This window comes from Nonomuraea sp. ZG12, assembly GCF_052068115.1.
Classification (GTDB): Bacteria; Actinomycetota; Actinomycetes; order Streptosporangiales; family Streptosporangiaceae; genus Nonomuraea.
This window is the reverse complement of the sequence record NZ_JBQHCW010000001.1, coordinates 727739-952071: the sequence shown is the minus strand read 5'-3', so window position 1 is coordinate 952071 and position 224333 is coordinate 727739. Positions and strand designations below refer to the sequence as shown.

Here is a 224333-nt window from a genome sequence, read left to right as displayed (position 1 = left end):
GCAACGTCCTGAGCGCCTATCTCGGACTCCTCACCACCGAGGCCGAGGACGCGCGCCAGGCCAGGCGGAGCTTCGCCGCCTTCCGGGCCAGGATCGACCACGCCGCGCTGCTCCCCCGCGAGCGGGCGCATGTGGAAGCGGTGCAGGCGCTGCTCGACGGCGACTTCGCGACCTGCGGCTCGCAGCTCGCGCGGATCACCGAGCAGCACCCGCGCGACGCGCTCGCGCTGGCCGCCGGGCACCAGATCGACTTCTTCGTCGGTGACGCGCGCTCGCTGCGCGACCGGATCGGCGGCGCGCTCAGCGCCTGGCACGAGGACGACAGGCACTACGGGCACGTGCTCGGCATGTACGCGTTCGGGCTGGAGGAGGCCGGGCACTACGACCGCTCGGAAGAGGTCGGGCTGCGGGCCGTCGAGCTGAACGCGCGCGACGTGTGGGGCATCCACGCGGTCGTGCACACCTACGAGATGCAGGGCAGGTTCGGCGAGGGCATCCGCTACCTGGACGCCCGGGTCGGCGACTGGTCCACCGGCACGTTCTTCAACGTGCACAACTGGTGGCACTACGCCCTGTACGCGCTGGAGGCCGGCGACCACGCGCGGGCCCTGGCGATCTACGACGCGGTGCTGGCCGCCGGCCGGTCGTCGATGGAGCTGCTGGACGCCGCCGCCCTGCTGTGGCGGCTCTACCTGGAGGGCGACATCCGGCACGAGCGGTGGCAGGCGCTCGCCGACGCCTGGCCCGCCCGGGTGCACGAGCCGTTCTACGCCTTCAACGACGCGCACGCCGTCATGTCGTACGTGGGCGCGGACCGCATCGGCGACGCCGACAAGCTCATCGCCGGCCGGGAGGCGTACCTCGGTCAAGCCCTGCCGGGTGTCAGCAACCACGCCATGACCGCCCGGGTCGGCCTGCCGGTGTGCAAGGCGCTGGTGGCGTTCGGCCGGGGCGACCACCAGCAGGTGGTGGACCTGCTCTACCCGATCAGGCACCGGGTCAACGAGTTCGGCGGCAGCCACGCGCAGCGGGACGCCGTGCAGAAGACCCTGCTGGAGTCGGCGCTCAGGGGCGGCCGGCACGACCTGGCGCGGGTCCTCGTCAGCGAGCGGATCAACGTACGGCCCTGCAGCCCGTTCAACTGGCTCAAGCAGGGGACGCTGGCCGAGGCCATCGGCGACAGCGCCGCCGCCACGGCGGCCCGTCTCCGGGCGGGCGACCTCATGCGCCAGGCCTCGTCCGCGTTTGTCACAGGCGGCGAGTAGTGTCTCCGAGCATGGATCGGCAACTCACCTTGATGGCCGTGCACGCCCACCCCGACGACGAGTGCCTCAGCACCGGCGGAGTCCTCGCCCGCTATGCCGGCGAGGGGATTCGCACGGTGCTGGTCACCTGCACCAACGGCGAGCAGGGCGACGGGCCGGGCGGCGTCAAGCCCGGCGACCCAGGCCACGACGACGCCAAAGTCGCCGAGCTCAGGCTCAGTGAGCTGCGCCAGTCGGTGCAGCACCTCGGCATCGACCACCTGGAGCTGCTCGGCTACCGCGACTCCGGCATGGACGGCTGGGACGCCAACAAGCACCCCGACGCGTTCGCCAACGTCCCCCTCGACCTCTCCGCCGGGCGCCTGGCGGAGCTGATGGAGCGCTACCGCCCGGACGTCGTGGTCACCTACGACGAGACCGGCGGCAGCGGCTACAACCACCCCGACCACGTCCAAGCGCACCGCATCACGGTCGCGGCCGTCGAGGCCACCGGCATCCCGGCCAAGTTCTACTACACCGCGATCCCCAAGTCGGCGATCAAGCGCATGGTCGAGCTCATGCGGGAAAGCGGCACGGGCATCGACTTCGAGCCCGGCGACGACTTCGGCACCCCCGACGAGCTGGTGACCACTGTGGTGGACGTGACGCCCTTCATCGAGCACAAGTTCAAGGCGCTGCAGTCGCACGCGAGCCAGGGCGACAGCATCTCCCTGCTGCAGATGCCGCCGGAGGCCCAGCGGCAGGCGTTCTCCCATGAGGCCTTCACCCGCGTCCTGAGCCGGGTCAAGACGCCGGACCACGAGGTGGACCTGTTCGAGGGCCTGCGCCCCTAGCCGGCCGAGCTCGGTCGCGGCTGCGCCGTACGGTAGGGCTCCCGCCGCGCAAGCTGCGGGAGCCGCATCACATGCCGGGCGATCCCGGTCGCGGTGGTTCGACGTGATCGTCCACCGCCAGGTGGTCAGCCCGCCGGCGCCGCTGTGACGCTCACCCCCGTGGGGGCTGTTCGCCCGAGCCTCTGACGACCAGCCGGGTGGGGACCAGCAACCGGTGGGCTCGCGATCGGTCGCCGTCCAGGCGCGACAGGACACGCTCGGCCGCCGCCACGCCGATCGCCTCCGGGTCCTGGGCGACGACCGTCAGGGGCGGGTCCAGCACCTCCGCCAGCGGCAGGTCGTCGAAGCCGACCAGCGCCACCTCCTTGCGGCCCGACCTGGCCAGCGCCACCACGGCGCCCATGGCGGCGAGGTTGTTGCCCGCGAACAGGGCCGTCGGAGGGTCGGCGAGGGCGAGCAGGCGCAAGGTGGCCTGGGCGGCGGCGTCGGCGTCGTGGCCGGTGTCGACGAGGGCACGGTCGAAGGGCAGGCCCGCCGCCTCCAGCGCGTCCCGGTAACCCTGGAAGCGTTCGCGGCGGGTGTAGAGGGCGGGCGGGACGTCGCCGACGAAGCCGATCCGGCGGTGGCCGTAGGAGATGAGGTGGGCGACGCCGGAGCGGGCGCCCTCGCGGTTGGCGCTGACCACGCTGTCGGCCGTGAGGCCGACGGCGGGGCGGTCGAGGAAGACGATGGGGAGGCCGGCGACGCGTTCGGAGCGCAGGTGGCGGTGGTCGCCGGCGGCCGAGGGGACGATCATGAGGGCGCTGACCCGGCGCGCCAGGAAGGTGGCGATGAGGGACTGCTCCAGCTCGGGGGTCTCGCTGCTGGAGCCGACGATGAGGGTGAGGCCGCGGGCGCGGACGGCGCTTTCGATGCCGCCCGCGACGGTGCCGAAGAAGGGGTTGCCCATCTCCGGGATGACCAGGCCGATCGCCGCGTCCCTGGCGCCGACGCGCATGTTGCGCGCCATCAGGTTGGGCTGGTAGCCGAGCTTGCGCACGGCCGCCATGACGCGTTCGCGGGTTTCCACGGCGACCGGGCCCTCGTCGTTGAGCACCCGCGAGACGGTCTTGGCCGTCACCCCGACCTCGCGGGCGACGTCTGTCATGGTGGGGCGCCGCATTTCGACCATGCTAGTGGCTCACGACTGGCCGACGTCCTTGTCCGCCAGCACCGATTCGCCCTGTTTCGCCTGCAGGGCACCGGTCATGATGGCGACCACCTCGGCCATGTCGTAGTCGGCCGGTTTGAGCTGGGCGACCCGGCGGCCGAGCCGCTGGACGTGGATGCGGTCGGCGAGCTCGAACACGTGCGGCATGTTGTGGCTGATCAGCACCACGGGCAGGCCACGGTCACGGACCCGCCTGATCATGTCGAGGACCTGGCCGGACTCCTTGACACCGAGCGCGGCCGTGGGCTCGTCCATCACGATGACGTGCGTGGCCCAGGCGACGGCCCTGGCCACGGCGACGCCCTGGCGCTGGCCGCCGGACAGGGTCTCGACCGCCTGGGTCAGCGAGCGCAGCCCGATCTTGAGGTCCGCCATGTGCTTGGCGGACTCCTCCCGCATGCGTTTCTTGTCGAGCAGGCGGAAGATCGTGCCGAGCGGGCCGGGCTTGCGCAGCTCCCTGCCGAGGAACATGTTGGTGGCGATGTCCAGCGAGGCGGCCACGGCCAGATCCTGGTAGACGGTCTCGATGCCGTGCTTGCGGGCGTCGAGCGGGCCGCGGAAGCGGACGGGGCGGCCGTCGAGCAGGATCTCGCCCTCGTCCGGCTGCACGGCGCCGGTCAGCGCCTTGATCAGACTGGTCTTGCCGGCGCCGTTGTCGCCGATGACGGCCAGGACCTCGCCGGGCATCAGGTCGAAGTCGGCGCCGTCGAGCGCCGTCACGTGGCCGTAGCGCTTGACCAGGCCACGGGCCTGGAGGACGGGGGTCGTCATCGGGTCCTCCTGCGGGAGAGCTGGTCCACGGTCACGGCGAGGATCACCAGGATGCCGGTGATGAGCGTCTGGTAGATCGACGGTACGCCCATGAGCTGAAGGCCGTTGCGGAAGACCCCGACGATGAGCGCGCCGACCAGCGTGCCGAGAACCAGGCCGCGCCCGCCGAACAGGCTCGTCCCGCCGAGCACGACCGCGGTGATGCTGTCCAGGTTGTCGGTCTGCCCCGCCTGCGGGTCGCCGACGCCGGTCCTGGACACCAGCAGCAGCGCGGCGATGCCGTACACGAGCCCGGCGATCGTGTAGACGCTGATCGTCAGCCGCTGGGTGCGGATGCCGGTGAGCCGCGCCACGTCAGGGCTGTTGCCGAGCGCGTACACGTGGCGGCCCCACGCCGTCTGCCCGAGCAGGTAGGCGAACAGCAGGAACAGCAGGATCGCCAGGAGCGAGCCGTAGGTGACGTTGGTGCCGCCCAGCTGGAAGGTCTCGCCCAGGAACGTCATCACGGCGGGCAGTTCGGTGACCGTCTGGTCCTGGGAGTAGATGTGGGTGAGCGCGAAGACCACGTTGAGCATGCCGAGCGTGACGATGAACGGCGGCAGCGAGATCCGGCTCACCAGCAGGCCGTTCGCCAGCCCGAAGACGGCGCAGGCGGCCAGCCCGGCGGCGATGGCGAGCAGCGGCGGCAGCACGCCGTCCACGGCCAGCTTGGTCATCACGATCCCGCCGAAGGCCATGATGGCGCCGTTGGACAGGTCGATGCCGGCGGTCAGGATGATCAGGGTCTGGCCGATGGCGAGCGTGCCGACGACCATGACCTGCTGGATGATGAGGGAGAAGTTGCCGCCGCTGAGGAACTGCTCGGTGTTGAGCGAGAAGAACACGCAGGCCACCAGGAGGGCGGCCAGCGGTCCGACGATGGGGGTGGACAGCAGGCGGCGAGGCAGCGTCGCTTCGATGGCCGACATGTCAGCCCCAGCAGTTCGCCAGGCCGAACGCGGTGTCCTCGGCCTCAATACCGGCGGCGTCCTTGTCCGTGATGAGGGTGACGCCGGTGTCGGTGTAGCCGGAGGACTTCTGGCCGGTCTTGGCGAAGGAGGAGACGGCCTTGACGCCGCTCTCGGCCATCTTCAGCGGGTACTGCTGCGAGGTGGCGGCGATCTGCCCGCTCTGCACCGCCTTGACGCCGGTGCAGCCGCCGTCGACGGAGACGACGAGCACGTCCTTGTCACGGCCCTTGGCCTTGAGCGCGGTGTGGGCGCCGAGGGCGGCGGGCTCGTTGATGGTGTAGACGACGTTGATGTCGGGGTCCTTCTGCAGGCAGTTCTCCATCGCGGTCTGGCCCTTGGACTGGTCGCCCTGGGTGTCCTGGGAGCAGACGATGGACGGGTCGCCCTCGCTGATGCCGAAGCCCTTGAGGAAGCCGTCGTGCCTGAGCTGGCCGACGGTGACGCCCGGCGCCAGGTCGAGGGTGGCGATCTTCGCCGGCTTGCCCGCCATCGCGGCCTTGGCGTACTGGCCGATGAGCTCGCCGGCCTTGAGGTTGTCGGTGGCGAACAGCGCGTCGGTGGCGTCCTGCGGGTCGGTCGGGGTGTCCAGGGCGATCACCAGGACTCCGGCGTCCCTGGCCTTCTTGATGGCCGGGACGATGGCCTTGGTGTCGCTCGGGGTGATGAGGATGCCCTTCACACCGGCGGCGACCATGTTCTCGATGGCGGTGATCTGGGAGGCGTTGTCGCCGTCGAACTTGCCGGCGGCGCTCATCAGCTCCATGCCCTCCGCCTGGGCCGCCTTCTGCGCGCCTTCCTTCATCTTGACGAAGAACGGGTTCGTCTCGGTCTTGGTGATCAGGCCGACCTTGGCGGTGGCGGTCGTGGTGGAGGAGGTGTCCTGGCCGCCGCCGCCACACCCCGTTACCAGGAGCGTTGCGGCCAGCAGACCGGCTGAGAGCCTAGAGTTCATGGTGGCTTCCTATCAGGGGGGATCCAATGTCATCGTTGACATATGTCAACGTTGACATTCGCTGTGCTGCGATGATGGACTCCGAGCCGGGAAACGTCAATGCCCTGGTGGCGTAACGAATCGGCAACACGCCGGAAAGGCAGACTGATGATCGCGGTCTTGGGTGAGTGCGTGGCGGACGCTTTCGCGGACCGCGCGCCGGGAGAACACGCGCGCGGCGAACACCCCGCGCCCGCACCCAGGGAGCGGCCTGCGGCGCCGGGCGGGCCGGTGGAGCTGGCGTTGCGGGTGCTGCCGGGCGGGGGGCCGGCGAACACGGCTGTCGCCCTGGCCCGGCTCGGCACCGCGACACGGTTCCTCGGCCGGCTGTCCGGCGACGTGTTCGGCTCGCTCTTCCGCGACCATCTGACGGCCTCGAAGGTGGACCTGAGCACGTGCGTGGACGCCGCCGAGCCGAGCACCCTCGCGGTCGCCTCGCTGGACGCGAGCGGGCAGGCCACCTACGGCTTCCACGCCGAAGGGACCGCCGACTGGCAGTGGACCCCGGCGGAGCTCGCCGCGCTCGATCTCACCGGCGTGTCCTGCCTGCACACGGGCTCGCTGGCGCTGGTGCGGGAGCCGGGGCGGGGCGCGGTGGAGGCGTTCGCGGCCGCGGCGCGCGCGCACGCGACGATCTCGATCGACCCGAACGTACGGCCCAGCCTGGCCGCCCGTGAGGCGTACGCGGTCACCCGGTGGTGCGGCCTGGCCGACATCCTCAAACTGAGCGACGACGACCTGCGCGTGCTGCGGCCCGGCGAGCCGGTGGAGCGGGTCTGCGACACCTGGCACGCGGCCGGGGCACGGCTGATCGTGGTCACCAGGGGCGCGGCCGGGGCGCTGGTCTCGCTGGACGGCGACCGGATGGAGGTGGACGCGCCCCGGGTCACCGTGGTGGACACGGTGGGCGCGGGTGACGCGTTCACCGCCGGGTTCCTGCACCGGCTGGGCGGGCTCGGCCTGCTCGGCGGGCGGCTCGACGGGCTCGACCTGGAGACGGCCGCGCGGGCGGCGGTGTTCGCGGCCCGCGTCGCGGCGCTCACCTGCACCGTGGCCGGCGCCAACCCACCATGGAGCAACCAGCTTTAGCCGGGCCGTGGGCCCTCAGCTCCAGCCGGGCCGTGGGCCCTCAGCTTCAGCCGGGCGGTGAGCCGTCTTCGGGGCTCGCCGCGCCTCCGGGGCTCGCGGGGCCGACGGCGAGGCGTCGCTGCTCCTCCTCGACGATCTGGCGGGCCAGGTCCCGCTCCGACACGTCCACCGCGTCGGGCGTCGACTCGGCGAGGGCGCTGCGCCTGGCGTAGGCGTCGAACAGCGTGCTCTTGGCCTGCAGGATGCGCAGCATCCGCTCGTCCACGCTGTCCGGCGACAGCAGCCGATGCACCTGCACGCGCCGTACCTGCCCCATGCGGTGGGCGCGGGCCACGGCCTGGCTCTCGGTGGTCGGCTTGACCTGCGGCTCGCAGATGATCACCACGGAGGCCGCCTGGAGGTTGAGCCCGACCCCGCCCGCCTGGATCTGGGCCAGCAGCACCGCGTGCCCGGACGTCGCCGTGAACGCGTCCACCACCTGCTGGCGGCGCTCGGGCGGCACGCTGCCGGAGATCTGGCCGAGAACGCGAGGACCGAGCGCTTGCCCGACGACGTCCAGCACGGCGCGGAAGTAGGAGAAGACGACCACCTTGAGCCCGTTGTCGGCGGCCTCCTCGACGAGCTCGCGCAGGCGTTCCAGCTTGGCGGACTTCTCCGGCACCGCGTAGGCGGCCCGCCGCATGTCCATGAACCGGCCCGCCGCCACCGCCTCGCGGTAGGCGCCCTCGTCGGCGGCGCTGAACGTCTCCCATTCGTCCACGCGCACCAGATCGGGCAGCTCGGTGAGCACGTCCTCCTGGTTGCGCCGCAGGTACACGGGGGCCACGGCGCGCCGGAACGCCTGGGCGCCGGCGGCGGCGTCGCTGCCGTCGACGTCGGCGAGCCGGTCGGGCTGGAGGTAGCCGACGAGGGTGCGGAACTCCTCGACGCGGTTCTCCATCGGCGTGCCGGTCATGAACAGCACCCGTTCGGCGCGGTCGCACCAGCCGGCGACGGCCCGGGACCGGCGGGTCTCGCTGTTCTTGACGTAGTGCGCCTCGTCCACGACGAGCATGCCGAGCGGCGGCGCGCCGTCCAGCCCGCGGAGCCCGTCGAAGGTGATCACCGCGACGCCGCCGCGCTCGGCCCACTCCGCCCGCGCCATGGCGCGCTCCGCGCCGTGCAGCCGGTAGGCCCGCAGCGTGCTGCGGGCCTCCACCTCGCGTACCCAGTTGACCAGCACGCTGGCCGGGCAGACGACCAGGAAGTGGGTGGCGCCGTCCGCCGCGAGGTGGGCCAGTGCGGCGATGGCCTGGATGGTCTTGCCGAGCCCCATCTCGTCACCGAGGATCACCCGTCGCTGGGCGAGCGCGAAGCGGGCGCCGAAGGCCTGGTAGCCGCGCAGCGACACGCGTCGGCAGGTGTCGTCGAGCGCCTGCGCCCGGACGCGGTCGGCCAGTTCGTCGGGCAGGAACCCTTCGGCGGCGACGCGGTCGTGCGGCTCCACGGCCGCGAGCTCGGCCAGCAGGTTGTAGTAGTCGGCCGCGCGCAGTTCGAAGTCGATCCAGGCGGCGACCTCGTCGGCGGGAGGCCGCAGCAGGTCGGTGGTGGCCTGCGCGATGAGCAGCCGCATCCCTGCTTCGCCGCCGCCATCGCCATGGCCGCCGCCATCGCCATCGCCCTCGCCGCTGCCGCCGTCGCCGTCGCCGTCGCCGTCGCCGTCGAGCAGGGTGGCGAGCTCTGCGGCGGCTGCGGCCGCCTCGTCGCGGCGGGCGCGGCCGGACAGGAGCCCGCGCCACCAGCTGCCCGCCGGGCGGGCTCGCGGGATCAGCCCGCCGAGCCGCTCCTCGGCCGTCGCGGCCGTGCGGCGGGCGCGGGTCAGCTCGGGTCCGGCGTCCACCAGCCGGTGCAGGGCGACGAGCAGCGCGGTGGTGCCGGGATCGTCCTGCCGCTCGACGTCGATGTGGACGGTGGCGACCTCCTGCGCCGCGCCGGCGATCTGCCGGGCGGCCGCGTGCGCCTGCCGCTGCGTGTGCGGGCCGACGCCGGGCAGGCGCTGCAGCTCGTACGGCGTCGCGTTCAGCACGTCGAGCACCGTGGCGTATCCCGCCTTCTCCAGCGTCCCGAGCCGCAGCCGCCCCCCGGTGACGTCCCTGAGCCTGGACAGGGGGATGCCGGCGAGCTCGGCCCTGGCCTGCCGCTCGCGGATCACGTTCAGGGCGGTGTGCACCGCGTGCAGCGCGCCGTCGTACTCCTGTCGCAGGGCCTGCGCGTCGGCGAGCAGCCGTCCGGCCCGTCTCAGCAACTCACGTGCCTGTTTGCCGCGCGGCCTATCCCCGGCCTGAAGGACGGGGTTCGCGGCCTTTATTGACACGATCAAAGCAGGCGGTCGCGGGCGTCCATGAGGGCGAAACCGAGCAGGTTCAGCCCTCGCCAGGTTGCCGGGGAGGCGGCGGCGGGATCGTCCGCCGCCAGGCCGATGCCCCAGATCCGGTCGACCGGGCTGGCCTCGACCAGGACGCACGCGGCGGTGCCCAGCAGGAACTCCTTGAGCTCCGGGTGCTGCCCGAACTTGGCGAGGTTCGCGCGCACCACGATCTCGTAGCGGTGCGCGACCCAGGTGTCCTCGTCGAAGCCCGCCACCCGGCGGCCCAGCTTCTTGACCGCGTTGGGGTGGGCTGTCGCGACGATCTCGGCGGCGGTCGCCTCGTCGCCGAACAGCAGGGCCTTGTGCGCCATCATGTAGTGCTCGGCGGAGTGGTAGACGCGGCCGTCCTCGGTGAAGTCGGCCGGCCACCACTGGCTGAGGCAGCCGCGGCCGGGGCCGCCGTCGCGAGCCGGGCGGTGCCCCCAGAAGTGCAGGTAACGCAGCGACCGGCCGGCCTGCTCCGCGGCCACCGCCTCGGGAACCGTTCGGGGAAGCTTGTCGGGCATGGGGCTCACTGTCCCACAGGACGGCGGTTTGCGGTCGGGGTGTCCGGGCAGGCCAGCCGAGGGGGTGGTCTGATGGCCGAGTACGAGGCGACCAAGGGCATGCCGGCCGGGAGCGAGGTGGTGTTCGGCGTCGCGTCGGACATCGAGCGGCTCAACCGATGGCTGCCGCACGGGCTGTGGGTGCGCGACAGCGGCCCGAACACGCTGGAGGCGGGCGGCGACGTGGTGCCGGGCGACGGCAGGCACGAGGGCCTGTTCGACGTCTCGGCAGATCAGCTCCGGGTGGAGTGGGGCGGGCGTGACCATCCCGGCTACGCCGGCTGGCTGCAGGTGTCCGACTCCGAGAGCGGCACGAGCGAGGTGACGGTGCACATCTCGCTGCTCGACGAGCCCGTGGAGAAGACCTCGCGCAGCCGGGCGGACGAGGTGCAGGGGATGCTGGAGGACTCGCTGCGCCGCCTGTCGGACGAGGTCGGCGCACGGTCATCGGGCTGAGGCTCAGCCGGGCTCGCGCAACCGGAAGTAGTTGCCGTGCTGGTCGTCCCTGCTGCCCTCGTGGTAGACGAAGCGGAGGCCACGCCGGTCGAACAGGGCGAACCAGTCGTCCCAGGAGATTTCCTTGAGGTCCTCCCCGCCGCAGCCGGGGAAGTCGAACCTGAGCACGCAGCGCCGGTCGTCGCACTCGGTCCCCGGCATGGTGGCGGGCAGGGCGCCGCGCTCCTCCGCCCACCTGCGGATGACCTCGTGGTCGGTGGTGGTGAGGATGCGCACGGTGGGCTGGGACATGGGACCACTTCCTCGGAGTCGTCTCGTCCGTACCCCCATACGCCCTTGATGATGCCCTGGTGACGGATCGGTGAGGGATCGGTGAGGTTCGGGTCAATGCGCGCCGCGCCTGCGTAGCGGCGGGGGCCCGGCTCGGCAGGCTGGGGGGACGCGCCAGTCCGCCCCGGGGAGACCATGGAGTCGCTGCTCATCCTGCACGCGGCCGCCGCCATCTGCGCTCCCTGGCTCACCAGGCGCCTGGGCCGGGACGCCCTCCTAGTGCTGGCGCTGGCGCCCGCCGCCGGGTTCGGCTACACGGTGTGGGCGGTGGCGGCGGGCCTGCCGCGGGTGTCGGCGCACGCCTGGGCGCCGGCGCTCGACATGTCGTTGTCGTTCCGCGCGGACGAGCTCGGGGTGCTGATGATGGCGCTGGTCACCGGCGTCGGCGCGCTCGTCCTGGTCTACAGCTCGCGCTATCTGGACCGTGACGACCCGGGGCTGGGCCGCTTCGGCGCGGTCATGTCGGCGTTCGCGGGGGCGATGCTGGGCCTGGTCACGGCCGACGACCTGCTCCTGCTGTACGTGTTCTGGGAGCTGACCACGGTCGCGTCGTACCTGCTGATCGGTCAAGACCCGCAGAGCCGGGCGAGCAGGCGCGGCGGCATGCAGGCGCTGGTCGTCACCACGCTCGGCGGGCTGGCGATGCTGGCGGGCTTCGTCGCGATCGGCGAGGCGGCGGGAACGTACCGGATCTCCGAGATCGTCGCCCGGCCGCCCGCGGGCGGTCTGGCCGTCCCGCTGGCGCTGGTGCTGGCGGGGGCGCTGGCCAAGTCGGCGATCTTCCCGTTCAGCTCCTGGCTGCCGGCCGCGATGGCGGCGCCGACGCCCGTCTCGGCCTACCTGCACGCGGCGGCGATGGTGAAGGCGGGCGTGTACCTGCTGGCCAGGCTCGGGCCCGCGTTCGGTGACCTGGTGGCGTGGCGGGCGCCGGCCGTGCTGCTCGGCGCGGTGACGATGGCGCTGGGCGGCTGGCGGGCGCTGCGCGAGACGGACCTCAAGCGGCTGCTGGCCTATGGCACGGTCAGTCAGCTCGGCTTCCTGACCATCCTGTTCGGGGCCGGCACCGAGGCCGCGGCGCTGGCGGGGGTGGCCATGCTGCTGGCGCACGCGCTGTTCAAGGCGGCGCTGTTCCTGGTGGTCGGGGTCGTGGACCACGCGGCGGGCGGGCGGGATCTGCGCTCGCTCAGCGCCGTGGGGCGGGCGATGCCGTGGGTGTGCGCGGTGGCGGTGCTGGCCGGGGCCTCGATGGCGGGCCTGCCTCCGCTGGCGGGGTTCGTCGCCAAGGAGGCGGCGCTGGAGTCACTGCTGACCGGGGACCTGGCCGGCCTGTTCGCCCTGGCGGCGGTGGTGCTGGGGTCGGCGTTGACCGTCGCGTACACGCTGCGTTTCCTGTGGGGGGCGTTCGCCGCCAAACCGGGCCTGGACCCCACCCCGGCGCACCGCGTCGGGGCCGCCATGTTCGCTCCCCCGGCGCTGCTGTCGGCGCTCGGGCTGGTCCTGGCCCCGCTGGCCGGCGTGTACGGCGCGGCCATGGCGGCGTACACGGGCGGCTTCCGCGATCCGGGGCACGTCACCCATCTGGCGTTGTGGAGCGGCGCGCCGGTGCCGCTCCTGCTGTCACTGCTGATCTTCGTGGCGGGCGGGCTGCTGTTCCTGGCGCGGGAGCCGGTGGCCAGGCTCGGCTCGGCGCTGTACGTGACCGACTCCGGGGTGGTGTTCTGGACCGCGTTGCGACGGCTGGACCTGGTCGCGCTGCAGGTCACCGGCATCACCCAGCGCGGCTCGGTGCCGGACTACGTGCTGATCACGCTCGCCTCCCTGGCCGCCGTCGGCGTCTTCTCCCTCCTGTACGACCCGCTGACCGGCCTGGTGGCGCCCGTCGTCGCCTGGGAGCGGCCGGAGCAGGCGGTGCTCGCCGTGCTGATCGCGGCCGGGGTCGCGCTGGCGCTGCGGGCGCGCGCGTACGTGGTGCTGGCCGTCTTCGCCGGTCTCACCGGGTACGGCACCGCGCTGCTGTACCTCGCCCACGGCTCCCCCGACCTGGCGCTGACCCAGTTCCTCGCCGAGACGCTGAGCCTGGTGGTGTTCGTGCTGGTGCTGCGCCGGCTGCCGATGCGGCCGGTGACGGGCAGGCTGCCGTTCTGGTTCCGGCTGACGCTCGGGGTCGTGGTGGGGGTGGTCGCGATGGGTGCGGGCATGCTGGCGATGAACGCGCGGACCCAGGCGCCCGTCGGCGCCCTCATGGCCGGCGTCGCCGGCAGCGGCCACTCCGACAACATCGTCAGCGCGCTGCTGCTGGACATCCGGGCCTGGGACACCTTCGGCGAGAGCACGGTGATCGTGGTGCTCACGCTGGGCGTCACCAGTCTGGTCTTCCTGCGGCGCCGGTCGTACGCGATCGAGCGGGACGAGGACGTGGAGCCGGCGCGCACGCCGTGGCTGGCCTCGGTGCTGCCTCTGGCGGAGCGGGCGCTGGCCTTCGAGGTCGCCGCCCGGCTCACCTTCCACACGGTGCTGGTGCTGTCGGTGTTCCTGCTGTTCGTCGGGCACAGCGGCGTGGGCGGCGGGTTCGCGGGCGGCATCGTGGCGGGCCTGGCCATCACCGTCCGCTATCTGGCGGGCGGCCGTTACGAGCTGGCCAGGGCGCTGCCGGTGCACGCGGGGGTGCTGCTCGGGGCCGGGCTGACGCTGACCACGTGCACGGGCCTGGCCGGGCTGCTGTTCGGCGGGGCGGCACTGCGCATGCTGGCCGCCGACGTGACGATCCCGCTGGTGGGGACGCTGCACCTGAGCACGAGCCTGCTGTTCGACCTCGGCGTGTACGTGTCGGTGGTGGGGATGGTGCAGGACGTGCTGCGCGCCCTGGGGGCCGAGCTGGACCGGCAGATGGAGGAGCGGTGACGACGATCGCGCTGGCGCCGCTGGCCGCCTCCGGGACGCTGATCGCCACCGGGGTGACGCTGCTGCTGGAGCGGAGCCTGGCCCGCGTCCTGGCGGGCGTCATCGTGCTGGGGAACGGGATCAACCTGCTGATCGTCACCGCGGGCGGCGACGCGGGCGCCCCGCCGCTGCTCGGCCGGTTCGACCCGGCGCTGATGGCCGACCCGCTGCCGCAGGCCATGGTGCTCACCGCGATCGTCCTCACGCTGGGGGTCTCGGCGTTCCTGCTGGCCATGGTGCACCGCCTGTGGCAGCTCACCGGCAGCGACGAGGTCCAGGACGACACCGAGGACCGCCGGGTGCGGCTGCGCGCCCGGCGGGGCGAGCTGATCGACGCGGTGCGGGCCAGGCGGGAGGAGTATCGGCGGCTGGTGGCCGAGCAGCGCGCCGAGCTGGCCCGGCTGTCCGCGGGGAGCGCCGAGCACGCCGAGCGCGCCCAGGGGGTTCAGGACGCGCAGGAGAAGGCGCAGCGGCGGAGGCTGCGCATCCGCCAGCGGGAGGCGCGCAGGCAGATGCGGCACGCCATCCGGGCCGACCGGGAGCGCCAGGCGCTGGCCCTCGACGCCGAGACGGAGGGCGACGACTAGTGGAGAGCCTGATCTCCGTGCCGGTGCTGCTGCCGCTGCTGGCGGCGGGGGTGAAGCTGGCGATCGGCGGCCGGTTGCGCCGCCTGCAGGCGCTCATCAGCGTCGCGACGCTGGCCGTCACCGTCCTGGTGTCGTTCGCGCTGCTGGTCGAGGCCGACGCGCACGGGCCGATGGCCACCGATCTCGGCGGGTGGGCCGCCCCGGTCGGCATCTGCCTGGTGGCCGACCGGCTGTCGGCGCTGATGCTCGTCGTTTCCTCGTCCGTGACGCTCTGCGTCATGGCGTACTCGGTGGTCAACGCCTACGCCGACCAGGAGCACGACGCCCCGATGGCGATCTTCCATCCGGCGTTCCTGATCATGATCGCGGGGGTGGCGGACGCGTTCCTGTCGGGTGACCTGTTCAACCTGTTCGTGGCGTTCGAGATGCTGCTGAGCGGGTCGTACGTGCTGCTCACCTTCGGCGGCACGCTGTCCAGGATCCGGGCGGGGGCCACCTACACGGTGATGGCGCTGGCCTCCTCGATGCTGTTCCTGTTCACCCTGGCCATCGTCTACGCCGCCACGGGCACCCTGTCGATCGCGCAGCTCGCCGTCCGGTTCGCCCTTCTGGACGTGCACGTCAGGCTGCTGATCGAGCTGACGTTGCTGCTGACCTTCGCGATCAAGGCGGCGATCTTCCCGCTGTCGGCGTGGCTGCCCGACTCCTACCCGACGGCGCCCGCCCCGGCCACCGCGGTCTTCGCCGGCCTGCTGACCAAGGTGGGCGTCTACTCCATCATCCGGCTGGAGGCGCTGCTGTTCCCCGGCGGGCCTGTCGCGACGCTGCTCATGTGGGCGGCGCTGGCCACGATGCTGGTGGGGGTGCTCGGCGCGGTCGCGCAGACCGACATCAAGCGGATGCTCTCCTTCACCCTGGTCAGCCACATCGGCTTCATGGTCTTCGGGGTCGCGCTGTCCACCGTGCAGGGCCTGGCCGGGGCGGTCTTCTACGTGGTGCACCACATCACCGTGCAGACGGGCCTGTTCCTGGTGACCGGGCTGATCGAGCGGCGCACCGGCACCACGTCGGTGGACCGGCTCGGCGGCCTGATGCGGGCCACGCCGCTGATCGCGGTGCTGTTCTTCGTCCCGGCCATGAACCTGTCCGGCATCCCGCCCATGTCGGGCTTCCTGGGCAAGCTGACGCTCGTCCAGGCGGGGCTCGCCGAGGGCAGCCCGCTCGCGCTGACCCTGGTCGCGGCCGGCCTCGTCACCAGCCTGCTCACCCTGTACGCCGTCGCGAAGGTCTGGAACAAGGCCTTCTGGCGGGCGCCGCAGGTAAGCCGGGCGGGCACCGTGGTGGAGAGCGACGAGGCCACCGGGGCGGATGCGACCGTCACCACGACGGCGATGCCCGCTCCCCTGCTCGGCGCCACGGCGGCGCTGGTGGTGCTCGGCCTGACGTTCACGGTGCTGGCCGGGCCGCTGTCGGCGCTCGCGGCGCGGGCCGCCGCGGAGCTCATGGCCCGGGGGCCGTACATCTCCGCCGTCCTGGGGGGTGGCGGGTGAAGGGGTTCGTGCCGCGGCCGTTCGGCAGGCCGGTGCCGCCGGCGCTGGTCGGGTGGCTGGCCCTGATCTGGGTGATGCTGTGGGGCGAGGTGTCGGTGGGGACCGTGCTGGGCGGGCTGCTGACCGGGGCGATCACCACGTGGCTGCTGCCGCTGCCCGTGCTCGATCCCGGCATCAGGATCCGGCCGCTCAAGGCCGCGTCGTTCCTGCTGTGGTTCACCGCCGACCTGGTGAGCTCCACCGCGCGGGTGGTGTTCTGGGTGCTGCGCACCGGCTCGCCCCCGTCGGGGATCGTCCGGGTGCGGCTGCGGACGTCGTCGGAGTCCATGGTCATGATGATCATGGTGGCGGTGTCCACCGTGCCCGGCAGCCTCGTCCTGGAGGTGCACCCGGACCGCCGGGAGCTGGTGCTGCACGTCCTCGGCCGTACCGGGGACCTGACCACGCTCGCCCAGCGGGACGTGAGCGGGCTGGAGTCGCGCATCGTGTCGGCCTTCGGCACCCGCGCCGATCGGGAGGAGCTGCGATGACGGTCGTCGGCCTGGTGACGCTCGGGCTGCTGGCCTGCGGCGCCGCCGCCACGCTGTACCGGGCGGGGCGCGGGCCCTCGATGCTGGACCTGGCGGTCGCCCTGGACGTGCTGACGTCGCTGTCCATGTGCGCCGTGGGCGCGTACGCGGTGGTCACCGACGACTACTCGGACCTGCCGATCCTCCTGGTGCTGTCGCTGCTCGGGTTCGTCGGCTCGGTGGCGATCGCCCGCTACTTCCCCGGCGGCGCCCGGTGAGCGTGCTGGACGTGGCCGCCGCCGGTTGCCTGCTCGCGGGCGCCGGGCTCGCGCTGTCCGCCGGGGTGGGGCTGATCCGCTTCCGCACCCTGCTGGACCGCATGCACGTGGCGACCAAGCCGCAGGTGCTGAGCGTGCTGCTGGTCCTGCTGGCGATGTGGCTGCACCGCCCCACCTGGGCCACCGCCGGCCCGCTGATCATAGCGGGCGTGGCCCAGATCATCACCATCTCGGTGGCCGCCTACGTGGTGGCCCGCGCCGCCTACCGGCGGGACGACGAGCCCGACTGACACGCGCTCAGTCCGCTGTGCCGGGCTCTCCTCGCCGGCCCTCCTCTTGCTCGGGCGTGGGCACGTCGTCGGGGCGGCTGAGGCGGTTGAGCGCCGGCTGGGCGAACCAGGCCCACGCCACCAGCAGGGCGAGCCCACCGGCGGTGACCAACGCCAGCGTGGAGTGGAACAGGAAGTCGACCACGAGCATGGTGGCCGCGGTCATCGACAGGGCCAGCGCGAGCGCGCCGATGATGCCGTAGTAGTTGGAGCGGCGGACCAGCTTCTCCTTCAGCCCTTGCCTGAACAGCATCCGGTGCTGGTTCGCGGGGGCGATGTAGCAGATGGACGCGATCGCGGCGCTCACCAGCGCCACGTAGAACAGCCATCGGTCGAACTCGCGCAGCTTCACGAACTCCTGGGAGAAGGGCACGGTCAGCAGGAAGGCGAACAGCACCTGGACCCCGGTCACGGCCACCCTGGCGCCCTGCAGCAGCTCGGTGAAGTTGCGGTCGGCACGTTCCTTGCCCGTTTCCCTGTCCGAATCCGGCACCTGCTCCACGCCCAACGCCTCCCACCATCATCACTCAGGCACTACCACTTCCTTGGCGACGGAGATCAAAACCTGTGATCTGCTTGCTGGGCACGGTGATCCGGGCGGCCCGGCCGGTCCAGGAACTCCGCCACCACCCGGGCGAACTCGTCGGCCCGCAGCTCCAGCGGGATCATGCCGCCCTCGATGACGGCGATGGCCGCGTTCAGCGGGTCGGCCAGCCGGTGCAGCTCGGGGAAGCCGAACGGGTCGCCCGTGGCGCCGACGCAGAGCACCGGGCAGCGGATCAGGCCGAGGCGCTCCTCCATCAGGTAGGCGCCGACCGCCTGGTGGCCGAGCCCGACGCCCGGCCAGACGGTGAGCGCGTCGCGCACGTAGCGGGCCAGCAGGTCGGGGCGGCCGGGCGGGTAGAAGGCGGCCCGGCTCGCCCACAGCTCGGTCAGGTGCGCGCCGTCCTCCCGCTCGGTGGCGTTGTCGACCGGCCGGCCGCCGCGCCGCCGCCGCTCCCTGGACGCGGCGTCGACCATCGGCGTGGACGACAGCACCAGCCGGGTGACCCGCTCCGGGGCGCGGGCCGCGACCTCGATCGCGATCACGCCGCCGGTGTGGTGGCCGGCGACCGCGGCGGAGTCCAGGCCGAGCGCGTCCATCAGGGCGAGCACGCCCTGCGCGTAGTCCTCGATGGTGTGCGCGGCGGGCGCCGCCGAGGCCCCGAATCCGAGCGTGTCCATCGCGACCACCCGGCGCGAGCCGCCCAGCAGCGGCAGCACCTCGCGGTACTCGTCCCACGACCGGGGCGTCTGGTGCAGCAGCAGCACGGGGTCCCCGCTGCCGCACTCGGCGTAGTGGATCTGCCCATAGGGGGTCCTGGCATAGCCGAACTCGATCATCGCGCCCCTTCCGGCACCGTCCGCGTCCCCATCATGGACCTCCTGCGCACGCTGTAAAGACGTCAGCGGGTGAACGTGTCGCCACATCTCTGACGGGTATCGCGGGGAGGGCGGGCACGGCACAAGGGAGTGACATGGGTCAGGAGTGGGCGGCAGGCGAGTCGACGGCGGTGCTCACGGTCAACGCCGGCTCGTCCAGCCTGCGCCTTGATCTGGTGGACGGCGGCAGCGTGGTCGACAGCGCGCACGCCGAGCGGGCCATGGAACCGGCCGCGGCACGTGCCGAGCTGTCGGAGTTCCTCGGCCGCCACCTGGACCGCGACGTGGCGGCCGTCGCGCACCGGCTGGTGCACGGCGGCGACCTCGTCCGCGCCCCGGCGGTCGCCGACGACGCCGTCGTGCGGGCGCTGCGCGGCGTCACCGACCTCGCGCCGCTGCACCTGCCGCCCGCGCTGGCGCTGCTGGAGGCGGCCCGCGAGCTGCTGCCCGCGGTCCCGCACGTGCTCTGCCCTGACACCGCCTTCCACGCCGGTCTGCCGGACGCCGCCGCCGTCTACGCGCTGCCCGGCCCCTGGCGTGAGAAGTGGGGCCTGCGCCGCTACGGCTTCCATGGCCTGTCCTACGCCTGGGCGCTGGAGCGGGCCGCGGAGCTGCTCGGCCGCCCCGCCGCCGAGCTGGAGCTGGTGCTCGCGCACCTGGGCGGCGGCTCGTCGGTGTGCGCGGTGTCGGGCGGGCGCAGCCTGGACACCTCGATGGGCTTCACCCCGCTGGACGGCGTGCCGATGAGCAAGCGGTCGGGCGGCGTGGACCCCGGCATGCTGCTGTGGCTGCTGGAGGAGGGCCGGCTGACGCGGGAGGAGCTGCGCGAGGGGCTCGAACGTGGCTCGGGGCTGCTCGGCCTGTCGGGCGGGCGCTCGGGCGACACCCGCGACCTGGTCGCCGCCCAACGGGACGGCGACGAGCGGGCGGCACTGGCGCTGGCCGTGTTCTGCCATCGGGTGAGCCGCGAGATCGCCGCCGTCGCCACCTCGCTCGGCCGGATCGACGCGCTGGTCTTCACCGGCGAGATCGGCTGGGACCAGCCGGAGGTGCGCGAGGCGATCTGCCGCCGCCTGCGGCTGCTCGGCGTCGAGCCGCCCGTCCGGGGCGACCGCGACGACGACGGCCCGGTCAGCGCGCCCGGCGCCACCGTCCCCGTGCTGGTCGTCGAGGTGCACGAGGAGCTCCAGCTCGCGCGCGAGTGCCTGGAGGAGCTGTACGGCCCGGCGAAGGAGTGACGGTCATGGCCGGTCCTCCAGGATGACCGCCACGCCGCCGGGCGCGACGGTGACCGTCCCCTCGTGGCGCGCGTCGTCCAGCACTCCGGTGCCGGTCACGCCCTCCACCGTGACCGGCTCGTCGCCGTGGTTGATCAGGAACAGGTGACGGCCACGCCGTACCAGCTCCAGGGTGTCGGGCAGGTCGCGCGGCCGGGTCGCTCCCGCGCGGTCGAGCACCTCGCACAGCAGCTCGCGCAGGCCGGTGACCGGGGCCGTGGCGAGGTACCAGGCGGCGCCGCCGCCCAGGTCGTGGCGGGTGACGGCGGGGTGCCCGGCGTCGGGGCCGCCGGTGAAGCGCTGCACGGCCCGCGCGCCCGCCAGGTGGATCCGCTCGGACCAGATCCGGCCCTCGGCGGCGGTGGTCGTCACCGTCTCGTGCTCGCGCAGCGGATGGAACTCCTCGATGGACAGGCCGAGCAACTCGCGCAGCGCGCCGGGGTGGGCGCCGGGGTGGATGGCGTCGTGCTCGTCCACGATGCCGGAGAAGTACGACACCAGCAGGTGCCCGCCCGCTTCGACGTACCGGTGCAGGTTCTTGGCGGCGGCGTCGGTCAGCAGGTAGGCACTCGGCGCGACGACCACCCGATATCCCGAAATATCGGCGGAAGGGTGTACGAAATCCACGGTGACGTGCTCCCGCCACAGCGCCTCGTAGAAGGCGTCCACCCGCTCCCGGAACGTCAGGTCCACCGACGGCCGCCAGTCCAGCTCCAGCGCCCAGTAGGACTCCCAGTCCCACACGATCGCCACGTCCGCCGTCACCTCGCTGCCCCGGACGCCGGCGAGCCTGCGCAGGTCGGCCCCCAGTTCCAGGACCTCGTGCCACTGCCGTGAGCCGGTGCCGGCATGCGGCACCATCCCGGAGTGGAACTTCTCCGCGCCGTACCGCGATGCCCTGAACTGGAAGAACAGCACGCTGTCCGAGCCGCGGGCGACGTGCGCGAGGCTGTTGCGGCGCATCTCGCCGGGCCGCTTGGCGAGGTTGCGCGGCTGCCAGTTGACCGCGCCGGCGGAGTGCTCCATGAGCATCCACGGCTTGCCGCCCGCCACCGAGCGGGCCAGGTCGGCGGACATGGCCAGGTCGATGTGGTTGTCCGGCTGCTCGGCCCGCAGATAGTGGTCGTTGGCGACGACGTCGAGCTCTCGGGCCCACTGCCACAGGTCCGTGGACTTGCAGTTGACCGTCCCGGCGAAGTTGGTCGTCACCGGCAGGCCGGGGGTGATCTCCTTGAGCAGGTCGCGCTGGAGGATGTAGTGCTCGCGGTGCTGGCCGTCGCTGAAGCGGGCGTAGTCGAGCCGCTGGGCGGGGTTGACCGCGGTGTGGTTGAACCGGGGGGCGTCGATCTGCGACCAGTCGGTGTAGCGCTGTCCCCAGAAGGCGGTGCCCCAGGCGTCGTTGAGGGCGGCCAGGTCCAGGTAGGTGTGGCGCAGCCAGTCGCGCCAGGCCCGGACGCTGTGCTCGCAGTAGCACTCGCCGAGCGGCGCCCCGTACTCGTTGTGCACGTGCCACATGACCACGGCGGGATGGCCGCGGTAGTGCTCGGCGAGCGCGCGCACCAGGGCGGCGGTGGCGGCGCGGAAGGCCGGCGCGCTGGAGCAGGCGCTCTGCCTGCCGCCGAAGCCGATGCGGGTGCCGTCCCTGGTCACCGGCAGCGCGTCGGGGTGCTCGGCGACGAACCAGGCGGGCGGCGCGGCGGTGGGGGTGGCGAGGTTCACCGAGACGCCGGCGGCGTGCAGCCGGTCGATGACGTCGTCCAGCCAGCCGAACTCGTAGCGGCCCGGCTCCGGCTCCATCAGCGCCCAGGTGAACATGCCGAGGCTGACCAGGCTGACCCCGGCCTCGCGCATCAGCGCCGCGTCCTCCTCGTGCACCTCGCGTGGCCACTGTTCAGGGCTGTAATCCCCGCCGAAGGCGATACCGGCCGGACGCTCCGGGTACATCCATCCCCCTTGAGAAAACTCTGTGAACGTGCACAGTAGCGTCCCACGCCTCGGCTGAGAACATCCGGCCGAATTTCCCCGGGTTAACGAGAACGTAACGACCATTGACCGGAGATGCGGCACTGTTCCACTCTGTGCACGTTCACAGAGACTTCTGGAGGTATGCATGCGTGCCACACGCCTCGGAGCCATCCTGGCCGCCACGCTCACGGCCACCCTGACGATCGGCGGGTGCGGCTCCAGCGAGCCCGCCGGTGGTTCCGAGGCGGCGTCGCAGAGCCCGGCGGCCCCGCAGGGACCGGTCAAGCTCACCTACTGGACCTGGGCCCCGAACATGGACAAGATCGTGGCGGTCTGGAACAAGGACCACCCCGACATCCAGGTCACCGTCAGCAAGCAGGCGGGCGGCGACGACGCAGCGGCCAAGTTCCTCACCGCGGCCAAGGCGGGCAACCCGCCCGACCTGGTCCAGGCGGAGTACCAGCACCTGCCGTCGTTCATCGCCGCCGACGCCGTGGCCGACCTCAAGGCGGAGACCGCGGCGATCAAGGGCGAGTTCGGCGAGGGCGTCTGGGGGCTGGTCACCCTCGGCACCGACGCGGTCTACGCGGTGCCGCAGGACAGCGGCCCGATGATGCTCTTCTACCGCCAGGACCTGTTCGACGAGTACGGCCTGGAGGTGCCGAAGACCTGGCAGGAGTACGGCGACGCCGCCCGCGCCCTGCGGAAGAAGGATCCCAAGGCGCACCTGGGCACCTTCTCCAGCAAGGACCCTGGCGCCTTCACCGGGCTGGCCCAGCAGGCCGGCGCGCAGTGGTGGTCGATCAGCGGCGAATCCTGGAAGGTGAACATCGCCGACGAGCCCACCAGGAAGGTCGCCGACTTCTGGGGCGGCCTGGTGAAGGAGGGCGCCATCGACGACACGCCGTTCTTCACCCCCGAGTGGAACAAGGCGCTCAACGACGGCAAGCTGCTGACCTGGCCGTCCGCCGTGTGGGCGCCGGGCGTGCTGTCGAGCAACGCGCCCAAGGCCAAGGGCAAGTGGGCCGTCGCCCCGCTCCCCCAGTGGAACGCCGGTGAGAGCTTCAGCGGCTTCTGGGGCGGCTCCTCGGTGGCGGTCGCCGCCAAGACGCCGCACAAGGCCGCCGCCGCCCGGTTCGCCACCTGGCTCAACACCGACGCGAAGGCGCTCGACCTGCTGGTGAAGGAGGCGGCGATCTATCCGGCCGCCGCCAAGGCGCAGTCGGCGCTCGGCACGGCGCCCGAGTACTTCGCCAACCAGCCCGACTTCTGGCAGCAGGCGGCGACGGTCTCGGCCGGGGCGCGCGGCTTCACCTTCGGCCCGAACGTGAGCGTCACGTACAACGCCTTCAAGGACGGCTTCGACAAGGCGCTGCAGGACGGGACGTCGTTCTCGGACGCGGTCGGGGCCATGCACGAGGCCACCGTCGCCGACATGCGCAAGTCCGGGTTCACGCTCGCGTCATGACGCCCACCCCCAAGAGGCGCGTCCCGCTCGCCCCGTACGTCATCCTCACCCCCGCCCTGGTCCTGTTCGTGCTGTTCCTGGCGCTGCCCATCGGCTACACGGTCTATCTGGCGATGCGCCGCACCCAGGTGTCCGGGCTGGGCCTGGGCGCGGGGGCGCGGCGCGAGGTGTTCGTCGGCTTCGACAACTTCGCCGCCGCCGTGGCCGACGGCGAGTTGTGGGCCGGGTGGCTGCGGGTGCTCGGGTACGGCGCGCTGGTGCTGGTCGTGATGCTGGGCCTGGCTCTGCTGTTCGCGCTGCTGCTGGACTCGGCGCGGGTGCGGCTGGCCCGGTTCAGCCGGATCGCCATCTTCCTGCCGTACGCGGTGCCGGGTGTGGCCGCGTCGCTGATGTGGGGGTTCCTGTACCTTCCCTCGCTCAGCCCGATCCGGGCGGTCCTGGACGTGGACCTGCTCGGCGCGACCACGGTCACGTACTCGATGGCGAACGTGGCGGTGTGGGGCGGGACCGGGTTCAACATGCTGGTGCTCTACACCACGCTGCGCGCGATCCCGCGCGACTACTACGAGGCCGCGCGGCTGGACGGGGCCTCGGAGCTGCAGATCGCGCTGCGCATCAAGATCCCGATCCTGGTGCCGGCGATCATCCTGACGACCGTCTTCTCGATCATCGCGACGATCCAGGTGTTCACCGAGCCGACCGCGCTGCGGCCGTTCAGCAACACGATCAGCTCGACGTGGAGCCCGCTGATGAAGGTCTACCGCGACGCCTTCGTCACCGGTGACCTGTACTCGGCCGCCGCCACCTCGATCGTCATCGCGGCGATCTCGCTCGTCCTGTCGTTCGGTTTCCTGCGCGTGGTCCGCGACCGCGCCTTCGGGGAGGGCTGATGGCCGCCATCGCACAACACCGGGGCGCCGGCAGTCGAGCACGCCGGGGCACGGACGATCGGGCGCGCCGGGGCGCAGGGCTCGTGCCCACGGCGCTGCTCCTGCTGGGGGCGCTCTACTGCCTGTTCCCGGTGGGCTGGGTGCTGATCGCCTCGACCAAGTCGCCGGGCGAGCTGTTCACCACGCCCACGCTGGCGTTCGGCACCGGCTTCCTGGGCAACGTGACGGAGCTGTTCGCCTACCGCGACGGGGTGTTCTGGCTGTGGCTGGGGAACACGCTGGTGTACGCGGGCGGCGGCGCGCTGCTGTCCACCGCGGTCTCGGCGATCTCGGGGTACGCGCTGGCCAAGTACCGTTTCCCGGGCCGTACGCTGATCTTCAACCTGCTCATCGGCGGCATCCTGGTGCCCGCCGTGGTGCTGGCCATCCCGCAGTATCTGCTGTTCTCCGAGATCGGCCTGGCCGACACCTACTGGGCGGTCCTGCTGCCGCAGATCCTGCATCCGTACAGCATCTACCTGGCCCGGATCTACGCCACCGCCGCCATCCCGGACTCGCTGCTGGAGGCCGGCCGGATCGACGGGGCGAGCGAGGGGCGGCTGCTGGCTCGGGTGGCGCTGCCGCTGATGGTGCCGGGGCTGGTGACGATCTTCCTGTTCCAGTTCGTGGCCATCTGGAACAACTTCCTGCTGCCGTTCATCATGCTGGGCGACGACGGCAAGTTCCCGCTCACGGTCGGGCTCTACACGCTGCTCGCCGCCGGGGCCAACCAGCCGTCGCTGTACAACCTGATCCTCACCGGGACGCTGCTGTCGATCATCCCGCTGATCGCGCTGTTCCTCACCATGCAGCGATACTGGAGGACCGACCTGTCCTCCGGAGCCGTGAAATGAAACGCCCAACGATCCATGACGTCGCCGCCGCCGCAGGAGTCTCCCGCGGCACGGTGTCCCGGCTGCTCAACGGCGACCGCTACGTCAGCCCCGCGGCCCGCGTCGCCATCGAACGGGCGATCTCGGAGACGGGCTACGTCGTCAACCGCGCCGCCCGCAGCCTGGTCACCCAGCGGACCGGCTCGATCGTCATGGTGCTGTCGGAGCCGCACGAGAAGCTCTTCGAGGACCCCAACTACAGCACCCTGATCAGGGTCGCCATCCGCCGGCTCGCCGAGCGCGACCTGTCCCTGGTGATGATGCTGGCGGGCGACGAGGGCGACCGCGAGCGCGTGGTGCGTTACGTGCGCGGCGGCCACGCCGACGGGGTCCTGCTCGTCTCCACCCACGCGGGCGACCCGCTGGTCAGCGCGCTCGGCTCCGTCACCCCCGCGGTCTCCTGCGGCGCCGTCATCGGCCGCGAGAGCGTGATCCCGTACGCGGGCGCCGACGATCGGCTCGGCGCCCGGCAGATGACCGAATACCTGGTGAGCCAGGGCCGCCGCCGCATCGCCATGATCACCGGGCCGATGGACACGCCGGGCGGCATCCAGCGGCTCGAAGGCTTCGCCGACGTGCTGCGCCGCAAGGCGTCCAGCAAGCTCATCGCGCACGGCGACTGGACCCAGGCCAGCGGCGAGCGCGCCATGGCCGAGCTGCTGGAGCGCTCCCCGGACCTCGACGCGGTGTTCGTCGCCTCCGACCTGATGGCCGCCGGCGCGCTGACCGCGCTGCGCGCCGCGGGCCGCTCGGTGCCGGGCGACGTGGCGGTGGGCGGTTTCGACGACTCCTCGGTGGCCACCTCCACCCTTCCGCCGCTGACCACGATCAGGCAGCCGCTGGCGGAGATGGCCAATCGGACGATGGATCTGCTGCTGGCGCTCATCGACGGCGCCGGTCAGGTGGAGCCGGTGATACTTCCCACCGAGCTGGTGATCCGCGAGTCCGCGTAGGGGCGCCGGGTCAGCGGGGCACGAAGCCGCGGTAGACGACCCGTCGGCGCCGGAGCACCGGCCACTGGTGGTCCCTGATGCCGGTCAGCACGAGGGCCGCCGTGGCGCCGGTGAGGAGGGTGCCGACGAGGCCTACCATGACGAACATGAAGACGATCTCCATGACGTTCCCTTCGCAAAGAAGTTTAATTTTAAACTTGGCCTCCTCAACAGCGCCCTCCCGCGCCCTATTCCGGCCACGGCGGAACGGGGCCGGACTCACCCGTCGTAGGTGAGCAGGGCTCGTAACCTCCGCGCTTCCTGCGCGAGCCGGCTCGATCCCTTGCGCGCGGCCACCGCCGCGAGCGCGGGGAGGTCGCCGCGCGCGCCGGCGAGCCTGGCTGCCCTCGCGCCGGCCGCCATCAGGTCGGCCAGGCCGCTGCGGGGCCGCTCCCCCTCGGCGGGCAGCAGGCTGGGCAGCAGGTCCGCGATCACCGCCCAGACCGCCGTGTGGGCGCCTGCCTGGGTCGCCTCGTCCAGCGCGGAGATCACCCGGTTGAGCTTGACGACCTCCTCCGCGACCAGCTCCGCCACCGCCTCGCCCAGCGCCGCGACCGGCGCCTCGCCGCGGGCCGCGAGCGTCACCAGGGCGTCGACGGCCGCCGCCCGGTCCGCCGCGTTGCGGTGGCCCATGCCGCAGGCGAGCGCCCACGCCATCGCGGGACCGACCGGCCCTTCGCCATGCGCCAGGTCGGCCAGCACCCTGACCTGGCGATCGTTGCTCTCCAGGGACGCCGGCAGATAGGACATCAGGTGCGCCGCCACGACCTCGCGGTGCGACGGCAGCACCAGCGGCCACCACGCCAGGGAGTAGAAGTGCCCGCCGCCCGGCGTCAACAGCTCGCCAAGCGGGGCGGGCAGCTCTGCCGGAGGGCGGCTCGGCTCGGCGCGGACCTCCGCGAAGTCGTTCCCGTGATAGCCAGGCCGCCGGTGCACCCAGCACGTCATGTCGGGATCGGCCGGCCGACCGCCCCGCAGCCACGCGGCGCAGGCACGCCCCGCGTCCGAGGTCAGCGTGCCGGCCCGCGCGACGACCGCCGGGGCGATCTCCCGGGGCAGCCGGAGCATCGCCTGCGCGAGATCGACCGGCAGCGCCTCCACCCCGGCGGCCTCCAGCCGCGCCAGCCGGTCGAGCAGGACGACCGGGTCGACGTGCCCGGTGCCCGACGTCGGCGCGGCCAGCAGGACGGGACAGCCGCCCCCCGACTCGAAGCGCGCCACGAGCTCGCGTGCCCGCTGCTGGAACAGCCGGTCGAGCGGCCCCGACCCGTCCACCCGCACGTCGCTCGCGGCGAACTGCCCCGAGAGCTTCGCGCTCTCCTCCGGCTCGGCGAACGCGTAGACGACCCGGTGCAGCAGCTCGTACGTCCGCTCCATGGACTGCCGGCCGTAGAAGCCGAGGCTCCCCGGGTCGATCCGCCGCGCCCACGGCCGCAGCGCCTCGCGAAGCGCCTGCGGCTCCCGGTCCGCCCACTCGACGAGACCGGCGAGGACGCGCTCGAACTCGTACACCTCCAGCGGCCACCTGATGGCGGCGACCTGCCGCGCGAGCTCCTCGGGCGAGGCGATCGGCGGCGCAAGCCCGGGGCCGGGCCTGGCCATCAAGGGCTGCGCCTCGGCCGGCTCCTCCGCGATCGGCTCGCCGTACGCCGTGGAGATCTTCTCGCGCAGGTCGGCGGGCAGTCCGCCCGCCGCCTCGATGATCACCTCGCGTCCCGGCCCGCCCGCCCGCGCGGCGAGCCGTACGGCCAGCCGGGTCGCGCGCTCCTGGAGATCCAGCACGTCCTGCCCGAGGATCACCGCCAGCGCGCCGAGCCCGGCGTCGGCGCGGCCGGGCATCCTGCCCACGGCCTCCCCGATCCACGTGACGGTGGCCCGCAGCAGCTTCTTCTCCGGCCGGAACGCCAGCCCGTCGACCGCCTCCGCGAACAGCTCGTCCGCCAGCAGCCCGGCCGCCTCCACCCGCTGGACCTGGGCCAGCGCCAGGCTCGCCACCGCGACGGGAGCCACCGGCAGCAGCCGGACGTAGTCCCTGACCCGTGGCGTCACCTCCTCCAGGCCGAGCCCGAGCCGCTCGTGCAGGTCCGCGAGCGGCACCACCGCGGCCGGCCCGTCGCGCAGGAGCCGCCCCACGAGGCCGTCGATGACATCGGCCCGCTGCAGCAGCCCGTCCTCCACCAGCTGGTGGACGCCCCAGATCTGCTGTCCGGAGAAGGCCTCCGCGAGGCCGTCGATCTCGAACAGGCGCGGAGCGAGATGGGGGAACAGCGGATCCGCGCCTGCCGTGACCGGATCGAGCCTGCGCAGCCAGCCGGTCGCGAACAGGTCGCCGGCGGGCGGCTCGATCCCGGTCTCCCGCACCAGGGCGGCGACGATGTCCCACTGCTGGGCGTCGTCCGTGCGCAGCCCCGCGACCATCCGGCTCGCCGCGTCCGCCCGCCACTGCTCGGGCCGGTCCCGCAGCAGCTCCAGCGCCCACCGGGCGTCACGCGCATCCTCCTGCCGCCACCTGAACTCGCGCCGGAACAGCCAGCCGGTCACCGCCGCGGCACCGCCCAAGCAGCCGACCCCGGCCATGAGCAGCGGCGAGAACTCCCGCCGCCATTCCCACCAGCCGGCCCTCCTCCGTCTCCGCGCCGTGATGTACGCGGGCAGCTCGGCGGCGACGGCCCTGCGCCCCGCCTCGTCCAGTCCGGCCACGAGCCGGACGGTCCCCTGGGTGTCACCCGCCCGGACGAGCCTGACCAGCTCCGGCCAGGGCCTGTCGGACACCGTCGCGGTCCCGGGGGTCGTCGGCGCGTTCTCCTGCGCCACTGCGTCAGCCATGGCGCGGACCCTACCGACGCCTCCCGACAATCCCGCTTTCCCGAACCTTGCACCTTGCCGTGTTGAGCGTCCACGGCCATGTGGAAGAGTTACGGCCTATGGAACACCGCGTATTGGGACGCACTGGACGCCAGGTCGGCGTGGTCGGACTCGGCGCCTGGCAGCTCGGCGCCGACTGGGGCGACGTGAGCGAGGACGACGCCGTCGCCACGCTGTCGGCGGCGGTCGACGAGGGCGTGACGTTCATCGACACCGCCGACGTCTACGGCGACGGCCGCAGCGAGCAGATCGTCGGCCGCTTCGCCAAGGGACGACCGGAGCTCACCGTGGCCACCAAGATGGGCCGCCGCGTGGAGCAACTGCCGGACAACTACGTCATGGCGAACTTCCGCGCCTGGAACGAGCGATCCCGCCAGAACCTCGGCGTCGACACCATCGACCTGGTCCAGCTGCACTGCCCGCCCACCGCCGTCTACTCGACCGACGCGGTGTTCGACGCGCTCGACACCCTGGTCGCCGAGGAGAAGATCGCCGCGTACGGCGTCAGCGTGGAGACCTGCGAGGAAGCGCTGACCGCCATCGCCCGCCCCGGCGTCGCGTCCGTGCAGATCATCCTCAACGCCTTCCGGCTCAAGCCGCTGGAGCGGGTGCTGCCCGCCGCCCGCGAGGCGGGCGTCGGCATCATCGCGCGCGTCCCGCTGGCCAGCGGGCTGCTGTCCGGCCGGTACGACGAGCGGACGACGTTCGCACCCGACGACCACCGCACCTACAACCGGCACGGTGAGGCGTTCGACGTCGGCGAGACCTTCTCCGGCGTGGACTTCGCCACCGGCCTGGAGGCGGTCCGCCGCCTGGCGCCGCTGGTGCCGGAGGGGGCGACGATGGCGCAGTTCGCGCTGCGCTGGATCCTCGACCGGCCCGGCGTCTCCGTCGTCATCCCCGGCGCCCGCAACCCGGGCCAGGCCAAGGCCAACGCCTCGGCCGCCGCGCTGGAGCCGCTTCCCGCGTCGACGACGCAGGCCGTACAGGATGTCTATAACGAGCTGATCCGTCCGCAGGTGCACGACCGCTGGTAGTGCCCTAGTGTGCCCGCATGAGTGGACGTGCGGTGCTGGTGACGGGGGCGTCGAGAGGGATCGGCAGGGCGGTCGCGACCGCGTTCGCCGCTGAGGGCGACCGGGTCGCGATCCACCACCGGGACTCGCCCGAGCCGGCCGAGAGCCTGCTCGGCGAGCTCCCCGGCGCCGGGCACGCCATCGTGCGGGCCGACCTGGCGGCCCCCGACGAGGTGCGGCGCATGGTGGACGCGGCGGCGAGTGCCCTGGACGGGATCGACGTGCTGGTCAACAACGCCGGCGTCTTCCTGCACCACCCGGTGACCGAGCTGTCCTACGAGGAGTGGCAGGCGAACTGGCGGCGGACGCTCGACGTCAACCTGACCGGGGCCGCCAACGTCATCTGGTGCGCGCTCCAGCACATGCCGTCCGGTGGACGGATCATCAACGTGTCCTCGCGCGGCGCCTTCCGCGGCGAGCCGGACAGCCCGGCCTACGGCGCGAGCAAGGCCGGCCTCAACGCGCTCGGCCAGTCCCTGGCGGTGGCGCTGGCCCCGCGCGGCATCGCGGTGGGGACGGTGGCGCCGGGCTTCGTGGCGACGGACATGACCAACGAGCACCTCAAGCCGCCTCGCGGGGAGGCGATCCGGGCGCAGAGCCCGTACGGCCGGGTGGCACGGCCCGAGGAGATCGCCGCGGCGGTCGTCTACCTCGCCTCTCCCCTGGCCGAATGGGCCAGCGGCACGATCATCGACCTCAACGGCGCCAGTTACCTCCGGTAGGCGGCTTGACTTTGTCGCAAGCTTTGACTCACTCTATTGAGACAAAGCTTGCGACAAATGGAGGCGTCATGCCGGACAGAGCATTACCGGACGCCGTCCCGCCGGCGCGTGCGGCGGAGCGGTGGGCGAGCGCGTGGCTGGCCCAGCACGACCTGACCGACGACCGGCCGACACCGTTGCTGACCGCGCGGCTGACGGCGCGGCGGCGTGCCCGCCTCGCCGACCACGTCCTCCTCGCGGTATTGATCATCGTCGCCGCGCTCGCACAGGTCTACGGCGGGCTCACCCCCTCCGCCCCCGGCGGGTCCGAGGCGCGCCAGCCGATGCCGTTGCTGATCCTGATCGCGGCGGTGGCCGGGCTGCTGCTGGTCCAGTCGCTGTCCGACTGGTGGGTGCGGCGCGTCGACCGGCGCGCCGGCGCGGCGCTGTCCCGGCGGGCCGCCCATCCGGTCCAGCCCGGCTGGCGAGCCCTGCTCGGCCTGCCGCACGCCCTCTTCACCGCCGCCACCCTCACCGGCGCGGCGGCGCTGGCGGTGAGCGCCCTGACCATCCGGGACTCCACCGTCGGGTACGCGGCCCTCATCACGCTGGTCGGGCTGGCCGGAGTCGCCGCGGGCCTCGTCCTGCGGCTGCGCGACGTGCTGCTGCGCCCGATCGTCGCCGAGGACGAGACATCGCTGATGGCGGACGTCGTCATGCGCGTCGAGGACGCCCGCGACCTCAACAGGACGACGGTGGCGTGGGTGCTGCCCATGGTGTTGCTGTTCGGCTCGGCGCCCGGCTGGTGGAAGGTCGCCGCGCTCGGCCTCATGATCCTGTGGCTGGTCGCGCTCTTCCTCGTCCCCGCGAGGACTCCGCCGATCGCGACGGTGGCCCGGCAGGCCATGGACGTCCGATGATCGTCATCGACACGGCCTCACCCGTTCCGCCGTTCGAGCAGCTACGCGCCCAGCTGGCCAGGCAGATCCAGGACCGCGAGCTGGCCGTGGGCGCCCGGCTGCCGACGATCCGGCATCTCGCGGCCGACCTCGGCCTGGCCGTCAACACGGTCGGCAGGGCCTACCGGGAGCTGGAGGAGGCGGGGTTGATCGAGACGCGCGGACGGGCGGGCTCGTTCGTCTCGGCCGCCGGTGAGGAGGGGCTCGAACGCGCGCGCCGGGCCGCCGCCGACTACGCGGCCGTGATCGCCAGCGTCGGCCTCCTTCCGGGGGAGGCGATCCGCATCGTCCAGGCGGCGCTGGCGTCCGGCAGGACGACACCGACCGCTCGCTAACGGGGATCCGGCGGATCCATGGCGACCTTGCCCAACCCTCCGGCATGACCGGACCTGCTCGAACGGCGCTGCAGGTCCGGCTCTCCCCGGAGCACCGGCGTCCGGTCCTCGCGCCTGTGACCGGCCCGGTTCCGTGCTCTCGCGGAGAACTGTCGGGCCGGCCCGCTATGAATATCGCCGTACGCGAAGATCGATGTACGGCGGGAGGCCGGCGTGGGCGTGGTCGAGGAGTTGCCCGACTGGGTGGAGGGCTTGCCGGAGGCGACTTTGGAGGTGTTCGCGCAGCTTGACGCGGTCTATGCCTACGAGTGGCGGTGGCCCGCGCCCCAGCTGGCCGACACCCCCGTGGGGAAGCTGACCGAGAGCTGGGATGACGCCCGGTGGCGGGCCATGGGGCTGTGGGCGCAACTACGCATGCGGATCCTGTGGGACGGAGTCACTCCCTACGGCTACTGCCCGGTCCTGATCGCCGTGCCCACCGCGCTGGCGCGGCGCCGACTCGGCTGGGCGCCGGACGAGATCGCGCTGCTGTGGCGGGCGGCGGCCACCCCACTGGCCGGCGGGCAGGAGCGCGACGAGATGTTCAAGATGCCCGTCGCCGCGCTCAAACGACTGCCGGCCGCCGATCGCGCCCCGCATCTCGATCTGCTGCGCCAGGCCAAAGCACGACTGGACAACGCCGCATGGACGGCGAGATGGCCGGCCAAGCGCTTCATCGACGACGTGCTGGCCGAGCAGAGCGATCCGGTGGCCGCGGCGCAGATCCTGGTCGCCGGGCTGGACGACTTCGCCACTGTGCTGCGCACCGACTACGCCGAGCGGCTCGGTGCGCCCGGCATCCTGCCGGTGCTGCGGCACTGGACCACGGCCACCACCGCGCGGCCGAGCCCCGCCTGGCTGAGCAGGGCCGCCGCGCTGCGCACCCCCGAGGCGGTCGCCCTGGCCAGGCAGATCCTGGGGCTGATTCCGGCCTACCGGGAGCGGGTGGAGCGGCGCCGGCGCGACGACTACGAGTGGACCGTCGTCACCTACCTGCACGAACGCACCGCGACCTTGCTGCGCGGCATGCTGTGGGCCTGCGAGCCGGTCGACGAGCCGTGGGTGACCGCGCTGCTCGGCGACGTGGCGGTGGCGACCGGGACCGGCATCGGCGGCTCGGGGGCCAACGCGCGGAGCGAGCTGCTGGCCAACGCCGCCATCGGCGTGCTGGCCCGGCGCGGCGGTCCTGACGTGGTGGCCCAGCTGGCTCGGGTGCAGGCCAAGGTTCGTAAGAAGAGCATCCTCGCCGGGGTGAACCGCACCCTGGAGGCGGTGGCCGTACAGACCGGGCTGTCTCCGGAGCAGTTGCTGGAACGCACCGTGCCCGACTTCGGGCTGGGTCCCGACGGCACCCGCACCGAGCGAGGCCTGACTCTGTCGCTGGACGACGTCATCTCCTACAGCGCCCGTACGTCCATCCCCAAGCGGGTCCGCGAGGAGCACGCCGACGTGCTGGCGGAGCTCAGGAGCACGGCCAAGGAGCTGAAGAAGGCGCTGCCCGCCGAGCGCTTCCGCGTCGAGGGCGCGCTGGCCACCGAGCGGATCTGGCGCTGGGCGGACGTCTGCCGCCACTACCTGGACCACCCGGTCACCGGCTCCTTCGGCCGGGCGCTGATCTGGGAGATCCTCCAGGGGCCGGCCGGCCTCCCGGTCCGGGTGAACGGCTCGTGGGAGCTGACCGACCCCGCCGGGCGGCGGATCCAGCCGTTCCCGGACACGCCCGTCCTGCTGTGGCATCCCATCTCGCACACCGCCGACGAGGTCCGCGGCTGGCGCGACCACCTGATGGACCACGGCCCGCGCCAGCCGTTCAAGCAGGCCTTCCGCGAGGTGTATCTGCTCACCCCCGCCGAGGAGCTGACGCACGACCACTCGCGCCGCTTCGCCGGCCACCTGCTGCGTTACGGCCAGGCCAAGGCGTTGCTGACGGGCCGCGGCTGGACCGGCATGTCGCTCGGGCACTGGGGCTGGGAGTACGGCTCCAGTCAGGCCGAGGCCGTGAAGGAGATGCCCGGCGGCCTGACCGCGCGCTGGGACTTCCATCTGGACGCGGAGTCCGGCGATCGCGACGGCTACGGCACCGTCTCCATCTGCGTCAGCGGCGACCTCCACTTCACCGACGAGCACGACCGGCGCGTCCCGCTGGCCGAGGTGCCGCCGCTGGTGCTGTCGGAGGTGCTCCGCGACGCGGACCTGGCCGTGGGCGTCACCTCCACCGGCCTGGACCCCGAAGGGCAGGGCGACTACTGGCGGTCCTACGGCTTCGGCGACCTGTCCGAAACCGCCCGGGTCCGCCGCGACGCACTCCTGCGGCTGCTGCCCCGGCTGGCCCTCGCCGACCGGGCCGAGGTCACCGACCGCTTCCTGCGCGTCCGCGGCGACCTGCGCACCTACAAGATCCACCTGGGGTCGGGCAACATCCTCATGGACCCCGACGACGCCTACCTGTGCATCGTCCCGCGTGGCGTCGGCGACCCGGTGCTCCTGCCGTTCGAGGAGGACGGCGGGATGCTCTCGGTCATCCTGTCCAAGGCGTTCCTGCTGGCCGCCGACACCTCGATCACCGACCCGTCCATCACCCGCCAGATCGCCGCGCGTATGTCCAACTAACGATCTAGGTGCCATCATGACGGGGACGAGGGAGCGCGCATGGCTGGATTACGGCTTTTCGGGGCGGCGCTCGTCGTCCTCCTGGCGATCGGCACGTCGCCCGCACTGGCGGAACCGCCCACGTACACCTTCCACCGGCAGACCCTGTGGAAGCAGTACACGACGACGGATCCGGGCACCGGGGCGCGGGTGACGACCTGCTTCAGGCTCCCCGCCGTGGTCAGGACGGGCAACGACGTGCTGCTCGCGTTCGCCGAGCGGCGTAACCGGAACAACTGCGCCGACCATGGCGCGTTCGACGTCGTCATGCGGCGCTCCACCGACGACGGCGTCACCTGGCAGGCGAGCCGGACGGTCCTGGCCAGCACCCAGGGGGCGGTCCTGCAGGGCAACGCCACCCTGGTCGCGGACTCGGCCGGGCCGGTGTTCCTGTTCACCACGTCCGAGCCGACCGCGACCCGGACCACCCCGCGCACTCCGTGGGTCCAGGTCAGCCATGACGACGGGCGCACCTGGTCGGCGCCGAAGAACCTGTCGGGCGTCATCAAGGCGCCGGCGGGCGACGGCGACTGGTTCGCCACCGGGCCGGGGCACGGGATCCAGCTGACCCGCGGCCCGCACGCGGGACGCCTGGTGGTGCCGGTCTACTACGCCGTGGGCGCGCGGCAGAGCGTACGGCTGATCTACAGCGACGACCACGGCGGCACCTGGCGGATCGGCGCGACGGCGACGTACGACAAGTCCGTGCTGCAGTTGGGCGAGCAGACTCTGGTCGAGCGGGCCGACGGCGGCATCCTGGTGATCGCCCGCAACGGCGCGGTGCCGGACCAGACCTCCGTGCACGGGCTGGCCCGGGGCGTCAGCACGGACGGCGGGGAGTCCTTCGACGGCGAGTTCCGGGCGGACCCCGGCATCACCGCGCCGCCCACCCACCCCGCGCTGCTCCGCCAGCGCTGGGACGGCGGCCCCTACAGCCGCATCCTGCTGTCGGCTCCCGCGACCCCGAAGACCGGCAACAACCCCGTGGGCATGAACGTACGCTCCACCTTCGACGAGGGCGCGACCTGGCGTGACCACGACGACACCGCCGGCGAGGCAGGCGTGCGGATCGACGGCGACCACGCCGGATACTCCGACATGACGCTCATCGGCAACGGCGCGATCGGTGTCCTGTACGAGGCGGGCGCGGCTCGCTTCCGGGACGAGATCCGCTGGAACTGGTTCTGGGAGAGCGCCATCGGCTTGCGAGACTGATCGGCCGGGCACACGTTCCCGCTGAGGTAATTCGTATTATCAGGTTGACGGGCGATTTTCGCTGATCGATGCTCTGTGATCACAGCCACACCTTCGCGGTGTGACGACGAAAGGGCAGAGCATGTCCGAACCGGTCCTCGACCGCCGCACCGTCCTCCGCGCCGCCCTCGGCACCACCTTCACCGCGGCCGGCCTCACCGCGCTCTCCGCCCCGGCGACGGCGCTGGCCGCCGGTCCCGCGGGCTTCCCTTCCTACGCCTACCTCGGCCGGCCGCTGAACTCCGCGGCCCTGCGGTACAACCCGACCGGCGAGCTGATCTTCCCCTGCGTGCGCGGCACCTACGACCGCATCTCCGGCGCACGCGCCAGGTACTACCTCTATTACGCGCCGCACGACAAACCCGGCGGCATCTGCCTGGCGTACGGCGACTCGCTCGCCGGGCCGTTCACCGAGTACCCGGCCAACCCGATCATCGGCCCGACCTGGGCCGGCCACTACAAGGTCAGCCACGTCTCCTCCCCGCACGTGCTCTGGCACGCGGCCGACAGGAGCTGGTACATGTACTTCCACGGCGAGAACAGCACGACCCGCCTGGCCACGTCCGCCGACGGCATCACCTTCACCTATCACGGCGTGGTGCTCGACACCTCGATGGTGCCCGGCATCTCCGAGGCCTCCTACGCGCGGGTCTTCGACCACTCGATCGCCGCGCTGGGCTCCCGCTACGCGATGGTCTACATGGGCAACCAGGGCGGCACGCGCAAGATCTTCTGGGGCTGGTCGGCCGACGCGCGGACCTGGCGGTTCGACCCCCAGCCGCTCGTCTCCCCGGCCGGCGACGGGCTGACCGACCTGAGCGGGCCTCACCTGTTACGCCGCAACAACACCACGTACGTGGTGTATCACGGCAACTCCGGCAAGATGTACCTCACCGAGGTGGGCGACTCCTTCGACAGGGAGGTGCACCTCGGCGTGTTCCACACCCCGCTGACCGGGGCTCCCGATTCGGCGCGGTCCGCGGCTCCCGCATTCGGGACAGACCGCGGCGTCGGGTACATGTTCTACGAGGCCGGGCAGCGCGGCTCCAGCGTGATCGCGGTAGCGCGCGCCACCTCCTGATCCGGGTACGCACGCCGCCGACCGGCGCCGGGCCCCGATCAGGCGGCCGGGCCCCGATCAGGCGACCCGGGCCGTCCCGTCATCTCGGTCGTTGCCGGGCCGGGCCGCTACGCGCGCCAGGGCCCGAGGAACTCGGTGAGCGTGGGCTCGAGCTTCTTCGGCGCCATCATCACGGCGCCGTGGTCGAGTCCGGGCAGGGTGCGGTGCGTGGCGCCGGGCAGCGCCTCGGCGAGCGCCCGCGCGGCGTCGTGGAACCCCGCCGGGCTCTTGCCGCCGGTCAGCACCAGGGCGGGCGCGGTGGCGCCCGCCCACTCGGCCGCCTCCAGCGGCCTGCCCTGCTGGGTGCCGCCCATGACGGCGATGTCGTACGGCAGCGTGTGCGCCAGCTTCGTGAGGCCGGACCACACGCCGGGCATCAGTCGCATCATCGTCACCACGAACGCCGGCATGCCCTGTGCCTGGGTCATGAAGTACTTGACCGCCTCGCCGCGCCTTCCCCGGGCGAGCAGCGCGTCGATGTGCCGGCCGAAGTCCTCGGGTGGTGCGAAACCGTCCCCGCTGACCGCGAACGGAGGCTCGTACAGGGCCAGCCGGTCGACGCTCAGCCCCGCAGCGGCGGCGCGGAGGGCGAGCACCGCACCGGAGGAGCTGCCGAACAGCGACGCCGAGCCGCCGACGTGGTCCATGAGCGCCGCGAGGTCCTGGACCTCGCGCTCCACGACATGCTCAGCGGCGTCGCCACTCGCCCTCCGCCCTCGCCTGTCGTAGTTGTCGCCACTCGCCCCTCGCCCCCGCCTGTCGTAGTTGATCACGGTGAAGTGGGCGGCGAGCAGTGTGGCGAGCTTGGCGGTGTCCTTCCGGTCGGCGAGTGCCGAGGAGACCAGGATGACGGCGGGACCGGCGCCGAGCCGCTCGAAGGCGATCTCGGTGCCGTCGCGGGAGATGACCGTGTCGGTGGTGGTCGCGGGCATGGGGTGGTGCTCCGTTCGGGCGTGATGTCGGATTCCTTGCCCATATGACGGCGGATCTCCGAAAAAGGAATCGGCCCTATCACCGGCCCGGTTCACTCGGCGGGCCGTCTTCCGAGCACAGCCCTTCATCCGGCGCACAGAACCTGCCCGGGAGCCGTACACCCCGCTCTGCTCAGCTGCGTCGGGCCGGACACAGGTCCAGCCCGCGAGGCGGTGGATTCTGTCGGTCCCGCCGTTCACACTCGCGAGTGTCTTCCCTTCTTCCTGGAGGTCGCGATGGCGAGGCGCCGGACATCAGCACGCGGACGTCCCACCCGCAGGAGACGCCGCGGGCAGGTGCATCCGGGGTGGCTCGCCCTGCCGATCGCGGCCGTCTTCGCGCTGCCCTGGGTGCTCGACTTCCTCAGGTCGTCGTGGGTGCCCTTGGCCGCCGCCCTGGTCTCACTGGCCGCTCTGCTGGTCGCGGCCGTCGTCGTGGTGCGCCGCCTGGGGGCGGGCTACCGGCGGGACGCGCTGCTGCGCGCCGGGCTGGATCGGCTCGACCCGCGGCGCTTCGAGGAGTTGACGGCGGAGCTGCTGCGCCGCGACGGGTTCCGCAAGGTGCGGGTGGTCGGCGGGGCCGGGGATCGGGGTGTCGACGTCCTGGGGGTCGCGCCGGACGGCAGGCCGTACGCGGTGCAGTGCAAGTACTACACCCGCCCGCTGGGGCCGGGTGGCGTGCGCGACTTCGTGGGGGCCCTGCGCGCCGCGCCGTACAGAGAGCATCGGGGGGTGCTGGTGATCTCCCACTACCTGAGCACGCAGGCGGCTGAGACGGCCCGCGAGCAGGACCTGATCGTCATCGACCGGGACAGGCTGGCCGACTGGCTGCTGGAGGTCTACCGGCTCGGGCCGGGCAGGTCGTCGCCGTCGTGGCTCACGCGGCTGCGCCGGGGCCGGACACTGTCCGTCGAGATTCTTTGAGCGGGCGATACGCGGGAGCCCGGGCCGCGGGCCACCGGCCCGGGCTCACTCAACGTCCTACGGTGCGGGGACCTCGCGCACCAGGCGTGAGCTCCAGGGGCACCACCGCAGGTCGGGCAGGAAGGCGCCGCCCGCCTCGTCCAGGTGCTCTTCGACGTAGGGGATCGTGGCGTCGCACACCTCGGCGGCGAGGTCGAAGAAGTCGACCGTCTCGGGCACGAAGTGATAGGACCACTGCGGGTTGTAAGGAGCGGTGGTCTTGGCGATCGTGCCTATGACATGGGCTCTTTCGGTGGTGGTGCCGTTCACCAGGTCTCTGGCGTGCTGGATCTTGACGGGGTCGGTGAGCTGGAAGACAGCGGTCGAACCGGTGACGTCGGTGAACTCGAAGTAGGCCTCCGCAGCGGCTGTCTGCTGGGCTTGGGCGGGTAAGGCGGGTGCGATCAAGGCGAGCATTGCCATCGCCGCGAGGGCGGCGATCTTGGAGGTGATACGTCGCATTGCATCTCCCGTGCGTGTTCGGGCCGCGAGCGCGGCCATACGTGGCGTACGGTTACCATGCCATTACTCAGAGTGCCCATGGCGAAGCGGGGTCAGGCCCCCTGCGGTTGCCCCGAAACCCCGTCGCTTGACACCCCTTCGCAACTGCCTTAACAGCAAACCATCAAATCCTCGACGAGACCACCGATCAGCCCCATTCCGCCCAGTTCCAGAAGTGCCTCTTGGACGATCTGGCCACTCTGGATCACCACAACCACTCGGGATGTCGTCGAAGGACTCCAGCTCAGCCACCGGATCACGTCCGCGCGCTTGCCCGAATCCAGCGTGCCGAGACGTCCCGTGTGAGCCCGGACACACTGGCCCGGGCTCACGTCAGGGCCTTACGGTGCGGGGACCTCGCGCACCAGGCGTGAGCTCCAGGGGCACCACACCAGACCGGGCAGGAAGGCGCCGCCCGCCTCGTCCAGGTGGTCTTCGACGTAGGGCATGGTGGCGTCGCACACCTCGATGGCCATGTCGAAGAAGTCGACCGTCTCGGGGCTGTAGTGGTAGGACCACCGGGGGTTGTAGGGGGCGGGGCGCTTGATGATCCTGCCCAGGACGTGGGGTCTGTCGGTGGTGGCGCCGCTCACCAGTTCCCGAGCGTGCCTGATCTTGGCGGGGTCGGTGAGCCTGAGGACGGCCGTCGAACGGGTGATGTCGGTGAACTCGAAGTAGGCCTCCGTAGCGGCTGCGGCGCGCTGGGCCTGGGCGGGGGCGGCGAGGGCGAGCATCGCGATCGCTACGAGCGCGGCGACCTTGGGGATGATACGTCGCATGGGCATCTCCGGTGCATGTCGGGCCGTGAGCACGGCCGCTTGTCACACACTGTAACTTGACGATTACTGTGAGTGTCCATCGTTTTTGCTTCACGACCCGCCGACGGGGCTCTTTCCGGCCAGGTTGAGCGTGTCCTTGACGATCCGCCCGTCCTGGATCACCAGCACCACCCGGGCGGGGTCGTCGAAGAGCTCCGGCTCGGCCAGCGGATCGCCGCTCACCGCGATCACATCCGCGCGCTTGCCCGCCTGCAGGGTGCCGATCTCGTCATCGAGGCGGAGGATGCGGGCGTTGGACGCGGTCGCGGTGACGATGGCCGCCATGGCGCCGACGAGCCGCGCGCGGTGGGCGACCTCCAGGCCGCGCCGGTTCTGCCCCCTGCCCAGCAGGTCGGAGCCGGAGCCGACGAGAATGCCGTGCTCCCGGGCCATCAGGAGCGACTCTCCGGCGGCCTTCGCCGCGCCCTCCAGCTTGGGCAGCCCGGTCTCCGGCACTCCCCATTCGGGGGCCTGCTCGCGCAGCAGCTCGCAGATCGAGACGGTGAAGTCCAGCGCGGCGCCCGCGGCGGCCACCTGCGCCGCCACCTCCTCCGTGAGGTAGGTGGCGTGCTCGAAACACTCGATCCCGGCTTCGAGCCCCATCCGAATGGCGTCGGCATTGTGCGCGTGCGCGGTCACGTACGTTCCCCTGGCCCGCGCCTCCTCCACCGCCGCCCGCATCTCGGCGACGCTGAACTGCGTGTCCTCCATCGCGTCGTTGTGCGACACCACTCCCCCGGAGACGCACATCTTGAGCTGCGTCGCGCCGTGCCGGAACGCCATCCGCGCGGCCTTGCGCACCTCGTCGGGGCCGTCGCAGACCTGGCTGCGCTGGATCAGGCCGGGGATGCTGGGCACGTCGTGGCTGTGCGGCAGGAACGAGGGCCCCAGGTCGCCGTGCCCGCCGCTCTGGCACAGCAACGGCCCGGAAGGCAGCAGGCGCGGCCCTCGGACGAGCCCCTGCCGCAGCGCCCCCACCATGCCACCGTCCAGCCCGCCGAGCTCGCGCACCGTGGTGAACCCGGCGTCCAGGCACAACTCCAGGTTGGCGAAGGCCGCCGCCGCGAGCAACGCGGGCGGCGTCCCCACCTCGCCGAAGTCGACCAGGCCGAGGTGGGAGTGCAGGTCGATCAGTCCAGGCAGCACGGTCAAGCCGTCGGCATCGAGGGTGACCGTGCCGCCGTCGGTGCCGAAGCCCGCGATCCGATCGCCGTCGAGCCGCAGCCCCGACCCCGTCACCGGGTCGCCGCCCGTCCCGTCGATGATCGTGCCGCCATGCAGTACCAGCATCGGTCGCTCCTCCGGATTGTGATGATTAGGGCCAGGATCGTCTACGGAGGGGTGTTGCGGCGACGGGCTGGGCGTCAATAGGCGTCGCTTTCTTCGTGGCGCGGCACGAACGCTGCTGCCTAAATGCGTTGCTCGCGGCTGACGCGCACTGGGATGCTCGGCCGAGCCGGACCGGAGAGGAAACGCAGCGTGGCCGTCACCTCGTCCAGCAAGCCGTCCGAGTCCGAGCCGGAAGTCCGCACAACCGCCGGCGTCCTCCACGGCGGCCGGGAGGCGGGTCTGACCGTCTTCCGGGGGATCCCGTTCGCCGAGCCGCCGGTCGGCGCCCTCCGTTTCGCCGCGCCGCAGCCGGTGCGCAGCTGGGACGGTGTGCGCCCGGCGGTCGCGTACGGCCCGCCGCCCCCGCAGTCCGGCGTGCTCGGGGTGTCCCAGGACACCGCCGGGGGCGACTGGTTGACGATCAACGTCTGGACACCGGAACCGGATCCGGGGGCAGGGCTCCCGGTGATGGTGTGGATTCCCGGCGGCGGTTACGCCATGGGCGACGCCGGCCTCCCGGAGTACGACGCCGGCCACCTGGCCGGGAGCGGGGTCGTGGTCGTGACCCTCAACTACCGTCTCGGCATCGAGGGTTTCGCGCAGATCGACGGAGCCCCGGCCAACCGGGGGCTGCTCGACCAGGTCGCGGCCTTGCAGTGGGTACGGGACACCATCCGGGTGTTCGGCGGCGATCCGGACCGGGTCACGGTCTTCGGGCAGTCGGCGGGCGGCGGATCGGTCGCCGCGCTGCTCGCCATGCCGCGTGCCGCGGGGCTCTTCAGCCGGGCGGTCGCGCAGAGCGTGCCGGGGACGTTCTTCTCCCCCGAGCTGGCCGCCGACATCGCCGCCGCCTGCGCCGCCGAGCTGGGGGTACGGCCCACGGTGTCCGGTCTGTCGGCGGTGGCCCCGGCCCGGCTGCCCGCCGCGGGCGACGCGATCTTCGCCAGGACGGTCCAGTGGCGGGAGCGCTGGGGGCAGATCACCCACCGGCCGATCCCGTTCGCGCCGGTTGTCGACGGTGACGTCCTGCCGGTGACGCCTTGGCAGGCGCTGGCCGCCGGGGCCGCCCGGGACGTCGGACTGCTCGTCGGGCACACGCGTGACGAGCACCGGCTGTTCAGCCTGATCGACGGCGTGCTCGGCCAGGTCACACACGAGCAGACCGAGACCGCTCTGCACATGCTCGCCCCCGGCCCGGACGGCGCACGCCGGTACCGGGAGGCATTCCCGGGCGCGGCCGAAGAGGAGCTGTACGAGCTGGTCAACGCGGACTGGTTGTTCCGCATGCCGAGCCTTCACCTCGCCGACGCGCAGGTCGCCGGCGGCGGCCAGGCCCACCTCTACGAGCTGACCTGGTCCGCCCCGGGATTGGGCGGTGCCCTCGGCGCCTGCCACGGCCTGGACGTGCCGCTCGTCTTCGGCAACCTGAGCAGCGGTCAGCCCGCCATGCTGATCGGCGACCCGCCCTCCCCTGCGGCGGAGGAGCTGTCCGCGCAGATCCGCAGGGCGTGGACGGCGTTCGCCGCGCACGGCGACCCGGGCTGGCCTCCGTACGACGCCGGCCACCGCCTCGCCCAGCTCTTCGACACGCCGTCGCTGGTCACCGCCTACCCGGAAGAGACCTCGCGACTGCTGTGGCAGGACCACACCTTCCCGGCGCTCCCGCTGCTCGCGCGGTGAATGCAGCAGCTCTCACCGCCTCGTCCGCGACGATAGGCAAACGCGGCCCCTGTTCCTGATCGACTTGCCTGGACGATCGGCGATCAGGAGGGGCCGGGTTTGTCATCTCCGCACCGGGGCGCCCTTATGTGACCGTCTCGCCAACCGGGAACGCGCCGCCCCTGGCGCGGGTGCGGAGGCGAAGAAGGATCACTTGACTATTTGTTGCGTCCGCATCGTGGGTTCAGAGACCGCTTTCCTGGTGTCGAAGTCTTCTGAAACATCAATGGTGATGTACGGCCACCAATAGGTGTCCGTCAGGCTTGTGTTGTTCACCTGCCAGAAAGCATACGACCCATCGGCTGAGATGAACATCTGAGATACCCAGAAGTTCTGCGCATAATCGTGATTCTGGAAGCCTATCCCCAGCGCGCTCGCGCTCAGCGGATAGGAGATCCACTGACTGTACATACCCGGGCAGGTTTGCTGGTCGAGTTGGACTTGTTGCACCATTTCGCCTCCTGATCGTTCGATTTCCGACTTGCCCAGCGTACGAGAGGGGGCGTGCGATCCCCGCCGCGCCATGAGGCATATTTGCGATATAATCGATAGTCGCTGTCAATTGATGAGCCAGGGCATCAGGGGCATCACTGCAACTGATCACATTTAGCCGAAGCGCCACATCGATGCCGACGGCCGGACAGCGAAAGTCGCGGTGAACGGGTCCGCCGCACCGACATCATCCGCGAGCAGATCGGCGGCTCCACCGGCCGCTGACAGCTCAACCTGAAATTGACGGGACACGACTCCTGGCCGGCCACTCGCGTGCGTTGCTACGCGAACAAGGGGACGATGTCCGTCCGCTTGTGGGTCGATCAGATCTCCACCGGAAACAACGACATCAAATACCTCGACTACAACGGCGCCAAGGTCCGCATAAAGCGCTGGACCATTATGAAATTCCCGAACAGGCCGCCGCACGTCGACTCCATCACGATCCTCTGAGAAATTGAGAACCCACCGCGGACACCCGCCTCCGCGCCCGGAACGTGTGGGTCGGCCGCACGCGCGCCTGGTGACCAGAGCCGCCGGTGCGGCTGGTCAGTCCCTGCCCGTCGACAGGTGGGCGCGCTCTCCCTGTGGGCCGAACAACGTGAGCAGTTCCGCGGGCTTCTCTCCGGCGCTGCCAATTCGGTGCGGCACCCGGGTGTCGAACTCGGCCGCCTCGCCGGGGCCGAGCCGGAACTCCTGGTCGCCGAGCACGAACTGGATGTGACCGTTGAGGACGTAGAACCACTCGTATCCCTCGTGGGTCTGCAGGCCCGTCGTCCGCGCCCGGGAGGCGGGCGGGTAGATCACCTTGTAAGCCTGGATCCCCCCGGCGCGCCTGGTCAGCGGCACCACGGTCAGCCCGAAACGCCGCATCGGCCGCAGGTGGATGCGGGGGTCGCCGGTGAGCGGCGCCTCCACCAGGTCCTCGATCGGGACTCCGTGCGCCCGTGCCAACGGGAGCAGCTGCTCCAGCGTGGGCCGGAGTTTCCCGTTCTCCAGCCGCGACAGCGTGCTCGACGTGATGCCGGTCTCCGCGGACAGGCCCGTCAACGTCACTCCCCGAGCCCGGCGCAGGGCCCGAAGGCGTGGCCCGACCCCGGCCAGCACATCCTGTTCAGTTCTGCTCATGACGCTATCTTGCGGATCCGCAACTTTTCTTGCAAGCCAGGAATCATCGTGGCCACGATGTCCGCATGGACACCACCCGAAATCAGGATCACAGGGATGCCGCAGGCGACGGGGCCGAGTCGTTCTGGGAGAAGCACTACGCAGCCCGGCGCGCGTGGGGCGAGCGCGCCAACCCGCTGCTCGTCGAGACCGTCGAGCACCTGCCTCCCGGCGCGGCTCTGGATCTGGGCTGCGGCGCGGGCGGCGACACCATCTGGCTCGCCCGGCACGGCTGGCAGGTCACCGCCGTGGACATCTCCACCACCGCCGTCGAACAGGTGCGGGAGCACGCCCGCGAGCTCGGCCTCGGAGACCAGGTCGCCACTGAACAGCACGACCTGGCCCGAAGCTTCCCCGGCGGAGAGTTCGACCTCGTCTCCGCGCAGTACTTCCACACCCCGTTCACGTTGCCCCGCAGCCAAGTACTGCGCACCGCCGCCCATGCCCTGCGCCCCGGCGGCCTGCTGCTGATCGTCGACCACGGCTCCACCGCACCCTGGTCCTGGAACCAGGACCCCGACACCCACTACCCCACACCCACCGAGATCGCCGCCGAACTGGACCTCGACCCCGAGCAGTGGCCGGTCCTGCGCGCCGACATGCCCCGACGCCGGGCGACCGGACCCGCCGGCGAGGCCGCCACGGTCACCGACAACGTCCTCGTCCTCCGCCGGAACCCCTGATGACCGCCTGACCACACGAAGCGATACGGAGCGACACGATGCAACCAGGCAGGACGCGGCAGCCCAGGCCACGGGCCAGGGACACCGGCCCCCCACGGACCGGCGCCGATGAGAAGGCCACCCTGCGGGGATTCCTCGACCACCTCCGGGACGCGATCGCGAACAAGGCGGCGGGCGTGCCGGAACCGCAGGTCCGGACCGGCGGAGTGCCTTCTGGCACCAGCCTTCTGGGACTGGTCAAGCATCTGACCTTCGTCGAGCGGTTCTACTTCCTGGGCGAGGAAGCCGATGACTGGGGCCAGACCATGCGTCCGTCCCCCGAGGACACGATCGAGAGCGTGCTCGCCGGCTACCGGCAGGCCATCGTACGAGCGAACCAGGTCATCGACGCCTGCACCGACCTCACCCGCCCCGGCCCACGGCCTCCGCGCCGGGGACCGGCGCCGACGATGCGGTGGACCCTGGTGCACATGATCGATGAGACCGCCCGGCACGCGGGCCACGCCGACATCCTCCGCGAGCAGATCGACGGCTCCACCGGCCGCTGACAGCTCATCGCGCATGGCTGGACGACGTTCACGACACCGTCGTCTGCCACCATCTGTGCCATCGGCCCGCACGCGGTTCATCGGGCGCGGCCGTCGAGCAGCCCCTCCCACAGCCGGGGCGCTTCGGCGGCCCGCAGCCAAGGGCTCTCACTGACCCGGGCGCTCTTGGCCGACCGCACGGTTCGGCGGACGTGGGCCAGGCCGCCTGCCGAGCACAACTCGTACGTGGTCAGCACGCAGTCGCAGGTGTGGGCCCGGACCCTGACCGAGTCGCATCTGGGCGACAGGTCGGGCCAATCGATCGGGACGTAGCCCTCGCGCAGGGGTTTCAGGTGAACGCCGTGCATTCCATCATGGCCGTGCCGACCTCCAAGGCCGATCGTGCTGTCGAAGAACCAGGCCGGCGACGCGCGGGACGACGTGCCAGGCCGCCTGGTCGCCTGGTCGCTAACGGGCGGGGCGGCGCATCGGGCAGGGATGGGGGACGTGCCGGTTCGGGCAGCACGCCACGCCGATCGTGACGAACCGGCCGTCGTGCAGCCACTCGCCCCATCGCACGTCCACGCCACGGGGCAGCAGGTCGAGGGCGGCTTCCAGCCGCTCTTCCAGCAGGACCCCCGGCAGTGGCAACTCCTCGCGGATCTTGCCGTACGCACCGGCCAGCCAGACCACCACCAGCCACACCTCCCCAAAGGTCGCCGCCATCCCCGACCCCGGCCCGGCCCGCCGGACACCAGCCCGCACCGGCGACAGCACCGACGTCACACGCTCAGGCGGCAACGTCCGCCGCACGGCCTCATCGCCCCGGTCTGCTCCCGCATCGACCCATTGGTACGCGTGCCAATGCATGCTCAGCCGCTCCTACGCTGAAGGCGAACCACTAGCCAATCGCCGAAACGGTGCAGCAAGGTGCCGAAGCGGCCAGGCTCATCGCGTATCCCCAGACGATCTTGACGCGAAGTACGTTGGCGGTCGCTTGATGCAGCGTGACCAGCGCCGGAGCCGTGGTCGTGGTCGTCCAGGCCGGCTCAACGGCCTCGGCGAACCGCCGCATCGCCCAGGCGGCCATCGCGTCCACGAGCGCGTCGCGTGAGGCGAAGCGGCGGTGCACGGTCGTACGGGCGATCCCGGCGGCCTCGGTGATCTGCTCCACACTCGCCGCCGGGTTCCGGCTGAGGACGCGTCCGGCCCTGTACGGGTTCTAGCCGGGCGGATACTTGGCCGGGTCGGTGCGCCCGCGGCCGGCGAAGTCGTCAGCCAACTCGGCGATGGTGCCGCGGCCTTCCAGGACGTCCAGCCAGCTCTCCGGCAGAACGTCCTCGCCGTGCACCGCGCCGAGCAGGTTGCCGGCCATCGAGCCGGTGGAGTCGCTGTCGCCGGAGTGGTTGACGGCCAGCAGCAGCGCCGCCGGGAAGTCTTTCTCGTACGCGAGCGCGCAGTAGACGGCGATGGCCAGCGCCTCCTCGGCCACCCATCCCCCGCCGAGGCTCTCCACCCGCTCCGGGCTCGGCTCTCCCTTCCCGACCAGCTCGTCCGCCGCCCGCAGGGCCACGCTGGTCTCCTCGTGCCCGGGGTACGAGTCCAGCAGGCGGAGCGTCTCGTGGACCGCCTCGTACAGGGTCAGATCGTCCGCCACCTGGTGGACGATGGCGGCGAAGGCGCCGGCCGCGTAGTAGCCGGTGGGTACGCGAACCGCACCACCGACGGCGTGTCCGCGAACCCCCCGGGTGGCTTCCCTCAGCCCGGCCCGGATCAGCCCTTCGAGCGTGAAGAGCGTCATCTGGGTGTCGTCGGTGATCAACCCCTCGCGGCCGCCCGCGTCGGCCACCATGCCGGTGACCCCGGCCCCGCCGTGATGGGAACGGACACCGCCGATGGAGTCGAACTCGATCGCCCCGCCGAGCGCGTCGCCGATCGCCCCGCCCAGCACGCAGCCGCGAACCCGGCTCCGGTACGTCACTCCTGACATGCCGCCGATGGAAGCGACCCGTTGTGTCGGCGATTTCGGTTCGTGAGCGCCCGTACGTGGAGCAGATCGTGCCGGACCACCGGCACGACCTGCTCCAGGGTTGGCTACTCGGGCACGGCGGGCGCGTTGCGGAACTTCTCCGCGGTGGCGACCAGCGACGCCTGGGTCACCTCCGGCGCCTCGCCCTGCTTGTTCTGCGGCAGCGGCTTCACCTTCTTGCAGGCCGACGGGTACCGGTCGCAGTAGCTCAGGGTCGTACCGGCGGACGTGGCGTTCAGCATCGCGTGGCCGGTGGCCCGGGTCAGCGTGTCGGTGGCGGCGTTGAAGATCTCGTTGAGCCGGCGCGAGTCGGCCGGGTTGTTGACCCGCAGCGGGGTGCCGGTGCCGGTCGACATGCCGAAGATCGTGTCGCCGTCGCCCAGCGTATGGATCGGGTTGATCGCGCGGGCCAGACCGTCCTGGGTGTTGCCGGCCATCCGCGCGGCGGCGGCCTTCTCCAGCGGCGCGTTCGTGGCCACCACGGCGATCGTGGTGTTCAACGACGGGGCGTCCGTCTTGGCTTCCTGCCGGCACTCCTTCGCCTTCGGCGTCTCCAGGCCGCGGAACTCGCCCGCCACCTCGTACCGGGCCGCGAACAGCGAGCAGTCCCGCGGGTCGACCGGCGAGCCGGCCGAGTTCACCACCACGATGGCGCCGACCATGGTGCCGTCGCTGAGGACCATGCTGGCGGTGCCGACGCCGCCCTTCAGCCCGCCGGCGCGGGCACCGGTGCCGCCGCCGACGACGCCCTGCCGTACCGGCCCCTCCTTGGCGGCCTGTGCGGCGAGGTAGCCCCACTCGGGCGTGGTGCGGGCCTTGAAGTCGCCGCCCCTGCCGAGGTCGTAGATGTCGGCGGCCGGGACGATCGGCGCGACTCCCGAGCCGACCCTGACGCCCTCGCCGCGCTCCTCCAGCCAGCGGATGATGCCGTCCGTGGCGGACAGCCCGTACATGCTGCTGCCGCCGAGCATCACCGCGTTCACGCCGGGGTTGGAGTTGAGCGGGTCGAGCAGGTCCGTCTCCTTCGTGGCGGGCGCGCCGCCGCTCTGGTCGACGCCGGTCACCGACATCGTCGGGGTGTAGATCACGGTGGTGCCGGTGAGATAGGGCGCCCTGGCCGACTGGACCTGCCCGACCTTGATGCCGGGCACGTCGGTGATCGCGTTGTGAGGGCCGGGAAGTCCGGGGGTGTTCGCCGCGGCGGCGTGTGCGGAGGCGCTTCCGGGGACGGTGAGCATCAGTGCTCCGGCCAGTAGTGCGACGAGGCGTGGCTTCATTGATCCCTCATTCCAGTGTGGTGCCGGGCAAGGGGGCCGCCCGTGCCCGTGGGCTCACCCCGTGGGGGTGGGGTGTGGGGGTATGGGGCTGAGGTCGTACGGGGAGCGAGAGCGCTACTGAGTGCACTGAGGCTACTGGTCAGACCAGCCTAGGTAAAGATCCCTTTTTGGGAAGTTCTGGGATTCGGCTCCTGCGCGCCGCCGGCCCATCAGCCGGGTCGGCCGCTACCGCGAGCAGCCGATCGCCCCGGCCGGCGATCCGGTGATCGGGTGCGTACTACTTCGCGACACCTCCTTCTCCCCGCCCGGAAGGAGTTCGGCAACGGCCGCCAGTTCTACGAACGCGCCGGGGAGCGGATCGCGCTCCCCCAGCAGAGCCGTGATCGCCCGCACCGCGATGCCCTGGAGTGGCACCTGGACGAGATCTTCCTACGCTGAACGTGAAGGTGGACGACCGTACCCGCCCGTGATCGGCGGCCGTGATCCGACCGGGAGGAGTGCCGCGAGCGCCGCGGCGAGCACCGGGAAGCCCACGGCCAGGGCGGCGACCGGCAGCCATGGGATGTCGAAGGCCACACGCGGCAACGAGTCCCAGCCGCTCTGGGCGGTTCTGGGCAATGCCAGCAGCAGCCCCGTGACGGAACCCGCAGCCACCCCCAGCGCCGTTCCGCAAGTCGCGGCCAGCCACGTGCGGCACGCGGCGTACGACCTCAACCTGACGCCCGAACCGCCGGTGACGCGCAGCAGCACGCGCCTCCACCGCAGGCTGTCGGCCACCGAGCCCGTCGCGGCCAGCGCGCCGGCGAGGGCCACCAGAATCATCGGCCCGAAGATGAACAGCCAGCCGGTCGAAGCCTCGAACCCCCGCTCCACGTAGCCGGTCATGCCGTCGCCCAGGCGGCGGTCGAGGCGGTCCTGTTCGGCGACCGACGTGCGGTGAAAGGCGGGGTCGATGATCAGTCGATTCGGCTCCAGGCCGACGCCGAGGTCTCGGACGACCTTCGCGGGGACGAAGAGGTCCGACCTACGCGGGTCCGCTGGTTCGACCGTGATCGCGGGGATGGTTCTGCTCAACGTCCCACCCGAAGAGCCGCCCAGGCTGTACGTGATGCTCATCGGGGTGACGCCGACGTGTTCAGAGGTGACGAGTACGGCCGTGCCCTCGTCATACGGCGTGGACGGGTCACCTGTCAGGTACCTGAGCAGAGCCTGGTCACCGATGTGGAGATCCATCCACGACATGTCGTCGTAATAGTAGGTGAGTTGTCCCTTGACCGTATCCTCGCTCTGGACGATGGGGGCCGAGGGAATCTCCTGCCGGAGGATCGCGCGGACGGCTTTCGCCTCCTCGTCGGAGGCCACCTCCACGACGAGGGCTCCGTACGGAGCTTGGGGATGGTAGTAGGCCCTGTCCTGCGCTATCTGGGCCACCGCGGTGATCATTACCGCGGTGGCCGCACCGGTGGCCACCATCGTCATCGCGACCCCGCCTGCCGTACCGGGCTGATGAGCGGCGAGCCAGCGAGCCGGCAACCGGGACGGACGCGGCAGCCGCGCGGCGAACCGGGCGGGGAGTGTCAGCGTCCACGACACGAACGGCCCCAGGCCGAGGAGGAGCAGCAAGCCACCCACCACGCCTGCCAGCATGTACAGGGCCGGTTCGAGCTCCCCGTAGGAGCGCTCCGCGCGCGTGGCCCAGGCGACGCGCGCCATCACCGAGAGACCGAGCAGGGCGAGAACCGCTCCCCACAGCAGGCGGCCACCCTTCACGGGCGTGCGACGGTCACGGGGCGCCGACAGCATCGCCAGCACCACGGATCCGCCCGCCAGCGCGGGGATGCTCAGGAGCGCCAGAAGGATACCCAGCAGCCAGACAAGTCCCAGGATCTCTTCGGCCACGCGGCCGATCGTACGCAGATCCCTGCAGAATGTGCGGTATAGAGATCAAACCGCGACCGGTGCTCTGGAGGACGGATCAATGAGCCGGCGATCAGCGGGGCTGGTCGTGCTCGGCGGGATCAGCGTCCTGGCCGAGCTGTTCCTCCCATGGTCGTGGGCCGGCCCGTCCACAGACCCCCCGAACGGGCTGATGTGGGCCGCGATCCTCACCCAGTTTCGCGCCGGTCGAGGAGGGTCAGGCCGACCTGTGTGGGGTTGTGCAGGACGCTGCTGTGATGCCTGCGCGTCGTGATCAGCCCCGCTTCGCGGAGCACGGCCGTGTGCTGGCTGACCGCCGCCGAGGAGACGTCCAGGCGGCGGGCCAGGGCGCCGGTGGTGACCACGCCGTCGGCGATGGCGGTGAGCACCGATGCGCGGGTGCGCCCGAGGAGGTTGGCCAGCGCTCCCTTCGATGCGCCACCCGCCCAGATGCCCGTGGCCTGGTCGGGGCCGACCGTGACCGGGTAGAGCAGCATGCAGTCGGCGGGATCGGTCGCGTCGTACATGACGGTGGGGGTTCGTACGAAGAACGACGGCACCAGCAGGAGCCCCTGTCCGTCGAGGAAGAGGTCGGCGTCGAGGTGGTCGCTGCAGCGGACGTGGAGGGTCGGCGACGTCCACCGGATGCTCGGGTGCAGGCTGGACAGCAGACCGTCGACGCCCTGGTCGAGCAGGATCGTGCCGCTCCGGGCGCGTTCGGCGTCAAGGTGGGCGCGAATGCCTGTCCAATGCGGGCCGACGGCGGCGTGGTGGTACGCCTCCACCGTGGCCAGCAGTTCCCGCCGGACGGCGAGGCTGTCGACGAGCCCGGCCAGCGCGGCCGGCACGCGAGCATGATGGCCGGCGTAGTGGTCCAGCTCCGCCTGGACGGCGGGCCGGGGGCTGGACAGGAAGGCCTCGGCGCTCTCGGCCAGGTCGCGGCCCGGCGCGGCGAGGATGGCCATGTCGAATCTCGGCGGTCGCGCGGGCGCGATGGCGGCCAGGACCGCGAACCGCGCGTCCAGAGCCCCGCGCACCCGTCGCCGCCACGCGCCGAACAGCGTCTTCTCACTCCGCCCGCGTAACGTGGTCAGGCTGAACAGGGCCTCGCCCATGGGCCCCAGCGTCGACGCCACCCGCACCCGTGCCAAGTCGGCGGTCGTGAAGTGAATTCTGTGCATCCGCTCCCCCACGTACTCGGCGGCATGCCGCCGAACGGCACCGTTAAGCCATGACTTACAAGCCTCGCGGCGCGCCATTTCTTCCTGTCAAAGTGAGCGGGCCGACCATGACGCGGCGCATTGATCGTAGTGAGCCCACGCGTGAGCCGAGCCCGGCATTCGCCTTCTGGAGGACACCATGAGCGACCTGCAAGAAGTGCAATGGCGATCCCCTGCGAGAAGAGCCGTCTTACGGCAGTGGAACGATGAAGGGCCGCCCGCACGGTTCACCGGAAAAGCGCGGACGCCTTTCCGGAGGGTGCTCGCGTACGCCTCGCCGGGGGTCAGTTCGTTCGGTCTGAGCGCGGTCAGCAACATCTTCGCCGATCGAAGCGGCATGGGTCTGCCCCGGTTCGACCTTGCCATCTGCGCCGACCGAGTGGGCACCCTGCGCACCGACCTCGGCCTGTGCCTGCAGGTCGAGCATGGGCCCGAGGCGATGGCGAACGCCGACCTGATCATCGTGCTGCCCGCCGAGGACGGGCCGCTCACCCTGCCCGCCCCGGTCGAAGAGGCGATCGTCGATGCCCACCGCAGCGGGGCCGTCATCGCGGCTTACTGCACCGGCTCGTTCCTGCTGGCCGGAACCGGCCTGCTCGACGGCCGCCGCGCCACCACCAACTGGTACCTCGCCGCCCAGCTGGTACGACGCCATCCGGCCATCACCGTGGAGCCTGACGTCCTGTACGTCGACGAAGGCCAGGTGATCACCGGCGCCGGTGGAGCGGCGGGCATCGACATGTGCCTCCATCTGTTGCGCCGCGAACACGGCCCGGCCGTCTCCAACGCGGTGGCCAGGGAGGGAATGGTCGCGCCTCGGCACGGGAGCGGGCACCCCCAGTATCTGCCCAGCCCCTCGGACGCCGCCCCCCTGACCGGCACCGGCGACGAGGCCGACCGCCTGGCCGACCTGCTCGCCTGGGCCCGCACCCGCCTGCACCAGCCCATGACCGTCAACGACCTGGCCAGACAGGCTCTGATGAGCTCCCGCACCTTCGCCCGCCGGTTCCGGGCCGCCACCGGCACGACCCCCTACGCCTGGCTGGCCGCCCAACGACTCGACCGCGCGAGAGAACTGCTGGAAACGACCGACCTGTCCATTCAGGCCATCACGGCGCGGGCCGGCTTCCCTTCCAGCAATGTCCTGCGGGCTCAGTTCACGAAACACCATGGTGTCTCGCCGAGCGCCTACCGCAACGCTTTCCAGCAAGCCCCATGAACCGCCCAGCCCTCGGTCAGCTCAAGAAGCAGCAGCTTGTACGGCGGCCAGCACGGCGGCGGCGAAGGGCAGGGAGTGATGCGTGGCGCCCCAGCCGAGGCCGAACACCACGGAGGCGGGATCGTTGTTGGGGTTGGAGAGAGCCTGGTGCCCACGGATACGCAGCCGCAACGACCCAGTGGCGGCCTCCAGCGCGTGCCAATCGACACCCTCGATCTCGGTGACCGGGTAACGCCGGTCACCCGCCGCGAGCTTGGCCGGGGAAGCTCCGGGCGAGAGCCAGGTGAAGCTGACGGCCTGCCCGTCGAAGGCGGCCTCGCCGTCCCATGCCTTGAACCCACGCGGCACCGAAGGACCGGCGATCAGGAAACGCTCGGCCGGACCGCGCTCGGACAGGGCCGCGCGCATCTGGTCGGCGTACTGGCCGGCCAGCGTCTCCGTGGCGGCGGGCAGCACCAGCCGGTACGGATCGAGCGAGTCCTGGAGCTGTCCCGCCGCCACGGTGGTGACCGGATCGGCCCCCTCCCGGGGAACCACCCGCAGCACCACTCTGCCGCGCGCGCCAGGCTCCAGCACGACATCGGCCAGCGCGTCGTACGGCACGAACCGCTCACCGAGCTCCATGCTCAGTTTCGACGCCTTACCCGGCTCAGGCGTGATGCGCAGCCCCCCGTCCTCGAACTCCCATGCGCAACCTCGCCCCTTCAGTACGTCACTCATGGGACCCAAGGATAGGCGCCTGAGCACCGGCCTCACGCAGGGTCAGGGGCCGCGCAGACGGGCGGCCACCGCGAGGGCGGCGCGACGGGTCAGCGCCGAGTCCCCCGTGGCCTGGACCTCGGCCAGCACCCGCCCGCCGGTGACCCACGCGAACGTACGCCGATCGTCGTTGCCCACGTCGGATCGCAGGTACGCCCCCTCCCCGAGCCGCAGGGCGCCCGCGTCCGCGGCGAGGGTCGTGCGGGCGAGTCGCGCGGCGTCCGCGTCCGTCGCGGCGACCCAGGTGACCGCCACCCGCACCAGCGCCCCCGCGTCGTCGGACGGTACGAACTCGCACACGTTCGGCTTCGGCCAGCGCACCCGCAGATGCTCCACGGTGGCCGGGACCGGCACGTATCCCGGCAGCGCGGCGGGGTCGAGCAGCGCGCACGCGTCGGGCCAGCGGTCCGGTGGCACGGCCAGCGGCGAGGACGCGCCCGGTCCGTCGTGGAAGGTGTAGGCCGTCACCCGGTCGCCGCCGGGGTGCCTCTCGTACACCAGCACGTCGCGTGACGTGCCCGCGACGACCATGCCCGCGCGCCCGCCCACGGGCAGGGGCAGCACGTCGCGCGTGCCGTCCCGCAGTGAGATGACCTCCATCATGAGGGGTGCGAGCTCGGTGGCCATGGAGCCCATGGCGTGGCCGGCCGTCAGGGTGTCGGCGTCGCCCGCGTATCCCTCGGGGGTGCCCGGCGTGGTGCGCGGCCGGAGAGAGGCGTGCCAGATCACCCGCCCGTCACGGGGGCGGGTCGCGGTCATCTCCCGGACGCCGCCCACGCTGCGGATCAGCAGGGTCAGCCCGGCGTCGCCGACCGCGGTCGGCGACGTGACGTCCGGGTACGTGATCCGCGACCGGGCGACCCGGCGGCCGTACGCGTCCAGAACGGTGACGTTCCCCGGCTCCCTGGCGACGATCAGGCGGGTGGTGGAGATCTTCGCGTCCGCGAGGTTCTCGCGAGAGCCTCGGACCCGATGCGTCCAGATGAGACGCCCGGCGCGCATGTCGACGCCGTGCAAGGTCAGCGTCCCGTCCTCGCAATGCGCGGCGATGACCGCGAGCTCGGATGCGAACAGCTGGCGGTCGCGGCACTCGCCCGGCCACGGCACCGTCCAGGCGTCGCGGCCCGACGCGGGGTCGAGCCCGTGCAGGCCGTCGTTCGCCGCCCATGCGATGCCGGTGGGGGTGATGACCGATCTGCTCAAGTAGGAGCGGGTCGCCACGTCCGCGTACGGGAGCAGCCGCGACCACGTCGTCCGGCCGGTGACGGGATCGTGAACGGTGATCCGCTCCCTGAGGCCCTCGCGGGTGCGCACGGCGAGCAGCTCACCCACGAAACCCGTATGTTCGTACGGCCGGGCGAACGGGAAGGCGCGGACGACCGCGCCCGTCGCCGCGTCATGGAGCTGGATCGCGGAGGCTCGCATCGACGGCAGCGCCAGCAGGGACCGGCCGCCGATCGTGGCCACGGGCACGCTGAGGTGAGCGCCGTCGATGCCGAGGTCGCCCAGCTCGGCGCTCCAGGCGACGGTGAACGCGGGGCGTGCCTGCGGGGCGACCCCGCTCCCGGCGGCGCCGGCGAGCACGCACAGGGTGGCGAGCAGGGCGGCGATCAGCGCGCGGAGGCGCATGCCCGCTCCGGCCGGAAGAGCTCGCAGGCGGCCCGCCCGGTGACGGCCCGCAGACCGGCGCCGGTGTTCTGGTAGATCGTTCCGTAGCCGGTGTAGGCCGCCGGGGCGCCGGTGACCCGGAACGGCCGTCCGTCGGGGTCTTCGACGGTGAAGGTCCGCCGTTGCCCGCTGCCGGCTTCCACGTATTCGACCTCCAGCAGGAAGGTGTGGCTGTGCTTGCGCGCCTCGATCTGGAGGCTGAGCTCGGTCTGCTCTCCCCGCTTCAGCGGCAGGCTGTGCGGGCCGAAGAAGGGGCGGCCGGGCTCGCCGACGCGGGCGAAGAACGCGTCCGGGGAGTCGAGGCTGACGGTGAGCTGCGGGTTGTCCGTCCCGCCCTGACGGGGGTGTTCGATGAAGGCGCCGGTGACGACCGGCTGCTCCGGGGCCACCTCCTTCACCCGGACATCGGTGACGCGGACGAGGTCGCGCCGGGACTCGAAGATCACGCGCACCTTGGTCCGGCCCACCCGGGCGCCGCCCAGCCGGGCCACCACGTCGCCGAACGCCCGGTCGCCGAAGCGGCCGCCCAGGAAAGCCGCGCGGTCACCGGGCGCGGTGGGCAGGGCGGTCACGGCCAGGTCCTGTTCGCCGCCGGTGCCGTTGAGCACCGTGGCCAGGATCGGCGGCTGTCCCGCGCCGATCAGGTCGGCCGGCCGGACGAGAAGGCTGAACGCGTCGGTCAGCCAGGCGGTGACGACCGCGGTGAGCAGCGCGCCCAGCCACAGCAGGACCTTGGCGAGCTTGCCCGGCCCCTTGTCGTCGCTCTCCGGCACGGGAACGGTCTCCTCGCAGATCGGCTGACTTTCGGAGCAACAATGTAGTGCATCGACCACACACGGTGACGAGGAGTGCGGGAACGTCGCCGGGCCCGGCCCGGCGACGGCGGACGCCTCCTTGCCATAGCTATCGAATATCGATACATTTCCATCGTTGCTCGATCGGAGGAGAGGCGATGGGAAAGCTGACAGTGCTCGCGCTGCGCGCCGTGCTCGCGGCGTTGGGCGCCGGGTCGGTGTTCGTGCAGGCGGTGATGGTGCCGCTGCTGGCGAAGGATCTGGAGGAGCTCGGCCCCGAGGTCGCGCACCTGCGCGTCCCGTTCCTGACGATCACGCTGCTGGGCATCGTGACGGTCCAGGTCGTCCTGGTCTGCGTGTGGCGGCTGGTGACGATGGTGCGGCGCGGCACCGTGTTCTCCCACGCCGCCTTCAGGTACGTGCACATCGTGATCGGCGCGGTCGTGGCGGCCGCCGTCCTGATGTTCGCGCTCGCGGTCGTCCTGGCGCCGGGCGAGGCCGTCGCGCCGGGCATCGTGCTGCTGATCTGCGGGGCCTCCTTGGCGATCATGGGAGTCGCGCTCGTCGTGCTGGTGCTGCGGATGCTGCTCGCGCAGGCCGTCGCGCGCGACGTTGAGGCGGCGCAACTGCAGGCCGAGCTCGAAGAGGTGATCTGATGCCGATCGCCGTGGACATCGACGTGATGCTGGCCAAGCGGAAGATGTCGGTGGGCGAGCTCGCGGAGCGCGTCGGGATCACGCCCGCCAACCTGGCGGTGCTCAAGAACGGCCGCGCCAAGGCCGTGCGCTTCACGACGCTGGAAGCGCTCTGCGAGGTGCTCGACTGCCAGCCGGGAGACCTGCTGCGCTGGGAGTCCGAGAAGACCGCGGTCTCCGACGCCTCCGGTGGGGGTTTCCCGTAAAGAACGCGGAGGAGCGCCGCAATGGTGCCGGGAGGCGGGTCGTCACTAGCGTCGGCTGGTGCTCAGAACCACCCTCGCCGGGATCTTCCTGGCCCTCCTCCCCGCCCCCGCGCCCGCCGTCACCCCCGCGTCGGTGGACGCCTTCGTCGAGAGCTACCGGGAGGCGACCGGACTGCCCGGCGTCGCGCTCGCGATCACCAAGGGGACACGGGTCGTCCACGTCGCGGGGTACGGCGAGACCTCGTCCGGCGAACCGGTGACGGCGGACACGCCCATGGCCGTGGCGTCGGTCAGCAAGTCGTTCACCTCGCTCGCCGTCATGCAGCTGGTCGAGCGGGGTGACGTCGACCTCGACAGGCCGGTGCGTGCGTATCTGCCGGAGTTCGCCATGGCCGATCCCCGGGCCGCCCGGATCACCGTACGGCAGCTGCTCCACCAGACGTCCGGCATGGCCGACTCGACCTTCCACGAGAAGAGCCTGCCCCAGCCCGACACGCTCGAAGGCGCCGTGGCACGGCTCAAGGGGGCACGACTGGCCACGGAGCCGGGGACCGCCTTCAGCTACCACAACACCAACTACCAGGTCGCCGCCCGGCTGGTCGAGGTGGTGAGCGGCGAGCCGTTCGCGGCCTACCTGCGCGCGCACGTGTTCACGCCGCTCGGCATGCGGCACAGCAGCACCATCGACACCGACCGCGACCTGCCCGCCGAAGCCCGAGGCCACCTGTACGTCCTCGGCCAGGCGATCGCCCTGCCGGAGCCGGCCGGGTTCGGCAACGGCTCCGGCGGGGTCCTCAGCAGCGCCGGCGACATGGCCAGGTGGCTGATCGCGCAGAACGAGGGCATCCTCTCCCCCGCCGGGGTCAAGGAGATGCGTACCCCCTCCGAACAGAGCGGGACCTACGCCCTCGGCTGGTTCGTCGGCGAGACCGAACGCGGCACCCCCGTCATCGAGCACGGCGGCGACCTGTTCACCTCCACGGCCGGCCAGCTGCTGATGCCGGGCTCCGGGTACGGCGTCGCCGTCATGGCGAACACCGGCATGGCCTTCGCCGACGCCGGCGCCCTCATGGACGGCATCGTCACCATGATCGAGGGCGGCACCCCGGAGATCCCCTCCGCGCCGCACTACCTCGCCACCGACCTCCTGTTCGTCCTGCTCACCCTGGCGACCGCCGGCCTCGCCCTGCGCGGCGTGGCCCGCTCCCGGCGGTGGGCCACCCGTCGTACGGGCCTGCAGCGGTGGCGGCTCCTGCCCTACCTGACGCCGCTCGCGCTGTGCGCGTCCATCGCCCCGATCTTCCGGGTGCTCGCCCGGGGCGGCGACATCATGTGGATTCAGGTGGTCTACCTCTATCCGACGTTCATGCTGTGGCTGGTGACCGCCGCGATCGCGGGCACGGCGGTGGTGACGGCACGCCTGTACGGCGCCGTACGGACGCGCGGAGCCTCTCGGAGTCGCCCTTGACCCGCTCTCTCAGCTGGGGGTTGCCTCCCTTGGACCGCTCGCCGCGCGAGCCCTATGCCCCCGTACGGGTGAGTACGCCCAGCGGGTCGGCCAGCAGCTCGGCGAAGCCCAGCTCGGCGGCGCCGACCAGGGTGGCGTCGTCGCCCAGCGCCGAGGTGCGCAGCCGGACCCGCTCGCGGGCGACGGGCAGCACGTTGGCGGCTATCCGGGCGCGCACCTGGGCCGCCGCGCCCGGGTACATGTCCCGCAGCATGCCACCGAAGATCACCATGCCGGGGTTGAAGAGGTTGCACAGGTTCGCCACCCCGATGCCGAGCCAGTCGCCGATGCGGCGCAGCGCCTCCTGGGCGGCGGGGTCGCCGCGGTCGGCGTCGTCCACCACGGCCCGCACGGCGTCGCGGCCGAACAGGTCGGCGGGCCGGCCGGCGGCGTCGAGCAGGGCCCGCTCGCCGGCCTCCGCCTCCAGGCAGCCATGCGAGCCGCAGCCGCAGGGGCGTCCGTCGTACGGGTTCACCACCATGTGCCCGAGCTCGCAGCCGTAGCCGCTCTCACCGTCGAGCAGGTCGCCGCCGACGATGATGCCGCCGCCCACCCCGACGTCGCCGTGCAGGTAGATCAGGTTCTGGAAACCCGCGCCCGCGCCACGCTGCTGCTCGGCCAAGGCGCCGAGGTGGGCCTCGTTGCCCACCGACACCGGCAGGCCGAGCCCCAGCCGGCGGTCGAGCTCGGCGCCGAACGCCTGGTCCACCCAGCCCATGTCGGGCCCGAACCGCACCAGGCCGTCGCCGGGCCGGATCATGCCGCAGTAGGACGCGCCGACGCCGACGCACACGGAATCGGGCGGCGCCGACTCATGCAGCTGGCGGCCGAACCGGGCGAGCACCTCGACCACGCGGTCGAGGTCGGCCCCGGCGCGCAGGCGGACCGCTTCCCTGCGGTCCAGCATGGTCCCGCCCAGCGTGACCCGGGCGGCGACCAGCCGGTCCACCGCGACGTCGAAGGCCAGCACGTACACCCGGCCGGGCTCGGGCCGGACCACCAGCGACGGCCGTCCCGCCCGGCCGGTGTCCGCGGGCAGCTCCTCGCGGACCAGCCCCGCCGAGGTGAGCTCCGCGGTCAGGGCCAGGATGGTGCTGCGGTTCAGCTTCATCCGCTCGGCCAGCTCCGTGCGGGACACCGAACCGCCCAGGTGTACGTGCCGGAGCAGCGCGCCGACGTTACGCCGGCGGATCTCCTCCTGGACCAACCCGACCTCCGGAAATCATCTGGGTGGCACGCGTCTCAACCGGACGATACTCCGGCAGGCCTGCCGAGTGGACGGATGCGTTCGGATCTCGTCAGGCGGAGCCGGGCAGGACGGCGGCGAGCTCCGGGAGGCGGGCCCGGTAGCCGTCCAGCAGCCTGCGCGCCGTGGTGACCGAGTCGACCAGCGGGTGCAGCGCGAACGCCTCGACGGCCAGCCGGGCCGAGCCCGAGAGAGCGGCCTCGATGGCCGTCTGTTCCACGGCCTTCACCTGCTGCATCAGGCCGAGGAAGCGGCCGGGGAGCGGGCGGGTGGCCAGCGGCCGGACGCCGGTGCCGTCGACCGCGCACGGGATCTCCACCACGGCCTCCGCCGGCAGCCCGGCCACCGCGGTGCCGTTGCGCACGTTGAGGATCATGGTGGTGGACCCGCCGCGGGCGATGGCGGCCATCAGGGCGAGCGCGATGCCCTCGTAGCCGCCCGCCGCCAGGTCCGCGGCGTCGCGCTCGCCGGCGTCGGCGACGTCGCGGGTCTCCGCCATGTACGTCGCGTCGCGTTCTTCGCGTGCCGCCCGCCACGAGGCGAGGGCGTCGTCCGGGCGGGCCCGTACGGCCTCGTAGAACCGCTCCTGCTGCCCCAGCAGGGACTCGCCGCGGGTCCGGCCGGAGATCGCGGCGATCGACTCCCGGGTGAAGTAGTAGTAGTACAGGTATTCGTTGGGGATCGCGCCCAGCGTGCGCACCCAGTCGGCGCCGAAGACGCGGGCCTCCTCGACCTCGCGGAGCGCCACGTCGTCGGCGAGCAGGCCGGGGAGCACGTCGTGGCCCTGGTGGGTGAGGCCGCGCAGCCAGCCCAGGTGGTTGAGCCCCACGTAGTCGGGCGACACGCGGCCCGGGTCGAGGCCGAGCGCGGTGGCGGCCCGCCGGATCAGGCCGACCGGCGAGTCGCAGATGCCGATCACGCGGTCGCCGAGCACCCGCCGCATCGCCTCGGTGATCATGCCGGCCGGGTTGGTGAAGTTGATGACCCAGGCCTGCGGGGCGACGGCGGCCACCCGCTCGGCCACGTGCGTCGCGACCGGGACGGTGCGCAGGCCGTAGGCGATGCCGCCGGGGCCGGTCGTCTCCTGGCCGAGCAGGCCGAGCTCCAGCGCGACCCGCTCGTCGGCGGTGCGGCCCGCCAGGCCGCCGACGCGGATGGCGGAGAAGACGAAGGCGGCGTCGCGCAGCGCGGTGTCGAGGTCGGTGGTGATCGAGACCCGGGGCGGGTCGTCATGCCCCGCGGCGAGGCGGCGCAGGACGTGCCGGATGGCCTCCAGCCGGTCGATGGACACGTCGTGGAGGATCACCTCCTCCACCCGCGGCTTGCCCGTGTCGCGCAGGAGCGCACCGTAGACGAGCGGGACCCGGAAGCCCCCGCCGCCGAGGACGGCCAGTCTCATCCGGCCCCCTTCACGTGAGAAGCACTTCGGCGCCCGCGCCGGCGCAGCTGCGCAGGGTGGTCTCGTCGGCGCCCTCGTTGGTGACGATCACGTCGATGTCCTCGGGGCCGCACACGCGCAGGGCCCCGGTGCCGGGGAACTTGTGCCGGTCCACGAGCAGCACGACCTGCCCGGCCGCCGCGATCATGGCGCGTTTCAGCGGCACCTCGGCGAGCGTGGTGTCGACGAGCTGCCCGTCGGGCCGCACGCCGCTCGCCCCCAGGAACACCCGGTCGGCGACCACCTGGCTCAGCGCGGCCTCGGTCAGCACGCCGACCAGCGAGTGGTAGGGCCTGCGGACCATGCCGCCGAGCAGCAGCAGCTCGACCACCGGGTCGGCGCGGAGCGCGTCGAGGACGGCGAGGCTGGAGGTGACGACCGTGACGCGGCGGCCGCGGAGCCGGCGGGCCAGCCGCATCGTCGTCGTCCCGATGTCGAGCAGGACCACGTCTCCGTCGCCGACCAGCCGCGCGGCGCGGGCGGCCACCGCCTCCTTGTCCTGCTCGTCGACCGCCGCCACCTCGGCGAAGGGCCGGTCGGTGTCGGCGTCGGCCAGGGCGCCGCCACGGACGCGCCGCAGGGTGCCGTCGCGGTCGAGCACCTCAAGGTCCCTGCGGATGGTCGACGGGCTCACGCCGAGCTGGCTGGCGAGATCTCGAACGCTGGTGGCGCCGGACAGGCGCACCCGGCGCATGATCTCGGCATGCCTGAGGCGCTGAAGCACGGCGCGAGTGTATCAGGCAAATTCGCGCACATGCGAGCATCTTGCTTCACAAACTCTCACGAGAGACTTGAACTGTGCGAGTAAACGTGCAAGATTGCGCACATCTCGCTGTGTCGAGGAGGATCCAATCCCGTGGCTGCCCAGGCGTACGACCCTCTCGCCCACGAGCGGACCCCGGAGGGGCCGCAGTTCGACGTGTTCCTGGCGGGCACCGTCTTCCTCGACATCGTCTTCACCGGTCTGCCCGCGATGCCCGCCGCCGGGACGGAGATCTGGGCCGACGGGATGGGCTCGTGCCCTGGCGGCATCGCCAACCTGGCCATCGCGACGAGCCGGCTGGGCCTGCGCACGTCGCTGGCCGCCGCGTTCGGCGACGACGACTACGGCGACTTCTGCTGGCGCACCCTGGAGGAGCAGGAAGCGGTCGACCTGTCGCGGTCGCGGCGCTTCGAGCACTGGCATTCGCCGGTGACGGTGTCCATGGCGGTCGACCGCGACCGCAGCATGGTGACGCACGGCCATCCCGCGCCGCTGCCGGCCGCCGAGATGATCGGCGCCCCGCCCCGCTCCAGGGCCGCGATCGTGACGCTCTCGCCCGAGGAGCCGCTCGGCTCGCCCGGCTCCCCGTGCAACTGGGCCGAGCCGGCGCACCGCGACGGCGCGCTCATCTTCGCGGACGTCGGCTGGGACCCGTCGGGCGCCTGGCCGCGCTCCCTGCTCGACCAGCTGTCCGTCTGCCACGCGTTCCTGCCCAACGCGAGCGAGGCGATGGCCTACACCCGCACCGACACCCCTCGCGACGCGCTGTACGCGATCGCCGACCGGGTGCCGCTGGCCGTGGTGACCGACGGGGCGAACGGCGCCATGGCCATCGACTCCACGACCGGCGAGGAGGCGTTCATCCCCGCGCCGCGGGTGACGGCGCTCGACCCGACCGGCGCGGGCGACGTCTTCGGCGCGGGCATCGTGCTCGGCACCCTGTGCCGCTGGCCGCTGACCGACCGGCTGGCGTTCGCCGGGCTCTGCGCCGCACTGGCGGTGCAGCAGTTCGGCGGCTCGCTGGCCGCGCCCGGCTGGGGGGACATCGCCGACTGGTGGCACGAGGCACGCAGCGCGGCCGACCGCGGCGGCGCCTACGGGAGCTCGCTGGCCCGCCGTTACGCCTTCCTCGACCGGCTGGTGCCCACCGTCCCGGTGGGCGCCGTACGCCGCGCGGTCGCCACCATCGCCCGGTACGCCGACGTCGGGGGGACGCCGCAGCAGGCGGCCGAGACCCCTGATGAGCCCGACGAGCCCGAGAACGGGGGCCCGAACACGCCTCGCGTGCCTGCGCAGAAGGAGTAGCACCATGCTCGCCTCGATGCTCGCCTCGACCCGGACACTCGCCGTACTGACCGCCGCGACCCTGATTCTCGGCGCGGCCGCGTGCGCGCCCGGCTCCTCCGCTCCGCCCGCGGCCCCCTCCGCGCAGCCGAGCGCCGTGCGCACCGACGCGGCGGCCCTGGGCGAGGTGACCCTGACCGTGTGGGACCAGGAGGTACGCGGCGGGCAGGCCGCCCAGATGAAACGGCTCAACACCGCGTTCGAGGCGAAATACCCCAACATCACGCTCAACCGGGTGTCCCGCTCCTTCGACGACCTCAACACGACTCTGCGCCTGGCGCTCAGCGGCAACGAGCCGCCGGACGTGGTCCAGGCCAACAACGGCCGCTCGGCGATGGGCGCCTTCGTCAAGGCCGGCCAGCTCCGCCCGCTGGACGCCTACGCGCGGGCGTACGGCTGGCAGGACCGCTACCCGGAGTCGGTGCTGCGCTACTCCCGCTACAGCGCCGACGGCAAGATCTTCGGCGAGGGCGGCCTGTACGGCCTGCCGCAGGTCGGCGAGGTCGTCGGCATCTTCTACAACGCCGCCAAGCTGGACAAGCTCGGGCTGCGGCCACCGGCGACCTGGGCGGACTTCCAGGCCGGGCTGGCCAAGGCCAAGGCGGCCGGTGAGGTGCCGATGCAACTGGGCAACCTGGACAAGTGGCCGGCCGTGCACGTGTTCGGCACCGTGCAGAGCCGGGTGGTCCCCGCCGACCAGATCCGCACGCTGGCCTTCGGCCGCAAGGGCGCCTCCTGGAACACCCCGGAGAACACCGAGGCGGCCCGGCGGCTCGTCGACTGGGCCGACCAGGGCTACTTCAACAAGGGCTTCAACGGCCAGGGGTACGACCCGGCGTGGCAGGCGTTCCGCGACGGCGAGGGCGTCTACCTGATCGCGGGCACCTGGCTGCTCGCCGACCTGCACAAGACGCTGGGCGAGGACCTGGGCTTCATCCTGCCGCCCGGCGCCGCCGCCGGCGCTCCGCCGATCGCCACCGGAGGCACCGGCCTGCCGTTCGCCATCACCGCCAAGAGCCCCCACCCCGACGCCGCGGCGGCGTACATCGACTTCGTCACCGACGCGGACGCGATGAAGGTGCTCACCGACACCGGCAACCTGCCGGTCGCCGACACGGCGAAGCAGAGCGTGCCGGCGGGACCGCAGCGCGACGTCTTCGCCGCGTTCGGCACGGTGACCGCCGGGAACGGGCTGGTGCCGTACCTGGACTACGCCACCCCGACGTTCGCCGACACGCTGGGCGCGGCGCTGCAGGACCTGCTGGCGAAGAAGACCACGCCGGAGGACTTCCTGGCGACGCTGGAGAAGGACTACAAGACCTTCGCCGAGAGCAACGGATGACGGTGTCGCGACCGCCCGGGGAGCCGCGCCGCGTCGCCTACCTCTACCTGCTGCCGGCGTTCGTCGTCTACGCGGCGTTCCTGCTCTACCCGATCGGGCGGGCGGTGCAGCTGTCGCTCTACGACTGGGACGGATTGTCGCTCGGGCGGTGGGTGGGGCTGGACAACTACGTGGCGATCGTCGCCGACCAGGGGCTGCGGGACGCGTTCGGCCACGCCCTGGTCCTGATCGTCTTCTACGCGGCCGGGCCGCTGGTCATCGGGCTGGTGCTGGCCGCGATCCTCAACCACGCCAAGGTGCGCGGGCTCGGGTTCTTCCGGACCGTGGTGTTCCTGCCCCAGGTGATCGCCATGGTCGTGGTGGCGATCGCCTGGCGGCGCGTCTACGCGCCCGACGGGACGCTCAACGCGCTGCTCGGCGCGCTCGGCCTCGACTCGCTGACCCGCGGCTGGCTGGGCGAGCACGCCTTCGCGTTGCCCGCGGTCGGAGTGGTCGGCACCTGGTTCGAGACGGGGCTGGTGACGGTGCTGCTGCTGGCCGGGATGAGCCGCGTCCCGATGGAGCTGTACGAGGCCGCACGGCTCGACGGGGCCGGGGCCGTCCGGGAGTTCTTCGCGGTCACGCTGCCGTCGGTGCGGGGCGAGATCGCGGTCGCGCTGACGCTGACCGTGATCGCCGCGCTGCGCACGTTCGACCTGGTGTACGTCACCACGCGGGGCGGTCCCGGCACCTCGACCTCGGTGCCGTCGTACGAGGTCTACCACCGGGCGTTCGGGCTGAGCCAGATCGGCTCGGCGGCGGCCATCGGCGTCACGCTCACCGTCGTCATCTTCGCGATCTCGTTCGGCGTCAACCGGTTCGCGGACAGGGGGATAACGTGATCTCGCGTGGCGAGCGGGTGGCCAACTACGTCATCCTGTCAGTGTTCGCCGCGTTCGCGCTCGTGCCCATCGTGACGATCCTGGCGGCCGCGCTCGGCCCCTCCGACAGCGGGACGACGTCCGGGCTGGGCAATCTCGCGGCGGCGTGGGAGATCGGCCGGTTCGGCACCTATCTGCGCAGCAGCCTGATGGTGTCGGTGTTCGTCGTGGTCGTCAGCGTCGTGCTGTCGGTCATGAGCGGGTACGCGTTCGGCACCATGCGCTTTCGCGGGCAGTCGGTCCTGTTCTATCTGTTCATGCTCGGGATCATGATGCCGAGCGAGGCCATCGCGGTCCCGCTGTACTTCGACCTGCGTTCGCTGGGCCTGATCGACACGTTCTGGGCGGTGTCGCTGCCGCAGGTGGCGCTGTCGGTGGCGTTCGGCACCTTCTGGATGCGGGCGTACTTCCGCGCGTCCAACCGGGCGATCGCCGAGGCGGCCCGCATCGACGGGGCGTCGAGCTGGCGTGTCCTGTGGCAGGTGCTGCTGCCGCCGGCCCGGCCCGCCGTCGTCACGCTGACGCTCCTGGTGTTCATGTGGACGTGGAACGAGTTCCTCATCCCGCTGATCATGGTGACCAGCGAGTCGCTGCGGACCGCGCCGCTGGGGCTGGCCTTCTTCCAGGGCCAGCACACCGGCGGCTTCACCCTGCTCGCGGCCGGCTCGGTCATCGTCGCCACCCCGGTGGTGGTCTTCTACCTGTTCCTCCAGCGCCATTTCGTCCGCGGGCTGCTCCAGGGAGCGGTCCGCGACTGACCTCCCGGAGGTTCCATGCGCACCAGTCTGGCGGTGGTGACCGCCGCCCTGCTCGCCGTCCTTCCCGCCGCCCCGGCTCGGGCCGGCGGGCCTGGTGGCGCGCCTGTCGACCTCGACGCGCTGTTCGTCGGCGCCCATCCCGACGACGAGGCGTTCAGTCTGTCCACGCTCGGCCAGTGGCGCGAGGACCACGACGTCCACACCGGCGTCGTCACCGTGACCAGGGGCGAGGGCGGCGGGAACGCCGTCGGTCCCGAGGAGGGCCCCGCGCTGGGCCTGCTGCGCGAGGCCGAGGAGCGGGCGGCGGTCGCCGAGGCGGGCGTGCGCGAGGTGTTCAACCTCGACGACGTGGACTTCTACTACACGGTGAGCGCGCCGCTGACCGACCAGGTCTGGGGCGGCGACACCCTGGAGAAGGTCGTCCGGATCGTCCGGCAGACCCGGCCGGAGGTGCTGCTGACGATGGGCACGGCCCCCACGCCCGGCAACCACGGCAATCACCAGCAGGCCGCCCGGCTGGCCGTCGAGGCCTTCTACGCGGCGGCCGATCCCCAGGCGTTCCCCGAGCAGATCACCCGCGAGGGCCTGCGCCCCTTCGCGCCCGCCCGCCTGCTCACCGGCGGCGCGCGCGGGGCCTCGCGGACCGGCCAGGACTGCGCCGCGACGTTCCGCCCCGCGAACCCGGCCGAGAACGTGTACGGCGTGTGGAGCGGGCGCGCCTCCGCCCGGGGCGCGACGTGGGCCGCCGTCGAGCGCGACGCCCAGCGCACGTACGCCTCCCAGGGCTGGGCCGGCTTCCCCGACGTGCCCACCGACCCGGCCCAGCTCGGCTGCGACTTCTTCACGCAGGTGGACGCGCGGGTGCCGTTCCCCCAGCCGGGCACCCCGGCCGCGGCCGCGCCCACGGCGGTCCTCGACGGCGCGCTGACCCGGCCCGCCAGCACGGTGCCGCTCGGCACCCTGTTCGGCCTGCGCCCCAGCACGTTCGACGTCCGCCCGGGGACGGCGTTCTCCGTCAAGGTCACCGCGACCGCGCCGCCGCGCGAGCCGTTGGGCCGCTCGTCCGTGGCGCTGCGCGTACCCGAAGGCTGGCGGGTCAGCGGGTCGGGGGACCTGGGCCGGCTCGCGCCCGGGCGGACCGGCTCGGCAAGGTTCACCGTGACGGCGCCGCTCACCGCGACGCCGCCGGAAGACGGCGGCGGCCGGGCCCGCGTCGCGGCCACGCTCATCACCGAGCGCGGACGCGGCTACACCGACCGGCAGGTCGAGCTCAGCCCGGCCGTGCGCGGAGCGCAGCAGCCGCTCCCCCAGGTCGCCCAGTACGAGAAGTGGGCCGCCGAGGTCGGCGTGCCGCAGCTGCGCGGCCTGGTCACGCCCGTCCTCACCCTGCCGTCCGGCGGCTCCCGGCAGGTCGGCGTCGTGGTCGGCAACGTCGGCGACGCCGCCCGCTCCGGCACCGTACGCCTGGACCTGCCCGAAGGCTTCACCGCCGACCGCACGGAAGCCCCCTACAACGACCTCGCGGCCGGGGAGTCGACGACGGTGCCGTTCACCGTCACCAACACCGACACCTCGCTGAAGACCTCGAACGAGGGCGGCGACTACCCGTACACCATCACCACGGACGACTCCAGCGTGAGCAGGGCCGCGCTGGAGCTGGTCCCGGCGACCGCCGTCCCGCGCGCCGCCTCCGCACCCGCCGTCGACGGGCAGGACGGGGACCACTCCGGCCCCGCCCTGGACGTCTCCCGGCTGTGGGAGGGCAGCGCGTGCTCGTCGGCGGCCGACTGCTCGGGCACGGCCAAGGTCACCTGGCACGACGACACGCTGTACCTGCTGGTCGAGGTCAAGGACGACGTGCTCGGCACCCGCCTGCCCGCCGCCGACTGCAAGCGGCACTGGCGCACCGACGCGGTGGAGGTCACCGTCGACCCGCGCGGCACCTCCGAGAACACCTCCACCACGTTCAAGGCGGCGGTGCTGCCGGTGACGGCCGAGGGCCCGCCGTGCTTCCTGCGCGACGCCGACAACCGCCAGGGGCCGGGCGAGGAGACCGCGCCGGGGATGCGGGTGGCCTCGAAGGTCCACGCGGGAGGGTACGCCGTGGAGATGGCCGTCCCGATGGAGCTCCTGCCCTCGGCCGTCGACCCCGCGCACCTCGGGCTCAACATCCTGGTGTACGACTCCGACACGCAGGACAAAACCGGCCAGACCCGGATCGGCTGGTCGACGTGGGGCGGTGTGCAGGGAGACCCGTACCGGTGGGGCGTCGCGACCCTGCCCGGCTACCGGCCTCCCCCGGACCGGCCGACCACCCCGGCGGACCCGGTCATCCCAGACACCGCACTGTCCAGCCTGGACTCCCCGCAGTCGCTGGAACAGGCGATCCGCGTACACGTCCCGCTCGCGGGCGGACCCGAGGCGACGGCGTCGCACAGCGGCCGGGTGGTGTCCGCGACGCGCGGACAGGACACGGTGAAGGTGACACTGCGCGCGGGCGCCGTCGGCCGGGCGCACCTGTTCGTACGCGATGACCAGGGCACGGCGGGCAGCCGCGTGGTCACGGTGCCCCGCAAGGGCACCACGACGGTGACCGTGCCGGTGAACCGGGCGCTGGGCGCCGACCCTAGAGTGGTGACCGGCTGGGACTCCGGTGTCGGGACGGCAGTCTCCAAGGTGGCGGTGCGCTAACCAGTGCGGGGCGCTCCCGCGGCGACGATTGGCATGTCTACTGCCCAGGATCCGACGGCCAGCGCCTTCTTCGAGCGCCAGGCGGTAGCGCCTGGTCAGCGCGCCTGGCCCCGCAGGATCCGCCGCCACAGACCGCCTGCTGTGCGCAACTCGAAGATCGGGCTCTGGCAGACGCAGGTGTGCGCCCGGACCCGCACCCGGCTCACAGCGGGCATTGGGCAGGTTCTCATTCCACCGGTTCGGCCTGGGTGTGTGCGGCTGTCACGTGGAGGCCGCGGTAGTCGGTGCGAGATCGTGGCTGCCGCGCCGCTTACGCCGAGAAGGGTGTTAACTCCGCCTGATACGCGGACGGTCGCAACCACACCGACGCGCCTGTCTCGGCCTGCTGGCTGTTGGTTCCTCTTACCTGGGCGGCTGCGTCTCTGTGAAGTTCAGTGGGGCGCGGCGGGCCTTACGTCCTGGTCTCTTCTGTCTGGCCCATCGGCGGCCGATGGGATTTCCTCTGTAAGTTTCAGCGCGGCAGATGCGAGTTCGCTGAGTGTCCAGTTCGCCGCCGCAAGGCGCAGTCCAAAGAGGGCCGAGGTGGCATCTCAGCTCGCTTTGGGTATGAATTGTCCCGTGCTGATATGAACGCCTGGCTTAAGGTTTTCCTGCTCGCGATGCCACCGGTCATTCTGACTCTTCCGGAAGTCGGTCAACGCGCCGGCGAAGACGCTGTATGCGGCCAATCACTCTGCAGAGTCTTTCTCCTCGCGCGGCCTGGTGGGCTTTCCTCGCCGCACGAGCCTGGAACACGTACGTGATAGTGACTCCGAGCAAGGTTTCTGCGACCGCGATGATTCCTGGTGGCGCTTGCCATCTAACCAGTGCAACGCAAGGGAAGCGTCTCAGCCTTGCCGACCTCGTGCAGCATGAAATGCCGAGGGATCAGACGGACGGTGAGCGTCCTCGGCACGGAGGGATACGGTCGCGTTCTCCCTCGTTCCCTTTCCCGTTCCGTTACTGTTCCGTGGAGACGCCAGAACCACGGCTGCTCAAGCCTTCTACCAGCCAATCGAGGACAAGACAAAGATCTTCTTCGACCTGCTCATCGACCACCCCGGCCGGCAACTCAGCGTAGACGACATTTGCCGACTCACCGACGATGTTTTCTCCGGGTCACACTCCATTGCGGGTGCTATCAGTGGGCTGCACCGCTCATATCAGGCATCGGGTCGCAGGTACCCGTTCTACTGGTGGGAGGGTCAGCCGACGTGCTATGCCATGAAGCCGGGCGTGGCCAAGTTGTTCCTCCAAGCACGAGATAGCGTTGGTTCGTAGGGCCCTGTAGCTCATCGGTCATTCTGAGACCTCCGTTCGCGTCGCTTCATCGGGAGCCTGATCGAACTACTGATCGAAGCCCCTGTGGGCCTGCACAGGGGAACGTCGCGTCCGCCGAAACCCTCTGTTATGCGGCCTCCGTGTCGTAACCCGACTCGACTGGGATGGCGGCGACCTCGACCGTCACTCCGTACTGCCGCATGAGCGTGTCAGCGAGGTTCACGAGCGCCACCTGCGCGAACGGGTAAAGCGAGTCGGGGGTCAGTTTTTTACCCTTGAGGAGGATTGCCAGCGTGACCTTCTTGGGCTTGAAGTCCTCCGGCACCGTGAGCCGACCGCCGCTGAGCATCGACACCTTGGCACTGAACTTGGCTCGCGCCTCCGCCTCCTCGAACAGGGCCTGGGTTGAGATGAGCGCCTGGTTGAACTGATGTCCTAGCGGTTCGGAGCTGGCGGCCGCCTTCACGTGGACCAGAGTGTGCCGGTCGGTGAATCCATCACATGCCTCCATTCCCCTGCCCCTGCTGTGCTGGGGCGTCTGGAAGAGGTTCCGGTCGAGGCAGACGTACTTGGCCGGGCCGAAGTGGCGCTGCATCCGCTTGTTGTAATCCTCTTCGGTCTCGTCCGGATGCCACGGCAACATGGCGAGCTCTGGCTGCTCCACGATCAAGTCGCTCAATCGACGTTTGATCGAATCTAGATAGACAGTGCCGCATTCGTACCATTCGCCGTCACTGAGCTGGTAGAAACGCGGCCCGATTGACACGGTGGCCTCGATCCAACGGATCGCCGAGGTGTGGCCGATCGACTGCGTGCCTTCGCTGTCGGAGCACATGGCGATGCGCCCCTTCCGGAGTGCGGCGACAGGCGTGCTGCTGTACTGGACTTTGCAGCGCCACCGCAGGTCAGCCAGGTCAAGCTCATCTCTGACAATGGCCGCGCTGCCGACTTTGATGAGGTAGGAGCGACAACTATGGCGACGCTCGCCGAGATCCGCCGGAATGACGAGTTGCACCCGGATGTCGCCGCTCTCTCGTAGCCCTTCGTCCAGCAGCGCGTCTAGTCGCTGGGACAGCACCTCGTCGCTCACCGGTCGGATGGCCTCGAGCGACTCGAATTCGGGACGCACCTGTCGGTCGCGGATTTCGTTGAGGCGCCGCAGCAGTGCCAGGAACCTCGTCTGCTCCAGGGGGATCGGGAGTCGAAGCCCGTCGCCGCCTTCGACGGAAATCGACTCACGGTGGTTGAGGCCCAGATCAGATGCTTTGATCAGGCCGCCGAGCCTCTTGACCAGCTCGGTGTAGCCGCGCACACCGACGACGCCGATAGGAATCCCGCCCGGGGCCATCGTCGAGTCCTGGCGGGAGAAGCCGCCGATTGTCCGGCGGACGACATCCCGGACCTGGCCCGGGTCGACGGTGCGTAGCGCGCAGCGAAGACCGAAGCTGCGCTCCTTTATGTCGGAGATGGACAAATAACCCTGGCCGAAGCCAAGTGCGTAGATGTGACCGTCGACGGCGACGACGAGCACTGCCTCCGCCTCCTGCTTGAGGAGGACGAGGGGCAGCCCCGTGAGCTGGGACAGCCTTGGACACCAGTCAGGTTCAGTGGTGGGCCGCTGGCTGTAGTAGAGAAGGGCCGGAGCGCCGGCTATCTCGAACGGGTGGAAATCGACGCCCGGCCCGGTCAGGCGACCGGAGGTAGTGGCGTCGAACATGCCCTCCATGGTTGGCCTGACGCCGGTGATCCGGTAGACGGTGGCCCTCAATATGGTGGACGACATGGCGTTCCTCCAGGGGAAGCCGGGGCAGCTAGACCGCCTCCGGTATTTGCTTACATCAACTACGACTGAAAGCTCAGTCATTTAGTTCGCAATTATTTATGTCAGCTTCATGTTGATATCATCCGCATTCACCCGCTTTAGGCCATCAGGGGACGTCGGGTCACAGGATCAATGCACAACTTCGGCGAGTGCATCCAATTGAATAAGGCTCATGAATCGCAACGGCCGCTCGCGTGAACAAATAATCCATCGTCTTATCCACGGCGGGTGCGTGCATCTGTATCTTCGCCTAGGAGGCGGTAACGAGCCCATACAGCAACGACGGGCCGCGCCCGGGGGCGGCAGAGGAGCCAGCCTTTTGTGATGAAAACAGCATGCCAGTCTTGACCAGTTGCCTATGGTGAGAGCTCGGCGATGGTTTTCGGCGGGTGAGTGAAGTTGACAGCCCGGACGGCGTGAACGAGCCCGATGGGACAATGCACCTGTTCGCGCGACTCTTCGATCCGGCTGCGGAGGCGCTCCCGCGATTCGCGGAGGACTGCTATGAGGTACTCGTGGATCTCGATGCGGTGCGGCTATGCTCTCCGTCCATTGCCAGCTGACAAGCTGGGAGGATGACGTGGCACCATCGATCAACATCCACCGCTTGACCAGGGCGGAACACCGCTGACAGAGCTTCAGCTTCCCTACGGATCTCAGAAGGTTCGGAGGGTGGCCTCAGAGGAGTTCGCCGGCCCGGCGCAGGCGGCGCTCGCGGAGGGCGAGCAGTGGGGGGAGGCCGAGTTGTACGGCTATGTACACGGCCACGGCGAGCGCCTCCCAGAAGCCCGCCGAGCCGATCGGGCCGGCGCCGAACTGGGTCAGCGCCCAGCCTCCCAGTGAGACGGCCAGCGGCAGCACGCCCGTGACGAGTATCCAGGCCATGGCGGCGATCCCGGCGACGTACGGCACCACGAACCACCGGGCGACCTGGAGATCACGCGCGCTCATCTCGGACAGCTCGGTGGCCTCGTCCGGGGTGAGCCGGAACAGCTTGGCCTTGGCGGTCAGCCAGGTCGTCCGGTAGAGGTTGTGGCAGCGCAGCGCGTTCGCGAGCAGCGCGTACGAGTCGCTGCGCAGCGGCAGCGCGGCCCACTGCCAGACGATGCCGAGGAGCTGGAAGAGCACCACGGCGGCCAGGACGTCGTCGACGGCGGCGGGCGGATCGAGCAGGCGCAGGCCCAGGGCCGTGGCCACGACGACGGTGTCGATGGCCATGCCCGCCAGGTAGACCCCGTAGCGGCGGTCGCGCGGCACCGTGACGATCTGGGTGAGGTCCGTCTCGTACACGACGTACACGCCCCGATAGCTGACCCGGAAGATCGCCGGTACGCCGATCGCGCGTCCGGCGAGCCAGTGCCACGACTCGTGCAGAGCACCGAACGCGATGCCGAACAGCAGCCAGGTGAACGCGGACAGGCCGGGGCTGGGCAACAGCCAGGCGTCGTCCCAGGAGGGACGCAGTTCGGGGCGCAGCAGCATGAGAGCCACCACGACCACGGCGGCGGCCCCGTAGCACGACCAGGCGGCGGGCCCGAACAACCGGGCGGCGGTTCGCGGGCTGACCCCTTCGATCCATCTGATTTGCCCGCGACCACCGGTCACCTCGGCCGGCGGGTCGAGCAGCCCCGCGGCGGTGAGGCCGTCGATGAAGTCGGTGCCGTCCACCGGTTCGCCCGCGATCTCGCCGGCCCGGGCGGTGGCCTCGGCCAGCGAGCCGGTCTCCTGGAGCGTGGTCACGAAGACCGCGCCCGGTTCCGGCACCGCGACGAAGACGCCCGACTCGGCACGACCGAGGATCCACGCCTCACCGTCGAAGGACACCGTCAGCCGTGCGGCCCGCTCGCGCAGCTCCTCGTCCAGGAATGCGGTCATCGGAAATCTCCAAGGAACCCCCGCCTTCAGGCGGGGAGGAATCGGACCCCTGCGGAGCAGGGCAGGGACAGGCGGGAAAGGGCCGCACCCCGATCGGCAGGAGTGCGGCCCTTCGGCCGATTCTCAGGAATCGGGGTGGATGAGCCCCGTGAGCCGGGTGTTCTCGACTCGCTTGATCTCGATCTTCATATGGATCACCTCCCTCCGCATATCGGACAGTCGGGGTCACGTGGCCACTCGTCCTGACTCGTCGCACAGCCGTGCGCGAAGTCGATGGTGAGTGGCCGACCGGCGTACGCCGGTGGCTCGAAGCCGGTCAGGTAGCGCAGCACCTCGAAGGCGCCGAAGGCCCCCAGCAGGCCGGCGACCGGCCCGATGCCGCGGTTGACCGTCGGTCTGCTGACGAACAGGCGGTTGGCGGCGATGGCGCTCGCGAGGGTTGGGTCGTCCGGGTCGGGGAAGTCGTCCGGGTTGGAGGGGTCGGCCGGTACGCAGGCGCGGCACGCGCTGACGCCCGGGTTCACCGACCAGACCGTCCCGGTGGTGACCGATATGCCGCCACGGACGAACGGCACGCCATGGCGCACGCAGGCCTCGTTCACCCAGAGGTCGATCCGGTTCGGCCGATCGATGCCCGAGGCCACCACGTCGGGCCCGATGCGGCGGATCAGGGCGGCGAGCTGCTCCGGTCCCGCGACGTCGGCGTCGATCGCCTCGACCTCGATGGCCGGATCGAAGGCCCTGACCCACGCCGCGGCGCGTTCGACCTTGCGCGCGCCGATGTCGTCCTGGCGGTAGAGGTACTGCCGGGCGAAGTTGCGCGGTTCCACGGTGTCCCGGTCGAGCAGCGTCATCGCGCCCACGCCGAGCCCGGCGAGGTGCGGGATGGTGTTGGAGTTGAGGCCCCCCGTGCCGAGCACCAGGACGTGTGCTGCGCGGAGGCGGCGCTGCAGGTCCTCGCGGCTGTGGTCGAGGCCGCTGAACGACTCGAAGAAGGCCAGGTTGCTGAAATACCGTTCGGCGTCGGCGGGCTCCAGCAGGCCGAGCCGGTCGCCGTCCTCCAGCAGCCGCTCGGCGTCGAACGCCGCGACGGCGCCCCGTACGTCGGCCTCGTCCAGCGACAGCTCGTCCGCGAGCTCGGCGACGGTCCTGCCGCCCTCGCTGAGCAGGCCGATGAGCTTCTCCACCGTCCCGTCGGGGTCGGTCAGAATCAGCTGGTCGCGTGGGTCGTACACCAGCCGCAGCTCATCCCCGACCCGCTCCCAGGCGATGCCTTTGAGTCGTGGCCTCATCCGCGCATCAGCCAATCTCTTGAGATGGGATTTCGGGCACTGTGGCAGGCGTGCGCATGGATCCCGCATGGATGCGGCACGGGAAATTGATCTTCAAGGGGTGGGTGGACTACCGTCTGGTCGGTGTCCTCGCCTGATGTCCGGTTCCTCCTTCTGGGCCCTCTGGAGATCGTCGTGAACGGCCGGACCGCGCATCTGACCGGCAGGCAGCGGGCGCTGCTCGCGGCCCTGCTCCTGGACGCCGGTCGCGTGGTGTCCGCGGGGCGGCTGGCCGACCACCTCTGGGGCGACGACCTGCCGCCTTCGGCCCCGGCACGGCTGCGCGCCCTGATCGCGGAGCTCCGGCGGGCGCTCGGCCCTCATGGGCGGGACGTCATCCTCACCCGAAGCCCGGGATACCTGCTCCACGCGGGAGCGGCGGTGGACGCCGAGGAGCTCGCCTCTCTGGTGGAAAGCGCCCGCCGGGCGATGGAGGACGGCCGCCATCCGGACGCGACGGACCTGTACGACCAGGCTCTCGCGCTGTGGCGCGGCGACCCCTTCACCGATCTGACCGGCCCTGCCGCGCAGGTGGAGCGATACCGGCTCGAGGAGCTCAGATGCGAGGCGGCCGAGGGGCGCGCGGCGGCGCTGCTGGGCATGGGGCGGGGCCGGGCGGCCATCCCGGGACTCACGCGGCTCCTCACCGAGCAGCCGCTGCGGGAGCGGCCACACGCCCTGCTCATGCGGGCGCTCCACGACGACGGCCGTCTTCCCGACGCGCTGGAGGTGTACCAGGATTTCCGGGCTCGGCTCGTACGCGATCTCGGGGTGGATCCGAGCCCCGAGCTGCAGCGGCTGCACCAGCGGATGCTGGCGGGGGAACCGGCGGCGGAGAGCGCCGGGCCGGCGCCGGTGCCCCGCCAGCTGCCGCCCGCGAGCAGCCGCTTCGTCGGCCGCGCGGCGGCGCTGCGGCGACTGGACGCCGGCCGGGTGACGCTCGTGGTCGGCCCCGCCGGTGTGGGGAAGACCGCGCTGGCGATTCACTGGGCGCATTCCGTGAGCGAACGCTTTCCTGACGGGCAGGTGTTCCTCGACATGCGGGGCTTCGACCAGCGGGAGCCGATGTCGTTGTCCGAGGCGCTGCAGCTGCTGCTGCAAGGGTTCGGTGTGGCGGCGAAGGACATACCGGTCGAGCTGGACGCTCAGATCGCCCTCTATCGCTCGCTTCTGGCGGGGCGGCGCGTGCTGGTGGTCCTGGACGACGTCGCCGAGCCGGCGCAGGTGCGCGCGTTGCTGCCCGGTGACCCCGGCTGCCATGCCGTCGTGACGAGCCGTTACCGGCTGGGAAGCCTGACGGCTCTGGACGGGGTCGAGCGCCTCACGCTGGACGTGCTGGACCGTGAGGAGACGCGCCGGCTGCTCTCCCAGGGCATCGGCGAGGACCGGCTGCGCCGGGAGCCGGACGCCGCGGAGGAACTCATGACGCTCTGCGGCCGGCTGCCGCTGGCGCTGTCCATCGCGGTGTCCTGGATCGGCGACCACGAGCACCGGATGATCGCCCATTACGTCCGCCAGCTCGCCGACCGTGGGCGGCTGGTGAGGTTACGCGTGGAGGGCCACGAGAGCGTCGCCGTACAGGCTGCTCTCGATCTGTCGCACCGGGCGCTGCCGCCGGCGGCGCGGCGGATGTTCCGCCTGCTCGGCGTGGCGGGAGGCGGCCACATCTCCGCGGCCGCGGCGGCCGCCCTGACGGGAACGAGCCGCGAGCGGGCGGAGGACCTGCTCGGCGCCGCGGCGCGGATCCACCTGATCAGTGAGACCGGCCCGCAGCGTTTCGCCGCTCATGACCTGGTGGTGGAGTACGCCGCGCAACGCAGCCTCGAGGAGGACTCCGCGACCGAGCGGGAGGCCGCCGTCCGGCGGCTGCTCGACTACTACCTGCGTACGGTCATCGGCGCGGTCGAAGTGGCCGGCTTCGAGGTCCCGGAGCTCGCCTACGATCATGCGCGGCCGGAGGTGACCCCGACGACCTTCGGCACCGCGCCGGACGCCCTCGACTGGCTCGACACCGAGTGGGACAACCTCGTGGCCGCCGTGTCGCACGCCGCCGCGCACGGGCCACGGCCGTACGCGTGGCTGCTGGTCGAGGCCATGAAAGACGTCCTGCATCACCGGCGTACGCGTGGCGACTGGCTCCGTCTCGCGGAGATCGCGCTGGCCGCCGCCGAGAAGGAGCGGGACCTCCGGGGGCAGGCCGCGATGTGCCATTCGATCGGGCTGGCCCGATGGCGCATGACCGATCTCACGAGCGCCATGGATCATTACGAACGCGCGCTGGAGCTGTCCCAGCGGGCGGCGTGGCCGCAGGGTGAGGCCATGGCACTGCAAGGCTGCGGCGTGGTGTGCAAACAGCTGGGAGAGCCGCACAAGGCCATCCCGCGATACCAGCGGGCCGTGGAGATCCATCACGCGCTGGGGTCCAAACGTGGCGAAGCACGCGGACTGAACAACCTGGCCTCGGCCCACCTCATGCTCGCCCGGCTGAACCGCGCCGAGGAATGCCTGCGGGCCTGCCTCCCCCTGACCGACGAGTCCGGCGACCGGCATCTCCGGACGCTGACCCTGGTCAATCTCGCCCTCGTACGCTGGAAACAGGCCCGTCTCCCCGAGGCGCTGGAAGCCCTTGACGAGGCGCTGGCCGTGGCTCAGGCCGCCGGTCTGCGGTACGCCGAGGCGGTGACGTACGAGACGTTCGGCTGGACGCATCGTGACGCGGGCCGTTACGAGCAGGCGATCGACGCCTTCGGCCGGGGCCTGGCCATCGCCGGGGAGGTCGAGAACAAGCGGTGCCAGATCGCCTCGCTCACCGGCATGGCGGGAGCGGAGCTGGAGCTCGGCAGGGCGGACGCCGCGCTCGCCCGCCTGGACGCCGCGCTGGAGCTCAGCGAGAACACCGGGACGGACCTGGACCAGGTGCTGCTGGGCCGCGCTGAGTTCCACCACCGCCAGGGCCGGGCGGCGGACGCGCGTCAAGAGCTGGACCGGTTGCTGGAGCCGGGACTCACGCTCACTCCCCTGGATCTGCCACGGCTGCACGGCCTACTCGCCGCCGTCCACCTGGCGGCGGGCGACGGCGAGCAGTGCGTGGAAGCGTGCGAGCACGCCCTGGACCTCGCGCGGCGATCCGGGCAGCGGCTGGAGTACGCGCGCATCCTGGTGACGCTCGGTCATGCCGTGCCGAGCGAGGGAAGGGCGCATTGGGAACAGGCCCACGCGCTGTTCACGGCCATCGGCGCACCCGAACGGTCGAGGACCGCGGCGCTGCTCGGCCTGTGAACTCGTCCGTTCAGCCGGCGGCCGGCAGCCGATCGTCGGGCTCGGTCACGCGGCGGCGGACGAGGTAGCCGAAGACCAGCGTGGTGCCGAACATGAGCACGCCGTAGACCGCCGGTGGCACGGCCATCGTCGAGTTGGCCAGCAGCGACGGGCTGAGCGCGATCGTGATGGCCAGCGTGCTGTTGTGGATGCCGATCTCCATGCCGGACGCGATCGCCTGCCGCCGCTCCACCTTGAACAGGCGCGGCAGCCAGTAACCGATGGTGAGACTGATCGCGCTGAACAGCAACGCCACCAGGCCGACGGAGGCGAGGTAGCCGCCCAGCCGCTCCCGTTCCTGCACGATCGCCCCGACGATCACGGCGGCCAGGACGATCGCCGACAGGATTCTGACCGGATTGTCCATCCGGTCCGCGAACCTCGCGCCTAAGCGCCGTACGATCATGCCGATCGCGACCGGAACCAGCACGATGGCGAAGACCTGCACCACCTTGTCGGCCTGCAGCCCGATGTCCCGCCCCGATCCGACGAAGTGGTCCAGCGACAGGTTGACCACGACAGGCAGGGTGAACGCGGCCAGCACCGAGTTCACCGCCGTGAGGCTGACGTTCAGCGCCACGTCGCCGCCGAACAGGTGACTGTAGAGGTTCGCGGTCGTCCCGCCGGGCGAGGCCGCGAGCAGCATCATGCCGGCGGCGAGCAGCGGCTCCAGCCCGAACAGCACGACGAGCCCGAAACAGACGACCGGCAGGACGAGCAGCTGGGCGACCAGGGCGATGACCACGGCCTTGGGGCGGGTGGCGATCCGCGCGAAGTCCTGCGGCGTGAGCGACAGCCCCAGCCCGAACATGATCAGCGCGAGTGCGGCGGGAAGCATGACTGTGGTGAGAACGGACTGCTGCACGGGTGGAACCACCGTTCCTCAGGGCGAGAACCGCTGCCCTTGTCTAACAGCCCGATCCCTCCCCGATCAATACATCCGCCCCATTCGTAACCTCCCGTCAGGTCAGGACCTCCGCCGCCACCAGGAACAGCAGCGCGGTGGCCAGGAACGGCCCGGCGGCTACGCCCTCGATCCACCGCTCGGCGTCGGCGTCCAGATAACCGGCATCGATGGCCCGGGCCACGTTGCGGCGCAGGCCGAAGACCTGGTCGGCGGTGTCGAAGTCGCGGTAGACCGGCGCCACCGTCACCACGGCCCGCACACCGAGCCCCGCCTCCGCGCACAGCCGCGTCAGGCCACGACCCACGGTCCCGTTGCGGACCCTCTCCGTCGCGATGAACCGGGTCAGCTCCCTGCCGACGGCCGGCTCGCGGGAGTCGATCAGCAACCCCTCCCAGTCCGGCTCGGCCAGGACGATCCGCCCGCCGGGCCGGGCCACCCGCCGGAACTCGGCCAGCACTCGCGACGGATCCTCCACGTGCTGCAGCACCCGGTCGGTGCGGGCCCGGTCGACGCTGCCGTCCGGCAACGGCGGCTCGTGCACGTCGCCGCCACGGATCTCGATCAGCCGGTGCCGCGCCGTACGAGCGCGGGCTTCGGCGAGCATCACCGGATCCCGGTCGACCCCGACGACCAGGCCGTCCGGCGCGACCAGGCCGGCCATGGCGGCGAGGTCCGTCCCCGGGCCGCAGCCGAGGTCGAGCACCCGCTGCCCGGGCCGGAGGTCGAGCAGGTCCAGAACGTGCCGCTTGTACGCCCGGCCCGGCGGGCTCGCGGCGACCTGGTCGAGATAGGCGATCGGGTCGGGGCGGGAGCGACTGTCGGTCATGCCCACAGCCAAGCAGACGAATGTGCAGGTCCCGTGCATGCCTCTGGACCGACGGCTGCCTGATCAGCGGAACGGGGACAGGACGGCGGGCCTGCCCGTTACCTGGCAGGCATTGTCACGGAGGCTCGACGTCCATACGGTGGCGACATGAGATCCGAGGTGCTGGTGACCCTTCCGCCTCAAGGCCGTGATTGGTACAACGATCCGGCCGGCGTAGGCGCAAGAGGCGGCTGCAATCAGCATGGCATCTCCTGCCCCGAGTCGATCTACGCGAGCGTGGTCCTGCGCGACGGCGGCAGCGACGACGTGCGCTGGGCCGTGTGCCGGCGTGGCCTGATCGCCCTCAAGGGCGACGACCTCATCCCCGGAGCGGCGCCGTAGATCACCCACCGGCGAGACGACACCCGGTGGAGCGGGCCGCATTCGACGACCGGCGGGCGTTGCGGCCAATTCACCGCCCTCGCCTTTCACCTTCGGATGCCACGGCTTCTTTATGTCCAAGACTTTAGATTTTTCTCTTCTACTTTTCGACCTCTCTGTTGGCGCCGCTCTCCTAGAGACCTGATTGGGCCTACCTAACGTCGATGCCGCCCGGCTTCGGCTCTCCTGGCTTCGGCTCGCCAGGCTTGGGCCCTCCCGGCTTCGGCTCTCCCGGCTTGGGCTCTCCCGGCTTCGGCTCGCCAGGCTTGGGCTCGCCAGGCTTCGGCTCTCCCGGCTTCGGCTCTCCGGGCTTGGGCTCTCCCGGCTTCGGGCCTTCCTTGTCGGGTTTCTGATTATCGATCCGAATGTCGATCTTGATCTTGCCTTCTTTGCCATGTCCGCCACCGTGCCCGCGGGCGCGGCACTTCTTCGGCCTCTTGTGGTACTTGCAGGGGTGCACGTCGGACACGGTCTGCGTGGTGGACACCTGGGCCGGGATGCCGGCGGCAGCGGACTGAGCCGTTGTCGCCATAGGGGTGACGAGGGCTGTCGCCGCCATGGCGCTGGCAGCGAGAATATTCGTAAGTTTCATCACGAGATCCTTCTCTGAACTCCGGACAGGGGCCCGTACTTGAAACACCACGACGTTGCCGGTTGACGGCAGTATGGCGCTGGAATCCCTTTCACACTATGCAGGAACGATGGACATACCCGCCCCGGAGGAGTAAAGGTCGGCACTCAGCCGTTTTGCTCGATAGTTCTCGCACTCAATCCATCGAAGTCGTTCGACTACAGCAAGTTACGGTCGCGATAATTGGCTGATTTTTCCCCAATCCGAATCTAAACGGATCACGGATTTCCCACGGAGCCGGACACGTGGCGCCCGGGAAAGCAGGACGCGGTAAAACGCCTGGGACGACAGCCGGACCATCGCGAATGCCTGCGGAATCGAGGGCGACCGTACGCCCGGCGTCTGCTGGTGCGGGCTGGATTCGGGGTCCTGCCCACCAAGGTGATGCGGCAGTAGACCACTGCCGGGGAGCCTTCCATCCACACTTTAAGACAGCACCCAGGCAGGGCACGCTGAGACCAGGTCAGGCGCCCGGATACTTGGCAAGCCAGTCCGTGCGCCCGGTGGTCCGGCGGCCCTGGGTCAGCTGGGTGACGAAGTCGTCGGCCAGTTCGGTGATGGTGGCGCGTCCCTCCAGGGTGTTCAGCCACTCGCCGGGCAGCACCGGTTCGCCGTGGACGGCACCCAGGATGTTGCCGCACATCGCGCCCGTGGAGTCGCTGTCGCCCGAATGGTTGACCGCCAGGAGCAGCGCGCGCTCGCCGTCGGGCTGGGCCGACGCGCAGTAGACGGCGATGGCGAGCGCCTCCTCGGCGACCCAGCCTCCGCCGAGGGTCTCCAGCTTCTCCGGGCTCGGGTCGCCCTGGCGGGCGAGGGCCGTCGCGGCCCGGAGCGCCGCCGTGGTCTCCTCGTGCGCCGGGTAGGCGGCCAGGACCTCCAGGGCGCCCGTCACCGCGTCGGCCAGCGGCGCGTCGTGCACCAGGTGGTGGATCAGCACGGCGAAGGCGCCGGCCGCCAGCTGGCCGGTGGGGTGCCCGTGGGTGATCTGCGCGCATTCGGCGGCCAGCTCGAAGGCCTGCCGTGGTGAGCCGCCCATCAGCCCGAACGGCGCCGACCGCATGACCGTGCCGCAGCCTTTGGAGCGCGGGTTGATCTGCCCCGGCAGGCCGGGAGATCCGTAGTGGTCCGGTTCGACACGGAGCCCGGACAGGCAGGCGTTGCCGGGGGCGCGGCGGGAGTAGAGCCATCCCTGCTCACGCAGCCATCCCGTACGGTGATGCACGCCCTGGCCGGGCGGCGGCGCGTCGTACCTCTGGGTGTCCAGCCAGCGCAGGTAGGCCGAGCGCAGCACGGAGGGCGCGTGACAGAAGCCTTTGAGCGTGGCGCGCACGTCGGCGCGGATGATGCCCTCCAGGGTGAAGAGCGTCAGCTGGGTGTCGTCGGTGACCAGCCCGATCTTCCCCCGCCAGTCCGCGACCGGGCCGGTCACTCCCGCGCGGCCGTGCAGGGCGCGGATCCTGGCCAGTGACTCGAACTCGATCGGCGCGCCGAGGGCGTCCCCGATCGCGCCTCCGAGCACGCAGCCTCGCACCCGACCAGCATCCATGGTCTCTCCGTTCTCCGCCGCCCGTCGCAGGCGACTCTAGACACCGGCGGAAAGTTTCACGAACCCCGCCCGGCGAAGGGGGCATCGTCGCAGATCCCGGGCGAGCCCGTCGGCGGCGCCCGACCGGCGGCTTGCCGACCGAAACATTTCTGTCAGACTCCGGAATGTTTCGGAAACCCTCGCGGTCCAAGAGAAGAGGAGAGCGGATGAGGATCAGGAGCAGAGTCCTCGGCGCCCTGGCCGTCGCCGTGACGCTGATCGTCGCCGGGCTGATCACCGCGTCCCCCGCCCGCCCGGCCGCGCTGACCGAGGTGACGAACTTCGGCGCCAACCCCACCAACCTGCGCATGCACCTGTACGTGCCCGGCAACGTGCGGGCCCGGCCGCCGATCCTGGTGGCCGTGCACTACTGCACCGGCTCCGGCCCCGCCTTCCACTCCGGCACCGAGTTCGCCTCCCTCGCCGACCGGTACGGTTTCGTCGTCATCTATCCGTCGGCGACCCGGAGCGGCTCGTGCTTCGACGTCTCCTCGCCGCAGGCGCTCAGGCACGACGGCGGCAGCGATCCCGTGGGGATCGTCTCCATGGTCAGGTACGTCCAGCAGCGTAACAACGGCGACCCGGACCGGGTTTACGTCACCGGCTCGTCCTCCGGCGCCATGATGACCAACGTGCTGCTGGGCGCCTACCCCGACGTGTTCAAGGCGGGCGCCGCGTTCGCGGGTGTGCCGTTCGGCTGCTTCGCCACCACCGACGGCTCCGGCTGGAACAGCTCCTGTGCCAACGGCACCCTGATCAGGACGCCCCAGCAGTGGGGCGACCTCGTACGGGCCGCGTACCCGGGCTACAGCGGCCCCCGGCCGCGCATGCAGGTGTGGCACGGCACCCAGGACGACACCCTGCGCTACCCGAACTTCACCGAGGAGATCAAGCAGTGGACCAACGTCCACGGCCTCGGCCAGACCCCCACCTCCACCGACCGCCCCCGGTCGAACTGGACGCGCACCCGGTACGGCACCGTTGTGGAGGCGATCAGCCTGGACGGCGTCGGCCACAACATCCCGGGCGGCGGCATGGCAGCCCTGGCCATCGAGTTCCTCGGCCTCGACGACGGCGGCGGCCCCACGAGCTCCCCCACCGTGACCCCGACCGTGACCCCGACGCCTTCCGGCCCCTGCCGGGTCACGTACACGATGAACTCCTGGAACACGGGGTTCACCGCCGCGGTGACGATCACCAACACCGGCACGGCCACGGTCGGCACCTGGTCGCTGGCCTTCACCCTGCCGTCCGGGCAGACCGTCACCTCCGCCTGGAACGCCGGCGTCTCACCGTCCAGCGGCAACGTGACCGCGCGGGACGCCGGCTACAACGCCACCATCCCGCCGGGCGGCTCGGCCACCTTCGGCTTCCAGGCCACCCACAACGGCAACACCGCCGAACCGGCCTCCTTCGCCCTCGGCGGCTCGGCCTGCGAAGTGGCCTGACGTCCGCCGCCGGCCTCGCCAGGCCGGCGGCGCTCGTCTAGGACTTCCAGGTGAGGGTGACCTCGAAGTTGCCCTCCGTCGACGCCTTGGCGACCATCCAGCTGGTGGTCCCGCTCACCTTGATCCCGAACTTCACCTGCACCTCGTCCGGCTTCACTTCCTTGATCTTGGCCAGCACCACGCGGGCGGCCTCGATGGCCGGCTCCAGCGCCTCCTGGACCGAGCCGGCGACCGCCTTGGCCCCGGCGGGCTGGTAGCCCGGCGGAGGGTCGATCTCGAAGGCCACGGTGGTGTGCTCGTCCACCTGATACCTGACGACGTTCGTCACATGCTTCCTCTCACTACGACGTTCCTCCCACTACGACCCAGCTCACGATGACAGCCGGACGGCGAGCACGCCCGCGGTCAGGCCGACCGCCACGCCTCCGGGGATCGCGCTCAACGCTAGAGCCTCGTGCTGGACGGGCACGACTCGCAGGCACGAGCCCGTCGCGGGGTCCCACAGGCGGACCGTGCGGTCGTAGCTGGAGGTGGCGAGCAGCGCGCGGCCGTCCACGGCCACCGGGCAGACGGCGCTGACCGTGTCGGTGTGCCCGCGGAAGGTGAGCAGGTGCTCGCCCGAGGCCGGGTCCCACAGTCTGGCCGTCCGATCGCGGCTCGTGGTGACCAGGAGCGGGCGGTGGTCGTACCGAAGGGCGCACAGGCCGGTGACCGCCGCCCGCTCGTGCGCGACGAAGACGCCACGCTCCACGCCGGTCGCGGGGTCCCACAGGCGGACCGTGGTGTCGCGGCTCGCGGTGGCGAGCAGGCTCGCGCCGATGGCGCAGGCCGCGGTGACGGCGGCGGTGTGGCCGGTCAGGGTGCGCAGGAGGGTCGCGGTGGCCGGGTCCCAGACCCGTACGGTCTGGTCGCGGCCCGTCGTCACCAGCATCCCCTGGACGGCGCACGCGGCGGTGACGCCCTTGTCGTGCCCGGTCAGGACGTGCAGGCACGCGCCGGTGGCCGGATCCCACAGCCGTACGGTCCGGTCCTCGCCGGTGGTCGCCAGCAAGCCGCCGAGGGCGCAGGCGGCGCTCACCGTGAGCGTGTGCCCGGTGAGGCTGCGCAGGTGCTCGCCCGTCTCCGGATCCCACAGGTAGACCGTGCTGTCGCGGCCCGTCGTCACCAGCGCGGGCCGGTCGTCGACGCTGGTCGGGCAGAGGCCGGTGACTCCGTACGGGAGCGTCCGGTGCGGGCGGCGCAGGGTGGCGGCGTCCGCGGCCCACAGGTGCACGGTGCGGTCGCGGCCGGTCGTGGCCAGCAGCGGGTGCCCGTCGGCGGTGAGGGCGCAGACGGAGGTGACCGCGTCGGTGTGGCCGCCCAGGCTGCCGACCGGCTGTCCCGTCGCCGGATCCCAGATCCGGACGAACCTGTCGCCTCCCGTGGTGACCAGCAGCGTGCGCCCGTCCACGGTGACGGGGCAGGCGAAGGTCACCTCACTGGTGTGCCCGGTCAGGGTGTGCAGGCAGGAGCCGGTGGCCAGGTCCCACAGCCGGATGGTCCTGTCGCGGCTGGTGGAGGCGAGCAGGGCACGGCCGTCCACGGTGAGGGCGCACAGGCCGGTGACGCGGTGCGAGTGGCCTCTGGTCCCCTCGGTGTGACCGGCGAAGGTGTGCAGGCAGGCGCCGGTGTCCGGATCCCACAGGCGGATGGTCCTGTCCTGGCTCGCGGTGGCCGGCAGCTCGCGGCCGCCGAGGGTGACGGCGCAGACAGCGGTGACCTCACGGGCGTGCCCGGACAGCATGCGCAGGCAGCGGCCGGTGGCCGGGTCCCAGATCCGGGCCGTCCGGTCGTCGCTGGTGGAGACCAGCAGGGTGCGGCCGTCCGCCGTCAGCGTGCACAGGCCGGTGACCCCGTAGGTGTGCCCCCGGTAGGTCCGCAGGTGGGCGCCCGTGGCGGGGTCCCAGGTCCGCACGGTCCTGTCCATGCCGGCGGTGGCCAGCACCGTGCGGCCCGCGAGGGTGAACGCGAGGACGGCGGTGACGCTCGCCGTGTGCCCGGTGAGGGTGCGCACCTGCGTGCCCGTGGCGGGATCCCACAGGCGCACGGTCGCGTCCTCGCCGGCGGTGGCCAGGAGGGTGCGGTCGTCGACGGTCACGGCGCAGGCGCCGCTGACCGGGGCGTCATGGCCGGTGAGGACCGTCTCCATCAGCCGGGGTTCGACCCGCGCCCACCTCGCCCGGTACGGCGAGGGGTGCGGCATCCGCTGGTAGGCGTCCCCGAGACCGTCCAGGGCCTCGGCGATGCTCAGCACCCCCAGCCGCTCGTCCGGGTCCGCGGCCACCGCCTGCGGGGCGCTGCGCAGCAGGCGGGCGCGCCGCTTGCCCTCCGGGGTGACCGCGCCGCGCGCGAGCGGGATCAGCCGCATCAGGTCGGCGTGCAGCGGGAGGTCGTCCACGGCGAGCAACTCGTCCAGCACTCCCCCGTCGGCCGCGTGCTGGGGCAGCGAGCGCTTCAGGTAGTCCGGGGCGGACGCCCAGCCGGTGCGGACGCCGTACGCGAGGAACGCCCTGGCGAGGGCCCGTTCGTCGTCCTCGCGCGGGTGGAACTCGGCCCTGGCGGCCAGCAACGTGTCGTTGAGCGCCTGGTGGAAGAGCCGGTACACCCGTCCGGACTCCACCAGGAAGTTGGCGGCCGAGGATCCGGCGAACCTGAGCAGTGCCTCCCGGCCGGGCGTCCGTCCGTACAGCGCCCGGATCGCCGTCTGCCACAGCTCGACGCTCAGGCCCGGCGACCGCGCGAAGGCCAGCGCGGTCAGCAGGTCGCCGGCCTCGGGACCCAGCTTGGCCAGGTAGTCGCGCAGCGCGCCGTCGACGGTGGGGCTGAAGGACAGCTCGCCGGGGCCGACGGCGACGGTGTCGTGCAGTCCGTGCGCGCGGGCCATGAGCCCGGCGACCAGGAAGTTGCCCGCCGACAGCGCCGCGATCCGGTCGGCGATCGGGCGGGCCGGGCCGTCCTCCAGGTACGGGTTGCCGTCCGAGCGGGCGGATCGGAGGGTGGCCAGCGCGTACGTGGCGAGGTCGGCCTCGCGGAACAGCGCGGGATCGTCCAGGTCGAGAAGCTCACCGGCCCGCCCGAAGCGGAGCAGCAGATCGCCCTCGTCATCGCGGCGGCGGCACCCCACGACGATCTGCACGGCCGGGCAGGTCTCCGCCAGCGGCACCACCAGGCCGGTGATGAGCTCGCGCGCCTGGGCGGGCGTGCCGGCCTCGTCGAGCGCGTCGATGATCAGGTTGAGCCTGGACCCGGCGCTCAGCGCCGTGACCAGGTCCTCCAGCCGCTCCGGCCGGGGCACCCCCGCTGCTCGGGCGATCTCGGCGGCGACGTCCAGCGCGGTCTTGCCCTTGGCGTGCACGGCGCAGCCGACCGAGCCCGGCGTGGCCCGGACGGCGGTGTCGGAGCCGGGCAACTCGGCGCGGAGGGCCGGATCGGCGGTGGTGACGACCCGGCCGAGGACCGCCGATTTCCCCACGCCGGGCGAACCGGTCACCACGAGCGCGCTGTAGGCGGGCCGCTCGCTGTCCAGCCAGGCGACGACGCGGCTCAGCACCTCGGCGCGGCCGGTGAAGCGGTGACCGCGCTCGCTGTCGCGGGAGACCCCGCGAGCCCGTGGCCGCCAGTGCCGCCCCGCCTCGGGATCATCGGTCAGCGACCACCCCCAGGCGGTCATGGCCAACTCCCCCGCCCGCTCCGCGCGGTACCCCAGCCTCGCCCCCGGCAGCAGGCGGTCGACCGTGTGCAGGGTGAGGGCCAGGCCGTCGCCCTGGGTGGACTCGTACCGGCCGAGAATCCCGACGACGGCCTGGTGGCGCTCGGACCACAGCCCGGAGCCGCTGAAGCCCCGGGCGAGCGGGTGGCGGGACTCGGTGCGCAACGCCACCCAGCCGTAACCGGCCTGCGCGCCGACCGTGCCTCCCGCCTGGGTGGCGAACGGGCTGCCGTCGGGGAATCCGTACGCCGTCCAGGGCGTGTCCTTCAGGGCCGTGTCCTTCACGCGGGCCAGCGGGGCCGGCTCCACGTCCGGCGGCCACGGCCCGGTCAGGGCGAGGAGCGCCACGTCGGCCCCGATCTCGTCGCGCCTGCCGGCGCACTCCGCGCGGAACAGGGTCAGGCCGTCGTCCGACAGGGGGAAGGCCACCCAGCAGACGCCGTCCTCCGGGACCACGTGCGCGCTGGTCAGCACCTGCCCATCGGCGACGAGCACCCCGGAACCGGCCGGCGAGCCCCCCTCCTCATCGGTGAACACCACGACCACCCACGTACGCACAGGCATACGCCCCACCCTAGGCAGGCGCGCGCCCGTCGAATGCGGAAAGCAACCGACCTGGTTCTCCTCTACCGTGCCCGGACAGGCCAGGAGCAGGGACGGGGAAGCATGATCACGATCGTCGGCGCACGGGAGAACAACCTCAAGAACATCTCGGTCCAGGTGCCCAAGCACGTGATCACCGTGTTCACCGGGGTGTCCGGCTCGGGGAAGTCGTCGCTGGTCTTCGACACCATCGCGGCCGAATCCCAGCGGCAGCTCAACGAGACGTTCACCGCCTTCGCCCGCAACCGCCTGCCCCGCTACGGCCGGCCGGACGCGGACGTCATCGAGGGCCTGTCCACCGCGATCGTGGTCGACCAGAAACGCCTCGGCGGCAACTCCCGCTCCACCGTCGGCACCATCACCGACCTGTACGCCCTGCTCCGCCTGCTGTTCTCCCGGATCGGCGAGCCGGGCGCCGGCCACTCCAACGCCTTCTCCTTCAACGACCCCGCCGGCATGTGCCTGGACTGCGAAGGGCTCGGCAGAAGGGTCCAGCTCGACCTGGACAAGCTGCTCGACACCTCGCGCTCGCTCAACGAAGGCGCCATCGGGCATCCCGCGTTCGCCGTGGGCGGCTGGTTCTGGAAGCTGTACGCCAACTCCGGGCTGTTCGACAACGACCGCAAGCTGCGCGACTACACCGAGGCCGAGTGGGACACCCTCCTGCGCGGCGCGGAAGGATCGGTGCCGCTGGACTGGAAGGGCGGGCAGATCACCGCCACGTTCGAGGGCCTGATCCCGAAGTTCGACCGGCTGTACATCCGTAAGAGTCCCGAGGAGATGAGCGCGAAGAACCGCGCCGCGCTGGAGCGCGTCGTCTCGGTCTCGGCCTGCCCCACCTGCGACGGCCGGCGGCTCAACAAGGACGCGCTCGCCTGCCGGATCGACGGGCGCAACATCGCCGAACTCGCCGCCCTGGAGATCGGCGACCTGGCCGCCGCCGTCCGCGACATCACCTCGCCGCGGGTGACGACCCTGCGCGACAACCTTCTCGAACGGCTCGGCCACCTGATCGAGCTCGGCCTGGACTACCTGACGCTCAGCCGGGAGACCGCCACCCTGTCCGGCGGGGAGTCCCAGCGCGTCAAGATGATCCGCCACCTCAACAGCTCCCTGGTCGAGGTGGCCTACATCTTCGACGAGCCGACGATCGGCCTGCACCCGCACGACGTCAGCAGGCTCACCACCCTCATGCGGCGACTGCGCGACAAGGGCAACACGGTGCTGGTGGTGGAGCACGACCGCGACGTCATCGAGATCGCCGACCACGTCATCGACCTCGGTCCCGGCGCCGGGCAGCACGGCGGCGAGATCGTCTACCAGGGCGACGTCCAGGGCCTCCAGGCCGCCGGCACCCGCACCGGCCTCTGCATGCGCGACCGGCTCCCCATGAAGCGGGAGTTCCGCACCCCCACCGGCCACCTGACGATCGCCGGCGCCTGCCTGCACAACCTCAGGAACATCACCGTACGGATCCCGACCGGGGTCCTCACGGTCGTCACCGGAGTCGCCGGCTCGGGCAAGAGCACCCTGGTCCATCAGGTCTTCCGCGCCCAGCACCCCGGTGCGGTGATCATCGACCAGTCCGCGGTCACCACCAACCGGCGCGCCAACCCGGCGACGTACACCGGCGTCCTGGACGACATCCGCCGGCTCTTCGCCAGGGCCAACCAGGTCAGCGCCTCGCTGTTCAGCTTCAACTCCGCCGGCGCCTGCCCCGCCTGCCAGGGCGAGGGCGTCATCTACACCGACCTCGCCTTCCTGGACCCCATGGTCACGCTCTGCGAGACCTGCTCCGGCAGGCGCTTCACCGAGGAGGTCCTCGGCCACAGGCTGCGGGGGCTCGACATCAGCGAGGTCCTCGCGCTGAGCGCCGCCGAGGCGTCCGCGTTCTTCACCGAGCAGCGCATCGCACGGACCCTCGGCTCGCTGGTCGACGTCGGCCTCGGCTACCTGCGGCTCGGCCAGCCGCTCAACACCCTGTCCGGCGGCGAGTGCCAGCGCCTCAAGCTCGCCACCCGGCTGGGTGAGCGGGGCTCCGTCTACGTGCTGGACGAGCCCACCACCGGCCTGCACATGTCAGACATCTCGCATCTCCTGGCCGTCATCGACAACCTGGTGGACGGCGGGAACTCCGTCGTGGTCGTCGAGCACGACCTGGACGTGGTCAAGAACGCCGACTGGATCATCGACCTCGGTCCCGGAGGGGGCGGCGCCGGGGGCCGGGTGATGTACGAGGGCACTCCACCGGGCCTTCTCGACGCGCGCGATTCACGTACCGGAGAATGTCTGCGCGCCGCTCTCCCGTGACGCGGGTCACCTGTCGGCGGCGCGGCCCCACACCGCGTCGAGCAGGGCGATCGTGTCGAGGGTCTCCGGGACGTCGTGCACCCTGATGAGGTCGACGCCCGCCGACCACGCCGGTCCGACCATGGCGAGCGAGCCGGCCAGCCGGTCGCCGACGTCCCGGCCGGTCACCTTGCCGATGAAGGACTTGCGGCTGACGCCGAGCGCGACGGGGACGCCGAGGGAGCAGAGCTCGGGCAGCCGCCGCAGGAGGGTGACGGTGTCCTCGGTGTCCTTGCCGAAGCCGATGCCGGGATCGATCCACATCTCCTCGACCCCGTCGGCCCGGGCGGTCGCCGCGAGCGACCGAAGGTAGGCGGCGACCTCGGAGTGGACATCGTCGTAGACGGGGAACACGTCGCGCAGGACGGGCACGGTGTGCGCGTGCATGCCGATGTAGCCGGCCCCGAGCCGGGCGGCCACGGCGTGCAGCGTGCCCGACACGTCGTTGATCAAGGACGCGCCTTCGTGTACGGCCACCTCGGCCACCTCGGGGTGACGGGTGTCGACCGACACCCTGCCCACGGTGGCCAGGGCCGATATGACGGGTCTGACCCGGTCGAGCTCCTCGTCCACGGAGACCGGCTCGGCGCCGGGCCGGGTGGACTCGCCGCCGACGTCCACCGCCCAGGCGCCCGCCTCGAAGGCGCGCCTGCCGGCGGCGATCGCCCGCTCCGTCGTCTCGTACCTGCTGCCCGGCCAGAACGAGTCGGGAGTCGCGTTCACGATGCCCATCACCCGCATGCGCCCGGCCTCCGGCCTGCGCGTGGCGACGGCGGAGCGGCCCGTGGGTCTCATCGCGGTCGGCGGCTGCCTGCTCACCTTGGGTCCTCACCGGTCATGGGCATGGTCGTCGATTGACCACGGTAAGGATCAGCGGTTCGGGAAGGAAGCGCGGAATGACGGAACGCTCGCGGCGGAACGCCGTAACGGCCCTACGTCTTTCGTCGCGAACCCGGCACCGTCCTGGCCCCGTCGCGTCGCGTCGCGTCGCGTCGCGTCGCGTCAGCGGACCTGCAGGCCGGTGACGGCGCGGCCGATGATCAGGCGCTGGATCTCGCTGGTGCCCTCGAAGATGGTGAAGATCTTGGCGTCCCGGTGGAAGCGCTCCACCGGATGGTCGCGGGTGTATCCGGCCCCGCCGAGGATCTGGATCGCCTGCTCCGTCACCCAGACGGCTGTCTCCCCCGCCACCAGTTTCGACATCGAGCCCTCCGCCTGTTCGAAGGGTCTGCCCTGCCTGGCCATCCAGGCGGCGCGCCAGGTGAGCAGGCGTGCGGTGTCCACGCGGGTCGCCATGTCGGCCAGGAGGAAGGCGATGGCCTGGTTCTCGCCGATCTTGCGGCCGAACTGCTCACGTTCGCGGGCGTAGTCCCTGGCGTACTCGTAGGCCGCGCGGGAGATGCCCACCGCCATGGCGGCGACCGTGGGGCGGGTGGTCTCGAAGGTGCGCATGGCTCCCTGCTCGCCGGCCCGTTCGCCGTTGCGGACCCTGGCCAGGCGGGCGTCCAGTTTCTCCTTGCCGCCGAGGAGGCAGGAGCCGGGCACGCGGACGTGGTCCAGGACGACCTCGGCCGTGTGGGAGGCGCGGATGCCGTGCTTGGCGAACTTCTGGCCCATGGACAGACCTGGCGTGCCCGGCGGGATGACGAAGGTGGCCTGGCCCCGGGTGCCGAGGCCGGGGTCCACCGAGGCGACGACGACGTGGACGTTGGCGATGCCGCCGTTCGTCACCCAGGTCTTGACGCCGTTGAGCACCCAGTCGCCGTTGTCGTAGGTGGCCCGGGTGCGGATGGAGCCGATGTCAGAGCCGGCGTCGGGCTCGGAGGCGCAGAAGGCGCCCAGTTTGACGTCGTTCTCGGTGCCGAACATCTGCGGCAGCCACTCCCCCATCTGCTCGGGGGCGCCGTTGGCGGACAGGGCGGCGGCGGCCAGGCCGGTGCCGACGAGCGACAGGCCGATGCCCGCGTCCCCTCAGAACAGCTCCTCGAACGCGACCGGGAGCGCCAGCCCGCTCGGCTCGAACCACTGGGTGGCGAAGAAGTCCAAGGAGTAAAGGCCGATCTTGGCGGCTTCCTGGATGACGGGCCAGGGGGTTTCCTCGCGTTCGTCCCATTCGGCGCCGGCCGGGCGGATGACGTCGCGGGCGAAGGCGTGCACCCAGTCGCGCACCTCGGTGACGTCCTCGCCGAGATCGAGGCCGAAGCCGCTCATACCGTTACTTCCTGAAATTTCCGACACGGTAATACCCTACTGGCCAGTAGGTACGCTCGGAAAGTCAAGGAAGGCGGCGGCGGAGCAGGCAGAACTCGTTGCCCTCAGGGTCGGCGAGGACGTGCCAGGGCTCCTCGCCTGTCTGCCCGACGTCCGCGCGCGTCGCCCCGGCGGCCAGCAGTCGTTCGAGCTCGGCGTCCTGGTCGCGATCGGTGGGGTTGACGTCGATGTGCAGCCGCAGCTGCTGGCGCTTGGGCTCCTCGGACGGGCTGAACACCAGCGTCGGCTGGAGGCCGCCGAACCCCTCGGCGGGCCCGATCTCGACCGCCCCCTCCTCCCGCCCGATCACGCCGAAGCCGAGCACCTCACACCAGAACGCGGCCAGCCGCTCCGGGTCACTGCATTCGAGCACCAATTCACTGATCCGGCACGCCATGCCGACCCCCTTCTCGAATCAGGAACGAACAGCAGGGACAATACAGCCAGGGGCAGAACAGGCGGGCGGCCCAGGCGGGCGGCCTAGCGGGCAGTTCAGCGGGCGGCTCAGCGGGTGGTGAGGGTGAGCATCGGCGGGCGTTCGGCGATCGTGATGTCGCTGGAGACGATCTCGTGGCCGACGCAGGCCCGCCGGAACTGGTCGAGGCAGGGCGAGGGGACATGCCACGCGTCGATCTTGCCCTGGCGTCGCAGGCGGGACCAGGCGGCCAGCATGATCTGCCCGGCCATGCCGCCCAGGGCCTCCGTCGACTGCGGGGCGTGCTCGCGGGAGCCGAGGTCCACCTGGGCGAACGCGTCCAGCCCCGCCAGGTCCAGCAGGTCGATGAGCAGCCCGAGTTCGACCCCGTACCGGGTGAGGAAGGGCACCCGCTCCAGCGCCGAGCGGCGGCCCGCGTACTCGCCGGCGAGCGGCTGGACGAAGCCGGACAGCAGCGGCCAGTGCAGGTTGATCAGCGGGCGGGCGACCAGCTCGGTGACCCGGCCGCCGCCGGTGGGGGCGCCGTCGAACGGGCGGTCGTAGCAGCCCTTGGCGTAGGCCACGGTGGAGTCGGTCAGCAGCGGCCCCAGTACCCCACTCACCAGCGAAGAGCGAAATTTCCGGATATCGGCGTCTACGAAGGCCACGATGTCACCCGTGGTGACCGCCAGCGACTTCCACAACGCCTCCCCCTTGCCGTCGAGGGGCGGCAACTCCGGCAGGATGTCGTCCTGAGCGTGCACGGCGGCGCCCGCCCGCGCGGCCACCGCCGCGGTGTCGTCGGTGGAGCGCGAGTCGATCACCACAATCTCGTCCACGAGACAGGCCAGCTCCCGCCGGATGAGCTGAACGATCTCCCCCACGGTCTCCCGTTCGTCGCGTGCCGGGAGCACCACGCTGACGGTGAGATTCCCCTTCGCCTCGACCAGCGATCCGACCGGCCAGTCCGCGACGCTGGATGTGCGGCGCCGCAACCAGCGATGAACTTCAGGCAGCATACGACCACCCCCGTTCATCAGGCTTTATCCCCGCTTTTCAGCCCGGCTAGTCGTCAGCTCAGGGCCGCGTGCCGCTCCAGGAAGGTGTAAACGTCCGCCTCGTCCACGCCGGGGAACGAGCCGGGCGGCAGGGCGGCGAGCACGTGCGAGTTCGCGCGGGCCGACGGCCAGGCGTACCCCTCCCAGCGTTCGGCCAGGTCGGTGGGCGGCCGGCGGCAGCATTCGCCGTTGGGGCAGCTCGACTTGGTGCGGTTGGTGGTCTCGCGGCCGCGGAACCAGCGCGACTCCTTGAACGGCACGCCCAGGGTGATCGCGAAGTCCCGCTCCCGGGACGGGTCCACGTGGGCCACGCAGAAGAAGGTGCCGGTGGGCGAGTCGGAGTACTGGTAGAAGACCGAGAAGCGGTCGGGCGAGGTGAAGACCTGCCGCCCCGACCACTGCAGGCACATCCGCTGCCCCTCGATCGCGCCCTGCTCGTCGGCGGGGAAGACGATGCCGTCGTTCTCGTAGGCCTTGTAGATGATGCCGCCCGCGTCGTTGCGCACGAAGTGGCAGACCAGGTCGAGGTGGTGGGTGGCCAGGTTGGTGAAGCGGTGCGCGGCCATCTCGTAGGAGACGGCGAACACGTCGCGCAGGTCCTCCACCGACAGCGCCCGCTCCGCCTTGGCCTCCTGCAGGTAAACGGTGGCGGCCTTCTCCGGTACGAGGACCGCGGCGGCGAAGTAGTTGGCCTCGGTCCGCTGGCGCAGGAAGTCGGCGAAGTCGCGCGGCTTGCCGTGGCCGAGCGCGAGGTGGCCGAGCGTCTGGAGCAGGATCGTGCGCGGGGTGTGCATGCCGAGCTGCTCGTGCTTGACGTAGATGCGGCTGTTGCGGAGGTCGGTGATGGATCGCACCGATCTGGGCAGGTCCTGGGCGGTGTGGACGGTGTAGCCGAAGTGGGTCACCAGGCCCTGGATCACGCTCTGGGACAGGGCGCCGCCCCGGTAGCCGACCGCGGCCAGCGCTTCACCGGCCGCCTTCTCGATGTCGGGGAAGTAGTTGCCCACCTCGCGCTGCCGGCGCCGCAGCTCGGCGTTGGCCGCCCTGGCCTCCTCCGGGGTGGCCGTGCCCCTGGCCTGCCTGGCGCGCAGCTCGCCGTACAGACCGAGCAGGTGCTCCAGCACGTCGTTGGGCACGCGCGCGGAGACCTTGAGCCGCGGCAGGCCGAGCCCGGCGTAGATGGGGTCGCGCTGCGCCTCTTCCAGGGCGATCTCCAGCTGGGCGCGCCGGTTCGGCGGCTGCCTGCGCAGCAGCTCCTCCACGGGGACGCCGAGTGCGGCGGCCAGCGACTTGAGGAGCGACAGCTTCGGCTCGCGTTTGCCGTTCTCCAGCAGCGAGAGCTGGCTGGGCGCCCTGCTGACCCGTGAGCCGAGGTCGGACAGGGTGAGGCCACGCTGTTTCCGCAGGTGACGCAGACGCTGCCCAAACGCGATCAGATCGAGCTCTTGCGTCAAAGACAGCGGTTCTTCGCCTAGCAAGGACGCCATACGGGCATCTTAGACGGAAAATCCGCATATCTTCTAGCCGCTACGCCGGTGGGTGGCGGATCTCCGCCGGCCGAGCGGGGGGCTCGGCTTTCCCCGGCTGACATTGGTCTAGTCCAACGGGAAAATTTCCGATTTCTTCTCCGGTGAACACGCGGTCGCAGTTGACAGAGTATGAAGACTTGCGATTTTTCTCTTCTTGATGGGCTATGTGGAGGTGTGGGGCAGGGCAGAGACTCGGCATGAGCCCCAGGGGACGAAAAGGAGTGACCCGATGAACGATCGCCTCAAGGGACCTGCTGAGCAGCTGCAGGACGAATGGGACAACGACCCTCGCTGGGAGGGCATCGAGCGGACCTACAGCGCCGAAGACGTGATCAAACTGCGCGGGAGTGTCCAGGAGGAGCACACGCTGGCCCGGCTCGGCGCCGAGCGGCTGTGGCGCCTGCTGCACACCGAGGACTACGTGCACTCGCTGGGCGCGCTGACCGGCAACCAGGCCGTGCAGCAGGTGAAGGCGGGGCTGCAGGCCATCTACCTGTCTGGCTGGCAGGTGGCCGCCGACGCGAACCTGGGCGGGCAGACGTACCCGGACCAGAGCCTCTACCCGGCCAACTCCGTGCCCGCCGTCGTGCGCCGCATCAACAACGCGCTGCTGCGCGCCGACCAGATCACCTGGTCGGAGGGCGTCGCCGACAGCCCGCACTGGCTGGCCCCGATCGTGGCCGACGCCGAGGCCGGCTTCGGCGGCGTGCTGAACGCCTTCGAGCTCATGAAGGGCATGATCGCCGCCGGCGCGGCGGGCGTGCACTGGGAGGACCAGCTCGCCTCCGAGAAGAAGTGCGGCCACCTCGGCGGCAAGGTCCTCATCCCGACCGGCCAGCACGTCAAGACCCTGAACGCCGCCCGCCTCGCCGCGGACGTCGCCGGAGTTCCCTCACTGATCATCGCGCGGACCGACGCCCAGGCCGCGACGCTCCTGACCAGTGACGTGGACCCCCGCGACCAGGCGTTCACCACCGGCGAGCGCACCGCCGAGGGCTTCTACCGCGTCCGCAACGGCCTGGAGGCCTGCGTCGCCCGCGGCCTGGCCTACGCCCCGCACTCCGAGCTCCTCTGGATGGAGACCGGCACCCCGGACCTCGACGTCGCCCGCCGCTTCGCCGAGGCGATCAAGGCGGAGTATCCCGACCAGCTGCTGGCCTACAACTGCTCACCGTCCTTCAACTGGAAGCAGCACCTGGACGACTCCACCATCGCCAAGTTCCAGCGGGAGCTGGGGCACATGGGGTACAAGTTCCAGTTCATCACGCTGGCCGGGTTCCACTCGCTGAACTACTCGATGTTCAACCTCGCCCAGGGGTACGCGACCGACGGCATGAGCGCGTACGTGGAGCTGCAGGAGGCCGAGTTCGCCGCCGAGGCGCAGGGCTACACCGCCACCCGTCACCAGCGGGAGGTCGGCACCGGCTACTTCGACCTGGTCAGCACGGCCGTCGCCCCCGACTCCTCGACGACGGCGCTCAGGGGCTCCACCGAGGAGGAGCAGTTCGCCCACTGAGCCCGCCCCGATCTCGCCGGCCACCTCCAGGGCATGGGTAGGTTCCCCCGGCGACGGCCGCGCCGGCCTTTCCCCTGGCCGGCGCGGCCACTCATCGTAGGTCCAGAACAGTGGCTGGCCGTCCGCTCAGCGGGGGTTGGCAACTGTTGCTGGTTGAGTGTTCATGAGTGACCTTAACTGTTGAAGAGTGTTGTAGTGTCTTGGCTTGTGAATCTGACGGAATGGGCGCGAGCGCAGGGAATTGCTCCCCGCACCGCGTACCGGTGGTTCCGTGAGGGCACGTTGCCGGTTCCTGCGGAGCGAGTGGGGCCACGCACGATTCTGGTCAACATCGACGCGAACACCTCGCCGCCGGTGACCGGAGGTGTGGGTCTGTATGCCCGCGTCTCCTCCCACGATCAGAAGGCGGATCTGGACCGCCAGGTCGCCCGACTGTCGCAGTGGGCGGCGACGGCGGGGCACACAGTCGTTCGTGTCGAGTCCGAGGTCGCGTCCGGTATGAACGGCGGGCGCACGAAGGCCCGTCGTCTGCTGGCCGATGCGAAGGTGACGACCGTGGTGGTCGAGCATCGTGACCGGCTGGGCCGGATGAACACCGAACTCGTCGAAGCCGCCCTCGAAGCCGCTGGTCGTCGTCTTGTCGTCCTGGATGACGGTGAAGTCGAAGACGATCTCGTGCGGGACATGGTTGAGGTGCTGACCTCGTTCTGCGCCCGCCTGTACGGTCGCCCCTCGGCGAAGAGGCGGGCGAAGAAGGCCCTGGAAGCGGCGGCTGCCGATGAGTGAGAGGCCGAAGAAGAAGAAGCGGCTGCGCGCCATCGATGCGCCGTTCGTCGCCCTCGGCCCGTCCGGTGTGGCGATACGCGACCGTCTCAAGAACCTCACGATCGCCGACGATCGGGTGTTGCGGCTGATCGGTGATCACCTGGGCACGCTGGCGTCGCTGGACCTCAAGGCACGCTGCGCGGACGGAAGCGATCACGACTCGGAGAAATGGGCGGCCCGTAAGCAGCGGCTGACTTCCGAGTCTTCGTCCCGGTGGGCCGGGTCGATCACGAAGGCCACGCACGATCAGTGGGCTCTGTCGCGCCGTTGCCAGCTCGCCCACATGGAAACCCTCGAAGCCGGTGTGCGCATGCTGATGCACCGGCTGTCGCAGCCGCTCGGGGATAGGGGCACCAAATGGGCTGCGGGCGGCTACCGCTCGAAGGGCGAGTGGTTCCACAAGTCCCGTCGCCTGCACATCCTTCAGCACCGCCTCGAAAGGGCCCGCACCGATCGCGAAGATGGGCGCGTGCATGTGGTGCGCGGCGGCAGGCGCCTGCTGGGCACCCGCCACAACCTCGACAAAGCCCAGCTCACCGAGCATGAGTGGCGGCAGCGGTGGGAAGCTGAGCGCTGGTTCCTCGCCGCCGATGGAGAGTCGGGCAAACGCTTCGGCAACGAGACGATCCGCCTCACCCCGGACGGCGAAGTCTCCATCAAGCTCCCGGCCCCGTTGGCGCACTTGGCCAACAGCGAGCACGGCCGGTACATCCTCGCCTCCAAGGTCACCTTCGCGCATCGAGGACACGAGTGGCGCGACAGGATCGACAGCAACCGGGCCGTGGCCTACCGCATCCACCTCGACGTGGCACGGGGACGCTGGTACCTGACCGCATCCTGGCAACGCCCGGTCGTCACGACCATCCCGCTGGAGACCGCCCGCGCGAACGGCATGGTCGGTGTCGACACCAACGCCGATCACTTTGCCACCTACCGGCTCGACCGGCACGGCAACCCGGTCGGTGAGCCGCACCGGTTCTCCTACGACCTGTCCGGGTCGGCCGATCACCGTGACGCGCAAATCCGGCACGCCATCACCCGAGTCCTGCACTGGGCCAAGAGCTGCGGCGTGGCTGCCATCGCGCTTGAAGACCTCGACTTCACCGCCGAGAAGACCCGTGAGAAGCACGGCCGTAAGAAGCGGTTCCGTCAGTTGATCTCCGGCATGCCCACCGGCAAGCTCAAGGCCCGGCTGATCTCGATGGCCGCCGAAGCGGGTCTGTCCATCGTTGCGGTCGATCCCGCCTATACCTCTCAGTGGGGAAACCAGCACTGGCAAAAGCCACTGGTCTCCCCGCGCCGCACAATGTCCCGTCACGATGCCGCCGGTATCGCGATCGGGCGACGCGCCCTCGGGCACCCGATCCGGCGACGGACGGCACCGCCCTCACACGACCAGAGCGATCGCGTGGGGCATCGGACCGTCCAGGCCGAGCCAGGTGTCCGAGGACGTGAGGAAACCCGCCCACCCGCTACGGAGCGTGCACATGATGCACGTACTCGAACGGGGACCACACGAGGAACGCGGGAGACCAGTGCACCCAAAACCGTTCGGGATGCACGCAATGCCGGGACGTGGGTCCAAGACCCACTCCTGATCATTGACTAGGAACGGTTCAGGACGTCGGTGATCCGGATGAACCCGTCCGTGCCGTGCCCCCGTCCGATGGCACGGCGCACCAGCCCCTCGGCCGCACGCATCACGCCCGCGTCGATGCCATGGCCCTCGGAGGCGTGCACGATGTGAGCCATGGACGACGCGGCCGAGGTGATCGGGTTGTCCGCGCCGGAGAACCGGCCGCTGTCCACTTCGTCCGCGGTCTGCGCGAAGATCGGCGGCAGGATCGCGCCGATGCCCTGCGCGAACGGCGCCAGCTCCCGCGCGGTGATCCCCTCGGCCCGCGCCACGGCCAGCGCGTGCGCATAGCCCGTCATCGCGGTCCAGAAGATGTCCAGCAGGGCGATGTCGTACGCCGCCGCCCGGCCGATGTCGGCGCCGAGGTGGGTGTGGGCGCCGCCCAGGGCGTCCAGCACCGGCCGGTGCTCCCGGTAGAGCTCCTCCGGGCCGCTGTGCAGGAACACCGCGTCCGGTGTGCCGATGGTCGTGGTCGGCGTCATGATCGCGCCGTCCAGGTATCCGATGCCGTGCTCGGCCGCCCAGGCCGCGCTGTCCCGGGCCCGGCCGGGGGTGTCGGCGGTCAGGTTCGCCACCGTGCGCCCCTTGAGCGCCTCGGCCACGGCGGCGCGGCGCAGCACGGCGTCGGCCGCGTCGTAGTTCACCACGCAGACCACGGTCAACCGGCTCGCGGCGACCGCCTCCTCCGGCGACCCGGCGGCGACCGCGCCCCGCTCGGCCAGCTCCCGGTCCTTGCCCGGCGTCCGGTTCCAGAGCGTGACCCGCAGGCCCGCGTCCAGGAAGGCGGCGGCCAGGGCCCGGCCCATCGGACCCAGACCGAGCACGGTGACGGCAGACTGTTCCATGTGCGAGGTCATGCCTCAGCTCCTCACTGATCAAAAGGATGAAAATGACACGCAGCCGTGCCCAGGATCCGAACGTCTGCGGCGTGACCGCCGCGATCGCCGTGATCGACGGCAAGTGGAAATCGATCATGCTCTGGATCCTGGAGTCCGGTCCGCACCGGCCCGGCGAGCTGCGCCGGCGGCTGCCGGGCCTCACCGAGAAGGTGCTGACTCAGACGCTGCGGGAGATGGAGGCCGACGGGCTGGTCCGCCGCGAGGTGCACGACGTGTTGCCGTTGAAGACCTTCTACTCCCTGACCGCGTTCGGCCGCGAGCTCTCCGAGGCGCTGGCGCCCCTCTCCGACTGGGGCCATCGCCGTCTGGAGAGGCTGGCCGAGTCCCAGCCGGCCTCCTGACGCACCGCACCTCCCCACTCCGGATCCGTCGGCCCCTGCGACCAAGCTTCAGGCCACCCGGACTTACCGACAAGTACCCACAAAAAGGTGGGTACTCGACCGCCAACAGAGCTCAGGACGGTCACCGCGGGAAGAGGCGGGTACCCGACCGTCGCGAGAGCTCGGGACGGCGATCTTCAGAGAAGAGGCGGGTACCCGACTGTCACGAGGTGGGGGCGGCGGTCGCCGTCGGAGTGGCCGGATCGGACGCCGACGGGCCCGGTGACTCGCCGGGGCCGTCCTGCGGGATGGTGCTGATGGACACCGACGGCCGAGGGCAGTCCGGTCGGCCACGCCTGGTACGTGGCCGGTTCACGCAGGCGCCCGGCTCCTCACCGCCGGGGACGCCCACGGGATCGTCGTCCGGAGGGGGCTTGGTGGCGTGCCGCTCCAGTGGAGGGCCGACCACGGCGAACGGAGCCGTTCCCCGGGTGCGCGTCACCGGGGCCGTGGGGGTGGCGGCCTCCCGGACGCCGGGGGTCGGGACGGCGGCGGTCGGAGCCGCGACGGTAGGGGTGGCGGCGGGCGCGTCGGCGGTCCGGGAGGCCGGCGGGCGTCTCGCCGACCCGGTCGTGGCGTGCAACCACACGACCCGCGGTTCGTCCGGCGGCCGGACCCCGCCGTCGATGCTCAGCCCTTCCCCTCCGGTGGCCGTGAACACGGTGACGGCCGCGATGGACACCGTGGCCAGGGCGGCGAGACCGGCATGCGCCAGATGCGCGCCGCTCCTGACCCGCCTCCGCCGCCGAGCCCGCCCGGTGCGCGCAGGCGCCACGGGCGCCACCACGACCGGCCCGCGATCCACGACGACCTCGACCGCCCGGCGGTCCACGACCACGCCGGCGGCACCGGCGGCACCGGCCGCACCGCGATCCGGTGCCCGCCGGCCGCCGGGCGCTGGAATGCCGTCCCGTACCCGGCCCCCTCCCGCCGGGTACGGGACGGCACTCCAGATCTCCTCCAGCACGCCGCCGACCGCCGCGCGCAGGTCCCCGGGCTCGCCCACCCCGCCGCCCGCCAGCAGCGCGCGCAGGAGGTCGGCCGCCTTGGGACGGTCGGCGGCGTCCTTCGCCAGAGCCGCCACCACGGCGGGGCGAAGGAGTCCGGGGACGCTCGCCACGCGCGGCTCCTCGAACAGGATGCGCCTGGCGAGCTCATCGGGCTCGCCGCCGCCGAAAGGGTGATGGCCGGTGGCGGCGAAGGCGACCAGGCAGCCCCACGCGAACACGTCGGAGGCGGGCACCGCCGGGCCGCCGGTCAGGCACTCGGGCGCCACCCAGCCGTGGCTGCCCATGACCTGCCCGGCCTGTGTGTGCGCGAAGAGCGTGTCGACGTCACGGGCGATGCCGAAGTCGATCACCCGGGGGCCACGCGGGGACAGGAGCACGTTGCCCGGCTTGAGGTCCCGGTGTACCAGGGCCGCGTCGTGCACGGCGACCAGCGCCGCCACCGCGCCGAGGGCCACCCCGTAGGCGAGATCGGGGGTCAGCGCGCCACGGGCCGCGATGACCTGGGACAACGCCGGGCCCGGGAGGTACTCCGTCACCAGGTAGGGACGGTCCCCGTCCACGCCGTCCTCGATGACCGCGGCCGTACAGAACGGCACCATCCTGCGCGAGAAGGCCACTTCCTCGGCGAAACGGGCGCGGAGCGTGGGATCCTTCAGGTGCGGCGCGTGCGGCGTCTTGAGCGCGACGAAGCCGCCTCCGGGAGGCTCGGCCAGATAGACGATGCCCATGCCGCCGACACCGAGGCGGCCGAGCAGCAGGTGCCGGCCGATCATGACCGGGTCGCCCACCGTCAGCGGCCGCACGCCCGAGGGCAGGTCGCTCGCACCACGCGCCATCCACGTTCGCCTCTCCTGTCAGGAACCCGGCAAGCCACACTGTGGCCCTCCTGATCAGGTGGTGGCGCATGACGTTCACAAGCGGTATCGGAGGTAAGGCTTTCGTACCTTTTGGGGGAGTAAGTGGTGTGACGGGATGGTCTGCAGGGGCGTCAGCCGAGTTCGGCGGCCTCTTCGGTCTCGACCTGCTGGTTCCAGTCCTTCTTGACCGCCCGCCAGGCCTCGTCGTCCACCCCGAGCCGCCAGTAGCCGGAGATGGACAGCCGCGCCATCGGCACCCCGGCCTCCACCCGCAGCAGGCGGCGGAGCTCCTTGACGAAGCCCGCCTCCCCGTGCACGAACGCCTGCACGTCGCCGCCCGGCAACTCCAGCCCGCGCACCGCTTCGACCAGCGCCTCACCGACCCGGCGGCCGTTGCGGTAGAGCCAGGTGAGGTGCACGTCGCCGTACGTCCGCACCTTGATCTCCTCCGCGGGCCCCTCCACCTCGACGAACGCGTGCGCCCTGGCCCCTTCGGGCATCGCCTCCAGGGAGGCGGCGATGGCGGGCAGCGCGCTCTCGTCGCCGACGAGCAGGTGCCAGTCGGCGGTGGGGTCGGGGGCGTAACCGCCGCCGGGGCCGAGCATGAGGATCTCGTCGCCCGGCACGGCGCGGGCTGCCCAGGGTCCGGCCAGGCCCTCGTCACCGTGGTAGACGAAGTCGAGCGTCAGCTCACGGCTGTGCGGGTCCCACGCCCGGACGGTGTAGGTGCGCAGGCGGGGCCACAGCTCGCGCGGCATGGTCTCACGTACCTGCTGGACGCTGAAGGGTCGGGGATAGTCGACCCCTTCGTGCGGGAAGACGACTTTCACGTAGTGGTCGGTGCAGTCGGAGGTGGTGGCGAAGTCGCGCAGGCCGTCACCCCCGACGATGACCCGGATCATGTGCGGCGAGATGCGCTCGGTACGCAGCACGACGCCTCTATGGTGATCCCTTGGCTTCTCAGCCATACGGACGACTCCTTAGTTAGGTATACCTAACTTACATGCTCCGCGCCGGGAAACCGCTGACGCGCCCGCAATATCTCCCCTGCCCGTGGCCTTCTGCCCGATTCGCGGCTTACCTGGCGCCCCTGTCCGGCAGCCAGCAGAATGATCAGTCAGAGGGATCGGAGGCAGACGATGACGGCGCATCCTCCTCCGCGGAGCGCGCGGCGCCCGGAGCTGGACGCGCTGCGCGCCCTGGTGGTGGTCGGCCTGGTGTTCTTCCACTCCTCGCTGGTGTTCGAGACCGACGGCGACTTCTACGTGCGCAACGCCGAGACCACCGAGCTCACCACGATCTTCGCCGCGCTCTGCGTCATCTGGGCGATGCCCCTGCTGTTCCTGGTGTCCGGCCTCGGCGCGTGGCACTCGCTGCGCCGCAGGGGCGCGGGCGGGTTCGCGCTGGAGCGGTTACGCCGGCTCGGCGTCCCGCTGGTGTTCGCCACGCTCGTGCTGCTTCCGTTCCCGCAGTGGCTGCGGCTCAGGGCCGACCCCGCCTACCACGACTCCTACGCGCGGTTCTGGCCGCACTTCTTCGAGGTGCGGCTGGAGCCGTCGGAGTTCCCCTTCATCCTCCAGGGCGCCTCTTACGAGACCGGCCACCTGTGGTTCGTGGTGCTGCTGCTGGTCTATTCGCTGCTGCTCGCGGGGCTCGCCCGCCGGGTGCCGCCCGGTCTCGGCCGCCGGATCCGCGACGGGCTGGGCTGGGCGGCCCGGCGGCGCGGCATGGTGCTGCTGCCCGCCGCGCCCGTCGCGTTGGTCTCCGCCCTGCTGGGGGTGGAGGAGGACTACGGCGGCTGGAGCCGGTGGGCGTACCTGCTGTTCTTCCTGTCCGGGTTCGCGCTCGCGGCCGACGCGCGGCTGCGCGAGGCGATGCGCCGCGACGCGGTGGTGGCGGCGGTGCTCGGGATCGCGCTGGCGGGGGCCGGGACGCCGCTGTTCCTCATCGCGGGCGAAACACCCGGCGCCGACCCGTTCATGGACCTGTCGCCGCTGGCGACGACCGCCCGCATCCTGTACGGCGCGGCCGGCTGGTGCTGGCTGGTCGCGATCCTCGGCCTGCTCGACCGGCGCCGCCACACGCCCGCCACAGAGGAAGCCACTCAGGAAGCCACTGGGGAAGCCACTGGGGAAGCCGCCGAGCGGGATGGACGCCCGCGCCGGATGTACGACTATCTGGCCGGCGCTGTGCTGCCCGTCTACATCCTGCACCAGCCGGTCGTCGTCGGCGTCGCCTACGTCGTCGTCGGCTGGCGCGCGCCCGTCGCGGTGAAGTTCGCGGTCATCGTCGTCGCCTCGCTCGCCCTCACCTTCGCCGCCTACGACGTGCTGGTCCGGCGCACCCCGGTGACCCGCTTCCTGTTCGGCATGCGCTGATCAGGCCGCGACGTCGCCCTCCGTCACCGGCCCCGCCACCCCCGCCGCGACGGCCAGGAAGGAGGCCATGTGCCGGAAGGCCAGCCGCGCCTCCGGCAGCACGTCCGCCAGGATCGGGAAGACGTGCGGCATGTGCGGCCACTCCTCGTAGGTCACCGGCACCCCGCCCTCCCGGGCGCGGACGGCGACGCGGTGCGCCTCGTCCCTGAGCACCTCGGTCGACCCGGTGACGATCATCAGCGGCGGCAGGCCGGTGAAGTCGCCGAGCACCGGCGACACGAGCGGGTCGCACGGGTCCAGGCCGGAGGTCCAGCGGCGGGCCAGCCAGCGCACCCGCCCCGCCGCGAGCATGGGGTCCTGCCAGCGGTTGGCACGCCGGGGGAAGTCCGTCAGATCGGCCCACGGCGACAGGCAGATGGCCGCAACAGGCAGGGGAAGGCCACGGTCACGCAGCGCCAGCAGGGTCGCCAGCGTCAGATGACCGCCCGCCGAGTCGCCCGCGATGATCACGTCGGCGGCGTCGTGCCCACGCTTCAGCAGGCAGTCGTAGGCGTCCAGCGCGTCGGCGAGCGAGTCGGCGAGGTTGTGCGCCGGGCCCTGCCGGTAGTCCAGGGCCAGCACCGGACGGCGGGCCACCACCGACAGCCGCCAGGTGATGGGCCGGTGCGTCCTCGGCGAGCAGGAGAAGTAGCCGCCGCCGTGCAGGTAGAGCAGCACCCTGCCCTCGTAGCCCTCGTCGGACCGCTGCCCGGCGCGGATCCACTCGCCGCCGCACGCGGCGAAGGCCGCCGGCGCCACGCTCGCGTGCTCGGGCATGCCCACCGGCACCAGCCTGACCAGCTCGCCCAGCCGGGCGGCGGCGTCGAGCGCGAGGGAGTGACGCAGCAGCAGGTGGGAGGCGGGCTTGAAGGTGCCGTGCATGAGGCCGGTGAGCGCGCGCGCCTGCCAGCTCAGCGGGTAGTCCGGGGTGACGTCCCTGTCCAGGTGCATAACGGTCCTCCAATGATCCCCTTCCCAGCGGAACGACGCTCTACCCGCCGGTAGGCACGTCATATATGCGTTGCGCCGCACCGGGCGGAAACCGGATAATTCCAGGCTGCCTTTTCCAGCCACGCCCGCGTGCGCGGGCCCGGACACGGTCAGTGACCGCGCCCGCACAGTCCGGAGGTGTCACGTCATTCCGCTCTACGCCCGGCTCGTCCGGTACGGCTTCAGAAAACACGCCGCCTACCTCACCGGAGCGCTCGCCGGCGCCTTCACCAACAGCGTGTTCGGCGTCCTGCGGGCCTACATCCTCATCGCACTGTGGCAGGCCAGGCCCGGCCTGGCGGGCTACGACGTCGCCGACGCCGTCACCTTCTGCTTCATCACCCAGGCCTTCATCGCCCCCATGCAGCTCTTCGGCGGCGGCCTGACCATCCCCGAGCGCATCCGCAGCGGCGACATCGCCCTCGACCTCGTCCGGCCCGCCCCGCTGCAGGCCTGGTCACTGGCCGAGGACCTCGGGCGGGCGGCCTTCCTGCTCCTCGCCCGCGGCCTGCCGCCGATGCTGCTCGGCGCGGTCCTGTTCGGCCTCGTGACGCCCACCGGCGCGACGCAGTGGGCGGGATTCCTCGCCGGTCTCCTGCTCGCCGTGCTGACCAGCTTCGGCTGGCGCTATCTGGTGGCGCTGTCGGTCTGCTGGCTCGCCGACGACCGCGGCGTCAACGTGCTGTCCCTGGTGCTCAGCACGTTCTTCAGCGGCATGATGCTGCCCTTGACGATCTTCCCCGGCTGGCTGGGCGAGCTGGCCAGGGCGCTGCCGTGGGCGGCCATGGTCCAGGCCCCCGCCGACCTCTACCTCGGCAAGGCGCCCGTCCTGGACACCCTGGCCTTCCAGGCGTTCTGGGCCGCGACGCTGATCGGCCTGGGCGCGCTCGCCACCCGCGCGATCCGCTACAAGGTGGTGATCCAGGGTGGTTAGGACGTACGTCCTGCTGGCCTGGACGTGGACCCGCGCGGCCGCCGCCTACCCGGCCTCGTTCGCGCTCATGGTCGTGTTCGGCTGCGTCACCGGCGCGCTCGACCTCGCGGTGATCCTGGTGGTCTTCGCCAACACCACCACGCTCGGCGGCTTCTCCCGCGACGAGGTGCTCTTCCTGTACGGCGCCGCCGGTCTCGCCTTCACCCTCTGCGACCTGTTCGTCAGCAACCTCGACCGGATCAGCCAGCACATCAAGGCCGGCACCATGGACACCTTCCTGATCCGGCCGGTGAGCCCCTGGATCCAGATCGCCACCGACCGGTTCGTCCCGACCCGGTTCGGCCGTGTGGTGCTGGCCGGGGCCGTGCTCGGCCACGCGCTCGGGGCGCTGGACCTCGACGGGCGGCGGCTCTGGATGGTGCCCGTCATGGTCGGCTGCGGGGTGGTCATCTTCGCCGCGCTCTGGACGCTGGCCGGCGCGCTGCAGTTCCTGCTGACCGACGCGCCCGAGGTGGCCAACGCCTTCACCTACGGCGGCCAGCAGCTCACCCAGTACCCGCTGAACGTCTACGGCCACGACCTGGTGCGCGGAGCGACGTACGTGCTGCCGCTGGCCTTCATCAACTGGCAGCCGGGCCTGTACGTGCTGGGCCGGGACGACCCGTTCGGCACGCCGGAGTTCCTGCGTTTCCTCGGGCCCGCCGCGGCCCTGGTTCTCGCCCTGCTGGCCGGGTTCGCCTGGCGGCAGGGCATCCGCCGCTATCGATCCACGGGGAGTTGACCATGATCGAGCTTGACCGCGCCGGCCGTGCCTTCAAGGTGAGGCGCACGATCGTGCACGCCGTACAGGACCTGTCGTTCACCGTCGCGCCGGGAGAGTTCGTCGGCTACCTCGGCCCCAACGGGGCCGGCAAGTCCACCACGATCAAGATGCTGTGCGGCATCCTCACCCCCAGCTCGGGCACGGTGCGGGTGGCGGGGCTGGACCCCTCGCGGCGGCGCACGACGCTCGCCCGGCGCATCGGCGTGGTGTTCGGGCAGCGCACCACGCTGTGGTGGGATCTGCCGCTCAAGGACAGCTTTGAACTGATCCGGCTCCTTTACAAAGTAGATCGCAAGGTGTTCGCGGCCAGGCTGGCGGAGCTGACCGAGACGCTGGATCTGGGCGCGTTCCTGCGCACTCCGGTGCGTCAGCTCAGCCTGGGGCAGCGGATGCGCGGCGACCTGACCGCCTCGCTGCTGCACGACCCGGACGTGCTGGTGCTCGACGAGCCCAGCATCGGGCTGGACGTGGTCAGCAAGGCGAGCATCCGGGCGTTCCTGGCCCGGCTGAACGCCGAGCGGGGCACCACCGTGCTGCTGACCACGCACGACCTGGGCGACATCGAGCGCCTGTGCCGCCGGGTGATGCTGATCGACCACGGGCGGCTGGCCTTCGACGGCACGCTGGACGAGCTGATGGCCTCGGCGCCCGGCCACGCGAGCATCGAGGACGTGGTCACGCACCTGTACACGAGGTCACGCACCCGTACACGAGCGAGCGGTGAGGGTCAGTAGTAGCCGCCCTCGTCGGAGGTCTGCTCGTACTCGTCGTCCTCGTCGTCGTGGTCGCGCGACCAGCGTGACGGCATCAGCACGGGGATGAACAGGGCCACGCCGAGCAGGGCGTACACGCCGCTGGTGAGCAGGGTCCTGGAGCCGGTGGCGGCCTGCCTGACGATCTCGTGCATCGACGGCGCGTCCGGGACGAGGGACAGCGCCCGGTTCATGTCCAGCGCGTAGACGACGGTCCAGGCGAGCAGCACCATCGAGGGGACGAACGTGGCCAGCGGCGACACCCTGCCCGCCACCACCAGGCCCACGACCAGGCCCACCGCGGCCATCGCACCGAGGGCGATCCACAGTTGCTGCCCACCCGCCGGATTGCCCTGGGCACCGGCGAGAGACTGCTGGACGGCCCAGCCCCCGCCTCCCAGCACGGCCGCGGTCACCACAACTCCGATGAGCAAACCAGCTAAGTGCCGCAACGTTCTCACCTCTATGTCAACGTGGTCGGCACTGACCCTAGCGACAAACGTTGTATATCACCCAGCATTGCGCAGTCCCAGCTTGCCGGCGGCCTTCCCGTGAGAGCATGGAGCACACCCATGCACGCGCACCTGCCACTCAGACTCACCAGGACGGCGGCCTTCGCCGCCGTCTGCGTGACGCTCGCCGCGCTCGCGCACTGGCTCGGCGGTGGCGCCGGCCCCGCCCCCTGGGCGGCGGCGCTGGGCCTGGCCACGGTGTTCGCGCTGGCCATGGCGCTGTCCGGCCGGGAGCGACCGACGGCGGTCATCAACACCGCGCTCGTCGTGGGCCAGCTCGGCCTGCACGAGCTGTTCGGCGGCGGCGACGGCAGCGCCTACGTCGTCGCGCACCTGCACGGCCAGGGGCTGGGCGACGCGCTCGGCATGCTGGTCGCCCACCTGACGGCCACGCTCATCACCGGCTGCTGGCTGGCGCGCGGCGAGGCCGCGCTGTGGGCGATGCTGCGCCGCCTCGGCGGCCGGCTCGTGCTGCTGCCGCGCCCGCCTGTCCCGCCGTCGATCCGGCCCGCCGCGCCGATCGTGCGCGTACGCGCCGTGCCCATCGCCCCGCTCCTCCGTCACTCCGTCGCCAGGCGCGGTCCTCCGCTGCCCGCCTGAGCTTCTGACACCCCTGCATTCCCCCTGATCACCCAAGTGGAGTCCCCGCATGTCCCTGACGCGCCGTGCCGCGACCGTGCTCGCCGCCACCACCGCTCTCACCATCGGCCTCGCGCTCCCCGCGCTGGCCCACGTCACCATCAACCCGGGCACCGCCGAGCAGGGCGGATTCAGCAAGGTCGCCTTCCGGGTGCCGAACGAACGCGACGACGCCAAGACGGTCAAGGTCGAGGTGTCCTTCCCCGCCGACCATCCGCTGGCGTTCGTCTCGGTCAAGCCGGTGCCGGGCTGGACCGTCAAGGTCACCGAAGGCAAGCTGCCCAAGCCGGTCTCCACCGAGTACGGCGAGCTCACCGAGGCCGTCACCAAGGTCGTCTGGTCCGGCGGCGAGATCGGCCAGGGCGAGTTCCAGGAGTTCGAGGTGTCCATGGGCAAGCTGCCCGAGGGCGTGGACCAGCTCGTCTTCCCGACCAAGCAGACCTACTCCGGCGGCGAGGTGGTCGACTGGGCCGAAGCGCCCAAGGCCGACGGCACCGAGCCCGAGCTTCCGGCGCCGGTGCTCAAGCTCACCCCGGCGTCGAAGGAGGGCGCCGTGACGCCGGCCACCACCGCCGCCTCCGCGGCAGCCCCCTCGGTGACCCCCGCCGCGAACGCCGCCGCCTCTGACGGCACCGCCCGCCTGCTGGGCGGCGCGGGACTCGCCGTAGGCGTCATCGGCGTCGTGGTCGCCGTCCTCGCCCTGCGCCGCCGCCCCGCCTGACCCGCCTCCCGGCCCGTACGGGGACACTTCCCCGTACGGGCTCACTACGAAGTGATGTCCTTGCCGGAGAAGTGCGCCCAGGCGATGGTGAGCGACAAGGTGATGTAGGCGCCGAACGTCAGCAGGCCGCTCATCAGCGCGCCGGTGTCGATCGGGCTGCGCAGCACCGCGTCGAAGCTGGTGAACCGGCTCGGCAGCAGGTAGGGCTCCAGGGCGCTGAGCTGGGGGATCGCCCGCAGCACCTGGCAGACGATGACCAGCACCATGGTGCCCGCGATGGCGCCGATGGGCACCTCGGTGAACACCGACAGGGCCAGCGCGACCGCGGCCAGCGCCGCCATGCCGGCGCCGACGTAGCCGACGCTGATGAGGATCCGCGTCAGGCCCTCGGCCATGCTGATGGTGCTGCCGGACAGCAATGTCACGGGCCCGGCGGGGAACAAGATCAGTCCCGTGACCAGCGCCGACAGCGCGACGACGGCGGTGACGGCGTAGCCGTACACGACCGCGTTCAGGTACTTGACGGCCAGCAGCCGGGTGCGCCCGGCGGGCGCGGCCAGCAGATAGCGCAGCGTGCCGGCGCCGGCCTCGCCCGCGATCGAGTCGCCCGCCACCACGCTCACGGTGATCGGCATCAGCAGCAGCACCAGGAACGAGAACGAGACGAACGTCAGCATGAGGCTGTTGCCCGCCACGTCCGCGATCATCCCGCCCATCGCCTCGTCCCCCGCGACGATCCTCAGCGTGATGCCGACGATGACGGGCACGCAGGCCACCACGGCCAGCATGACCAGGTTGCGGGGGCGTTTGAAGGTCAGCTCCAGCTCCGAGCCGAGCAGCCGCCAGAACGCCCACGGCCTGCGGGCGGGCGGCGGGGGCGGCGGACCGGGCTCCGCCGGGCGGCGTTCGGCGCTGCTCAGCGTCTCCGCCACGGGCACCAGTCCGGGCAGCCGCCGGGTCCGCGCCTCGGTGGCCGAGGTGTCAGCCGTCGACATCGAAACCCTCTCCCGTCAGTCCGACGAACACGTCTTCCAGGCTCGGCCGTACGACCGCGAACCCGCGGACGGCGACCCCCTCGCCCACGAGGGCGGCGTTGACCTTCTCCGGGGCGTGCCCGTCCAGGGCGGCGCTCACGTCGTCGCCGATCCGCACGTCCTCCAGCCCGAGCTCGTTGAGCACCCGCGCGGCGTCGGCGGGGTCGGGGGTGTCGATCCGCACCCGGGTGGCGCGGCCGCCGCTGAGCGAGGCCATGGTCCCCTGCGCGACCAGCTTGCCGGTGCGCATGATGGCGGCGTGCGTGCACATCTGCTCGACCTCGCCCAGCAGGTGGGAGGAGACGAAGACCGTGGTGCCCGCGGCGGCGATCTCCTTGACCAGCGCGCGTACCTCGCGGGTGCCCTGCGGGTCGAGCCCGTTGGTCGGCTCGTCCAGGATGAGCAGCTCGCGCGGGCCGAGCAGGGCGGCGGCGATGGCCAGCCGCTGGCGCATGCCGAGCGAGAAGTTACGGTAGCGCTTGCCTGCGGCCGCGCTGAGCCCCACCCGCTCCAGCGCCTGCCCGATCCGCCGCGCGGCGGTCTCGGCGGGCGCGGTGGGGTCGGCTGCGTCGAGCCGGCGCAGGTTGGCCTCACCGGACAGGTACGGGTAGAAGGCGGGCCCCTCGACCAGCGCCCCGACCCTCGGCAGCGCCTCGGCGCGGGGCAGGCCCAGCAGCGAACACTCGCCTTCGGTGGGCGCGACCAGGCCGAGCAGCATGCGGATCGTGGTGGTCTTGCCGGAGCCGTTCGGGCCCAGGAAGCCGAAGACGGACCCGCGCGGGACGCTCAGGTCGAGCGCGTCGACGGCGACCTGACCACCGCGGAACCGCTTGGTCAGGCCGCTGGTGACGATGGCGGCGGAGGGCGGGGACGCCCCGAAGGGCGCCCCCGCTTCCAGAGTGACGGTCGTCACTTGACGCCCGCCGCCTTGATGATCTCCTCCTGGGTGACCGCGCCGACCAGCAGCCGGCCGTCGTCGGTCAGCAGGGCGGTGGCAAGCTTGGTCTTGATCAGCTTGCCCGAGCCCCACTCGCCGCTCACCGGGGTGGCGGACTTCAGCACACTGTCGATCAGCGCGGCCGGGTCGCCCTCGCCCCGGTCGCCGAACGGGGAGTCCTCGCCGGCCGGGGTCGCGCCCTCGGCCGGCTTGGCCAGGTCCTCCAGCGACCCGGGCAGCACCGCGACGGTCGTCCAGCCCTCACCGACGACCTTGACGTCCCCTGCCGCCTTGTGCGCCTCCTTCTCCTGCGCGCGCTGCTCGTCGGTCATCTCCTGCTTGTGCGCGCCGAGCTTCTGCTCCTCCACCTTCGCCCCGGCGGGCGGGGTGAAGGTGAAGTTCTCGGCGGCGGGCGGGGTGAAGGTCACCTGGGTGAAACCGACCTGGAAGGCCGGCTCCGCCGAGCCCTTGGCGAACACCTGCACCTGCAGCGGCACGTAGTTCTCGCCGTCGAGCGCCAGGCGCACCTCCTGCACCAGCGAGCCCGCGGCCTTCGGCTTGAGGACGAGCTGGTAGGCCGGGCGGCCCGCCACCTCGGCGGTGTTGGAGACGCTGATCGCCGTGTGCTCGCCGGCCTGGGCCAGCACCATCTCCGCCGCCGCCTGCGGCGTCAGGTCCTCAGGGCGAGGCGTGGCCGAAGTGTCCGGTCGCTCACCGCCCTCCGGGAGCTTCAGGCGGGTGGCGGTGTTGGTGCCGCTGTCCCAGTACCACATCTGGTCGCCGTTGAGGATCAGGTTGGTCTCGGCCAGCTGCGTGGGCATCGCCACGCGCACCTTGTCATGCGCGCCGTACCAGACCTTCACCTCATGTGACCCCGACAGCAGGCTGAGCGGCGAGCCGCCGCCCGTCTGCGGCAGCGCCGGCAGGCCGAGCGACGCCGTCTGCTGGACGGTGCCGGACATCGGGGGCGGCCCCTCCGACTTGCTCGTCGCCGCCGCAGCGTCGGCCAGCAGCTGCTGGGCCGAACGCTCCGGCAGCACCGGATCGCCGCTCACCGCGGCGACCACCGGGCCGGCGCCGATCGCGCCGGCGATCACGGCGGCCGCCGCGATCGGGACCCCCCACCTCATGAACGTGCCTTTACGCATCTCACTCCCTAACGGTATGTCGATACGTGCAGCCTGCGTCATGCATCCTTAGGCAGACCTGAGACAGCCTGAGGCCGCTCTCAGCCTTCTCAGCGAGGTCTCAGGCGGAGAACGGGAGAATCGCCACATGAGAGTACTTGTCGTCGAGGACGAGCGGCGGATGGCCGCCGCGCTCCAGCGGGGGCTGCAGGCCGAGGGTTTCGCCGTGGACCTCGCCCACGACGGCGAGCAGGGGCTGCACGAGGCCAGGCACGGCGAGTACGACGTGGTGGTGCTGGACATCATGCTGCCGAGGCTGTCGGGCTACAACGTGTGCAAGCAGTTGCGCGCCGAGGAGAACTGGGTGCCGATCCTCATGCTGTCGGCCAAGGACGGCGAGTACGACATGGCCGACGGCCTGGACCTGGGCGCCGACGACTATCTGACCAAGCCGTTCTCCTACGTGGTGCTGGTGGCCAGGCTCCGCGCGCTGCTGCGGCGCGACTCCGGGCGGCGGCCCGCCGTGCTGGGCGCCGGGGACCTGTCGCTGGACCCGGCGCGGCGCCGGGTGCTGCGCGGCGAGACGGCGATCGAGCTGACCCCCCGGGAGTTCGCGCTGCTGGAGTTCCTGATGCGCAGGCGTGACGAGGTGGTGTCCAAGGCGGAGATCCTGGAGCACGTGTGGGACACCTTCGACACCGATCCGAACGTGGTGGAGGTGTACGTCGGCTACCTGCGCCGCAAGATCGACGGCCCGTTCGGCAGGAACGCCCTGCAGACCGTCCGCGGCGCGGGCTACCGCCTGGCCGGTGACGGTGGCTGATGACGGTGGCTGACAGCCCGCTGGCTTGGTGGCGGCGGCAGGGGCTGCGCTTCCGGCTGACCGTGGTGGCCGCCGCGGTGCTCGCCCTGGCGCTGGCCGTCTCGGCGTCGGTGCTGCTCACCGTGCTGGACCGGGCGCTGATCGACACGGTCGACGAGTCGACCAGGCAGCAGGCCCAGAAGGTGCGCGTGCACGCCGACGCGGGCACGCTGACGACCCCGATCACCACCAACGACGGCACCATCGTGCAGGTCGTCGACGCGGGCGGGCGCATCACGCACGTCACCTACGGAGCCGACCGGCTGGTGCCGCTGCTGGACGCGGCCGCCCGGGAGCGGGTGCTGCACAAGGGCAGCGTCTCGTTCATGGACGGCCGGCCGTTCGCGATCCCCGGGCCGCTGCGCGTGGTCGTGGTGCGGGCCGACCGCGGCCAGACCGTGATCGCGGCCAGGCCGGTCGCGGAGATCCAGACCAGCCTGGCCACGGCCGGCCGGGTGCTGCTGATCGGCACGCCGCTGCTGATCGTGCTGCTCGCCGCGGCGAGCTGGCTGATCATCGGCAGGACGCTGCGCCCGATCAGCGCGCTGCGCAGAGGCGCCGCCGAGATCACGCACACCGCCAGGTCCCGCCGGCTGCCGGTGCCCGAGTCCAAGGACGAGGTGCACTCCCTGGCCACCACACTCAACGACATGCTGGCCAGGCTGGAGGAGGCCGAGCAGCGGCAGCGCGCGCTGGTCTCCGACGCCTCCCACGAGCTGCGCAGCCCGCTGGCCAGCATCCGCCTGCAGCTCGAGGTGGCCCTCGGGCACCCCGAGGGCCAGGACTGGCGTGAGACGGCCGAAGGCGTCCTGGAGGACACCATGCGGCTGTCCAAGCTCGCCGAGGACCTGCTCGCGCTCGCCCGGCTGGACGAGCGCGGCGGGGTGCCCGCCCGGACGGAGCCGGTCGACCTCGACGAGGTGACCCGGCAGATCGCCGACCGTTACGGCGACGTGCGGCTGACCGCCTGCGAGCCGCTGGTGGTCAGCGGTGACGCGCTCGACCTGAGCCGCGTGCTGACCAACCTGATCGACAACGCCGTCCGGCACACCACGTCGAAGATCGAGGTGGCGTTGACCGGCGACGGCACGCTGACGGTGACCGACGACGGCCCCGGTGTTCCCGAGGAGGATCGGGAGCGGGTGTTCAACCGCTTCACCAGGCTCGACTCCGGCCGCGGCCGTGACGAGGGCGGCGCGGGGCTCGGGCTGGCGATCGTCCGCGAGACCGTGCGCGCGCACGGCGGCACGGTGCACCTGGAGGACGCTGCCCCCGGGCTGCGCGTGGTGGTGTGGCTGCCCCGCGGGTGACCGGTGCGGGATCCGGCGATCGGCCGCGCTAGGCGGCGGTGCCCTTCTCGGCCGTCGCCAGGAAGTCCTGGGCGATCAGCGGGAGGCGGCGGCGGGCGTGCACCACGGCGATGACGCGCCGCACGGCGGGTTCGAGCGAGCGGACCACGAGACCGGCCCGGCCGGCCTGCTCGGCCATGCCGCGGTACCACAGCAGTGAGGCCTGGCCGGCGCGTACGGCGTTCAGCCAGCCGTTGCGCTCGTCGGTTTCGAGCACCACGACGGGGTTGACCGCGTACCTGCCGAACATCGCCTCCAGTTCCCTGCGACGGACGCTGCCGCGCGCGGGCAGGGCCAGCCGCATGCCGTCGAGACGGCACATCGGGACGGGGTTGGGCAGTTCGAGGGCGGGAGGGGAGATCAGCACGATCTCCTGGCGTTCGAGGGGATGGGTGACGAGGTCGCCGGGCACCGGGAGGTCCGTCAGGCCGAGGTCGGCCCGCTGGTCCCTGATGGCACTGACCACGGCATCACGGCTGTCACAGCGCACGATGTGCACGCGGACGCCGGGGTGCTCGGCGGTGTAGGCGGGCAGAAGCCGCCCTGCGAGGCCGGGTTCGAGGCTGGGCGTGGAGGCGATGCGAAGCTCGGCTTCCCCGGCGGGACCGCCGTGGTTGCCCAGGCCCTCGATCTCGCGAACCGCGTCGAGCGCCTCCCTGGCCAGCTTCACCACCCGGCGGCCCTGTGCGGTCACCACTACACCGCGCCCGGAGCGAGCGAAGAGCGTCATGCCCAGCTCTCGCTCCAGATCCCGGATCGCACGCGAAAGCGCAGGTTGTGCGATGTAGAGCGACCTGGCCGCGTCGGTCATGGTGCGGTGCTCCGCAGTCGCGACCACATAGCGGAGCTGCTGGAGGTTCATGTCAAAGAAGCTAGGACAACGCCCGCCGCGCGGTGGGGGACATAGCGGAGATCACCTCGAATGATTTCGGACTGTAACCGAGTACCGCTACATCCGTGACGGGTGATAAATGAGTATGCTTCTGCCCCAAATTTGGCAAAGACTCGACGAGTGACTCACTTGGTCACTCATTACGGGACGAACCGTATTAAGGGGCGACACGGTGACAGGCAACGGGCAGTACCCTCCCCCGCCTCAGGGGCCAGGACAGCCCCAGCGGCCACCCTCGCGCCCTTGGCCCCCACCGGGATACGGCACGCCTGAGCGACCGGGCGGCGACCGTCCGGCGAACAACCCGTACCCACCCCCGGCGCCGGGTAATCCTTACCCGTCGCAGGGAAATCCGTACCCCTCCCCGCCGGCCCGGCCGCCGCAGGGCAACCCGTACCCGCAGCAACCACCCCAAGGGGCTCCGTACCCGCCACCCCAGGGGCCTCCGTACCCGCAGCAGCCGCCGCAGGGCGGCCCCTACGCGCCTCCGCAGGGCCATCCTTACCCGCAGCCGCCTCCGCCCCCTCCCCCGTCGCCGCAGTGGCAGCAGCCGCCGCCTCCGCCTCCTCCGCCCCCACCGGGGCGAGGGCCGTACGGGCAGTGGCCGCAGCCGCCGAGGAAGAAGCCGGGCATGGGTGTGGGGGCCGTCCTCGGCACCGTGTTCGGCTCGATCGCGGCGTTGTTCGTCCTGATCGTCATCGGCGCGGCGATGATCGGCGGCGCGAAGGAGTCGCGGACCACGACCCCGATCGCGATCCCGACGCTGTCGCCGTACGACGAGCCGACGCGGAGGCCGGACCGGACGTCGAGCGAGAGGCCGAGCACCGACTCCAGCCGTGAGCCCAGCACCGAGCCGAGCACCGAGCCGAGCACTGGGCCCAGCCCGACGCGCACCCAGGACGAGGAGCCCGATCGGGAGCAGGAGGTGGACCCGCCGGCTCAGGTCACCGTCAACCGGAGCCTGAAGAACAACACGGTCTACCGTGCGGGCGCGCTGCCGAGGCTGCGCTGCCGGGCGGGCAACGTGAGCATCTTCAGCCACAGCCAGCTCAAGTCGCTGATCCTCAGGACCGGCAGGTGCATGGACCAGGCCTGGGGGCAGATCCTGCGGAAGCAGGGCATCCCCTTCAGCCCGCCGAACTACGCGATCGTCGCCGGGCGCGGCAGGGGCGCCTGCGGCGACTACCCGGCGGCGGGGAGCATGGTGCCGTACTACTGCCCGCGCAACAACACCATCTACGCCTCCACCACGGCCATGGCCAAGGGCAACGGCAACGCCCGCGGGTACGGCCAGATCATCTCCTGGCACGGCGGCATCATCAGCATGATGGCCCACGAGTACGGCCACCATGTGCAGAACATCACCGGGCTGATGGACTCGTGGTGGGCGCGGACCCTCGACTCGACGAGCCAGAGCGGCAAGCTGGCGCTCAACAGGCGGATGGAGTTGCAGGCCACCTGCTTCGGCGGCATGTGGATGAGGTCGGTGGCCGGCACCTATCCGGTCAACTCGACCAACCGCAACCAGCTGTTCTTCTTCTACAGCCAGGTGGGCGACTACCCGGGTTTTCCCCGTGACCACGGCTCGCGGGCGAACAACAACAGGTGGTTCCGGCAGGGCTGGCTGAAGAGCCAGGCGTACCAGTGCAACACGTGGATGGCGGCCTCCTCCACGACGTCGTAACGGCAACCTGGTGTTCATCTCAGCTTGAACACATGTCTTTGATGTCCGTATATGGGGACTAGAATCCTGGCAATCTTGCTGTCAAACGGGGGCAAACCTTCGGGGTTCTGCCTGGTGGGCGCGAAGGAGCCAGTGTGAGCAAGCGCGATGGGGACAACACCGTGCCCGGCGGTAGGAAACGCCGTCCCCCTCGCCGCCCACGCCCCACCGGCCGCCAGCCGTCGTCGTCCGCGGAGGGCGGTTCGCAGCCTGCCGGCTCCCCCAAGCAGTCCTCCGGCGCCGCCAGGAGGCCCTCCGGCGGCTCCGCCGAGAAGCCCGGCTCCGGCTCCGCCAAGAGGGGCGACGGCAGCGCCCCCAGGAGGTCGCCGGGACCGGGCCTGCCCGGCGCGCTCAGCCGCTTCGCCGCCGGCCTCGGCAGCGGCAAGGCCGGCGCGGGAAAGAACGCGTCCGGCCCGGCCAGACCGGCCGACGTCGGAGCCATCATCGGCTGGACCCTGCTGTCGGTCTTCGTGCCCGGCATCGCGCACCTGCGGGCCGGGCGTCGCCGTACGGGCCTCATCCTGATCAGCGCCTACGCGGTGGTGCTGCTCGGCGTGCTGGCGTTCGTGCTGTTCAGTCTCGACAACGTGGGCATCTACATGCGCAGCAGCGTGCACACCACGGTGACCGCCCTCGCGGTGCTGGGCGCGCTCTGCTGGTTCGCGCTGGTGATCTCCTCCTACATCACGCTCGGCCCCAACAGGCTGAACCAGCAGGGCCAGATCGTCTCCGGCATCGTGGTGGGCGTGGTGTGCGTGGCGGTGATGGCACCGTTCGCCCTGGCGGCCACCACCGTGCAGGCGGGCAGTGGCGCGATGCAGAACATCTTCCGCAGCGCCGAGGACGACCCGGACATCGCGCCGATCAAGGAAGAGGACCCCTGGAACGGCAAGGACCGGGTGAACTTCCTCCTGGTCGGCGGTGACGCCGCGGGCAACCGCACCGGCGTGCGCACCGACAGCATGAACGTGGCCAGCGTGCACATCCCTACCGGCACCACGGTGCTGTACAGCCTGCCGCGCAACCTGCAGCATGTGCGCTTCCCCCCGTCCTCACCGCTGCGCAAGCAGTTCCCCAACGGCTTCATGGCGGAGCTGCCGCAAGGCGGCCTGCTCAACGAGGTGTGGCAGTACGCCACCGACCACCCGGACCTCGCCGGCGGCAAGAACAAGGGCCCGCGAGCGCTCATGGACGCCATCGGCCACACCCTCGGCCTCAAGATCGACTATTACGCCATGGTGAACATGTACGGCTTCGCCGACCTGGTGGACGCGATCGGCGGCCTGCAGATCCGGGTCGAGCGGGACATCAAGTGGGGCGGCCACTACGGCACCGCGGGCACCATCAAGGCGGGCAACCGCCGGCTGTCCGGCGAGGAGACCCTGTGGTACGGCCGGTCCCGTGTGGAGAGTGACGACTTCAACCGCATGAGCCGCCAGCGCTGCGTCATCGCCGCGTTCGCGCAGCAGGCCACGCCGCAGAAGATCCTGACGAACTTCACCGACCTCGCCAGGGCGACCAAGCGGCTGGCGCAGACCAACATCCCGCAGGAACTGCTGGAGCCTCTGGTCCCCCTGGCGCTCAAGGTCAAGGACGCGAAGATCAGCAGCCTGCAGTTCGTGCCGCCCGAGTACTGGCCGGGCAACCCCGACTGGGCCAAGATCCGCAAGGCGTCGGCCAAGGCGATCCAGGACTCCCTGAAGCCGGCCCGCCGGGCGCGGACCGCCGACGTGACCGCCTCCCCCGGCGCTCCGACGGCCACCGCGACGCCACCGGGGACGGCGGCCGCCAAGCCGACGGCCACGCCCACCCGCAAGACGCAGAAGGCCGGTTCCACCTCACTCGACGAAGCCTGCGGCCTCTGAAGAAGGAAGCCCGCCCCCCGACACCGGGGGGCGGGCGCGACGGGCTTGAGGCTGCCGGGGATCACGCCGCCTGGCGGCCCAGGGCCTGCAGGTCCTTAATGGTCAGCGCGGACACGTTCTGGTCCACGGGGTTGTCGGAGTACTGGTGGATGGCCCAGGACTTCCAGTCGGCCGGCGGGGTGACCGTGCCCTTGGCCTTGCCGTAGTTGGCGAGCCAGAGCGGGTAGCCGCCCAGGCCCTTGCCGTACTGGTCGGCGAAGGACTGGCTGCTGTAGAACAGCGGCTTGACGCCGGTCTTGGCCGTGACGCGCTCCAGCCACTTCTTGGCCCAGGCGTTGACGTGGGCGGTGGACTTGCCGTCGCTGGTCTCCAGGTCGAGGGCGAGCAGGTCACCGGGCTTGGCCGGCTGGCTGTTCACGGCCGCCAGGAAGTAGTCGGCCTCGGCGACGGGGTCGTTGGCGGGGTGGCCGAAGTGGTAGGCGCCGCGTACGACCTTGTGCTTGTCCAGTTCCTTCCAGTGGCGGGCGAAGGTCGGGTCCTTGTAGTCCAAGCCCTCACTGGCCTTGACGATGCCGAATTCGGCGCCACTGGTGGCCCAGTCGTGCTCGGGCTGGTAGTTGGAGACGTCCTGACCGTAGGGGAAGGCGTCGGCCTGCGCAGGGCCGGAGAAGCCCACGGCCGCGGCAGTGGTGGCCATGGCCAGCAGCGCGCTCGCCTGGAGCTTGCGCAGGGTGCTGGAGATGGTCATACGAGATCCTCCTGGGATATGGGGCATCGCGGGCACGGCACGCGGCCGTACGCACACGAGGGGTAACAGCGGAGCACCTCGGCGGGGCACACGGGCCACACTGCGGGAGAGGTGCTGGACGGAAGTCGCCGTACGTCGCTCGATCACCGGGGAGGAAAACCGCCGGGCCGGACTCAGGCGCTCAGATGTCTACAACAGCGACACTACCGCCAACATTCCCAAAAGGCCAGGTCAAGCAGTACGCGGCCCGGCAAACCCGGCCCAGCGGGAGGTTCAGGCCAAGGCTCGTCTCGGCAATAGGGCGAACGCGCCGAGGTAAAGCAGGGCCGCCACAACAAGCAGCGCCTGATAGCCGATCACGAGCGCGAGATACTCCAGGCAGCCGCCCACCATCGCGCCCAGCAGGTTGGCGCCGAAGGAGGTGGTGGCGTCCGCCGAGTCGGCGAACCGCTTGGCGAACACCACGTTGGCCGCGAAGATCGGCAGGAACGCGACCGTGACGGCCACCACCGCGCGCAGCGGCAGCGGGAGCGACAGCAGCCACGCGTTGGGCACCAGCCAGGCCAGCACCAGCCCCGCGAACAGCACGCCGTACATGACGCGCAGCGGCGGGGTGCGCCAGCGGCGGGTCACCTCCACGGCGGCGAGCACCGCCACGAGCACCCCGGCGAAGACGATCGCGTTGACCACCCAGGTGGTGCCGAACAGCAGCGCGAAGCCGGTGACGCTCTTGGTCTCCAGCAGCAGGAACGCCACTCCGAGCAGGAACAGGTCGGCGTAGGGGCGCATCCGGCGGTAGGGGCCGGCGACCATGCGCACGGCCAGCAGGCTGACCAGGAGGATCAGACCCAGCGTGATGAGGTAGATCGCCGGGATCGTCCGGTCCTTGAGGTAGAGGAAGGGACGGTCGTCACCGGCGGGCGGCGGGGTGCCGGCGGCTGCGCCCGCCCACTCGCCGGCGCAGCGCTGGGCGGCCGGGGTGGCGCCGGCCGTGATGACGGCCTGCTGGCCGCTGACGCTGACCACGTCCACGCACGGCTTGTGCCCGAAGGCGCTCTGCACCGTACTGGCGAGCCGGTCGACCAGCCAGCTCTCGCGGTAGTAGTTGTACATGGAGAAGGCGCCGCCGGGCTTGAGGTGCTCGCGGGCGGCCCGCATGGCCTCCGGGGTGAACAGGTAGCTCTCCAGCCGCAGCGAGCTCGCTCCGGACACCAGGGTGAGCGAGTCGGGCAGCGCGAACAGGATGAGGTCGTAGCGGCGGTCGGTGTGCTCCAGGAAGGCGCGGCCGTCGGTGACGTGGGTGGTGACGCGCGGGTCGTCGTAGGGCCGGTCGGGGTGCTTGGAGCCGCCGAGCTCGCGGAGCTTGGGGTCGATCTCGACGGCGTCGACCCGGCGGGCGCCCTTGGACAGCGCGATCGCCACGTCGGTGCCGCTGCCCGCGCCCACGATCAGCACGTCCTGCGGCGCCGCCACGGCCCGCTCGTAGGGCAGGCCGTACTGGCCCTCCCACTGCAGGCGGGCGACGGCGGGGGCGGCCTGCTGGTGCGGGATGCCGTTGACCGAGATGTCGGTCACCGGCACGCCGACGATCTCCAGCGCCCTGGTGGTGACCTTGTAGTAGGGCGACCAGATCGCGCCCGCGGTGAGCGTCTCGGCCAGCAGCAGGCCCACGACGGCGAGCGAGGGCACGGTGACCAGTGCGAGGTAGGGCACGCGGGGCCGGGGCACCAGCAGCAGCCCGTAGGCGATGGCGACGATCAGACCCCAGAAGACCGGCGGGGCGCTGAGGAACGACAGCGCGGTGAACGCGGCGATGCCGGTGAGGCTGCCAATCAGGTCGTAGCGGTAGGCCTCCAGCCGGGGCAGCTCGGGAAAGCACCGGCCGACCAGCTCGGCGGGCCCCATGAGCACCACGGCCGCCGCGCAGAAGATCACCGGCAGGATCAGCCAGGCGGGCGGGCCGGTGGTGCCGAGGCTGGTCCAGTAGAGGACGTCCTCGGACGCGCGGTCGACCGTCACGGGGAAGGTGAGCACGATGAGCACGAGGCCGAACAGCACGACCGGCGAGTAATAGGGCTGCCGGGTGGATCTGCCGACGCGCAGGAATCCCAGCCCGATGCCGAGGAACGAGCCCAGGAGAACGAAGTTGGTGAAATAGCTCAGATGGACGATGTTCGACCCGGTCCACCTGATCAGCGCGAGCTCCAGGAAGAGCATGAAGGCGCTGGCGAGGATCAATCTGGGCCGCACCGCCAGCCAGTGTGGGCTCGTGCCGCCGCCGTCGCTGACCGCCTTCTGCTCCTGAAGCGTCATGATGACTCACCGTATTGAGCGACGGCCCGGGCCGCAAGGTCCGGAAACGCGCGGGCTCCGCGAAATAATTACTGTGCAATTCGCTGGAATTTGTGGCGTTTTAGCAGGTCAATTGCCTTAAGAGCCGCTGGACGGGGCGGGGAGGAATGCAGGAATGTTGGAAAGGTTCCTTCCCCCAAAGTCGCTCGGTGGTAAACATGCGGGTACTCATCCAGCTTCGCCCCTCCCCCGATCTGGTCGCGGCGGTCGCCGACCCCGGCATGACCGCCACCTCCGCCGATGTCGCCGACGGCCTGCCCGGGGTCGAGCTCGACACCGCCTTCGTCCCCGTCGCCCTGCCCCGGCCGGTGCCCGCCGGCGGAGGCGGCGACCCGCTCTCGCTCAACCAGCCGCTCGACTTCTCGCTGGCCGCCGAGGACGCCTCCGTCCTGGTGCGCGGCACCATCTCCGACGACGAGCTCACCGCGCGGATGACGCTGCTGCCCACGATGCGCCCCGACGTCGTCGGCGTCTTCGCCGACCCCGTCGTGGAGTCCACGATCACCTGCGGCGGCGACGCGGCCGTCGGCACCTGGCACGACGTGGAGCGGCTGCTCAACGTACCCGGCCTGCACGCCGAGGGGCTCCACGGCGGCGGCGTGCCGGTGGCCGTGCTCGACACCGGCATCAACACCGCCCACGTGGCCAGGCAGCTCGGCAGGGACGTCATCCTCGACGCCGCGCTGAGCTGGAACCCGGCCGGTGTGTCCGGCCGGCCCGGCCACGCCGAGGTCGACCACGGCACGATGTGCGCCTTCGACGCGCTCATCGGCGCCCCGCAGGCGACGCTCATCGACATCCCGCTGCTGCGCTCCACCCGGCCCGGCGGCTCGGCGCTCGACGGGCTGCTGTCCGACGCGGTGGCCGCCTTCTCCCACCTGCGCACGGTCCTCGCCGGGCAGCCGGCCGAGACCCGGGCGCTGGTGATCAGCAACTCGTGGGGGTCGTTCTCCCCCGAGTGGGACTTCCCGGTGGGGCATCCGGGCAACTACTCCGACAACGCGGCCCACCCGTTCAACCTGATGGTCGCCAGCCTCGACCAGGCGGGGGCCGACGTGCTGTTCGCGGCGGGCAACTGCGGGCGCGACTGCCTGGACCGCCGCTGCGCCTACCCCAACCGGCCCATCACCGGCGCCAACTCCCACCCCCGCGCGCTGTCGATCGGCGGGGTCGACGTCAACGGCCACCGGGTCGGCTACTCCTCGCAGGGGCCCGGCCGGCTGAGCGCGCGCAAGCCGGACCTGTGCGCCTACACCCACTTCGCCGGGTCCAAGGCGCTGGGCTCCGACAAGCCGGACTCCGGCACCTCGGCCGCGACGCCGGTGGCCGCCGGGCTCGTCGCCGCCATCCGCACCCGCTGGCCGTCCTCCCGGTTGTCGCCCGCCCAGCTCCGCGCCCTGCTGCGCCGCACCGCCGAGGACCGCAGCGAGGTCGGGTTCGACTACGACTACGGTTACGGCACGGTGGACCCCGCCGGGATCCTCGCCGCCCTCCAGCGCCGATCCGCCGCAGGCCAGGAGGCCCCGGCCCCGGAGCCGGCGGCCCGCTGACGCACCGGCCGGCGGGCCGGCCGGGCATCCGCGACAGGTGCCGGCCTGGGCGAGTGCCGCAGCGTCAGGCGCTCGCCCGGTTGTACACCCGGGTGCCGACGGTGAGGCTGACCACGGCTAACACCAGGGTCACGGCCACCCCGGCGACGACGGTCCCGGTGACGTAGTGGCCGCTGAACAGCTCGCGCAACGCCTCCAGCACGTGCCTGAACGGGCTGAGGTACGAGAGCGCGTCGAGCCAGCCGGGCGCCATCGACATCGGCAGGAACGCGCCGGACAGCAGGAGGAGCGGGATCACCGCCGTGCTCATCACCGGCGCGAACAGCTGCTCGTTCATGGTCAGCGCGATCGCGTACGACAGCGCGGCGAGGCTCGCGCCGAACACCACGACCAGCGCCAGCCCGGCCAGCAGCCCCGCGACGGGGGCGCGCAGGCCGAAGGCGTAGCCGATCGCGACCAGCAGGACCACCTGCAGCATGAGCTGGACCGCGTTGGTGAGCACCCGGCCGAGCAGCAGCGCCAGACGGCTCGCCGGGGTGACGCGCAGCCGCTCCAGCGCCCCGGAGCGCTTGTCGAACACCACCCCGAACCCGGCCATGCCGGTGCTCATCAGGCCGAGCTGGATGATCAGTCCGGGCACCAGGGTCTCCCAGGTGCCGATCGTGGCGAAGATGGGGCCGAACAGCACCAGGAAGAACAGTGGCTGGATGACGCCGAAGATCAGGCCCGTCTTCTGACGCAGGGTGGCTCGCAGGTGGTGGCGGAACAGCAGCCAGGTGTCGCGGGCCATCAGACGGCCGCCTCCTCGCGCAGTGACCTGCCGGTGATGTCCAGGAACGCCTGGTCGAGTGTGCGACCGCCCGCCTTGAGCTCGGCCGGGGTGCCTTCGGCGACGATCTCGCCGTGATCGATGATCAGCAGCCGGTCGCAGAGCGCGTCCGCCTCGTCGAGGTAGTGGGTGGTGAGGAAGACCGTCACGCCGTGCTCGGCGCGCAGGCGGCGGATATGGTCCCACAGGTTGGCCCTGCTCTGCGGGTCGAGCCCGGTCGTCGGCTCGTCCAGGAACAGCAGCGCGGGCCGGTGCGGCAGGGCGAACGCGATGTCGACGCGCCGGCGCCGGCCGCCGGAGAGCGCACCGCCGGGCGTGGACTCCATGCCCTTCAGGTCCAGCATGGCCAGCACCTCGGCCGTTCTGGCCGACGCCTGGGCGCGGCTGAGACCGTACAGCATGGCCTGAAGCTCGAGTTCCTCGCCGAACGGCGCCCACGGGTCGACACTGCCGCCCTGCGAGACGTAGCCGATGCGGTGCCGCACCCCCGCCGGGTCGGCCAGCAGGTCGTGGCCCGCCACCGTGGCAGTGCCCGAGGTGGGCCTGAGCAGGGTCGTGAGCATGCGCATGGTGGTGGTCTTGCCGGCGCCGTTGGGGCCGAGGAAGCCCACGATCTCGCCGGGCCGCACGGACATGGTCACGTTCTTGACGGCCACCACGCCGCCTTTGAAGGTCTTGGACAGACCTGTCGCCTTGATCATTTGATCGCCTCCAAAATTAGAGTAACCACAATTTTGGAGTGACTGCAAACTTGATAGCATGGCGAGGTGGACGAAGGACTGCGGGAGCGGAAGAAGCGTGAGACCAGAGAGCGCATCTCGGACATGGCGATGGGCCTGTTCCTGTCACGCGGGTTCGACAACGTGACCGTGGCCGAGGTGGCGCGCGCGGCCGACGTGTCGGTGAACACGGTGTTCAACTACTTCCCCGCCAAGGAGGACCTCTTCCTGGACCGGCAGGACCAGGTGGAAAGCATGCCCGTCGAGGTGGCGCGGGGGCGTGCGCCGGGTGAGAGCGTGGTGCGGGCGTTCCGGCGCGACTTCCTCGACGCGCTGAAGACGCGCGACTGGCGTTACGGGCTGAACGAGGGCGGTGACGTGTTCGCCGGGATGGTGGCCGGCAGCCCCGCGCTACGCGCCCGGATGAGCGAGCTCCACCTCCGGCGCGAGACGCTCCTGGCGGCCGCGCTGGCCGAGGACGCCGACGCGGACGACGACGACCTCACGCCGCGACTGGTGGCCGCGCACCTGCTCAACACGACCCGCCTGCTGTCGGACTACGCCATGCGCAGAATGCTCGCGGGCGAGGCGTGGGAGACGATCGGGCCCGACCTCAGGACCCAGGCCGGCCGGGCGTTCGACCTGCTGGAGTCGGGCCTCGGGGATCAGTTCAGGCCGCCGGACAGCGCCGCGCCGCCGAGGACCAGGAAGAACAGCCCGTAGATGGCGATGATGCCGAGCATGATGCAGGTGCTGATGATGCCGCAGATGCGCCCCGCCTGGACCATGCCCCGGTTCTCGTAGACGTAGCCGCTGTTGTCGATCTCGCGCAGCGCCTTGGTCCCCATGTTCCAGGCGAACGGCCCGATGATCTGGCAGATGACCAGGCTCAGGATGCCGAGCACCAGGATCGTGGTGCCGTTGGGGTGGGTCTGCGGCGGGGGACCGTAGTACGAGGGCCCATAGTTGGGATAGGACATCTGCGCTGGACCCCTTGTCGTATGGCGGATTTCGTGGGTTTTATACCACAGCGCCGTGTCGCGCCGTGGATTGCTACACTCCCGGCCCATGATCCGGTCATTCACGCCGTTCTTCCAGTGGTTCGCGGCAACGGACTGGTTCATGAGGGTGGGACCACGGGTGCTGCCGAAGTTCGACCGGGTCCTGCGCCGGCTGGCCGGGAGCAGACTCCTCAGCGGCGGGCCGCTGCCCACGCTGGTCCTGACGAGCACCGGCGCCAAAACCGGCCTGCCGCGCGGCGTCCCGCTGGTCTGCCGGCCGGAGCCGGACGGCGCGCTGCTGGTCGTGGGCAGCAACTTCGGCCAGGACCGCCACCCGGCGTGGAGCGCCAACCTCCTCAAAACGCCCGAGGCCCGGGTGGGCTTCGGCGGCCGGGAGTTCGGGGTCACCGCGGTGCTGCTGACCGGCGCCGAGCGCGCGGCCGTCTGGCCCGGCCTGATCGAGCAGTGGCCGGTCTATGACCGCTATACGGACATATCTGGGCGCGAATTGCGGGTCTTCAGGTTGATTCCTATGCATTGATCATTTTGCGCCATCATGGACGGGATCATCCACCGTCCCGAGGAGCCCCGCCCCCGTGCGCGAACGCACCCGTGCCGTCCTGGCGCACCGGCACTTTCAGCGATTCATCATCGCCGTCATCCTGGTCAACGCCGGCACCCTGGGTCTGGAGACGTTCCCCTACGTCGTCGAACGCCACGGCGAGCTGCTCGTCATCGTCGATCACGTGGCGCTCTACATCTTCGTGGCGGAGCTCGCGGCCAAGGTGTACGTCGAGAGGCGTGACTTCCCGCGCGACCCGTGGAACATCTTCGACACCGTGATCGTCGCCATCGCGCTCGCGCCCGCCACGGGCGGGCTGTCGGTGCTGCGATCGCTGCGCATCCTGCGCGCGCTGCGGCTGCTGTCGGTGGTGCCGAGCCTGCGCAAGGTGATCTCCGCCCTGCTGCGCGCGATGCCCGGGATGAGCTCGATCGTGCTGCTGCTCTCCCTGGTCCTGTACGTGGCCGCCGTCCTGGCCACCAAGCTGTACGGCGCGACGGCGCCCGACCGGTTCGGCAGCCTGCCCACCTCGCTGTTCACCCTCTTCCAGACCATGACGGGCGACGACTGGGGCAACATCGCCAGGGAGGTGATGACCCGGCACCCCTCCGCCTGGATCTTCTTCACCGTCTTCATCCTGGTGTGCACCTTCGTGGTGCTGAACCTGTTCATGGCGGTCGTGGTGAGCGCGATGGACGAGGAGGCGGCCGCCGAGCGGGCCGAGCTGGAGGCGGAGATCGAGGACGTGTCCGCCGCCTCCACCCAGCGCATCCTGGACGAGCTCGCCGCGCTGCGCAAGGAGGTGGCCGAGCTGCGCGCGCACACAGCGGCCGGCACAACGAACGGCCAGCGCGCCGGCAGGGGGCGCCCGTCCCGCACCAAGGGCCGCGCCTCGGCCTGAGCGGTCCAGGGCGCCCGCGCGGGCTAACGCGAGTAGAACTCGACCACGAGCTGCTCGTCCACCGGGACGACGATCTGGCCGCGCTCCGGCCTGGCCGCCAGCGTGACGGTCAGGTTCGCGTGGTCGACCGAGAGGTAGGGCGCGATGCGCTCGTCGGCGTGCACGCCCTCGGCGGCGGCGACGAACGGCTGCATCCTGCGTGACCGCTCTCGCACGGTGATGACCTGTCCGGGCTTGACGAGGTAGCTGGGGATGTCCACCTTGCGGCCGTCGACCGCGATGTGGCCGTGCGCGATGTACTGCCGGGCCGCGTAGATCGACGGCGCCAGGCCGGAGCGCAGCACGAGCGAGGCCAGCCGGGTCTCCAGGATCGTGACGAGCTCCGCGCCCGAGGCGCCCTGCTTGCGCACCGCCAGGTCCCAGTAGCGGCGGAGCTGGCGCTCCGACACGTCGTAGTACCAGCGCAGCTTCTGCTTCTCCAGCAGCCGCAGGGCGTAGTCGCCGCTGGCCCGGCGGTTGGTCTTGCGGCCGTGCTCGCCCGGCGGGTAGGGGCGCCGCTCGAAGTAGCTCACGGCCTTCTTCGTCAGCGGCACGCCCGCCCGGCGTGACAGTCGCACCTTGGGACCGGTGTAGCGCACGTTCACCTCAATGTGGTTAGGTATTCCTTACTTAGGTGAGGCTAACCTAAAGCCCAGTGAGATCTCAAGGAGGCCCCATGCTGCCGATCCAGGAGCGGATCCGTACTCTCGCCGCGACCGCCGGCGTGGTCAGGCTCTCTGTGGACGACACGCCGTCGCCCGCGCGCGGCGGAGTCGACGAGCAGGGCCGGCCGGTGCTGCTGGTGCGGCAGGGGGAGCCGCTGCACGGGCTGAGCGGCGACGCCGTGGTGGCGGTGCACCTGACCGCCATGCGCCGCCTCGGCCGGGTGGAGCACCCGCGCGGGCTGCTGGAGGTGCAGGGCTGGGCGCAGGCCGTACCGGAGGACGAGGCCCGCGCCGCGGCGGTGGCCGTCGCGGCGCACGACGCCGACGAGGCCCTGTTCGACGCGCTGGAGGGCTACGGCCGGCCGGGCGCCCCCCAGCTGCTGCGGCTGGACGTGGCCCAGGTGATCTACCTGACCGGGCAGGAGTCCGGGGTGCTGGACGCCGACGAGTACCTGGACGCCGAGCCGGACCCGCTGGCGGAGACCGCCGAACGGGTGCTCGCCCATGTCAACGCCGCGCACCGGGCCCAGCTCGCGAACGGCGTGTCCAGGCAGCTCGACCGGCCGGCCGCGGAGGTGTGGCTGTGGGAGCTCGACCGCTTCGGGGCCACCGTGCGCGCGGACGAGTCGCTGATCCGCTTCCCCTGGCCCGCCCCGGCCAACAGCGTCTCCGGCCTGGAGAGCGCCCTGAACGGCCTGCTCTGCACCTGCTGAAGGTTGTTGATCACGATTCGCGGCTAATTGTCACGTGTACGGCCCGGCGTGACTATCATCGGCCCCTGTGAGACAGACCGAACGGCGCGGGCGGATCCTGCTGATCGCCGCCGCACTGACCGGCACCCTCATGCTCGTGCTCGCGGGGGTCCTGTCGACCGGCAGCCTGCCCGGCGCCTCGCTCTCCCCCGCCAGCGTGTCCGGCTTCCAACGGCCCGCCGTGCTGGGCGCGATCGAGTCCGCGCCCGTCCGCGTCCCGTCCGCCGAGGCGTCGCGGCGGCCGCTGCCCCGCCGGGACGTCGACGCCTCGCCGTCGCCCACCGGCCTCCGGCGCCCCGCCGCACGCCCGTCCCGCGTGCCGTCGCCGGCCAAGGCCGATGCCAAGCCGGACCGGAAAGAGGACAAGAAGCGCGGCAAGTGCCCCCGCTGAGTCCCGTGGATCTCAGGCCATCGCCGATTTCTTGATCTCGCGTACGGCGCGGCCGGTCATGGCCGCGTCGACCGCGTCCGGGGACAGCACGTGGTCCAGCACCATCACCGCGCAGCCGCTGATGCCCGCCGCCGCGCCCAGCCGGCTCGGCTCGATGCGCAGCCTCCTGGTGGCCAGGGCGGTGGAGCGGCGGTAGACGACCTCGCGGATGCTCGACACCAGCGGCCCGAACGCCTCCGCCATGTCACCGCCGAGCACCACGACCGACGGGTTGAGGATGTTGACGGCGGTGGCCAGCACCTCGCCGATCCTGCGCCCGGCCTCACGCACCGTCGCCATCGTCTCGGCGTCGCCGGCCCGCACCAGCGCCGTCACGTCGGCGATGGTCTTGACGTCCTTGCCCGCGGCGCGCAGGTCGCGCAGCAACGCGGTGCCGCTGGCCACGGAGTCGACGCAGTCGATGTTGCCGCAGCGGCACAGCACCCCGCCGCCGTCTCGCACCGGGATGTGCCCGATCTCGCCGGCCGCGCCGAGCGCGCCGCGCAGGATCTCACCGCCCGCGATGACGCCCGCGCCGATCCGGGTGGAGACCTTGACGAACATCAGGTCGCCGAGCTCCGGGTAGGCGCCCCGGTGCTCGCCGATGGCCAGCACGTTCACATCGTTGTCGACGAGCACGGGGACGGGGAAGCGGGCGCGGATGAGCGGCGGGATCACCACCCCGGTCCATGAGGCCATCACCCGGGCGCTCTCGGTGCGCCCCTGTGCGAACTCGACAGTGGCGGGCACGCCCATCCCGACGCCCTTGACCACGGCGCGCGGCCAGTCGGCGAGCAGCTCGTCCCAGGTGTCCATGACCAGCGGCAGCACCACGTCGGGGCCCTGCTCGACGTCGATCGCGAAGTCCTGACCGGCCAGCTCGCGCCCGGCCAGGTCACAGACGGCCACCCTGGTGCGGCTCGCGCCGAGCGCGGCCACCAGCACGACGCCGCCGCCGGCGTTGAACTCCAGCCGGACGGGAGGCCTGCCGCCGGTGGACGGCGCGTCGGCGCACTCGACGACCAGGCCGCGTTCCAGCAGCTCACCGACGCGCACCTGCACCGCCGGGCGTGACAGGCCGGTCACCCGGCCGAGGTCGGACCGCGTCACGGCCTCACCGGTGCGGATGAGGCGCAGCACCTCGCCACTCGTGGCGAGGGCGGCAGCGGTACGTCGAGTCATCGGTTAAGTGAACCACAGGAGGTTATGTCATGAAAAGTCTCGACTTTTTCATCTCAAATACCAAAACTCTGCTTGTGCACGACCCAAACTCTGGCTAGTGTCCGTTCTGTCCCTACTTGGTAGATCATCGGAGTTCTCGCCGTGCCCCCGCTTACGTCTCCCCCGGTCGCTCACACCGCCGACCTCGTCGTCTTCGGCGGCACCGGCGACCTGTCCATGCGCAAGCTGCTGCCCGCGTTGTTCCACAGCGACAGAGACGGACGGCTGGCTCCGGAAACCCGCATCATCGCCCTGTCCCGGGGCGGGCTCACCGACGCCGACTTCCGCGGCAAGGTGGACGCCGAGGTGCGCGACCAGGTCCCGGTGGACGATCACGCCATGTGGCAGCGCTTCCTGGGCCGCCTGCACCACCTCACGGTCGACGTGGGCGGGCAGGACCGGACCGGGTGGAGCGCGCTGTCGCGGATGCTGGGCGAGCACGAGCCGCGTGACCGGGTGTTCTACCTGGCCAGCCCGCCGATGACGTTCGGCCCGTTCTGCCGCGAGCTGGAGCAGGCCGGGCTGGTGACGCCGAACTCGCGCGTGGTGCTGGAGAAGCCGCTCGGCCGCGACCTGCCCAGCGCGCAGCTGATCAACGACGAGGTCGGCGCCATCTTCGACGAGCAGCAGATCTTCCGCATCGACCACTACCTGGGCAAGGAGACCGTGCAGAACCTGCTCGTGCTCCGCTTCGCCAACGCCTTCCTGGAGCCGGTCTGGAACTCGCTCTGGATCGACCACGTGCAGATCACCGTCGCAGAGACCGTCGGCACGCCCGGCAGGCGCGGCTACTACGACCATGCGGGCGCGCTGCGCGACATGGTGCAGAACCATCTGCTGCAGCTCCTCACCCTGACCGCGATGGAGCCGCCCGCCCGCAACGACCGCGAGGCGATCCGCGACGAGAAGGTGAAGGTGCTGCAGTCGCTGCGCCCCATCACCGGCACCGAGGTCGACCGCTTCACCGTGCGCGGCCAGTACGCGCAGGCCGACGGCATGCCCGGCTACCTCGCCGAGCCCGGCTCCACCCCGCCCACCGAGGCGTCGAGCCGGGTGGAGACCTTCACCGCGATCCGCGCCGAGATCCGCAACTGGCGCTGGGCCGGGGTGCCGTTCTACCTGCGCACCGGCAAGCGCATGCCGCACCGGCGCTCGGAGATCGTGGTGCAGTTCAAGGACGTGCCGCACTCCATCTTCCCCGGCGGCGCGCCGAACCGCCTGGTGCTGCGCCTGCAGCCGGAGGAGGGCATCGAGCTGCACATCATGGCCAAGGAGCCCGGAGCAGGCGAGATCATGCTCAAGCCGGTGCCGATGAGCCTGAGCTTCGGCAAGACGTTCACCACCCGGGTCCCCGACGCCTACGAGCGGCTGCTCACCGACGTGCTGGCCGGCAACCCGACGCTGTTCATGCGCCGCGACGAGGTCGAAGCCGCCTGGCGCTGGATCGACCCCATCCTGGACGCCTGGCAGGCGTCCCCCGAACTGCCCGAGCCCTACCCCGCCGGCACGACAGGCCCCGCGGGCGCCCACGAACTGCTCGGCCGCAGCGGTCGCGCGTGGCATGAGGAGGAAGCGTGAACCCCGTCATCCAGGACATCACCGATCGGATCGCCGAGCGCAGCGCCGCCAGCCGCGCCGCGTACCTGGAGCGGATCCGCCGTGACGGCGAGGCCGCCCGCGCCAAGGGCCCGGCCCGCGCTCACCTGGGCTGCGCGAACCTCGCGCACGGCTTCGCCGCCGCCCCCGCCGAGGACAAGCCCGCCCTGCGCGGTACGGCCAAGCCCGGCGTGGCCATCGTGACCAGCTACAACGACATGCTCTCCGCGCACCAGCCGTACGAGACCTACCCGGCCGAGCTGAAGGCGGCCGTGCGCCGGGCCGGCGGGGTCGCGCAGGTGGCCGGCGGGGTGCCCGCCATGTGCGACGGCATCACGCAGGGCCGCGCCGGCATGGAGCTGTCCCTCTACAGCCGTGACGTGATCGCCATGTCGACCGCGATCGCGCTGTCGCACGACATGTTCGACGCGTCGCTGCTGCTGGGCGTCTGCGACAAGATCGTGCCCGGCCTGTTCATCGGCGCGCTGCACTTCGGGCACCTGCCCGCCATCTTCGTGCCCGCCGGGCCGATGACCTCGGGCCTGCCGAACAAGGTCAAGGCCCGTACCCGCCAGCTCTTCGCCGAGGGCAAGGTCGGCCGGGTCGAGCTGCTGGAGGCCGAGTCCGCCTCCTACCACTCCGCCGGCACCTGCACCTTCTACGGCACCGCCAACTCCAACCAGGCGATCATGGAGGTCATGGGCCTGCACCTGCCGGGCTCCACCTTCGTCAACCCGCACACCGAGCTGCGCCACGCGCTGACCGAGGCGGCGGGCCGCCGGGCCGTGGAGATCACCGCGCACGGCGCCGAGTACACCCCGATCGGCGAGCTCGTCGACGAGAAGGCCATCGTGAACGCCTGCGTGGCGCTGCTGGCCACCGGCGGATCGACCAACCACACGCTGCACCTGGTCGCCATGGCCGCCGCCGCCGGCATGGTGCTGACCTGGGACGACCTGGCCTGCCTGTCGAAGGCCGTGCCGTCGCTCACCAAGATCTACCCCAACGGCCAGGCCGACGTGAACCACTTCCGGGACGCCGGCGGCATGCAGGTGCTCATCGGCGACCTGCTCGACGAGGGCCTGCTGCACGCCGACGTGCTCACCGTGGCCGGGCCCGGCCTGGACCGCTACCGCACGGCTCCCCACCTCAGCGACGGAGAGCTGATCTGGGAGCCGGTCGCCGGGACCAGCGCGGATCTGGACGTGCTGCGTCCCGTGAAGGACCCGTTCTCCCCCGACGGCGGCATCCACATGCTGTCCGGCAACCTCGGCGCGGCCGTCAGCAAGGTGTCGGCGGTCAAGCCCGAGCACCTGGTGATCGAGGCCCCGGCCAAGGTCTTCGACGACCAGCTCGACCTGCTGCGCGCCTTCGAGGCGGGCGAGCTCGACGGGCAGGACTTCGTCGCCGTCATCCGCTACCAGGGGCCCAGCGCCAACGGCATGCCCGAGCTGCACAAGCTCACCTCGCCGCTGTCGGTGCTGCTGGACCGGGGGCAGCGGGTGGCGATCGTCACCGACGGCCGTATGTCGGGCGCCTCCGGCAAGGTGCCCGCGGCCATCCACCTGTCGCCCGAGGCGGCCGACGGCGGCCCGATCGCGCTGGTCCGGGACGGCGACGTGATCCGGCTCGACTCGGCGGCGGGCTGCCTGTCCCTGCTGGTCCCCGCCGAGGAGCTGGCTCAGCGGACGCCCGGGGGCCGGCCGCTGAGCGACGCGCAGTGGGTCGGCACCGGCCGCGAGCTGTTCACCGCCTTCCGGCGGATGGCCGGGCACGCCGAGCAGGGCGCGGGCATCTTCGGCGTCAGCGGCGCCGAGTCCCCGCACCACGGCCCCGGCCTGGGCTTCGCCGCCGAGTCCGGCTCCTCCCACCTGGAGACGGGCGCGGCGGTGGGTGCGCGCCACGCCGGAGCCTCCCGGTGACGGCTTTCGACCTGCCCTGGCTGGTGGCCGACGTCGGCGGGACCAATGCCCGGTTCGGGCTGGTCACGTCGCCCGAGGCGCGGCCGTCACAGGTCGCGGTGCTGGCGGGGGCGCGGTACGGGACTCTCGCCGACGCCATGGAGGGGTATCTCGCCGAGCATGCGGGCGGGGCGCGGCCCGGGGCGGCGTGCTTGGCCGTGGCGGGGCCGATCGACGGAGACCGCTACCGGCTGACGAACTCGCCGTGGGCCGGGTCGGTGCGCGAGCTCGATGTGCCGTTCGCGGCGCTGCTCAACGACTTCGAGGCGCTGGCCCTGTCGCTGCCGCACCTGAACGGCGGCGAGCTGGTGTCGCTGGGCGGGCCGGAGCCGGCGTACGGGGTCAAGGCCGTGCTGGGGCCCGGCACCGGGCTCGGCGTCGGCGGCCTGGTCCCCACCGGGGACGGCTGGACGCCCATCCCCGGCGAAGGCGGCCACGTCACGCTGCCCGCCAGGGACGACAGGGAGCTGGAGATCGTCCGCGCACTGCGGGCCGGCGGGCGGGAGCATGTGCTGGCCGAGGACGTGCTGTCCGGGCCCGGCCTGGTCCGGCTGCACCGGGCGCTGGCTCGGGTCAACGGCGTCGCCGCCCCCGAGCTGACGTCCTCCGACATCGTGGCGCGGCTCGACGACTCGCTCTGCGCGGAGACGGTCGAGGTGTTCTGCGCAATGCTGGGCGGATTCGCCGGGAACGTGGCGCTGACACTCGGCGCCAGGGGTGGTGTCTACCTGGGCGGCGGGGTCCTGCCCCGTATCGTGGAACGTGTGCGCACCAGCGACTTCCGCGCCAGGTTCGCCGCCAATCCCGACATGTCCAGCTATCTGGAGGGCATCGCCACCGGGCTGATCGTCGCGCCACAGCCGGCGCTGACCGGCGCCGCCGCCTGGCTCGCCCAGCGTGCCGCCAAAGAACTGATCTCACGACCGCGCGCCACTGAGGAGTACACCGCATGAGTTTGCTCGATCTCGCCCCCGTCATCCCCGTCGTGGTGATCGACGACGTGGAGACCGCCGTGCCGATGGCGCGGGCGCTCGTCTCCGGCGGCCTGCCGGTCATCGAGGTGACCCTGCGCACGGCGCCCGCGCTGGAGGCCATCGCCAGGATCGCGGCCGAGGTGCCGGAGGCCCGGATCGGCGCCGGCACGATCCGGACCACCGACGACATCGCGGCGGCGCTGGACGCCGGGGCGAAGTTCCTGGTCTCGCCGGGGACGACGCTGACCCTGGTGGAGGGCATGGACGCGAGCGGCCTGCCGTACCTGCCGGGGGCGGCGACCGCGTCGGAGGCGATGGCGCTGGCCGAGCGCGGGATCAAGGAGCTGAAGTTCTTCCCGGCGGAGGCGGCGGGCGGCGTGGCCTACCTCAAGTCACTGCAGGGCCCGCTGCCGGACGTGCGCTTCTGCCCGACGGGCGGCATCCGGCTCACCACCGCCCCCGACTATCTGGCGCTGCCGAACGTGGGCTGCGTCGGCGGCTCCTGGCTCACCCCGGCGGACGCCCTGGCCTCCGGCGACTGGGGCCGCATCGAGAAGCTGGCCTCGGAGGCGGCCTCCTTGCGGTAGCGCTCAACGCCGTGTGCCGCCCTGAGCCGTGACGCCTGCGGTGCCGCCCGCCGTGATCAGGCGGGCGATGCCCGGAATCGGGAACAGCATGAGGTAGAGGTTCGGGATCCACCAAGCCAGGGAGAAGTCGCCGCGCAGGGTCCAGAACGCGATCGCCATCAGCCCCGAGGCCATGGTCAGCACCAGGGAGACCAGCATGAGGGGCAGGCCCGCCGCCTGCCTCCGGCGCAGCAGCCACAGGCTCGTCAGACCGGTGGCGCTGGCCAGGAGGTCGATCCAGAGGAAGGACCAGTTCCAGTCGGCCATGAGCGGATCGGCGTAATCGGCGAACGCCCATTCCGGTGGGATCAGGCCCAGGCCCGTGACGCTGAAATAGGCGACGAAGCCCAGATCGGTGACGAGCATCAGGGCCTTAGTGGTGCGCAGCACGGTCGATCGACTCCAGGAGATAGCGGCGGGTCCGTTCGTGCAGGCCGGGCTCCGGCTCGCCCAGCCCGAGCAACCGGGCGGCCCACCAGCCGTCCACCGCCAGCCGTACGGCGGTGGCGACGGCGGGATCGATGCCGTCGTCGGCCAGCCTGGCCTGCCAGGCGGCGTAGCGCTCCCGCAGGGGTCGCAGCCCGGCCGGATCGACCAGCACCCCGGCCAGCAGCGCCACGGTGATCGTGTCGGCGGGGGCCTGCGCGACGTGCCGTTCGGGGATCGTGGCGTTGATGTAGGCGCGCAGGTAGTCGCCCGGATGTCGGCCCGCCTGCGCGAGAGCCTCGTCGAAGGCGTCGGTGAGACGCTCGATCATGGCGGTGACCAGCGCCTGCTTGGTCGGGAAGTGGTAGAACAGGCCGCCCTTGGAGACACCGGCCCGCTTGGCGACGGCTTCGAGGGTGAGCGACTCCACCCCCTCGGTCAGGAGCACTTCGGCGGCGGCATCGAGCAGACGGTCTTTGGAGCTGGCTCTGGGCACTCCGAAACTGTACCGGTCGGCCGGTACAGTTTTAATCGCAGGCCAGAACCTCGCACCGCTGTCCGTGATCAGCCCCGGCCGCCGCGCTTCTTGCCGAGGACCATCCCGGCCCCGACCGCGACGACCGCCGCCACCCCGCCCGCCACGAGCACCCAGGGCGGCCCGCCACGGGACACGCGCGAACGCTCCGCCACCGCCTCGCCCGCCTGGACGGCCTTGTGGTACTCCTCCTCGACGATCTCGCCGAACCGCCGGTCATGACGGTTGCGCTCGCTCGCCCGGAACCAGGCCCGGTTGTACTCCCAGTGCTCCCGGCTGATTCGCGACCTGAACCTGACGGCCATCTGCATTCGCAACTCGGCGGTCGTCAACTCCTTGAGCGCGTAGAACGACCGGAAGAGCCCGAGCTGCATGTTGGCGTACGCCCACGTCCGCATCTCCTCGGCCGCCTCCGCCGTTCCGTCCCACTTCGCGCCGTCCACCTGCATGAGGGACGGATCCTCCATCACGAAACGCATCATCTCGACATGGAGCATCCGCACGGTGGTCTCCGACGAGATCCGCGCCGCCCGCGCCTGGAAGGCCACCGAAACGGCCAGCGCCAAGAAGGACACCGCGGTGAGCAGCGCGACGGCGGAGCCATAGGCATCACCGACGTCGGCGAGCAGGGCCCAGTCGACACCCGTCACGCCGGCGAGCCGACCGAGCACGATCGGCGACGCCAGAAGGATCAGCAGGACCGCGAGTCCCGCCGCCACCCCACCGGCCCACTTCGCGATGGTCCTCGCCATAGCCTCACTCCCTCCGGAAGGATGCCCACCTTCGGTATCCGCTTCCAGCGCGACCGCATTACGACGAGCCGGCTGTGGAGCCGATGCCTGGGCGCCGTCATGAGCCGCCGGAGCCGTGGCGTACTGTGCGGCCCGCTTCTGCCGGGCCGGGCCGACGAGAGCTGCCGTCTGCGGCACGTCCAGGATGTTGACCTGGCGGGGCAACGGCGCATCCGTGGGGCCGCGTCCCCGTTTCGGCCTCAGGAGATCTCTTCATCGATCGTCCACTCGACGTGCCGCGGCCCCTCCGAGGCGTCCTGCTCGCCGCACCAGCGCACTGCCGTGCCACCGCGGCCGCTCCCCGGCGGACGCGGTGGCGACGGCGGCTATCGAACGGCGAAGCCGGTCCACTGTGCGATGGCGTACCGGTAGACCTCGACCAACTCGCTGTCGAAGTAGGGCGAGATGCCGGTGTCGTACCGGTCATCGCCGTCCGTGTCGGAAACGCTCATCGTGATGCCGTTGAGATAGCCGGTACGGGTGTCGCTCGCGTAATCGATCAGCCATGAGGAGCCGAGAGCGCCTTCGCCGGTGAACGGGGAGTCCACGCCGACGGGCCGATCCGCGCGGAGGGCCGTGAACCTGGTCGCGAACGTCGACCCGGTCGACCGTTCGAGGGTCTCACCCGTGTAGGGCCGGCTGCCGTCGGGGTTGGGACCGGCGGGATAGCCCAAGACATCGACCGTGGACGTGACCGGCTGGTTGACCGCGAGCCCTTGGCCGCCGACGTTGGCGCCCAGGGCTCCGGCGTTGGTCAGCACGTCCGGGGAAGACTGGACGACGCCGTGGTACACGTTGACGAAGGCGTAGTCGCGGTCGAAGTCCCGGATGTCGTCGAAGTCGTAGTGCGAGGTGCCCAGCTTCCCGACGTACAGGCCGAACGGTGTCGTCCCCTCGGAGTAGCCGGGGACGAAGACCCACTTGCCGAGCGCGCCCATCGGGGCCTCGATGTCGAACAGGCAGTGAGCCGCCGTCGCGACGACGTTACGGTACTTCGACTGCATGGACGTGCCGGTACACCAGTGCGGCAGGCCGTCGCCGCCGATGAAGAACACCTTGCCCCAGGTCGTGGGCGTCCTCCCCTCCTGCGGGGGCGGCCCCTCCAGCGGAGGGACGACGGTGCGCGGAGGGCCGTCCGGGACGATGTCCGTGGACAGGCGTTCCGCGCCCACCGCAGTCCGTACGGTGTACGGGGTGGCGTTCTTCAGGTTGGCGGCTTCATCGGCGAGCCAGAAGCTCGCGACCTGCTGAGCCGTCGTCATAGTGCTCGCCAGCGGGACCGTCGCCATCCGCACGGCGTGCGCCGGTGTGGCGACGACAGTGGAACCCAGCACGCTCAACCCGATGCTCAACGCTGCCAGTGCACGCCTCAAGGGCGATCTCCCGTCCAGTCATGGGGCGCGGTCGTAGTGCCCCGTGGAGAGCCGACCGATCGACACGGCCGGCGAACGGCAAGATCGTAACTTCGGCAGAGCCCTTTATCCTAGGATTTTTAGATCACAAGTTCGATATGTGACGGGACCAGGACGACGAACACCCGCCGACGCCGGCAGTTCATGGACGACACGCAGGTCAATCGCGCGTCGGGCACCGCGTGGTCGCGCGAATGATCATCCGGCTGCTGCCGCGCCGCGTACGGTCGTCGCGCCGCTCGGACGGGGTTCGCGCTCGGTCAAGGCAAGGCCGGCGCTCGTGCCCCGGCCACGACCCGACGCCTGCTTCACGGAAGCTTCACACTCGGAGTCGTACGAGCCACATGATCACCCGGTTCGCTGTCGAAGTATGGACGGCATTCCCCTCACCCGAAAACTCGTGGTCACGGCTCACGCCGGACTGGCCGGGGCGCTGGTCGGCACCGCCGCCCTGCACCTCGGCTGGGCGCGGCAGGTGGACACCGTCCGGCAGGTGCTCAGCGACTTCGCGCTGAGCGACGGCGCGTACGGAATCTTCGCCGGGACCGTGGCCTGTCTCTCGGTGGGCTCGATGGCGCTGGTCGCCGGGCTCGTACGGTCCAGACTGCCGATCGGCGCGCCGGCGGTCGTCCTGCTGAGCGTGTGGTGCGGCGGACTGGCGCTGGCAGCGATCTTCCAGACCGACGCGCCGGGCGCCCTCTCCGTGAGCGGGCTCGTACACCGGTACGCGGCGGGCGGAGCCGTGGCGGCGCTCCCGGCCGCCGGGCTCCTGATCGCCCGGCGGCTGGGGCGGCGGCCCGGCTGGGAGACGACCGCGCGGTCGCTGCGCCGTACCTCCTGGGCGAGTGTGGCGGGCTGCCTCGCCTTCATGTGCGCGCATGTGTGCGCCACAGCCGCGGCCCCGACCGCGCTGGCACAGGAGATCGGCGGCTGGCTGGGGCTGGCCGAGCGGGTCACCCTCGCCCTGGAGATGGGCCTGCTGTACATCCTGGCCGGCCTGGTGCCGGCGAGCCGGGAGGGCAGATGACCTGGCTCGCCATCGCCCTCGCGGTCCTGAACGCCTGCTGCTTCACCGCCGGGACCTGGCTACAGCACAGCGCGTCGACCGGTGGCGCGTCCTTGGCGGCCGCGGTGCGGCGGCCCCGCTGGCTGGCGGGGCTGGCGCTGCTCGCGACGGGGGCGGTGATGCAGGTCAACGCGCTGCGACTGGCCCCGGTGACCGTGATCGAGCCGGCCGGGGTGATCGGAATCGTGATCAGCGTGGTGTGGGCGCTGCGGATCCGACGTGCCCCACTGCGGTGGGGCACCGGCCGTGCGCTCGCGGCGATCGTCGTCGGGACGGGCGCCTTCGCGGTGCTCGCCGCGCTGAACACCGTCACCCGCCCGGTCACCACGGCAGCGCAGATCCAGGCCGGTGCGCTGGTCCTCGCGGTGGTGGCCGGCTGCCTGCTGGTCGCCCGTCCGCTCCGGGGCCGGGCCCGGTGCCTGGTCCTGGGCATGGGCGGGGGCACCGCCTACGGCTGCACCTCTGTGATGATCAGGGCCGCGACGGAGCAGTTCGCCTCGCACGGCATCAGCGCGCCCCTGCTCGGCTCGCTCGCCGGCCTGGCGGCGACGGTCCTGGCCGGTTTCTGGCTCGTGCAGCGCGCCTACGCCGACGGACCGCCCGAGAGCACGGTGGCGACCCTCACGGTCGTGGACCCGCTGGTGGCCGTCACCATCGGCATCGGCCTGCTCGGCGAGGCCCCCGGCCTGACCCTGCCGATCGCCGCTCTAGGGCTGGCCTTCGCCGCCGTCGCGATCGGCGGGGTCGTCCGGCTCTCCCATGACATCCCCACCCCGCAACCTTCTTCCGTTACGTACGACAGGAGCATCCCATGTCCGGAAGTCACATCCGGCGTATCGTCATCGGCGCGGACACCTATCCGCCCGACGTGAACGGCGCCGCGAACTTCGCCCACCGCCTGGCCACCGGGCTCGCCGGCCGAGGCTACGACGTGCACGTGATCTGCCCCGCCACGGGCGCCGGTCCCGAACGCGTCACGCCCGGCGGTCCGACCGTGCACCGGCTCGCCTCACAGGGCACCCCCTTCCATCCCAGCTTCCGTGTCTGCCTGCCGTGGCGGATCCGCGGCTCGGCCGCCCAGCTGCTGGACCGGATAGCGCCCGACGTCGTCCACGTGCAGTCCCACTTCGCCGTGGGCCGCACGCTGATCGGCGCCGCTCGGCGCGCGGCGATCCCGGTGGTGGCGACCAACCACTTCATGCCGGAGAACCTCGTCCGCTACGCCCCCCTTCCCGGCCGGCTCGCCGACGCCGCGTGCCGGCTGGCCTGGCGTGATTTCGTACGGGTCTTCCACCGCGCCGAGATCGTCACCGCCCCCACTCCCCGAGCCGTGGGGCTGATGCGGGAGCACGGCCTCATCGGTGGCGCCGTCCTCCCGGTGTCCTGCGGCCTGGACCTGCACCGATTCGCACAGCCCACGGCGGCGAACCGGGGCGAGGGACTGCGGGTGCTCTTCGTGGGCCGGCTGGACGCGGAGAAGAACGTGGACCAACTCCTGCGCGCCCTGCCGCTGCTGCCCGCGCGGCTCCCGGTCACGGCCGAGATCGTGGGCGACGGCTCCCGCCGCCGCGACCTGGAGGACCTGGCCCGCGCGCTCGGCGTCGCCGACCGCGTCACCTTCCACGGCCTGGTCAGCGACCAGGAGGTCCTGGACGCCTACGCCCGCTGCGACGTGTTCTGCATGCCCGGCACCGCCGAACTGCAGAGCCTGGCTACCATGGAGGCCATGGCCGCCGGAAAGCCCGTCGTCGCCGCCGACGCCACGGCGCTGCCCCATCTGGTGCACCCCGGACACAACGGACTGCTCTTCCCGCCCGGCGACGTCCCGGCCCTGGCCGCGGCCCTCGGCTCGATCCTGGACGATCCCGAAGGCCGGGCGCGCATGGGACAGGCCAGCCGTGAGATCGTCGCCCGCCATGACATCGGGCTCACCCTGGACACCTTCGAAACCGTCTATCGGCAAGCGGCCAGGCTCACGACGGCCGATGACAGAGAGAACCATGAGCACACAGCGCATTCTGGTCGTTGACGACGAGCCGAAGATCCGGATGACGCTGCGCGGCTATCTGGAGGCGGACGGCTTCGAGGTCCTGGAGGCGCCGGACGGCCCGTCCGGCCTCGCCTCGGCCGTCCGCGAGCAGCCTGACCTGATCGTGCTCGACGTGATGCTGCCCGGCCTGGACGGGTTCGAGGTGCTGCGCCGGATCCGGGCGAGCAGTCAGGTCCCGGTGATCCTGCTCACCGCCCGGACGGAGGAGGTGGACCGGGTCATCGGCTTCACCGCGGGCAGCGACGACTACGTCACCAAGCCGTTCAGCGCCCGTGAACTCGCCCTGCGGGCGCGCGCCATCCTGCGCCGCGCGGAAGTCCCGGCGCAGACCCCGGAGGAGCGGGCGCTGCGCTTCGACGGCCTGGTCATCGACCCCGACACGCGTACGGTCACCGGTGACGGCCGTACGGTGGAGTTGTCCGCGCTCGACTTCGACCTGCTGGTGGCCCTGGCCCGCGCGCCGGGCCGGGTGTTCACCCGCCGCGGGCTGATCGACCACGTGTGGGGACGTGACTTCTTCGGCGACGAACGGGTGGTGGACGTGCACATCCGCACGCTGCGGCGCGCGCTCGGCGACGACGCGAGCGCACCCCGGTACGTCGGCACGGTGCGGGCGATCGGCTACCGCTTCCTCGCCCGCCCCGCCGGATGACCCGCCCGCCCGGTCACCTGAGGACCGCCGTGGCCGGGATGATGAGCGGCGCGGGACGACGGCTGCCGGCGCTGCCCCTGACCATCCGCCTGGTGCTGTCCCACATGGCGGTCCTGGTCGTGACGCTCGTGGCGATCAACGTCGCCGCCGACATGTTCGGGCAGGAGGTGCCCGTCGCCGGGCTCACCGAGATCGAAGCGCTGGTGCTCAAACTGGCCGGCGGCGGGCAGGGAATCATCAGCGCCGAGACGGTCCTGCCCGCGCTGGCCATCGGCGTGATCGCGGCGCTCGTCCTGTCCCTGGTGTTCTCCCGGTTCCTGCTGCGGCCGCTGCGCCAGGTCAGCGCCGCCACGCACCGCCTCGCCGACGGGCACTACGGCGACGTCCTCACCCTCCCCCGGGAGCCGGGACTCGCCGCCCTGGTCGAGGACGTCAACCGGCTGGCGGCGGCGCTCGCCGACGTCGAACGGCGGCGAGCCCGCCTGGTCTCCGAGATCGCCCACGAGATGCGCACCCCGATCACCATCCTCAGCGGCCAGATCGAGGGCATGGCCGACGGCATCTTCACCCCCGACGACGCCATGTTCGCCTCACTCAGCGACGACCTCATCCGGCTGCGACGCCTCACGGACGACCTGTCCAACCTCTCCCGGGTCGAAGAGGGCGCGTTCACCCTGCGAAACTCCCTCACCGACGTGACCGCCCTGACGAGGAGCACCGCCGAACGGCTGCGCCCCCAGTTCGACGACGGCCAGGTCACTCTCGCCGTGACCCCAGGCCCGCCGGTCATGGCCATGCTCGATTCCGGCCGCGTCGCCCAGGTGCTGGTCAACCTCCTGGGCAACGCCCTGCGCGCCTGCGATCCCGGCGGCCGGGTGTCGGTCACCGTGCGCACCGGCGAGGGCCCGGCCCCGCATGCCGAGATCACCGTCCAGGACGACGGGGTCGGCATCGCCGCGCACGACCTCACCCGGATCTTCACCCGGTTCGAACGCGTCGAGCACCCCGGACGCCCGGCCCCCGCCGGCGGCAGCGGCATCGGCCTGACCATCGCCCGCGGCATCGCCCACGCCCACGGCGGCGTCATCACGGCAACTTCCCCTGGTCCGGGCCGGGGGTCGACCTTCACCGTCCGCCTGCCGCTCACGTCCCCAGAGGTCTAGCGGGTCGGCTCCAGGCGCCGATCCGCCTACTGATCGTCGAGCCGGGCGTCGGCGAGCCGCCCTGGAACCGGCCGAGGCCGTCACCTCGCCACCGGGGTGTGCGTTCACCCATTAGAGTCTGGGGTGGAAAAGAGCGTGCCGGACAGAGGATCGGCCGGTTGAGTCGTGACCGCGATGGCGAGAGGACAGCGACGTTGGGGCAGCAGGGGCGCTCCGCTGGCACTCCGCTGACGCCAGAGGATCCGCCGACGATCGGCCCGTACGAGCTGGTGAGCCGGCTCGGGTCGGGCGGCATGGGCACCGTCTATTTGGCGAGGGATGCCGACGGCGGGCAGGTGGCGCTCAAGGCGATCCGCCGTGACTACACCGCCGACCCGGTCTATCGCGCGCGTTTCCACGAGGAGGTGTCCAACGCCCGCAAGGTCGCCTCGTTCTGCACCGCCCGCGTGCTGGACCACGGCGAGCACGACGGCGTCCTCTACCTCGTCACCGAGTACATCGACGGCGTCTCGCTGGAGGACCACCTCATCCAGCAGGGCAGTCTGTCGCCGTCCATGCTGCACTCGGCGGCCGTGGGCGTGGCGGCGGCGCTCACCGCGATCCACGCGGCCGGTCTCGTGCACCGCGATCTCAAGCCCGCCAACGTGATGCTGACGCTCGCCGGGCCGCGGGTCATCGACTTCGGCCTGGCACGCTCCTCCCACGTCGGCTCCCGGCACACCAACGCCGGCATGGTGATGGGCACCCCCGGCTGGATCGCGCCCGAGCAGGTCTTCGAAGGCCGCACCAGCCCGGCGGGCGACGTGTTCGCCTGGGGGTCGCTCATCGCGTACGCGGGGCTGGGCGGGCATCCGTTCGGCGAGGGCGACGCCTATGTGATGGCGGCCCGCGCCCGCACCGCGCCGCCCGACCTGCGCGGCCTGCCCGCCCCGCTCGACCGGCTGGTGGCCGCCGCCATCCACCCGGACCCCGCCCGCCGGCCCACGGCCAAGCAGCTGCTGCTGGAGCTGGTGAGCGCGACGGACGAGCCCGCCGCGCAGCTCGCCGCGACCCGTCACCTCACCAGCACCTGGAACCCGGCGGAGTTCCCGCCGCTGGCGCAGGCCCGTCCCCCGCACCAGCCGCCCGCCGGACAGGCGCCCCCGCCCGGGCAGGCGCCGCCGGGTGCGGTGCCGCCCGCGCACCGGACGGGACCGGTGCCGCTGGCGCATCGGACCGGACCGGTGCCCCTGCCACCCCGGGGCGGGCAGGTTCCGCCGGCTCACAAGACAGGGCCGGTGCCCCTCCCGCCGCACGGCGGGCAGGCTCCGCCATCCCACAAGACAGGACCGGTGCCGCTGCCACCCCGAGGGGGGCAGGCTCCGCCACCCCATCAGACCGGGCAGGGGCCGCTGCCGCCGCGCCGGGGTGTGCCGCAGAGGTTCCAGCCCGTCAGGCCGGCCAAACCGGCCAAGGGCTTCCTCACCGGATGCATGGCCGTGCTCCTGATCACGCTGGTGTTCCTGGCGCTGCTGGTGGCCGTACTCACCTGGCTGTCACGCAGCCCGGCCGTCGGCGACGCCGACGGCCCGGTGCGGGACGGCAAGCTCAACTTCGCCGTCACGAGCACGAAATGCGCCAAGCCCGGCAAGGCCGTCTCCTCACGGACCTGCCGGGTGGCCCTGAAGGTCACCAACGAGGGCCCGGAGGCGCGGGTCCTCTACCCGGCCCAGCAGCTGCTCCTCGACCGGGAGGAGACCCCGCACGGGGCCACCCGGCTGCTCGACAAGGAGGGCGCGCAGATCCAGCCGATCAGCATCGGCCCCGGCGAGTCCTTCACCGGCACCCTGCTGTTCGAGCTTCCGAAGAACGCCGAGCCGGCCGAGCTGGAGCTGCACGACTCCGCGCTGAGCACCGGGGTCCGGCTCGTCCTGGACTGACCGGGGCTCAGCGGTTGACCAGGGGCCCGGAGCCGGTGGAACCGCGGACCACCAGCTCGGGCTGGAAGATCAGCTCGACGTGCTTGGCCTGAGCGCCGTTGATCTCTTCGAGCAGCGTCTGCACGGCCGCCGACGCCATCGCGCCGATCGGCTTGCGCACGGTGGTGAGCGGCGGGTCGGTGAAGGCGATGAGCGGCGAGTCGTCGAAGCCGACCACCGACACCTCCCCCGGCACCGACAGACCCCTCTCCCGGCAGGCGCGGATCGCGCCGAGCGCCATGAGGTCGCTCGCGCACACAATGCCGGTGCAGCCGCCGGCCAGCAGCTGGGCGGCGGCGGCCTGGCCGCCTTCGACGGAGAACAGCGAGTGAGAGATGAAGTCGTCGACGTCGGTGGCGCCGAGCAGCTGCGCCATCGCCTGCCGATATCCCTCGATCTTGCGGATCACCGGCACGAACCGGCGCGGGCCGAGCGCCAGCCCGATGCGCTCGTGCCCGAGGTCCACGAGGTGCTGCACGGCGAGGCGGACGGCCATCCGGTCGTCGGGTGAGATGAAGGGGGCGTCGATGCGCTCGCTGTAGCCGTCGACCAGCACGATCGGCAGGCCGCGCTCGGTGAGGCGGGTGTAACGGTCCATCCGGGCGGTGGTGTCGGCGTGCAGGCCGGAGACGAACACGATGCCGCTGACGCCCCGGTCCACGAGCAGTTCGGTGAACTCGTCCTCGGGCGCGCCGCCGGGCAGCTGGGTGCACAGCACCGGTGTGTAGCCGTGCTGGGTCAGCGCCCGCTCGATGGCCTGCGCGAACGCGGGGAAGATCGGGTTGTCCAGCTCGGGGGTGACCAGGCCGATCAGCCCGTTGCTGCGCTGCCGCAGGCGGGGCGGCCGTTCGTAGCCCATGAGGTCGAGCGCGGCCATCACGGCCTGCCGGGTGGCGGCGGAGACGCCCGGCTTGCCGTTGAGCACGCGGCTGACGGTGGCCTCGCTCACCCCGGCCTGGGCGGCGATGTCGGCGAGGCGGGCGTGACCGTTCATGGCTGCCACTTTAGTTTCCACCGATCAGTGGAGTCGGGTGCTGCTGGGCCGCCACGCTGAACGGCGCCCGGCCCGCAGGGCTGCCGTAGCGGGTGACGTGCCGCTTGCAGCCAGATGGCGTCCACGCCGAGCCCCGACAGGTGAGGCAGGCGATCACGAACACCTATCAGGTCGCCGACGCCGTCACCGTCTCCGTCGGCGAAATTGCGTACGTACACCTGGTGGATCACCGCGTCGCGCCACTCTGCGCCCATGCTTCGCCCCCGCTCGTTCCCGACCATTGAAAGCCCTTGCCGCAAGCTTACGCAAGCATTTCCAGAGAACAGTTATTCGGACATTCAGCGGCACAAACGACCAAAACCCCCCGTCCGAAACCCCTGCTATAGAGATCCTTTGTGTCAAGGGTGGACACATGGCGTTAAGGCGCGATGTACTACCCCTCCGATCAGCCATAGTTACAGATGACGCGCGTGCAAGGTGTGGGCCCATGAGCTCGGTCGTTCTCGACAAAGTGACCAAGGTGTATCCGGGCGGCCACCTGGCGGTCGACCAATTGAGTCTCAGGGCCCAGGACGGCGAATTCCTCGTCCTACTAGGCCCTTCCGGATGCGGCAAATCTACGTTATTGCGAATGATTGCCGGATTGGAGGACGTCACCGAAGGCGAACTCTGGCTCGACGGCGAGATGGCGAACCATCTGCCGCCGCGCGATCGTGACGTCGCCATGGTCTTCCAGAACGGCGCGCTCTATCCGCACAGGACCGTGCGCGGCAACATGGCCTTCCCTCTGGAGATCGCCAAGGCGGACCCGGCGATGGTCCGCGAGCGCGTGATCGAGCTGTCCAAGGCACTGCACATCGACGAGACCCTGGACCGCCGCCCCGGCACCCTGTCCGGCGGCCAGCGCCAGCGGGTGGCCATGGGCCGCGCCATCGTCCGCCAGCCCAAGCTGTTCCTGATGGACGAGCCGCTGTCGAACCTGGACGCGGGCATGCGGACCGAGCTGCGGATGGAGATCTCCGCCCTGGTCAGGTCGCTCGGCGTCACCACCATCTACGTGACGCACGACCAGGTCGAGGCGCTCACGCTGGCCGACCGGATCGCCATCCTCAACAAGGGCGTCCTGCAGGACGTGGGCACCCCAGCCCAGATTTACAACGATCCAGCCACCGCCTTCGTGGCGGCCTTCCTCAACTCCCAGCAGCTGAACCTGCTGGCCGCGACCGTGCGCACGCCGCAGAACCAGTTCATCCTGCTCGACTTCGGCCCGCATCAGCTGACCATCCCGTGGAGCGATCCGCGCGCGTACGCCATCTCGCAGCACACCGGCAGCCAGGTTCTGGTCGGCATGCGGCCGGACGGCCTGGCACCGGTACCGGAGTCGTACGAGGGGCCGTCGTTCTTCGGCCGGGTGCGCGCGCTGGAGTATCACGGTCACGAGTGGATGGCCTACGTCGAGTGCGGCATGCCCGCCGTGCCGGTGCCCGAGCCGCCGGACCGGCGCGTGGCCTCCAGCGGCCTGGTCAGCGGGCGGGGCGGCCTCGGCGGGCTGGTGCGCCGGCTGTTCTCGCCACGCGAGGAGGAGGCGCAATCGCAGGAGCAGGTCGGCCAGCATCCGGGCAGCGGCGGGCACCGGCGCGCGGACCTGATCGTCCGGCTCGGCAACCGCCCGGCGTGGCGGGCCGGTGACGCGGCCAAGATCGCCGTGGACCACACCCGTCTGATGATCTTCACGACCGAGGGCGCCCGGATCGACAAACCCCAGCGCTGACCTTCCTTGACCAAACGGACCGCAGTCCATATTGTCGACCTCAGACAAGTGGACCGCGGTCCGTAATGGAAGGAATGCGTCATGAGCCGGTTGCTGCACATCTCCGCCTCCCCCCGGGGAGCGGAGTCGATCTCGCTGGGGATCGCCGAGACGTTCACCGAGGAGTACCTGGCCGCCCACCCCGGCGCCGAGGTCGATCGCTTCGATCTGTGGGACGGGACGCTGCCCGAGTTCGGGCCCGCCGCGGTGGCGGCCAAGATGGCGGTGATCGGCGGCGCCGAACCCACGGGCGACCAGGTCGAACCCTGGGCCGCCGCCGTGCGCGCCTTCGAGCGGTTCGACCGCTACGACCGCTATCTCTTCAGCGTGCCCATGTGGAACGCGGGGGTGCCGTACAAGCTCAAGCAGCTCATCGACGTGCTCAGCCAGCCGGGCCTGGTCTTCGACCTGAGCGTCGAGACGGGCTACCGGCCCTTGCTGACGGGCAAGCGGGCCACCGTCATCTACACCAGCTCGGTGTGGGGTCCGGGGGTGGGGCCCGGGTTCGGCAACGACTTCCAGTCCACGTACTTCGGGGACTGGCTGAGGTGGGCCGGCATCACCGACGTCCAGGAGATCCGCCACCACCCCACGCTGACCGGCGACCACGCCCACGCGCGCAAACTCGCCGACGACCGCGCCCGCCGGCTGGCCCGGACGTTCTGATCAGCGGGGCGGGGCGGCGCTCCGGCATCGCCGCCGACGGGCCGTCGACCGGCGCAGCCGGCGGCTAGGAACGGGGGCGGGCGAGGCGGCGGCCCAGCGACTGCATGGGCAGCTCCACCCAGCGGTACGTCAGCGCGCTGACCCCCAGCACCAGGGCCATGGCCAGTGCCGCCATGGCGATCTGCAACGGCACCGGCGAGCGGCGCAGGTCGCCGGTGAGCGCGCTGAAGTACTTCAGCAGCGGATGGTGCACCAGGTAGAGCGAGTAGCTGATCAGCCCGAGCCAGGCCGGCAGCCGTGGCACCCGCCGTCCGCGCAGCGCCATGCCGCCCGCGAAGGTGGCGGCCGCCAGCGCGATCGTGGTGATCCACACGTCCGGCTCGACCCACCACCAGCCGGACATGATCGCCCAGAACGGGGCGATCACCACCAGCACCGCAGTGACCGCCACCGGCCACAGGCCGCCCTCGCCACGCTCCCACCGGTAGATCGCGGTCCCGGCGAACATCAGCGCCACCACGGCCACGCCCAGCCACGGCACCCGGCTGTTGAGCACCAGCATCGCCAGCGCCATCACGCCGAGCGCGCACCCGGCGGTCCTGCGGAATTTGCCGGTGATCAGGCAGACCAGCCCGGCGGCGAACACCGCGCACGAGGCGTAGGCCACCCAGCCGCCACCGAGCACCGCCCGGCTCATCACCAGCCCCGCCACGACGGAACCCGCGGCGAACAGCATCGCGATCAGGCCGCTGCGGTCGTGCAGCCGGAGCATGAACAGGGCGGTGACCAGCAGGTAGAAGACCATCTCGTAGGAGAGCGTCCACATCGTGTCGGCCACGCCCGCGACCCCGGCCACGTCGAGCAGCATCGTCGCGTGCCCGGCGACGGCCGCGCCGTCGCGGGACACCGACGGCCGCACCGGCACCCACCAGGACAGCGCCAGCACCGTGACGGCGACGGCGAGATAGAGCGGGTAGAGCCGGAAGACGCGGCTGACCCAGAACGCCCGCACGTCGCCGTGCCGCTCCAGCGAGGCGGGAATGATGTAGCCGCTGACCAGGAAGAACACGAAGATGCCGTAGACGCCGAGGCTGAACCAGTAGGGCCGTGCCCAGGGCATGTACCACGGCAGCAGGTGCTCGGCCACCACCGCCAGCGCCCCGATGCCGCGCAGCGTGTCGAGCCACGCCAGCCGGGTCTGTCCGGTGCGGGGGGATGCGGGCAGCGTGGAAGCGGCAGGGACGATCGGCACCCGCCACAACCTACCCTGACTCATCCGGCAAATACCCGGATGTCAGCGATGCGTGGACGGAGGCGCATGCCGGCCGGGGTGACCGCACCGTCTCACCAGCTCACTCTCTCACCAGCCCACTCTCTCACCAGCCCACTCTGCCCTTGCCCGAGATGAGGGCTCGGGCGATGACCAGGCGCTGCACGTCGTTGGTGCCCTCGCCGATCGCCATCAGCGGCGCGTCCCGGTAGAGCCGCTCGACGACGAACTCCTGCGAGTAGCCGTAGCCGCCGTGGATCCGCATGGCCTCCAGCGACGCCTTCAACGCCACCTCGGAGGCGAAGTACTTGGCCATGCCCGCCTCCATGTCGACCCGCTTGCCGCCGTCGGCCTGGGAGGCGGCCCAGTAGGTCAGCAGCCGGGCCGCCTGGATCTCGGTGGCGAGGTCGGCCAGCTTGAGCTGGATGGCCTGGAACTCGGCGATCGGCCGGCCGAACGCGATCCGCTCACGGGCATAGGCGAGCGCCGCGTCGTAGGCCGCCTGGGCGACGCCGACGGCGCGGGCGGCGATGTTGACGCGGCCGATCTCCAGCCCGCCGAGCACCTGCTGCATGCCCCGCCCCGCCACCCCGCCGAGCAGCGCGTCCACGGGCACCCGCACGCCGTCGAGCGTCACCTCACACGTCTCGGTGCCCTTGTAGCCGAGCTTGGGCAGGTCACGGCTGACCCCGAACCCCTCGGCCGAGGGATCGACGAGCAGCACCGACATGCCCTTGTGGGCGGGCTCGGTGATCGAGGTCTTGACCAGCACGGGCAGCGGGTCGGCGTGACGGGCGTTGGTGATCCAGGTCTTGGTCCCGGTGACGACGTAGTGCTCGCCGTCGCGTACGGCGCGCGTCGTGATGCCCTGCAGGTCAGTGCCCGCGCCGGGCTCGGTGAGCGCGATCCCGGTACGGCGCGCGCCGGTGGCCAGGTCGGGCAGATGGGCGCGCTTCTGCTCGTCGGTGCCGTGGCGGGCGATCATCCAGCAGGCCAGTGAGTGGGAGCCGATCGTGCCTGCCACCCCCATCCAGCCCCGGGCGATCTCCTCGAAGACCAGGGCGAAGGAGACCATGTCGGCCCCCAGCCCGCCGTACTCCTCCGGCACGCTCAAGCCGAACAGCCCCATCAGCTTCATCTTCTCGACGATCTCGGTCGGGTAGCGGCCGGAGTGCTCCCACTCGGTGGCGACGGGCATGATCTCCTTGTCCACGAAGGCGCGCAAGGTCTCGCGGAAGGCCCGCTGCTCGTCGTTCAGCTCGAAGTCCATCGCTCACGCCTCCAGGGGACCGGTCTTGGCCTGCGGGAAGTAGCCCTTGTCGTGCGGGGCGTCGCGCCGGTAGACCATCACGGTCCGCGTCCACGACATGAGCTCGTCGCCGTCCTGGTTGAGCCCGCGGGTGCGGCAGGTGACGATGCCCGCGTACGGGCGCGACTTCGACTCACGCTTGGCCGTGACGACGGACTCGGCGTAGACCGTGTCGCCCACGAACACCGGGTGGGTGAGCTTGATGTCCTCCCAGCCGAGGTTCATCATGGCCGTCTGGCTCACGTCCGTCACTGACAGCCCGAGCACGATCGCGACCGTCAGCCCGGAGTTGACGATGATCCTGCCGACCGGGGCCCGCGCGGCGAAGTGGGCGTTGAAGTGGTTCTGGTTGGTGTTCATCGTCAGCAGCGTGAACCACGTGTTGTCGGCCTCGCTGATGGTGCGGCCCAGGGGATGCTGATAGACGTCGCCGATCACGAAGTCCTCGTAGTAGCGGCCGATGCGGGCTTCGTGAACGGTCACGGGCGGCTCCTCGATGCGCTGCTCAGACCGCTCACGTTAATCAGCCGGAGTTTTGCGGGTCAATCACAGGCGTCCGCGCGCGGGCCGCCAGCGTCGAGACCACGTCCACGATCCGCACCGCGCGTTCGAGCTCGGCGCGGTGGAACACCGGCCCGTCGGCGCGCGCCACGAGCACGTGCAGCCCGTGCGTGACCACCGGCAGCAGCATCAGGCGCAGCTTCTCGGTGTCCAGGGTGGCGGCCCTGGGCGGCGGCTCGGGCAGGTCGATGTAGTCGGGGGCGGCCAGCGAGGCGTGCCGTACGGCGCCGTCGCAGTAGGCGACGGACCACTCGGCGCCGCACAGCATCGGCAGCGCGTCGACCAGCGTCGCCAGGCCGCGGGACGGCTCGGCGGCCACGTGCATGAGCAGGTCGTAGTCGGGGGCGGAACCGGGCACCTCGCGCGTCGCCCACACGCCTTCGACCCGCACGCCGGGCACCGCCGAGAAGCGGTCGCGGACCTCGCCGGTGCTCGCCGCGCCGGGCCAGGAGACGGTGAAGTCGTCCACCGCCCGGCCGGCCTCGCGTTCGAGCACGGTCACCTGCAAGATGTCGGCGCCCAAGGTGCCGAGTACCTTCGCCACCCTGCCCAGTCCTCCGGGCTGGTCCGGCAGCGACACCCTCAGTCGCAGCAGCATTGCCGCCCCCTTTCCAGACGCTCTCACAGTGCCGTGGAAAGGTTTCCAGCATGTTCCACGGACATGTCACACATGCTGCGGTATTTCCCAGCATGAACGGACATATCCGGACTTGTCGACCAGTGCACGGCAAGCACTTATGCGCGGTATTCCCCCGACCATCTTCCCTTCCTCGACGCGCTCAAGCGAGCGAGATGCCGATCCCGATCCGGCGGCCGCCGCCGCCGGACCGTACCCGTGACCTCAGCCCTGACCTCAGCCCTGACCTCAGCCCCGCTCCTGCAGGACCCAGCCGTTCCCGTCCAGATCGTTGAAGAACACGAACGCGTTCCAGCGGCCGCCCCGCCCCTCGGCCAGGCCGCCGTCCTTGTCGTAGTGCTTGATCGTGCCGGCCTCGACGCCGCCCTCGGCGAGCCGCGCCCGCGCGGCGTCGAGGTCGTCCACCACGATCTGCACCCCCTGCAGCGAGCCCGGCGCCATGCCGGTGGGCGCGCCGATCACGATCGAGCAGCCCGAACCGGGCGGCGTCAGCTGCACGATCCGCGTCTCCTCGGTCGTCCGCGTGTCATGGTCCACCACGAATCCCACCTGTTCGCTGTAGAACGCCTTCGCCTTCTCCACGTCCGCCACCGGAACGGGTATCACCTCGATCTTCCAGTCCATCGATTCGTCTCCTTTCGCCGGGAAGGTTCCATCCGAGCGTCGTACGGTGAACCCGCGGATCGACAACCTCGGGCAGAGTCATTTTCGGAAGATTTTTCGGTTCAAGCATGTCGTTGGCGCGATCCGCCGCTCGTCGCTGACAAATACGCAATCATTGATCCCGGCTACGGAGGGTGGCCGCGGGACGGACGTGCAGAGAGCGCGGTGTGGTGAGGCGCAGGAGAAGATGGCCAGGATGGCTGCATGTCGGTGTCCTGGAGCACCGGCTGACGCGCATGTGGGAGCCCGGCACCTTCCCGCCGCCCGAATCACTGCTGGCCATCATGACCCTGGCAGCCGTCCCCCGGGCGCTCGGCCTGCGCCTGGCCGACCACCTCAGCGGGGGCCTCGTCGTCGGCCCCGGCGCCGTCCCCGACCTGCCCGACTTCGAGAAGCTCCGGGCCATCCCGCTCCCCCAGCAGCAGGGCACCTGGGAGCGTAGCGCCGGCGTCTACGACCCGGCCCTGCGCCGCATCGCCATCGGCAGCGTCCCGTCACCCTCCGTGAGTGTCTGCGGCCACGAGCTCGGCCACGCCATCGACGACTGCGACGGGCGTCCCTCCGCCGACAAGTGGTGGGTCGTGCTGCACGCGCTGCGCCGCCCCCACCTCGCTCCCCCTTACCGGGAGGACGTCTCGGAACTGTTCGCGGAGAGTTTCGCGTGCGTGCTCATCCGGCGCCCCAGCCGTCTCATCCGCCTGCTCGGCGACGACGAGCACACCGCGCACCAGGTCTACCACTGGATGTCCGAACGGTATGGGATCGGCTGACCACGACCCGCGCCCGGCGCCGGCGGCTATGCTGGCTGCCTCACGGGACACCAGGAGGAGGGACGCCCCATGACCGTGCTCATGCTCCCGGGCGGCACCCTGCGTGTCCCCACCACCGCCGTCCTGGACGACGGCACCCGCGTCCACGGCACCCGCGACGTCTCCCCCGACACCCCGGACTACGACCGCTGGCTGCCCTACGCCGACCCCGAGGAGCCGGCCTGGCGCACCGAGCTCGACGAGGCCATCCTCTCCCGCTGGCAGTCTGCGTAGCACCCGCCGAGAGGCGGGGTCAGCCCTGGTAGGCGCCCGCGTGCGGCGCCGAGGGCAGCGGCTTGCCGTTGATGTCCTTGGCGAAGGCCGCCCCGCCGAACCAGGCGGGCGTCAGCCGGACCGCGCGCTCCCGCGCCGGGGAGCCGGGCCGCAGCCGCAGATCGCCGCGGGAGACGAAGCGCGGGTCGGCCATGACGGAGCGGGAGCCGAGGGTGAACTTGGCGGTGCGCGCCCGGTAGACGTTGCCCGCCTCGTCGGCTCCCTTGCCGTCTTCGTAGCCGGCCTCGCCGCCCACGGCGATGACGTTGTTGCGGACCTTGAGGATGGACGGGGAGCAGCCGTCGTGGCAGGACCAGCCGATCGTCTTCCTGGCCGGCATGTAGACGGAGTTGTGCACGACGACGGTGCCCTTGACCGGCCCGACGATGTGCCCGGGGCCGCGGGTGACGAGGAAGGAGCCGATCTTGAGCGAGGAGGTGACGACGTTGAAGGCGAACAGGTTGCCGGTGGCGGTGTCGCCCTTCTTGGCGCCGAGCTCGCTGAAGGTGTTGTTGTTGTGCGAGGTGTTGCGCAGGACCCGGTTGCGGTTGCCGCTGAAGATCTCGATGGCGGCGCCGTCGATGCCGTAGTCGTGGCTCTTGGCGTGGCTGCCGGAGATCGTGTTGTCGGCGACGAGGTTGTCGTCGCCGTTGAGGAGGATGCCGAAGGCGCCGGAGTCGTCGTCGCCGCCCTTGTCATTGACGCTCATCCGGTTGTTGTCGATGAGCTCGCTGTCCTTGACGGTGTTGCGGGCGCCGGTGTGGGTGATGGACACGCCGGTGACGTTGTGGTCGGCTCGCACGTCGGACAGCACGTTGCCGTCACCGCTGATCTCGAATCCGGCCCACTGGCAGTTGGTGGCGCGCAGCCCGCTGACGTGCCAGTGGTCGCCGCTGACGACGACGCAGGCCGAGGTCCGGCCGGTGATCTTGGCGGGCTTGCCGGTGCCGTAGGCCCGCACGACGATGGGCTTGGCCGCGGTGCCGTCTGCCGACAGGGTGAGCGGGCCGGTGAAGCTGCTGCCGCGCTTGACGCTGACGATGTCGCCCGGCTTGAGGTCCGCCGCGTTGACCGCCTCCAGGGACTTCCACGGCGTGGTGGCGCTGGTGCCCGCGGCCGCGTCGTCGCCCGCCTTGGAGTCGACGTAGTAGGTGGTGCCGGCGTGCGCGACGCCCCCGAGCGGCACGGCGGCGGGCAGGAGCGAGACCATGACGGCCACGGACAGCAACCTCATCGAGCACACCACTATCTTGTTCAAAAGTGAATGGGTTGTGCCACCGTAGCGTGATCAGCCGCCGGGACGCCACACGAGCAACGCCGGTCCCGCGCCTGCCAGCACGTCCCTGTCAGAAGAGTTATAAACCGTCTCCATCCGCCCCTCGAACCGCAGCGGTGAGCCGGGCCCCCGGCGCGCGCACACCAGCAGCGTGTCCTGTTCGCATTCGCGGGCGAAGACCAGGCAGTCGGCGTCGGCATGCAGCCAGCGCAGGCCGCCGTGGCGCAGCGCGGGCTCGGCGCGGCGCAGGCCGAGCAGGTCGCGATAGCTCGCCAGGGTGGCGAGGTCCTGGTCGGCGGGGCGGTTCCAGGGCATCGGGGTACGCGAGTGCTCACCGTTCACGCCGGTCAGGCCGTACTCGCTGCCGGCGAACACCATCGGCGTGCCCGGCAGGGTGGCCTGCAGCCCGAGCGCGATCAGGTGGCGCTCGCGGGAGCCGGTGACGGTGCGGACGCGTGAGGTGTCGTGGGAGTCGAGCAGCTGCCAGGAGTGGACGTACGAGCGCCAGGACATGTGCGAGGCGAAGGAGCGGAACGTCGCCAGGGTGTCGCGGCCGTCGTGGCGCGGCACGCCGCCGGGGACGCCGAGGAAGTGGTCCAGGTCCAGGTCGTCGCCGCGCAGCCAGGCCCACACGGGGCGGGTGAAGCCGCCGTAGTTCATGGTGCCGTGCCAGCCGTCGCGGTCGAGGTCGGGTGAGGCGTCGTGGCTGTGCTCGGCGATGAGGGCGGCGGTGGCCGGCAGCGCCCGCCTCAGCAGGGCGGCGGCCTCGTGGGTGTGGTCGGCGGCGGCGCGGCGGCCGGTCATGTTGGCGACGTCCACGCGCCAGCCGTCGAACGGCGGCACCCACCGGGTCAGCGTCTCGCGCATGCGGGTCCGTACGAGCTCGCTGCCCCAGTCGAGCTTGGGCAGCGACTTGACGCCCCACCAGGCCTCGTAGTCGCCGGTGACGGGGTCGATGTGGTACATCTCGCGCTCGGGCGCGTGCGCGTCGGACATCGCGGCGGTGAACCAGGGGTGCGCGTCGCCGGTGTGGTTGGTGACGATGTCGCCGATCAGCCGCATGCCGCGCGCGTGCAGGGCGCCGGCGAGCCGGTGCAGCGCCTGGTCGCCGCCGAGCAGGGGGTCGATCCGGTCGAAGGCGGCGGCGTCGTAGCGGTGGTTGGAGCGGGCGGGGAAGACCGGGGTCAGGTAGACGGTGTCGGCGCCGAGGCTCCGGACGTGATCCAGGTGGGGGACGATGCCGCCGAGGTCGCCGCCGTAGAGCTGCCGGGAGGTGCCGGGGCCGCTGGGGATGACCGGATCGTGGTCCCATCGGCTGGGCAGCGCCCAGGAGGGTGGCTCGCGCTCGGTGCCCGACCGGCCGAAGCGGTCGGGGAAGATCTGGTAGACGATCGAGTCGCGCATCCACGCCGGCGGCGGGTCGTGGCACACGAGCCGGAAGTCGCTCGCGTCGGTCAGGTCGTGCGTCACCGGCCCGGCCGCGGTGAGCCACTGCCGGCCGCGGGGCGTCGACAGCAGGAAGCGGTAGCGGGTGACGGGGTTGGCGGCGACGATCTCGGCCTGCCACCAGACGTCGGTGCGCCCGTACCCGCCGGGGCTGACGCCGGTGGCGACGGCCGCGCGCGCGTAACGCGGCTCGCCATCCTGTACGACGCGGACGAGCACGCCGGTGACCCCGGCGGCCCGCGGCGCCCGCACCCGGACGGTCACCGTGTCGCCGAGCCGAGGCGTCTGCGATGAGACGTACAGGGCCGAGCCGTCGTGGTGTGGATCGTCCAGGAAGCGCATGGAAACCTATCCTTTGACGGCTCCGGCGGTGAGCCCGGAGACGATGTACTTCTGCAGCCAGAGGAAGACGCCGACGGTCGGGATCGCGGTGAGCAGCGTGCCGGCGGCGAACATGCCGAAGTTGGCGTTGCGCTGGTCCCCCGCGATCATCCCGTACATGCCCACCGCGAGCGTCTTGCTCTCCGGGTCGCGCAGGAAGACGCTCGCCATGAGGAACTCGCTCATGATCCCGATGAAGGCGAGCAGGGAGGTGACCGCCAGGATCGGCGTGACCAGCGGCATGATGATCCGCCAGAAGATCTGCGCGTGCGTGGCGCCGTCGACGGTGGCGGCCTCGTCGAGCTCCTTCGGCACGGTGTCGAGGAAGCCCTTCATCAGCCAGGTGTTCACGCCCAGCGCGCCGCCGAGGTAGAGCAGCATGAGCCCCCAGACGGTGTCGAAGCCGAAGGCGGGGTAGAGCTCGGTCACCCTGGTGAAGATCATGAAGATGGTCACGATGGCGAGGAACTGCGGGAACATCTGGATCAGCAGCAGCGCCAGCAGCCCGGCCCGCCGCCCGGCGAAGCGCATCCGGCTGAAGGCGTAGGCGGCGCACATCGACAGCAGCAGGCTCGCGAACGACGACAGCAGGGCGATGAGCACCGAGTTGGCGAACCATCTGCCGAAGGGGTACACGTCGGAGGAGAACAGGTCGCCGAAGTTGGCCAGGCTCGCCCCCGTGGGCAGCAGCTCGGTGGAGGCGAGGGTGCCGAGCGGGTTGATCGCCGCGGAGATCACGAACAGCACGGGGAACACCGCGAACGCGCACACGACCAGCACGAACACGTGTCTCAGGGCGAGCTTCACGCGTACACCTCCTCCTGCTTGCGCGTCCGCCTGAAGGCCACGGCCGAGATGACGGCCACGATGGCGAAGATGAACACCGAGATCGCGGCGGCGAACCCGAACTGCGCCCCGCCCGTGCCGAAGGCCAGCCTGAACGTGTAGGTGATCAGCAGGTCGGTGGCTCCGACCTGCGGGTTCTCGGCCGGGAACGGCCCGCCGTCGCTGGTGAGCGCGATGGCGTTGAAGTTGTTGAAGTTGAACGCGAACGACGAGATGAGCAGCGGCGTCAGCGCCACCAGCAGCAGCGGCAGCGTCACCCGGCGAAAGCCCTGCCAGGGGGTGGCGCCGTCGAGGGAGGCGGCCTCGGTCAGCTCGCGCGGGATCGCCTGCAGCGCGCCGGTGGTGACGAGGAACATGTACGGGAAGCCGAGCCAGAGGTTGACCAGGATCACCGCGAGCCTGGCGGTGGCCGGTTGGCCCATCCAGTCCACGTCCAGCCCGAGGAGCTGGTTGATGAGGCCGAAGTCGCGGTTGAACAGGTCGCGCCAGACCAGCAGCATCGCGAACGAGGGCATGGCGTAGGGCAGGATGAGCGCGATCCGGTAGACCGTGGTGCCGCGCATCCGGGGGTGGTGCAGGGCGAGCGCCACGGCCATGCCGAGGACGAAGGTGCCGGCGACGGAGGCCAGCGCGAACGCCGTGTTCCACCCGAACACGCCCAGGAAGTAGCCGGAGATGGTGGGGTCGGCCAGCACCCGGGTGAAGTTGTCGAACCCGACGTTGACCTGCCATCCCTGGGCCAGGTGCGCGCCCGCGGCGTTGACGAAGTAGCCCTGGCGGTCGTCGGCCGTCCAGGTGTCCCCGTCGCCGCGCACGCAGTCGCAGCCGGCGTCGTAGACGAGCGCGGCCTTGCCCTCGACGGCGCGGCTCAGCCCGTTGGCCTTGATTGCCCCGTCGGGGGTGGGCACGGACAGGGCGGAGATCTCCGGCCCGCGCGCGGCCGCCTGGGGGGTGGTGAGCACGGTGACGCCGGGGGCTCGCAGCACCTTGCCGGTCACCCCGACCTGCGCGCCGGGCAGCGGCGACAGGCCGTCGGCGGTGCCGAGCCGGACCTGCCCGGTGTCCGGGTCGGCGAGCAGGAACACCAGCTCCCGCCCGCGCAGGGCGACGGTGAGGTCGTACTCGGGCGAACCGGGCGCCTGCCGTACCGAGCCGGTCTCGATGGCGGTGACGGCGGCCTGTTTGTCCCCCCGGTGACCGTCGCCGAAGTTGGTGAAGGCGGTGCTCACCGTGTAGAGCACGGGGAAGATCTGGAAGGCGATGAGGAAGACGGTGCCGGGGACGAGGTACTTGGCCGGGACGTGCCGGGGGGTCAGGTAGAGGTAGCCGATGACGGCGGTGGCGGCGGCGAGCACGCCGAGTCCTGCCCAGGACTCGGCGGCGAGCAGCGGCGGCGCCGCGTAGAGCAGGATCGCGGCCGCCACGGCGAGGACCACGATCCTGCTCACCACGAAGGCGGTGGTGATGGTGCGGCGCGGCCCGCTTCTCACGGTCTCGCGCGCGTCCGGAGCCATTCCCGGGTCAGTTCTTGAGCGCGCCGTCGATGGCCTTCTGCGCGGCCGCGGCGGCCTTGGCGGCGTCGCCGCCCTTGACGACCGCCGCCTCCGCGATGCCGAACGGCTGCCAGACGGCCTGCATCTCGGGGATGGCGGGCATCGGCACGCCGTCCTTGCCGGCGTCCATGAACTTGCCGGCGTCGGCGTCGGTCGCCTTGACCTCTTCCAGCGCCTCGGTCAGCGCCGGGGGCCGGGGGTCGGCGTCGTACAGCGCCTTCGCCACGTCCTTGTCGGTCACGTAGTTGGTGACGAACTCCTGGGCGAGGGCCTTGCTCTTGCCCTTGGCGGCGACGAAGAACGTCTGCACGCCGACGAACGGGGTGGCGGGCTCGCCGCCCTCGAAGGACGGGACGGGCGTGATGTCGTAGCCGAAGCCGCCCTTCTTCACGTCGGTCATCGCCCACGGGCCGGAGATGAGGTACGCGCACTTCTTCGCGGCGAAGTTGACGATGTAGTTCTCGTTGGTGATCGACGTCTTGAGGGCGCCGTCGCCCTTCTCGCCGAGGGCTCTCAGCTTCTCGAACGCCTTGACCGAGCCGGGCGAGTCGAGCTTGACCTGCTTGGGGTCGGGGTCGCCGGAGGGGGTGGCGCCGAACAGCGAGCCGCCGCCGGCGGCGAAGATCGGGTAGGCGTGGAAGGCGTCGCCCTTCTGGGTGACGGGCAGGCAGAGCACCTCCTTGACCTTGCCGTCTGCCTTGAGTTTCTTACCCTGCTCGACCAGGTCCTCGATGGTCTCGGGGGCGTCGGGGGCGAGGTCGGTGTTGCGGATCAGGGCGATGTTCTCCACCGCGTAGGGGGCGCCGTAGGTCTGGCCGTCGAAGGTGACGGCCTTCATGGCGATCTCGGGGAAGGCGGCCTTCTGCGCCTCGGTGAGGTTGACGGGGTCGATGGCGCCGTTCTGCACCAGGTTGCCGATCCAGTCGTGCGCGCCGATCATGACGTCCGGGCCGCTGCCCTGCTGGGAGGCGGTGATGAAGGTCTGCTGGTTGTCCTTGCTGATCTCCTTCACCTCGACGGTCACGCCGTTCTCGGTGCCGAACTGCTCGGCGAAGGGCCGGAGTGCCTTCACCCGGTTGGGGTCGGCCCAGATGACGAGCGTGCCGCTGCCCTGGCCGGTGGCGGGGGCGGAGCCGCTGGGCGCCGCCGAGGGCGCCGCCGGGTCGGAGCCGCCGCAGGCCGTGGCGGATAAAGCCAGAATCACCAGAGCGGCCGTACTCAGAGCGCGCGTACGCATGAGACCTCCTGAGGTCACGGAGGGAGCGGCGACGCCGCACGGCGCCACCGCCAAAAAGACCCAAGCTGACCGCTTTCGCGGCTTATGTGTCCGGGACGTTAGCGACTCTTTGCAAGAATTGGAAGAAGTTGCAAACGGGAGTTACCGGATCCTCACCACTGGGGACGACAGAACCACACGAATAGCAGCGTCAGAGGGTTCTGCAACTTGCCGCAAATTACGCTTGACCCGTTGCGGCCGGCACGCGATCCTGCACCAGGACATCTCGGACATTATGGGAGAAGGAGCACCATGCTCGACAACGACGACTGGTGGCGGGACGCCGTCGTGTACCAGGTCTACCCGCGCAGTTTCGCCGACGCGAACGGCGACGGCGTAGGGGATCTGGCCGGGGTGCGCGGCAAGCTCGGCTACCTGAGCCGGCTCGGCGTGGACGCCATCTGGCTGAGCCCCTTCTACACCTCGCCGATGGCCGACGGCGGCTACGACGTGGCCGACTACCGCGACGTCGATCCCGTCTTCGGCGTGCTCGCCGACTTCGACGCGCTGGTCGCGGACGCGCACGCGCTGGGCATCAGGGTGATCGTGGACCTGGTGCCGAACCACTCCTCCGACCGGCACCCCTGGTTCCAGGCCGGGCTGCGCGACCGTTACATCTTCCGCGACCGGCCCAACGACTGGGAGTCGATCTTCGGCGGATCGGCGTGGACCCAGGTCGCGGACGGGCAGTGGTATCTCCACCTGTTCGCGCCCGAGCAGCCGGACCTCAACTGGGAGAACCCGGAGGTCCGGGCCGAGTTCCGGGACATCCTGCGGTTCTGGCTGGACCGCGGCGTCGACGGGTTCCGGATCGACGTGGCGCACGGCATGATCAAGGCGGCCGGGCTGCCGGACGTGGGGCCGAAGGAGGGCCGCCAGGCCGAGATGCTCGGCGACGAGCAGGTGCCGTACTTCGACCAGGACGGCGTGCACGACATCTACCGCGAGTGGCGGCCGATCCTCGACTCCTACCCGGGCGGGCGGATGGCGGTCGCCGAGGCATGGGTGTCCTCGGCCGAGCGGCTGGCCCGCTACGTCGGCCCGGACGAGCTGCACCAGGCGTTCTCGTTCGAGTTCATGATGGCCGACTTCCACGCCAAGTCCTTCCGTACGGTCATCGACAAGGCGCTGGCCGAGGCCGAACTGGTGGGGGCGCCCACCACCTGGGTGCTGTCCAATCACGACAAACCCCGCCACGTCACCCGGTACGGCAGCCTGGCCCGTGCCCGGGCGGCCACGCTGCTCATGCTGGCCCTGCCCGGCTCCGCCTACCTCTACAACGGTGAGGAGCTCGGCCTGCCCGACGTGCTCGACCTGCCCGACGAGCTGCGGCAGGACCCGGCGTTCCGGCGCAGCGGGGAGAGCCGTGACGGCTGCCGGGTGCCGCTGCCGTGGACCGGCTCGCCCGGATGCGGCTGGCAGGACCCGTGGCTGCCGATCCCCGGCTCCTGGCGGCAGTTGTCGGCCGAGGCGCAGGAGGACGACCCCGGCTCCACGCTGAGCCTCTACCGGGCCGCGCTCGACCTCCGCAGGCGGCACCCCGCGCTCGGCGGCGGCACGCTGACCTGGCTGGACTCCCCCAAGGACGTGCTGGCCATCGAGCGCTCCCCCGGCCTGGTCGTGGTGGTCAACACCGGCGAGGAGCCGGTGCGGACCGAGTTCGGCGGGCGGGTGCTGCTGTCGAGCGGCCCCCTGGCCGACGGGGCGATCCCGCCCGACACGACGGTCTGGCTGCAGCGATGATCAACGACAGCATGGACCAAACTTTCCCTTCCCACGGCATTCGGCGGTGACACCGGTTAGTAATCTCGGGGCGTGTCACGCCTGTGGGCCCGCTCTCCGCGCGGACGCGTCACCCTCATCACCTCGGCAGCCGCCGCCCTGGTGCCGGCTCCCGTGGCGGCGAAGATCCTGGCGGCCGGTGACGCCCGGCGGCGCCTGAGCCGGATCGTGGCCCGCGCCGGTCGCCGCACGCCGTCCGCGCTGTCCGCGCGAACCAGAGAGGTGATCGTGTCGGCCCAGCTCACAGCGCTCGTCGCGGTGGCCGGCGGGGCGGCCTGGGTCGCCACAGGCCGGGCCCTTCGCCCGGTGGCGACCATGCGCGGCGAACTTGACGACGCCAACGCCAGCGACCTGAGCCGCCGGGTGACGCAGCCGCCGGGCGACGGTGAGGTGGCGCGGCTCGCCCGGTCGGTCAACGGCACCCTGGCCAGGATGGAGCGCGCGGCGCTGCAGCAGCGGCAGTTCGCCTCGGACGCCTCGCACGAGCTGCGCACCCCGGTCGCCGGGCTGCGCGCCCAGCTGGAGAGCGCGCAGCTCTACCCGGACGACACCGACCTGCAGGCCCTGGTGCGCGGCGCCCTGCGCGACACCGACCGGCTGGAGGCCATCATCGACGACCTGCTGCTGCTGGCCAAGATCGGCTCGCGGGCCGGCATGGAGCGGGTGGACCTGGCCGAGCTGGTCCGCCAGGAGCTGGCCGCGCGCACGGACCAGCTCCCCGTCCAGGTGAAGCTGTCGCCGGACGTGACCGTCCAGGGGGTCAGGATGCAGCTCGCCAGGGTGCTGACGAACCTGCTGGACAACGCCCAGCGCTACGGGGACAGCGAGGTGCGGGTGATCGTGACCCGGGAGGGCGACCAGGCCGTGCTGGCCGTGGAGAACGACGGCTCGTACATCCCGGTGGAGGACCGGGAGCGCATCTTCGAGCGCTTCGCGCGCCTGGACGCCGCCCGCAGCCGGGACGCCGGCGGCACCGGGCTGGGCCTGGCCATCGCCCGCGACGTCGCGATCGCGCACCGGGGGCAGATCTGCGTGGAGGACTGCCCGGGCCACGCCCGCTTCGTGCTGCGGCTCCCGGCCGTGTGAACCCGTCACACCCCGTCCAGAGTCGCTCTACCCGATCCCCCCGGAAAGTTAATGACGGGGACGCTGCCAGTTCAACCGGTCCCTCTAGCTTCTGGGTGCAACCCGGAGCACTGAGGAGACACGTTGCGAGTCCTGGCCGTAGTTCCCGCCCGCGGAGGTTCGGCGGGCGTACCCCTGAAGAACCTCGCCCCTGTGGGCGGTGTGCCGCTGGTGGCCCGCGCGGTGCGCGCCTGCCTGCGCGCCGAGCTGGTGGACGAGGTCGTGGTCAGCACCGACCACGCGGGCATCGCCGAAGCCGCCGCGCAGGCGGGAGCCCGGATCGTGGACCGGCCCGCGGAGCTGAGCGGCGCGACCGCGTCCAGCGAGTCCGCGGTGCTGCACGCCCTCGACTCGCTCGACTCGCCCGGCGAGGAGCCCGAGGTCGTCGTGCTGGTGCAGTGCACGAGCGCGTTCATCGACCCGGAAGACCTGTCCGCGGCCGTGCGCAAGGTGCTGGACGGCGAGGCCGACGCGGTCTTCTCCGGCATGCCGACGCACGAGTTCCTGTGGACGACGACCGGCGAGGGGATCAACCACGACCCGTCGCGGCGCCCGCGCAGGCAGGACCTTGAGGCGCAGTTCCGGGAGACGGGCGCGTTCTACGTCATGCGCACCGCGGGGCTGCGCGAGAACGGCCACCGCTTCTTCGGCGAGATCTCCGTGCAGACGGTGCCGTCCCGGCACGCCGTCGAGGTGGACACCCCCGAGGACCTGGAGATCGTCCGGGCGCTCGCGCCGTTCGTGGACGCGCCCGAGCCGATCGACGTCGACGCCGTCATCACCGACTTCGACGGCGTGCACACCGACGACCGCGCCTACGTCGACTCCGACGGCCGCGAGATGGTGCTGGTCAGCCGCTCCGACGGGATGGGCGTGTCGCTGCTGCGGCGGGCCGGGGTGAAGGTGCTGGTCATGTCGACCGAGCACAACCCGGTGGTGGCCGCGCGGGCGCGCAAGCTGGGTGTGCCCGTGCTGCAGGGTCTGGCGGACAAGCGGACCGTGCTGCGCGACTGGCTGAACATCGAAGGGCTGGACCCGGCCCGGGTCGCCTACGTCGGCAACGACGTCAACGACCTGGGCCCGATGGCCGAGGTCGGCTGGCCGGTCGCGGTGCCGGACGCGCACCCGCGGGTGCGGGCCGCCGCCCGGGTCGTGCTGTCCAAGGCGGGCGGCGAGGGCGCGGTGCGCGAGCTGTGCGACCGGGTCGTGGCGGCCCGGCCGGTGCCCGAGGAGGCGGCGCCGGAGGCCACCAGGCCCCGGTTCGGCCCGGTGCGGATCGGCGACGTCCCGGTGGGCGACGGCGAGCCGGTGTACATGATCGGCGAGATCGGCATCAACCACAACGGCGACCTGGACCTGGCGCGCCGGCTCATCGACGTGGCCGCCGACGCGGGCTGCCAGGCGGTCAAGTTCCAGAAGCGCACCCCGTCGATCTGCGTGCCGGTCGAGCAGCGTGACCAGATCAGGCAGACGCCGTGGGGCGAGATGACCTACCTGGAGTACAAGGAGCGTACCGAGTTCGGCCACGACGAGTACCGGCAGATCTCCAAGTACTGCGACGAGCGGGGCCTGCACTGGTTCGCCTCGCCGTGGGACGTGCCGTCGGTGGAGTTCCTGGAGGAGATGGACGTACCGGTGCACAAGGTCGCCTCGGCCAGCGTCTCGGACCACGAGCTGCTGCGCGCCCTGGCCGCCACCGGCAAGCCGATCATCCTGTCGACCGGCATGTCGACGCTGTCGGAGATCGACGCGGCCGTGAAGATCCTCGGCACCGACAATCTGATCATGATGCACGCCACGTCCACCTACCCCCTGCCGCCGGAGGAGGCCAACCTGCGCACGATCACCACGCTCAAGGAGCGCTACGGCGTGCCGGTCGGCTACTCCGGGCACGAGCGCGGCCTGCAGATCTCCCTGGCCGCGGTCACGCTGGGCGCGGTCTGCGTGGAGCGGCACATCACGCTCGACCGCACCATGTGGGGCTCGGACCACGCGGCCTCCCTGGAGCCCGCCGGGCTGGAGCACCTGGTGCGCGACATCCGCATCATCGAGCAGGCCATGGGCGACGGCGTCAAGCGCGTCTTCCCGGGCGAGGAGGCGCCGAAGGCCCGCCTGCGCCGCGTGACCGTCTGACCATCCAGCCTGTCCGATCTGTCCGACCGACCCTCCGGCTTTGCGGGCGCGTCCCGCGTGGAGACCATATTGATCACTCTCTCGGTCGTCGTGCCGGTGCGCGACGGTGAGCGGTACATCGCGGACGCGCTCGCCTCGCTCTGCCGTAACGCCCGGCACGACTTCGAGTTCATCGTGGTGGACGACGGGTCGGTGGACGCCACCGGCGACATCGCCGACGACTACCGCGCCGGCCTGCCCGGCCTGGAGGTGCTCCGCAACCCGGTGCCCCTGGGGCTGGCGGACGCCCGCAACACCGGGCTGTCGGCGGCGTCCGGCCGGTACGTCACGTTCATGGACGGCGATGACTGGCTCGCCCCCGGCTATCTGGCCCGGCTCGTCGAGGCTGTCGACGGGCTCGGCTGCGACTTCGTACGCACCGACCACGTACAGGTGGAGGGCCGTAAGCGGGTCGTGCACCGGGCCCCGCTGGCGCGGCGGGGCTCGGTGCACGACCCCCGGGATGCGATCCTGCCCGCCGGGGTGCGGACCATGGTGGACTACCCGTACGCGTGGGCGGGGGTCTACCGCCGCTCGCTGGGCGACCTGCTGCACTTTCCCGGCTCGCTGCACACGGCGGAGGACCGGCCGTGGATCTGGCGCCTGCACACGCAGGCGGCGTCGTTCGCGGCGGTGTCACTGGCCGGGGTGTTCTACCGGCGGCAGGTCTCCGGCTCGCTGACGCAGGTGGGCGACGAGCGGCAGCTGCACTTCTTCGACGCCTTCGAGCTGGTGTTCAAGGACCTGGAGGAGAAGTTCCTGCCCAAGGCGGTGCGGAACTTCTGCGCGCTGCTGGCCCACCATCTGGAGCTGGCCGACCGGTTCACGCCGGAGCTGCGGGCCCGGTTCGAGGAGCGCGGCGCCCAGCTGGCAGGGGCGCTGCCGCCCGCGATGGTGGCCGAGGCGGTGTCGGGGATGTCCGCCGAACGCGAGGCGGTGCTGCGGGCGCTGCTGCCCGGCCTGCCCGCCGATTCCCGCAAGCGCCATGTCCAGGAGGACCTATGACGACCGTCTTCTACGCCTCGACCCTGTTCGGCGCCATGTCGCTGGCCGCGGCCATCGACGACGGCCGTTTCGGCGCGGGCCGCAAGGTGCTGCTGGTGTCGAACAACGCGGCGATCCCCGAGGTGGCGACGCCGCTGGACGCCGCTCCCGGCTTCGCGGTGCTGCGCTCCCGCTTCGACGAGGTGCACTCCTGGAACGACCTGATCTACCCGCTGCACCCGTCGGACTGGCGGGCCAGGGTGATCGAGGTGCCGATGCTGGAGCGCCTCGTCAACGCCCGGCTCGGCCTCGGCACGGTGGACGAGCTGGTGCTGGAGTCGATCGCGGTCGCGCCGGCCCGCACGATCGCGGGCCTGGTGCGCGACTGCCCCATCACGGTCTACTCCGACGGGCTGATGAGCTACGGCCCCACCCGCGACCCGCTGCCGGCCGAGATCTTCCGGCGCATCACCCGCCTGCTGCACCTGGACCTGGTCCCCGGCCTGACGCCGCTGCTGCTCACCGAGTACGACGTCCCCGCCGCGACGATCCCCGAGGCGGCCTTCCTGGCGGTGGTGGCCGAGGTCGCCGCGACGGCCCCGGACATGCTCGCCGCCGAGGCGATGATCCTCGGCCAGTATCTGTCGGCGCTGGAGATCGTCACCCCGCAGGAGGAGGCGGACCTGCACGAGGCGATGCTGCGCGGCCTGGCGGCCCGCGGCCACAAGAGCGTCGTGTTCAAGCCGCACCCGGCGGCGGGCCGCAGGCACACCCAGCTCCTGCGCGCCGCGGCCGCGCCGCTGGGCGTGCGGCTGCTGGTGGCCGGGGAGAGCGTCCCGGCCGAGGTCTGCTTCGCCGCGCTCCGCCCCGAGCTGGTGGTCGGCTGCTTCTCCACCGCCCTGGTCACGGCCGGCCGCTACTTCGGCCTCCAGGTGGCCACACACGGCACGGAGCTGATCCTGGAGCGCCTGACGCCGTACGAGAACAGCAACAGGATCCCGGTCACCATCGCCGACGCCCTGCTCCCCCGCTTGGGGGCCGACGGCGCCATCGACCGGCCGGCGGAGACGGACATCCAGGCGCTGGTGAGCGCGGTCGGCTACTGCATGCAGGCGGACGCCTACCCCGGCCTGCGCCCGGACTCGATCGACTTCGATCCGCGCTACTTCAAGCGCAGGCGCCTGGAGGCCCTGGAGCTGCTGGCGCCGCCGGAGCCGAAGCCGAAGGCCATGAGCCGCTTTCGCAAGCGGCTCAGGTCGGCCCTGTGACGTCACGTTCTCAACTGCGCGCCTTCGCCTTCAGGATCTTCGGGCAGCGTTCTCAGGTGCGCACCTTCAGGTAGCGGCGGACCCGCCGGCCGGCGCGCAGCATGGTCGGCGGGATCTCCACCCGCAGGCGGGCGCGGCGGCGGGCGGTGGCGTGCTCGGCCCCGTCGAGCAGCGACCTGGCGGGCATCCGGGGCCGGGAGATCACCAGCCCGGCCAGCAGCCCCGCCCAGTCGTCGCGCCCGCTGGGGTGGAAGTAGTTGGCGGCGCACCACGCCGGCTCCGCCTTGCGGAAGTCACCCTCGGCCAGCTCCTCCAGCGTGCCGAGCAGCCCGCTGCCCTCGAACACCACGTTGATCATCTGGGCGCTGACGCCGAAGTCGCTGAGCACCAGCAGCGGCACGTCCTGGGCGATGGCCTCCAGCGCCGCCGTGGAGCTGACGGTGACGAACCCGGCCGCGCGCGAGAGCTGGTCCTGCATCGAGCCCGCCTCGAACCGCAGCCTGCCCGGCTCGCCCAGCTCACGCCAGAGCCGCTGGTAGTGGTGGCGCTCACGGTGGGTCTGCTGCTCGTCCTCCAGGGCGCGCAGTTTCACCACGACGTCCAGGTCCGGCCGGCGCTCGGCCAGCTCGGCCAGGGAGCGCAGGATGCGCTCGCGGTCGCCGCGGGCGCGCGGCACCTTGGCCTGGGTGGCGAACACCACCCGGTTCCCGCCGGCTCGCGCGGCTTCCGGGCGCAGGAACGGCAGCCGGGCCAGCCCGACCGCCCCTCCCCCGCCCAGCCGGGAGGCGATGGCGGCGAACTCGGTCACCTCACGCTCGCTGTGCACCACGAACAGGTCGCAGCCGCTGCGGAACAGCCACGCCTTCTCGGTGGCGGGCACCGAGATGCCGGGCAGCCCGGTGACGAACACCGGGCGGGGCCGCAGCCCCTGCAGCACCTCGGCCACCAGCACGTCCACGACCGGCCCAGTGCAGGCCACCAGGATCACGTCGGGACCGGACCGTTCGGCCAGGCGGCGCACCGCCCGCGCCGACAGCACCGGCGGCGGGGGACGCTCGCCGACGGCGGCGGCGATCTGCGCCGGTGACGGGGCGATCGGGGTGCGCACCACCACGAGCTCGGTCTCGCAGCCCGCCGGCAGGTCGCCGAGCAGGCAGGCCGCCCATTTCAGATACGAGTCGGAGTCGGCGACCGCCAGCACTCTCACTACCCCGTCACTCCTGTCACTTGTGTCACTTGCGTGAGATGCGAGCGCAGCGCGGGAGCCGCCCTGCTGGTCCACCATTCGTCGGGCACGTCGACCGGCTCCACCGTGACGCCGCGCGGGCCGAGCAGCACCCGCAGCGAGGAGATCGCGGTGGAGGGCAGGCTGACCACCCGCTGGCCGGCGTCGAGGCCGCGCAGGGTCAGCTCGGCGGGCACACCGGGCTCGTGCACGGTGATGCCGGGACGCTCCCGGATCAGCGCCAGGTCCACCGGGTCCTCCCGGCGGTGCGGGTAGTAGGCGAGCGGCTCCTGCTCGGCCAGGTCCATCAGCCAGCGCAGGTAGCGGTCACGGCGTACCAGGCCGTTCTTGACCAGGGAGGTGCCGAGGACGACGGTACGCTCGGCGGGTCCCGGCTCGGCGAGCGGCTGCTCGCGCAGCCAGCCGAAGTCGTGCCGGACGAGCTCGACGCCCGCCCGCTCGACGGCGCGCGCCAGGTCGTCGGAGACGGGCAGCGCGGTGAACACCGTGACGCGCCCGAGGCGCAGCCGGGCGGCCGCGGCCAGCCCCAGCGCCGCACGGAGCACTCCCGGCTCGGCTCGCGCGCGCAGCAGCGGCCGGTACGGTCCCGCCGCCAGCAGCTCCAGCAGCCGGATCGTGGCCAGCCCGTCGTCCACGACCACGATGCGGCCGGGAACCGAGGTGAGCCAGCGCAGCTGCACCTTGCCGGAGAAGGCGTCGCCGACGGCCCGCAGGCGGTGCGGCATGCGCTCGCGCGGCTCGGCCAGCTCAAGGCCCTCGGGCAGAGTGAGGTGGCGCAGCTCCCGCCGGGTCGCCTTCAGCGCCCGCAGCTTGGCGCGCGGCACGACCGCGGTGGCCGGCCCCAGCACCCCCGCATGGTGGGCCTCGATGGCGCACAGCATCTGGAGCGGGGACTCCACCCAGGCCGACGCCTGTTTGACCACTTGTTCTCCCAGCCCTGTGAAAGCCCGTTCAGGACCGCTTCAAGCTAGCCCGGCCTGCTTAAGCCGTCAGAAACGGGACGTGAACAATGGAGGGTATGAACTCGCTACGGCTTTATCGAGACGGCGTAGAAATCCCGCAACTCGGCTTCGGCGTCTGGCAGGTGCCCGACGACGAGGCCGAGCGGGCGGTGACGACCGCACTGGAGATCGGCTACCGTCACATCGACACCGCCACGCTTTACCGGAACGAGGAGGGCGTCGGGCGAGCGGTCCGCTCCTCCGGGATCCCGCGCGAGAAGATGTTCATCACCACCAAGCTGTGGAACTCCGACCACGACCGGGTGCCGCAGGCCTTCGACGAGAGCCTGGCCAGGCTCGGCATGGACTACGTCGACCTCTACCTCATCCACTGGCCGGCGCCGAAGCAGGACAGGTACGTGCAGGCCTGGCGTGAGGTGGAGAAGATCTACCGGGACGGCCGGGCCAAGGCGATCGGGGTGTCCAACTTCACCGTCGGGACCCTCACCCGGCTCATGGACGAGACCGACGTCATCCCCTGCATCAACCAGATCGAGCTGCATCCGTACTTCCAGCAGAAGCAGATGCGCGAGTTCCACGACACGAACGGCATCCTCACCGAGGCGTGGAGCCCGCTCGGCCAGGGCAAGGGCCTGCTGGAGGAGCCCGCGCTCGCGGTGCTGTCGGAGAAGCACGGCCGCACGCCCGCCCAGATCGTGCTGCGCTGGCACATCCAGCTGGGCAACGTGGTCATCCCCAAGTCCGTCACCCCCTCGCGGATCAAGGAGAACTTCACGGTGTTCGACTTCACCCTCGACCATGAGGACATGGCGGCCATCGGGGCGCTGAACTGTGGCAGGCGGCTCGGCGCCGACCCCGACCAGCTCGGCTGAACCCCCCAGATACCGCATGAGCGGGTAAATCAGTACGCTTCCGGCGTGAAACTACTGAACTGGGGCATTGCGGCAACCGGTGGCATCGCGCGGACCGTGGGCGCGGTGATCGCCGCCGAACCGGGGATGCGGGTGGCCGCCGTCGGCTCCCGCGACCTCGGCCGGGCCAAGGAGATGGCCGCGACGCTGGGCGCGGAGTCGGCCTACGGCTCCTACGCCGAGCTGTGCGCCGATCCCGGGGTCGACGCCGTCTACGTGGCTACCCCGCACGCCCAGCACCTGGAGGTGGCCGAGGCCGCGATCGCGGCGGGCAAGGCGGTGCTGTGCGAGAAGCCGCTGGCCGCCACCATCGCCGACGCCGAGCGGATGGTACGGCTGGCGCGCGAGGCCGGGGTCTTCCTCATGGAGGCCATGTGGATGCGCTTCAACCCGCTCATCCAACTGCTGGCCGCCGACCCCCGGTTCGGGGAGATCCGCTCGGTGCAGGCCTCCTTCGGGTTCGCGCTGCCCTACGATCCCGCGCACCGGCTGTGGGCGCCGGAGCTCGGCGGGGGCGCGCTGCTGGACCTGGGCATCTACCCGCTCGGGCTGGCCCAGCTCTTCCTCGGCATGCCGTCGAGCCTGACCATGTCGGGCTCACTGGCGCCCTCGGGGGTGGACGCGGAGGCCGGCGGCACGCTGGTCTACCCGGACGGCAGGCGGGCCCTGGTGGACTGCTCGCTGCTCGCCTCCTATCCCAACTCCGCCAGCGTGGTGGGCACCGGGATGCGTGCCGACATCGAGACCCCGTTCTGGGCGCCGCGGCGGGTCGTGCTCAACGGGCCGTCGATGGAGCCGGAGGTGCACGAGCTCGATCCCGCCGACAACGGCTACGCCGGGGAGATCCGTGAGGTCAGGGACGCCTTGGCCGAAGGGCGGACCGAGAGCGCGATCATGCCTCTTGACGAAAGCCTTGCCATGATGGGGCTCCTGGCCGACGCTCGCCGGCAAATCTCCTAGCTGGGGGTTTATGGACTTGTAATCCTCTTGCCGTTTGTATTACCTTGTGGGGCATTCGCGGCATACGTCCGGTTTGTCCGTTCGTTGCCGAACCATCGCACTACACGTTCACAGGACCGTCCTGTGACCGCTGAATCCGCCTCAGGGCGGAACCGGGGACCCAGTCCTTTGGGGTGAATCGGCGCCATCGCGCGTCGTAGGGCAGCTTCCACGTCCGAACCCGTCAGCTAACCCGGTAAGCGGCATGGAAGCAAGGAGTAAACCCCCTCGATGGCGAAGCACAGTCTTGCTCGTGCCCTGAAGACCGAACACCTCCGCGCAGCACTCGGCGCGGCCATCATCGCCACCGCCCTCGGCACCGCCGCGGTCCCGGCCTACGCCAACCCGGGATCCACCGCCCAGGAGACCCAGCAGACCCGGCAGAACAGGCCGGACGACGCCAACAAGATCAACGTGACCGCCTCGCAGGTCCTGGAGCTCGCCAGGCAGCAGGTCGGCACCTCGGAGAACGCCCGGGGCGGCGGCACCAAGTTCCAGCAGTGGTACGCCCAGTCGCCCCGCGCCATGGAGACCGTCAGGCGTGACGGAGGCAACCCCGCCGCCTACCTGAACGCCGCCTGGTGCGCGATGTTCGTCTCCTGGGTCGGCGAGCAGACCGGCGCCCGTCCCCAGGTCGGCTGGGACGCCTACACCGTGACGCACGCCAAGTGGTTCAGCAACAACGGCCGCTGGGGCACGGTCCCCAAGCCCGGCGCCGTCGTCTTCTTCGCCTGGAACGGCAGCAAGAGCATCAACGCCATCCAGCATGTCGGCTTCGTCGTCAAGGACAACCAGGACGGCACGATCTCCACGATCGAGGGCAACACCGGCAACGGCGCCGTCGAGGAGCGGGTCCGGCCGAAGTCCCAGGTCGTCGGCTACGGCTACCCGGAGTATGCCGCCTGATGGCGAGCACCTGACCCCGCCGGGGTTCACCCGCCATGGGAGCGCGCATCCTCGCCGAGGGTGCGCGCTCCCGGCTTTTCCGACAAGATCCCCGTACACGTGTCGATCCGCCCGCCGCCGGTTCGACGCGTCGACGAGGAGGCTCACAGAGGGCCGTCCGGAGGAGGAGATCCCGCCGTGAAGTTCATGATCGTGGGCAAGGCCAACGAGGAGACCGAGGCCGGCGTGCTGCCCAGCCCGGAGCTCGTCGCCGACATGCGCGCTTACAACGAGTCCCTGGTGAAGGCCGGCGTGCTGCTGGCGGGCGAAGGGCTCTACGCCAGCTCGCACGGCGCGCAGATCGCCTACAGCGACGGCAAGGCCCGGGTGATCGACGGCCCGTTCGCCGAGGCCAAGGAGCTCATCGCCGGGTTCTGGCTGATCCAGGTCAAGTCCCGGGAGGAGGCGATCGAGTGGGCGCTGCGCGTCCCCGTGCCGCCGGGGCATGACGGCATCGGGCTCGACGTCTGGCGGGTGTACGACCCGGCGGACACGCCCGACCCGTCCCTGAGCCCGGAGGAGGCGCGGCACGAGGCGGCGCTGCACGAGCGGCTCAAGGACGACCGGCCGTCCTGATCCGTCCCGATCCGTCCTGCTCCGTGCCCGCCCGCGCGACTTGCGCCGGGTGGTCCGGGCTGTTGTCATAGGCCGATGACCGCTTCTCAGACCCATCAGGCGATCGAGGCGGTGTGGCGGATCGAGGCCGCCAGGCTCATCGCCGGGCTGACCCGGCTGGTGCGCGACATCGGGCTCGCGGAGGAGCTGGCGCAGGACGCGCTGGTCGCGGCGCTGGAGCAGTGGCCGGAGTCCGGGGTGCCGAAGAACCCGGGCGCCTGGCTCATGACCGTGTCCAAACGGCGGGCCATCGACATGATCCGCCGCGCGGAGCGGTTCGAGCGCAAGCTGATCGAGATCGGCCGCGCGGAGCTGGCGGAGCTCGCCGACGAGGACCACCTGCCCGAGGCCGGCGAGATCGAGGACGACCTGCTGCGGCTGGTGTTCACCGCGTGCCATCCGGTGCTGTCCACCGAGGCCAGGGTGGCGCTCACGCTCCGGGTGCTCGGCGGGCTGTCCACCGAGGAGATCGCCCGCGCGTTCCTGGTGCCGGAGCCGACGCTCGCGCAGCGCATCGTGCGGGCCAAGCGGACCCTGGCCGCCCAGCGGGTGCCGTTCGAGGTGCCGCAGGGCGACGAGCTCGGCGGCCGGCTCTCGTCGGTGCTGGAGGTCATCTACCTGATCTTCAACGAGGGCTATGCCGCGACGGCCGGCGACGACTGGATGCGGCCCGGCCTCTGCGCGGACGCGTTGCGGCTCGGCCGGGTGCTGGCCGGCCTGATGCCGAAGGAGCCCGAGGTGCACGGGCTGGTGGCGCTGATGGAGATCCAGGCCTCGCGCTCGGCCGCGCGGGTGGGCCCGGCCGGCGAGCCGGTGCTGCTGCTGGAGCAGGACCGGGCCCGCTGGGACCGGCTGCTCATCGGGCGCGGCCTCACCGCGCTCGGACGGGCCGAGGAGCTCGGCGGCGAGCTGGGCCCGTACGCGCTGCAGGCCGCCATCGCCGCCTGCCACGCGCGGGCGCTCACCGCCGAGGAGACCGACTGGGCACGCATCGCGGCGCTGTACGAGTCGCTGGCGAGGATCTCGCGCTCGCCGGTGGTCGAGCTCAATCGCGCGGTGGCGCTGAGCATGGCCTACGGTCCCGCCGCAGGGCTGGCGCTGGTGGAGCAGATCGTGGACGATCCGGCGCTGAAGGGCTATCACCTGCTGCCGAGCGTACGAGGTGATCTGCTGGCCAAGGTGGGGCGCCTGGCTGAGGCCCGCGCCGAGTTCGAGCGGGCGGCCGGCCTGACCCGCAACGAGCGCGAGCGTGAGCTGCTGAAGGAGCGCGCCGCCGGCTGCGGTTGAGTGCCGCCGTTTTCGCCCCCGCGAGAGCCTGACTGACCCGCCCTGGTGCACAATCGGTGCGGTTGAGATGGGAGCGCTCCCAAAGGGCCTTATGGGGCCTATAGCCTGAAAAATCCCTTTCTGGGGGCCCAAACTAGCCCACAGGTAACGGTTGAGTTTCGGGACGTTGACGCCCGCACGCCGTACGGGCACTCTTGTGGGAGCGCTCCCAAAGGACCTCCTATCGCGGGACTGTCGCGATTGCACCTCCCACGATCCACACCCAAAAGGGGTACGGAATGACGAACCACAAGCGCTCCGTCGTGACCGGTGTCCTGGTCACCGCGCTGGCCGCCATGACGGCCGCGTGCGGTGGCGAGACGACGCCGTCGTCCTCGGCCGGCGCGACGGCGGCGGCCGAACCGGTCACGATCAACGTGCACACCTTCGGCGCCGGCGAGAACTTCGGCTATGACGAAGCCGTCAAGAAATGGAACGCCGAGCACCCGAACATCCAGGTCAAGTACTCCAACCTGACCGACAGGTTCGAGGACGTCTACCTGCCGCAGCTGCTGCAGCGCCTGCAGGCCGGCAGCGGCGCCGGCGACATCGTCGGCATCGACGAGGGCGCGATGGGCCTCATGGCCGCCCGGCCGCAGTTCTTCACCGACCTCGGTGAGCACGGCCTGCAGGACCGCAAGGCGGACTTCCCCGCCGCCAAGTGGGAGGCGGGCGTCAACGCCGACGGCAAGCTGTTCGCGCTCGGCACCGACATCGGCGGCATGACGATGTGCTACCGCAAGGACCTGTTCGAGAAGGCCGGCCTGCCCACCGACCGCGAGGAGGTCGGCAAGCTGTGGCCGGACTGGGACGCCTACCTCGAGGCAGGCAAGAAGTTCCAGGCGGCCAACAAGGACGCCAAGTGGATGGACGGCCCCAACACCATCTACAACGTGATCCTGGCGCAGGAGGCGCCGAAGAACGGCAACGTCTCCTACTTCGACAAGAGCAACCAGCTCGTCCTCGAGACCAACCCGGCCGTCAAGACCTCCTTCGACTGGGTGCAGCGGTTCAGCAAGGAAGGGCTGACGGCCAAGCTGCAGGCCTTCTCCCCGCCGTGGACCAAGGCCATCAAGGCCGGCGACTTCGCCACCATGGGCTGCCCGGCGTGGATGCTCGGCGTCATCTCCGGCGCGGCCGGTGAGAGCAACAAGGGCAACTGGGACGTGGCCGCCGTGCCCGGCGGCACCGGCAACTGGGGCGGCTCCTGGCTGGCCGTCCCCAAGCAGACCAAGCACCCGAAGGAAGCCGCCCAGGTGCTGAACTACCTCACGGGCAAGGACGGCCACGTCGCGGCCTTCAAGGAGGCGGGCGCCTTCCCGAGCTCCATCCCCGCCCAGCAGGACCCTGAGGTGGCCGGGCTGAAGAACGAGTACTTCAACGACGTGCCGACCGGTGAGATCTTCGCCGCCTCGGTGAAGGACCTGCAGCCGGTGTTCCTGGGCGAGAAGCACGCTCAGGTGAAGACGTCGGTGGAGAAGGTGCTCGAAGGCATGGACCAAGGCGCGGTTACCTACGAAGAGGCCTGGTCCAAGTTCACGGCCGCGGGCGTCAAGGCAGCGGGCTGACCCCTCGCCGCCCTCAGGAACGGGTGGCGCCTCCCTCTTCCCCCTGGGAAGGCGCCACCTCCTCCCGACCTGGCTCGAAAGGCTTCCATGACTCTCCAACTGGCGCCCGCCCCGCGGCAGGCGCACCGGAAGCGGACACCGCCGCAGCGGCGGATGGCGCGCTTCGACCTCAGGGGTGTGCCCTATCTCCTGGTGTCACCATATTTCCTGCTTTTTGCGATCTTCGGGCTCTTCCCGCTCGGCTACACGCTCTGGCTCTCCCTGCACGACTGGGAGCTGGCCGGGGACAAGAGCTTCACCGGCCTGGCGAACTACGCCGAGCTCATCGTGGACGCCGAGTTCTGGAACGCGGTGATCAACACGGTCGGCATCTTCGTCATGTCGACCGTCCCTCAGATCGTGCTGGCGCTGATGCTGGCCAACGCGCTGAACAAGCGACTGCGGGGCAGGCTGCTCCTGCGCCTGGGCGTGCTGCTGCCGCTGGTGACCTCGGTCGTCGCGGTGGCGGTCATCTTCAGCGGGCTCTTCGCCCGCGACTACGGCCTGTTCAACTGGATGCTCGGCCTGGTGGGCATCGAGCCGATCGCCTGGCAGAACGAGAAGTGGTCGTCCTGGATCGCGATCTCCACCATGATCGACTGGCGGTGGACCGGCTACAACGCCATCATCCTGCTGGCCGCCATGCAGACGATCCCCAAGGATCTCTATGAGGCGGCGGCGCTCGACGGCGCGTCGGCCCGCACCCAGTTCTGGAAGATCACGATCCCGATGCTGCGGCCCACCATCGTGTTCGTCGTCTTCATCTCCACCATCGGCGGCCTGACGCTGTTCACCGAACCGGTGATGTTCGAGGGCAACCCGCAGATGACGGGCGGCACCACCGGCCAGTACCAGACGGTGGCGATGTTCGTGGTCGAGGCCGCCTTCCGCAATTACGAGATGGGCTACGCCTCGGCGGCCGCCTGGCTGCTGTTCGTGCTGATCCTGATCGGGACCGCGGCCAACTACTGGTTCACACGTCGAATCGGGGGTTCGCGATGACGACCGTCCAGTCCGGAAACCGCATGTGGGACGCAGGGGCTCTCACAAAGGTCGTGCTGGCGCTGGCACTGCTGTTGTCGGCGTTCCCCATCTACTACATGTTCATCATGGCCACCCGGAGCAACGAGGAGGCCCTCGACGTGCCGCCGCCGCTGCTCCCCGGCGGTGAGCTCGGCGAGAACGTCCGGCGACTGCTGGCGACCGAGGACGCGTACTTCGTCACGGGTCTGATCAACTCGGCGATCGTGTCGGTCACGGTCACCGTGTCGGTGGTGCTCATCTCGACGCTGGCCGGCTTCGCCTTCTCCAAGCTGCGCTTCCGCGGCTCCAAGATCATGCTGGGGCTGATCCTGGTCACGATGATGGTGCCGCTGCAGCAGATGGGCGTCGTGCCGCTGTACGAACTCATGGTGACGCTGGGCTGGACCGGCCAGCTGCAGGCGGTGATCCTGCCGTTCCTGGTGAACGGGTTCGGCGTGTTCATGATGACGCAGTACGCCTCGCAGGCGGTGCCCGACGAGCTGGTGGAGGCCGCCAGGGTGGACGGCGCCACCACGATGGGCATCTACCGGATGGTCATCCTGCCCGCGCTGCGGCCCGGCATGGCGGTGCTCGCCCTGCTGGTGTTCATGCAGACGTGGAACGAGTTCATGTGGCCGCTGATCGTGCTGCTGCCGGAGAACCCGGTGGTGCAGACGTCGATCGCGGCGCTCAACCAGGCCCATGGCACCGACTACGTGATGCTGTACACCGGCACCGCCGCCTCGGTCATCCCACTGTTCGTGGTTTTCGTCCTATTCGGCCGCCAGATCGTCGGCGGACTGATGGAAGGTGCGGTCAAGGCGTGACGACTCAGGAGGAGCAGACCCGCTCCCAGCTGCGCTTCCCTACCGGATTCTCCTGGGGTGCGGCCACCTCGGCCTACCAGATCGAGGGGGCGGTGGCGGCCGACGGCCGCGGCACCTCGATCTGGGACACCTTCACCAGAACCCCCGGCAGGGTGGTCGGCGGCGAGCACGCGGACGTGACCATCGACCACTACCACCGATACCGGGACGACGTCCGGATCATGGCGGACCTGGGCCTGAGCGCCTACCGCTTCTCGGTGTCCTGGCCGCGCATCCAGCCGGACGGATCTGGACAGATCAATCAGAAGGGGCTCGACTTCTACAAGCGCCTCACCGACGAGCTCCTCTCGCACGGCATCGACCCGTGGCTGACCCTCTACCACTGGGATCTGCCGCAGGCTCTGGAGGACGCCGGCGGCTGGCCCAACAGGGACACCGCGCTGCGCTTCGCCGACTACGCGGCGGCGGTGCACGAGGCGCTGCACGACAGGGTGCACACATGGGGCACCGTCAATGAGCCGTGGTGCGCGGCCTTTCTGGGTTACGCCTCGGGTGAGCACGCTCCGGGACGCCGCGAGCCCGAGAACGCGATCCGGGCCGCGCACCACTTGAACCTCGCCCATGGCCTGGCCGTACAGTCCATGGGCGCGCGGCGGGTGGGGGGCTGCGTCAACCTGTACGCGATCACCCCGGCCGGCCCGAGCGAACAGGACCTGGACGCGGCGCGCCGCATCGACGGGCTGCAGAACCGGTTCTTCCTGGACGCGCTGCTGACCGGCCGCTATCCGCAGGACGTGCTCGACGACCTGGCGATGGACCTGTCGTTCATCGAGGACGGCGACCTCAAGACCATCAACGCGCCGATCGACCTGCTGCTGGTGAACTACTACAGCCGCTTCACCGTCTCCGGCTCGTCCGGCGGCGGCAAGGCGTCCGCGGCGGCCGCGCCGGTCGAGACGGCCTCGCCGTGGGTCGGCAGCGAGCATGTGTCGTTCGTCAACGGCGGCCGGCCGGTCACCTCGATGGGCTGGGAGATCGACGAGAGCGGCCTGCTCGAGGTGCTGCGGATGGTGGCGCGCGAGTACCCGCCGGTCGCGCTGGTGGTCTCGGAGAACGGCGCCGCCTTCGACGACGTCCTGGAGGGCGACCGGGTGCACGACGCCGAGCGGTGCGCCTACCTTGAGGCCCACCTGCGCGCCTGCAAGGAGGCGATCGACTCCGGGGTGCCGCTGGAGGGTTACTTCGCCTGGTCGCTGATGGACAACTTCGAGTGGGCCTGGGGGTACGGCAAGCGTTTCGGGCTGGTGCACGTCGACTACGAGACCCAGCGACGCCGGCTCAAGGACAGCGCGCTCTGGTACGCCGAGATCATCCGGCAGAATAGGCCCCATGAACCGACCGACTCTTGAGGCAGTGGCAGCTCGGGCCGGCGTGGGCCGGGGCACCGTGTCGAGAGTCATCAACGGCTCACCGAACGTCAGCGAACGGGCCCGCGAGGCCGTGCAGCAGGCGATCAAGGAGCTGGGCTACGTCCCCAACAGGGCGGCGCGGGCGCTGGTCACCCGGCGCACCGACACCGTCGCCCTGGTGGTGTCGGAGTCGGAGTTGCGGGTGTTCGACGAGCCCTACTTCGCCGGCACCATCCGGGGCATCGGCTCGGCGCTGACGGAGACGGGCCTGCAGCTGATCCTGGCCATGGCACGTTCCCCCGAGGAGCACGTCAGGCTGGAGCACTACCTGACGGGGCAGCACGTCGACGGCGTGCTGCTGCTGTCGCTGCACGGCGCCGACCCGCTGCCGCGCAGGCTGGAGGCGATGGGCGTGCCGACCGTGCTGGGCGGCAGGCCCATCGGCCTCACCCCCTACAGCTACGTGGACATGGACAACAGGGCAGGGGCCCGGCAGGCGGTCAAGCACCTGCTGGGCCTCGGCCGTTCCAAGATCGCCGCCATCGCCGGCCCGCAGGACATGGGCGTGGGCGTGGACCGGCTGTCGGGCTACCGCGACGCGGTGCTGCCCACCGGCCGGCCCGAGCTGGTGGCCTACGGCGACTTCTCCGAGGAGAGCGGCGCGTCGGCGATGACCGAGCTGCTGGCCGCGCATCCCGACCTCGACGCGGTGTTCGCCGCCTCCGACCCGATGGCGCTGGGCGCGATGCGGGTGCTCAAGGCCGCGGGCAGGGCCATCCCCGAGGACGTGGCGGTGATCGGCTTCGACGACTCGAAGGCGGCGCTGCACGCCGATCCGCCGCTGACGACGGTCCACCAGCCGACCGAGGCGATGGGCCGCCAGATGGCGCTGCTGCTGGTGGCCCGGATCCACGGCGAGGAGCTGCGCCAGCCGGTGATGATCCTCGACACCCACCTGGTGCACCGCGAGTCCGCGTGACCTGGACGTCCGGCGCTGCCCGGCCGCACAATCAGATCTCGTGAACAGCAGGACGAAACGTCGTTTATCCCCCGCCGAGCTCGACGCGCTCTCCCGCCGCGCCCTCGGCGCGGGGGTTGCCGAGCACACCGAGCTGACCGACGGCTACGCCAACGCGGTCTGGCGGCTGCGCCTGGACGACGGCCGCGACGTGGTGTGCAAGCTGTCGCCGCCGCCCGAGCTGGACCAGCTCAGTTACGAGCGCAACCTGCTGCGGATGGAGGCGTCGGCCTACGAGCTGGCGGCGGGAGCAGGGGTGCCGGTGGCCCGGCTGTTGTGCGCCGGGTTCGACGATCCGGTGCTGGGCGGCGACTACCTGATGCTCGGCGCGCTGGACGGCGTCTCCTGGAACGCCGTCAAGCCCGACGCCGAGGACGGGCTGCGCCACGAGCTGGGCCGGCTCCTGGCCCGGCTCAACGCGGTGACCGGCGAGGTGTTCGGCTATCCGCACGCGGGGATCACCGGCTCCACCTGGCGGCAGGCGTACCTCGCCATGGTCGACGCGCTGCTCGGCGACACCGTGCGCTACCCGGCGCCGCTGCCGGCCCCGGCGGCGCGGATCCGCGCCGTGCTGGCGGCGGCCGCGCCCGCGCTGGACGAGGTGACCACCCCGCACCTGGTCCACTTCGACATCTGGCCGGGCAACGTGTTCCTGGACCTGACGGGAACGCCCAAGATACAGGCGATCATCGACCACGAACGGGCCTTCTGGGGCGATCCGCTGGCCGAGTTCGCCACGCCGACCATCTTCGGCGAGCTGCGCGAGGACGATCCGCTGCTCGCGGGCTACCGTGAGGTGACCCCGGTGAACCTCACCCCGGCCGCGCGAGTCCGGCTCGACCTCTACCACGCCTACCTCTACCTGATCCTGCTGGTGGAGAACGGGCCCCGGCAGTATCCGGAGTCGGAGTACGCGCGGATCCGCGACCGGGCCATCCCCTCACTCGCCGGCGTCCTGGACCGCCTGGCACGGCTCGCCCAGCCGGCCGGCTAGCCCTGTTGACGCCGGGTCAGCGGTCCAGACGCACGGTGACGGTGACGCGGCCCTTCTCGTCACGCCGGGCGACCGCGTGTCCCGGCTGGTCGACCCCGTCCAGGTGAAGCGAGATCGGGCCGCCCTCGCCGGTGAAGTTGCGCCACCAGTTCTTGGCCTCGGGCATGCGGACACCGATCGTGACGACGCCGTCCGCGCGCCGGTAGCCGACGGGCGTGCTGAAGGTGCGTCCCGAGCGTCGTCCGGTGTAGGTGACGATCGTGAGATGCCGGCTCGCCAGGCGGCCCCAGCGTGGCGACATGCGCAACGCGCCCACGCAGGTGTTGACACGATTCACCGTCCGCATTGGAAGCGGTCCTCGGTATTTCATGGATCCTCCATCGCGCTGGGCGGGCGTACCGTGCCCCGATCAGGCGCGCTCGCCGCTCCACTCACGGTCACCGTAGCGCGGCAAACGGAGCAGGTCGTCCACTTGGCCCGAAGTGAGAAGTACTAGCACTGCGGAGCCTCACAAGCCGACGGCGAAGACCGGACAGGCGCCATACGCTGCGAGCCCCTCGAGCGCACGCTCGGAGCAACCGGGCCGGCAGGCCGGCTCACGCCCTGGGCAGTTCGGCCAGCAGGATGGGGTGGGTCGTTGGCTGATCGGAGCCGCCGGCGGGCTCGATCGTCAGCCCGACGTGCGCGTCGTCGGGGAGCGGCCGGGCCAGGACGGGGGCGGTGAGACCGTCCTCGCGCCGGTTGACGAAGCCCGCCGGGCGCGCGCCGTCCGGGCCCATCAGCCACAGCTGGTAGGCGCCGGCCGCCGGGAGTTCGGGCAGGTCGGACGTAGTGAAGAGCATGCGGCCCTGCTCGCGGGAGACCACGAAGACGGCGGTGCCGCCCGCCGTCACCGGTTGCCGTACCGTCTGCGCGTCGGGCGCGGCGAGCACGGCGGCGATGGCCGCGTCGCGCGCCCGCAACTCCCCCAGATCCCGGCGGGCGTCGAAACCCAGCACCCCCAGCGCGACCGCCGCCGCCACCGACACCGCCGCGACCCCGGCCATCGCCTTCCCCCGCCACCTGCGACGCAGAGAAGGCACGTCGACCTGTCCGGCATCGGGCTCGGGTCGGCCATCCCACCCACGGAACGGCACACCCGCCACGGTCATACCTCCACCCACAGCCCCGGACGGTGAGCCGGTCGCATCCGCGACCTCGGACGAAGCTTGGGGCGGCGGCGGGCCTCCCGCCGTGCCGGTGGTGGGTGAGGTCCGGGGTGGCTGGGAGCCTGGAACGTACGCGAAGGTGGCGTCCCACTCCGTCACCGTCCGGGCAGCGGCGTCACCGGTGGGCGCTCGCACCACGGGGATGCCGACGTCGCTGCGGGGTGGTCGTACCAGGTGGGCGGCGGCCAGGATGCGGGGGCGGAGGCGTGCGGGTGGGGTGGTGGCGGCGGTGAGGGCGAGCCGGGCGGCGCTTTCGCGCAGTCGGTGCACCTCGGCCGGACATGCCGGGCAAGCCGAAAGGTGCTCCTCGTAGGACGCGACGTCGACAGGTGGCAGGGCGTGCACGGCGTAGGCCCCGGCAAGGCTGTGGAGCTCGTTCACATCAGTGGCCTCAGCGCAGGTGTCGTTCATATCGTGGGGCCCAGCGAAGGTGTCGTCCGCGCCGATAGGCCCGGCGGCTGTGGCGTGCACGCCGTCGGGTCCGGTGGCGGTGGGGTGGGGGTCGGGGAGGGGGTGGGGGTTGTCGTTCATGTCCGCTCCCTGGTCCGCCGGCCCCGGCCGCTCGTGGTGAGCCGGGCGTTCGCGGTTGATTCGGTGTTCGGACCTCTCCGGATGCGGTACTTGCAATTTCCGTGGGAGATGACACAATCTCATCAGGTGATGAATTATGACATGTGTAATCGCGGGCGGAGGCCCGGCGGGCGCGGTGCTCGCACTCATTCTGGCCAGGAGCGGCGTCGAGGTGACGCTGCTGGAGAAGCACGCCGACTTCCTGCGTGACTTCAGAGGCGACACGATCCACCCGTCGACGCTGCAGGTGCTCGACGAGCTCGGCCTGGCCGACGACTTCCTGAAGCTTCCGCACCGCAAGGCGTACGAGCTCAGCCTCATCACGGACGCGGGGCCGATGCGGCTGACGAGCCTGCGGCAGCTGCCGGGGCCGTACAACTACGTCGCGTTCGTCCCCCAGTGGGACTTCCTCGACCTCATCACGGCCAAGGCCGCCGCCTACCCGAACTTCCACCTCCTGATGGAGGCGGAGGCGTACGACCTCATCCGGGAGGGCGGCGCGGTGCGCGGGCTGCGCTACCGGGACGCGTCCGGCGAGCACGAGCTCAGGGCGGACCTGACCGTGGCCGCCGACGGCCGCGGCTCGGTGCTGCGCGAGCGCGCGGGGCTGGTGCCCGAGGAGCTCGGCGCGCCGATGGACGTGCTGTGGTTCCGGATGCCGCGCGAGGACACCGATCCGGAGAACACGTTCCTGCGTGTCTCCAGCGGCCACCTGATGGTCGCGATCAACCGCGAGAGCTACTGGCAGCTCGCCTACGCGATCCCCAAGGGCGGCTTCGACCGGCTGAGGAGCCAGGGCATCGAGGCGTTCCGGGAGCCGGTGTCGAGGCTGCTGCCCTTCCTCGGCGACAGGGTCGGGCAGGTCCGCGACTACGACGACATCAGCATGCTCAGGGTCGCGCTGAACCGGCTGCGCCGCTGGCATCGGCCCGGCTTCCTGTGCATCGGCGACGCGGCGCACGCCATGTCGCCGGTCTTCGGCGTCGGCATCAACCTGGCGGTGCAGGACGCGGTGGCCACGGCCAACCTGCTGGCGGGCTCGCTGCGCTCCGGGGCCCCGATCCCGGAGTCCACGCTCCACCTGCTGCAGAAGCGCCGCATGCTGCCGACCAGGGTGACGCAGGCGGCCCAGCGGGTGGTGCAGGACAGGCTGATCCGCCCCGCGCTGAAGAAGCAGTTCAAGCCGCCGCGGTTCCGGCCCGACCTGGCCCGGGTCCCGCTGCTCAACCGCGTGACCCGCCGTTTCATCGGCCTCGGCGTCCGGCCGGAGCACGTGGTCGTGCCGCCGTCGGCGGGACGGCCTTCTCACAACGTGGACATTGCGGTCGGTGATGATGACCCAGTGGAATACCCTCGTATGTCGTGAGCGCACAGAGCAATTCGCTGAATCTCGATTCCTGGCGAGCCCTCCCGGCGGCCCAGCAACCTGACTGGCCCGACCGCGCGGAGCTCCAGAAGGTCGTCACCGAACTCGGCGGCCTGCCGCCGCTGGTCTTCGCCGGAGAGTGCGACCAGCTCAAGGACCAGCTGGCGGCCGTCGTCCGTGGTGAGGCGTTCGTGCTGCAGGGCGGCGACTGCGCCGAGACGTTCGCCGGAGCGACCGCCGACAATGTGCGCAACAAGCTCAAGACGCTGCTGCAGATGGCGATCGTCCTCACCTACGCGGGCAAGGTGCCCGTGGTGAAGATCGGCCGCCTGGCCGGGCAGTTCGCCAAGCCGCGCTCCAAGAACACCGAGACGCGCGCCGGCATCGAGCTGCCCGCCTACCGGGGCGACATGGTCAACGGCTTCGACTTCACCCCCGAGTCGCGCGTCCCGGATCCGTGGCGACTGCTCAAGGCCTACCACTCCTCCGCCGTGACGCTCAACCTGGCGCGGGCCTTCACCAAGGGCGGCTACGCCGATCTGCGCCAGGTGCACGCCTGGAACCAGGACTTCGTCGCCGAGTCCCCCGCCGGGCGCCGCTATGAGCAGCTCGCCAGGGAGATCGACCAGGCGCTGGCGTTCATGCGGGCGTGCGGGGCGGACCCCGAGGAGTTCCACTCGGTGGAGTACTACTCTTCGCACGAGGCGCTGATCCTCGACTACGACCAGGCGCTCACCCGCGTCGACTCCCGCACCGGCCTGCCGTACGACGTGTCGGCGCACATGGTGTGGATCGGCGAGCGCACCCGCCAGCTCGACGGGGCGCACGTGGAGTTCTTCTCCCGCATCCGCAACCCGATCGGCGTCAAGCTCGGCCCGACCACCACCCCCGACGAGGCGCTGGCGCTGATCGACAAGCTCAACCCGGACAACGTGCCGGGACGGCTGACGTTCATCACCCGGATGGGCTCCTCCAAGATCCGCGAGTTCCTGCCGACGCTGGTCAAGGAGGTCACCGCCTCCGGCGCGCAGATCGCCTGGATCTGCGACCCGATGCACGGCAACACGTTCGAGACGCCGAGCGGGCACAAGACTCGGCGGCTCGACGACGTGCTCGACGAGGTGGCCGGCTTCTTCGAGGTGCACCGCTCGCTCGGCACCCACCCGGGCGGCATCCACATCGAGTTCACCGGCGACGACGTGACGGAGTGCGTCGGCGGCGGGCACGAGATCGTCGAGGGTGACCTGGCGACGCGCTACGAGACGGCCTGCGACCCGCGGCTCAACCGCGGTCAGTCGCTGGATCTCGCCTTCCGTGTCGCCGAGCTTTACCGCGGCTGACAATCAGCGGTCCACTGAAGCATTCCGAACCCGGCAAACCCGGTGATCTCCTATGATCACCGGGTAAAGGCCGAAATTTTGGGAGTATGCGGTGGACAGCGCCCCTGAGGGCATCGACTCGAGCGTGCCCAACGTCGCGAGGATGTACGACTATTACCTTGATGGTAAGGACAACTTCGCAGCCGACCGCGAGGCGGCCGAGCGCATCATGAAGCTGTTCCCCAACACCAAGGACTCAGCTCAGCAGAACCGCGGTTTCCTGCGCCGGGCCGTGCAGGCGGTGACCGCGAGCGGCGTGGACCAGATCGTGGACCTGGGTGCGGGCCTGCCCACCCAGGGCAACACGCACGAGATCGCCGGCGGCGCCCGCGTGGTGTACGTGGACTACGACCCGGTCGTGTGCACCCACGGCCGCGCCCTGCTGGCCAGGGGGCAGAACGTGGACTTCCTGGAGGCGGACGCCAGGAAGCCGGAGGAGTTGCTCGCCCTCCTGGAGCCGATGATCGACTTCGGCCGGCCGGTGGCGTTCATGATGCTCGCGCTCCTGCACTTCATCCCGGACGACAGCGCGTACGACATCGTGGCGAAGCTGCGCGACGTCAGCGCGCCGGGGAGCCACCTGATCCTCAGCCATGGCATCGACGAGAAGCCGGACACCACGCCGGAGGCTCTGCAGGTCTACAACCAGGCCACCGCCTCGCTGAACCTCAGGACGCACGAGGAGATCCTGCGCTTCTTCGAAGGCTACGAGCTGCTGGAGCCGGGCCTGGTCTATCCGAAGGACTGGCGGCCCGGCGACGAGCGGCCGAAGACCGGCATCAGGAGCAATCCCGGCTACGCCGGAGTCGGGCGCAAGCTCTGAAGAGCGTGAAAAGCGTCTGACAAGAGGACGGCCCCGCCCGGGAAACCTGGCGGGGCTGTTCCGTGTGTGTCGTCAGTCCTGCTGGGCCTTCTTCAGCTCCTTGTCGAGCTCGGACCTAATCTCGTCCATGTCGAGGGCGCGCACCTGGCCGATGAGGTCGGTCAGCGCGGGCGCGGGGATGGCGCCCGGCTGGGAGAAGACCACGATGCCGTCACGGATGGCCATGAGCGTCGGGATCGACCTGATGTCGAAGCCCTGGGCGAGCGCCTGCTCCTGGTCGGTGTCGATCTTGCCGAAGGTGATGTCCTCGTTCTCCTCCGACGCCTTCTCGAAGATCGGGCCGAACATCTTGCAGGGGCCACACCATTCCGCCCAGAAGTCGAGCAGGACGATCCCCTTGTCGGCGATGTCGTTGAAGTTCTTCTCGGTTACTTCGATGGTCGCCACAAGTGGCTCCTCGTTTCGTCGGTCCGCTGTCTTCCGTAGTTGCGACAACCCTGACAACCACGTACCCATCACCAGCATTCCATGCGGGAGGCCGGGCCGCGTCCCAGCGGCCCGGCCTCCCTCGGATCAGCGGCCCGGCAGGCTCAGCCCGACCACCAGCGGATCGTGGTCGGAGGAGCGGTAGGCGTCCGGCTTGTACAGCTCCGGCGGGTTGAACTCGGTGTTGTAGTCCAGGATGCGGGGCTCGTCGGCGTTGAGGTGCCAGATCGCGGCGCTGGTCACGCGCTTGAGCAGCTGCCTGCCCGCGAACATGTGGTCCAGCTCGCCCGCCAGCCCGTCGAACAGGTAGCTGTAGCGCTGCCGGGCCGGCACGAACCGCTTGGTGAGGCTCGTCATGCCGCCCGCCTCCAGCGTGTCGATGGGGTCCTCCTCGCCGTAGGCGTTGAGGTCGCCGAGCACCAGCGGGCCGGGCACGTCCTTGACGAGCTTGAGCAGCGCCTGGGCCTGCTGGACGCGGGTGGCGTTCCAGCAGCCCTGGCCGTCGCCCTGGTCGGTGTCGGGGCCGCTGGAGGGGCAGGAGCCCTTGGACTTGAGGTGGTTGACGACCATGGTGAACGGCTGTCCGCCGCGCGTCCTGCGGAAGGTCTGGAGGAGCGGCGGCCGGCTGAAGACCGGGTCCTCCGACGACCGGGCGGTGCCCACTGGCGTCAGCTTGCCCGGCTTGTAGATGATGCCCACCTGGATGGCGTCGGTGCCGGGGAAGGGGTGGCTCAGCGCGGCGTACGTACCCGCGCCGACTTCGGCGTTGACCGCGTCGACCAGCGCCTGCAGGGCAGTCTGGCCGTTGTTCTCGACCTCCATGAGCCCGACCGCGTCGGCGTCGAGGCCCTTGAGCGCGGCCACCAGCTTGGTGAGCTGGCGCTGCTGCTCCTCGGCGGTGGTGGCGCCGCGCGAGCCGAGGGTGGTGAACCAGTTCAGCGTGTTGAACGAGGCCACCTTGACGTTGCCCGCCACCGGGACGGGCCGCGGCGGTCGCGGGTTGGTCTTGAGGTACTTGACGGGCTCGGTGGGCTGCAGCCGGTAGCGGTCGAAGCCGTAGCCGAGCACTCCGGTGAGGCCGACGGCGGTGTCACCGGCCCGGACGATCGGCGGCAGGGTGGCCGGGTTCTGCCGGGTGGAGCCGTCGTCGATGAGCAGCGAGCGCCGCTGGTTCGAGGCGGCGTCGACGCCGGGGCGGTCGGTCGGCTGGAACAGCCGGCCACCGGAGGAGACCGAGACCTCGCCGAAGCGGCCCAGGTTGTAGTGGTCGCCGACGGTCAGCGACTGGCGGAAGGTGAGGAGCACGTTCTCGACGGCTTCCAGCCGGTCGCTGGGCAGCCGGTAGCTCCGGGGGGCCACCGAGCCGGTGCCGCACACGTCGACGGCGGTGACCGGGGACAGCTCGGTCCAGCCGTTGAACTCCGTCGCCCGGCCGGTGACCAGGACGCGATCGCCGACCTTGACGTCCTTGAGGGAGTCGCGGGCGAAGGCGAACAGCCCGTCGGAGGTCGCGGGGTCGGAGTCCGGGGTCGGGTCCTGCAGGAAGAAGCCGCTGAGCTGGTCGCCGCGCTGGAAGTCGCCGGTGACGACGCCTTCGACGCGTACGGTCTGCCCGGCCAGCGGAGTGGCGTCGCCGCTCCCCTGAACCTCGGCGATCTGCCGGTCCGGCGGGGTGTCACAGGGCCCGGCGGGGGCCGCCGCGGCGGGAGACACCAGGATGGTGACGGTGAGGGCCGCCGCGGAGAACGCGGCACAAGTTGTCCGGGGTAAAGCGCGCATGACCGGCACTTTAGGGCCTGGCGAGCTTACATATTTCTACATAGATGTGGCTAGAAAATGAAATTACCGACCCTTGACAATGTGGGGCATCGGGTATGACCAGGGTATGGACTGGGTCACCTGCGCGCACACCGCCGGCTGCACCGGGATCGCTCGCCGGCCATACCGTCTCTGCCTGGCTCATCTCCCCCACGACGAACTCGCGGTGGCACTGACCGCGATCCTGCCCGGGCGCCTGCTGGACCTGCGCGGCACCACCGTCAACGGCGACCTGATGCGGCGGGTGATGGAGGCGACCCGGAGCCGGCCCGGCCGGGCCAGGCTCGATCGGGCCCGGTTCACCGGCGACGTCAAGCTCGCGGGCGTGACCTTCCTGGGCGACGTGTCGCTCGACCGCGCCACCTTCGACCGGCTCGCCTCCTTCTTCGGCGCGGGCTTCGAGGGCAACGTGTCGCTCGCCGGGGCGAGGTTCGCCCGGGAGTTGTCCTTCCACGGCGTCCGCGTGCGGGGGCGCATCTCACTGGATCACGCGGTGATGTCCCGGGACGCCCTGTTCAGCCAGGTCGTCTTCGAGCACGGCCTGTCCTGCGAGGGTGCCCGGTTCGAGGGCTACACCACCTTCGACGGCGCCCGGCTGGACGCGGGCGCGAGCTTCCGCGGCGCCAGGTTCGGCCGGACGCTGTCGTTCCGCAAGGTCAGCGGCAGCGCCGGGTTCGACGCGGCGCGCTTCGCGGCCGACGCCTACCTCTCGGCGACCGGCCGCTTGTCCGCGGCGCGGGCGCGCGCCGACGGCACGCTGGACGTGGCCGTCCGGGCCTGCGGCCTCGACCTGCGCCGGGTGGTGGTGGCGGGCGCCACCACCCTGCGGCTGACGGACTCGCAGGCCGACCTGGAAGGCGCGGTCCTGCACGGCCCGGCGAGCGTGACCGGGCACGGCAGGTCCACGGTGACCTCGCTGCGCGAGGTGGACGCCGCGCACTTGGCGCTGTCGGGCCTGGACCTGTCGGCCTGCCGGTTCGCCGGGCTCGCCCACCCGGCGGGCGTGCGGCTGAAGGAGTGCACGTACGCGCTGCCCGGCATGCACATGAGCATGCGCGGGCCGCTGCTGCGCTGGTTCGCCCGGCGCCGGGCGCAGGCGCCGCGTCCGGTCACGGACCGCTAGAGCCTGTTCAAGGCCGTCAGAGGCGCGCCGCCACCTCGGCGATCGCCTTGAAGTGGGCGGAGCGCCAACCGCCGCTCATGATCTTGCGGGACATCTGCTGCAGCGGGTCGTCGGGGTCGAAGCCCTCGTGGTCGAGGAAGAGCCTGGTGCCCCTGCCCTCCGGCTCCAGCCGCCAGGTGACGGTCCAGTCGGCGTCGCCGCCCCGCCAGCTCAGCTTGAGCAGCTTCTGCGGCTCGGCCTCCAGCACCTCGCAGTGGACGATGCCGTCGAAGCCCACCTGCTCCTTGGGCGTGGTGGTGAAGGTGAAGCGGTGCCCCACCTCCGCCTTGATGTCGCCCGGCATGAGCCAGCGCGACACCAGGTCCGGCTCGGTGATCGCCCGCCACACCTTGGCGGGCGGATGCGCGATGAACTGGTCGAGCCGGATCGCGCGCCGTTCCTCACGTGTCTCGTCGGTGGTCTTCCCGGGTGTCCGCTCAGGCATCGTCGTCTTCCATCTCGTCGATCAGGTCGCTGAGGCGGGCCAGTCTGTCCCGCCAGAAGTGCTCGTACGGGCTGAGCCAGTCGCGGAGGTCCATGAGCGGGGCCGCCTCCAGCCGGTAGTGCCGTTCGCGGCCCTTGCGGCTCTCGGCCACCAGGCCCGCGTCCTTGAGCACCTTGAGATGCTCCGACACGCTGGGCCGGCTCATGTCGAAGCGCTCCGCCAGCCGCCCGGCGGGCTGGGCCCCCTCGTCGAGCAGCAGCCGCAGCAGCTCGCGCCTGGCCGGGCTCGCCAGCGCGGTGAAGACGTGGTCGGCCGTCATGCCTGGCTGACCACGAACCCGTTGCCGAAGGGGTCCTGGAACAGCAGCTGGCGACCCCACGGCTGGTCGGCCGGCCCCTCGAAGGCCACGCCGTGCTCGGCCAGCCGCGCGGCCAGCGCGTCGAGGTCGGGCGAGGCGAGGACCAGGCCGCCGATCGGCGCCATCCCGGGGAACCAGGAGGCGAGCAGGAGGGTGCTGTCCACGCCCTTGGGGGCGACGGTCAGCCAGCGGCCCATCGGGAACGGGTTGTCGGTGCGGACCTCGAAGTCGAGGACCTCGGTGTAGAACGCCAGCGCCCGTTCCTGGTCGGCGACGGGCACGGTCACGGTCACGATCTGGGAGATGAACATGTCAGCCACTATATGTAGGAAATTTCCTACTCATCAATGCCTAGTTGCGAGAAACCAGGGAAAACCCCGATGAGACACCGGCGCGCCCGTCCGTAAACTGGTGCGCATGCGGATCGACGACTACGTGAGCGAGCTCCACAGCGCCCTTCGCGGGCCGCACGGGCCCAAGCACGACCTGGTCGTCGAGGCCCGCGACAGCTTGATCGACACCGCCGACGCGCTGGAGTCCGACGGCCTGACCCGGGCCGAGGCCGAGCGGCTCGCGGTGGAGGAGTTCGGCCGGATCCGCGAGATCGCGCCCGGCTATCAGGCGGAGCTGACCGCGACCGCCGGGCGCCGGATGGCCCTGCTGCTGTTCGTCAGCGTGCCGGCGACCGTGTTCGCGTGGAGCCTGGTGTGGGAGTTCTACCCCGCCGACCTCAGCACCTGGGCCACGCTCCCCGGCTGGTACGGCACCGTCTCCCGGCTGCTCGACATCGTGCAGCTCACCGTCGGGCTCTACGGCGGACTGGCGCTGCTGGCCCTGAGCCGGGGCTCTTACTGGATCACCCATCCCCGCCTGGTCACCCGGTCGCTGGGCGTGGCGGTCTGGGTGATGCTGCCGCTGACGGCCGCGCTGGGCCTGCTGCTGGCGCACGACTCCCACGCGCCCGCCGCCCCCGCCGACTTCCCGCCGATGCTGCTGGCCAACCTGCTGACCTACGGGTTCGCGGGAGTGCAGCTCTACTGCGCCACCCGGTGCATCCGGCTCACCCGGACGGCTTGACCTCCGGCTTGATCTCCGGCTGGAGCACCCCGCCGATCACGCCGGCGAACTCGCGCCAGGCCGACCGCTCCCCCTGGAGTCGCCTCCTGCCCGAGTCGGTCAGCCGGTAGGTGCGCCGGCGGCGGCCGCTCACCGTGGCCCACTCGCTGGCCAGCAGGCCGGTGCGCTCCAGCTTGCGCAGCGCCGGATAGACGGTGCCGGTGGGCACGCTGAGCGCACCGCCGCTGCGCTCCTGGAGGGCCTCGATGATGGCGTAGCCGTGCAGCGGCTCCCGCTCCAGCACGGACAGCAGCAGGGCGTCCATGTGGCCCCGGAGCGCGTCGGGATTCATGACCACGATCCTAGGCAACGGTTCGTCATGTAGATAGCCTACATGTAGGCTCTCTACATGTAGGCAGACACAACGACGGAGTGGGAACGATGGACGTACTCGAGCTGGCCCGATTGCAGTTCGCGGCGACAGGGAGCCTCCACTTCCTGTTCGTCGTGCTCACGCTCGGGCTGGCGCCGCTGGTGGCGATCATGCACACCCGCTGGGCGCTGTCCGGCAGGCCGCTGCAGGAGCGGATGACCCGGTTCTGGGGCCAGATCTACGTGATCAACTACGCGTTGGGCATCGTCACCGGACTGGTGATGGAGTTCCAGTTCGGGCTGTCGTGGAGCGGGCTGACCCACTACGCGGGCGACGTGTTCGGCGCCCCGCTGGCCATGGAGGCGCTGATCGCGTTCTTCCTGGAGTCGACCTTCCTGGGCCTGTGGATCTTCGGCTGGGGGCGGCTGCCGAAGTGGGCCCACCTGGCCTGCATCTGGCTGGTGACCGCCACGGCCTACGCCAGCGCCTTCTACATCATGGTCGCCAACTCCTTCCTGCAGAACCCGGCGGGGGCGGTGCTCTCCGGCGACCGGCTCGAACTGACCGACTTCGGCGCGCTGCTGACGAACGAGGCCCTGGTCTTCTCCTTCCCGCACGTCCTGGGAGCCGGGCTGTTCACCGGGGCGATGGTGCTCGTCGGGGCCAGTGCCTACCAGTTGCGCCGCCGTACACCTGACGTGGAGTTCTTCACCCGGTCGCTGCGGATCGGCGTGGTCACGGCCTCGATCGGCATCTTCCTGACCATCGGCTTCGGCTACGCGCAGTTCGCCGGTGTCCAGGAGGGCAAGTTCCAGAGCGGCAGACCGGGCCTGATCCCGCTCGGGTTCATGACCGAAGGCGGCAACCTGCTGGCCCTGGTCGTGCTGTTCTTCATGCTGCCGCTGATCGCCGTGCTGCCGCGCTGGCGGTGGACGCACCCGATCCTCATCGCGCTCACCCCGGTGCCCTTCGTGATGGCGATCCTCGGCTGGCTGGCCAGGGAGCTCGGGCGGCAACCCTGGATGATCTGGGAGAAGCTGACCGTGGCCGACGCCATGTCGCCACAGCTCACCGCCGGCATGGTCACCGCCTCGACCATCGGCTTCGTCGCGGTGCTGGGGATGCTCGCGATCGTCGACTACGTGCTCATCGCCAGGGTGATCAAGCGCGGTCCCGACGACGTCGCCCTCGGGGCCGCAGCCGAGCAGCGCTCCCCCGCGCTGTCCTATTAGGAGTGCCGCAATGGAACTGATCTGGTTCGCCGTCTTCGCCGTGCTGCTGGCCGGCTACTTCGCCCTGGAGGGCTTCGACCTGGGAGTCGGGCTGTTGCTGCCGGTGCTCGGCAGGACCGGCGAGGACCGGGATCGCATGGTCGCCGCCATCGCGCCGTTCGTGCTGGCCAACGAGGTATGGCTGGTGGCGGTCGCCGGGACGCTCTTCGGCGCCTACCCGCTGCTCGAAGGCGAGGTGTTGTTCGGGCTCTACCCGCTGGTGGTGGGGATGCTGCTGTCGTGGGTGGTGCGCGATGCCGGGCTGTGGTTCCGGCGCAGGATCGACGGCACGTCCTGGCGGCGCTTCTGGGACCTGATGATCACGCTCGGCTCGTTCGGGCTATCGTTCGGCTGGGGTCTCGCGCTGTACGCGGCGGCCACCGGGTTCGGCTCGTCGCCGCTGCATCCGGTGGGGCTGCTGCTGGGCGTGGTGGTGACGCTGCTGTTCGCCCTCCACGGGTGGACGTTCCTGGGCTGGCGGGCACCCGGGTTCACCGGGGTCACCCGTTCGGGTCGCGCGCTGCTGGCCACGGGCCTGCTCGCCGCGCTCCCCGCCGTCGGCGTGCTCGCGGGCGGCATGGGCCATCTGCTGGACCACAGCGCGCCCACGGAGACGCTGAGTGTGCTCAGTCTCATGGTCCTGCCGTTCGCACCCATCATGCTGGGCGCGCAAGTATGGACATGGCGCACTTTCCGCCCAGGTAAGGACGCCCATCGCATCCCATCGTTCTTCTGAGGACATGTGCACAAGGACCTCCTGCGCCTCATGCGGGCCGAGCAGTCGGTACGCCGCCACCTCGCCGTCACCTTCGTCGCGGCGGTGGCGGCGGGGCTGCTCGTCCTGGTGCAGGCCGAACTCCTGGCCGGGGTGCTGTCGGGCCGATTCGCCGCCGTCGCGCTCGCGGGGGTGGCCGCGGTGGTCGCCGTGCGGGCGCTGCTGGCGTGGACGCAGGGCGTGTACGCCGGCCGCACCGCCACCGGCGTCAAGTCCGCGCTCAGGCACCGCCTGCTGGCCCGGCTTCAGGAACTCGGCCCGGCACGCGCGGCCGGGCACCGCTCGGGCGAGCTCGTCACCCTCACCGGGCGCGGCCTCGACGGCCTCGACGCCTACCTGACCGGCTACCTGCCCGCGATCGCCGTGGCCGCGGTGATCCCGGTCGCGGTGCTCGTCCGCCTGTTCGTCGCCGACCTGGCCAGCGCCGTCATCGTGCTGGTCACCCTGCCGCTGATCCCGATCTTCGGCGCGCTGGTCGGCATGACCACCAAGGCCGTCACCGAGCGGCAGTTCCAGGCGCTGTCCCGGCTCGGCGGGCACTTCCTCGACGTGGTCCGCGGTCTGCCCACGCTGCGCGCCTTCGGCCGGGCCCGCTACCAGGCGACGGTCATCGAGCGGGTCGCCGACGCCCACCGGGGCGCCACCATGCGGACGCTGCGGGTGGCGTTCCTGTCGTCGCTGGTGCTGGAGCTGTGCGCGTCGCTGTCGCTGGCGCTGGTGGCCGTCCCCATCGGGCTGCGGCTGCTGGGCGGCTCCCTCGACCTGACGACCGCCCTGCTGGTGCTGCTGCTGGCGCCGGAGGCGTACCTGCCGCTGCGCGCCATGGGCACCCGCTTCCACGCGTCGATGGAAGGGGTGGCCGCCGCGGACGCCGCCTTCGCCGTACTGGACCGCGCGTCCGACCCCGGCACACCCGCCGCCGAGCCGGGCTCCGCGCGGGCGCTGCCGGACGGGCCGCCGCGCATCCGGCTGGAGGACGTGACCGTCCGTTACCCCGGCCGCGACGATCCCGCGCTCGAACACGTCACCCTCACCATCGAGCCCGGTGAGCGGGTGGCGCTGGTCGGCGAGAGCGGTGGCGGCAAGAGCACCCTGCTCCACCTGCTGCTCGGCTTCGTACGGCCGTCCGAGGGCAGGGTCCTGGTGGACGGGGCCGATCTGCGCGAGCTCGACCTGGACGGCTGGCGCGACCGGCTGGCGTTCGTGCCGCAGCGCCCGCACCTGTTCACCACCACGGTGGCCGGCAACATCCGGCTCGGCGCCCCGGCCGCGACACCTCAGCAGGTCCGCCGGGCGGCCACGGCCGCGCACGCGCACGACTTCATCGACGAACTCCCCCAGGGGTACGAGACCCAGGTCGGCGAGCGGGGCGCGAACCTGTCGGCCGGTCAGCGCCAGCGCATCGCCCTGGCCAGGGCCTTCTGCCGGCCGTCGGCACCGGTCCTGCTGCTGGACGAGCCCACGGCCCGGCTCGACGGCCGCAGCGAGGCGGCCGTGGTCGCCGCGACCGCCGACCTCTGCCACGGCCGCACCGCCGTCATCGTGGCCCACCGGCCGGCGATGATCGAGCTCGCGGACCGGGTGATCCGCCTGCACGAAGGCCGCGTCATCGCGGACACGACCGCCCACGGGATGAACGAGGAGCGAGCGGTGCTCCCGCGCACAGGATCGACGAGCACGGGGGGTGCGGCGTGAATCGGCGTATGGGGTGGCGGCTTGTCTGGGCCGTGCTGGCCGGGGGCGCGGCCGACCTGGCCGGGCTGGGGCTGATCGCGGCGGCCGCCTGGCTGATCACCAGGGCGGCCGAACAGCCGCCGTTGGCGGCGCTCAGCGTGGCGATCGTGGCCACGCGGGCGTTCGCCACCAGCAGGGGCGTATTCAGGTACGCCGAGCGGCTCACCGGGCATGACGTGGCGCTGCGGGCCCAGGCGGACACCCGTGAGCGGCTCTACGCCTCGCTCATCACGCCCCGGCGGCCCAGGCACGGCGGGGCGGACCTGCTGAGCCGGATGGTGGACGACACCGAGGCGGTGCAGGACCTGCTCGTGCGCTGCCTGCTGCCCGCCGCTGCCGCCGCCATGGCGGGGCTGGCCGCGGTGGTCGTCGGGCTGACGCTGCTGCCCGTCTCGGCGCTGGTGCTGGCCGCCGGGCTGGTGGTGGCGGGTGTGCTGCTGCCCGCAGGGACGGCCACGGCGGCGCGGCGCTGGTCGGCCAGGATCGCGCCGACCAGGGCCGAGCTGGCCGGCCGGGTGGCCGATCTGGTGCACGGCTCGGCGGACCTGGCCGCGTACGGCGCCGGCGACCGCGCCCTGGCCGACGCGATGGCCGCGGACGAAGGGCTGGCCGTGCTCGAACGACGCCAGGCTCGCGTGCATGCCGCGGCCCTGGCGGGCGGCACCCTGGTGCAGGGCCTGACGGTGGCCGCGATCGTGCTGATCGCCCAGAACGCGGGCGTGGGCACGGTGGCCACCGCCGTGCTCGCGCTGACGGCGCTGGTGTGCTTCGAGCCCGTCCTGCCGCTGGCCGCCGCGGGCGAGCGCCTCGCGGGCGTGCTGGCCGCCCTGCGGCGGCTGCGCGAGGTCCGGTCCGCTCCCCCCGCGATCACCGAGCCGACCACCCCGGTCCCTCCCCCGTCGTCCCCCCTGACCGTCGAGATCGACGATCTGGTCGTACGGCACCCCCTCCGGACCCCGCTCGGCCAGGAAACTCCCGCGCATGAACCGGCGGAGGGCAGGGCGGCCGTCGACGGGGTGTCGCTGACGTTGGCGCCGGGGAAGCGGGTCGCGCTGGTGGGGCCGAGCGGGGCAGGGAAGAGCACGGTGCTGGCGGCGATGATGCGGCTCGTCGACCCCGAGTCCGGAAATATCAGGATCAACGGGGTCGACATCAGGGACATGGCCTCAGATGAGGTTCGAGCACTGATGACCGGCCTGACCCAGGATCCGTACATCTTCCAGACCACGCTGCGCGACAACCTGCGCCTGGCCGGGCCCGAGGCGGGCGAGGAGGACCTGCTGCGCGCCGTACGGGATGCCCGTCTCGATCACTGGGTCGAGCGGACCGGATGGGACGCCGAGCTGGGCGAGGACGGCAGCACCGTGTCCGGCGGGCAGTTGCAGCGGCTGGCGCTGGCCAGGGCGCTGCTGTACGACCCGCCGGTGCTGCTGCTGGACGAGCCGGCCGAGGCGCTGGACGAGGAGACGGCCGACGCGCTGATGGCCGACCTGCTCGACGTGACGCACGATCGCACCACGCTGCTCGTCACGCACCGGCTCAAGGGCCTGGAGCAGGTGGACGAGATCGTCGTCCTGGAGGAGGGGCGCGTCGTGCAGCGCGGCCACCACGACGAGCTGGTCGGGCGGCCGGGTTACTACCGGGACCTGTGGGAGTCGGAGGCGCTGACCCGCCGCTGAGCCGGGAACCATCCGCGCGACCCGCTCGTTGGCTTGGCATGACAGACTGGTTTAAAGTACAAACCAGTTTGCGGCCGAGAGGATTCGCCATGACAGACGACGGAGAGCAGCCTCCCACCCCCGAGGACACCCTCCGCCTCATGGAGGAGCAGCGGGCCGCCACCGTGCGGGCCCTGAGCGGCGATCCCCTGCTGCTCTACGCGCCGTGGGGCATCGCCTGGCTGCTCGGGTTCAGCGCGTTCTTCCTGCATTACGGCCTCGACGGGGTCTCCTACGCGCCGATCAGCCAGATGCAGGCGCTGAGCGTGCTCATGGGCGCGCAGCTGGTGGCGGGGGGCGTGGCGGCGTTCGGGATCGTCCGGATGGCCGGCGTGATCCGGGGCGGGACCTCGGCCAAGGGCGCGATGTTCGGCTACGCGTGGTTCGGCGGCATGGTCCTGATGTCGGTGATCGCGATCCGCTTCAGCCCCATGCTGCCCCCGGCCGAGACCGGCCTGTTGTGGGCGGGCATCTCCCTCATGGTGGTCGCCGTCCTGTACATGGCCGGTGGCGCCATCTACCACAACTGGCCGATGTTCTTCATCGGCGTCTGGATCGCGGCGGTGGACGCGCTGGGAGTGATTCTCGGCCCCGGCTGGCACGCGCTGCTGACGGCCGTGCTGCTCGGCGGGGGGCAGATCGCGATCGCGTGCTGGCTCAGGCGGCGCCCGTGACGGCGGACCACGCGCTGCCCGAGCTCGACCCGGTGATCCACGCCCAGGCCCGGCTGCGCGTGGTGGTCACGCTCAACACGCTCGCCGACGGCGACGAGATCGCCTTCCCCGTCCTGAAGGACCTGCTGGGCATGACGGCCGGCAACCTGTCCGTCCACCTGTCCAAGCTCGAGGAGGCGGGCTACGTGCACATCACCAAGACCCACAAGGGCCGCACCCCCGTCACCTTCGTCGCGCTGACCAAGCGCGGGCGGCTGGCCCTCGAGGACTACACCAAGGCGATCCGCGCCCTACTCGACTCCGCAGGAGGCACGTCATGACAGTCCTCGCCCAGACGGTCGAGGTGACCCGCCGCTACGGGAGCACGCTCGCCCTCGACAGCGTGTCCCTCGACATCCGCGCCGGCGAGCTGGTCGGCCTGCTCGGCCCGAACGGCGCGGGCAAGTCCACCCTCATCAACCTGTTCGTCGGGCTGCGTCGCCCCAGCTCCGGCAGGGTCGAGGTGCTGGGCGGCTCCCCCGCCGACCCGCTGGTCCGGCGCGGCATCGGCGTCACACCGCAGGAGACCGGCCTGCCCGAGGTGCTCAGGGTCGGCGAGCTCGTCGACTTCGTGTCCGCGCACTTCCCGGACCGGGCCGACAGGTCGGAGCTGCTGGACCGCTTCGACCTCGGCGACCTGGTCAAACGCCAGATCGGCGGCCTGTCGGGCGGGCAGAGGCGGCGGCTGGCCGTGGCGCTGGCGTTCGCGGGCAAGCCCCGCCTGGTCTTCCTCGACGAGCCGACCACCGGGCTCGACGTCGAGGCCAGGCGCGCGCTCTGGGACGGCATCAGGTCCTTCCACGCCGAAGGCGGCACCGTGCTGCTGACCAGCCACTACCTGGAGGAGATCGAGGCGCTGGCGCAGCGGGTGGTGGTCGTCGGGCAGGGCCGGGTGCTCGCCGACGACACCGTGCGGGCCATCCGCGACATGGTGGGCGTACGGCGCGTCTCCCTGGTCGCGGCCGAGCTGCCCGAGCTGCCCGGGGTGATCGCCGTCCACCGTGAGGACGGCCGCGTCCATCTGGTCACCTCCGACCCGGACCGGCTGGTCGTCGAGCTGGTGCGCAGCGGCACGGCGTTCTCCGGCCTGGAGATCAGGCCGACCTCGCTCGAGGAGGCCTTCCTCGCCATCACCGCCAAGGAGCCGTCCCATGTTTAGCCTGATCCTCGCCCACACCCGCTATCAGGCCCTGGAGCAGCTCCGGGTGCCGATCGGCCTGCTGGCCGGCACGCTGTTCCCGGCCATCTCGATGCTGGCGTTCGTGGTGCCGTTCGCCGGCGGCGACCCGCTCTCGGCGACGACCGCGACGGGGTCGATGATGCTGATCGGCGCGATGTCGTCGGCGCTGATGTCGCTGTCCATCTCGGTCTCGCAGGATCGCGAGCAGCCGTGGAACCCCTACCTCCGCACCCTGCCCGCAGGCCCGTTCCCCCGCTTCGCGGGCCGGATCCTGACGACCATGGGCATGATGGTCATCTCGGTGATCCCGGTGCTGGTGATCGCCGGACTGTTCACCGAGGCGACCATCACCGCGCCCCGGCTGCTGCTCGGGGTGACGGCGGTGCTGGTCTCATCGATCCCGTTCATGCTGATCGGCCTGTTCATCGGCTTCGCGATGCCGTCGAAGGCGGCCATCGCGGTGTCGCAGATCCTGTTCTTCCCGCTGGCCATCGTGGGCGGGCTGATGGTGCCTCTCCAGGTGATGCCCGCCTTCGTGGAGACCATCTCGCGGTTCGTGCCCAGCCGGGGCGCGGGCGAGCTGGTCTGGTGGCTGGCCGCGGGCGTCGAGCCGAAGACGCTGCCGCTGGTGGCGCTGGTGATCTGGACGCTGATCGCCGGGGCGGCGGCGGCCTGGGCCTACCGGCGTGACGAGGGACGCCGGTTCTCCTGAGAGCCGGAGAACCGGGGGGGTGTGCCGCCAAGTCCGCAGCGATCTCGACGGCACACCCGTCCGTGAGGGGGTCCTGTTATTTCTTCTCTTGGAGGGTCACGGTGGCGGAGCTCTCCTTACCGTCCCTCATATATGTGATCTGAACCTGTTGGCCCGGTTTGAAACCTCTGACCTGCCCAACAACGGTATCTCCGCCCTCAACCGCCTTGCCGTCGAACCGCGTGATGAGGTCGCCCTGCTTCAGTCCGGCCTTCTCCGCCGGGCTTCCGGGGGTCACCTGGCGGACCAGGGCGCCGGCCACGTCGCCGGTGGCATCGGCGACGCTCACGCCGAGGAACGCGTGGCTCACCTTGCCGCTGCTGATGAGCTGGTCGGAGACCTGCTTCGCGGTGTTGATCGGGATGGCGAAGCCGACGCCGATGTTGCCGTTGCTGCCGCCGTCCGTGGCGATGGCGGTGTTGATGCCGACCAGCTGGCCACCGGCGTTCACCAGCGCCCCGCCGGAGTTGCCGGGGTTGATCGCCGCGTCCGTCTGGATGGCGCCGCCGATCGTGGTGACCTCACTCGCGCCGGGCTGTCCCCACCCGGGCGGCGCCTGCTGCTGCTCGCCGCCGACGGTCAGCGTGCGGTCGAGCGCGCTGATGATGCCCATGGTGACGGAGCCGGACAGGCCGAGCGGGCTGCCCAGAGCCAGCACGGAGTCACCCACCTTGAGCGCGTCGCTGTCGCCGAGCGTCGCCGCGGTCAGCCCGGAGACGCCCTCCGCCCTGATGACCGCCAGGTCGGTCGCGGGGTCGGTGCCGACGACCGAGGCCTTGGCCGTCCTGCCGTCGTTGAACTTCACGCTCATCTCACCGCCCTGACCGGCGCCCACGACCACGTGGTTGTTGGTCAGGATCAGCCCGTCCTGCGACAGGACGACGCCCGACCCCTCCCCGGTGGACCCCTTGATCATCACGACCGAGGGCTGCACCTTGGCCGCGACGTCGGCGACGCTGAGCGGGTTGGAGGCCTGCTTGAACGTCGGGCTCGGGTTGCTCGCGGTGACCACCTGCGGCTGCTGGAACGCGGTGGCGACGGTGGCCCCCACGACGCCGCCGCCGATGGCCATGGCCGCCAGAGCCAGGCCCGCGACCGCCTTCTGCCGGACGGAGAAGCCCGGCTTGGACCGCGCGGGAGGCGGCGGGGGCGGTGGGCCCATGATCACAGTGTCACGCCGGGGGAAGCCCCCGGCGGAGGGCGGGGTGTCGCCGAACTGGCTCCACCCGCCTGCGCTCTGATCGCGAGGCTCGTTCGCGTTCATCTTCATCTCCTCAAGTCCCGATGACACAAGAGTGCCAAGTCCCGCGTAAGACCTGGTTAAGCGCTTGATCAGAGGGGGGTGAGAAGTCTGACGACAGCCTTATCACTGCAGGTAGGGGGCCGGTCACCGAGGGAGAATCGGCGGAGAAATTCTGCCGCCCGACCGGCTCTTGTCGGCGTGGCGCGGCCCGCCTAGGGGCGTGCGGGCCAGTATTCGTCCTTGAGCAGCCGTTTGTACAGCTTTCCCGTGGGATGCCGGGGCAACTCCGCACGGAAGTCCACCGACTTCGGGCACTTGTAGTGGGCCAGGCGCGCGCGGCAGTACTCGATCAGCTCCGCCTCCAGCTCCGGCCCCGCCTCGGCCATGGACACCGGCTGCACCACCGCCTTGACCTGTTCGCCCATCTCCTCGTCCGGTACGCCGAGCACCGCCACGTCGGCGACCTTGGGATGGACGCTCAGGAGGTTCTCCGCCTCCTGCGGGTAGATGTTCACCCCGCCCGAGATGATCATGTACGAGCGGCGGTCGGTGAGATGGAGGAAGCCGTCGGCGTCGAGGTAGCCGATGTCACCGAGGGTGGTCCACCCCCTGCCCAGAGGGTCCTGCACCGAGCGGGTCTTGTCCGGGTCGCCGTGGTACTCGAAGGTGATGCCGTTGTCGAAGTAGACGGTGCCGTGCTCGCCCGCCGGGAGTTCGGCGCCGTTCTCGTCGCAGACGTGCACGGTGCCGAGCAGGGAGCGGCCGACGGCGCCCCGGTGGGCGAGCCAGTCGGCGGAGTTCACGTACAGGAAGCCGTTGCCCTCGGTGCCGGCGTAGTACTCGTGGATGATCGGGCCCCACCAGTCGATCATCTGCTCCTTGACCGGGATCGGGCAGGGGGCGGCGGCGTGGATAGCGCACGTCAGCGACGACAGGTCGTACTTCTCGCGGGTCTCGGCGGGCAGTTTGAGCATTTTGATGAACATGGTCGGGACGAGCTGCGAGTGCGTCACCCGGTACTTCTCGACCAGGCGCAGATACTCCTCCGGGTCGAAGCGCTCCATGACGACGACCGTGGCGCCGAGCCGCTGGAAGGTCAGGCTGTAGCGCAGCGGCGCGGCGTGGTAGAGCGGCGCGGGCGACAGGTAGACGCTGTCGGCCGTGGGCGCGAACAGCCCCTCGATGAGCCGGTACAGCATGCCCGGCTCGGTGAGCGGCGGGTGCGTGAGTACCGGTTTGATGCCCTTGGGCATGCCGGTGGTGCCCGAGGAGTAGAGCATGTCGGCGCCCTGGCTCTCGTCGTCGATCGGGGTGGCCGGCTGCTTCGCCACCGCCTCCTCGTACGACTCGAAGCCGTCGGCGATCCCGTCCAGCATGAGGCGCAGCTCGACGGCGGAGGTGCCGGCGGTGGCGGCGGTCGCGACCTCGGCGAGATCGGCGCTGGAGATGAACACCCGGGCGCCGCAGTTCTGGATGATGTAGGACAGCTCGGCCGCCTGCAGGCGGGAGTTGATCGCGGTGTAGTAGAGGCCGGAGCGGTGGGCCGCCCAGGCGATCGCGAGGAAGAGCGGATGGTTGCCGAGCATGAAGGCGACATGGTCCCCCGGCCTCAGGCCGGCGGCGCGGAACAGGTGGGCCAGCCGGTTCGACTCCTCGTCGAGCCGGCGGTAGGTGATGACCTGGCCGGAGCCCGCCATGATCACAGCGGGCTTGTCCGGGCTGACTGCTGCGATGGCTCCGGGGTACATGACCGAACACTATTCTGCGCATCGGCGGATTCGCCAGAACCCCGTGCGCACGGCGAAGCCGCGACCTCGCCATCGAGGTCGCGGCTCCGTCGTGGATCATCGGTCAGGAAGCGGCGTGGTACACGCTCTCCCAGCCCGAGTGCCAGCCCTTGGGCGACCACTCGTTGCCCCGGCTCACGTTCACCGAGATGTGCTCGGCGTCCTTACCGGAGAACGAGAAGTGCTTCGGGAACTTGTGGCAGTTCTTGTACCGCTCGAAGTGCGTGGAACCGTCGTGCTCGACGATCTTGAAGGTCGCCCACGCACAGTCGTTCTTGCCCCACCACTTCTTGTTGTGGAGGTTCGCGTGCACCGTGTAGGTGTCGATGTGCTTCCACTCCCACACGTGTTTCTTGACCTTCTTCGGCACCCACTTGCACTTCAGGTCGCCGTTCTTCTCCCAGCAGACCTTCTTCTTGACCCAGAAGGTCTTCCAGTGGCCATCCTTGTACTTCTTCTGGTGGACGACGACGCTGCCGTTGGCGCGGGCCTTGCCGTCACTGGAGTGGTAGGAACCCCAGCTGTCGTAGGAGGACGCGGCGGCGGACGCGGCCGTCGTGGTCGTCGCGCTCGCGGCGGCGGGGGCGGCGATGGCGACGGAGGTGGCGGCGGCGACGCCGATCAGGATGCGGGTTGCGAATCGCACTTCGGGACTCCTCGGGAGAGGTTTTGCTGTGCTGTCCCTGTATTGATAAGCCGGACCAATTGCCCATCACTTACAAGTCACTAGAAACGGCCCAAAAACCCGTATTCCCGGCTTTTCCTGATCTTTCGCGATATTTACTCGGCGGCGATCACCGAGCCCGCGTACTTCTGCGCGATGAAGTCCTTGACTTTCGGGTCCTGCAGCAGCTTGCCCAGGGTCACGATATTCGCGTCCTTCTCGTGGCCGGCCGCCACCACCAGGCCGTTCACGTACGGGTTCCCCTCGGTCTTCTCCAGCGCCAGGGCCTGCGTGGCGGGCTTGAGTCCGGCCTCGATGGCGTAGTTGCCGTTGATCACCGCCGCGTCCACGTCGTCCAGCGAGCGGGGCAGCTGCGCGGCCTCCAGCGGCTTGAAGACGAGCTTCTTGGGGTTGCCCGCCACGTCCCGCTCGGTCGCGGTGGTGCCGGCGCCCTCCTTGAGGGTGACCACGCCGTTGTCGGCGAGCAGCTTGAGCGCGCGGCCCAGGTTGGTGGCGTCGTTCGGGAGAGCCACGGTGGCGCCCGCCGGCAGCGCGGCGAGGTCGGCCGACTTCTTGGAGTACAGGCCCAGCGGCTCCAGGTGCACCGGCGTGACGAAGCTCAGCTCGGTGCCCTTGGAGGAGTTGAAGTCGTCCAGGTACGGCTTGTGCTGGAAGAAGTTGGCGGCGAGCAGACCCTCCTCAAGCTGCACGTTCGGCTGCACGTAGTCGGTGAACTCGACGACTTCGAGCTTGATCCCGGCGGCGGGAGCCAGGTTCTTCTTGACGAAATCGAGGATCTCGGCGTGGGGGACCGGGGTCGCGCCGATCTTCAGCACGGTGTCCGCCGACTCGGCGGTGGTCGCGGGCCCGGCGGTGGTCGCGGACTGTGACGTGCCGCACGCGGCGAGCAACAGCGAGAGGGCAGCCGCGCCCACAAGACGATGAATTTTCATGATTTTTCCTTACTTATGCGATAGGCGCCGGGCGAGCAGATCGCCCAGGCTCTGCATGATTTGCACGATCACAATGAGCATCACGACGGTCACGATCATGACCACCGTCTCGAACCGCTGATATCCGTACCTGATGGCCAGGTCGCCCAGCCCGCCCCCGCCGATGGTCCCGGCCATGGCGGTGTAGCCGATCAGCGCGACCACCGTCACGGTCACCCCCGCGACGATCCCCGGCAGCGCCTCGGGCAGCAGCACCTTCCACACGACGGCGCCGCGACCGGCCCCCATCGCCTGCGCGGCCTGGACCACGTCCCTGTCGACCTCGCGCAGCGCCGTCTCCACCAGCCGCGCGAAGAACGGCACCGCCCCGACGGTGAGCGGCACCACCACGGCGGCGGTGCCGATCGTGGTGCCCACGACCAGCCGGGTGAACGGGATGATCGCGATCATCAGCACGATGAACGGCAGCGACCGTCCCACGTTGACGAGCACGCCGAGGACCGACTTGAGCACCGGCAGGGGCCGCAGCCCGCCTCGGTCGAACACCACCAGCGCCACGCCCAGGGGCAGGCCGAGCAGCACCGTGAAGACCGCCGCCCAGCCGACCATCACCCCGGTCTGCCAGGTGGCCTCCCACAGCAGGGGGGCCATCTCGTCCCAGGTCATCGGGCCCTGCCCGCCTTTCCGTCGGAAACCGTACCGCTCACGACGTCTCCGCTCATGACGTCTCCGCGAATGACGTGTCCGCTCATGACGTCTCCACCAGCAGGCCGCGCTCGCGCAGGTACGCCAGCGCGGACGAGACCTGCTCGCCCGAGAAGGCGACCCGCAGGCGGCCCACGGAGCCGCCGGCGAGGTCCTCGATCGAGCCACCCAGGATGCTGATGTCCACGTCGAACTTGCGCACCGCCTCCGACACCAGCGCCTGCCGGGGGTCGCCGGTGAAGGTGAGCGTGACCGAGCCCGCCGGGGCGGGATCGGGCAGCGGGAAGATCTCCTTGGTAAGCCGCGAGCCGGGCGTCCTGATGAGGTCGGCGATCGGGCCCGACTCCTCGACGCGGCCGCCGGACATGATGGCGACCGAGTCGCAGATGCTCTTGACCACGTCCATCTCGTGGGTGATCAGCAGAATCGTCAGCCCGAGCTCGGCGTTGAGCCGCCGGAGCAGGGCCAGGATGGACTGTGTGGTGCCGGGGTCGAGCGCCGAGGTGGCCTCGTCGGACAGCAGCACCGACGGGTTGCCCGCCAGCGCCCTGGCGATGCCGACCCGCTGCTTCTGGCCGCCGGACAGCTGGTGCGGGTGGTCGCTCCCACGCCCGCCGAGCCCCACCAGGTCGAGCAGCTCGCCGACCCGGCGCCGCCGCTCGGCCCTGGGCACGCCCATGACCTCCAGGGGGAAGGACACGTTCCCGGCGACCGTGCGCGAGGAGAGCAGCGCGAAGTGCTGGTGGATCATGCCGATGCGCTGGCGGGCGCGGTTGAGGTCCTTGCCGCGCAGCGCCGTCAGGTCCTGCCCGGCCACCGTCACGGTGCCGGCGCTGGGCCGCTCCAGCAGGTTGACGCAGCGCAGGAGGGTGCTCTTGCCCGCGCCGCTCTGCCCGACCACACCGTAGACCTCGCCCTGGCGCACACGCAGGTCGACACCGTCCAGTGCGACGGTGCCGCCGTACGACTTGCGCAGGCCGGAAACCTGGATCACGCTTTCTCCCCATGACTGACAGCGGCCACGAAGGGACCGCTGGAACGGACATAGTCGAAACGGGGGGAGTTAGCGCATGCCCGAGTGATAGGGCAGGTGGCTCAGCCTGCGCAGCACGAAAGAGGGTGTGATCATGATGGCCTTCGAGGGGTGCGGACGGTTCGGTCTAGCGGCGCATGGCGGGCATTCGCCGCCCCATACAGCCGCGACAGCACCCGGCGCCTCTGACGCCCCGGTCGTCCACGCGTGCCTCGTTCACGCCCGTGCTAACACCGTGCGCGGTCGGTCCTATTCCGGATAAATCCGGTGATGTGCCTCACTGTACGGTTTCGCGCTCCTGGTACGGATCCCGCAGCGGACGGGCTCGCTCGGCGAACCGGGCCTTGATCTCGGCCATCCGGGGGCCGGGGGCGTAGAAGCGGCCCTTGGTCTCGCCGTACGGTCGGACCCAGTTCTTGGCCGCGAGGTCGCGCAGATCCCGGGCGGCCTGGCCCTGGCTGAGGCCCTCGTCGGCCTGGTACCTGCTGCGGCGCAGCCTCCGGTTGACGAAGACCTCGTAGAGCGCCGAGACGCACCGGGTGTTGAGCCCGTCCGCATCGACCTGCTCTTCCAGGATGATCCAGATCTCCCCCGCCTGAGCCAGACGCTGGCGCACGCGCTGGGCCTGGAGGTGGTGAGCGCGCAGGCAGAATCTCACCCAGGAATGGGTGTTCGCGTGCGGCTTCCACGAGCCCCGCTGGACGTCACGCAGAGCACGGTAGTAGTCGACAGTGTTCTCGCCGGTGCCGAGCCACTCCTCGATCGAGGAGAACTCCGGCATCAGGATCTGGTCACGGCCGAGAAGCAGTGTCTGCAGCGCGCGTGACATCCGGCCGTTGCCGTCGCGCCACGGGTGGATCGACACCAGGTTGAAGTGGGCCATGGCTCCGCGCACATAGCTCGGCGCGTCAAGGTCGCCGGAGTTCAGCCAGGTGACCAGCTCGCCCAGCAGCCCGGGAACCTCCTCGAAGTCCGGGCCCTCGTACACCACTTCGCTGGTGGCGGAGTTGCGCACGTAGATGCCTCCGGGACGCAGCACGCCCGGGGTCTTGTCGCGGTGGTGACCGATCATCATGAAGTTGAGCGCGTTGAGCACTCCGATGTCGTAGCGGAACGCGGGGGCCCGCGAGAGGAGTTGGATGTAGGTGAGCGCCTGCTGGTAGCCGACGATCTCGCGCGTCACCGACATGGAGGTCTCCAGCGGCTCCTCCCCCGACATGATGGACTCGATGTCCTCGACGCTGGCCCGGTAACCCTCGATGGAGTTGGACCCCTGGATGGCGCGCGCCTGCAGCTGCCTGCGCAGCTGCCCGTCCCAGCGGTGGGCCTCGGCCAGGCGGTACTTCAGATCGCGTCGCATGTCCTCGATCTCGGCGAGCACGGCCTTGTCCGCTGCCTCAAGCGCAGGCGTTCCATAGAGCACGCGACCAAGTCAAGCATCAACGAATCATTCAGTCAAACGACAGGATGATTCGTACATATGCGTACAAGCTCTGATGGTGTCGGTGAGAACAGCGACACCCCGCCGCAGCGACGCTACGACGGGGTGCGCGTTCGGAGGGTCAGGCAGCGACAGTGGCCGCCACCTGGGCCGGGGCGAGGGCGATGTCCAGGACCTCGCGCACGTCGCTGACCGGGTGGATGGTCAGCTCGTCGCGGACCTCCTGGGGCACGTCGTCCAGGTCCGGCTCGTTGCGGGCCGGGATGAGCACCGTGGTGATGCCCGCCCGGTGCGCCGCGAGCAGCTTCTGCTTGACGCCGCCGATCGGCAGGACCCGCCCGGTGAGAGAGATCTCGCCGGTCATGGCCACGTCACCGCGGACCAGCCGTCCGGACAGGAGCGAGGCCAGCGCGGTCGTCAGCGTCACACCGGCCGAGGGGCCGTCCTTGGGCACGGCGCCCGCGGGGAAGTGGACGTGGACCGAGCGGTCCTTGAGCGCTGTGACCGGCAGCTCCAGCTCCGCGCCGTGCGAGCGCAGGTAGGACATCGCGATCTTGGCCGACTCCTTCATCACCTCGCCGAGCTGGCCGGTCAGCGTGAGCCCGGTCTCGCCGGTCTCCGGGTCGGCCAGCGACGCCTCCACGTACAGGACGTCACCGCCCGCGCCCGTGACCGCCAGGCCCGTCGCCACGCCGGGCACCGAGGTGCGCTGGGTGGCCTCGGGCAGCGACGACTCCGGCACGAACCGGGGGCGGCCGAGGTAGCCGACCAGCTCGTCCGCGCCCACCGTGACGGGCAGTTCGCCGGCGGCGGTCACCTTGCGCAGGATGCGGGCGATCGAGCGCTCCAGCGACCGGACTCCGGCCTCGCGGGTGTACTCGGCCGCCAGCCTGCGCAGGGCGTCCTCCTTGACCGTGACCTCCTCGGCCGTCAGCCCGGCCAGGTCCAGCTGCCGGGGCAGCAGGTGGTCGCGGGCGATGGCGACCTTCTCGTCCTCGGTGTAGCCGTCGAGGGTGACGATCTCCATGCGGTCCAGCAGCGGGCCGGGGATCGCCTCCAGGACGTTGGCCGTGGCCAGGAAGAGCACGTCGCTCAGGTCGAGCTCGACCTCGAGGTAGTGGTCGCGGAAGGTGTGGTTCTGCGCCGGGTCGAGCACTTCGAGCAGCGCCGCGGTCGGGTCGCCGCGGTAGTCGGCGCCGACCTTGTCCACCTCGTCGAGCAGCACGACCGGGTTCATCGAGCCGGCCTCGCGGATGGCGCGGACGATGCGGCCGGGCAGCGCGCCGACGTAGGTGCGCCGGTGGCCGCGGATCTCCGCCTCGTCGCGGACGCCGCCGAGCGCCACCCGGACGAACTTACGGCCCATCGAACGCGCGACGGACTCGCCGAGCGAGGTCTTGCCGACTCCGGGAGGTCCGGCCAGGGCGAGCACGGCGCCGCTGCGGCGGCCGCCCACCACGCCGAGCCCCTTGTCCTGGCGGCGCTTGCGCACGGCCAGGTGCTCGATGATGCGGTCCTTCACGTCGGACAGGCCCGTGTGGTCGGCGTCCAGCACCTCGCGGGCACCGGCGATGTCGTAGGTGTCCTCGGTCCGCTCGTTCCAGGGGATGTCGAGGACGGTGTCGAGCCAGGTGCGGATCCAGCCGGTCTCCGGGGACTGGTCGGAGGTCCGCTCCAGCTTGTCGACCTCCTTGAGCGCGGCCTCACGCACCTTGCCGGGCAGGTCCGCGGCCTCGACGCGGGCGCGGTAGTCCTCCTCCTCGGTCCCGGACGAGTCGCCGTTGAGCTCCTTGAGCTCCTTACGGACCGCGGCGAGCTGCTGGCGCAGCAGGAACTCGCGCTGCTGCTTGTCCATGCCCTCTTGGACGTCCTTACGGATCGTCTCGGCCACGTCCAGCTCGGCGAGGTGCTCGCGCGACCACTCGATCAGCTTGGCCAGCCGGTCGGCGGGGTCGGCGGCCTCCAGCAGCTCGACCTTCTGGCCGGTCGTCAGCCACGGCGTGTAGCCGGAGCTGTCGGCCAGGACCGACGGGTCGTCGATCTGGTTGACCTGGTCGACGACCTGCCAGGCGCCGCGCTTCTGCAAGATCGTGGTGGCCAGGGCCTTGTACTCCTTGGCCAGCTCCTGGGCGCGCTCGCCGGCGGCGACGACGTCGACCGTGCTGACCTCCACCCACAGCGCCGCGCCGGGGCCGGTCGTCCCGGTGCCCACGCGCACCCGGGTGACGCCGCGCACCACGGCGGCGGGCTCACCTCCGGGGAGCCTGCCGACCTGCTCGACCACCGCCTGCACGCCGACGGCGCCGTAGCGGCCGTCGATCCGGGGAACGAGAAGAACCTGCGGCTTGTTGAGACCGGATGCCTGGGCCGCGTCGATGGCGGCTCGCACCTCGGAGTCGGACAGGTCCAGGGGAACCACCATGCCCGGCAGGACGACAGCGTCATCCAGCGGCAGGACCGGAAGGATCAAGCTCTCACTCATGCGAACTCCAAAGGGTTGAGTTACATGGACTCAATTCATCAGAGCGCATGAATGTTCCCTTCATTGCCGATGTTCGCTCACAGCGATCGTAATCATGTAAGCGATACCTGAGAGTGAGGCCGGATCAGACCTGGGCCCGATGCGCCAGGACGTGCGCGCTCATAGCCTTGGCACGTGATCTCAGCGGTGGTGCAGCCCCTGTGGCTCGCGCTCTATCAGGGAGAGGCGGACCCGCCGCACCCTCGCGCCCGATGGCTGGCGCCCCGGACGCCACGCTGGCTGGCCCTGCTGCCGTCTCCCCGGCTGGATCTGGTTCAGACGGCCGGCCTGCTGCTGGCCGTGATCGCGTTCTTCATCACGTCCTCCCAGGCGGCCGGGTGGGACACCGCTTCCGGGAACGGCCCCTACCTCATGGCCGCCGCCGTGGCCCTGCCCATCGCGCTGCGCGACCGGTGGCCGCTGTGGGCGTGGCGGGCGGCCTTCCTCGCCCTGCCCTACTCCGTCTGGGTCACCTCCTCCATCGGCGTCCGGCCGGGTGATCCGCCCTACACGTTCCTGATGGCGGTGTCCTATCTGCTGGTGACGTATTCGGTGGCGGTGCGCTGCGAGCGGCGGATCACCGTGGCGGTCTGGGCCGCGAGCGTGCTGGCCGCCTGGATCATCCATCCCGACTCCATGGTCGTCGCCACGGTCCTGGTGACGGTCACCGTCCTGTTCGGCCACAACGTCCGGGTGCGCCGCAGCGCCACGGCCCAGCTGGTCGTGGAGGAGCGGCGCACGCAGGAGGCCATCGGCGCCCAGTCGGTGCTGGAGGAGCGCGCCCGGATCGCCCGCGAGCTGCATGACGTGGTCGCGCACCACATGTCGGTGATCGCGATCCAGGCCGAGGCGGTGCCCCTCAAGGCGGCGGGCGACCCGGCCCAGCTCGAAGCGGGCCTGGCCGACATCCGCGTCCTGTCGCTGGAGGCGATCGCGCAGCTCCGCCAGGTGCTCGGCGTCCTGCGCGATCAGGACGGCCGCACCGACACCACGCCCCAGCCCGGTCTCGACCGGGTGACGGAGCTGATCGCCAACGCGCGGGCCGCCGGGCTGGTGGTGCTGGCCAAGCTGCCCGGCTCGCTGGAGGGACTGCCGGCCGCGGTGGGCCTGTCGGCCTACCGGATCGTCCAGGAATCGCTGAGCAACGCCATGCGCCACGCGCCCGGTGCCACGGTCGTGGTCGACATCGGCCGCGACGACGGCGGCTTACGCCTGCACATCACCAACGGCCCCGGCGTCGCCCCCGCCGGCGCCCCGGGAGCCGGTCAGGGGCTGGTCGGCATGCGGGAGCGGGCGGCGTTGCTCGGCGGCACGCTCGACGCCGGGCCCGTGCCCGTGGGAGGTTTCCAGGTGACCGCGACACTGCCGGTGGACGGCACGACCCAACGGAGGTCCGGGTGATCCGGGTGCTCATCGCCGACGACCAGGGCATGGTGCGGACCGGGTTCACCGTGTTCCTGGGCGGCCAGCCGGACATCCAGGTGGTCGGCGAGGCGGCCGACGGCCGGGAGGCGGTCGAGCGGGCGATCGAGCTGGCCCCGGACGTGGTGCTGATGGACGTGCGGATGCCGGTCATGGACGGGCTCGAGGCCACCAGGCGGCTGCTGTCGTCCGGTGTGCCGTCGAAGGTGCTCATCCTGACCACCTTCGACCTCGACGACTACGTCTACGCGGCGCTGCGGGCGGGTGCCAGCGGGTTCCTGCTCAAGGACGCCTCCGCCGTGCAGCTCGCCGAGGCCGTGCGCGTGGTGGCCTCCGGTGAGGCGCTCATCGCGCCGGCGGTGACCAAGCGACTCATCCACGAGTTCGCCAAGCTGGGCCGGCCACGCACGCCCGACACCCGGCGGCTGGGCGAGCTGACCGAGCGGGAGACCGAAGTGCTCAGCCTGGTCGCCCAGGCCATGTCCAACCAGGAGATCGCCGGCAAGCTGGTGCTGGCCGAGCAGACCGTCAAGACCCATGTGGGGCGGGTGCTGATGAAGCTGGGGTTACGCGACCGGGCTCAGGCGATCGTCTTCGCGTACGAGACCGGCCTGGTGCGGCCAGGCGAGTGACTGCCGCCGATCGCGGCCGTACAGTCGGCTGATGGACGTGGTCAAGCTGTTCCATGAGGTGGTGGACAGGGTGCCGGCCTATCGGGCGTTCCTGGCCGAGCACCACATCGATCCCCGACAGGTCACGACATTTCAGGACTTCGTGGGATTGCCGATGACGACCAAGGACGGCTACACGCGCCGCCATCCCCTGCCCGACCTGTGCCGCGACGGAGTGATCGGCGACATCGTCGCGGTGTCGTCCGGCTCCACCGGGGAGCCGTCGTTCTGGCCGCGCTCCGCCGCCGACGAGCGCGTCATCGCCGCCCGCTTCGAGGAGATCTTCCGGGACTCCTTCCACGCCCGCGACCGACGCACCCTCGCCGTCGTCTGCTTCGCCCTCGGCACCTGGGTCGGCGGGCTGTTCACCGTCAACTGCTGCCGCCACCTGGCGGAGCTCGGCTACCCGATCACCGTGGTGGCGCCGGGCAGCGACCGGCGTGAGATCCTGCGCGTCATCCCCCAGCTCGCGCCGCACTTCGACCAGGTGGTCCTGCTCGGCTACCCGCCGTTTCTCAAGAACATCGTCGACTCCGGTTTCCCCTGGTCCGGCTACGACCTCAAGCTGGTGACCGCCGGCGAGGTCTTCAGCGAGGAATGGCGCACGCTCGTGGCCTCCCGGGCGGGCATCGACGATCCGCTGCGCGGCATCGCCTCCCTGTACGGCACCGCCGACGCGGGCGTGCTGGGCAACGAGACTCCGCTGTCGGTGCGGATCCGCCGCTTCCTGGCCGACCGCCCGGCCACGGCCAAGGAGCTGTTCGGCGAGTCCCGGCTGCCGACGCTCGTGCAGTACGACCCCGAGGTGCGCTTCTTCGAGGAGCACCAGGGCACACTCCTCTTCACCGGCGACAACGGCATCCCGCTGATCCGCTACCACATCGCCGACGAGGGCGGGGTGATCCCGTACGAGCGCATGCTGTCGTTCGTCCGGGAGCACGGGCTCGACCCATCGACCCCCGGCCCCGAACGTCCCTTCGTGTACGTCTTCGGGCGCAGCCACTTCACCGTGTCCTACTACGGGGCGAACGTCTACCCGGAGAACATCGCGGTCGGGCTGGAGCAGCCGGAGGTCAGCGCGCTGGTGACGGGCAAGTTCGTGCTGGAGGTGGAGGAGGACGCGGGGCGCGACCGGCACCTGACGGTCACGGTGGAGCTCGCGCCGGGCGGGAAGCCGTCGCAGGAGACGGCCCGGATCGTGGGGGCGTCCATCCTGGAGCAGTTGCTCCGGCTCAACAGCGAGTTCGGGCACTATGTGCCGCAGGCACAGCAGGCGGCGGTCATCCGGCTGCGGGAGGCGGGGGACGCCGACTACTTCCCTCCGGGCGCCAAACACCGCTACACCCGCTGACCGGCGCTCCCCGGGTTCTCGCCCTGATGACCGTTCTCCTGCCGTCCAGCGGAGTGAGCTTGAATACCTGCATGAACGCCCCAGGTCACCCCATGCTCTACCCAGGTCGCCCCGTGCTCTACATCGTCGTCTGTGCGACCCCGCGCGCCCGCGTCATCGGCGAGCTCGTCGAGTCGGTCGTGCGACGCGGGTGGGCTCCGTACGTGATCGCCACGCCGCAGGCGATGAAGTTCATCGACAGCGACGCTCTCGCCGAGCTGACCGGTGCCCCTGTGCGTCACGAGTACAAGAGTCCCGACGCGCCGGATGTGCTTCCCGATCCCGACGCCGTTCTCGTGTGCCCGGCATCGTTCAACACGATCAACAAGTGGGCGGCCGGCATCAGCGACACCCTGGCCCTCGGGCTGATCACCGAAGCCATCGGGATGGGCCTGCCGCTCATCGCCGCCCCGGCCGTCAACAGCGCCCAGGCCGCCCACCCGGCCTTCGAGCGCAACGTCGACACGCTCCGGGCCGCCGGGGTCGTCATGCTGTACGGCCCCGGAATCTGGGAACCGGCACCACCACGCAGCGGCGGTGCGCCGTTCGATCAGGAGCTCGCGCTTACCGCTCTGGACGAGGTTCGTGACAGGCTGGGCTCGCTGTAGCTCCGAGATGCCGCGGCTGTCGTCCACCTGCTGACGGGTGTGTCACCCTCAGGTATCACGTGAAAGATCAGACCCAGCGGTGACGCGGGTTACATGATCGAATTCGTAGTTTCGACGCCATGCGTACCCGCCGTGGAGTCCTTGGAGTGCTCGCCCTCGCCACGCTCGTTCTCGCGCCCGCGCCGCCGGACGGGCGGCTGGTGAAGGTCTTCGGCGACCCCGCGACGGCGGACCGGGTGGCGATCATCGTGCCTGGCGCGGACGTCACGGCGGAGACGTTCGACACGGGCACCCACCGGCCCGGCGGCTCGGCCCGCGCCCTGCTGGCCGAGGCGGCACGGCTGGCATCCGGCCGGCGGCTCGCCGTGGTGGCCTGGCTCGGCTACGACTCGCCGCCGAGCGTGAGCGTGGACGTGGTGCTGGACACCTCGGCCGCCGAGGGAGCGGCGGCCCTTCGCGAGACGGTCTCGGCCCTGCGTGAGCGGACGATGGCGCCGATCGCGTTGCTGTGCCACAGCTACGGCTCGGTGGTGTGCGCCAAGGCCTTGCCAGGTCTTCCGGTGAGTGATCTGGCCGTGTTCGGGAGCCCTGGCCTCGAAGCCCCTTCCGCCACGGCTCTCGCCCGCCGCCGGCCACCCACGACCGCCACCTTGACCAGCACATCCGCCGCCTCTCCCCCACTGCGGCACGGGACGGGGCCTGGCCCCCTGCAGTACTGGGCGGGGCCTGGCCCGCTGCGGCACTGGGCGGGGCCGGGCGCTCCCCCGGTGCGGCTCTGGGCAGGGCGGGGAGGTGACGACTGGATCAGATTCGTGCCCAAGATGAAGTTCGGCCCTCTGGGCTTCGGCACCGACCCGATGGATCCCGGCTACGGCGCGCGGATCTTCGAAGTGGGTCCGGGCGGCCACAGCGACTACTTCGAGCCGGGCACCCCTTCCCTGCGCAACCTCACCCTGATCGCCCTGGGCAGGCCCGACGAGGTGACCCGTGCACCGGGCGGCGGAGTGTGAGGTGGCTACCGGCCCTACCTCGGGCTTTACCTAGGGGTCGGGGTCGGGCTCGGGCTCGGGCTCGGGCTCGGGGCTCGGGCTCGGGCTCGGGCGAGCCTGGCTCATTCGTCCTCGTTACCGGCCAACCGCTGCTCAAGCTCCGCCAGATCTGCGACGAACCAGATCTGCCGCCCACGGTTCGCCTCGCGGACCCAGTCCCGGAAAGACGAGCTTGCAGCGATATGTTCGGAAATATCGCCCATGACGACGAGGCCACGCCGATAGTTGGCGAACTTCCCGACGAACTCTCCCGCGACCCTCGTACTCAAACGCCAGAAATCCTGGTGCAGCCGCTCAGCGGGGACAACGACCCACTGGACGCGCCGATACGTCGCCTCGCCGATCAGGTCGAGCGCATCCTGCTCACTGCGCAACGGGTGACCCTGCGACTCGCAGATGAAGGTTTCGGACATGGGGTACTCCTCAGATGTCTAGCTCGACCGCTTACGACTGGCGGCGGCAGTTGGGGGCGTAGGCCCTGGCTGGGACCTCGCGGGTTGCGGGGGAATCAGGCGGACCCTCGTACGAGCGACTGCGACTGGGTTACAGATATTCACGTGGGTCGGCTTGCGGGGTTTTCTTGGAAGCCTGCTTCACGGGTTATCACGGGGAAAGTGCATCCCCGATGCGCCGTACATCATCGCGCCGTACATGATCTGAACTGCGCCGGGAGCGACGCGCGCCTATGGCGGCGCAGTGAGGGCTGCATCGAGAGCGGTGCTAGGCATGGGCGTGCTCCGTGAGGAAGCCGATGATTGCTTCCGTCTGGTTCGGGAGGTAGTGACCCCCGTCGGGGATGTAACGGACGGTGGCGTGCGGCGCGGTTTCAGTGATGCGGCGGCGGGTGCTGCTGGAATCGAGAAAGGCGTCGCGACCGCCGACGATCACCAGCAGGGGCATGGTCAGTCGCCGCAGGGCCTCGTCATCGAAGATGGGCAGACGGCCCTGCCGGGGGCGGAAAGAACCGTTGATCAAGAGCATGAAGTCACCGAAGTCTCCGGCCGGAGATGAGGTTGAGGCGGGTCTGGAGACGGAGGCGGACTCTGCTCCGAAGCCCGAACGGGATCCAGGCACGGGCGCGGAGGCGTGTCCAGTTGCCGAGGCAGCCCCACACCCAGATGCAGCGGGGCCGGCCGCGGTGGCGGCAGCGGGTTCAGGCAGAGGCCTGGAGGCGTCCCCGACCGCAGAGGCAACCCCACGGGATGCAGGGACACCCCCAGAAGCGGTAGCAGGCCCAGACGCAGATCGGGAGACATACTCCACCGCAGAGGCGGGCCGAGAATGAGGCGCGGACCCGGCTGCGGAGGCGGCAACGCGGTCGGGGGTGCGGGCTGTGGTGGAGCCGGATGGAGGGCTCGGAGGCGAGGCACTGGTGACGGTAGATGCGGGACCGGGAGGGGCTGGGGTGGAGCTGGGAGGAAGGGTTGGGGTGGAGGTGGAGGTGGGGCCGAGGAGGAGGTGGATGGCTTTGGCGCGGCCCCAGCGGCCGAGTGGCTTCAGCAGCATGGCCACCATCAGCTTGCCCCAGAGCTGGGCTCCGATCCCGCTGGGGCATTGGAGCGCCAGTCGTTCGACCTTGTCGGGGTGGCGGGTGGCGTAGTCGAGGGCCATCCAGCCGCCGAGTGACACGGCGACCATCCTCGTCCGCTGGATGTCCAGAGCATCCAGCACCTCCTCCAGCCAGCGGGCGTAAGCGTCTGAGGTCATGGGGGGACGGGACGGCGCGCTCAGGCCCGGCTCGCCGATGAGGTCGATGGCGTACACCCGGAAGTGGCGGGCGTAGCCGACGACGTCGGTCAGCCACATGGCGCTGTTGGCGACGGAGCCGTGCAAGAGCACCAGCGGAGGGGCGTCGGACGGTCCGCAGGCGATCACGAAGGTCTCGCCCTGCGCGGTGGGCACGTGCAGGTGCTCGGCGGGCACCGGCCAGCGGGCCAGGAACTCGCGATAACGCTTCTCGACGGCCCGCCTGCCACCCTCGGTCTTGTAGATCTCCGCCATCTCTTCGCTCTCTTGGTCCTCTCCCCTCGCCGAGTGGTGGCTAAGGGGACATGGTCATTGCTGCAACGGCTCGCTCACCCTGCAGGGCCGGCGCGCCCTCAGGGTCCGCTGCCTCGCGTGGTCGGTACGGCGTCGAGTAGGCCGGCCGGCCGATTCGCCGGCTCGCGTGGTCGGCACGGACTCGGCGGCTCGATGTCTGGGTGGGCTGCGGGGGCTCGGTGGCCGGATGAGGTGGGGCGGCATGGTCACTGTCTGATGAGGGCGTCGATAAGGCGGAATACCTGGGCGGAGGTCTCCAGGTCGCCCAGGATGACGATCTTCAGGTTGGCGCGTTCCTCGTCGTAGACGAGTTCGACCCGGATGCCGGTAGGGCGGCTTGCCAGGGAGCCCAGGAGCATGGTGCTCAGGCGGTCCATCTCGGCACGGTCGATGCCGTCGATCCGCACGATGCTGGACGCTTCGACGTGCCGGGACGGGGCCTGAGGTGAGACAGGTTGCCCGGTGAACGCCTCCAGGTCCTGGCGGGCGATCCGGTACTGCTTGCCGATCTTGACGGCTTTGAGCCGGCCGTCGCGCACATAGTTGCGGACGGTCTTGACGTGAAGGCCGAGGAGGTTCGCAGCCTGCTCGACGGTGTATTGGTGCATGACATTCCTTAATGTACCGCATGAAGGTGACGATAGGGATGGATAGGGAAGGGGACTGTGCCCAGAGCGAAGTCGCCGTGCTCAGGGCCGACCGGGGACGTACGTTGCGGGGATGAAGCTCGTCGAGGTGACACCCCATCTGCATCTGCTCCACTTCGCCGTCGGGCACGCCTATCTGTGGCACGAGCGCGACGCCCTGACGCTCATAGACACGAGCACGCCCGGCTCGGGCGGCGACATCGAGGGCGCCATCCGGTCGCTCGGCTTCACTCTCGGCGACCTGAAGCGGGTCATCGTGACGCACGGGCACGAGGATCATCATGGCGCGCTCGCGGAGATCGCCGCCGACGCGACGGTGATGGTCCATCGGGCCGACGCGCCGGTCGTCCGGGGACAGGCCGTACAGCAGCTGCCCGAGCGCGCGGACATGCCCGACTGGGAGCGGGAGATCTTCGACGGCCTGCCCCCGATCCCGCCGGTGCCGCCCTCCCGCGTCGACCAGGAGCTTTCGGACGGTGACGTCATCGACTTCGGCGGCGGCGCGGAGGTGATCTCCATCCCCGGCCACACCGACGGCAGCGTCGCCATCCATGTGCCGGCCCATCGGCTGCTGTTCGCCGGCGACACCATCGCCCACGTGGACGGGCGGATCATGCTGGGGGTCTTCAACGCCGACCGCCCGAAGGCGATCACGTCCTTCCGGCGACTGGCGGAGCTCGACCTCGCCCTGGTCTGCGTCGGCCACGGCGACCCGATCACCGGCGACGCCTCGGCCGGACTCCGCCAGGTGGCCGCCACCCTCTGACCCGACAGCCCGGACGACAGGGAGTCGCGTCCGCAGCATGCGGTGCGCCTGCGCATGCCGAGGGCGCCTTGTCAGGACTGGCCTGACGGCCTACCATCAACAC

207 protein-coding genes, 2 pseudogenes and 1 riboswitch (1 of these 210 cut by a window edge) are annotated in these 224333 nt (G+C 71.0%); of the genes and pseudogenes, 111 read left to right on the top strand and 98 right to left on the bottom strand.

The features are described from left to right. Both ACTMTF_RS04460 and ACTMTF_RS04455 read left to right on the top strand, forming a co-directional pair. Positions 1-1265 carry the 3' portion of a tetratricopeptide repeat protein gene (locus tag ACTMTF_RS04460; RefSeq protein WP_441109342.1) on the top strand. Its footprint begins 154 nt before the window's first position, so 1265 of the gene's 1419 nt are visible here — the last part of the coding sequence; the start codon falls outside the window, past its left edge; the stop codon is at positions 1263-1265. A gap of 11 nt (positions 1266-1276) precedes the next feature. After that, positions 1277-2098: a PIG-L family deacetylase gene (locus ACTMTF_RS04455; RefSeq protein ID WP_441109341.1), complete on the top strand. Its 822-nt coding sequence runs from the start codon at positions 1277-1279 to the stop codon at positions 2096-2098. Between the two features lie 151 nt (positions 2099-2249). Here the strand turns inward: ACTMTF_RS04455 and ACTMTF_RS04450 are convergent, their stop codons facing one another. From ACTMTF_RS04450 to ACTMTF_RS04435, 4 genes are read right to left on the bottom strand one after another with little or no spacing between them, the layout of a single operon-like run. Further along, entirely contained in the window at positions 2250-3260 is a 1011-nt protein-coding gene (locus ACTMTF_RS04450; protein WP_441109340.1) for a LacI family DNA-binding transcriptional regulator, read from the bottom strand. Positions 3261-3278: 18 nt separating this feature from the next. Next, entirely contained in the window at positions 3279-4079 is an 801-nt protein-coding gene (locus tag ACTMTF_RS04445) for an ATP-binding cassette domain-containing protein (protein ID WP_441109339.1), read from the bottom strand. Further along, positions 4076-5047, bottom strand: a complete 972-nt coding sequence (locus tag ACTMTF_RS04440; RefSeq protein ID WP_441109338.1) for an ABC transporter permease — start codon at positions 5045-5047, stop codon at positions 4076-4078. Before ACTMTF_RS04440 ends, ACTMTF_RS04445 begins: the two co-directional genes overlap by 4 nt. Position 5048: 1 nt before the next feature. Further along, positions 5049-6041: a sugar ABC transporter substrate-binding protein gene (locus ACTMTF_RS04435; RefSeq protein WP_441109337.1), complete on the bottom strand. Its 993-nt coding sequence runs from the start codon at positions 6039-6041 to the stop codon at positions 5049-5051. Positions 6042-6212: 171 nt separating this feature from the next. Here ACTMTF_RS04435 and ACTMTF_RS04430 point away from each other — a divergent pair, with 171 nt between their 5' ends. Beyond that, positions 6213-7169: a carbohydrate kinase family protein gene (locus tag ACTMTF_RS04430; protein WP_441109336.1), complete on the top strand. Its 957-nt coding sequence runs from the start codon at positions 6213-6215 to the stop codon at positions 7167-7169. Between the two features lie 46 nt (positions 7170-7215). On the opposite strand, the gene ACTMTF_RS04425 is transcribed toward ACTMTF_RS04430, so the two are convergent. Both ACTMTF_RS04425 and ACTMTF_RS04420 read right to left on the bottom strand, forming a co-directional pair. Beyond that, a complete protein-coding gene (locus ACTMTF_RS04425; protein ID WP_441109335.1) occupies positions 7216-9453 on the bottom strand; it encodes a DEAD/DEAH box helicase in 2238 nt (745 codons plus the stop codon). 71 nt (positions 9454-9524) lie between these two features. Further along, positions 9525-10082: an NADAR family protein gene (locus ACTMTF_RS04420; protein WP_441109334.1), complete on the bottom strand. Its 558-nt coding sequence runs from the start codon at positions 10080-10082 to the stop codon at positions 9525-9527. Between the two features lie 72 nt (positions 10083-10154). On the opposite strand from ACTMTF_RS04420, the gene ACTMTF_RS04415 reads away from it, so the two are divergent. Then, positions 10155-10577 carry a hypothetical protein gene (locus ACTMTF_RS04415; RefSeq protein ID WP_396999917.1) on the top strand — a complete coding sequence of 141 codons (423 nt, stop codon included), beginning with the start codon at positions 10155-10157 and terminating at the stop codon, positions 10575-10577. 3 nt (positions 10578-10580) lie between these two features. Here ACTMTF_RS04415 and ACTMTF_RS04410 read toward each other — a convergent pair whose 3' ends face one another. After that, positions 10581-10868: a hypothetical protein gene (locus tag ACTMTF_RS04410; RefSeq protein WP_441109333.1), complete on the bottom strand. Its 288-nt coding sequence runs from the start codon at positions 10866-10868 to the stop codon at positions 10581-10583. A gap of 174 nt (positions 10869-11042) precedes the next feature. Here ACTMTF_RS04410 and ACTMTF_RS04405 point away from each other — a divergent pair, with 174 nt between their 5' ends. The 6 genes from ACTMTF_RS04405 to ACTMTF_RS04380 are packed head-to-tail and all read left to right on the top strand — an operon-like array spanning position 11043 to position 17061. After that, complete coding sequence (locus ACTMTF_RS04405) at positions 11043-13808, top strand: Na+/H+ antiporter subunit A (protein ID WP_441109332.1); 2766 nt, start codon at positions 11043-11045, stop codon at positions 13806-13808. Continuing rightward, the gene (locus ACTMTF_RS04400) at positions 13805-14434 is read left to right on the top strand and encodes a Na(+)/H(+) antiporter subunit C (protein WP_441109331.1); all 630 of its coding nucleotides are present in this window, start codon (positions 13805-13807) and stop codon (positions 14432-14434) included. Before ACTMTF_RS04405 ends, ACTMTF_RS04400 begins: the two co-directional genes overlap by 4 nt. After that, positions 14434-15984, top strand: a complete 1551-nt coding sequence (locus ACTMTF_RS04395) for a Na+/H+ antiporter subunit D (protein WP_441109330.1) — start codon at positions 14434-14436, stop codon at positions 15982-15984. The genes ACTMTF_RS04400 and ACTMTF_RS04395 overlap by 1 nt, the downstream gene beginning before the upstream one ends. Then, a complete protein-coding gene (locus tag ACTMTF_RS04390) occupies positions 15981-16514 on the top strand; it encodes a Na+/H+ antiporter subunit E (protein ID WP_441109329.1) in 534 nt (177 codons plus the stop codon). Before ACTMTF_RS04395 ends, ACTMTF_RS04390 begins: the two co-directional genes overlap by 4 nt. Beyond that, positions 16511-16771, top strand: a complete 261-nt coding sequence (locus tag ACTMTF_RS04385; RefSeq protein ID WP_441109328.1) for a monovalent cation/H+ antiporter complex subunit F — start codon at positions 16511-16513, stop codon at positions 16769-16771. Before ACTMTF_RS04390 ends, ACTMTF_RS04385 begins: the two co-directional genes overlap by 4 nt. Further along, complete coding sequence (locus ACTMTF_RS04380; protein ID WP_441109327.1) at positions 16768-17061, top strand: monovalent cation/H(+) antiporter subunit G; 294 nt, start codon at positions 16768-16770, stop codon at positions 17059-17061. Before ACTMTF_RS04385 ends, ACTMTF_RS04380 begins: the two co-directional genes overlap by 4 nt. Before the next feature lie 7 nt (positions 17062-17068). Here ACTMTF_RS04380 and ACTMTF_RS04375 read toward each other — a convergent pair whose 3' ends face one another. Next, complete coding sequence (locus ACTMTF_RS04375) at positions 17069-17602, bottom strand: DUF6328 family protein (RefSeq protein WP_441109821.1); 534 nt, start codon at positions 17600-17602, stop codon at positions 17069-17071. A 56-nt stretch (positions 17603-17658) separates the two neighbouring features. Continuing rightward, complete coding sequence (locus ACTMTF_RS04370) at positions 17659-18483, bottom strand: alpha/beta fold hydrolase (RefSeq protein ID WP_441109326.1); 825 nt, start codon at positions 18481-18483, stop codon at positions 17659-17661. A 134-nt stretch (positions 18484-18617) separates the two neighbouring features. Here ACTMTF_RS04370 and ACTMTF_RS04365 point away from each other — a divergent pair, with 134 nt between their 5' ends. After that, positions 18618-19760 carry an acetate/propionate family kinase gene (locus ACTMTF_RS04365; protein ID WP_441109325.1) on the top strand — a complete coding sequence of 381 codons (1143 nt, stop codon included), beginning with the start codon at positions 18618-18620 and terminating at the stop codon, positions 19758-19760. A 3-nt stretch (positions 19761-19763) separates the two neighbouring features. Here the strand turns inward: ACTMTF_RS04365 and ACTMTF_RS04360 are convergent, their stop codons facing one another. Next, on the bottom strand, positions 19764-21743 hold the full coding sequence (locus ACTMTF_RS04360; protein ID WP_441109324.1) for a beta-galactosidase: 1980 nt from the start codon (positions 21741-21743) through the stop codon (positions 19764-19766). A 166-nt stretch (positions 21744-21909) separates the two neighbouring features. Between ACTMTF_RS04360 and ACTMTF_RS04355 the strand changes: the two genes are divergently transcribed. The 4 genes from ACTMTF_RS04355 to ACTMTF_RS04340 are packed head-to-tail and all read left to right on the top strand — an operon-like array spanning position 21910 to position 26007. Further along, a complete protein-coding gene (locus ACTMTF_RS04355; protein ID WP_441109323.1) occupies positions 21910-23232 on the top strand; it encodes an ABC transporter substrate-binding protein in 1323 nt (440 codons plus the stop codon). After that, entirely contained in the window at positions 23229-24122 is an 894-nt protein-coding gene (locus tag ACTMTF_RS04350; protein WP_441109322.1) for a carbohydrate ABC transporter permease, read from the top strand. Before ACTMTF_RS04355 ends, ACTMTF_RS04350 begins: the two co-directional genes overlap by 4 nt. Next, positions 24122-25015, top strand: coding sequence for a carbohydrate ABC transporter permease (locus tag ACTMTF_RS04345; protein ID WP_441109321.1), 894 nt, complete (start codon positions 24122-24124; stop codon positions 25013-25015). Before ACTMTF_RS04350 ends, ACTMTF_RS04345 begins: the two co-directional genes overlap by 1 nt. Then, positions 25012-26007 carry a LacI family DNA-binding transcriptional regulator gene (locus tag ACTMTF_RS04340; protein WP_396999947.1) on the top strand — a complete coding sequence of 332 codons (996 nt, stop codon included), beginning with the start codon at positions 25012-25014 and terminating at the stop codon, positions 26005-26007. Before ACTMTF_RS04345 ends, ACTMTF_RS04340 begins: the two co-directional genes overlap by 4 nt. Positions 26008-26017: 10 nt before the next feature. Here ACTMTF_RS04340 and ACTMTF_RS04335 read toward each other — a convergent pair whose 3' ends face one another. After that, the gene (locus ACTMTF_RS04335) at positions 26018-26170 is read right to left on the bottom strand and encodes a hypothetical protein (RefSeq protein ID WP_396999949.1); all 153 of its coding nucleotides are present in this window, start codon (positions 26168-26170) and stop codon (positions 26018-26020) included. A gap of 95 nt (positions 26171-26265) precedes the next feature. Then, complete coding sequence (locus ACTMTF_RS04330; RefSeq protein ID WP_441109320.1) at positions 26266-28872, bottom strand: DUF7824 domain-containing protein; 2607 nt, start codon at positions 28870-28872, stop codon at positions 26266-26268. Positions 28873-28970: 98 nt separating this feature from the next. Between ACTMTF_RS04330 and ACTMTF_RS04325 the strand changes: the two genes are divergently transcribed. The 7 genes from ACTMTF_RS04325 (at position 28971) to ACTMTF_RS04295 (ending at position 37005) form a co-directional block, all read left to right on the top strand. Next, entirely contained in the window at positions 28971-29948 is a 978-nt protein-coding gene (locus tag ACTMTF_RS04325) for an aldo/keto reductase (protein WP_441109319.1), read from the top strand. A 17-nt stretch (positions 29949-29965) separates the two neighbouring features. After that, positions 29966-30709: an SDR family NAD(P)-dependent oxidoreductase gene (locus ACTMTF_RS04320; protein ID WP_441109318.1), complete on the top strand. Its 744-nt coding sequence runs from the start codon at positions 29966-29968 to the stop codon at positions 30707-30709. 68 nt (positions 30710-30777) lie between these two features. Beyond that, complete coding sequence (locus ACTMTF_RS04315; protein ID WP_441109317.1) at positions 30778-31608, top strand: hypothetical protein; 831 nt, start codon at positions 30778-30780, stop codon at positions 31606-31608. After that, positions 31605-31982, top strand: coding sequence for a GntR family transcriptional regulator (locus ACTMTF_RS04310; protein WP_441109316.1), 378 nt, complete (start codon positions 31605-31607; stop codon positions 31980-31982). Before ACTMTF_RS04315 ends, ACTMTF_RS04310 begins: the two co-directional genes overlap by 4 nt. A 213-nt stretch (positions 31983-32195) precedes the next feature. Further along, complete coding sequence (locus tag ACTMTF_RS04305; protein ID WP_441109315.1) at positions 32196-34631, top strand: DUF4132 domain-containing protein; 2436 nt, start codon at positions 32196-32198, stop codon at positions 34629-34631. A gap of 39 nt (positions 34632-34670) precedes the next feature. After that, entirely contained in the window at positions 34671-35885 is a 1215-nt protein-coding gene (locus ACTMTF_RS04300; protein WP_441109314.1) for a sialidase family protein, read from the top strand. 121 nt (positions 35886-36006) lie between these two features. Further along, on the top strand, positions 36007-37005 hold the full coding sequence (locus ACTMTF_RS04295; protein WP_441109313.1) for a hypothetical protein: 999 nt from the start codon (positions 36007-36009) through the stop codon (positions 37003-37005). Between the two features lie 107 nt (positions 37006-37112). On the opposite strand, the gene ACTMTF_RS04290 is transcribed toward ACTMTF_RS04295, so the two are convergent. Then, positions 37113-37976 carry an alpha/beta fold hydrolase gene (locus tag ACTMTF_RS04290; RefSeq protein WP_441109312.1) on the bottom strand — a complete coding sequence of 288 codons (864 nt, stop codon included), beginning with the start codon at positions 37974-37976 and terminating at the stop codon, positions 37113-37115. A 336-nt stretch (positions 37977-38312) separates the two neighbouring features. Between ACTMTF_RS04290 and ACTMTF_RS04285 the strand changes: the two genes are divergently transcribed. Then, entirely contained in the window at positions 38313-38939 is a 627-nt protein-coding gene (locus ACTMTF_RS04285) for a restriction endonuclease (RefSeq protein ID WP_441109311.1), read from the top strand. A gap of 57 nt (positions 38940-38996) precedes the next feature. On the opposite strand, the gene ACTMTF_RS04280 is transcribed toward ACTMTF_RS04285, so the two are convergent. The 3 genes from ACTMTF_RS04280 to ACTMTF_RS04270 all read right to left on the bottom strand — a co-directional run bounded on the left by ACTMTF_RS04280 (position 38997) and on the right by ACTMTF_RS04270 (position 41587). Beyond that, positions 38997-39440 (bottom strand): BP74-related protein, encoded by a 444-nt coding sequence (locus ACTMTF_RS04280; protein WP_441109310.1) that lies wholly within the window; start codon positions 39438-39440, stop codon positions 38997-38999. 380 nt (positions 39441-39820) lie between these two features. Next, on the bottom strand, positions 39821-40258 hold the full coding sequence (locus tag ACTMTF_RS04275; protein ID WP_441109309.1) for a BP74-related protein: 438 nt from the start codon (positions 40256-40258) through the stop codon (positions 39821-39823). Positions 40259-40348: 90 nt separating this feature from the next. Beyond that, positions 40349-41587 (bottom strand): amidohydrolase family protein, encoded by a 1239-nt coding sequence (locus ACTMTF_RS04270; RefSeq protein ID WP_441109308.1) that lies wholly within the window; start codon positions 41585-41587, stop codon positions 40349-40351. Positions 41588-41776: 189 nt separating this feature from the next. On the opposite strand from ACTMTF_RS04270, the gene ACTMTF_RS04265 reads away from it, so the two are divergent. Beyond that, a complete protein-coding gene (locus tag ACTMTF_RS04265; protein WP_441109307.1) occupies positions 41777-43306 on the top strand; it encodes a carboxylesterase/lipase family protein in 1530 nt (509 codons plus the stop codon). Between the two features lie 189 nt (positions 43307-43495). Here the strand turns inward: ACTMTF_RS04265 and ACTMTF_RS04260 are convergent, their stop codons facing one another. After that, on the bottom strand, positions 43496-43798 hold the full coding sequence (locus ACTMTF_RS04260) for a hypothetical protein (protein ID WP_441109306.1): 303 nt from the start codon (positions 43796-43798) through the stop codon (positions 43496-43498). A 312-nt stretch (positions 43799-44110) separates the two neighbouring features. Between ACTMTF_RS04260 and ACTMTF_RS04255 the strand changes: the two genes are divergently transcribed. Continuing rightward, positions 44111-44290: a beta/gamma crystallin domain-containing protein gene (locus tag ACTMTF_RS04255; RefSeq protein WP_441109820.1), complete on the top strand. Its 180-nt coding sequence runs from the start codon at positions 44111-44113 to the stop codon at positions 44288-44290. Between the two features lie 96 nt (positions 44291-44386). Here ACTMTF_RS04255 and ACTMTF_RS04250 read toward each other — a convergent pair whose 3' ends face one another. Next, positions 44387-44965 (bottom strand): helix-turn-helix domain-containing protein, encoded by a 579-nt coding sequence (locus ACTMTF_RS04250; RefSeq protein ID WP_441109305.1) that lies wholly within the window; start codon positions 44963-44965, stop codon positions 44387-44389. 65 nt (positions 44966-45030) lie between these two features. On the opposite strand from ACTMTF_RS04250, the gene ACTMTF_RS04245 reads away from it, so the two are divergent. Together ACTMTF_RS04245 and ACTMTF_RS04240 are read left to right on the top strand one after the other, a co-directional pair. After that, positions 45031-45687: a class I SAM-dependent methyltransferase gene (locus ACTMTF_RS04245; RefSeq protein ID WP_441109304.1), complete on the top strand. Its 657-nt coding sequence runs from the start codon at positions 45031-45033 to the stop codon at positions 45685-45687. A 38-nt stretch (positions 45688-45725) separates the two neighbouring features. Next, positions 45726-46235 carry a DinB family protein gene (locus ACTMTF_RS04240; protein ID WP_441109303.1) on the top strand — a complete coding sequence of 170 codons (510 nt, stop codon included), beginning with the start codon at positions 45726-45728 and terminating at the stop codon, positions 46233-46235. 77 nt (positions 46236-46312) lie between these two features. Here ACTMTF_RS04240 and ACTMTF_RS04235 read toward each other — a convergent pair whose 3' ends face one another. The 5 genes from ACTMTF_RS04235 to ACTMTF_RS04215 all read right to left on the bottom strand — a co-directional run bounded on the left by ACTMTF_RS04235 (position 46313) and on the right by ACTMTF_RS04215 (position 49520). Then, a complete protein-coding gene (locus ACTMTF_RS04235; RefSeq protein ID WP_441109302.1) occupies positions 46313-46582 on the bottom strand; it encodes a hypothetical protein in 270 nt (89 codons plus the stop codon). A gap of 100 nt (positions 46583-46682) precedes the next feature. Continuing rightward, positions 46683-47000, bottom strand: a complete 318-nt coding sequence (locus ACTMTF_RS04230) for a hypothetical protein (protein WP_441109301.1) — start codon at positions 46998-47000, stop codon at positions 46683-46685. A 115-nt stretch (positions 47001-47115) separates the two neighbouring features. Then, complete coding sequence (locus ACTMTF_RS04225; RefSeq protein ID WP_441109300.1) at positions 47116-47388, bottom strand: TetR/AcrR family transcriptional regulator; 273 nt, start codon at positions 47386-47388, stop codon at positions 47116-47118. A 48-nt stretch (positions 47389-47436) separates the two neighbouring features. After that, entirely contained in the window at positions 47437-48204 is a 768-nt protein-coding gene (locus tag ACTMTF_RS04220; RefSeq protein WP_441109299.1) for an ADP-ribosylglycohydrolase family protein, read from the bottom strand. Between the two features lie 104 nt (positions 48205-48308). Next, positions 48309-49520 carry a P1 family peptidase gene (locus ACTMTF_RS04215; RefSeq protein WP_441109298.1) on the bottom strand — a complete coding sequence of 404 codons (1212 nt, stop codon included), beginning with the start codon at positions 49518-49520 and terminating at the stop codon, positions 48309-48311. 270 nt (positions 49521-49790) lie between these two features. On the opposite strand from ACTMTF_RS04215, the gene ACTMTF_RS04210 reads away from it, so the two are divergent. Next, positions 49791-49958 (top strand): hypothetical protein, encoded by a 168-nt coding sequence (locus ACTMTF_RS04210; RefSeq protein WP_441109297.1) that lies wholly within the window; start codon positions 49791-49793, stop codon positions 49956-49958. On the opposite strand, the gene ACTMTF_RS04205 is transcribed toward ACTMTF_RS04210, so the two are convergent. Together ACTMTF_RS04205 and ACTMTF_RS04200 are read right to left on the bottom strand one after the other, a co-directional pair. Continuing rightward, complete coding sequence (locus ACTMTF_RS04205) at positions 49950-51419, bottom strand: hypothetical protein (RefSeq protein ID WP_441109296.1); 1470 nt, start codon at positions 51417-51419, stop codon at positions 49950-49952. The two genes, ACTMTF_RS04210 and ACTMTF_RS04205, sit on opposite strands and share 9 nt — an antisense overlap. 206 nt (positions 51420-51625) lie before the next feature. Next, positions 51626-52618, bottom strand: a complete 993-nt coding sequence (locus ACTMTF_RS04200) for an ArsR/SmtB family transcription factor (protein ID WP_441109295.1) — start codon at positions 52616-52618, stop codon at positions 51626-51628. 376 nt (positions 52619-52994) lie between these two features. Between ACTMTF_RS04200 and ACTMTF_RS04195 the strand changes: the two genes are divergently transcribed. Continuing rightward, positions 52995-53876 (top strand): GlxA family transcriptional regulator, encoded by an 882-nt coding sequence (locus ACTMTF_RS04195; RefSeq protein WP_441109294.1) that lies wholly within the window; start codon positions 52995-52997, stop codon positions 53874-53876. Positions 53877-53897: 21 nt separating this feature from the next. Here the strand turns inward: ACTMTF_RS04195 and ACTMTF_RS04190 are convergent, their stop codons facing one another. From ACTMTF_RS04190 to ACTMTF_RS04180, 3 genes are read right to left on the bottom strand one after another with little or no spacing between them, the layout of a single operon-like run. After that, positions 53898-54596 carry a DUF4429 domain-containing protein gene (locus tag ACTMTF_RS04190; protein WP_441109293.1) on the bottom strand — a complete coding sequence of 233 codons (699 nt, stop codon included), beginning with the start codon at positions 54594-54596 and terminating at the stop codon, positions 53898-53900. A gap of 42 nt (positions 54597-54638) precedes the next feature. Then, positions 54639-56264 (bottom strand): outer membrane protein assembly factor BamB family protein, encoded by a 1626-nt coding sequence (locus ACTMTF_RS04185; protein WP_441109292.1) that lies wholly within the window; start codon positions 56262-56264, stop codon positions 54639-54641. Then, the gene (locus ACTMTF_RS04180) at positions 56246-57076 is read right to left on the bottom strand and encodes a hypothetical protein (protein WP_441109291.1); all 831 of its coding nucleotides are present in this window, start codon (positions 57074-57076) and stop codon (positions 56246-56248) included. Before ACTMTF_RS04180 ends, ACTMTF_RS04185 begins: the two co-directional genes overlap by 19 nt. Before the next feature lie 179 nt (positions 57077-57255). On the opposite strand from ACTMTF_RS04180, the gene ACTMTF_RS04175 reads away from it, so the two are divergent. From ACTMTF_RS04175 to ACTMTF_RS04165, 3 genes are read left to right on the top strand one after another with little or no spacing between them, the layout of a single operon-like run. After that, the gene (locus ACTMTF_RS04175; protein ID WP_397000035.1) at positions 57256-57753 is read left to right on the top strand and encodes a DUF2975 domain-containing protein; all 498 of its coding nucleotides are present in this window, start codon (positions 57256-57258) and stop codon (positions 57751-57753) included. Beyond that, positions 57753-57998, top strand: a complete 246-nt coding sequence (locus tag ACTMTF_RS04170; RefSeq protein WP_441109290.1) for a helix-turn-helix domain-containing protein — start codon at positions 57753-57755, stop codon at positions 57996-57998. The genes ACTMTF_RS04175 and ACTMTF_RS04170 overlap by 1 nt, the downstream gene beginning before the upstream one ends. Before the next feature lie 58 nt (positions 57999-58056). Further along, positions 58057-59466: a serine hydrolase domain-containing protein gene (locus tag ACTMTF_RS04165; protein ID WP_441109289.1), complete on the top strand. Its 1410-nt coding sequence runs from the start codon at positions 58057-58059 to the stop codon at positions 59464-59466. 52 nt (positions 59467-59518) lie between these two features. Here the strand turns inward: ACTMTF_RS04165 and ACTMTF_RS04160 are convergent, their stop codons facing one another. The 3 genes from ACTMTF_RS04160 to ACTMTF_RS04150 form a co-directional block, all read right to left on the bottom strand. Then, positions 59519-60712: an ROK family transcriptional regulator gene (locus ACTMTF_RS04160; protein WP_441109288.1), complete on the bottom strand. Its 1194-nt coding sequence runs from the start codon at positions 60710-60712 to the stop codon at positions 59519-59521. A gap of 91 nt (positions 60713-60803) precedes the next feature. Then, on the bottom strand, positions 60804-62150 hold the full coding sequence (locus ACTMTF_RS04155) for a 6-phospho-beta-glucosidase (RefSeq protein ID WP_441109287.1): 1347 nt from the start codon (positions 62148-62150) through the stop codon (positions 60804-60806). 10 nt (positions 62151-62160) lie between these two features. Further along, positions 62161-62913, bottom strand: a complete 753-nt coding sequence (locus tag ACTMTF_RS04150; RefSeq protein ID WP_441109286.1) for a DeoR/GlpR family DNA-binding transcription regulator — start codon at positions 62911-62913, stop codon at positions 62161-62163. A gap of 132 nt (positions 62914-63045) precedes the next feature. Between ACTMTF_RS04150 and ACTMTF_RS04145 the strand changes: the two genes are divergently transcribed. From ACTMTF_RS04145 to ACTMTF_RS04120, 6 genes are all read left to right on the top strand, one after another. Next, positions 63046-64257 (top strand): PfkB family carbohydrate kinase, encoded by a 1212-nt coding sequence (locus ACTMTF_RS04145; RefSeq protein WP_441109285.1) that lies wholly within the window; start codon positions 63046-63048, stop codon positions 64255-64257. A gap of 4 nt (positions 64258-64261) precedes the next feature. Beyond that, positions 64262-65638, top strand: coding sequence for an extracellular solute-binding protein (locus tag ACTMTF_RS04140; RefSeq protein WP_441109284.1), 1377 nt, complete (start codon positions 64262-64264; stop codon positions 65636-65638). Beyond that, positions 65635-66519: a carbohydrate ABC transporter permease gene (locus tag ACTMTF_RS04135; RefSeq protein WP_441109283.1), complete on the top strand. Its 885-nt coding sequence runs from the start codon at positions 65635-65637 to the stop codon at positions 66517-66519. The genes ACTMTF_RS04140 and ACTMTF_RS04135 overlap by 4 nt, the downstream gene beginning before the upstream one ends. Then, on the top strand, positions 66516-67316 hold the full coding sequence (locus ACTMTF_RS04130) for a carbohydrate ABC transporter permease (protein WP_397000056.1): 801 nt from the start codon (positions 66516-66518) through the stop codon (positions 67314-67316). The genes ACTMTF_RS04135 and ACTMTF_RS04130 overlap by 4 nt, the downstream gene beginning before the upstream one ends. A 15-nt stretch (positions 67317-67331) precedes the next feature. Next, positions 67332-70007, top strand: a complete 2676-nt coding sequence (locus ACTMTF_RS04125) for a sugar-binding protein (protein ID WP_441109282.1) — start codon at positions 67332-67334, stop codon at positions 70005-70007. A 1002-nt stretch (positions 70008-71009) separates the two neighbouring features. Further along, positions 71010-71327, top strand: coding sequence for a DUF6416 domain-containing protein (locus tag ACTMTF_RS04120; protein WP_441109819.1), 318 nt, complete (start codon positions 71010-71012; stop codon positions 71325-71327). A 127-nt stretch (positions 71328-71454) separates the two neighbouring features. On the opposite strand, the gene ACTMTF_RS04115 is transcribed toward ACTMTF_RS04120, so the two are convergent. From ACTMTF_RS04115 to ACTMTF_RS04105, 3 genes are all read right to left on the bottom strand, one after another. Continuing rightward, a complete protein-coding gene (locus ACTMTF_RS04115) occupies positions 71455-73110 on the bottom strand; it encodes a DUF6119 family protein (RefSeq protein WP_441109281.1) in 1656 nt (551 codons plus the stop codon). 717 nt (positions 73111-73827) lie between these two features. Beyond that, a complete protein-coding gene (locus ACTMTF_RS04110; RefSeq protein WP_441109280.1) occupies positions 73828-75024 on the bottom strand; it encodes a hypothetical protein in 1197 nt (398 codons plus the stop codon). A gap of 194 nt (positions 75025-75218) precedes the next feature. Beyond that, positions 75219-76316, bottom strand: a complete 1098-nt coding sequence (locus tag ACTMTF_RS04105; RefSeq protein ID WP_441109279.1) for a HesA/MoeB/ThiF family protein — start codon at positions 76314-76316, stop codon at positions 75219-75221. Positions 76317-76439: 123 nt separating this feature from the next. On the opposite strand from ACTMTF_RS04105, the gene ACTMTF_RS04100 reads away from it, so the two are divergent. After that, entirely contained in the window at positions 76440-79634 is a 3195-nt protein-coding gene (locus tag ACTMTF_RS04100) for a BTAD domain-containing putative transcriptional regulator (RefSeq protein WP_441109278.1), read from the top strand. Between the two features lie 10 nt (positions 79635-79644). Here ACTMTF_RS04100 and ACTMTF_RS04095 read toward each other — a convergent pair whose 3' ends face one another. Continuing rightward, complete coding sequence (locus ACTMTF_RS04095) at positions 79645-80538, bottom strand: bile acid:sodium symporter family protein (protein WP_441109277.1); 894 nt, start codon at positions 80536-80538, stop codon at positions 79645-79647. A gap of 97 nt (positions 80539-80635) precedes the next feature. Further along, entirely contained in the window at positions 80636-81406 is a 771-nt protein-coding gene (locus tag ACTMTF_RS04090; RefSeq protein ID WP_441109276.1) for a methyltransferase domain-containing protein, read from the bottom strand. 147 nt (positions 81407-81553) lie between these two features. On the opposite strand from ACTMTF_RS04090, the gene ACTMTF_RS04085 reads away from it, so the two are divergent. Further along, a complete protein-coding gene (locus tag ACTMTF_RS04085; RefSeq protein WP_397000066.1) occupies positions 81554-81787 on the top strand; it encodes a hypothetical protein in 234 nt (77 codons plus the stop codon). Positions 81788-81977: 190 nt separating this feature from the next. Here ACTMTF_RS04085 and ACTMTF_RS04080 read toward each other — a convergent pair whose 3' ends face one another. Together ACTMTF_RS04080 and ACTMTF_RS04075 are read right to left on the bottom strand one after the other, a co-directional pair. After that, positions 81978-82418, bottom strand: a complete 441-nt coding sequence (locus ACTMTF_RS04080) for a hypothetical protein (RefSeq protein WP_441109275.1) — start codon at positions 82416-82418, stop codon at positions 81978-81980. A gap of 502 nt (positions 82419-82920) precedes the next feature. Continuing rightward, a complete protein-coding gene (locus ACTMTF_RS04075; protein WP_441109274.1) occupies positions 82921-84003 on the bottom strand; it encodes an ADP-ribosylglycohydrolase family protein in 1083 nt (360 codons plus the stop codon). A 206-nt stretch (positions 84004-84209) separates the two neighbouring features. On the opposite strand from ACTMTF_RS04075, the gene ACTMTF_RS04070 reads away from it, so the two are divergent. Beyond that, on the top strand, positions 84210-85490 hold the full coding sequence (locus ACTMTF_RS04070; protein WP_441109273.1) for an extracellular catalytic domain type 1 short-chain-length polyhydroxyalkanoate depolymerase: 1281 nt from the start codon (positions 84210-84212) through the stop codon (positions 85488-85490). Between the two features lie 37 nt (positions 85491-85527). Here ACTMTF_RS04070 and ACTMTF_RS04065 read toward each other — a convergent pair whose 3' ends face one another. Together ACTMTF_RS04065 and ACTMTF_RS04060 are read right to left on the bottom strand one after the other, a co-directional pair. Continuing rightward, on the bottom strand, positions 85528-85818 hold the full coding sequence (locus ACTMTF_RS04065; protein ID WP_441109272.1) for a CU044_2847 family protein: 291 nt from the start codon (positions 85816-85818) through the stop codon (positions 85528-85530). Positions 85819-85860: 42 nt separating this feature from the next. Next, positions 85861-89802 (bottom strand): trypsin-like peptidase domain-containing protein, encoded by a 3942-nt coding sequence (locus ACTMTF_RS04060; protein ID WP_441109271.1) that lies wholly within the window; start codon positions 89800-89802, stop codon positions 85861-85863. A 102-nt stretch (positions 89803-89904) separates the two neighbouring features. Here ACTMTF_RS04060 and ACTMTF_RS04055 point away from each other — a divergent pair, with 102 nt between their 5' ends. Beyond that, positions 89905-92151 carry an ATP-binding cassette domain-containing protein gene (locus tag ACTMTF_RS04055; RefSeq protein ID WP_441109270.1) on the top strand — a complete coding sequence of 749 codons (2247 nt, stop codon included), beginning with the start codon at positions 89905-89907 and terminating at the stop codon, positions 92149-92151. A 6-nt stretch (positions 92152-92157) separates the two neighbouring features. On the opposite strand, the gene folP is transcribed toward ACTMTF_RS04055, so the two are convergent. From folP to ACTMTF_RS04030, 5 genes and pseudogenes are all read right to left on the bottom strand, one after another. Beyond that, positions 92158-93009 (bottom strand): dihydropteroate synthase, encoded by an 852-nt coding sequence (gene folP / locus ACTMTF_RS04050; protein ID WP_441109269.1) that lies wholly within the window; start codon positions 93007-93009, stop codon positions 92158-92160. Positions 93010-93192: 183 nt separating this feature from the next. Further along, a pseudogene (locus ACTMTF_RS04045) lies at positions 93193-94401 on the bottom strand (acyl-CoA dehydrogenase family protein). 64 nt (positions 94402-94465) lie between these two features. Continuing rightward, on the bottom strand, positions 94466-94837 hold the full coding sequence (locus ACTMTF_RS04040) for a VOC family protein (RefSeq protein ID WP_441109268.1): 372 nt from the start codon (positions 94835-94837) through the stop codon (positions 94466-94468). A 107-nt stretch (positions 94838-94944) separates the two neighbouring features. After that, a complete protein-coding gene (locus tag ACTMTF_RS04035; protein ID WP_441109267.1) occupies positions 94945-95874 on the bottom strand; it encodes a glucosyl-3-phosphoglycerate synthase in 930 nt (309 codons plus the stop codon). A gap of 53 nt (positions 95875-95927) precedes the next feature. Then, entirely contained in the window at positions 95928-97400 is a 1473-nt protein-coding gene (locus tag ACTMTF_RS04030; RefSeq protein WP_397000088.1) for a helix-turn-helix domain-containing protein, read from the bottom strand. Between the two features lie 271 nt (positions 97401-97671). On the opposite strand from ACTMTF_RS04030, the gene aceA reads away from it, so the two are divergent. The 3 genes from aceA to ACTMTF_RS04015 all read left to right on the top strand — a co-directional run bounded on the left by aceA (position 97672) and on the right by ACTMTF_RS04015 (position 101392). Continuing rightward, positions 97672-98958, top strand: a complete 1287-nt coding sequence (gene aceA, locus ACTMTF_RS04025) for an isocitrate lyase (RefSeq protein ID WP_441109266.1) — start codon at positions 97672-97674, stop codon at positions 98956-98958. Positions 98959-99165: 207 nt separating this feature from the next. Next, the gene (locus ACTMTF_RS04020; RefSeq protein WP_441109265.1) at positions 99166-99744 is read left to right on the top strand and encodes an IS607 family transposase; all 579 of its coding nucleotides are present in this window, start codon (positions 99166-99168) and stop codon (positions 99742-99744) included. Further along, positions 99737-101392 carry an IS200/IS605 family accessory protein TnpB-related protein gene (locus ACTMTF_RS04015; RefSeq protein WP_441109264.1) on the top strand — a complete coding sequence of 552 codons (1656 nt, stop codon included), beginning with the start codon at positions 99737-99739 and terminating at the stop codon, positions 101390-101392. Before ACTMTF_RS04020 ends, ACTMTF_RS04015 begins: the two co-directional genes overlap by 8 nt. Here ACTMTF_RS04015 and ACTMTF_RS04010 read toward each other — a convergent pair. Continuing rightward, positions 101389-102276 carry an NAD(P)-dependent oxidoreductase gene (locus ACTMTF_RS04010; protein ID WP_441109263.1) on the bottom strand — a complete coding sequence of 296 codons (888 nt, stop codon included), beginning with the start codon at positions 102274-102276 and terminating at the stop codon, positions 101389-101391. The genes ACTMTF_RS04015 and ACTMTF_RS04010 overlap by 4 nt on opposite strands. 32 nt (positions 102277-102308) lie before the next feature. Between ACTMTF_RS04010 and ACTMTF_RS04005 the strand changes: the two genes are divergently transcribed. Beyond that, on the top strand, positions 102309-102659 hold the full coding sequence (locus ACTMTF_RS04005) for a winged helix-turn-helix transcriptional regulator (protein ID WP_441109262.1): 351 nt from the start codon (positions 102309-102311) through the stop codon (positions 102657-102659). 202 nt (positions 102660-102861) lie between these two features. Here the strand turns inward: ACTMTF_RS04005 and ACTMTF_RS04000 are convergent, their stop codons facing one another. Both ACTMTF_RS04000 and ACTMTF_RS03995 read right to left on the bottom strand, forming a co-directional pair. Further along, the gene (locus ACTMTF_RS04000; RefSeq protein ID WP_441109261.1) at positions 102862-104544 is read right to left on the bottom strand and encodes a protein kinase domain-containing protein; all 1683 of its coding nucleotides are present in this window, start codon (positions 104542-104544) and stop codon (positions 102862-102864) included. A gap of 152 nt (positions 104545-104696) precedes the next feature. Continuing rightward, positions 104697-105533, bottom strand: coding sequence for a siderophore-interacting protein (locus tag ACTMTF_RS03995; RefSeq protein WP_441109260.1), 837 nt, complete (start codon positions 105531-105533; stop codon positions 104697-104699). Positions 105534-105704: 171 nt separating this feature from the next. On the opposite strand from ACTMTF_RS03995, the gene ACTMTF_RS03990 reads away from it, so the two are divergent. Next, on the top strand, positions 105705-106943 hold the full coding sequence (locus ACTMTF_RS03990) for an acyltransferase family protein (protein WP_441109259.1): 1239 nt from the start codon (positions 105705-105707) through the stop codon (positions 106941-106943). On the opposite strand, the gene ACTMTF_RS03985 is transcribed toward ACTMTF_RS03990, so the two are convergent. Next, positions 106944-107933, bottom strand: coding sequence for an alpha/beta hydrolase (locus tag ACTMTF_RS03985; RefSeq protein ID WP_441109258.1), 990 nt, complete (start codon positions 107931-107933; stop codon positions 106944-106946). It lies immediately after the preceding gene. 70 nt (positions 107934-108003) lie between these two features. On the opposite strand from ACTMTF_RS03985, the gene ACTMTF_RS03980 reads away from it, so the two are divergent. Genes ACTMTF_RS03980 through ACTMTF_RS03970 form a run of 3 tightly spaced genes read left to right on the top strand, consistent with a single transcriptional unit; the run spans position 108004 to position 110463 of the window. Beyond that, on the top strand, positions 108004-108906 hold the full coding sequence (locus ACTMTF_RS03980) for an ABC transporter permease (protein WP_441109257.1): 903 nt from the start codon (positions 108004-108006) through the stop codon (positions 108904-108906). Further along, the gene (locus ACTMTF_RS03975; RefSeq protein WP_441109256.1) at positions 108899-109687 is read left to right on the top strand and encodes an ABC transporter permease; all 789 of its coding nucleotides are present in this window, start codon (positions 108899-108901) and stop codon (positions 109685-109687) included. The genes ACTMTF_RS03980 and ACTMTF_RS03975 overlap by 8 nt, the downstream gene beginning before the upstream one ends. 2 nt (positions 109688-109689) lie before the next feature. After that, positions 109690-110463: an ABC transporter ATP-binding protein gene (locus ACTMTF_RS03970; RefSeq protein WP_441109255.1), complete on the top strand. Its 774-nt coding sequence runs from the start codon at positions 109690-109692 to the stop codon at positions 110461-110463. Here ACTMTF_RS03970 and ACTMTF_RS03965 read toward each other — a convergent pair. Next, complete coding sequence (locus tag ACTMTF_RS03965; RefSeq protein WP_397000109.1) at positions 110457-110897, bottom strand: hypothetical protein; 441 nt, start codon at positions 110895-110897, stop codon at positions 110457-110459. The two genes, ACTMTF_RS03970 and ACTMTF_RS03965, sit on opposite strands and share 7 nt — an antisense overlap. A gap of 156 nt (positions 110898-111053) precedes the next feature. On the opposite strand from ACTMTF_RS03965, the gene ACTMTF_RS03960 reads away from it, so the two are divergent. Both ACTMTF_RS03960 and ACTMTF_RS03955 read left to right on the top strand, forming a co-directional pair. Then, complete coding sequence (locus ACTMTF_RS03960) at positions 111054-111593, top strand: MFS transporter (RefSeq protein ID WP_397000111.1); 540 nt, start codon at positions 111054-111056, stop codon at positions 111591-111593. Between the two features lie 49 nt (positions 111594-111642). Next, positions 111643-112353, top strand: a complete 711-nt coding sequence (locus ACTMTF_RS03955) for a YcnI family copper-binding membrane protein (RefSeq protein WP_441109254.1) — start codon at positions 111643-111645, stop codon at positions 112351-112353. 44 nt (positions 112354-112397) lie between these two features. On the opposite strand, the gene ACTMTF_RS03950 is transcribed toward ACTMTF_RS03955, so the two are convergent. The 3 genes from ACTMTF_RS03950 to ACTMTF_RS03940 are packed head-to-tail and all read right to left on the bottom strand — an operon-like array spanning position 112398 to position 115472. Further along, entirely contained in the window at positions 112398-113348 is a 951-nt protein-coding gene (locus ACTMTF_RS03950; protein WP_441109253.1) for an ABC transporter permease, read from the bottom strand. Next, entirely contained in the window at positions 113335-114300 is a 966-nt protein-coding gene (locus ACTMTF_RS03945; RefSeq protein ID WP_441109252.1) for an ATP-binding cassette domain-containing protein, read from the bottom strand. The genes ACTMTF_RS03950 and ACTMTF_RS03945 overlap by 14 nt, the downstream gene beginning before the upstream one ends. After that, positions 114297-115472, bottom strand: coding sequence for a LolA family protein (locus tag ACTMTF_RS03940; RefSeq protein WP_441109251.1), 1176 nt, complete (start codon positions 115470-115472; stop codon positions 114297-114299). Before ACTMTF_RS03940 ends, ACTMTF_RS03945 begins: the two co-directional genes overlap by 4 nt. A gap of 127 nt (positions 115473-115599) precedes the next feature. Here ACTMTF_RS03940 and ACTMTF_RS03935 point away from each other — a divergent pair, with 127 nt between their 5' ends. After that, positions 115600-116274: a response regulator transcription factor gene (locus ACTMTF_RS03935; protein ID WP_189144874.1), complete on the top strand. Its 675-nt coding sequence runs from the start codon at positions 115600-115602 to the stop codon at positions 116272-116274. After that, positions 116274-117623: a sensor histidine kinase gene (locus ACTMTF_RS03930; RefSeq protein ID WP_441109250.1), complete on the top strand. Its 1350-nt coding sequence runs from the start codon at positions 116274-116276 to the stop codon at positions 117621-117623. The genes ACTMTF_RS03935 and ACTMTF_RS03930 overlap by 1 nt, the downstream gene beginning before the upstream one ends. A gap of 28 nt (positions 117624-117651) precedes the next feature. Here the strand turns inward: ACTMTF_RS03930 and ACTMTF_RS03925 are convergent, their stop codons facing one another. Next, positions 117652-118524: a LysR family transcriptional regulator gene (locus tag ACTMTF_RS03925; RefSeq protein WP_441109249.1), complete on the bottom strand. Its 873-nt coding sequence runs from the start codon at positions 118522-118524 to the stop codon at positions 117652-117654. Positions 118525-119185: 661 nt separating this feature from the next. Here ACTMTF_RS03925 and ACTMTF_RS03920 point away from each other — a divergent pair. Together ACTMTF_RS03920 and ACTMTF_RS03915 are read left to right on the top strand one after the other, a co-directional pair. Continuing rightward, entirely contained in the window at positions 119186-120238 is a 1053-nt protein-coding gene (locus tag ACTMTF_RS03920; RefSeq protein ID WP_441109248.1) for a neutral zinc metallopeptidase, read from the top strand. Positions 120239-120372: 134 nt separating this feature from the next. Further along, complete coding sequence (locus ACTMTF_RS03915) at positions 120373-122142, top strand: LCP family protein (RefSeq protein ID WP_441109247.1); 1770 nt, start codon at positions 120373-120375, stop codon at positions 122140-122142. A 61-nt stretch (positions 122143-122203) separates the two neighbouring features. Here ACTMTF_RS03915 and ACTMTF_RS03910 read toward each other — a convergent pair whose 3' ends face one another. Beyond that, the gene (locus ACTMTF_RS03910; protein ID WP_441109246.1) at positions 122204-122890 is read right to left on the bottom strand and encodes a glycoside hydrolase family 25 protein; all 687 of its coding nucleotides are present in this window, start codon (positions 122888-122890) and stop codon (positions 122204-122206) included. 273 nt (positions 122891-123163) lie between these two features. Then, a complete protein-coding gene (locus tag ACTMTF_RS03905) occupies positions 123164-125203 on the bottom strand; it encodes a spermidine synthase (protein WP_441109245.1) in 2040 nt (679 codons plus the stop codon). A gap of 197 nt (positions 125204-125400) precedes the next feature. Between ACTMTF_RS03905 and ACTMTF_RS03900 the strand changes: the two genes are divergently transcribed. After that, positions 125401-126792: a S8 family serine peptidase gene (locus tag ACTMTF_RS03900; protein ID WP_441109244.1), complete on the top strand. Its 1392-nt coding sequence runs from the start codon at positions 125401-125403 to the stop codon at positions 126790-126792. A 64-nt stretch (positions 126793-126856) separates the two neighbouring features. Here the strand turns inward: ACTMTF_RS03900 and ACTMTF_RS03895 are convergent, their stop codons facing one another. Further along, the gene (locus tag ACTMTF_RS03895) at positions 126857-127582 is read right to left on the bottom strand and encodes an ABC transporter permease (RefSeq protein WP_441109243.1); all 726 of its coding nucleotides are present in this window, start codon (positions 127580-127582) and stop codon (positions 126857-126859) included. Then, on the bottom strand, positions 127582-128322 hold the full coding sequence (locus ACTMTF_RS03890; protein WP_441109242.1) for an ABC transporter ATP-binding protein: 741 nt from the start codon (positions 128320-128322) through the stop codon (positions 127582-127584). Before ACTMTF_RS03890 ends, ACTMTF_RS03895 begins: the two co-directional genes overlap by 1 nt. 66 nt (positions 128323-128388) lie before the next feature. On the opposite strand from ACTMTF_RS03890, the gene ACTMTF_RS03885 reads away from it, so the two are divergent. After that, positions 128389-129063, top strand: coding sequence for a TetR/AcrR family transcriptional regulator (locus ACTMTF_RS03885; protein WP_441109241.1), 675 nt, complete (start codon positions 128389-128391; stop codon positions 129061-129063). On the opposite strand, the gene ACTMTF_RS03880 is transcribed toward ACTMTF_RS03885, so the two are convergent. After that, the gene (locus ACTMTF_RS03880; protein WP_397000141.1) at positions 129006-129320 is read right to left on the bottom strand and encodes a DUF4190 domain-containing protein; all 315 of its coding nucleotides are present in this window, start codon (positions 129318-129320) and stop codon (positions 129006-129008) included. The two genes, ACTMTF_RS03885 and ACTMTF_RS03880, sit on opposite strands and share 58 nt — an antisense overlap. Before the next feature lie 88 nt (positions 129321-129408). On the opposite strand from ACTMTF_RS03880, the gene ACTMTF_RS03875 reads away from it, so the two are divergent. Then, positions 129409-129882, top strand: a complete 474-nt coding sequence (locus ACTMTF_RS03875) for a nitroreductase family deazaflavin-dependent oxidoreductase (protein WP_441109240.1) — start codon at positions 129409-129411, stop codon at positions 129880-129882. A gap of 55 nt (positions 129883-129937) precedes the next feature. Continuing rightward, positions 129938-130804: an ion transporter gene (locus ACTMTF_RS03870; protein WP_441109239.1), complete on the top strand. Its 867-nt coding sequence runs from the start codon at positions 129938-129940 to the stop codon at positions 130802-130804. A gap of 23 nt (positions 130805-130827) precedes the next feature. On the opposite strand, the gene rpsD is transcribed toward ACTMTF_RS03870, so the two are convergent. Continuing rightward, positions 130828-131442 carry a 30S ribosomal protein S4 gene (gene rpsD / locus ACTMTF_RS03865; RefSeq protein WP_397001520.1) on the bottom strand — a complete coding sequence of 205 codons (615 nt, stop codon included), beginning with the start codon at positions 131440-131442 and terminating at the stop codon, positions 130828-130830. A 77-nt stretch (positions 131443-131519) separates the two neighbouring features. Between rpsD and ACTMTF_RS03860 the strand changes: the two genes are divergently transcribed. Continuing rightward, positions 131520-132221, top strand: coding sequence for a DUF2470 domain-containing protein (locus ACTMTF_RS03860; RefSeq protein ID WP_397000147.1), 702 nt, complete (start codon positions 131520-131522; stop codon positions 132219-132221). 67 nt (positions 132222-132288) lie between these two features. Then, positions 132289-132651, top strand: coding sequence for a hypothetical protein (locus ACTMTF_RS03855; protein WP_441109238.1), 363 nt, complete (start codon positions 132289-132291; stop codon positions 132649-132651). A 12-nt stretch (positions 132652-132663) separates the two neighbouring features. Here the strand turns inward: ACTMTF_RS03855 and ACTMTF_RS03850 are convergent, their stop codons facing one another. Continuing rightward, positions 132664-133872, bottom strand: a complete 1209-nt coding sequence (locus ACTMTF_RS03850; protein ID WP_441109237.1) for an ROK family transcriptional regulator — start codon at positions 133870-133872, stop codon at positions 132664-132666. A gap of 141 nt (positions 133873-134013) precedes the next feature. Here ACTMTF_RS03850 and zwf point away from each other — a divergent pair, with 141 nt between their 5' ends. From zwf to eda, 4 genes are read left to right on the top strand one after another with little or no spacing between them, the layout of a single operon-like run. Next, the gene (gene zwf / locus ACTMTF_RS03845) at positions 134014-135489 is read left to right on the top strand and encodes a glucose-6-phosphate dehydrogenase (protein ID WP_441109236.1); all 1476 of its coding nucleotides are present in this window, start codon (positions 134014-134016) and stop codon (positions 135487-135489) included. Further along, entirely contained in the window at positions 135486-137429 is a 1944-nt protein-coding gene (edd, locus tag ACTMTF_RS03840) for a phosphogluconate dehydratase (protein WP_441109235.1), read from the top strand. The genes zwf and edd overlap by 4 nt, the downstream gene beginning before the upstream one ends. Beyond that, entirely contained in the window at positions 137426-138421 is a 996-nt protein-coding gene (gene glk / locus ACTMTF_RS03835) for a glucokinase (RefSeq protein WP_441109234.1), read from the top strand. The genes edd and glk overlap by 4 nt, the downstream gene beginning before the upstream one ends. After that, positions 138418-139029 carry a bifunctional 4-hydroxy-2-oxoglutarate aldolase/2-dehydro-3-deoxy-phosphogluconate aldolase gene (eda, locus tag ACTMTF_RS03830; RefSeq protein WP_397000159.1) on the top strand — a complete coding sequence of 204 codons (612 nt, stop codon included), beginning with the start codon at positions 138418-138420 and terminating at the stop codon, positions 139027-139029. The genes glk and eda overlap by 4 nt, the downstream gene beginning before the upstream one ends. A 3-nt stretch (positions 139030-139032) precedes the next feature. Here eda and ACTMTF_RS03825 read toward each other — a convergent pair whose 3' ends face one another. The 4 genes from ACTMTF_RS03825 to ACTMTF_RS03810 form a co-directional block, all read right to left on the bottom strand. Next, positions 139033-139458, bottom strand: a complete 426-nt coding sequence (locus ACTMTF_RS03825; protein WP_441109233.1) for a DUF5360 family protein — start codon at positions 139456-139458, stop codon at positions 139033-139035. Next, the gene (locus ACTMTF_RS03820; RefSeq protein ID WP_441109232.1) at positions 139442-139990 is read right to left on the bottom strand and encodes a TetR/AcrR family transcriptional regulator; all 549 of its coding nucleotides are present in this window, start codon (positions 139988-139990) and stop codon (positions 139442-139444) included. Before ACTMTF_RS03820 ends, ACTMTF_RS03825 begins: the two co-directional genes overlap by 17 nt. Before the next feature lie 68 nt (positions 139991-140058). Continuing rightward, the gene (locus ACTMTF_RS03815; RefSeq protein ID WP_441109231.1) at positions 140059-140781 is read right to left on the bottom strand and encodes a DUF6082 family protein; all 723 of its coding nucleotides are present in this window, start codon (positions 140779-140781) and stop codon (positions 140059-140061) included. 365 nt (positions 140782-141146) lie between these two features. Beyond that, positions 141147-142172, bottom strand: coding sequence for a trypsin-like serine peptidase (locus ACTMTF_RS03810; RefSeq protein WP_441109230.1), 1026 nt, complete (start codon positions 142170-142172; stop codon positions 141147-141149). Between the two features lie 430 nt (positions 142173-142602). On the opposite strand from ACTMTF_RS03810, the gene ACTMTF_RS03805 reads away from it, so the two are divergent. From ACTMTF_RS03805 to ACTMTF_RS03780, 6 genes are all read left to right on the top strand, one after another. Beyond that, entirely contained in the window at positions 142603-143259 is a 657-nt protein-coding gene (locus tag ACTMTF_RS03805) for a DUF998 domain-containing protein (RefSeq protein WP_441109229.1), read from the top strand. After that, entirely contained in the window at positions 143256-144170 is a 915-nt protein-coding gene (locus ACTMTF_RS03800) for a hypothetical protein (protein ID WP_441109228.1), read from the top strand. Before ACTMTF_RS03805 ends, ACTMTF_RS03800 begins: the two co-directional genes overlap by 4 nt. Beyond that, entirely contained in the window at positions 144110-145327 is a 1218-nt protein-coding gene (locus ACTMTF_RS03795) for a glycosyltransferase (protein WP_441109227.1), read from the top strand. Before ACTMTF_RS03800 ends, ACTMTF_RS03795 begins: the two co-directional genes overlap by 61 nt. After that, on the top strand, positions 145299-146000 hold the full coding sequence (locus ACTMTF_RS03790; RefSeq protein ID WP_441109226.1) for a response regulator transcription factor: 702 nt from the start codon (positions 145299-145301) through the stop codon (positions 145998-146000). Before ACTMTF_RS03795 ends, ACTMTF_RS03790 begins: the two co-directional genes overlap by 29 nt. Continuing rightward, on the top strand, positions 145997-147163 hold the full coding sequence (locus ACTMTF_RS03785) for a sensor histidine kinase (protein WP_441109225.1): 1167 nt from the start codon (positions 145997-145999) through the stop codon (positions 147161-147163). The genes ACTMTF_RS03790 and ACTMTF_RS03785 overlap by 4 nt, the downstream gene beginning before the upstream one ends. Before the next feature lie 194 nt (positions 147164-147357). Next, complete coding sequence (locus ACTMTF_RS03780) at positions 147358-149082, top strand: protein kinase domain-containing protein (RefSeq protein WP_441109224.1); 1725 nt, start codon at positions 147358-147360, stop codon at positions 149080-149082. 7 nt (positions 149083-149089) lie between these two features. On the opposite strand, the gene ACTMTF_RS03775 is transcribed toward ACTMTF_RS03780, so the two are convergent. Next, positions 149090-150115, bottom strand: a complete 1026-nt coding sequence (locus ACTMTF_RS03775) for a LacI family DNA-binding transcriptional regulator (RefSeq protein ID WP_397000177.1) — start codon at positions 150113-150115, stop codon at positions 149090-149092. A gap of 107 nt (positions 150116-150222) precedes the next feature. After that, a pseudogene (locus ACTMTF_RS03770) lies at positions 150223-150369 on the bottom strand (alpha-amylase family glycosyl hydrolase); the annotation flags it as partial. A 233-nt stretch (positions 150370-150602) separates the two neighbouring features. On the opposite strand from ACTMTF_RS03770, the gene ACTMTF_RS03765 reads away from it, so the two are divergent. Both ACTMTF_RS03765 and ACTMTF_RS03760 read left to right on the top strand, forming a co-directional pair. After that, positions 150603-151886 (top strand): ABC transporter ATP-binding protein, encoded by a 1284-nt coding sequence (locus ACTMTF_RS03765; protein WP_441109223.1) that lies wholly within the window; start codon positions 150603-150605, stop codon positions 151884-151886. A gap of 81 nt (positions 151887-151967) precedes the next feature. Further along, complete coding sequence (locus tag ACTMTF_RS03760) at positions 151968-152591, top strand: FMN-dependent NADH-azoreductase (RefSeq protein WP_441109222.1); 624 nt, start codon at positions 151968-151970, stop codon at positions 152589-152591. Positions 152592-152655: 64 nt separating this feature from the next. Here the strand turns inward: ACTMTF_RS03760 and ACTMTF_RS03755 are convergent, their stop codons facing one another. The 5 genes from ACTMTF_RS03755 to ACTMTF_RS03735 all read right to left on the bottom strand — a co-directional run bounded on the left by ACTMTF_RS03755 (position 152656) and on the right by ACTMTF_RS03735 (position 156992). Beyond that, positions 152656-153843, bottom strand: a complete 1188-nt coding sequence (locus tag ACTMTF_RS03755) for an acyltransferase family protein (RefSeq protein ID WP_441109221.1) — start codon at positions 153841-153843, stop codon at positions 152656-152658. 124 nt (positions 153844-153967) lie between these two features. After that, complete coding sequence (locus tag ACTMTF_RS03750; RefSeq protein WP_441109220.1) at positions 153968-155131, bottom strand: acyl-CoA dehydrogenase family protein; 1164 nt, start codon at positions 155129-155131, stop codon at positions 153968-153970. 3 nt (positions 155132-155134) lie between these two features. After that, positions 155135-155653, bottom strand: a complete 519-nt coding sequence (locus ACTMTF_RS03745) for a MaoC family dehydratase (RefSeq protein WP_397000186.1) — start codon at positions 155651-155653, stop codon at positions 155135-155137. 40 nt (positions 155654-155693) lie between these two features. Then, entirely contained in the window at positions 155694-156329 is a 636-nt protein-coding gene (locus tag ACTMTF_RS03740) for an amino acid-binding protein (RefSeq protein ID WP_441109219.1), read from the bottom strand. 267 nt (positions 156330-156596) lie between these two features. Further along, complete coding sequence (locus tag ACTMTF_RS03735; RefSeq protein WP_441109218.1) at positions 156597-156992, bottom strand: VOC family protein; 396 nt, start codon at positions 156990-156992, stop codon at positions 156597-156599. A gap of 206 nt (positions 156993-157198) precedes the next feature. Between ACTMTF_RS03735 and ACTMTF_RS03730 the strand changes: the two genes are divergently transcribed. After that, on the top strand, positions 157199-157801 hold the full coding sequence (locus tag ACTMTF_RS03730) for a hypothetical protein (protein ID WP_397000192.1): 603 nt from the start codon (positions 157199-157201) through the stop codon (positions 157799-157801). 69 nt (positions 157802-157870) lie between these two features. Further along, a complete protein-coding gene (locus tag ACTMTF_RS03725; protein WP_441109217.1) occupies positions 157871-158074 on the top strand; it encodes a hypothetical protein in 204 nt (67 codons plus the stop codon). Between the two features lie 19 nt (positions 158075-158093). Here ACTMTF_RS03725 and ACTMTF_RS03720 read toward each other — a convergent pair whose 3' ends face one another. Genes ACTMTF_RS03720 through ACTMTF_RS03700 form a run of 5 tightly spaced genes read right to left on the bottom strand, consistent with a single transcriptional unit; the run spans position 158094 to position 164852 of the window. Then, positions 158094-159347: a hypothetical protein gene (locus ACTMTF_RS03720; RefSeq protein ID WP_441109216.1), complete on the bottom strand. Its 1254-nt coding sequence runs from the start codon at positions 159345-159347 to the stop codon at positions 158094-158096. 54 nt (positions 159348-159401) lie between these two features. Next, a complete protein-coding gene (locus tag ACTMTF_RS03715) occupies positions 159402-161177 on the bottom strand; it encodes a glycoside hydrolase family 13 protein (RefSeq protein WP_441109215.1) in 1776 nt (591 codons plus the stop codon). A gap of 6 nt (positions 161178-161183) precedes the next feature. Continuing rightward, the gene (locus ACTMTF_RS03710) at positions 161184-162023 is read right to left on the bottom strand and encodes a sugar ABC transporter permease (protein WP_397000200.1); all 840 of its coding nucleotides are present in this window, start codon (positions 162021-162023) and stop codon (positions 161184-161186) included. Further along, on the bottom strand, positions 162020-163576 hold the full coding sequence (locus ACTMTF_RS03705; RefSeq protein ID WP_441109214.1) for an ABC transporter permease subunit: 1557 nt from the start codon (positions 163574-163576) through the stop codon (positions 162020-162022). The genes ACTMTF_RS03710 and ACTMTF_RS03705 overlap by 4 nt, the downstream gene beginning before the upstream one ends. 7 nt (positions 163577-163583) lie before the next feature. Beyond that, on the bottom strand, positions 163584-164852 hold the full coding sequence (locus ACTMTF_RS03700; protein ID WP_441109213.1) for a sugar ABC transporter substrate-binding protein: 1269 nt from the start codon (positions 164850-164852) through the stop codon (positions 163584-163586). Positions 164853-165143: 291 nt separating this feature from the next. On the opposite strand from ACTMTF_RS03700, the gene ACTMTF_RS03695 reads away from it, so the two are divergent. The 5 genes from ACTMTF_RS03695 (at position 165144) to ACTMTF_RS03675 (ending at position 172222) form a co-directional block, all read left to right on the top strand. After that, complete coding sequence (locus ACTMTF_RS03695) at positions 165144-166634, top strand: glycoside hydrolase family 13 protein (protein ID WP_441109212.1); 1491 nt, start codon at positions 165144-165146, stop codon at positions 166632-166634. Between the two features lie 72 nt (positions 166635-166706). Beyond that, on the top strand, positions 166707-167759 hold the full coding sequence (locus ACTMTF_RS03690; RefSeq protein ID WP_441109211.1) for a sensor histidine kinase: 1053 nt from the start codon (positions 166707-166709) through the stop codon (positions 167757-167759). 123 nt (positions 167760-167882) lie between these two features. Further along, a complete protein-coding gene (locus ACTMTF_RS03685) occupies positions 167883-169931 on the top strand; it encodes an N-acetylneuraminate synthase family protein (protein WP_441109210.1) in 2049 nt (682 codons plus the stop codon). Positions 169932-170000: 69 nt separating this feature from the next. Further along, the gene (locus ACTMTF_RS03680) at positions 170001-170975 is read left to right on the top strand and encodes a glycosyltransferase family 2 protein (RefSeq protein ID WP_441109209.1); all 975 of its coding nucleotides are present in this window, start codon (positions 170001-170003) and stop codon (positions 170973-170975) included. Continuing rightward, positions 170972-172222 (top strand): polysialyltransferase family glycosyltransferase, encoded by a 1251-nt coding sequence (locus ACTMTF_RS03675; protein WP_441109208.1) that lies wholly within the window; start codon positions 170972-170974, stop codon positions 172220-172222. Before ACTMTF_RS03680 ends, ACTMTF_RS03675 begins: the two co-directional genes overlap by 4 nt. A gap of 52 nt (positions 172223-172274) precedes the next feature. Here ACTMTF_RS03675 and ACTMTF_RS03670 read toward each other — a convergent pair whose 3' ends face one another. Together ACTMTF_RS03670 and ACTMTF_RS03665 are read right to left on the bottom strand one after the other, a co-directional pair. Then, complete coding sequence (locus ACTMTF_RS03670) at positions 172275-173429, bottom strand: DUF6716 putative glycosyltransferase (RefSeq protein WP_397000216.1); 1155 nt, start codon at positions 173427-173429, stop codon at positions 172275-172277. Then, positions 173429-174391, bottom strand: a complete 963-nt coding sequence (locus ACTMTF_RS03665; RefSeq protein WP_441109207.1) for a hypothetical protein — start codon at positions 174389-174391, stop codon at positions 173429-173431. The genes ACTMTF_RS03670 and ACTMTF_RS03665 overlap by 1 nt, the downstream gene beginning before the upstream one ends. Before the next feature lie 95 nt (positions 174392-174486). Between ACTMTF_RS03665 and ACTMTF_RS03660 the strand changes: the two genes are divergently transcribed. From ACTMTF_RS03660 to ACTMTF_RS03610, 11 genes are all read left to right on the top strand, one after another. Continuing rightward, positions 174487-175302 (top strand): aldo/keto reductase, encoded by an 816-nt coding sequence (locus ACTMTF_RS03660; protein ID WP_441109206.1) that lies wholly within the window; start codon positions 174487-174489, stop codon positions 175300-175302. A 45-nt stretch (positions 175303-175347) separates the two neighbouring features. Next, entirely contained in the window at positions 175348-176301 is a 954-nt protein-coding gene (locus tag ACTMTF_RS03655; RefSeq protein WP_441109205.1) for a Gfo/Idh/MocA family protein, read from the top strand. Positions 176302-176419: 118 nt separating this feature from the next. After that, positions 176420-176558, top strand: a riboswitch (cyclic di-AMP (ydaO/yuaA leader). Between the two features lie 13 nt (positions 176559-176571). Continuing rightward, positions 176572-177246, top strand: a complete 675-nt coding sequence (locus tag ACTMTF_RS03650; protein WP_441109204.1) for a CHAP domain-containing protein — start codon at positions 176572-176574, stop codon at positions 177244-177246. A gap of 186 nt (positions 177247-177432) precedes the next feature. After that, positions 177433-177861 carry a YciI family protein gene (locus tag ACTMTF_RS03645; RefSeq protein WP_441109818.1) on the top strand — a complete coding sequence of 143 codons (429 nt, stop codon included), beginning with the start codon at positions 177433-177435 and terminating at the stop codon, positions 177859-177861. A 75-nt stretch (positions 177862-177936) separates the two neighbouring features. Then, entirely contained in the window at positions 177937-179187 is a 1251-nt protein-coding gene (locus ACTMTF_RS03640; protein WP_441109203.1) for an RNA polymerase sigma factor, read from the top strand. 278 nt (positions 179188-179465) lie between these two features. Then, positions 179466-180794, top strand: a complete 1329-nt coding sequence (locus ACTMTF_RS03635) for an ABC transporter substrate-binding protein (protein ID WP_397000228.1) — start codon at positions 179466-179468, stop codon at positions 180792-180794. An 87-nt stretch (positions 180795-180881) separates the two neighbouring features. Then, on the top strand, positions 180882-181835 hold the full coding sequence (locus tag ACTMTF_RS03630; protein WP_441109202.1) for a carbohydrate ABC transporter permease: 954 nt from the start codon (positions 180882-180884) through the stop codon (positions 181833-181835). Continuing rightward, positions 181832-182683 carry a carbohydrate ABC transporter permease gene (locus ACTMTF_RS03625; protein WP_397000232.1) on the top strand — a complete coding sequence of 284 codons (852 nt, stop codon included), beginning with the start codon at positions 181832-181834 and terminating at the stop codon, positions 182681-182683. Before ACTMTF_RS03630 ends, ACTMTF_RS03625 begins: the two co-directional genes overlap by 4 nt. Next, positions 182680-184092: a GH1 family beta-glucosidase gene (locus ACTMTF_RS03620; RefSeq protein ID WP_441109201.1), complete on the top strand. Its 1413-nt coding sequence runs from the start codon at positions 182680-182682 to the stop codon at positions 184090-184092. The genes ACTMTF_RS03625 and ACTMTF_RS03620 overlap by 4 nt, the downstream gene beginning before the upstream one ends. Beyond that, positions 184073-185071: a LacI family DNA-binding transcriptional regulator gene (locus ACTMTF_RS03615; protein WP_441109200.1), complete on the top strand. Its 999-nt coding sequence runs from the start codon at positions 184073-184075 to the stop codon at positions 185069-185071. The genes ACTMTF_RS03620 and ACTMTF_RS03615 overlap by 20 nt, the downstream gene beginning before the upstream one ends. Before the next feature lie 40 nt (positions 185072-185111). Further along, the gene (locus ACTMTF_RS03610; protein WP_441109199.1) at positions 185112-186104 is read left to right on the top strand and encodes a phosphotransferase family protein; all 993 of its coding nucleotides are present in this window, start codon (positions 185112-185114) and stop codon (positions 186102-186104) included. 16 nt (positions 186105-186120) lie between these two features. Here ACTMTF_RS03610 and ACTMTF_RS03605 read toward each other — a convergent pair whose 3' ends face one another. Together ACTMTF_RS03605 and ACTMTF_RS03600 are read right to left on the bottom strand one after the other, a co-directional pair. After that, positions 186121-186441 carry a hypothetical protein gene (locus ACTMTF_RS03605; protein WP_441109198.1) on the bottom strand — a complete coding sequence of 107 codons (321 nt, stop codon included), beginning with the start codon at positions 186439-186441 and terminating at the stop codon, positions 186121-186123. A gap of 259 nt (positions 186442-186700) precedes the next feature. Then, a complete protein-coding gene (locus ACTMTF_RS03600; RefSeq protein WP_441109197.1) occupies positions 186701-187843 on the bottom strand; it encodes an anti-sigma factor in 1143 nt (380 codons plus the stop codon). A 136-nt stretch (positions 187844-187979) separates the two neighbouring features. Here ACTMTF_RS03600 and ACTMTF_RS03595 point away from each other — a divergent pair, with 136 nt between their 5' ends. From ACTMTF_RS03595 to ACTMTF_RS03585, 3 genes are all read left to right on the top strand, one after another. Continuing rightward, the gene (locus tag ACTMTF_RS03595; protein ID WP_441109196.1) at positions 187980-189248 is read left to right on the top strand and encodes an FAD-dependent oxidoreductase; all 1269 of its coding nucleotides are present in this window, start codon (positions 187980-187982) and stop codon (positions 189246-189248) included. Continuing rightward, positions 189245-190588, top strand: a complete 1344-nt coding sequence (locus tag ACTMTF_RS03590) for a class II 3-deoxy-7-phosphoheptulonate synthase (RefSeq protein ID WP_441109195.1) — start codon at positions 189245-189247, stop codon at positions 190586-190588. Before ACTMTF_RS03595 ends, ACTMTF_RS03590 begins: the two co-directional genes overlap by 4 nt. A 91-nt stretch (positions 190589-190679) precedes the next feature. Further along, positions 190680-191450: an SAM-dependent methyltransferase gene (locus tag ACTMTF_RS03585; protein WP_441109194.1), complete on the top strand. Its 771-nt coding sequence runs from the start codon at positions 190680-190682 to the stop codon at positions 191448-191450. Between the two features lie 72 nt (positions 191451-191522). Here ACTMTF_RS03585 and trxA read toward each other — a convergent pair whose 3' ends face one another. Both trxA and ACTMTF_RS03575 read right to left on the bottom strand, forming a co-directional pair. Then, positions 191523-191897 (bottom strand): thioredoxin, encoded by a 375-nt coding sequence (gene trxA / locus ACTMTF_RS03580; RefSeq protein WP_441109193.1) that lies wholly within the window; start codon positions 191895-191897, stop codon positions 191523-191525. Positions 191898-192023: 126 nt separating this feature from the next. After that, positions 192024-193715, bottom strand: a complete 1692-nt coding sequence (locus tag ACTMTF_RS03575; RefSeq protein WP_441109192.1) for an ExeM/NucH family extracellular endonuclease — start codon at positions 193713-193715, stop codon at positions 192024-192026. A gap of 106 nt (positions 193716-193821) precedes the next feature. Between ACTMTF_RS03575 and ACTMTF_RS03570 the strand changes: the two genes are divergently transcribed. After that, positions 193822-194877, top strand: a complete 1056-nt coding sequence (locus ACTMTF_RS03570) for a pentapeptide repeat-containing protein (protein WP_441109191.1) — start codon at positions 193822-193824, stop codon at positions 194875-194877. Between the two features lie 16 nt (positions 194878-194893). Here the strand turns inward: ACTMTF_RS03570 and ACTMTF_RS03565 are convergent, their stop codons facing one another. The 3 genes from ACTMTF_RS03565 to ACTMTF_RS03555 are packed head-to-tail and all read right to left on the bottom strand — an operon-like array spanning position 194894 to position 196030. Next, positions 194894-195361, bottom strand: coding sequence for an SRPBCC family protein (locus ACTMTF_RS03565; protein WP_441109190.1), 468 nt, complete (start codon positions 195359-195361; stop codon positions 194894-194896). Then, positions 195354-195680 carry an ArsR/SmtB family transcription factor gene (locus tag ACTMTF_RS03560; RefSeq protein WP_397000260.1) on the bottom strand — a complete coding sequence of 109 codons (327 nt, stop codon included), beginning with the start codon at positions 195678-195680 and terminating at the stop codon, positions 195354-195356. Before ACTMTF_RS03560 ends, ACTMTF_RS03565 begins: the two co-directional genes overlap by 8 nt. Beyond that, positions 195677-196030, bottom strand: coding sequence for a VOC family protein (locus tag ACTMTF_RS03555; protein WP_441109189.1), 354 nt, complete (start codon positions 196028-196030; stop codon positions 195677-195679). The genes ACTMTF_RS03560 and ACTMTF_RS03555 overlap by 4 nt, the downstream gene beginning before the upstream one ends. 106 nt (positions 196031-196136) lie before the next feature. Here ACTMTF_RS03555 and ACTMTF_RS03550 point away from each other — a divergent pair, with 106 nt between their 5' ends. Beyond that, the gene (locus ACTMTF_RS03550) at positions 196137-196796 is read left to right on the top strand and encodes a permease prefix domain 1-containing protein (protein ID WP_441109188.1); all 660 of its coding nucleotides are present in this window, start codon (positions 196137-196139) and stop codon (positions 196794-196796) included. On the opposite strand, the gene ACTMTF_RS03545 is transcribed toward ACTMTF_RS03550, so the two are convergent. Further along, positions 196780-197127: a PadR family transcriptional regulator gene (locus ACTMTF_RS03545; protein WP_441109187.1), complete on the bottom strand. Its 348-nt coding sequence runs from the start codon at positions 197125-197127 to the stop codon at positions 196780-196782. The genes ACTMTF_RS03550 and ACTMTF_RS03545 overlap by 17 nt on opposite strands. Positions 197128-197216: 89 nt before the next feature. Here ACTMTF_RS03545 and ACTMTF_RS03540 point away from each other — a divergent pair, with 89 nt between their 5' ends. The 8 genes from ACTMTF_RS03540 to ACTMTF_RS03505 all read left to right on the top strand — a co-directional run bounded on the left by ACTMTF_RS03540 (position 197217) and on the right by ACTMTF_RS03505 (position 205251). Next, on the top strand, positions 197217-198380 hold the full coding sequence (locus ACTMTF_RS03540; protein ID WP_441109186.1) for a cytochrome ubiquinol oxidase subunit I: 1164 nt from the start codon (positions 197217-197219) through the stop codon (positions 198378-198380). Between the two features lie 10 nt (positions 198381-198390). Beyond that, positions 198391-199155 (top strand): cytochrome d ubiquinol oxidase subunit II, encoded by a 765-nt coding sequence (locus tag ACTMTF_RS03535; protein ID WP_441109185.1) that lies wholly within the window; start codon positions 198391-198393, stop codon positions 199153-199155. A 6-nt stretch (positions 199156-199161) separates the two neighbouring features. Then, on the top strand, positions 199162-200889 hold the full coding sequence (gene cydD, locus ACTMTF_RS03530) for a thiol reductant ABC exporter subunit CydD (protein ID WP_441109184.1): 1728 nt from the start codon (positions 199162-199164) through the stop codon (positions 200887-200889). An 8-nt stretch (positions 200890-200897) separates the two neighbouring features. Beyond that, positions 200898-202607, top strand: a complete 1710-nt coding sequence (gene cydC, locus ACTMTF_RS03525) for a thiol reductant ABC exporter subunit CydC (RefSeq protein WP_441109183.1) — start codon at positions 200898-200900, stop codon at positions 202605-202607. A gap of 89 nt (positions 202608-202696) precedes the next feature. Beyond that, positions 202697-203320, top strand: coding sequence for a hypothetical protein (locus tag ACTMTF_RS03520; RefSeq protein ID WP_441109182.1), 624 nt, complete (start codon positions 202697-202699; stop codon positions 203318-203320). Continuing rightward, positions 203317-203640, top strand: coding sequence for a transcriptional regulator (locus tag ACTMTF_RS03515; RefSeq protein WP_441109181.1), 324 nt, complete (start codon positions 203317-203319; stop codon positions 203638-203640). Before ACTMTF_RS03520 ends, ACTMTF_RS03515 begins: the two co-directional genes overlap by 4 nt. After that, positions 203637-204518 (top strand): ABC transporter ATP-binding protein, encoded by an 882-nt coding sequence (locus tag ACTMTF_RS03510; RefSeq protein ID WP_441109180.1) that lies wholly within the window; start codon positions 203637-203639, stop codon positions 204516-204518. The genes ACTMTF_RS03515 and ACTMTF_RS03510 overlap by 4 nt, the downstream gene beginning before the upstream one ends. Beyond that, positions 204511-205251, top strand: coding sequence for an ABC transporter permease (locus ACTMTF_RS03505; RefSeq protein ID WP_441109179.1), 741 nt, complete (start codon positions 204511-204513; stop codon positions 205249-205251). Before ACTMTF_RS03510 ends, ACTMTF_RS03505 begins: the two co-directional genes overlap by 8 nt. Positions 205252-205327: 76 nt before the next feature. On the opposite strand, the gene ACTMTF_RS03500 is transcribed toward ACTMTF_RS03505, so the two are convergent. From ACTMTF_RS03500 to lon, 8 genes are all read right to left on the bottom strand, one after another. Next, positions 205328-206554 (bottom strand): S1C family serine protease, encoded by a 1227-nt coding sequence (locus ACTMTF_RS03500; RefSeq protein ID WP_441109178.1) that lies wholly within the window; start codon positions 206552-206554, stop codon positions 205328-205330. A gap of 191 nt (positions 206555-206745) precedes the next feature. Then, positions 206746-208281: an AMP-binding protein gene (locus tag ACTMTF_RS03495; protein WP_441109177.1), complete on the bottom strand. Its 1536-nt coding sequence runs from the start codon at positions 208279-208281 to the stop codon at positions 206746-206748. 103 nt (positions 208282-208384) lie between these two features. Continuing rightward, entirely contained in the window at positions 208385-208966 is a 582-nt protein-coding gene (locus ACTMTF_RS03490) for a hypothetical protein (protein ID WP_441109176.1), read from the bottom strand. A gap of 134 nt (positions 208967-209100) precedes the next feature. After that, entirely contained in the window at positions 209101-209937 is an 837-nt protein-coding gene (locus ACTMTF_RS03485; RefSeq protein WP_441109175.1) for a MetQ/NlpA family ABC transporter substrate-binding protein, read from the bottom strand. Between the two features lie 9 nt (positions 209938-209946). Continuing rightward, positions 209947-210603, bottom strand: coding sequence for a methionine ABC transporter permease (locus ACTMTF_RS03480; RefSeq protein ID WP_441109174.1), 657 nt, complete (start codon positions 210601-210603; stop codon positions 209947-209949). Between the two features lie 82 nt (positions 210604-210685). Beyond that, a complete protein-coding gene (locus ACTMTF_RS03475) occupies positions 210686-211636 on the bottom strand; it encodes a methionine ABC transporter ATP-binding protein (RefSeq protein WP_441109173.1) in 951 nt (316 codons plus the stop codon). Between the two features lie 316 nt (positions 211637-211952). Continuing rightward, on the bottom strand, positions 211953-213098 hold the full coding sequence (locus tag ACTMTF_RS03470) for a Fic family protein (protein ID WP_441109172.1): 1146 nt from the start codon (positions 213096-213098) through the stop codon (positions 211953-211955). Between the two features lie 139 nt (positions 213099-213237). Next, positions 213238-215598, bottom strand: coding sequence for an endopeptidase La (lon, locus tag ACTMTF_RS03465; protein WP_441109171.1), 2361 nt, complete (start codon positions 215596-215598; stop codon positions 213238-213240). A gap of 174 nt (positions 215599-215772) precedes the next feature. On the opposite strand from lon, the gene ACTMTF_RS03460 reads away from it, so the two are divergent. From ACTMTF_RS03460 to ACTMTF_RS03440, 5 genes are all read left to right on the top strand, one after another. Further along, entirely contained in the window at positions 215773-217038 is a 1266-nt protein-coding gene (locus ACTMTF_RS03460) for a sensor histidine kinase (RefSeq protein WP_441109170.1), read from the top strand. Beyond that, positions 217035-217691 carry a response regulator gene (locus ACTMTF_RS03455; protein ID WP_397000302.1) on the top strand — a complete coding sequence of 219 codons (657 nt, stop codon included), beginning with the start codon at positions 217035-217037 and terminating at the stop codon, positions 217689-217691. Before ACTMTF_RS03460 ends, ACTMTF_RS03455 begins: the two co-directional genes overlap by 4 nt. Before the next feature lie 31 nt (positions 217692-217722). Further along, positions 217723-219081, top strand: coding sequence for a phenylacetate--CoA ligase family protein (locus tag ACTMTF_RS03450; protein ID WP_441109169.1), 1359 nt, complete (start codon positions 217723-217725; stop codon positions 219079-219081). 71 nt (positions 219082-219152) lie between these two features. Continuing rightward, positions 219153-219728: a flavoprotein gene (locus ACTMTF_RS03445; RefSeq protein ID WP_441109168.1), complete on the top strand. Its 576-nt coding sequence runs from the start codon at positions 219153-219155 to the stop codon at positions 219726-219728. Between the two features lie 119 nt (positions 219729-219847). Continuing rightward, the gene (locus tag ACTMTF_RS03440; RefSeq protein ID WP_441109167.1) at positions 219848-220738 is read left to right on the top strand and encodes an alpha/beta hydrolase; all 891 of its coding nucleotides are present in this window, start codon (positions 219848-219850) and stop codon (positions 220736-220738) included. A 101-nt stretch (positions 220739-220839) separates the two neighbouring features. On the opposite strand, the gene ACTMTF_RS03435 is transcribed toward ACTMTF_RS03440, so the two are convergent. From ACTMTF_RS03435 to ACTMTF_RS03425, 3 genes are all read right to left on the bottom strand, one after another. Next, positions 220840-221190 (bottom strand): DUF4180 domain-containing protein, encoded by a 351-nt coding sequence (locus ACTMTF_RS03435; RefSeq protein WP_441109166.1) that lies wholly within the window; start codon positions 221188-221190, stop codon positions 220840-220842. A 307-nt stretch (positions 221191-221497) separates the two neighbouring features. Beyond that, a complete protein-coding gene (locus ACTMTF_RS03430; protein WP_441109165.1) occupies positions 221498-222778 on the bottom strand; it encodes an alpha/beta fold hydrolase in 1281 nt (426 codons plus the stop codon). Positions 222779-223023: 245 nt separating this feature from the next. Continuing rightward, positions 223024-223425, bottom strand: a complete 402-nt coding sequence (locus ACTMTF_RS03425; RefSeq protein WP_397000312.1) for a helix-turn-helix domain-containing protein — start codon at positions 223423-223425, stop codon at positions 223024-223026. Positions 223426-223537: 112 nt separating this feature from the next. On the opposite strand from ACTMTF_RS03425, the gene ACTMTF_RS03420 reads away from it, so the two are divergent. Continuing rightward, a complete protein-coding gene (locus tag ACTMTF_RS03420; RefSeq protein ID WP_441109164.1) occupies positions 223538-224230 on the top strand; it encodes an MBL fold metallo-hydrolase in 693 nt (230 codons plus the stop codon). Positions 224231-224333: the final 103 nt, after the last annotated feature.

Excerpts from the sequence above, each read along its gene's own strand:
- lon (WP_441109171.1), bottom strand. The coding sequence starts at position 215,598 with ATGAGTGAGAGCTTGATCCTTCCGGTCCTGCCGCTGGATGACGCTGTC.
- ACTMTF_RS04350 (WP_441109322.1), top strand. The coding sequence starts at position 23,229 with ATGACGCCCACCCCCAAGAGGCGCGTCCCGCTCGCCCCGTACGTCATC.
- ACTMTF_RS03635 (WP_397000228.1), top strand. The coding sequence starts at position 179,466 with ATGACGAACCACAAGCGCTCCGTCGTGACCGGTGTCCTGGTCACCGCG.
- ACTMTF_RS03735 (WP_441109218.1), bottom strand. The coding sequence starts at position 156,992 with ATGGACTGGAAGATCGAGGTGATACCCGTTCCGGTGGCGGACGTGGAG.
- ACTMTF_RS03575 (WP_441109192.1), bottom strand. The coding sequence starts at position 193,715 with ATGCGCGCTTTACCCCGGACAACTTGTGCCGCGTTCTCCGCGGCGGCC.
- ACTMTF_RS04410 (WP_441109333.1), bottom strand. The coding sequence starts at position 10,868 with ATGTCCCAGCCCACCGTGCGCATCCTCACCACCACCGACCACGAGGTC.
- ACTMTF_RS04175 (WP_397000035.1), top strand. The coding sequence starts at position 57,256 with ATGGGAAAGCTGACAGTGCTCGCGCTGCGCGCCGTGCTCGCGGCGTTG.
- ACTMTF_RS03640 (WP_441109203.1), top strand. The coding sequence starts at position 177,937 with ATGACCGCTTCTCAGACCCATCAGGCGATCGAGGCGGTGTGGCGGATC.
- ACTMTF_RS04115 (WP_441109281.1), bottom strand. The coding sequence starts at position 73,110 with ATGTCGTCCACCATATTGAGGGCCACCGTCTACCGGATCACCGGCGTC.
- ACTMTF_RS04420 (WP_441109334.1), bottom strand. The coding sequence starts at position 10,082 with ATGCCCGACAAGCTTCCCCGAACGGTTCCCGAGGCGGTGGCCGCGGAG.
- ACTMTF_RS03985 (WP_441109258.1), bottom strand. The coding sequence starts at position 107,933 with ATGCACCTGGACAGGGACGTCACCCCGGACTACCCGCTGAGCTGGCAG.
- ACTMTF_RS03545 (WP_441109187.1), bottom strand. The coding sequence starts at position 197,127 with ATGAATCCCGACGCGCTCCGGGGCCACATGGACGCCCTGCTGCTGTCC.
- ACTMTF_RS03700 (WP_441109213.1), bottom strand. The coding sequence starts at position 164,852 with ATGCGTACGCGCGCTCTGAGTACGGCCGCTCTGGTGATTCTGGCTTTA.
- ACTMTF_RS04040 (WP_441109268.1), bottom strand. The coding sequence starts at position 94,837 with ATGGCGTGCCGGATCAGTGAATTGGTGCTCGAATGCAGTGACCCGGAG.
- ACTMTF_RS03725 (WP_441109217.1), top strand. The coding sequence starts at position 157,871 with ATGACCGTGCTCATGCTCCCGGGCGGCACCCTGCGTGTCCCCACCACC.
- ACTMTF_RS03570 (WP_441109191.1), top strand. The coding sequence starts at position 193,822 with ATGGACTGGGTCACCTGCGCGCACACCGCCGGCTGCACCGGGATCGCT.
- ACTMTF_RS04015 (WP_441109264.1), top strand. The coding sequence starts at position 99,737 with ATGAGTGAGAGGCCGAAGAAGAAGAAGCGGCTGCGCGCCATCGATGCG.
- ACTMTF_RS03420 (WP_441109164.1), top strand. The coding sequence starts at position 223,538 with ATGAAGCTCGTCGAGGTGACACCCCATCTGCATCTGCTCCACTTCGCC.
- ACTMTF_RS03600 (WP_441109197.1), bottom strand. The coding sequence starts at position 187,843 with ATGAACGACAACCCCCACCCCCTCCCCGACCCCCACCCCACCGCCACC.
- ACTMTF_RS04345 (WP_441109321.1), top strand. The coding sequence starts at position 24,122 with ATGGCCGCCATCGCACAACACCGGGGCGCCGGCAGTCGAGCACGCCGG.
- ACTMTF_RS03715 (WP_441109215.1), bottom strand. The coding sequence starts at position 161,177 with ATGCGCTTCCTGGACGATCCACACCACGACGGCTCGGCCCTGTACGTC.
- ACTMTF_RS03500 (WP_441109178.1), bottom strand. The coding sequence starts at position 206,554 with ATGAACGCGAACGAGCCTCGCGATCAGAGCGCAGGCGGGTGGAGCCAG.
- ACTMTF_RS04220 (WP_441109299.1), bottom strand. The coding sequence starts at position 48,204 with ATGTCAGGAGTGACGTACCGGAGCCGGGTTCGCGGCTGCGTGCTGGGC.
- ACTMTF_RS03650 (WP_441109204.1), top strand. The coding sequence starts at position 176,572 with ATGGCGAAGCACAGTCTTGCTCGTGCCCTGAAGACCGAACACCTCCGC.
- ACTMTF_RS03695 (WP_441109212.1), top strand. The coding sequence starts at position 165,144 with ATGCTCGACAACGACGACTGGTGGCGGGACGCCGTCGTGTACCAGGTC.
- ACTMTF_RS04250 (WP_441109305.1), bottom strand. The coding sequence starts at position 44,965 with ATGAGCAGAACTGAACAGGATGTGCTGGCCGGGGTCGGGCCACGCCTT.
- ACTMTF_RS03720 (WP_441109216.1), bottom strand. The coding sequence starts at position 159,347 with ATGAGGTTGCTGTCCGTGGCCGTCATGGTCTCGCTCCTGCCCGCCGCC.
- ACTMTF_RS03740 (WP_441109219.1), bottom strand. The coding sequence starts at position 156,329 with ATGCTGCTGCGACTGAGGGTGTCGCTGCCGGACCAGCCCGGAGGACTG.
- ACTMTF_RS04200 (WP_441109295.1), bottom strand. The coding sequence starts at position 52,618 with ATGCACAGAATTCACTTCACGACCGCCGACTTGGCACGGGTGCGGGTG.
- ACTMTF_RS04030 (WP_397000088.1), bottom strand. The coding sequence starts at position 97,400 with ATGGCGTCCTTGCTAGGCGAAGAACCGCTGTCTTTGACGCAAGAGCTC.
- ACTMTF_RS03880 (WP_397000141.1), bottom strand. The coding sequence starts at position 129,320 with ATGTCCTATCCCAACTATGGGCCCTCGTACTACGGTCCCCCGCCGCAG.
- ACTMTF_RS03875 (WP_441109240.1), top strand. The coding sequence starts at position 129,409 with ATGATCCGGTCATTCACGCCGTTCTTCCAGTGGTTCGCGGCAACGGAC.
- ACTMTF_RS03850 (WP_441109237.1), bottom strand. The coding sequence starts at position 133,872 with ATGACTCGACGTACCGCTGCCGCCCTCGCCACGAGTGGCGAGGTGCTG.
- ACTMTF_RS04170 (WP_441109290.1), top strand. The coding sequence starts at position 57,753 with ATGCCGATCGCCGTGGACATCGACGTGATGCTGGCCAAGCGGAAGATG.
- ACTMTF_RS04295 (WP_441109313.1), top strand. The coding sequence starts at position 36,007 with ATGTCCGAACCGGTCCTCGACCGCCGCACCGTCCTCCGCGCCGCCCTC.
- aceA (WP_441109266.1), top strand. The coding sequence starts at position 97,672 with ATGAACGATCGCCTCAAGGGACCTGCTGAGCAGCTGCAGGACGAATGG.
- ACTMTF_RS04280 (WP_441109310.1), bottom strand. The coding sequence starts at position 39,440 with ATGCGACGTATCACCTCCAAGATCGCCGCCCTCGCGGCGATGGCAATG.
- ACTMTF_RS04320 (WP_441109318.1), top strand. The coding sequence starts at position 29,966 with ATGAGTGGACGTGCGGTGCTGGTGACGGGGGCGTCGAGAGGGATCGGC.
- ACTMTF_RS03750 (WP_441109220.1), bottom strand. The coding sequence starts at position 155,131 with ATGGACTTCGAGCTGAACGACGAGCAGCGGGCCTTCCGCGAGACCTTG.
- ACTMTF_RS04455 (WP_441109341.1), top strand. The coding sequence starts at position 1,277 with ATGGATCGGCAACTCACCTTGATGGCCGTGCACGCCCACCCCGACGAC.
- ACTMTF_RS03955 (WP_441109254.1), top strand. The coding sequence starts at position 111,643 with ATGTCCCTGACGCGCCGTGCCGCGACCGTGCTCGCCGCCACCACCGCT.
- ACTMTF_RS03760 (WP_441109222.1), top strand. The coding sequence starts at position 151,968 with ATGAGCCGGTTGCTGCACATCTCCGCCTCCCCCCGGGGAGCGGAGTCG.
- ACTMTF_RS04005 (WP_441109262.1), top strand. The coding sequence starts at position 102,309 with ATGACACGCAGCCGTGCCCAGGATCCGAACGTCTGCGGCGTGACCGCC.
- ACTMTF_RS03935 (WP_189144874.1), top strand. The coding sequence starts at position 115,600 with ATGAGAGTACTTGTCGTCGAGGACGAGCGGCGGATGGCCGCCGCGCTC.
- ACTMTF_RS04125 (WP_441109282.1), top strand. The coding sequence starts at position 67,332 with ATGCGCACCAGTCTGGCGGTGGTGACCGCCGCCCTGCTCGCCGTCCTT.
- ACTMTF_RS03765 (WP_441109223.1), top strand. The coding sequence starts at position 150,603 with ATGAGCTCGGTCGTTCTCGACAAAGTGACCAAGGTGTATCCGGGCGGC.
- ACTMTF_RS03970 (WP_441109255.1), top strand. The coding sequence starts at position 109,690 with ATGATCGAGCTTGACCGCGCCGGCCGTGCCTTCAAGGTGAGGCGCACG.
- ACTMTF_RS03440 (WP_441109167.1), top strand. The coding sequence starts at position 219,848 with ATGCGTACCCGCCGTGGAGTCCTTGGAGTGCTCGCCCTCGCCACGCTC.
- ACTMTF_RS04195 (WP_441109294.1), top strand. The coding sequence starts at position 52,995 with ATGGGTCTGCCCCGGTTCGACCTTGCCATCTGCGCCGACCGAGTGGGC.
- ACTMTF_RS04060 (WP_441109271.1), bottom strand. The coding sequence starts at position 89,802 with ATGCCTGTGCGTACGTGGGTGGTCGTGGTGTTCACCGATGAGGAGGGG.
- ACTMTF_RS03425 (WP_397000312.1), bottom strand. The coding sequence starts at position 223,425 with ATGCACCAATACACCGTCGAGCAGGCTGCGAACCTCCTCGGCCTTCAC.
- ACTMTF_RS03950 (WP_441109253.1), bottom strand. The coding sequence starts at position 113,348 with ATGTCGACGGCTGACACCTCGGCCACCGAGGCGCGGACCCGGCGGCTG.
- ACTMTF_RS03890 (WP_441109242.1), bottom strand. The coding sequence starts at position 128,322 with ATGATCAAGGCGACAGGTCTGTCCAAGACCTTCAAAGGCGGCGTGGTG.
- ACTMTF_RS04340 (WP_396999947.1), top strand. The coding sequence starts at position 25,012 with ATGAAACGCCCAACGATCCATGACGTCGCCGCCGCCGCAGGAGTCTCC.
- ACTMTF_RS03910 (WP_441109246.1), bottom strand. The coding sequence starts at position 122,890 with ATGACCATCTCCAGCACCCTGCGCAAGCTCCAGGCGAGCGCGCTGCTG.
- ACTMTF_RS03995 (WP_441109260.1), bottom strand. The coding sequence starts at position 105,533 with ATGGCTGAGAAGCCAAGGGATCACCATAGAGGCGTCGTGCTGCGTACC.
- ACTMTF_RS04275 (WP_441109309.1), bottom strand. The coding sequence starts at position 40,258 with ATGCGACGTATCATCCCCAAGGTCGCCGCGCTCGTAGCGATCGCGATG.
- ACTMTF_RS03595 (WP_441109196.1), top strand. The coding sequence starts at position 187,980 with ATGACATGTGTAATCGCGGGCGGAGGCCCGGCGGGCGCGGTGCTCGCA.
- ACTMTF_RS03550 (WP_441109188.1), top strand. The coding sequence starts at position 196,137 with ATGCGGATCGACGACTACGTGAGCGAGCTCCACAGCGCCCTTCGCGGG.
- ACTMTF_RS03990 (WP_441109259.1), top strand. The coding sequence starts at position 105,705 with ATGACGGCGCATCCTCCTCCGCGGAGCGCGCGGCGCCCGGAGCTGGAC.
- ACTMTF_RS03895 (WP_441109243.1), bottom strand. The coding sequence starts at position 127,582 with ATGGCCCGCGACACCTGGCTGCTGTTCCGCCACCACCTGCGAGCCACC.
- ACTMTF_RS03900 (WP_441109244.1), top strand. The coding sequence starts at position 125,401 with ATGCGGGTACTCATCCAGCTTCGCCCCTCCCCCGATCTGGTCGCGGCG.
- ACTMTF_RS04140 (WP_441109284.1), top strand. The coding sequence starts at position 64,262 with ATGCTCGCCTCGATGCTCGCCTCGACCCGGACACTCGCCGTACTGACC.
- ACTMTF_RS03960 (WP_397000111.1), top strand. The coding sequence starts at position 111,054 with ATGCACGCGCACCTGCCACTCAGACTCACCAGGACGGCGGCCTTCGCC.
- ACTMTF_RS04135 (WP_441109283.1), top strand. The coding sequence starts at position 65,635 with ATGACGGTGTCGCGACCGCCCGGGGAGCCGCGCCGCGTCGCCTACCTC.
- eda (WP_397000159.1), top strand. The coding sequence starts at position 138,418 with ATGAGTTTGCTCGATCTCGCCCCCGTCATCCCCGTCGTGGTGATCGAC.
- ACTMTF_RS03565 (WP_441109190.1), bottom strand. The coding sequence starts at position 195,361 with ATGCCTGAGCGGACACCCGGGAAGACCACCGACGAGACACGTGAGGAA.
- ACTMTF_RS04335 (WP_396999949.1), bottom strand. The coding sequence starts at position 26,170 with ATGGAGATCGTCTTCATGTTCGTCATGGTAGGCCTCGTCGGCACCCTC.
- ACTMTF_RS04185 (WP_441109292.1), bottom strand. The coding sequence starts at position 56,264 with ATGCGCCTCCGCGCGCTGATCGCCGCCCTGCTCGCCACCCTGTGCGTG.
- ACTMTF_RS03775 (WP_397000177.1), bottom strand. The coding sequence starts at position 150,115 with ATGAACGGTCACGCCCGCCTCGCCGACATCGCCGCCCAGGCCGGGGTG.
- ACTMTF_RS04290 (WP_441109312.1), bottom strand. The coding sequence starts at position 37,976 with ATGCCCGCGACCACCACCGACACGGTCATCTCCCGCGACGGCACCGAG.
- ACTMTF_RS04360 (WP_441109324.1), bottom strand. The coding sequence starts at position 21,743 with ATGTACCCGGAGCGTCCGGCCGGTATCGCCTTCGGCGGGGATTACAGC.
- ACTMTF_RS03940 (WP_441109251.1), bottom strand. The coding sequence starts at position 115,472 with ATGCGTAAAGGCACGTTCATGAGGTGGGGGGTCCCGATCGCGGCGGCC.
- cydC (WP_441109183.1), top strand. The coding sequence starts at position 200,898 with ATGGGGTGGCGGCTTGTCTGGGCCGTGCTGGCCGGGGGCGCGGCCGAC.
- ACTMTF_RS04055 (WP_441109270.1), top strand. The coding sequence starts at position 89,905 with ATGATCACGATCGTCGGCGCACGGGAGAACAACCTCAAGAACATCTCG.
- ACTMTF_RS04010 (WP_441109263.1), bottom strand. The coding sequence starts at position 102,276 with ATGACCTCGCACATGGAACAGTCTGCCGTCACCGTGCTCGGTCTGGGT.
- ACTMTF_RS03790 (WP_441109226.1), top strand. The coding sequence starts at position 145,299 with ATGAGCACACAGCGCATTCTGGTCGTTGACGACGAGCCGAAGATCCGG.
- ACTMTF_RS04440 (WP_441109338.1), bottom strand. The coding sequence starts at position 5,047 with ATGTCGGCCATCGAAGCGACGCTGCCTCGCCGCCTGCTGTCCACCCCC.
- ACTMTF_RS03560 (WP_397000260.1), bottom strand. The coding sequence starts at position 195,680 with ATGACGGCCGACCACGTCTTCACCGCGCTGGCGAGCCCGGCCAGGCGC.
- ACTMTF_RS03705 (WP_441109214.1), bottom strand. The coding sequence starts at position 163,576 with ATGGCTCCGGACGCGCGCGAGACCGTGAGAAGCGGGCCGCGCCGCACC.
- ACTMTF_RS04435 (WP_441109337.1), bottom strand. The coding sequence starts at position 6,041 with ATGAACTCTAGGCTCTCAGCCGGTCTGCTGGCCGCAACGCTCCTGGTA.
- ACTMTF_RS04325 (WP_441109319.1), top strand. The coding sequence starts at position 28,971 with ATGGAACACCGCGTATTGGGACGCACTGGACGCCAGGTCGGCGTGGTC.
- ACTMTF_RS04245 (WP_441109304.1), top strand. The coding sequence starts at position 45,031 with ATGGACACCACCCGAAATCAGGATCACAGGGATGCCGCAGGCGACGGG.
- ACTMTF_RS04235 (WP_441109302.1), bottom strand. The coding sequence starts at position 46,582 with ATGCACGGCGTTCACCTGAAACCCCTGCGCGAGGGCTACGTCCCGATC.
- ACTMTF_RS03495 (WP_441109177.1), bottom strand. The coding sequence starts at position 208,281 with ATGTACCCCGGAGCCATCGCAGCAGTCAGCCCGGACAAGCCCGCTGTG.
- ACTMTF_RS04075 (WP_441109274.1), bottom strand. The coding sequence starts at position 84,003 with ATGGATGCTGGTCGGGTGCGAGGCTGCGTGCTCGGAGGCGCGATCGGG.
- ACTMTF_RS03660 (WP_441109206.1), top strand. The coding sequence starts at position 174,487 with ATGAACTCGCTACGGCTTTATCGAGACGGCGTAGAAATCCCGCAACTC.
- ACTMTF_RS03535 (WP_441109185.1), top strand. The coding sequence starts at position 198,391 with ATGGAACTGATCTGGTTCGCCGTCTTCGCCGTGCTGCTGGCCGGCTAC.
- ACTMTF_RS04260 (WP_441109306.1), bottom strand. The coding sequence starts at position 43,798 with ATGGTGCAACAAGTCCAACTCGACCAGCAAACCTGCCCGGGTATGTAC.
- ACTMTF_RS03795 (WP_441109227.1), top strand. The coding sequence starts at position 144,110 with ATGTCCGGAAGTCACATCCGGCGTATCGTCATCGGCGCGGACACCTAT.
- ACTMTF_RS04110 (WP_441109280.1), bottom strand. The coding sequence starts at position 75,024 with ATGACCGCATTCCTGGACGAGGAGCTGCGCGAGCGGGCCGCACGGCTG.
- ACTMTF_RS04105 (WP_441109279.1), bottom strand. The coding sequence starts at position 76,316 with ATGAGGCCACGACTCAAAGGCATCGCCTGGGAGCGGGTCGGGGATGAG.
- ACTMTF_RS04240 (WP_441109303.1), top strand. The coding sequence starts at position 45,726 with ATGCAACCAGGCAGGACGCGGCAGCCCAGGCCACGGGCCAGGGACACC.
- ACTMTF_RS03485 (WP_441109175.1), bottom strand. The coding sequence starts at position 209,937 with ATGAAAATTCATCGTCTTGTGGGCGCGGCTGCCCTCTCGCTGTTGCTC.
- ACTMTF_RS04190 (WP_441109293.1), bottom strand. The coding sequence starts at position 54,596 with ATGAGTGACGTACTGAAGGGGCGAGGTTGCGCATGGGAGTTCGAGGAC.
- ACTMTF_RS03630 (WP_441109202.1), top strand. The coding sequence starts at position 180,882 with ATGACTCTCCAACTGGCGCCCGCCCCGCGGCAGGCGCACCGGAAGCGG.
- ACTMTF_RS03675 (WP_441109208.1), top strand. The coding sequence starts at position 170,972 with ATGACGACCGTCTTCTACGCCTCGACCCTGTTCGGCGCCATGTCGCTG.
- ACTMTF_RS04300 (WP_441109314.1), top strand. The coding sequence starts at position 34,671 with ATGGCTGGATTACGGCTTTTCGGGGCGGCGCTCGTCGTCCTCCTGGCG.
- ACTMTF_RS03625 (WP_397000232.1), top strand. The coding sequence starts at position 181,832 with ATGACGACCGTCCAGTCCGGAAACCGCATGTGGGACGCAGGGGCTCTC.
- ACTMTF_RS03520 (WP_441109182.1), top strand. The coding sequence starts at position 202,697 with ATGACAGACGACGGAGAGCAGCCTCCCACCCCCGAGGACACCCTCCGC.
- ACTMTF_RS03800 (WP_441109228.1), top strand. The coding sequence starts at position 143,256 with ATGACCTGGCTCGCCATCGCCCTCGCGGTCCTGAACGCCTGCTGCTTC.
- ACTMTF_RS04000 (WP_441109261.1), bottom strand. The coding sequence starts at position 104,544 with ATGGCGCGTGGTGCGAGCGACCTGCCCTCGGGCGTGCGGCCGCTGACG.
- ACTMTF_RS03505 (WP_441109179.1), top strand. The coding sequence starts at position 204,511 with ATGTTTAGCCTGATCCTCGCCCACACCCGCTATCAGGCCCTGGAGCAG.
- ACTMTF_RS03925 (WP_441109249.1), bottom strand. The coding sequence starts at position 118,524 with ATGAACCTCCAGCAGCTCCGCTATGTGGTCGCGACTGCGGAGCACCGC.
- ACTMTF_RS04155 (WP_441109287.1), bottom strand. The coding sequence starts at position 62,150 with ATGAGACTGGCCGTCCTCGGCGGCGGGGGCTTCCGGGTCCCGCTCGTC.
- ACTMTF_RS03615 (WP_441109200.1), top strand. The coding sequence starts at position 184,073 with ATGAACCGACCGACTCTTGAGGCAGTGGCAGCTCGGGCCGGCGTGGGC.
- ACTMTF_RS04080 (WP_441109275.1), bottom strand. The coding sequence starts at position 82,418 with ATGAAACTTACGAATATTCTCGCTGCCAGCGCCATGGCGGCGACAGCC.
- ACTMTF_RS03510 (WP_441109180.1), top strand. The coding sequence starts at position 203,637 with ATGACAGTCCTCGCCCAGACGGTCGAGGTGACCCGCCGCTACGGGAGC.
- ACTMTF_RS04215 (WP_441109298.1), bottom strand. The coding sequence starts at position 49,520 with ATGAAGCCACGCCTCGTCGCACTACTGGCCGGAGCACTGATGCTCACC.
- ACTMTF_RS04070 (WP_441109273.1), top strand. The coding sequence starts at position 84,210 with ATGAGGATCAGGAGCAGAGTCCTCGGCGCCCTGGCCGTCGCCGTGACG.
- ACTMTF_RS03860 (WP_397000147.1), top strand. The coding sequence starts at position 131,520 with ATGCTGCCGATCCAGGAGCGGATCCGTACTCTCGCCGCGACCGCCGGC.
- ACTMTF_RS04445 (WP_441109339.1), bottom strand. The coding sequence starts at position 4,079 with ATGACGACCCCCGTCCTCCAGGCCCGTGGCCTGGTCAAGCGCTACGGC.
- ACTMTF_RS03805 (WP_441109229.1), top strand. The coding sequence starts at position 142,603 with ATGGACGGCATTCCCCTCACCCGAAAACTCGTGGTCACGGCTCACGCC.
- ACTMTF_RS03445 (WP_441109168.1), top strand. The coding sequence starts at position 219,153 with ATGAACGCCCCAGGTCACCCCATGCTCTACCCAGGTCGCCCCGTGCTC.
- ACTMTF_RS04385 (WP_441109328.1), top strand. The coding sequence starts at position 16,511 with ATGACGGTCGTCGGCCTGGTGACGCTCGGGCTGCTGGCCTGCGGCGCC.
- ACTMTF_RS04450 (WP_441109340.1), bottom strand. The coding sequence starts at position 3,260 with ATGCGGCGCCCCACCATGACAGACGTCGCCCGCGAGGTCGGGGTGACG.
- ACTMTF_RS03645 (WP_441109818.1), top strand. The coding sequence starts at position 177,433 with ATGATCGTGGGCAAGGCCAACGAGGAGACCGAGGCCGGCGTGCTGCCC.
- ACTMTF_RS03430 (WP_441109165.1), bottom strand. The coding sequence starts at position 222,778 with ATGGCGGAGATCTACAAGACCGAGGGTGGCAGGCGGGCCGTCGAGAAG.
- ACTMTF_RS03540 (WP_441109186.1), top strand. The coding sequence starts at position 197,217 with ATGGACGTACTCGAGCTGGCCCGATTGCAGTTCGCGGCGACAGGGAGC.
- ACTMTF_RS04085 (WP_397000066.1), top strand. The coding sequence starts at position 81,554 with ATGAGATCCGAGGTGCTGGTGACCCTTCCGCCTCAAGGCCGTGATTGG.
- ACTMTF_RS03815 (WP_441109231.1), bottom strand. The coding sequence starts at position 140,781 with ATGGCGAGGACCATCGCGAAGTGGGCCGGTGGGGTGGCGGCGGGACTC.
- ACTMTF_RS04330 (WP_441109320.1), bottom strand. The coding sequence starts at position 28,872 with ATGGCTGACGCAGTGGCGCAGGAGAACGCGCCGACGACCCCCGGGACC.
- ACTMTF_RS04415 (WP_396999917.1), top strand. The coding sequence starts at position 10,155 with ATGGCCGAGTACGAGGCGACCAAGGGCATGCCGGCCGGGAGCGAGGTG.
- ACTMTF_RS04370 (WP_441109326.1), bottom strand. The coding sequence starts at position 18,483 with ATGATCGAGTTCGGCTATGCCAGGACCCCCTATGGGCAGATCCACTAC.
- ACTMTF_RS03905 (WP_441109245.1), bottom strand. The coding sequence starts at position 125,203 with ATGACGCTTCAGGAGCAGAAGGCGGTCAGCGACGGCGGCGGCACGAGC.
- ACTMTF_RS03480 (WP_441109174.1), bottom strand. The coding sequence starts at position 210,603 with ATGACCTGGGACGAGATGGCCCCCCTGCTGTGGGAGGCCACCTGGCAG.
- ACTMTF_RS04035 (WP_441109267.1), bottom strand. The coding sequence starts at position 95,874 with ATGCTGCCTGAAGTTCATCGCTGGTTGCGGCGCCGCACATCCAGCGTC.
- ACTMTF_RS04405 (WP_441109332.1), top strand. The coding sequence starts at position 11,043 with ATGGAGTCGCTGCTCATCCTGCACGCGGCCGCCGCCATCTGCGCTCCC.
- ACTMTF_RS03785 (WP_441109225.1), top strand. The coding sequence starts at position 145,997 with ATGACCCGCCCGCCCGGTCACCTGAGGACCGCCGTGGCCGGGATGATG.
- ACTMTF_RS03930 (WP_441109250.1), top strand. The coding sequence starts at position 116,274 with ATGACGGTGGCTGACAGCCCGCTGGCTTGGTGGCGGCGGCAGGGGCTG.
- ACTMTF_RS03555 (WP_441109189.1), bottom strand. The coding sequence starts at position 196,030 with ATGTTCATCTCCCAGATCGTGACCGTGACCGTGCCCGTCGCCGACCAG.
- ACTMTF_RS04315 (WP_441109317.1), top strand. The coding sequence starts at position 30,778 with ATGCCGGACAGAGCATTACCGGACGCCGTCCCGCCGGCGCGTGCGGCG.
- ACTMTF_RS04090 (WP_441109276.1), bottom strand. The coding sequence starts at position 81,406 with ATGACCGACAGTCGCTCCCGCCCCGACCCGATCGCCTATCTCGACCAG.
- ACTMTF_RS04270 (WP_441109308.1), bottom strand. The coding sequence starts at position 41,587 with ATGCTGGTACTGCATGGCGGCACGATCATCGACGGGACGGGCGGCGAC.
- ACTMTF_RS04310 (WP_441109316.1), top strand. The coding sequence starts at position 31,605 with ATGATCGTCATCGACACGGCCTCACCCGTTCCGCCGTTCGAGCAGCTA.
- ACTMTF_RS03435 (WP_441109166.1), bottom strand. The coding sequence starts at position 221,190 with ATGTCCGAAACCTTCATCTGCGAGTCGCAGGGTCACCCGTTGCGCAGT.
- ACTMTF_RS03450 (WP_441109169.1), top strand. The coding sequence starts at position 217,723 with ATGGACGTGGTCAAGCTGTTCCATGAGGTGGTGGACAGGGTGCCGGCC.
- ACTMTF_RS04355 (WP_441109323.1), top strand. The coding sequence starts at position 21,910 with ATGCGTGCCACACGCCTCGGAGCCATCCTGGCCGCCACGCTCACGGCC.
- ACTMTF_RS04365 (WP_441109325.1), top strand. The coding sequence starts at position 18,618 with ATGGGTCAGGAGTGGGCGGCAGGCGAGTCGACGGCGGTGCTCACGGTC.
- ACTMTF_RS03920 (WP_441109248.1), top strand. The coding sequence starts at position 119,186 with ATGGGTGTGGGGGCCGTCCTCGGCACCGTGTTCGGCTCGATCGCGGCG.